191 protein-coding genes and 8 tRNA genes (1 of these 199 only partly in view) are annotated in these 175,778 nt (G+C 53.8%); 163 read left to right on the forward strand and 36 right to left on the reverse strand.

The window, feature by feature from the left end; all coding sequences use genetic code 11:
• The 4 genes in view from JJB07_RS14250 to JJB07_RS14265 are tightly spaced (at most 8 nt apart) and all read left to right on the forward strand, a layout consistent with a single transcriptional unit that may run on beyond the window.
• Positions 1-3,521, forward strand: the 3' portion of a protein-coding gene (locus JJB07_RS14250; RefSeq protein WP_201636155.1) for an AAA family ATPase. The gene continues 1,816 nt to the left of window position 1, outside the view; 3,521 of the gene's 5,337 nt are visible here — the last part of the coding sequence; the start codon falls outside the window, past its left edge; its stop codon occupies positions 3,519-3,521.
• A gap of 7 nt (positions 3,522-3,528) precedes the next feature.
• The gene (locus JJB07_RS14255; protein WP_201636157.1) at positions 3,529-5,205 is read left to right on the forward strand and encodes a hypothetical protein; all 1,677 of its coding nucleotides are present in this window, start codon (positions 3,529-3,531) and stop codon (positions 5,203-5,205) included.
• An 8-nt stretch (positions 5,206-5,213) separates the two neighbouring features.
• On the forward strand, positions 5,214-5,555 hold the full coding sequence (locus JJB07_RS14260; protein ID WP_201636159.1) for a DUF3307 domain-containing protein: 342 nt from the start codon (positions 5,214-5,216) through the stop codon (positions 5,553-5,555).
• Positions 5,556-5,559: 4 nt separating this feature from the next.
• Positions 5,560-6,678 (forward strand): HD-GYP domain-containing protein, encoded by a 1,119-nt coding sequence (locus JJB07_RS14265; RefSeq protein WP_201636161.1) that lies wholly within the window; start codon positions 5,560-5,562, stop codon positions 6,676-6,678.
• 41 nt (positions 6,679-6,719) lie between these two features.
• Here JJB07_RS14265 and JJB07_RS14270 read toward each other — a convergent pair whose 3' ends face one another.
• On the reverse strand, positions 6,720-7,379 hold the full coding sequence (locus tag JJB07_RS14270; protein WP_201636166.1) for an HAD family hydrolase: 660 nt from the start codon (positions 7,377-7,379) through the stop codon (positions 6,720-6,722).
• Positions 7,380-7,412: 33 nt separating this feature from the next.
• Here JJB07_RS14270 and JJB07_RS14275 point away from each other — a divergent pair, with 33 nt between their 5' ends.
• The gene (locus tag JJB07_RS14275) at positions 7,413-8,402 is read left to right on the forward strand and encodes a phosphotransferase enzyme family protein (protein ID WP_201636168.1); all 990 of its coding nucleotides are present in this window, start codon (positions 7,413-7,415) and stop codon (positions 8,400-8,402) included.
• 535 nt (positions 8,403-8,937) lie between these two features.
• On the opposite strand, the gene JJB07_RS14280 is transcribed toward JJB07_RS14275, so the two are convergent.
• From JJB07_RS14280 to JJB07_RS14290, 3 genes are all read right to left on the reverse strand, one after another.
• The gene (locus JJB07_RS14280) at positions 8,938-9,369 is read right to left on the reverse strand and encodes a DUF4760 domain-containing protein (RefSeq protein WP_201636170.1); all 432 of its coding nucleotides are present in this window, start codon (positions 9,367-9,369) and stop codon (positions 8,938-8,940) included.
• Between the two features lie 6 nt (positions 9,370-9,375).
• On the reverse strand, positions 9,376-10,629 hold the full coding sequence (locus JJB07_RS14285; RefSeq protein WP_201636172.1) for an MFS transporter: 1,254 nt from the start codon (positions 10,627-10,629) through the stop codon (positions 9,376-9,378).
• A gap of 62 nt (positions 10,630-10,691) precedes the next feature.
• Entirely contained in the window at positions 10,692-12,059 is a 1,368-nt protein-coding gene (locus JJB07_RS14290; RefSeq protein ID WP_201636174.1) for a coproporphyrinogen-III oxidase family protein, read from the reverse strand.
• Positions 12,060-12,336: 277 nt separating this feature from the next.
• Between JJB07_RS14290 and JJB07_RS14295 the strand changes: the two genes are divergently transcribed.
• From JJB07_RS14295 to JJB07_RS14370, 16 genes are all read left to right on the forward strand, one after another.
• Positions 12,337-12,987, forward strand: a complete 651-nt coding sequence (locus JJB07_RS14295) for a hypothetical protein (protein WP_201636176.1) — start codon at positions 12,337-12,339, stop codon at positions 12,985-12,987.
• Positions 12,980-13,876, forward strand: a complete 897-nt coding sequence (locus JJB07_RS14300; RefSeq protein WP_201636178.1) for a YIEGIA domain-containing protein — start codon at positions 12,980-12,982, stop codon at positions 13,874-13,876. The genes JJB07_RS14295 and JJB07_RS14300 overlap by 8 nt, the downstream gene beginning before the upstream one ends.
• 21 nt (positions 13,877-13,897) lie before the next feature.
• Entirely contained in the window at positions 13,898-14,092 is a 195-nt protein-coding gene (locus JJB07_RS14305; RefSeq protein ID WP_201636180.1) for a capping complex subunit for YIEGIA, read from the forward strand.
• Positions 14,092-14,541 carry a DUF3189 family protein gene (locus JJB07_RS14310; RefSeq protein ID WP_201636182.1) on the forward strand — a complete coding sequence of 150 codons (450 nt, stop codon included), beginning with the start codon at positions 14,092-14,094 and terminating at the stop codon, positions 14,539-14,541. Before JJB07_RS14305 ends, JJB07_RS14310 begins: the two co-directional genes overlap by 1 nt.
• Before the next feature lie 6 nt (positions 14,542-14,547).
• On the forward strand, positions 14,548-15,033 hold the full coding sequence (locus JJB07_RS14315) for a DUF3189 family protein (protein WP_201636184.1): 486 nt from the start codon (positions 14,548-14,550) through the stop codon (positions 15,031-15,033).
• Between the two features lie 99 nt (positions 15,034-15,132).
• Entirely contained in the window at positions 15,133-16,470 is a 1,338-nt protein-coding gene (der, locus tag JJB07_RS14320; protein ID WP_201636186.1) for a ribosome biogenesis GTPase Der, read from the forward strand.
• A 42-nt stretch (positions 16,471-16,512) separates the two neighbouring features.
• Entirely contained in the window at positions 16,513-17,556 is a 1,044-nt protein-coding gene (locus JJB07_RS14325; protein WP_201636188.1) for an NAD(P)H-dependent glycerol-3-phosphate dehydrogenase, read from the forward strand.
• A gap of 89 nt (positions 17,557-17,645) precedes the next feature.
• A complete protein-coding gene (gene gcvH / locus JJB07_RS14330) occupies positions 17,646-18,029 on the forward strand; it encodes a glycine cleavage system protein GcvH (protein ID WP_201636190.1) in 384 nt (127 codons plus the stop codon).
• 20 nt (positions 18,030-18,049) lie between these two features.
• Positions 18,050-18,877 (forward strand): lipoate--protein ligase family protein, encoded by an 828-nt coding sequence (locus tag JJB07_RS14335; RefSeq protein WP_201636192.1) that lies wholly within the window; start codon positions 18,050-18,052, stop codon positions 18,875-18,877.
• Between the two features lie 312 nt (positions 18,878-19,189).
• Positions 19,190-20,668 carry a stage IV sporulation protein A gene (spoIVA, locus tag JJB07_RS14340; protein WP_201636194.1) on the forward strand — a complete coding sequence of 493 codons (1,479 nt, stop codon included), beginning with the start codon at positions 19,190-19,192 and terminating at the stop codon, positions 20,666-20,668.
• Between the two features lie 140 nt (positions 20,669-20,808).
• The gene (locus JJB07_RS14345) at positions 20,809-21,081 is read left to right on the forward strand and encodes an HU family DNA-binding protein (protein ID WP_201636196.1); all 273 of its coding nucleotides are present in this window, start codon (positions 20,809-20,811) and stop codon (positions 21,079-21,081) included.
• A 135-nt stretch (positions 21,082-21,216) separates the two neighbouring features.
• Positions 21,217-22,812, forward strand: coding sequence for an acetate--CoA ligase (locus JJB07_RS14350; RefSeq protein WP_201636198.1), 1,596 nt, complete (start codon positions 21,217-21,219; stop codon positions 22,810-22,812).
• Between the two features lie 28 nt (positions 22,813-22,840).
• Positions 22,841-23,719 (forward strand): DUF1028 domain-containing protein, encoded by an 879-nt coding sequence (locus tag JJB07_RS14355; RefSeq protein WP_201636200.1) that lies wholly within the window; start codon positions 22,841-22,843, stop codon positions 23,717-23,719.
• 34 nt (positions 23,720-23,753) lie between these two features.
• Positions 23,754-25,082, forward strand: a complete 1,329-nt coding sequence (locus JJB07_RS14360; RefSeq protein WP_201636202.1) for a hypothetical protein — start codon at positions 23,754-23,756, stop codon at positions 25,080-25,082.
• A 79-nt stretch (positions 25,083-25,161) separates the two neighbouring features.
• Complete coding sequence (locus JJB07_RS14365) at positions 25,162-25,926, forward strand: fumarylacetoacetate hydrolase family protein (protein WP_201636205.1); 765 nt, start codon at positions 25,162-25,164, stop codon at positions 25,924-25,926.
• A 210-nt stretch (positions 25,927-26,136) separates the two neighbouring features.
• A tRNA-Pro gene (locus JJB07_RS14370) sits at positions 26,137-26,213 on the forward strand.
• Positions 26,214-26,331: 118 nt separating this feature from the next.
• Here the strand turns inward: JJB07_RS14370 and JJB07_RS14375 are convergent.
• On the reverse strand, positions 26,332-26,841 hold the full coding sequence (locus JJB07_RS14375; RefSeq protein WP_201636207.1) for a hypothetical protein: 510 nt from the start codon (positions 26,839-26,841) through the stop codon (positions 26,332-26,334).
• 268 nt (positions 26,842-27,109) lie between these two features.
• Between JJB07_RS14375 and JJB07_RS14380 the strand changes: the two genes are divergently transcribed.
• A complete protein-coding gene (locus tag JJB07_RS14380) occupies positions 27,110-27,541 on the forward strand; it encodes a hypothetical protein (RefSeq protein WP_201636209.1) in 432 nt (143 codons plus the stop codon).
• Between the two features lie 138 nt (positions 27,542-27,679).
• On the opposite strand, the gene JJB07_RS14385 is transcribed toward JJB07_RS14380, so the two are convergent.
• The 6 genes from JJB07_RS14385 to JJB07_RS14410 all read right to left on the reverse strand — a co-directional run bounded on the left by JJB07_RS14385 (position 27,680) and on the right by JJB07_RS14410 (position 35,963).
• Positions 27,680-28,123, reverse strand: coding sequence for a protein-tyrosine phosphatase family protein (locus JJB07_RS14385; RefSeq protein WP_201636211.1), 444 nt, complete (start codon positions 28,121-28,123; stop codon positions 27,680-27,682).
• Positions 28,124-28,301: 178 nt separating this feature from the next.
• Entirely contained in the window at positions 28,302-28,418 is a 117-nt protein-coding gene (locus JJB07_RS24520; protein WP_201636213.1) for an FDLD family class I lanthipeptide, read from the reverse strand.
• Between the two features lie 325 nt (positions 28,419-28,743).
• Positions 28,744-28,839 carry an FDLD family class I lanthipeptide gene (locus tag JJB07_RS14395; RefSeq protein WP_236588120.1) on the reverse strand — a complete coding sequence of 32 codons (96 nt, stop codon included), beginning with the start codon at positions 28,837-28,839 and terminating at the stop codon, positions 28,744-28,746.
• 244 nt (positions 28,840-29,083) lie between these two features.
• A complete protein-coding gene (locus JJB07_RS14400; protein WP_201636217.1) occupies positions 29,084-29,698 on the reverse strand; it encodes an RraA family protein in 615 nt (204 codons plus the stop codon).
• Positions 29,699-29,886: 188 nt separating this feature from the next.
• Positions 29,887-32,652, reverse strand: a complete 2,766-nt coding sequence (locus tag JJB07_RS14405; RefSeq protein WP_201636219.1) for a rhamnogalacturonan endolyase family protein — start codon at positions 32,650-32,652, stop codon at positions 29,887-29,889.
• Between the two features lie 272 nt (positions 32,653-32,924).
• The gene (locus JJB07_RS14410) at positions 32,925-35,963 is read right to left on the reverse strand and encodes a rhamnogalacturonan endolyase family protein (RefSeq protein ID WP_201636221.1); all 3,039 of its coding nucleotides are present in this window, start codon (positions 35,961-35,963) and stop codon (positions 32,925-32,927) included.
• A gap of 645 nt (positions 35,964-36,608) precedes the next feature.
• Here JJB07_RS14410 and JJB07_RS14415 point away from each other — a divergent pair.
• The 3 genes from JJB07_RS14415 to JJB07_RS14425 all read left to right on the forward strand — a co-directional run bounded on the left by JJB07_RS14415 (position 36,609) and on the right by JJB07_RS14425 (position 39,745).
• Positions 36,609-37,307 (forward strand): sigma-70 family RNA polymerase sigma factor, encoded by a 699-nt coding sequence (locus JJB07_RS14415; protein WP_201636223.1) that lies wholly within the window; start codon positions 36,609-36,611, stop codon positions 37,305-37,307.
• A gap of 40 nt (positions 37,308-37,347) precedes the next feature.
• Positions 37,348-37,932: an ATP-dependent Clp endopeptidase proteolytic subunit ClpP gene (gene clpP / locus JJB07_RS14420; protein WP_201636225.1), complete on the forward strand. Its 585-nt coding sequence runs from the start codon at positions 37,348-37,350 to the stop codon at positions 37,930-37,932.
• Between the two features lie 94 nt (positions 37,933-38,026).
• Positions 38,027-39,745: a hypothetical protein gene (locus JJB07_RS14425; protein ID WP_201636227.1), complete on the forward strand. Its 1,719-nt coding sequence runs from the start codon at positions 38,027-38,029 to the stop codon at positions 39,743-39,745.
• Between the two features lie 41 nt (positions 39,746-39,786).
• Here the strand turns inward: JJB07_RS14425 and JJB07_RS14430 are convergent, their stop codons facing one another.
• From JJB07_RS14430 to JJB07_RS14445, 4 genes are all read right to left on the reverse strand, one after another.
• Positions 39,787-40,803, reverse strand: a complete 1,017-nt coding sequence (locus tag JJB07_RS14430) for a YheC/YheD family endospore coat-associated protein (RefSeq protein WP_201636229.1) — start codon at positions 40,801-40,803, stop codon at positions 39,787-39,789.
• 4 nt (positions 40,804-40,807) lie between these two features.
• A complete protein-coding gene (locus tag JJB07_RS14435) occupies positions 40,808-42,028 on the reverse strand; it encodes an ATP-grasp domain-containing protein (protein ID WP_201636231.1) in 1,221 nt (406 codons plus the stop codon).
• Between the two features lie 433 nt (positions 42,029-42,461).
• The gene (locus JJB07_RS14440) at positions 42,462-42,953 is read right to left on the reverse strand and encodes a hypothetical protein (protein ID WP_201636233.1); all 492 of its coding nucleotides are present in this window, start codon (positions 42,951-42,953) and stop codon (positions 42,462-42,464) included.
• Positions 42,950-43,426: a hypothetical protein gene (locus JJB07_RS14445; protein WP_201636235.1), complete on the reverse strand. Its 477-nt coding sequence runs from the start codon at positions 43,424-43,426 to the stop codon at positions 42,950-42,952. The genes JJB07_RS14440 and JJB07_RS14445 overlap by 4 nt, the downstream gene beginning before the upstream one ends.
• A 103-nt stretch (positions 43,427-43,529) precedes the next feature.
• Here JJB07_RS14445 and JJB07_RS14450 point away from each other — a divergent pair, with 103 nt between their 5' ends.
• The 9 genes from JJB07_RS14450 (at position 43,530) to JJB07_RS14490 (ending at position 53,204) form a co-directional block, all read left to right on the forward strand.
• Positions 43,530-44,513, forward strand: coding sequence for a phosphotransferase enzyme family protein (locus JJB07_RS14450; protein WP_201636237.1), 984 nt, complete (start codon positions 43,530-43,532; stop codon positions 44,511-44,513).
• Positions 44,514-44,579: 66 nt separating this feature from the next.
• Positions 44,580-45,131: a DUF3231 family protein gene (locus JJB07_RS14455; protein ID WP_201636239.1), complete on the forward strand. Its 552-nt coding sequence runs from the start codon at positions 44,580-44,582 to the stop codon at positions 45,129-45,131.
• A 107-nt stretch (positions 45,132-45,238) separates the two neighbouring features.
• A complete protein-coding gene (gene ylbJ, locus JJB07_RS14460) occupies positions 45,239-46,465 on the forward strand; it encodes a sporulation integral membrane protein YlbJ (protein ID WP_201636241.1) in 1,227 nt (408 codons plus the stop codon).
• Between the two features lie 152 nt (positions 46,466-46,617).
• Entirely contained in the window at positions 46,618-47,385 is a 768-nt protein-coding gene (locus JJB07_RS14465; RefSeq protein WP_201636243.1) for a DeoR/GlpR family DNA-binding transcription regulator, read from the forward strand.
• An 11-nt stretch (positions 47,386-47,396) separates the two neighbouring features.
• Positions 47,397-48,347, forward strand: coding sequence for a 1-phosphofructokinase (gene pfkB / locus JJB07_RS14470; RefSeq protein ID WP_201636245.1), 951 nt, complete (start codon positions 47,397-47,399; stop codon positions 48,345-48,347).
• A gap of 16 nt (positions 48,348-48,363) precedes the next feature.
• Complete coding sequence (locus tag JJB07_RS14475) at positions 48,364-49,749, forward strand: PTS fructose transporter subunit IIC (RefSeq protein WP_201636247.1); 1,386 nt, start codon at positions 48,364-48,366, stop codon at positions 49,747-49,749.
• Between the two features lie 18 nt (positions 49,750-49,767).
• Positions 49,768-50,037: an HPr family phosphocarrier protein gene (locus tag JJB07_RS14480; RefSeq protein WP_201636249.1), complete on the forward strand. Its 270-nt coding sequence runs from the start codon at positions 49,768-49,770 to the stop codon at positions 50,035-50,037.
• Positions 50,037-51,770, forward strand: coding sequence for a phosphoenolpyruvate--protein phosphotransferase (ptsP, locus tag JJB07_RS14485; RefSeq protein ID WP_201636251.1), 1,734 nt, complete (start codon positions 50,037-50,039; stop codon positions 51,768-51,770). Before JJB07_RS14480 ends, ptsP begins: the two co-directional genes overlap by 1 nt.
• A 138-nt stretch (positions 51,771-51,908) precedes the next feature.
• Entirely contained in the window at positions 51,909-53,204 is a 1,296-nt protein-coding gene (locus tag JJB07_RS14490; protein ID WP_201636529.1) for an NCS2 family permease, read from the forward strand.
• A 48-nt stretch (positions 53,205-53,252) separates the two neighbouring features.
• On the opposite strand, the gene JJB07_RS14495 is transcribed toward JJB07_RS14490, so the two are convergent.
• The gene (locus JJB07_RS14495) at positions 53,253-54,089 is read right to left on the reverse strand and encodes a hypothetical protein (protein WP_201636253.1); all 837 of its coding nucleotides are present in this window, start codon (positions 54,087-54,089) and stop codon (positions 53,253-53,255) included.
• Between the two features lie 145 nt (positions 54,090-54,234).
• On the opposite strand from JJB07_RS14495, the gene JJB07_RS14500 reads away from it, so the two are divergent.
• The gene (locus tag JJB07_RS14500) at positions 54,235-58,422 is read left to right on the forward strand and encodes an NACHT domain-containing protein (RefSeq protein WP_201636255.1); all 4,188 of its coding nucleotides are present in this window, start codon (positions 54,235-54,237) and stop codon (positions 58,420-58,422) included.
• Positions 58,423-58,915: 493 nt separating this feature from the next.
• Here the strand turns inward: JJB07_RS14500 and JJB07_RS14510 are convergent, their stop codons facing one another.
• From JJB07_RS14510 to JJB07_RS14525, 4 genes are all read right to left on the reverse strand, one after another.
• Positions 58,916-60,418 carry a M36 family metallopeptidase gene (locus JJB07_RS14510; RefSeq protein ID WP_201636259.1) on the reverse strand — a complete coding sequence of 501 codons (1,503 nt, stop codon included), beginning with the start codon at positions 60,416-60,418 and terminating at the stop codon, positions 58,916-58,918.
• Between the two features lie 165 nt (positions 60,419-60,583).
• On the reverse strand, positions 60,584-60,805 hold the full coding sequence (locus JJB07_RS14515; RefSeq protein WP_201636261.1) for a DUF378 domain-containing protein: 222 nt from the start codon (positions 60,803-60,805) through the stop codon (positions 60,584-60,586).
• A 77-nt stretch (positions 60,806-60,882) separates the two neighbouring features.
• The gene (locus tag JJB07_RS14520; protein WP_201636263.1) at positions 60,883-61,029 is read right to left on the reverse strand and encodes a hypothetical protein; all 147 of its coding nucleotides are present in this window, start codon (positions 61,027-61,029) and stop codon (positions 60,883-60,885) included.
• 61 nt (positions 61,030-61,090) lie between these two features.
• On the reverse strand, positions 61,091-62,161 hold the full coding sequence (locus JJB07_RS14525) for a tetraprenyl-beta-curcumene synthase family protein (protein WP_201636265.1): 1,071 nt from the start codon (positions 62,159-62,161) through the stop codon (positions 61,091-61,093).
• Between the two features lie 110 nt (positions 62,162-62,271).
• On the opposite strand from JJB07_RS14525, the gene JJB07_RS14530 reads away from it, so the two are divergent.
• Entirely contained in the window at positions 62,272-62,967 is a 696-nt protein-coding gene (locus tag JJB07_RS14530; protein ID WP_201636267.1) for an SDR family oxidoreductase, read from the forward strand.
• Between the two features lie 73 nt (positions 62,968-63,040).
• Here the strand turns inward: JJB07_RS14530 and JJB07_RS14535 are convergent, their stop codons facing one another.
• Positions 63,041-63,619, reverse strand: a complete 579-nt coding sequence (locus JJB07_RS14535; protein ID WP_201636269.1) for a flagellar brake protein — start codon at positions 63,617-63,619, stop codon at positions 63,041-63,043.
• A gap of 195 nt (positions 63,620-63,814) precedes the next feature.
• Here JJB07_RS14535 and mtrB point away from each other — a divergent pair, with 195 nt between their 5' ends.
• The gene (mtrB, locus tag JJB07_RS14540; RefSeq protein WP_201636271.1) at positions 63,815-64,048 is read left to right on the forward strand and encodes a trp RNA-binding attenuation protein MtrB; all 234 of its coding nucleotides are present in this window, start codon (positions 63,815-63,817) and stop codon (positions 64,046-64,048) included.
• A 107-nt stretch (positions 64,049-64,155) separates the two neighbouring features.
• Positions 64,156-64,629, forward strand: coding sequence for a hypothetical protein (locus tag JJB07_RS14545; protein WP_201636273.1), 474 nt, complete (start codon positions 64,156-64,158; stop codon positions 64,627-64,629).
• Positions 64,630-64,774: 145 nt separating this feature from the next.
• Here JJB07_RS14545 and JJB07_RS14550 read toward each other — a convergent pair whose 3' ends face one another.
• Positions 64,775-65,974 (reverse strand): tyrosine-type recombinase/integrase, encoded by a 1,200-nt coding sequence (locus JJB07_RS14550; protein WP_201636275.1) that lies wholly within the window; start codon positions 65,972-65,974, stop codon positions 64,775-64,777.
• 326 nt (positions 65,975-66,300) lie between these two features.
• Between JJB07_RS14550 and JJB07_RS14555 the strand changes: the two genes are divergently transcribed.
• The 3 genes from JJB07_RS14555 (at position 66,301) to JJB07_RS14565 (ending at position 68,416) form a co-directional block, all read left to right on the forward strand.
• Positions 66,301-66,960, forward strand: coding sequence for a hypothetical protein (locus JJB07_RS14555; RefSeq protein ID WP_201636277.1), 660 nt, complete (start codon positions 66,301-66,303; stop codon positions 66,958-66,960).
• A 149-nt stretch (positions 66,961-67,109) separates the two neighbouring features.
• Positions 67,110-68,270, forward strand: a complete 1,161-nt coding sequence (locus JJB07_RS14560) for a hypothetical protein (RefSeq protein WP_201636279.1) — start codon at positions 67,110-67,112, stop codon at positions 68,268-68,270.
• 5 nt (positions 68,271-68,275) lie between these two features.
• Positions 68,276-68,416, forward strand: a complete 141-nt coding sequence (locus tag JJB07_RS14565; RefSeq protein ID WP_201636281.1) for a hypothetical protein — start codon at positions 68,276-68,278, stop codon at positions 68,414-68,416.
• A gap of 306 nt (positions 68,417-68,722) precedes the next feature.
• On the opposite strand, the gene JJB07_RS14570 is transcribed toward JJB07_RS14565, so the two are convergent.
• The gene (locus JJB07_RS14570; protein WP_201636283.1) at positions 68,723-69,097 is read right to left on the reverse strand and encodes a helix-turn-helix domain-containing protein; all 375 of its coding nucleotides are present in this window, start codon (positions 69,095-69,097) and stop codon (positions 68,723-68,725) included.
• A 161-nt stretch (positions 69,098-69,258) separates the two neighbouring features.
• Between JJB07_RS14570 and JJB07_RS24525 the strand changes: the two genes are divergently transcribed.
• The 38 genes from JJB07_RS24525 to JJB07_RS14760 all read left to right on the forward strand — a co-directional run bounded on the left by JJB07_RS24525 (position 69,259) and on the right by JJB07_RS14760 (position 94,953).
• Positions 69,259-69,492, forward strand: a complete 234-nt coding sequence (locus tag JJB07_RS24525; protein ID WP_430727229.1) for a helix-turn-helix domain-containing protein — start codon at positions 69,259-69,261, stop codon at positions 69,490-69,492.
• 76 nt (positions 69,493-69,568) lie between these two features.
• Positions 69,569-69,952: a hypothetical protein gene (locus tag JJB07_RS14580; RefSeq protein ID WP_201636287.1), complete on the forward strand. Its 384-nt coding sequence runs from the start codon at positions 69,569-69,571 to the stop codon at positions 69,950-69,952.
• Between the two features lie 27 nt (positions 69,953-69,979).
• Positions 69,980-70,858: a DUF5651 domain-containing protein gene (locus JJB07_RS14585; protein WP_201636289.1), complete on the forward strand. Its 879-nt coding sequence runs from the start codon at positions 69,980-69,982 to the stop codon at positions 70,856-70,858.
• A 58-nt stretch (positions 70,859-70,916) separates the two neighbouring features.
• Entirely contained in the window at positions 70,917-71,426 is a 510-nt protein-coding gene (locus JJB07_RS14590; RefSeq protein ID WP_201636290.1) for a helix-turn-helix domain-containing protein, read from the forward strand.
• A 330-nt stretch (positions 71,427-71,756) separates the two neighbouring features.
• Positions 71,757-71,966 carry a helix-turn-helix domain-containing protein gene (locus JJB07_RS14595; RefSeq protein ID WP_201636291.1) on the forward strand — a complete coding sequence of 70 codons (210 nt, stop codon included), beginning with the start codon at positions 71,757-71,759 and terminating at the stop codon, positions 71,964-71,966.
• Positions 71,967-71,996: 30 nt separating this feature from the next.
• Entirely contained in the window at positions 71,997-72,260 is a 264-nt protein-coding gene (locus tag JJB07_RS14600; protein WP_201636292.1) for a hypothetical protein, read from the forward strand.
• 3 nt (positions 72,261-72,263) lie between these two features.
• A complete protein-coding gene (locus JJB07_RS14605) occupies positions 72,264-72,707 on the forward strand; it encodes a DUF6618 family protein (protein WP_201636293.1) in 444 nt (147 codons plus the stop codon).
• A gap of 2 nt (positions 72,708-72,709) precedes the next feature.
• Positions 72,710-72,964, forward strand: coding sequence for a hypothetical protein (locus JJB07_RS14610; RefSeq protein ID WP_201636294.1), 255 nt, complete (start codon positions 72,710-72,712; stop codon positions 72,962-72,964).
• The gene (locus JJB07_RS14615; protein ID WP_201636295.1) at positions 72,933-73,499 is read left to right on the forward strand and encodes a hypothetical protein; all 567 of its coding nucleotides are present in this window, start codon (positions 72,933-72,935) and stop codon (positions 73,497-73,499) included. Before JJB07_RS14610 ends, JJB07_RS14615 begins: the two co-directional genes overlap by 32 nt.
• Before the next feature lie 69 nt (positions 73,500-73,568).
• Positions 73,569-73,910: a hypothetical protein gene (locus JJB07_RS14620; protein WP_201636296.1), complete on the forward strand. Its 342-nt coding sequence runs from the start codon at positions 73,569-73,571 to the stop codon at positions 73,908-73,910.
• Entirely contained in the window at positions 73,903-74,376 is a 474-nt protein-coding gene (locus tag JJB07_RS14625) for a hypothetical protein (RefSeq protein ID WP_201636297.1), read from the forward strand. Before JJB07_RS14620 ends, JJB07_RS14625 begins: the two co-directional genes overlap by 8 nt.
• Positions 74,345-74,692, forward strand: a complete 348-nt coding sequence (locus JJB07_RS14630) for a hypothetical protein (RefSeq protein WP_201636298.1) — start codon at positions 74,345-74,347, stop codon at positions 74,690-74,692. The genes JJB07_RS14625 and JJB07_RS14630 overlap by 32 nt, the downstream gene beginning before the upstream one ends.
• Before the next feature lie 124 nt (positions 74,693-74,816).
• Positions 74,817-75,755, forward strand: a complete 939-nt coding sequence (locus JJB07_RS14635; protein ID WP_201636299.1) for a hypothetical protein — start codon at positions 74,817-74,819, stop codon at positions 75,753-75,755.
• The gene (locus JJB07_RS14640; protein WP_201636300.1) at positions 75,755-77,941 is read left to right on the forward strand and encodes an AAA family ATPase; all 2,187 of its coding nucleotides are present in this window, start codon (positions 75,755-75,757) and stop codon (positions 77,939-77,941) included. Before JJB07_RS14635 ends, JJB07_RS14640 begins: the two co-directional genes overlap by 1 nt.
• Positions 77,931-78,224 (forward strand): hypothetical protein, encoded by a 294-nt coding sequence (locus tag JJB07_RS14645; RefSeq protein WP_201636301.1) that lies wholly within the window; start codon positions 77,931-77,933, stop codon positions 78,222-78,224. The genes JJB07_RS14640 and JJB07_RS14645 overlap by 11 nt, the downstream gene beginning before the upstream one ends.
• Entirely contained in the window at positions 78,175-80,016 is a 1,842-nt protein-coding gene (locus JJB07_RS14650) for an ATP-dependent helicase (protein WP_201636302.1), read from the forward strand. Before JJB07_RS14645 ends, JJB07_RS14650 begins: the two co-directional genes overlap by 50 nt.
• A 20-nt stretch (positions 80,017-80,036) precedes the next feature.
• Positions 80,037-80,951 carry a DnaD domain protein gene (locus JJB07_RS14655; RefSeq protein ID WP_201636303.1) on the forward strand — a complete coding sequence of 305 codons (915 nt, stop codon included), beginning with the start codon at positions 80,037-80,039 and terminating at the stop codon, positions 80,949-80,951.
• A 13-nt stretch (positions 80,952-80,964) separates the two neighbouring features.
• On the forward strand, positions 80,965-81,903 hold the full coding sequence (locus tag JJB07_RS14660) for an ATP-binding protein (RefSeq protein WP_201636304.1): 939 nt from the start codon (positions 80,965-80,967) through the stop codon (positions 81,901-81,903).
• 2 nt (positions 81,904-81,905) lie between these two features.
• Positions 81,906-83,294 carry a replicative DNA helicase gene (gene dnaB / locus JJB07_RS14665; protein ID WP_201636305.1) on the forward strand — a complete coding sequence of 463 codons (1,389 nt, stop codon included), beginning with the start codon at positions 81,906-81,908 and terminating at the stop codon, positions 83,292-83,294.
• 37 nt (positions 83,295-83,331) lie between these two features.
• On the forward strand, positions 83,332-83,811 hold the full coding sequence (locus JJB07_RS14670) for a hypothetical protein (protein WP_201636306.1): 480 nt from the start codon (positions 83,332-83,334) through the stop codon (positions 83,809-83,811).
• Positions 83,805-84,149, forward strand: a complete 345-nt coding sequence (locus JJB07_RS14675) for a hypothetical protein (protein WP_201636307.1) — start codon at positions 83,805-83,807, stop codon at positions 84,147-84,149. The genes JJB07_RS14670 and JJB07_RS14675 overlap by 7 nt, the downstream gene beginning before the upstream one ends.
• Positions 84,146-84,499: a hypothetical protein gene (locus JJB07_RS14680; RefSeq protein ID WP_201636309.1), complete on the forward strand. Its 354-nt coding sequence runs from the start codon at positions 84,146-84,148 to the stop codon at positions 84,497-84,499. Before JJB07_RS14675 ends, JJB07_RS14680 begins: the two co-directional genes overlap by 4 nt.
• Before the next feature lie 5 nt (positions 84,500-84,504).
• The gene (locus JJB07_RS14685) at positions 84,505-84,687 is read left to right on the forward strand and encodes a hypothetical protein (protein WP_201636311.1); all 183 of its coding nucleotides are present in this window, start codon (positions 84,505-84,507) and stop codon (positions 84,685-84,687) included.
• Complete coding sequence (locus JJB07_RS14690) at positions 84,644-85,468, forward strand: DNA adenine methylase (protein WP_201636313.1); 825 nt, start codon at positions 84,644-84,646, stop codon at positions 85,466-85,468. Before JJB07_RS14685 ends, JJB07_RS14690 begins: the two co-directional genes overlap by 44 nt.
• 2 nt (positions 85,469-85,470) lie before the next feature.
• Positions 85,471-85,788: a hypothetical protein gene (locus JJB07_RS14695; RefSeq protein ID WP_201636315.1), complete on the forward strand. Its 318-nt coding sequence runs from the start codon at positions 85,471-85,473 to the stop codon at positions 85,786-85,788.
• Complete coding sequence (locus tag JJB07_RS14700) at positions 85,785-86,129, forward strand: hypothetical protein (RefSeq protein ID WP_201636317.1); 345 nt, start codon at positions 85,785-85,787, stop codon at positions 86,127-86,129. Before JJB07_RS14695 ends, JJB07_RS14700 begins: the two co-directional genes overlap by 4 nt.
• A gap of 70 nt (positions 86,130-86,199) precedes the next feature.
• Positions 86,200-86,736, forward strand: a complete 537-nt coding sequence (locus tag JJB07_RS14705; protein WP_201636319.1) for a Holliday junction resolvase RecU — start codon at positions 86,200-86,202, stop codon at positions 86,734-86,736.
• A 3-nt stretch (positions 86,737-86,739) separates the two neighbouring features.
• The gene (locus tag JJB07_RS14710) at positions 86,740-87,492 is read left to right on the forward strand and encodes a DNA translocase FtsK (protein WP_201636322.1); all 753 of its coding nucleotides are present in this window, start codon (positions 86,740-86,742) and stop codon (positions 87,490-87,492) included.
• Positions 87,493-87,507: 15 nt separating this feature from the next.
• The gene (locus tag JJB07_RS14715) at positions 87,508-89,868 is read left to right on the forward strand and encodes a DNA cytosine methyltransferase (RefSeq protein ID WP_201636324.1); all 2,361 of its coding nucleotides are present in this window, start codon (positions 87,508-87,510) and stop codon (positions 89,866-89,868) included.
• 31 nt (positions 89,869-89,899) lie between these two features.
• Entirely contained in the window at positions 89,900-90,184 is a 285-nt protein-coding gene (locus JJB07_RS14720; protein WP_201636325.1) for a helix-turn-helix domain-containing protein, read from the forward strand.
• Positions 90,185-90,186: 2 nt separating this feature from the next.
• Positions 90,187-90,642 (forward strand): hypothetical protein, encoded by a 456-nt coding sequence (locus tag JJB07_RS14725; protein WP_201636327.1) that lies wholly within the window; start codon positions 90,187-90,189, stop codon positions 90,640-90,642.
• Positions 90,639-90,959, forward strand: coding sequence for a hypothetical protein (locus JJB07_RS14730; RefSeq protein ID WP_201636329.1), 321 nt, complete (start codon positions 90,639-90,641; stop codon positions 90,957-90,959). Before JJB07_RS14725 ends, JJB07_RS14730 begins: the two co-directional genes overlap by 4 nt.
• Before the next feature lie 121 nt (positions 90,960-91,080).
• The gene (locus JJB07_RS14735; RefSeq protein ID WP_201636331.1) at positions 91,081-91,368 is read left to right on the forward strand and encodes a hypothetical protein; all 288 of its coding nucleotides are present in this window, start codon (positions 91,081-91,083) and stop codon (positions 91,366-91,368) included.
• A gap of 218 nt (positions 91,369-91,586) precedes the next feature.
• Positions 91,587-92,255: a hypothetical protein gene (locus JJB07_RS14740; protein WP_201636333.1), complete on the forward strand. Its 669-nt coding sequence runs from the start codon at positions 91,587-91,589 to the stop codon at positions 92,253-92,255.
• 611 nt (positions 92,256-92,866) lie between these two features.
• A complete protein-coding gene (locus JJB07_RS14745) occupies positions 92,867-93,808 on the forward strand; it encodes a hypothetical protein (protein WP_201636335.1) in 942 nt (313 codons plus the stop codon).
• A gap of 202 nt (positions 93,809-94,010) precedes the next feature.
• On the forward strand, positions 94,011-94,304 hold the full coding sequence (locus tag JJB07_RS14750; RefSeq protein WP_201636337.1) for a hypothetical protein: 294 nt from the start codon (positions 94,011-94,013) through the stop codon (positions 94,302-94,304).
• A 65-nt stretch (positions 94,305-94,369) separates the two neighbouring features.
• A tRNA-Thr gene (locus JJB07_RS14755) sits at positions 94,370-94,445 on the forward strand.
• A gap of 52 nt (positions 94,446-94,497) precedes the next feature.
• A complete protein-coding gene (locus JJB07_RS14760) occupies positions 94,498-94,953 on the forward strand; it encodes a hypothetical protein (protein ID WP_201636339.1) in 456 nt (151 codons plus the stop codon).
• 488 nt (positions 94,954-95,441) lie between these two features.
• On the opposite strand, the gene JJB07_RS14765 is transcribed toward JJB07_RS14760, so the two are convergent.
• Positions 95,442-95,669 carry a hypothetical protein gene (locus JJB07_RS14765; RefSeq protein WP_201636341.1) on the reverse strand — a complete coding sequence of 76 codons (228 nt, stop codon included), beginning with the start codon at positions 95,667-95,669 and terminating at the stop codon, positions 95,442-95,444.
• A gap of 99 nt (positions 95,670-95,768) precedes the next feature.
• Here JJB07_RS14765 and JJB07_RS14770 point away from each other — a divergent pair, with 99 nt between their 5' ends.
• Positions 95,769-96,206 (forward strand): hypothetical protein, encoded by a 438-nt coding sequence (locus JJB07_RS14770; protein WP_201636343.1) that lies wholly within the window; start codon positions 95,769-95,771, stop codon positions 96,204-96,206.
• Positions 96,207-96,250: 44 nt separating this feature from the next.
• Positions 96,251-96,445: a hypothetical protein gene (locus tag JJB07_RS14775; RefSeq protein ID WP_201636345.1), complete on the forward strand. Its 195-nt coding sequence runs from the start codon at positions 96,251-96,253 to the stop codon at positions 96,443-96,445.
• Between the two features lie 53 nt (positions 96,446-96,498).
• On the opposite strand, the gene JJB07_RS14780 is transcribed toward JJB07_RS14775, so the two are convergent.
• The gene (locus JJB07_RS14780; RefSeq protein WP_201636347.1) at positions 96,499-96,711 is read right to left on the reverse strand and encodes a hypothetical protein; all 213 of its coding nucleotides are present in this window, start codon (positions 96,709-96,711) and stop codon (positions 96,499-96,501) included.
• 98 nt (positions 96,712-96,809) lie between these two features.
• Here JJB07_RS14780 and JJB07_RS14785 point away from each other — a divergent pair, with 98 nt between their 5' ends.
• The gene (locus tag JJB07_RS14785; protein ID WP_201636349.1) at positions 96,810-97,211 is read left to right on the forward strand and encodes a YjcQ family protein; all 402 of its coding nucleotides are present in this window, start codon (positions 96,810-96,812) and stop codon (positions 97,209-97,211) included.
• Positions 97,212-97,260: 49 nt separating this feature from the next.
• Here JJB07_RS14785 and JJB07_RS14790 read toward each other — a convergent pair whose 3' ends face one another.
• Positions 97,261-97,653 carry a DUF6173 family protein gene (locus JJB07_RS14790; RefSeq protein ID WP_236588084.1) on the reverse strand — a complete coding sequence of 131 codons (393 nt, stop codon included), beginning with the start codon at positions 97,651-97,653 and terminating at the stop codon, positions 97,261-97,263.
• A gap of 373 nt (positions 97,654-98,026) precedes the next feature.
• On the opposite strand from JJB07_RS14790, the gene JJB07_RS14795 reads away from it, so the two are divergent.
• The 6 genes from JJB07_RS14795 to JJB07_RS14815 all read left to right on the forward strand — a co-directional run bounded on the left by JJB07_RS14795 (position 98,027) and on the right by JJB07_RS14815 (position 101,558).
• Positions 98,027-98,767 carry a hypothetical protein gene (locus JJB07_RS14795; protein ID WP_201636351.1) on the forward strand — a complete coding sequence of 247 codons (741 nt, stop codon included), beginning with the start codon at positions 98,027-98,029 and terminating at the stop codon, positions 98,765-98,767.
• 91 nt (positions 98,768-98,858) lie between these two features.
• Positions 98,859-99,428: a ParB N-terminal domain-containing protein gene (locus JJB07_RS14800; RefSeq protein ID WP_201636531.1), complete on the forward strand. Its 570-nt coding sequence runs from the start codon at positions 98,859-98,861 to the stop codon at positions 99,426-99,428.
• A complete protein-coding gene (locus JJB07_RS14805) occupies positions 99,421-100,455 on the forward strand; it encodes a DNA cytosine methyltransferase (RefSeq protein ID WP_201636353.1) in 1,035 nt (344 codons plus the stop codon). Before JJB07_RS14800 ends, JJB07_RS14805 begins: the two co-directional genes overlap by 8 nt.
• Positions 100,456-100,645: 190 nt before the next feature.
• Positions 100,646-100,870, forward strand: coding sequence for a hypothetical protein (locus JJB07_RS14810; protein ID WP_236588085.1), 225 nt, complete (start codon positions 100,646-100,648; stop codon positions 100,868-100,870).
• Between the two features lie 155 nt (positions 100,871-101,025).
• Positions 101,026-101,157: a hypothetical protein gene (locus JJB07_RS24250; RefSeq protein ID WP_283809127.1), complete on the forward strand. Its 132-nt coding sequence runs from the start codon at positions 101,026-101,028 to the stop codon at positions 101,155-101,157.
• The gene (locus JJB07_RS14815) at positions 101,154-101,558 is read left to right on the forward strand and encodes a hypothetical protein (protein WP_201636357.1); all 405 of its coding nucleotides are present in this window, start codon (positions 101,154-101,156) and stop codon (positions 101,556-101,558) included. The genes JJB07_RS24250 and JJB07_RS14815 overlap by 4 nt, the downstream gene beginning before the upstream one ends.
• Before the next feature lie 43 nt (positions 101,559-101,601).
• On the opposite strand, the gene JJB07_RS14820 is transcribed toward JJB07_RS14815, so the two are convergent.
• A complete protein-coding gene (locus JJB07_RS14820; protein ID WP_201636359.1) occupies positions 101,602-102,240 on the reverse strand; it encodes a HEPN domain-containing protein in 639 nt (212 codons plus the stop codon).
• A gap of 126 nt (positions 102,241-102,366) precedes the next feature.
• Between JJB07_RS14820 and terS the strand changes: the two genes are divergently transcribed.
• The 29 genes from terS to JJB07_RS14965 all read left to right on the forward strand — a co-directional run bounded on the left by terS (position 102,367) and on the right by JJB07_RS14965 (position 125,460).
• Positions 102,367-103,356, forward strand: coding sequence for a phage terminase small subunit (terS, locus tag JJB07_RS14825; RefSeq protein WP_201636361.1), 990 nt, complete (start codon positions 102,367-102,369; stop codon positions 103,354-103,356).
• Positions 103,353-104,843, forward strand: a complete 1,491-nt coding sequence (locus JJB07_RS14830) for a PBSX family phage terminase large subunit (RefSeq protein ID WP_201636363.1) — start codon at positions 103,353-103,355, stop codon at positions 104,841-104,843. The genes terS and JJB07_RS14830 overlap by 4 nt, the downstream gene beginning before the upstream one ends.
• An 18-nt stretch (positions 104,844-104,861) precedes the next feature.
• Positions 104,862-106,199, forward strand: coding sequence for a phage portal protein family protein (locus JJB07_RS14835; protein WP_201636365.1), 1,338 nt, complete (start codon positions 104,862-104,864; stop codon positions 106,197-106,199).
• Entirely contained in the window at positions 106,196-106,993 is a 798-nt protein-coding gene (locus JJB07_RS14840; protein WP_201636367.1) for a minor capsid protein, read from the forward strand. Before JJB07_RS14835 ends, JJB07_RS14840 begins: the two co-directional genes overlap by 4 nt.
• 17 nt (positions 106,994-107,010) lie before the next feature.
• Positions 107,011-107,247 (forward strand): hypothetical protein, encoded by a 237-nt coding sequence (locus JJB07_RS14845; RefSeq protein WP_201636369.1) that lies wholly within the window; start codon positions 107,011-107,013, stop codon positions 107,245-107,247.
• A gap of 26 nt (positions 107,248-107,273) precedes the next feature.
• Positions 107,274-108,353 carry a phage protease gene (locus JJB07_RS14850; RefSeq protein ID WP_201636371.1) on the forward strand — a complete coding sequence of 360 codons (1,080 nt, stop codon included), beginning with the start codon at positions 107,274-107,276 and terminating at the stop codon, positions 108,351-108,353.
• Between the two features lie 16 nt (positions 108,354-108,369).
• The gene (locus tag JJB07_RS14855; RefSeq protein ID WP_201636373.1) at positions 108,370-109,002 is read left to right on the forward strand and encodes a hypothetical protein; all 633 of its coding nucleotides are present in this window, start codon (positions 108,370-108,372) and stop codon (positions 109,000-109,002) included.
• A gap of 20 nt (positions 109,003-109,022) precedes the next feature.
• Complete coding sequence (locus JJB07_RS14860; RefSeq protein ID WP_201636375.1) at positions 109,023-110,084, forward strand: major capsid protein; 1,062 nt, start codon at positions 109,023-109,025, stop codon at positions 110,082-110,084.
• On the forward strand, positions 110,084-110,554 hold the full coding sequence (locus tag JJB07_RS14865; RefSeq protein WP_201636377.1) for a phage protein Gp36 family protein: 471 nt from the start codon (positions 110,084-110,086) through the stop codon (positions 110,552-110,554). Before JJB07_RS14860 ends, JJB07_RS14865 begins: the two co-directional genes overlap by 1 nt.
• A 17-nt stretch (positions 110,555-110,571) precedes the next feature.
• Positions 110,572-111,201: a phage virion morphogenesis protein gene (locus tag JJB07_RS14870; RefSeq protein WP_201636379.1), complete on the forward strand. Its 630-nt coding sequence runs from the start codon at positions 110,572-110,574 to the stop codon at positions 111,199-111,201.
• Positions 111,198-111,710, forward strand: a complete 513-nt coding sequence (locus JJB07_RS14875; RefSeq protein ID WP_201636381.1) for a hypothetical protein — start codon at positions 111,198-111,200, stop codon at positions 111,708-111,710. Before JJB07_RS14870 ends, JJB07_RS14875 begins: the two co-directional genes overlap by 4 nt.
• On the forward strand, positions 111,710-113,155 hold the full coding sequence (locus JJB07_RS14880) for a phage tail sheath subtilisin-like domain-containing protein (RefSeq protein ID WP_201636383.1): 1,446 nt from the start codon (positions 111,710-111,712) through the stop codon (positions 113,153-113,155). The genes JJB07_RS14875 and JJB07_RS14880 overlap by 1 nt, the downstream gene beginning before the upstream one ends.
• Before the next feature lie 17 nt (positions 113,156-113,172).
• The gene (locus tag JJB07_RS14885; protein ID WP_201636385.1) at positions 113,173-113,616 is read left to right on the forward strand and encodes a hypothetical protein; all 444 of its coding nucleotides are present in this window, start codon (positions 113,173-113,175) and stop codon (positions 113,614-113,616) included.
• The gene (locus JJB07_RS14890) at positions 113,613-114,008 is read left to right on the forward strand and encodes a hypothetical protein (RefSeq protein ID WP_201636387.1); all 396 of its coding nucleotides are present in this window, start codon (positions 113,613-113,615) and stop codon (positions 114,006-114,008) included. Before JJB07_RS14885 ends, JJB07_RS14890 begins: the two co-directional genes overlap by 4 nt.
• Before the next feature lie 175 nt (positions 114,009-114,183).
• Positions 114,184-117,000 carry a phage tail tape measure protein gene (locus JJB07_RS14895; RefSeq protein WP_201636389.1) on the forward strand — a complete coding sequence of 939 codons (2,817 nt, stop codon included), beginning with the start codon at positions 114,184-114,186 and terminating at the stop codon, positions 116,998-117,000.
• Positions 117,001-117,013: 13 nt separating this feature from the next.
• Entirely contained in the window at positions 117,014-117,661 is a 648-nt protein-coding gene (locus JJB07_RS14900) for a LysM peptidoglycan-binding domain-containing protein (protein WP_201636391.1), read from the forward strand.
• Positions 117,662-118,726 carry a phage late control D family protein gene (locus JJB07_RS14905; RefSeq protein ID WP_201636392.1) on the forward strand — a complete coding sequence of 355 codons (1,065 nt, stop codon included), beginning with the start codon at positions 117,662-117,664 and terminating at the stop codon, positions 118,724-118,726. It begins immediately after the preceding gene.
• Complete coding sequence (locus tag JJB07_RS14910; RefSeq protein ID WP_201636393.1) at positions 118,727-118,936, forward strand: DUF6484 domain-containing protein; 210 nt, start codon at positions 118,727-118,729, stop codon at positions 118,934-118,936.
• Positions 118,929-119,312 carry a contractile injection system sheath initiator gene (locus JJB07_RS14915; RefSeq protein WP_201636394.1) on the forward strand — a complete coding sequence of 128 codons (384 nt, stop codon included), beginning with the start codon at positions 118,929-118,931 and terminating at the stop codon, positions 119,310-119,312. Before JJB07_RS14910 ends, JJB07_RS14915 begins: the two co-directional genes overlap by 8 nt.
• Positions 119,305-120,363, forward strand: coding sequence for a baseplate J/gp47 family protein (locus JJB07_RS14920; RefSeq protein ID WP_201636395.1), 1,059 nt, complete (start codon positions 119,305-119,307; stop codon positions 120,361-120,363). Before JJB07_RS14915 ends, JJB07_RS14920 begins: the two co-directional genes overlap by 8 nt.
• Positions 120,364-120,374: 11 nt before the next feature.
• Positions 120,375-120,929: a putative phage tail protein gene (locus JJB07_RS14925; RefSeq protein ID WP_201636396.1), complete on the forward strand. Its 555-nt coding sequence runs from the start codon at positions 120,375-120,377 to the stop codon at positions 120,927-120,929.
• Positions 120,930-120,943: 14 nt separating this feature from the next.
• On the forward strand, positions 120,944-121,729 hold the full coding sequence (locus tag JJB07_RS14930; protein WP_201636398.1) for a hypothetical protein: 786 nt from the start codon (positions 120,944-120,946) through the stop codon (positions 121,727-121,729).
• 47 nt (positions 121,730-121,776) lie between these two features.
• Entirely contained in the window at positions 121,777-122,346 is a 570-nt protein-coding gene (locus JJB07_RS14935) for a hypothetical protein (RefSeq protein WP_201636400.1), read from the forward strand.
• Positions 122,347-122,727: a hypothetical protein gene (locus tag JJB07_RS14940; RefSeq protein WP_201636402.1), complete on the forward strand. Its 381-nt coding sequence runs from the start codon at positions 122,347-122,349 to the stop codon at positions 122,725-122,727.
• Positions 122,728-122,751: 24 nt separating this feature from the next.
• Positions 122,752-123,249: a DUF4376 domain-containing protein gene (locus tag JJB07_RS14945; RefSeq protein WP_488266382.1), complete on the forward strand. Its 498-nt coding sequence runs from the start codon at positions 122,752-122,754 to the stop codon at positions 123,247-123,249.
• Positions 123,250-123,290: 41 nt separating this feature from the next.
• Positions 123,291-123,800: a C40 family peptidase gene (locus JJB07_RS14950; RefSeq protein ID WP_201636406.1), complete on the forward strand. Its 510-nt coding sequence runs from the start codon at positions 123,291-123,293 to the stop codon at positions 123,798-123,800.
• A gap of 12 nt (positions 123,801-123,812) precedes the next feature.
• Positions 123,813-124,034, forward strand: a complete 222-nt coding sequence (locus JJB07_RS14955; protein WP_201636408.1) for a BhlA/UviB family holin-like peptide — start codon at positions 123,813-123,815, stop codon at positions 124,032-124,034.
• Between the two features lie 46 nt (positions 124,035-124,080).
• Positions 124,081-124,947: an N-acetylmuramoyl-L-alanine amidase family protein gene (locus JJB07_RS14960; protein ID WP_201636410.1), complete on the forward strand. Its 867-nt coding sequence runs from the start codon at positions 124,081-124,083 to the stop codon at positions 124,945-124,947.
• Positions 124,948-125,022: 75 nt separating this feature from the next.
• On the forward strand, positions 125,023-125,460 hold the full coding sequence (locus JJB07_RS14965; RefSeq protein ID WP_201636412.1) for a hypothetical protein: 438 nt from the start codon (positions 125,023-125,025) through the stop codon (positions 125,458-125,460).
• Between the two features lie 21 nt (positions 125,461-125,481).
• Here the strand turns inward: JJB07_RS14965 and JJB07_RS14970 are convergent, their stop codons facing one another.
• The 3 genes from JJB07_RS14970 to JJB07_RS14980 all read right to left on the reverse strand — a co-directional run bounded on the left by JJB07_RS14970 (position 125,482) and on the right by JJB07_RS14980 (position 129,566).
• Positions 125,482-126,048, reverse strand: a complete 567-nt coding sequence (locus tag JJB07_RS14970; protein WP_201636414.1) for a hypothetical protein — start codon at positions 126,046-126,048, stop codon at positions 125,482-125,484.
• Positions 126,049-126,171: 123 nt separating this feature from the next.
• Positions 126,172-128,430: a S8 family peptidase gene (locus JJB07_RS14975; RefSeq protein WP_201636416.1), complete on the reverse strand. Its 2,259-nt coding sequence runs from the start codon at positions 128,428-128,430 to the stop codon at positions 126,172-126,174.
• Positions 128,431-128,435: 5 nt separating this feature from the next.
• The gene (locus tag JJB07_RS14980; RefSeq protein ID WP_201636418.1) at positions 128,436-129,566 is read right to left on the reverse strand and encodes an AAA family ATPase; all 1,131 of its coding nucleotides are present in this window, start codon (positions 129,564-129,566) and stop codon (positions 128,436-128,438) included.
• Positions 129,567-130,307: 741 nt separating this feature from the next.
• On the opposite strand from JJB07_RS14980, the gene JJB07_RS14985 reads away from it, so the two are divergent.
• The 8 genes from JJB07_RS14985 to ndk all read left to right on the forward strand — a co-directional run bounded on the left by JJB07_RS14985 (position 130,308) and on the right by ndk (position 137,237).
• Positions 130,308-131,204, forward strand: coding sequence for a heptaprenyl diphosphate synthase component 1 (locus JJB07_RS14985; RefSeq protein ID WP_201636420.1), 897 nt, complete (start codon positions 130,308-130,310; stop codon positions 131,202-131,204).
• Positions 131,205-131,218: 14 nt separating this feature from the next.
• Positions 131,219-131,950: a demethylmenaquinone methyltransferase gene (locus JJB07_RS14990; RefSeq protein ID WP_201636423.1), complete on the forward strand. Its 732-nt coding sequence runs from the start codon at positions 131,219-131,221 to the stop codon at positions 131,948-131,950.
• 2 nt (positions 131,951-131,952) lie between these two features.
• Positions 131,953-132,570, forward strand: a complete 618-nt coding sequence (locus tag JJB07_RS14995; protein ID WP_283809128.1) for a UbiX family flavin prenyltransferase — start codon at positions 131,953-131,955, stop codon at positions 132,568-132,570.
• Positions 132,571-132,593: 23 nt separating this feature from the next.
• Positions 132,594-133,757 (forward strand): aminofutalosine synthase MqnE, encoded by a 1,164-nt coding sequence (mqnE, locus tag JJB07_RS15000; protein ID WP_201636425.1) that lies wholly within the window; start codon positions 132,594-132,596, stop codon positions 133,755-133,757.
• A gap of 1 nt (position 133,758) precedes the next feature.
• Entirely contained in the window at positions 133,759-134,601 is an 843-nt protein-coding gene (locus tag JJB07_RS15005) for a menaquinone biosynthetic enzyme MqnA/MqnD family protein (RefSeq protein WP_201636427.1), read from the forward strand.
• A complete protein-coding gene (gene mqnC / locus JJB07_RS15010; RefSeq protein WP_201636429.1) occupies positions 134,598-135,692 on the forward strand; it encodes a cyclic dehypoxanthinyl futalosine synthase in 1,095 nt (364 codons plus the stop codon). Before JJB07_RS15005 ends, mqnC begins: the two co-directional genes overlap by 4 nt.
• Before the next feature lie 12 nt (positions 135,693-135,704).
• A complete protein-coding gene (locus tag JJB07_RS15015; RefSeq protein WP_201636431.1) occupies positions 135,705-136,670 on the forward strand; it encodes a polyprenyl synthetase family protein in 966 nt (321 codons plus the stop codon).
• Positions 136,671-136,790: 120 nt separating this feature from the next.
• Positions 136,791-137,237 (forward strand): nucleoside-diphosphate kinase, encoded by a 447-nt coding sequence (ndk, locus tag JJB07_RS15020; RefSeq protein WP_201636433.1) that lies wholly within the window; start codon positions 136,791-136,793, stop codon positions 137,235-137,237.
• Between the two features lie 70 nt (positions 137,238-137,307).
• On the opposite strand, the gene JJB07_RS15025 is transcribed toward ndk, so the two are convergent.
• The gene (locus tag JJB07_RS15025) at positions 137,308-138,216 is read right to left on the reverse strand and encodes a patatin-like phospholipase family protein (RefSeq protein ID WP_201636435.1); all 909 of its coding nucleotides are present in this window, start codon (positions 138,214-138,216) and stop codon (positions 137,308-137,310) included.
• A 98-nt stretch (positions 138,217-138,314) separates the two neighbouring features.
• Here JJB07_RS15025 and JJB07_RS15030 point away from each other — a divergent pair, with 98 nt between their 5' ends.
• Positions 138,315-139,088: a CheR family methyltransferase gene (locus JJB07_RS15030; RefSeq protein WP_283809134.1), complete on the forward strand. Its 774-nt coding sequence runs from the start codon at positions 138,315-138,317 to the stop codon at positions 139,086-139,088.
• Between the two features lie 401 nt (positions 139,089-139,489).
• On the opposite strand, the gene JJB07_RS15035 is transcribed toward JJB07_RS15030, so the two are convergent.
• Positions 139,490-139,840, reverse strand: coding sequence for a c-type cytochrome (locus JJB07_RS15035; RefSeq protein WP_201636439.1), 351 nt, complete (start codon positions 139,838-139,840; stop codon positions 139,490-139,492).
• 245 nt (positions 139,841-140,085) lie between these two features.
• Here JJB07_RS15035 and JJB07_RS15040 point away from each other — a divergent pair, with 245 nt between their 5' ends.
• The 7 genes from JJB07_RS15040 to JJB07_RS15070 all read left to right on the forward strand — a co-directional run bounded on the left by JJB07_RS15040 (position 140,086) and on the right by JJB07_RS15070 (position 147,709).
• Positions 140,086-144,723 carry a diguanylate cyclase gene (locus tag JJB07_RS15040; protein WP_201636441.1) on the forward strand — a complete coding sequence of 1,546 codons (4,638 nt, stop codon included), beginning with the start codon at positions 140,086-140,088 and terminating at the stop codon, positions 144,721-144,723.
• 124 nt (positions 144,724-144,847) lie between these two features.
• Entirely contained in the window at positions 144,848-145,210 is a 363-nt protein-coding gene (locus tag JJB07_RS15045; RefSeq protein WP_201636443.1) for a hypothetical protein, read from the forward strand.
• Positions 145,211-145,246: 36 nt separating this feature from the next.
• The gene (locus JJB07_RS15050; RefSeq protein WP_201636445.1) at positions 145,247-145,765 is read left to right on the forward strand and encodes a GNAT family N-acetyltransferase; all 519 of its coding nucleotides are present in this window, start codon (positions 145,247-145,249) and stop codon (positions 145,763-145,765) included.
• On the forward strand, positions 145,762-146,202 hold the full coding sequence (locus JJB07_RS15055; RefSeq protein WP_347338355.1) for an OsmC family protein: 441 nt from the start codon (positions 145,762-145,764) through the stop codon (positions 146,200-146,202). Before JJB07_RS15050 ends, JJB07_RS15055 begins: the two co-directional genes overlap by 4 nt.
• Positions 146,199-146,405: a hypothetical protein gene (locus JJB07_RS15060; RefSeq protein ID WP_201636447.1), complete on the forward strand. Its 207-nt coding sequence runs from the start codon at positions 146,199-146,201 to the stop codon at positions 146,403-146,405. Before JJB07_RS15055 ends, JJB07_RS15060 begins: the two co-directional genes overlap by 4 nt.
• A 59-nt stretch (positions 146,406-146,464) precedes the next feature.
• On the forward strand, positions 146,465-147,433 hold the full coding sequence (locus JJB07_RS15065; protein ID WP_201636449.1) for an RluA family pseudouridine synthase: 969 nt from the start codon (positions 146,465-146,467) through the stop codon (positions 147,431-147,433).
• A 3-nt stretch (positions 147,434-147,436) separates the two neighbouring features.
• Positions 147,437-147,709, forward strand: coding sequence for a YuzB family protein (locus tag JJB07_RS15070; protein WP_201636451.1), 273 nt, complete (start codon positions 147,437-147,439; stop codon positions 147,707-147,709).
• 52 nt (positions 147,710-147,761) lie between these two features.
• Here the strand turns inward: JJB07_RS15070 and pyrH are convergent, their stop codons facing one another.
• Together pyrH and JJB07_RS15080 are read right to left on the reverse strand one after the other, a co-directional pair.
• Positions 147,762-148,505, reverse strand: a complete 744-nt coding sequence (gene pyrH / locus JJB07_RS15075) for a UMP kinase (RefSeq protein WP_201636453.1) — start codon at positions 148,503-148,505, stop codon at positions 147,762-147,764.
• Between the two features lie 120 nt (positions 148,506-148,625).
• Positions 148,626-148,835, reverse strand: a complete 210-nt coding sequence (locus JJB07_RS15080; protein ID WP_201636455.1) for a hypothetical protein — start codon at positions 148,833-148,835, stop codon at positions 148,626-148,628.
• A gap of 128 nt (positions 148,836-148,963) precedes the next feature.
• Here JJB07_RS15080 and JJB07_RS15085 point away from each other — a divergent pair, with 128 nt between their 5' ends.
• The 16 genes from JJB07_RS15085 (at position 148,964) to JJB07_RS15160 (ending at position 164,573) form a co-directional block, all read left to right on the forward strand.
• Entirely contained in the window at positions 148,964-149,284 is a 321-nt protein-coding gene (locus tag JJB07_RS15085) for a hypothetical protein (RefSeq protein ID WP_201636457.1), read from the forward strand.
• Positions 149,285-149,372: 88 nt separating this feature from the next.
• Positions 149,373-150,449 (forward strand): zinc-binding metallopeptidase family protein, encoded by a 1,077-nt coding sequence (locus JJB07_RS15090; protein WP_236588086.1) that lies wholly within the window; start codon positions 149,373-149,375, stop codon positions 150,447-150,449.
• A complete protein-coding gene (locus tag JJB07_RS15095; protein WP_201636459.1) occupies positions 150,431-151,456 on the forward strand; it encodes a M42 family metallopeptidase in 1,026 nt (341 codons plus the stop codon). Before JJB07_RS15090 ends, JJB07_RS15095 begins: the two co-directional genes overlap by 19 nt.
• Positions 151,453-152,445, forward strand: a complete 993-nt coding sequence (locus tag JJB07_RS15100) for a M42 family metallopeptidase (RefSeq protein WP_201636461.1) — start codon at positions 151,453-151,455, stop codon at positions 152,443-152,445. The genes JJB07_RS15095 and JJB07_RS15100 overlap by 4 nt, the downstream gene beginning before the upstream one ends.
• A 108-nt stretch (positions 152,446-152,553) precedes the next feature.
• The gene (gene aroC / locus JJB07_RS15105) at positions 152,554-153,711 is read left to right on the forward strand and encodes a chorismate synthase (protein WP_283809129.1); all 1,158 of its coding nucleotides are present in this window, start codon (positions 152,554-152,556) and stop codon (positions 153,709-153,711) included.
• Entirely contained in the window at positions 153,711-154,802 is a 1,092-nt protein-coding gene (aroB, locus tag JJB07_RS15110; RefSeq protein ID WP_201636463.1) for a 3-dehydroquinate synthase, read from the forward strand. The genes aroC and aroB overlap by 1 nt, the downstream gene beginning before the upstream one ends.
• A gap of 5 nt (positions 154,803-154,807) precedes the next feature.
• Positions 154,808-155,194: a chorismate mutase gene (gene aroH / locus JJB07_RS15115; protein WP_236588087.1), complete on the forward strand. Its 387-nt coding sequence runs from the start codon at positions 154,808-154,810 to the stop codon at positions 155,192-155,194.
• Between the two features lie 284 nt (positions 155,195-155,478).
• The gene (trpD, locus tag JJB07_RS15120; RefSeq protein ID WP_201636465.1) at positions 155,479-156,513 is read left to right on the forward strand and encodes an anthranilate phosphoribosyltransferase; all 1,035 of its coding nucleotides are present in this window, start codon (positions 155,479-155,481) and stop codon (positions 156,511-156,513) included.
• A complete protein-coding gene (gene trpC / locus JJB07_RS15125) occupies positions 156,514-157,302 on the forward strand; it encodes an indole-3-glycerol phosphate synthase TrpC (protein ID WP_201636467.1) in 789 nt (262 codons plus the stop codon).
• Entirely contained in the window at positions 157,299-157,922 is a 624-nt protein-coding gene (locus tag JJB07_RS15130) for a phosphoribosylanthranilate isomerase (RefSeq protein WP_201636469.1), read from the forward strand. Before trpC ends, JJB07_RS15130 begins: the two co-directional genes overlap by 4 nt.
• Positions 157,919-159,118 (forward strand): tryptophan synthase subunit beta, encoded by a 1,200-nt coding sequence (gene trpB / locus JJB07_RS15135; protein WP_201636471.1) that lies wholly within the window; start codon positions 157,919-157,921, stop codon positions 159,116-159,118. The genes JJB07_RS15130 and trpB overlap by 4 nt, the downstream gene beginning before the upstream one ends.
• Positions 159,115-159,951 carry a tryptophan synthase subunit alpha gene (gene trpA, locus JJB07_RS15140; protein WP_201636473.1) on the forward strand — a complete coding sequence of 279 codons (837 nt, stop codon included), beginning with the start codon at positions 159,115-159,117 and terminating at the stop codon, positions 159,949-159,951. The genes trpB and trpA overlap by 4 nt, the downstream gene beginning before the upstream one ends.
• Positions 159,952-159,997: 46 nt before the next feature.
• Positions 159,998-161,110 (forward strand): prephenate dehydrogenase, encoded by a 1,113-nt coding sequence (locus tag JJB07_RS15145; RefSeq protein WP_236588088.1) that lies wholly within the window; start codon positions 159,998-160,000, stop codon positions 161,108-161,110.
• Between the two features lie 35 nt (positions 161,111-161,145).
• Positions 161,146-162,429 carry a 3-phosphoshikimate 1-carboxyvinyltransferase gene (gene aroA, locus JJB07_RS15150; protein WP_201636477.1) on the forward strand — a complete coding sequence of 428 codons (1,284 nt, stop codon included), beginning with the start codon at positions 161,146-161,148 and terminating at the stop codon, positions 162,427-162,429.
• A gap of 244 nt (positions 162,430-162,673) precedes the next feature.
• Positions 162,674-163,201 carry a hypothetical protein gene (locus tag JJB07_RS15155; protein WP_201636479.1) on the forward strand — a complete coding sequence of 176 codons (528 nt, stop codon included), beginning with the start codon at positions 162,674-162,676 and terminating at the stop codon, positions 163,199-163,201.
• Between the two features lie 124 nt (positions 163,202-163,325).
• Positions 163,326-164,573 carry a DNA polymerase IV gene (locus tag JJB07_RS15160; RefSeq protein ID WP_201636481.1) on the forward strand — a complete coding sequence of 416 codons (1,248 nt, stop codon included), beginning with the start codon at positions 163,326-163,328 and terminating at the stop codon, positions 164,571-164,573.
• Positions 164,574-164,880: 307 nt separating this feature from the next.
• Here JJB07_RS15160 and JJB07_RS15165 read toward each other — a convergent pair whose 3' ends face one another.
• Positions 164,881-165,060: a hypothetical protein gene (locus tag JJB07_RS15165; protein WP_201636483.1), complete on the reverse strand. Its 180-nt coding sequence runs from the start codon at positions 165,058-165,060 to the stop codon at positions 164,881-164,883.
• Between the two features lie 132 nt (positions 165,061-165,192).
• On the opposite strand from JJB07_RS15165, the gene miaB reads away from it, so the two are divergent.
• From miaB to JJB07_RS15205, 8 genes are all read left to right on the forward strand, one after another.
• Entirely contained in the window at positions 165,193-166,668 is a 1,476-nt protein-coding gene (gene miaB, locus JJB07_RS15170) for a tRNA (N6-isopentenyl adenosine(37)-C2)-methylthiotransferase MiaB (protein WP_201636485.1), read from the forward strand.
• Positions 166,665-167,066 (forward strand): YlbF/YmcA family competence regulator, encoded by a 402-nt coding sequence (locus JJB07_RS15175; RefSeq protein ID WP_201636487.1) that lies wholly within the window; start codon positions 166,665-166,667, stop codon positions 167,064-167,066. The genes miaB and JJB07_RS15175 overlap by 4 nt, the downstream gene beginning before the upstream one ends.
• A 160-nt stretch (positions 167,067-167,226) precedes the next feature.
• On the forward strand, positions 167,227-169,959 hold the full coding sequence (gene mutS / locus JJB07_RS15180) for a DNA mismatch repair protein MutS (protein ID WP_201636489.1): 2,733 nt from the start codon (positions 167,227-167,229) through the stop codon (positions 169,957-169,959).
• Between the two features lies 1 nt (position 169,960).
• Positions 169,961-172,096, forward strand: coding sequence for a DNA mismatch repair endonuclease MutL (mutL, locus tag JJB07_RS15185; protein WP_201636491.1), 2,136 nt, complete (start codon positions 169,961-169,963; stop codon positions 172,094-172,096).
• Complete coding sequence (locus JJB07_RS15190) at positions 172,096-172,899, forward strand: class I SAM-dependent methyltransferase (RefSeq protein WP_347338356.1); 804 nt, start codon at positions 172,096-172,098, stop codon at positions 172,897-172,899. The genes mutL and JJB07_RS15190 overlap by 1 nt, the downstream gene beginning before the upstream one ends.
• Positions 172,896-173,843 (forward strand): tRNA (adenosine(37)-N6)-dimethylallyltransferase MiaA, encoded by a 948-nt coding sequence (gene miaA, locus JJB07_RS15195; protein WP_201636493.1) that lies wholly within the window; start codon positions 172,896-172,898, stop codon positions 173,841-173,843. The genes JJB07_RS15190 and miaA overlap by 4 nt, the downstream gene beginning before the upstream one ends.
• Positions 173,844-173,892: 49 nt before the next feature.
• Positions 173,893-174,123: an RNA chaperone Hfq gene (hfq, locus tag JJB07_RS15200; RefSeq protein WP_038094535.1), complete on the forward strand. Its 231-nt coding sequence runs from the start codon at positions 173,893-173,895 to the stop codon at positions 174,121-174,123.
• A gap of 109 nt (positions 174,124-174,232) precedes the next feature.
• Positions 174,233-174,427, forward strand: a complete 195-nt coding sequence (locus tag JJB07_RS15205; protein WP_201636495.1) for a hypothetical protein — start codon at positions 174,233-174,235, stop codon at positions 174,425-174,427.
• Positions 174,428-174,475: 48 nt separating this feature from the next.
• Here the strand turns inward: JJB07_RS15205 and JJB07_RS15210 are convergent, their stop codons facing one another.
• Positions 174,476-175,024 carry an Hsp20/alpha crystallin family protein gene (locus JJB07_RS15210; protein ID WP_201636497.1) on the reverse strand — a complete coding sequence of 183 codons (549 nt, stop codon included), beginning with the start codon at positions 175,022-175,024 and terminating at the stop codon, positions 174,476-174,478.
• A 127-nt stretch (positions 175,025-175,151) separates the two neighbouring features.
• Here JJB07_RS15210 and JJB07_RS15215 point away from each other — a divergent pair.
• The 6 genes from JJB07_RS15215 (at position 175,152) to JJB07_RS15240 (ending at position 175,734) form a co-directional block, all read left to right on the forward strand.
• Positions 175,152-175,227, forward strand: a tRNA-Trp gene (locus tag JJB07_RS15215).
• 64 nt (positions 175,228-175,291) lie between these two features.
• Positions 175,292-175,366: transfer RNA gene (locus JJB07_RS15220), tRNA-Gln, on the forward strand.
• A gap of 18 nt (positions 175,367-175,384) precedes the next feature.
• A tRNA-Leu gene (locus JJB07_RS15225) sits at positions 175,385-175,467 on the forward strand.
• Between the two features lie 20 nt (positions 175,468-175,487).
• A tRNA-Arg gene (locus JJB07_RS15230) sits at positions 175,488-175,564 on the forward strand.
• A 13-nt stretch (positions 175,565-175,577) separates the two neighbouring features.
• Positions 175,578-175,653 (forward strand) — tRNA-Asn (locus JJB07_RS15235).
• 4 nt (positions 175,654-175,657) lie between these two features.
• Positions 175,658-175,734: transfer RNA gene (locus JJB07_RS15240), tRNA-Glu, on the forward strand.
• The last annotated feature ends 44 nt before the right edge of the window (positions 175,735-175,778 follow it).

Raw genomic sequence — 175,778 nt, forward strand, 5'->3', positions numbered from 1 at the left:
AGATTCGCCAACTGCCGGAGCCGACACAGAACTTGCTGAGCGTAGCGGCCTGCATCGGCAGTACATTCGACTTGCACACGCTGCTTGAAGTGGTGGGCTGGCAGACGAAGGAAACGGCGCACCGTCTCTGGGACGCTCTGCAAGAAGGGTTCGTGGTGCCCGTTGGGACGGCGTATAAACTGCTGTTCAGCATGTGGCAGGACGATGCGTTTGAAGCGTTGACGGGCGAGACTCGCGTTTCGTTTAAGTTCTTGCACGACCGCGTTCAGCAAGTTGCGTATTCGCTGATCTCGGAGGCCGCGTTGCCGGAAGTGCATCTGCGCATCGGGCAGATTCTGCTCCGCCAACATCATGCGGAGGAGTGGGAAGAGAGCCTGTTCGAGATGGTCAACCACCTCAATGTCGGCTCTGCGCTGATTCAAACGCAAGAGGAGCTCGTGATGCTGATGCGTCTGAACCTGCTGGCAGGACGCCGCGCCAAAGCTTCGACTGCGTATGAACCCGCTTTGAAATATCTCCGAAACGGTGTCGGCTTGCTTCCAACCGAACCGTGGAAGACCTCCTATGAACTGTCGGGGGAGCTCCACGTCGAGCTCTCCGAAGTGGAATACCTCTGCGGAAACTTCGAAACGGCGGAGAGCTTGTTCGACTACATCCTCGCCAACGTGCGGACGAAGTTGGAGAAAGCCAACGTCTACAACATCAAAGCCATGCTCTACATCAACCAAGAGAAGTACGAAGACGTCACCCGACTCTGCTCCGACGGCTTGCAATTGCTCGGCATGAAATTGCCGCAACGGGCGAGCCGCCTGCGCATCTTGCGAGGGCTGTTGAAGTCGAAGTGGCTCTTGCGCGGACGAACGACGGAAGACCTGATGAACATGCCTGTCGCGAGCAACCCGTTCCAAAACCAGATCATGCGCTTGCTGATCAACTACATCAACGCGGCGTACTTCGTCGACCAAGAGTACTTCGCGTTCCTGAACGTGACCAACTTGGCGTTCACGCTCCGGCACGGCAACTCCATCGGCTCCGGCCTCTCCTATGGAGGCTACGGGATGATGATCGGTTCGCTGTTCGGAGATTATGAAAAAGGCTACGAGTTCGGTCGCTTGGCGGTCCAAATTCACGAACGGATCGAGTACGACCTGTTAAAAGGGCAGGCGTACTTCGGGTTTGCCACGTTCATCTCGCACTGGACACGACCACTGCGCGAAGGAGTCGATTCTCTGCGCGACGGCTATCAATGCTCCATCGAGTCAGGCGACCGTGTCTATGCCGTCTACAACTGCACGAGCTTGATCCACTTCCTCATGATCATGGGCACCCCGTTTGACGAGATGACGCAGGAGATCAACAAGTACTCCGACACGATCTTGCGCACCAAAGTCGAGATGACCGCCAACAACTTCCGTGTCATCCGCGCGTTTCTCGCCCGTATGAAGGGGGAGGAGGGCGTTGCGTTCGACTACCACGACCATGTTCGGTACTGCCGGGACAAAGGCGACCTGTTCCAAATGGGTTTCACGACGCACTACCAGTTGCGCGCTTCCTACTTGCTCGGTGAATACCAAGACGCCGTCGACGCGGCCAAAGCGTTCGAGAGCGTTATCAGCGGCTCGCTTGGACAAGTTCAACTGCCGGATCATTCGCTGTTCTACTCGCTGACGCTGACGGAACTTTTTTCAAAAGCGACGCCCTCCAAGCGCAGTCACTACCGACATCTGTTGACCCGTCATCTGAAAAAGCTTCGCAAGTGGGCGAAGTTCGCACCGGACAACAACCATTGCAAAGCCAAGCTCGTAGAAGCGGAAATCGCCCGCCTGGAAGGCAACTTGCCTCACGCGATGGACGCCTACGAAGAAGCGATTCGTCACGCCGGCAAGCAAGGCTTTCTGCCGATTGCCGCCCTCGCCAACGAACTGGCGGCGAAGTTCTACTTGGGTCTGGGCAAGGAACGGATCGCCAAAACCTACCTGCTCGAAGCCCGCTACACCTACCAAAAGTGGGGAGCCCTCGAAAAAGTACGACTCCTCGACCGCACCTACCCCGAGTGGCTGACGATCTCCAAGCACGAGACGGAGAGCCGCTTGGAAATCGCGTCCGCCGCGGGCTCCGCTTCCACCACAGGCGAGCACAGCACCCACCAAATCGACCTCCAAACGGTGTTAAAAGCGTCTCGCGCCATCTCGGGCGAGATCGTCCTGAGCAACCTCTTGGAGAACATGATGCAGATTCTCGCCGAAAACGCCGGAGCCCAAAAAGCCTGCCTGTTGATCGAGCGCGACGGGGAGCTGTTGTTGGAAGCGATGAAGGAGCCGGGCCGCGAGGACGTCACCGTCTTGCAGGCGCGTCCCTTCCATGAATGTCCGGACCTCGCAGCCACGGTCATTCAATACGTGCGCCGGATGCAAGAACCTGTCGTCCTGCACGACGCCACTCGAGAAGAGATGTTCGCCAAGGACCCTTACATCGAGCAACACCGTCCCGCGTCGATTTTCTGCATGCCAATCCTCAACCAAGGCAAGCGGGTCGGCCTGCTCTACTTGGAGAACAACTTGACGACGCATGCCTTCACCGAAGGCCGTCTCGCGCTGATGGAACTGCTCTCCTCGCAGATTGCCGTCTCTCTGCAAAACGCCGAGCTCTACCACCACCAAGTGCAACTCAACCTCGCATACGGCAAATTCGTACCGCACCAGTTCTTGCGCTTCTTGGAGAAGACCTCGATCCTCGACGTGCAACTGGGCGACCACGTTCAGACCAACATGTCGATCATGTTTGCCGACATCCGCTCCTTCACGACGATGTCGGAGAAGATGACGCCGGAGGAGAACTTCGAATTTCTCAACGAATACCTGCGCCACATGGAAGCGCCGATCATCGAGAACCGCGGTTTCATCGACAAGTTCATCGGCGACTCGATCATGGCGCTGTTCGACAAGGGCGCCGACGACGCCGTCCGAGCGGGCGTCGAGATGCTGCATCAACTGCAAGCCTACAACCTTGATCGCGGCAAAAAAGGCCTTGCCCCGATCGAGATCGGGATCGGCCTCAATTCGGGTCGGATGATGCTCGGGACGCTCGGCGGAAACCATCGCATGGACTCCACCGTCATCTCCGACGCCGTCAACCTCGCGTCGCGGATGGAGGACTTGACCAAAGTCTACGGCGTGCCGCTGTTGATCAGCGAGCATACCTATGTGCGATTGGTCGATCCGAACCGCTATTGCATCCGCATCCTCGACCGCGTGAAAGTCAAAGGCAAGACAGAGCCGGTCTCCGTGTACGAGGTTTTTGACGCCGATCCGCCGGAGATTCGGGCGGGCAAAGTGGCGACCAAGGTCCTTTTTGACAACGCTTATGAAAAGTTTCAGCGCGAAGAGTACGAAGCGGCCCAGACGTTGTTTGCGAAGTGCCTGAGCCAAAATCTCTACGACAAAACGGCCGCCGCCTATATCCAACGCTGCGAGCGGCTGAAAAACCAGACAGATATCGAAATGGAAACAACTCAGGGGTGAGTGCAGGGTGATCGAGACAAGGGTAAGGGAGCAAGCGATTCACTTGACCAGCGGGACAAAGTTCCGCGCCGCATTGGCGACAGAGAGCGAATCCTACTGGTACAAATTCTACCTCCGCGCGGGTGAAGCGGTGGAGATTGAACTCAGCGAGATGCCTCGCGGTGTCCTGTACGATCTGGAAGTGTATGACGGGGACGGGAGCTTGGTCCTCGGATCGGCACCGTTGAACGACAGCGTGCGTTTTGCAAGTTATGAAGGAAGTATCGACGCCGACATTTTTATCCGCGTGTATTCCCAGCAGGGGAGCGACCCGAACCACGAGTTTGCGCTCCACGTCGACCGCTACAAGTCGTTGAACGGCATCTTGACCGACAACCACACGCTCTACGCCTTCGAAGGTCCGTATCGCATCGGAGGCGGTGACCTCGTTATCGCCCCCGGCGCGGTGCTCGACGTCGAAGCGGGCACGATCTTGAACGTTCGAAGCGCCAATGTCATCCGTGTTCACAGCGGCGGCACGCTGAATCTGCTGGGTTCTGCCGAACTGCCCGTCGTGATCCTCGGCGCAACCGAAGCCGGGCCGGGCGGTCTCTGGAAGGAACTTGAACTCGCGGGAGACGCCGTCGTGAAGCGCCAGTTCGTCACGATCTACTATGACCACCAAGAAACGTCAGACGCGCCGCCGCCGGGACAGGTTATCAACATCTTGCCATCCGAACGTCCGGCGTTGATCCGCCAATGGTACCAGTTGGCAAGCCCGTATCTCTCGTCGATCATCGACGGGGTGGAGAGCACAGGCAAATGGTACGACCCGTGGGCGATCAAGAAACGCGACCTCTACTTCGGGATGGATGTCGAAATGTTTGCCCAATGGGAGTACGAAAGCGGGCGGTTGTGCGACACGCGGTTCCAACAGGGCGTGACCAACTATTGGGAGTACGTCAACGCAGGGTTCCTCCACGACATCTTGCTCGCCCGCCAGTGCGTGGACAACGGAGAATCCGCCCCGCATTTCCGAATCCAGCGGTTGATGGACTACTTGTGTCACGGCAAATCGTGGCGGGAGAAACACGGTGTCTTGAAGTCAACGCACATTTTGCCGAAGCTCGACGATGCGCTGGAGGAAGAGTCCGAACTGCACACGCACGTAAAAGAGATGAGCACGCTGTTCTGGTGGTCGCACAACACCTCGATCGTCTACTGGGATCAGTTGGCGCGAGAACTTGGCTTGCACAACCAAGAAGAGCATGATGAAAATCTGTTCGTCAACGGCGTCATCATCCGCCTGCATTTCTCCAGCGACTTGCCGTATCAGTTCCTGAGTTTTGGCAACCAAATGCCTCCGGTGGGCATGATCGGCATCTTCCTCAACCACGGGCCGTTCAAATATCCGGACGTGTATCCTTGCCCGCCTGCACCTGCGGCCCCCGAAGGGTCGCTGGACTACCATGATGAAACGACGATCGGGCTGATCAAAACATACTTTGAATTCCTGCTCCAAGACGGCACCAACCCGGTCTTCACGTGGTGGCTGCCGACGCCGGCGGACCGTGAGGCCCGCCGGATTCTGGAGACGACCGGACTCAGTATGGGAGCTTCAATGCAAGATTGGAAGCGCGAACTCGTCGATCCGGCCATCCAGACCTTGCATGAGATTCAAGTGAAGTATCTAAAAAATGAGTAGGTGATTTCATGGATTGGCTGATCGGCCATCTCGTGGGTGACTACCTCCTGCAGAACGATTGGATGGCGCTGAACAAAAAGAAGAAGAACTGGCGGGGCGAGTTGGCCTGTAACGTTCACTGTCTGTTGTGGACAGGGAGTGTGCTTCTGTTCACCGGCTGGTGGGATTTGTGGCATTTCGTGCTGGTCTACCTGTCGCATTATCTCTTGGACCGCACGCCGATCGTCATGCGCATCGTCAATTTCATCAACATTTGGAAACCTCAGTCGTGGGTCTACATCATCTACGACAACGTCCTGCACTTGCTGTTCCTGTACCTGATTGCCAAATACGTACCGTTCACGGGGTGAGAGAATGTTACGCCCAGAAGACATGCTGAAGCTCATCTTCGGCTACACTGCACGAATTGCGAATGAGCGCAAACTTGACAACATCCTCCTTCTTATGGCGGACATGGGCCGAGAGATGATCCAAGCGGACCGCTGCACGCTCTGGCTCTACGACCGAGAGTCGAACGAACTGCGCACCAAAGTCGCGCACGAAGTCGGGGAGATGCGCATCCCGGCCACGTCCGGTCTCGTCGGGCACACGATCTTGACCGGACAATCGATCATCATCGAGGACGCTTACCGCGACACCCGCTTCAACCAAGAAGTGGACAAATCCACGGGGTATCGCACCAAGTCGATCCTCGTCATCCCGATCCGCGACAGTGAAGGCGAGATCATGGGCGCTTTCCAAGCGATCAACAAAACCACGCCCGAGGGCGTGTTTGAACCGAGCGACATCGAATTTCTGACCCTCGCCGCGTACTACTCCGGCAAATCGCTGGAAGCGGCGATGCTCGCCAACGAGATCGAAGAGACGCAACGCGAGATCATTTTCGTGATGGGGGAAGTCGGGGAGACGCGTTCCAAGGAAACGGGCTACCACGTCAAGCGCGTCGCCGAGTATTCGAAGATTCTCGCACTCGGGTACGGCATGAGCGAAGAAGAGGCCGAGTTGATCAAGACCGCCTCTCCCATGCACGACATCGGCAAAGTGGCGATCCCGGACTCGATCTTGAAAAAACCGGGCAAGCTGACTGACGAAGAGTTTGACTACATGAAGCAACACACCATCATCGGCCACAACCTCCTGCGCAACTCCAAGCGCCGCATCTTGAAAGCGGCGGCGACGATTGCGCTGCAACACCATGAGAAGTGGAACGGCACCGGCTATCCGAACGGCTTACGAGGCGAGGAGATTCACCTCTACGGACGCATCACCGCCATCGCCGACGTGTTCGACGCTCTCGGCAGCGAACGCGTGTACAAAAAAGCCTGGGAGATCGACCGCATCCTCGACCTGTTCCGCGAAGAGCGCGGGGAGCACTTCGACCCGCACTTGGTGGATATCTTCTTCGAGAACCTCGACACCTTCCTCGAAATCAAACAGAAGTACCAAGACACCGGCGAGTGCGTCGAGTTATAAAAAAAGAGCCAGCCCCACGCATGCGTGTGGACTGGCTTTTTTTATACGAACGTCAGAATGTCGCGGAGATGGCAAATCTCATGATCGGCACGCTCCACCTCTTCGATCCACGCGACACTGTTCGGGAACCACGCCGTCTTCATCCCCGCCGTCCGCGCTCCGTGAATGTCGTTGCGCGGGTGATCTCCCACATAGAGGCACGCTTCGGGAGCCACTCCCAGCCGCTCCGCCGCCCGTGCAAAAAGCGCCGGGTCCGGCTTGCGCAGACCCTCCGCTTCGGATATCAGCACGGCGTCCACGCGTTCGTTCAGCCCGAGCACCGAGAGTCCCAACGACTGCATCTCCGTCTGGCCGTTGGTGACGATACCGAGCTTCAGCCCTCGCGCACGCAACGCTTCCAGCGTTTCCACCATGCCTGCAAACGGCTGGGCATGCTCGTTGCACTCCCGGTAAAACTCGCGCATCAACGCCTCCGCCGACAACTCCTCAATCTCAAACTCTTCCAACAATTGTCTATATACGATAGACTTATGTACATAGCCAAACGAATCCAACTCCCAAAAACGGGCTTGGAACGTTTCCAACGGCACATGCGCCCAATGATCGAGATACCGCGCATGTTGATGAAGCAAAAACATCCGAACCGACAGACTGCGATCCAACAACGTCTCATCCAAGTCAAACAGCACCGCTTGCACCATGAACCATCACCTCACGTCGGGAGTTTGATACCCATGAAATCCACACTCGCCACCGCCTACAACATACACGATGCCACGCTGTCCCCGATACCGCACGGAGCCGTGAACCGAAATTACGTGGTTCAAGCCAACGAGGGTCCCTATGTCTTGAAGCATTATTCCACTCTGCACTATTCTCCTGAGCATATCGCACGAACATGCGACGTGCAATCGTACGTTTGGGAGTCGGGCCTGCGCGTGCCGGAGATCGTGAAAAACGAGGCGGGGGAGTGGATCACGCCTGTCGAGGACGGCTTCGTCGTGTTGAGCCGCTTCGTCTCCGGTCGGCATCACATCCGAGGTCACATCCACGAAAAACCGGCGTACCAGAGCGGCGCGACGTTGGCGCGCTTGCAAGAGCACTTGGCAAAACTGCCGGATGATCAATCCTTCGCGCTCAAATCCCTCCCAGACGCCCTGCGCGACACGGAGAGCCTCTTGCGCAAAGCGGAGGCACATCGGCACCGAAGCCCGGTGGACGAAGTCGCCTGCTCGATTCTGCGCTACAAACTGCAAGCGTTGCAATCCCGCAGCGACCTCTCGCAAGTGGCTCAACACCTGCCCAGCCAATGGGTACACGGGGATTACCATGAAGTGAATTTGCTGTTCACCGCCGAAGACGAGGTAGCGGCTGTCATCGATTTTGACAACATGCGGTGCATGCCAAGAGGGCTGGAAGTCATGCGGGCGATCTCGCTGATGTTTTTCACCCGCCAGAGCGGTCTCGAACCTCACGCGTACAAGTTTTTCGAAGGCTTCACCCGCCACACACCCACTCTCACAGAAGCGGAACTGACGCTGTACGTGCCGTTGCGACGCTACTATGCACTCAGCCGTCATTGGCCCCTCGAGGCGCGCTATGAAGCGCCTGAGCGCTACGACGAGCGCTGGGACCACTACATCCAACCGCCGTCCGACTGGTGGGAACGCAACGCAGAGGGAGTCACCGAACGCCTCTTGCAAATCCGGGCTCGCTGTCAGTGAAAAAGGCTTGACGGGGGAACGAGCTTTTGGTATATTCATCACTGTCGTCATTTTTCGACAGGTTACATCACTTCCCCATTTCAATGGGAGGTTGACCATAGATTCCCCCGTTTCCAGCCCTGCGCCGTTTAACGTCGCAGGGCTTTTTGATTGCCAAAAAAGTTTTGGATTTGTTTGATACAGAGTAATAAAGCACACCCTCTATAAATAAATATTGAAACATGAAGAACGAAAGGGGGTGCCGCAAGGATGAACAAATGGATCGCCGTTGAGTGGATCGCAGTGGAACCGCAATGGATCTCCGTTGAACCGCTTTGGCTCCCTGTTGTCCCGGTTGAAGCCTAAGCCGTGGTCAAACAGTGGGTGCAAATAGACTTTTGGGGGGTGACTTCAGTGAAAGAATGGATCTCCGTTGAACCGCTTTGGATCCCGGTTGTCGTCGTTGCAGAGTGGATCTCCATCGTCGTCGAGAACTAAGAAGTCCCCGTTTCATAACGAACATACGAAAGGCCGAGGGAAATCCCTCGGCCTTTGCTTATTTGCGGCGGTACGGAAGGTCCGGGACGATGTCCGGACCTTTCGCTTTGGCAATCCAATCGAGTTCGGCCATCGCCAGGAACTCGAAGTTCTCCGCGACATGCTTGTCGCCGTGCGACCGGATGCTCATGATGATCGGGTAGCAGGCGTGGTAGAACTGGTTCACGTACCAGATGTCAAACAGCAGATCGGGATGCACGAGCCCGTTTTTGTACAGCGTGCCGGTCATCTCGAAGAATCGATATACGCGGAAAAAGTGCCGGTTCTCGGCACTGTTCTCCGGGTAGAGCTCCCGAAACTCTTCGATGGTCGTTGCTTTCATCTCGTGCAGCAACCATTGGCGGGACGCATACATCGCGTCCCCTTCAAACTCTTGGAACAATTTCAGCAACAAGTCTGCGTCTTGAAGAGTGGGTCGATCAACAGCCACTTGAGGTCATCCTCCAATCGAAACGTCAGGTTGGTGTTCCGCTTGCAGTCGTGCCAAGCGGGACTTCAGATAGCCAATCAATACCAGTGTAGACAGCGCGATGATCACCGTCAACAACTTGCCTCCTTGCGAGATCGGAATCCATTCGCCGACCGCAGAGAACAGCGGCAGGGCAATTCCGTAGGCGAGACGCGACATCGACAGCCACGACGCATAGACACGGCCGCGAATCGAGGGGTCGGAGTAGGTGAGGAGCGAAGTTTCCGTGACGATGTTCACCCCGGATTGGAAGATGTTTGTCACGAGCAGGAACGCGAGGAACAGTGGCCAGTTGTGAATCGAGAACGTCACGCCAAGCCCGATGCCGTACAGGATGTTGAACGGGAAGTAAATTTTGAAAAACGCCGTGTCGTCGAACGGTTTCTTTTTGAAGTAGCGTTTGATGAAGAACGCGCCGATGATGTACGCAATCGCCGTGATCGAATACCCGATCCCGATGCCGGAGTTGCCGGCTTGCAACTCGTTCAAGATGTACAGGGAGAAGAGGATGTACACGTAGCCCAAGCAGAAGTCGCGCCAGAATTGCAGGTTGTACACCGCAACCAGTTGGGGGCGGTTTTTGACGTAGACGATCCCTTCTTTGACTTGTTGCAAGTAGGGAACACGGGCTTTGGCTTCGGACGGTTTCGTCCAGGCGTATTGAATGAAGTAGATGCACACGGCCGAGAACAGGTACGACGCAGCGTCATACCAGAGCACGGCATACGGCCCGACCCAGTCCGCCACGAAGCCGCCAAGCGCTGTGGCCACCGCCATGGCAACGGAGTTCAAAAGGGCGAACGAACTCGTCGCTTGCACGATTTTGTCCTTGCCGACTAATTCCGGCAGCATCGTGGCGCGGGCCGGTGCGAACAAGGACGAAACCAGCGCAGACGCGGCGATGAAGATGTAGACGATCCAGATGTTCTGAACCCAAGCGCCGTAGATCACCGCGGCGGAGAGCAGGGAACGGGCGATGTCGACGTAGATCATGATTTTTTTCTTGTTCAGACGGTCGACGAGCGGGCCCATGATGATCCCGCCAAACAGCACGGGCAGAACACTTGCGATGAACATACCGCCGACGGCGCTTGCATGCGGATACAGGGCGTAGGTCACGCCGATGAGCGCGATCGTTTTGAACCAGTCACCGAACAGCGAGACCAGTTGTCCGAGGTAAAGCAACGTGAAGTTCCGGTTGGCAAACAGTGAGGACTTCATGCGAGAGCCTCCATTCAAAAGGACCGCCAGGGTCGCTGGCGGTCGCGGATTTTTGAAATTGCCTAGCCAAGCGAGATCAGGTCGGTCTCTTCGAACCATTGACGATCTTCTTGGGTGCGGTCGACATAGCGGTCGTAGTAGACGCGTTGGTCGTCCGGGATCAAGTCGATCATCATGTTCATGTACCATTTCTTGCCTTCTTCGGTCATGACCAGATCGCTGCCTTCGCGCACGACGAGGCCCATTTTTTCGAAGCGGTTCAGCTTCTCGAAGTAGTCCGGAGAGAGGCCGAGCGTGTTCAAGTAGTCCATGGAGATGCGCATGACTTTCGGGAAGAAGATCAGCGCGCGCTCCTTGGCATGGTACTCAAACGTGGTGCGGATCGGCAGACGACCTTCGTTGATCGCGGCGATGTACTTGTCGAGCTCGACTTCGTTGTTGTGGGACATGCCGGAGAGCGAGGAGGAAGCAGAGAGGCCGCAGCCGATGTATTCGTCCTCGTAACGGCCGTAGATCGTCTCGCCGAACTTGAAGCGGTTGTAGCGAGCGTCTTGGCGGGTGAACGTGTAGACGTAGGTTTGGTCGTAGCCGTTTTGACGCAGGTAGTTGACGGCAAATTGTTGCAGCGCGACTTTGTCGTCCGCTTGCGGCGGCATCTCGATCTTGCCGTTTTTGATCATGTTGAGGAAGCCTTTCGACGTGACGAGGTACTCCAGCGGGTACGCATCAACCGAGGTGGTCGCCAGTTGCTTGGCGGTGTACAGGTCTTGCTCCAAGCGCTCAAGGGTTTGACCCGGCAGTTGGTACAGCAGGTCCATGTTGTGCGCCTTGAAGTATTTCTCGCCCAGATCGCGGGTGCGCAGAATTTCGTCGTGGGTCGCCGTCAAGTTGAAGATCTTGCGGTACTCTTGGTCGAAGGTCTGCACGCCAAACGAGATGCGGTTGACGCCGACAGCATGCATCGCCGCCAGTTTGTCTTCCGTTGCCGACTTCGCTTCCACTTCAAACGACCATTCGCAGTCGGACGCGAGGCGGAAGTTTGCGTGGATGACGCGACCGAGTTGTTCGATCTGCGCCGGAGTCAGCACGGACGGAGTGCCGCCGCCGAAGTAGATCGCGCTCAGTTCGAAGCCTTTGATGTACTCCTGATTGCCGACCATCGCCAATTCCTTCGCCAGCGCGTCGACGTACGGTTGGAGTTTTTCTTGGTAGTTCGTCGAGCGGATGAACGGGCAGAACGTGCAAATCGTGTCACAGAACGGGATGTGAACGTAGAGAGACTTTTTGCCGTTGAGGGTGGACGAGTTGGACAGGAATTGACGAGCACGCGGCTCGGCGTCGATGTGGGAACCGTCACCTTGGAACGGGTAGAGGTAGTTCCACATCGTCGGGAGTTTTTTGTAAGACAATTCGTTGTTGTTGGTCGCCATCTGCGAAGTCGCCCCTTGTCAGGATGAACGTATCATCCTCTTTTTATGTTTGTCAATTATAAATATTATGAATTTAAAAGAATTGGTTTTCTTACTGACATCACTCCTTTGATTTGTTATCAAATATTTGATCCTATCTACCCTTAAACATACGCTGAATTCGAATAAACATGTTTTCAATTTGACTGCGGGCAGGAGAAAATTTGGTATAGCACCCAAAACAAGCGGCAAAACTGAACTCAGGTATTGTCTGTTTTTTCTTGAGGAGGGATTGCCTATGAATCCGGGCGTACAAGCGAATATCATCGCGCTCGTGCTCTTCATCCTCGTCCTGAGCGGATGGGGAGGCAGGACCTTGCGCGACGCCAATCTGACGCCGCGCGTCACCGCCATCGGGCTGTTGTTGTATGTGCTGGCCGACGGTTTTACGTTGACGCTTCGGCATGATCTGCATTTTGATGTGGCGGGTCTGCTGTTGCCGATTGCGCTGACAGCCGTCGCGATGCGGGCAGGTCCCCACGCGGGAGCACGCGCTTCTTGGTGGATCGGCTGTCTCACCGTCGCCTCTGTCACCGTCGTGCTGATGACGTTGGTGCCGCTCGACCCGGCGTTTTTTCCCTTGGAAGGGCCGGCGCTGTATCCGGTCTGTGCAGCCTTGGTTTCCGTTGTTTCGGTTCGACGTCCGTTTTTCGCCGTCTCGATGGCCGTTATGGGGTTGGCTCTCGGGACCCAGATCGACCCGTGGCTGCATGCACGTGTCGAGGTTGATTCGTATCTGTTTGGGAGTCGGGAGATGCAGGACTGGATGGCGTTTGCCGCTCTCGGTGTTCTGTTGACACACGGCCCCTACAACACCACCGTCCGCATCGTCTACACCTGGATCAAACAGAGGTTCCGCAGACGAGAGGAGGGTCCGGAGCGTGTCTGAGTTTACGAGAATCATCTTGGTCGGGGCCATCATGGGCATCATCTGCCGGGTGTTGCTTTTGCGAACCGACTACCGCCAATACCCGACGTACCCGCATGGCAAGATCATTCACTTGGCACTTGGCGTCATCGCATCGGGACTTGGTTCGGTGCTCGTCGCCACGTTGCTTGACAAAAACTATACCGCCGTCACTTTCTTGACGCTCGCCGCCCAGCAGTTTCGCGACGTGCGCAACATGGAGCGGCAGATGCTGACAAACTGCGACGAGATGGAATTGGTGCCGCGCGGGATGACGTACATCGAAGGCATCGCGATGGCTTTTGAAGGACGCAACTACCTCGTGATTGCCACGGCGTTTTTTACCGGCATCGCGACGCACTTTGCGCATTGGTACGGGGGTGTTCTGGTCGGCACGGTCTGCATCGTCATCGCGACCAAGTACATGTCGGGGCGCACGATTGACTACATCGGCAAAGTCCGGGAAGGCAAGGTGCGTTTCGACGGCCCGAACTTGTTCGTCGATGACATCCTCATCTACAACACCGGGCTCAAAGACACGCAGCAAAAAATTCTCAAGCACGGCGTCGGCATCGTCATCGAGCCGAAAAACGCCAACTCCACCGTCACCTTCTCCAACTTGGGACAGCGCCAAGCGATTTTGCACGACGTCGCCACGATTCTCGGCGTCTACCGAGACAGCGGCGAACCGTCGCTCGTCCCGCTCTCCAAGCGAGACCTCGATTCCGGCAAACTCGCGATCTTTCTGCTCCCTCTGGACCGCGACGCGGAAAAAGCCTGTGCCATCGTCCGCCGCGCTCCCGTGCTGGAGAACGCCTACCGCCGTCCGCTGAAGCTCAAAGGAAGCGTCAAACCGGATCATCAGTTGTAAGAAAAAGGAGGTCTGACCTTAATGTCATCCACCGCCCTGACCAACTGCATCCTCGCCCTCGTCACCACGAAAAAGGACAGCGTGGGCGGGTCTTGTCCGATCTTCTACTGCCAAGATGACGCCGACTTACAAAAAACCTCGCTGTATCTGGAAAAAATCCTCGACGCGATGGCGCACGAAGTGAAGCCGGGCGTCATGATTCTGGTGAAGCACTGATGAAACACCGCGTGTACTACGACGGCGGCAACGGATACGCGGCACTGATCACGGCTGCGATGCGTTTGAAACTGCTGCCTGACGACCTGTTGCCGACTCCGGAACGCATTCAAAACTTCCTGCGCGACCATGCGTTTCTCTTGCCCAAGGGCAACGTCAACTTGCTTGGAGAGCAGCAGAATGAGCGTGTGTACTGGTGCGGGCTGGGTCGAGCGGAAATCGTCTCGCTCCGCACATGGCGGCACTTTTTGCATCTCTACGACCAGTCGCAGGCCGACTTTTTTTTCTATCGGGTGTCCATGCCAAAACCCTTTCGCTGGCGACGGGGGGAGCGCTTGCTGATGACACCGGGTCGGCGGGAGCGAGGGCGAGAGTTGTTGGCGCGTGCGGCAGTTCATGAGTATGCGCGGTTTCTCAACGTGCTGTTGACCGACTGGCCAGAGGGGTGAGGGACGATGCATGTGATCTACTACTGCTATGGAAGCGCTCATTCGTCCGTCACCTCAGCCGCCATCCATCTCGGCCGCCTGCCGGTGGACCGCGTTCCGACGAAACAGGAGATCTTGGGACTTGCCGATTACGACTTCGTGGAGTCTTGGCAGATCGGGACGCTTTTTTTCAAAGGTCACGATGAATTTGGAAACGGGGTCTACACGTTGGGTCTTGGGGGAGAACAGGCGGTCGCCAAGCAGGCGTTGGTGTCTTTTCTTGAACAGGTGGGTTTGGATACGTCCGATCTGTTTTTCAACCAAGCGTTGCCGCACATCAACTCCTATGCAAAAATCGGCGGTGCCCTCTCCCGCCGCTACGGTTTTGTGAAATTGGGCAGACCCCTCTCCGCCTATGGAATCCGGCGCAGTTACGGGGATTTGGTGCGTTTCGTCCAAGAAGTCAAGCGCGAAGAGGTGCGCCGCATGCAAGGTCCGCGGGGTCGGAATTGACTTCACGCGATATGTATTGCATAATGAATAGCTGATTGTAGATAGGTAAATTTTTCACTAGTTGCTACTTGATAGAGAAGAAAGGCAGGGACAATACTCATGCCGGCACCGATTGTTGCGATCGTAGGACGCCCGAATGTGGGCAAATCGACGCTGTTTAACCGACTCGCGGGGGAGCGTATCTCCATCGTTGAGGACAAACCGGGGATCACCCGGGACCGTATTTACTCCAGCTCGGAATGGTTGGAACACAAGTTTCGTATTATAGATACCGGCGGGATCGAGGTAGGGGACGAAGACGAAATCCTCTTCCGAATCCGTGAACAAGCGGAACTCGCGATGGATGAAGCGAACGTCATCATCTTTCTCGTGGACGGGCAAGACGGGGTAACCCCGGCGGACCAAGAGGTCGCACAGATTCTCTACCGCACGCGCAAACCGATCGTGCTCGCCGTCAACAAGTTGGACAACCCGAAGATGATGCTTCAAAACACGTTTGACTTCTATGAGCTGGGCTTTGGCGAGCCGTTTGGCATCTCGTCGACGCACGGCACGGGCTTGGGCGACCTGCTCGACGAAGTGGCGAAGCACTTCCCGGAGGACTACGATGCGACGTATTCCGAAGACACGATCAAAGTTTCGTTGATCGGCCGTCCGAACGTCGGCAAATCTTCGCTTGTCAACGCGTTGCTTGGCGAAGAGCGCGTCATGGTTTCCGATGTCGCCGGCACGACCCGCGATGCGGTCGACACCGTGTTCTCGCGCGAAGGACAAGACTTCGTGCTGATCGACACCGCCGGGATGCGCAAGCGCGGCAAAGTGTATGAAACGACCGAACGCTACTCGGTTATGCGTGCGATGTCGGCCATTGAGCGCAGCGACGTCTGTTTGCTCGTCATCTCGGCCGAGGACGGCATCATCGAGCAGGACAAGCGAATCGTCGGCTATGCGCTGGAAGCAGGTCGAGCGGTCGTCTTCCTCGTCAACAAGTGGGACTTGCTGGAGAAGGACGACAAGACCTCGATTCGTTTCGAACAGCAGATTCGCAAGGAATTCCCGTTTATGCCGTGGGCGCCGATCCTCTTTGTATCCGCTACGACGAAGCAGCGCGTACATAAGATCTTGGAGATGGTCAAGCTCGTCGCCGAGAACCATTCGATGCGCATCCCGACTTCGACCGTCAACACGATTATCGAAGACGCGGTCACGATGGTGGCACCGCCGACCGACAAAGGCCGCCGCATGCGCGTGTACTACGCGACGCAAGTTGCAGTTCGCCCGCCGTCCTTTGCGGTGTTTGTCAATGACACGGAACTGATGCACTTCTCGTATGAACGCTATCTGGAGAACAAACTGCGCGATTCGTTCGGTTTCGAAGGTACGCCGATTCGCATGTTCACCCGCCAGCGCTCGCAGAAGGACGAGAAGAAAAGGTAACGCAAAGTCTCTCTGGGAGAGGGAGACGAAGGAGGAAACCGTATGACGCAACGAGTTGCTGTGATCGGGGCCGGGTCGTTTGGAACGGCGCTGGCACAAGTCTTGGCGGACAAAGGTTGCCTCGTGGACATCTATGCTCGCCGGGAGGACCAAGTCCGCGAAATCAACGAGAACCACACCAATTCCCGTTATCTGCCGGATGTCACTTTGCATGAAGGCATTCGTGCGTCTTCCGATTTGCAAGCCGTTTTGAACGGAACTCCGTATGTGTTGATCGTCATGCCGTCCTCTGCGTTTCGGGAGACGGTCCAACTCATGCGTCCCTATCTTGACCCTCATGCCTTTGTCGCGCATGCGACCAAAGGGTTTGACGTGGAGACGGGCCAGCGCATGACGCAAATCATGGAAGAGGAGCTCTCCGAACACGACGTCAAGAAATTTGCGGTCGTGACGGGGCCATCTCATGCCGAAGAACTGTCGCGCCGCATCCCGACGACCATCGTGGTGGCGAGTCGTGCCCGTGCAACGGCAGAAGCGTTCCAAGATTTGCTGATGACTTCCTACTTACGGCTCTACACCAATCCGGATGTCGTCGGAACCGAACTCGGAGGCACGTTGAAGAACATCATCGCGCTGGGTGTCGGCTTCTCCGACGGCCTCGGCTTTGGCGACAACGCCAAAGCTGCGTTGATGACGCGCGGACTCACCGAAATCTCCCGCCTCGGGATGCACTTGGGCGCGGCGCAACTGACATTTGGCGGTTTGGCGGGCGTCGGCGACTTGATTGCCACCTGCACGTCCAAACACAGTCGAAATTGGCGCGCCGGGTATGCACTTGGACAAGGCAAGAGCCTCGACCAAGTCCTGAACGAAATGGGCATGGTCGTCGAGGGCGTGCGCGCCACCAAGGGAGCGTACAACATCGCCCGGCAGACGGGGGTTGACATGCCGATCACGACGGCGATCTACCAAGTGTTGTTTGAGGGCAAAGCGCCCAAGGCCGCCGTTGAAGAATTGATGGGCAGACGCCGCATCCATGAGATGGAGGAAGTGGCAGAAGCGATCCGTCTGGATTGGCAAGACTGACCCACAAGTATTATTGTGAGGTTCGGCCTTCAATGGTACAATTGTGTGGGTATGGAAACATTTATCGTGTGTCTTAGGAGGAATCATTCGTGAGCAACGTACCGAGCAACCTGAAGTACAGCCGTGAACATGAGTGGGTCAAGGTCGAAGGCAACCGCGCGGTCATCGGCATCACCGATTTTGCACAATCCGAACTCGGTGACATCGTGTTCGTCGAACTGCCGGAAGCGGGCGTAGAACTTTCTGCAAACGCAACGTTCGGCACCGTCGAATCGGTCAAAACGGTCTCTGACCTCTACGCACCGGTCTCCGGCACCATCATCGAAGTGAACGCAGCTTTGGTCGATTCCCCGGAAAAAGTCAACGAAGCACCGTACGAAGACGGCTGGATGGTCGTTCTCGAACTCAAGGACGCTTCTGAACTTGACGCCTTGTTGTCCGCAGATGCGTACAACGAGTACATCAGCAAGTAAGGGACCAAGGACATCACTTGATGGAAACTTGGCGCCTCTTACATACGGGATTTTCAGATCCGGCCGTCAACATGGCGGTCGATGAGGCGATTCTGCATGCGAACAGTCGGGGGCTTGTGCCCCCGACCGTTCGTTTTTATGGGTGGAATCCGCCGACTTTGTCCATTGGGTACTTCCAGCGCGCCACGAAGGAGATCGACTTCGATGCTCTGAACGCGCAGGGACTCGGGTTCGTGCGCCGTCCGACCGGCGGTCGCGCCGTCTTGCATGACAAAGAACTGACCTACAGCGTAATCGTGCCGGAGTCGCATCCGATGATGCCGTCCTCCGTCAACGAATCGTACCGCGTGCTCTCGTTGGGCCTCCTCGAAGGCTTCCGCGAATTGGGCTTCTCGGCGGAGATGGTGTCGCTCGCAGACGAAGAGGAGAAAAAGAAATTCGAAACTCTCGGCTCCGCTGCGTGCTTCGACTCTCCGTCTTGGTACGAGCTCGTCGTCGAAGGCCGCAAAGTGGCAGGGAGCGCCCAAGTGCGTCAACTCCACACCATCTTGCAGCACGGCTCCATTCTCTTGGATATGAACGTCGAGCAGTTGTTCTCCGTGCTCTACTTCTCATCGGAGCGTACCCGTGAGCGGATGGTGCGAATGTTCCGAGACAAGGCCGTATCGATGAAGGACCTCGGTCGTGAGGTTTCGTATGAAGAATCGATGGAGGCGTTCACCAAGGGCTTTGAGCGGGGATTGGGCATTCGACTGGAACCGTCGGGCCTCACGCCGGACGAGCAAGCGCATGTCGAGCAACTGGTGGCAGAGAAGTACGGTACAGAAAGCTGGAATTTTAAAAAATAGCTCGGCATAGGATGACATTCGGGAAGCGAACCTGCTCCCGGATGTTTTTTTTTGTTTTTGGGTGGGGCTTGTTCTACTCTTGCGCACAGGCTCATAGAGTAATAACAACAAGACCCCTACTGGATGTCGCAAACTCCTCACAGGTGGACATCCGGCGACATAAAGTCAAGCCGCCGTCATATACATGTACTGTCCTGCTGGAAGAGTTTAAGACTATCGGTTTTCCGATAGAGCGACCGCTGTCCAGGGGAGGGGATCGGTAGAAGGGGTTCGCGTACCAAGTTACGCCGATCACGTTAAGGAGGGAACAGAGTGGAAAAGTTCGACATCTTTAAAGACATTGCGGAGCGGACGGGAGGCGACATCTATCTCGGCGTCGTCGGTCCGGTTCGCACCGGTAAATCGACCTTTATCAAGAAATTTATGGAGCAGATCGTCCTTCCGAACATCAAGGAAGAGGCTGACCGCGTACGCGCGACCGATGAACTACCCCAGTCCGCAGCGGGTCGCACCATCATGACCACCGAACCGAAGTTCATCCCGAACCAAGCGGTTGAAATCGCAGTGGCAGAGGGTCTGGAAATCAACGTGCGCCTCGTGGATTGCGTCGGCTATTGCGTCGACGGTGCCCGCGGCTACGAAGATGAGAACGGTCCGCGCATGGTGACCACACCGTGGTTTGACGAGCCGGTTCCGTTCCAAGAAGCGGCAGAAGTCGGCACCCGCAAAGTCATCGCCGACCACTCCACCCTTGGTCTCGTCGTCACCACCGACGGCTCGATTGCCGAAATTCCGCGTGACAACTACGTGGAGGCAGAAGAGCGCGTCATCTCCGAGCTCAAAGAACTCGGCAAACCGTTCGTGATCGTCATCAACTCTGTGGAACCGACCTCCGCACGTTGCGAAGGCCTGCGCCAAGAGCTGATGGAGAAGTACGACATCCCGGTTCTCGCGCTCTCCGTTCAGCAACTCGACCAAGAGGACATCATGAACGTCCTGCGTGAGGCGCTGTACGAATTCCCGGTCCACGAAGTCAACGTCAACCTGCCGAGCTGGGTCATGGTCCTCGACCAAGACCACTGGCTGCGTGCGAACTTCGAAGACTGCGTAAAAGAGACCGTCAAGGACATCCGCCGTCTGCGCGACATCGATCGCGTCGTCGGACACTTCTCCGAATTCGAGTTCGTCTCCCGCGCCGCTCTTGCCAACATGGACATGGGCCACGGTGTTGCAGACATCGACTTGATCGCACCGGATGAACTGTACGACCAAGTGCTGACCGAAGTGGTCGGCGTGGAGATCGGCGGCAAAGATCACTTGCTGCAACTCATGAAGGACTTCACCTACGCGAAACGCGAGTATGATAAAGTGGCAGAAGCTCTGCGCATGGTCAAAATGACCGGCTACGGCATCGCGCCGCCGGTGCTGGAAGAGATGACCCTCGACGAGCCGGAATTGATCCGCCAAGGTTCCCGCTTTGGGGTTCGCCTGAAAGCGACCGCACCGTCGATTCACATGATTCGTGTGGACGTCGAGTCGGAATTTGCTCCGATCGTCGGCACGGAGAAGCAATCCGAAGAGCTGGTGCGCTACCTCATGCAAGACTTCGAGGAAGACCCGTTGAAGATCTGGGATTCCGATATCTTCGGCAAATCTCTGGCGGCAATTGTTCGCGAAGGCATCTCCGCGAAGCTCTCGATGATGCCGGAGAACGCGCAATACAAGCTGAAAGAAACCCTCGAACGCATCATCAACGAAGGCAGCGGCGGTCTGATTGCGATCATCCTGTAGTCCTACAGCAGTGCAACTATAAGTGTGAAAAGTCAGGTCTTTTGACCTGACTTTTTCATTTTCCTTGTTTTTCTTGTCCTCTATGGTATAATCAGCCTAGATTTGGGCAATAAGAGGTACTAGCTAGAGGAGGTGAGGTCATGAACAAAACGGATCTGATCAACCTGGTGTCCGATAAGGCCGAACTGACGAAGAAGGACGCAGGCAATGCAGTGGATGCCGTCTTCGATGCAATCGTCGAGGCCCTCGCCAATGGTGACAAGGTGCAACTGATCGGCTTTGGGAACTTTGAAGTTCGCGAACGTTCCGCTCGCAAAGGTCGCAACCCGCAAACCGGCGAAGAGATCGAAATCGCTGCTTCCAAGACACCGGCATTCAAACCGGGCAAGCAATTCAAGGATTCCATCAAGTAAGGGAGTCCCCGTGATACATAGGAGAAGAGAGTCCGCATCTGCGCGACTCTTTTTTTTCTGGGCAGGAAATCTTCGACAAACTGTGGAATAGTTCTGACATATATACGAGTTAACCATTCAAGGAGGAATCCCGTCATGTCAGAGCTCACCCTGAACATCCCGACCCACTACAACTTCGCCGCTCAAATCGACCAATACGCGGTCGATCACCCGGAACAACTCGCCGTCTATTGGGAGAACGAGGCCGGTGAGGTACATACGTTGTCCTACGACCGATTGCGCGCTGCTTCTGCGCAATGGGCGAATGCGCTTACATCCCTTGGTGTAACTCGCGGTGACAAAGTCATCGTGCTGGTGCCGCGCCTCGTCGATACGTACCCGATCTACCTCGGACTGATGAAAGTCGGCGCCGTGGTGATGCCGGGCTCGGAGATGTTGCGTTCCAAGGACATCGAGTACCGTGCGAACCACGCCGGAGCGAAGGCTGTGATCGCGCATGTGAACATCATCGGAGAAGTCGAGCCGGTACGCGGTGCTTGCCCTTCGTTGACGACGTTCGTGAGCGTGGGAGGCGAGCAAGACGGATGGTCCTCCTATGAATCGTTGATTCACGGACAATCGACCGACTTCACGGCCGTGGAGACGCGCACAGACGAGATGGCGTTTCTCTCCTACACGTCGGGCACAACCGGCGGGCCGAAGGGCGTCATTCACACGCACGGCTGGCCGTATGTTCACCAGCGCATCGCCGCCACCTATTGGTTTGATGTACAGCCTGGAGAAATGGCATGGGCGACCGCAGGCCCCGGTTGGGCGAAATGGGTCTGGAGCCCGTTCGTGGCGGTGCTCGGCAAGGGCGGTACCGCTTTTGTCTACGCAGGTCGTTTCTCGGCTGAGAAATATCTGGAGCTGCTCTCGAAGCATGAGATCGCAGTTCTGTGCGCGACTCCGACCGAGTATCGCATGATCGCAAAAGTGGACGGACTCGACCGCTACAAGTTGGCAGCTCTGCGTTCGGCATGCTCGGCAGGTGAACCGTTGAACCGCGAAGTCATCGATACGATGGAGAAATACTTCGGCGTTGTGGTACGCGACGGGTACGGCCAGACGGAGAACTCGCTGCTCGTCGGCAACTTTGTCGGCGGTACCGTGCGTGCAGGTTCGATGGGCCTGCCGTGTCCGGGTGTACACGTGGGAATTATTGACGAGGATGGAAAGGAAGTCCCGCGCGGTCAAGTCGGCGACATCGCCGTGGACCGTCAAGCTCCCGTTCTGTTCAAAGGCTATCTGAACGACGCGGAACGCACCGCTCGTGCGCATCGTGGGGATTGGTACATCACGGGCGACCAAGGCAAGATGGACGAGGACGGCTACATCTGGTTTGAAGGCCGCGCCGACGACATCATCATCTCGTCGGGCTACACCATCGGGCCGTTCGAAGTCGAGGACGCGCTGGTGCAGCATCCGGACGTTGCCGAGTGCGCAGCGGTCTCCTCGCCGGACGCGGATCGCGGGGCGATCGTCAAAGCGTTCGTCGTCCTCAAACGCCCGGAACAAGCGGGTGAAGCGAAAGTTCGCGAGTTGCAAGAGCATGTAAAAAATCTCACGGCGCCGTACAAGTACCCGCGTGAGATTGAATTTGTAGACTCCCTGCCGAAGACGACATCCGGCAAGATTCGCCGTGTCGAACTTCGTGCCTCTGAAAAAGCGAAGAAGACCCAATCCAACTGATTGCATAGCTAGGAGGAAGTTGCACCTTATGATCATCGTTCCGAACAATCGACTCGTACACACCTTCTCCATCGTCGCCACCGACCTGAAAACGGGCGAAATGGGCGTTGCGGTGGCTTCGAAATTTCTGGCAGTAGGTTCCATCGTGCCGTGGGCACAAGCGAACGTAGGTGCCATCGCGACCCAATCGTGGGCGAACACCGGCTTTGGCCCGGACGGTCTGCGCATGCTCGCGGAGGGCAAGACCGCTCAGGAAACGCTTGAAGCGCTGATCAAGGACGACCCGGGCTACAAGCAGCGCCAGATCGGCATCGTCGACAAGCACGGCAACGCGGCCGCTTTCACGGGCATCGACTGCCATGACTGGGCAGGCCAAGTGATCGGCGAAGGCTTCACTTGCCAAGGCAACCTGCTGACAGGTCCGGAAGTGGTGGACGCGATGAGCATCGCGTTCCAATATGCCAAGGGCGATCTGGCAGATCGCCTTTTAACAGCGCTCGTGGCAGGGGACGAAGCGGGCGGGGACAAACGCGGTCGTCAAGGGGCGGCTCTGTATGTCGTCAAGGAAAAAGGCTCCTACGACGGCTTCATTGACCGCTACGTCGACCTGCGCGTAGACGACAACGAACATCCGGTGCGTGAGTTGAAGCGACTGCTCAGTCTGCACCGCCTCTACCTAGGCGAAACCGATCCGAACCGTCTGCGTCCGATTGCAGGGGAAACGCTGCAAGAGTTGGTCACGCATCTGGTGCGTTTCGACTATCTCAAGCAGGGCGAGTACGCTTCGTATGACGAGCACGTCAAAAAAGCTCTCCAAGACTACTGTGCCGTAGAGAACTTTGATACGCGCTGGCGTGAAGACGATCAAATCGACGAAGAGATCCTCGTGTTTATGCGTGGGAAGTAAAGAAGTGTTATCATGAAGAGGAGGAGGGAGATGCATGACGATGACTCCACAACGAATGATTGCCGTGCTTCTCTTTGCCGTCCTGCTCTTCATCGGTGGCACACCGGCCGTTGCGAAGGGCTCGGCGGTCGCGCAGTACAGCGCAACGGATGGCATGAAGATCATCAGCTACTCGCCGAGTTGGACCGATTCGGCGAAATTGAAAGACCTGCACGACGAACTTTTGCAGAACGTTCACGGAGATGAGATCAAACTGTTGCAGGAGATCGACATCTACGACGACTATCCGCAAGGGGACGGAGTAGCGGGTCAGTATATTTTTTCGACGATCTCTTCGGTCTTGCCGGTGAAGCAGAAGATGCAACCGGGCAGAATCGAGCTCTACGGGGGTCAAGAGCACCAGACGGTCGCTTCCTTCGCCCACACACTCAGTCATGAATATGGTCACCATGTGACCCATTACTATACGTTGCTTCAGGACGGCTTCCCGCTGACCGACGACAAGAAATGGAAAGACACGACCTACGCTCGACTGCGCGGCCTCTCCGGAGATGCGCGAATCGCCGTAGACGGCGTCGACCATCGTTGGCAGATCGCCGAAATTGCGGCGGAGGACTATGTGCAGCTGTTCGGCTCCACGAACGCACACGCCGCGACTCCGTTCGAGTCCCGAGTTGAACAAGCCCTCAAAGGCAAAGACCCGGCCGCGATGTCGTGGAGCGCTTCGATGTACAACATTCAACCCCAAGAGAACCTTGCGTTGCCATTGGCCAGCCAAGTGCCGGGTCTCTACGAATGGCTTCACAAACTGATGACGGGGTCTGACGGCACGTACAATCCGCCGGGGCAGCCGGTGTTGAATCTCGCTTCGTATACCAAGCAGGGCGACGTCGGCAACCAGTTGCAGTTCACATGGAGTTTGGATCCTGAGCCCAAGAACGTGTCGTACACCCTCGTCACCTACACCGACAAAGACTTGCTCGCAGAGCCGATCGTCACGCGAACCAACGGGCAGAAGCATGAAGTGAACTACGGTCCGGTCGTGACGAGACGCGGCGGGTACATCTACACCTACCAAGAGCCGTCCGCCAAGGGCGTGCGCCACTTCAAACTCTATGCGTTTGGCGCTAACGGTTGGGTGTCCGAATCGCCCGTGTTGACGGTGGACATGGGCAATCCGACGTCGGTGCAAGTACAAGCCAAGGACAAGATCGTTCCGGTCGAACGTCCGGCTGTACCTGTGATGTCTACGCAGTCGTTCGACCTGAGCGGTGGAGGCAGCGGTTGGTTGGCAGAGCTCGTCGGCGGGTTGAAGAGTGCGATTGATTCGATCACCTCGTTCTTGCATACGGTTTTTAACTAGCGGTGTAGGCAGGGAATTTCCGAGGGAATGAGAAAAAGCGCGAGTTTCTACATCCCTTTGTCAAATGGAGGAGAAAAAAATGAGCCGCAAATACGTTCGTTTTGAAGCAGCCGGAGCCATTCGTTTCGGCGTACTCGACGGCGAGAGTGTTCACGAACTGGCAGGGAACTTTTTGACGACGGAAGAGCAAACCGGGAAGACCTTCGCGCTCTCCGACGTGCGTCTGCTGGCACCGACTCTTCCGACGAAAGTGATGTGCATCGGGCTGAACTACAAAGCCCACGCAGCGGAGCGTAACAAAAAAGTTCCGGAAGAGCCGATGTTGTTCCTCAAGCCTGCATCTGCCGTAATCGGGACAGGGGACGAGATCGTGTACCCGACGATTGCCAGAGATGTTGACTTCGAAGGCGAGCTGGCGGTTGTGATCGGCAAGCGAGCGAAGAACCTGAGCGTCGAGGAAGCTCGTGACGCGATTTTTGGCGTGACGGTGATGAACGATGTCTCCGAGCGCTACTACCAAGACCGTGACGGCCAGTGGGGCCGTGCGAAGGGCTTCGATACGTTCGCACCGATCGGGCCGTGTGTGGCGACGGGGTTGAATTATCAAGACCTTCAGATCGAAACCAAGGTCAACGGAGACGTGAAGCAGTCTTCGCGTACCTCCGATATGATCTTCACCGTCGATGAGCTGGTGTCGTTCTGCTCGCAGGTGATGACTTTGGAGCCGGGCGATATCCTCACCACGGGAACTCCGGAGGGCGTTGGACGCCTCGTAGCCGGGGACCACGTGGAGATGACGATTGAAGGCGTAGGGACGCTGGTGAACAAGGTCCGCGCGCAGTAAAAAAGAAACGCTCTGCCTCTGAGAGAGGGAGAGCGTTTTTTTTTTTCGCTATCCAGTAGTGGAAAAAGGGGCGGAAATTCGAGGTTGGGGGAGATGGGGCGGGTTCCTTTGCGATTTTGTTTGGTTTTGAGGGTCAGGATTTACCAAATGGGCTTGCAAAGTGGGGTGGAGTTCGATATACTCAATCTTGCCTGAACGACACGGCAACTTCGGAATATAGCGCAGCCTGGTAGCGCGCACCCTTGGGGTGGGTGAGGTCGTGGGTTCGAATCCCGCTATTCCGACCATAAGATGAGAAAAAGCGTCAGACCTTTTGGTCTGGCGCTTTTTTATTGCTTTCGTGCAAGTGATTCGAAACTTGTGGTAACGAGCTTCGGTTCACAGACAGTGGAAGGGTAGGATCTCTTATCGTCCGCCGGTGTCGGTTGCCCAGACCGCTAACCAGGAACTGTTGCTGTGCGTGTCATAAAGCACTACATTCCCGTCATCTTGAACGAACAGCGTGTCACCGTATGTCGGAAAAATCATCGGGATCCTGTAATTGTTGTTGATCCAGGACTGGGTGTCTGCGTGCCAGAATTCAGTACCTCTGGAGGAGTCAAGGATGCCCAGATAACCGTCGGAAGCGAGTACCAATTTATACGGATATATTGCATTATACGTACCCCAATAGGGGTCGTACCAGTATCTTTGGGCGCCATTCGTGCCGGAAGCCCAGAGAATGTTACTGCCATAATATTGCACAAGGTTCCCATCCATTTGCATGGCGAGAGAGAATCGACCATCGGTAGAGCTTAACGATTGGCCTTTTACAAGTTGTTGCCCAATTGTGAGAGTGTTCGTTGCGAAAGCCGACGAGACCAGGGCGAGCTGAAGCAGGGAAGCTGCAAGGACCGTGAAAACTGTCTTTTTCATCGATATCATCTCCTTTTTTATTTTATAATTTTAAATATATCAAAAATAATATTATATATCAATATTTTATGTGAATTTGTTTTTTTGATACTATTTCCGCGTTCTTCTTAGGAGGTACACAATCGTCGATTCTGTCGCAAGAACCAAATTCAGCATGGTGAGATCGATTGCGTGAAATCATTTCACCAACCCTACAAATTCCTCAATTGTTAAAATATAATATTTGTTGTAATATATTATCATTGAAACAAAGAGGAGGAAGATGATAATGAAGAAACAGTTCTTGGCTCTGGCTTTAACCGTGGGGATCGGGATGATCCCGGTCGCAGCGAATGCTACAACCCCGACCGGATTGCATGCACTAGCGCCGTCCGTGAGCGCTGCTCAGTCCCTTACCAATCTGGGGACCTATTATTACAGCCCGTCCATCGGGCAAGAGTCTGCAACTCCGCTCACCTTTAATGCAGGGGTAAGCACACTGTTGCAACTCGATGTGACCCAATCGACGCTCGCGCTGAACACTCCGTCCGTCCAATTTAAACTGTACAGCGGCGGTGTGTTGATGAGTTCGCAAACTGTCTATGGCTCGGGTTCCAAAACGATTTCGTTTAGCGTTACCCCAGGGAAAAGTTACTATGTCAACGTGAAAAACACGGGCAACTGCTCGGTTAACGGCAGCTTTACAGCTTCTCTGAACTAATCGGATAAGCTCAACGCAAAGGCCCACTGAATCTTCCAATAGATTCAGTGGGCCTTTTGCAAGTTGAAAAAAGGACCCGTGCCGGTTCTGGCAGGGTCCTCTTCCTTCTTACTTCCGTAGAGGTTCGGTGTCGATGTGTTAAGGCCCGATCCTCAGAAACCGCTCATACTCGTGTAAGACGGCAACGAATTGTCGCCGTGGGGAGAGCTTTGGACGGATACTCCTGACTTTTTTGAGGGCTTGTTGATAGGGCAAGCAGTACAAGCGCATGTACAAGGCCGTCATGAAGTAACCAAGTCGGTTCCGACCGGCGATGTCGTGGACGTACACGGTGTAGCCTTGTGCCAGCCAAGCGACCGTCTGTTCCACATGGGGGACAAGTTCGTGTACGGAGGTGTGCCCTTTGTCAGCCAACTTGTAGTGCTGCATGAGCATCTGGGGGCACTGTGAGGGCGGGTGATCGGTTTTTTCGCGGATGTTGACGATCGCATCCACGTGCAAGTTTTGAAGCTGCTGCCACCCTTTTTCATCCGGGCGGGACCCTGCATACAGTTTGCCGGGGATGAATTCCGAGTAATTCATGTTCTCAATGTCCTTTCCTTTTTGAGTCGGATCATTTTTGTATATGCAGGGTTCGGTCGATTTGGGCAATATAAGTAGAAAGCCCTCGTTGTCTTATCGACACGAGGGCTTTTATGTTGCAAGCAAAGACCAACCGACAGGCTGGTCTTTTTCCAACGACTTGAGGGGTTCCGTTGCATTAGTAGCAACCGGAGATCGTGCACAAACAGGATCCCGTGTACTCTACCTTATCTGCAACATGGTCCATAGAGTTGGACGACTCTACCTTTACGTCAAGATCAAACATGTTTTCCATTGGGAAATCACCTCCTCAAGGGTTCTGATTGTCCAATGATGTGTCTCTCAGCTGTATAGGTGGGTGAAATCTGTTAATGCATTTGTGAAATTAACTTTGAATGTATTATATCACCGAAGTGAAATGATTTCAATAATGTGAAATTTAATAGATGTATGAACTCGACGGACTCGCAGAGGATTGCCTGATCAGCTAGTCGTGATCTACACGTTGTGAAACAACGAACAAACCCATACACCATTTCGGCTAAAACTTATATGTACATTGATTGAAAGCATTCCATAAAAAACATCACCAGTTCTGTACAGAACTGGTGATGACCCGTTTATACCGTTTGACAGAGCGACGAGGTAAACCAATTCGGTTCTTTCACCGAAGCGTCGTCGTTGGTACTCATAACTTGTACGTCGAGTTCGAACATTTTTTCCACTGGATCCAACCTCCTAAAGGTTCATAATGTCCACGGATGCCTATCTCAGTTGTTAAATCTAGGATAGCACAATTACTCATTTTGTTGCAATGGTGATTTAAAATTCAATTATTTTTCATTTAAAATTGTGGAGTGTAGCCGGATGGGGGAGATGGGAAAGGACCGGTTTTGCAATAAGGGTTATTCCAGACAGAAAAAAGCTCCCTTTTCTACTGGAAGGGGAGCTTCTTCGATATTACTTGGACAGCATCTTGTCGAGGTAGCGCAGGATCTCCTCGCGGTTCCCGGCCACTTGAGCGACTCGTTGCTCATCGAACTTGAGGCGCTCCAGCGCTTTTTCCAAAACTTCGTTCTCGATCGCCTGCGGAATGACCACAACACCATCCGCATCGCCCACGATAAGATCCCCTGGGCAAACGGAAACACCTCCACAAGAAATCGGAACGTTGAGTTCGCCCATCCCTGCTTTTCCACAGGCAGCCACAGTTGTACCCTTGCAAAAAACGGGGAAATTCAGCGCCTTGCACCCTCGCACATCGCGAATGGCGCCGTCGACGACGAGACCCGCGATGCCAAGAGTTTGCGCCATACCGAGGAGAAAGTCACCCGCAATCGCTCTGTATGCGTCACCTTTGACATCGACCACGAGGACATCGCCCGGTTGGGCGTCCCGAATGGCTTTGAGGAACAGCAGATTGTCACCAACAGGTAGTTTGACAGGGAATGCTCGGCCGATTACGGTCATGGTTTCGTCCAAAGGTTTGATGGAGGGATTGAGGTTGTTCAGGCCCTGCATGGCATCCGACAAACAGGTTGTCGGGATCTTTACGAATTTCTCCGCAAGACTCATGACGATTCACTCCTTGGTTTTGATTTGACTCAAGTATAGGTCACGCTACGTTTTTTGAGAAATAGCAAAATGTCATGCCTTACCATAGAAATAATCGATCATTGAATAAACAAACCTCTTCAAGTTGCAGGAAAAAACGCGTCAGAACTGAGTTCTGGCGCGCTTTTTTTGCAGAGGTTTGAATCTGTTTAGTTATGGATCACGCTCATGTCATCTACGTAGAACGTACCCGATGCGTTATCTGCTGATGCGCGGAGGACTGCATAGAGGCGGAATGTCGCCGTGTTCTCCGGGGTGGTAAAGGAGTTTGTCAATTGCACATATCCCGAAGTGGTCAAGTTGTTCACCATCAGCATGTAGCCAGGCTCGGCATTGTTGTCCGTTACCATCATATAGCTCGGGACGGTCACGCCGTATTTCACCGAGTTTGATTTGATAAAATGTCCATCGGCGTCGTAGAAATCGACGTAGAGTTGCACAAATGCATTGTTCAAGGACTCGATGTTGTACATGCCGCTGACGGTATAAGCTGTGTTGCCTTGTGCCGCAACAGCTTGGTAGATGTCGATCGCAGAGCCATTTGGAATACCGGAGCCCGAAATTTTTTGCGCGTACGTACCGGAATAGACAGGAGATGTGACGACAGCGAGATTCGGACTGGCACCTGTAGGTACATAGGGCGTCCAATTTTTTCCTACCTGCAGGCCGGGTGTGTCAGAAGCGGTGCCATTTTCAAAGCTCGGGTTGATCAGCAAGTTCGGGTCTGCAGCCTGAGGCGTCAACGAAATCGTGTTCGACGCTCCCGATTCGCCGCCCTCGTTCACGGCGGTAATGAAGTACGTGTAGGTGGTGCCATTGGTCAGACCGGCTTCGGTAAAAGTCGTGCTCGTCACGGGAGCCGTGTTAATTTTCACGCCGTCTCGGTAGACGTTGTAGCTCACCGCTCCTTGCGACTCTGTCCAGGTCAGTGTCGCTTGCTCATCCCCGGCTTGGCCTGTGAGGCCGACGGGAGCTGTCAATTGGTAAGTGCCGGTGATTTCGAGGTCATTCATGTTTTTCGAGTAGAACTGGTTTGTGTTGACCACAACGACTTTGGCTACGTTCTGGAAATTCAGCGGGGTGAACGCATTGACAGGCGGGTTGGACGTATTGTAGGTGCCCAACAGAGTCCCGGTCGTGTCATACAATTTCACCTGCAGATAAGGATTGTCGCTTGTGGAATTCAACCCCGTGACTTTGGCCGGGGCCGGCAGAACGAAGGTTTGAGTGCCGCTTGCCGGAAGGGATGTGTAGGTGGCGTTGTCGCCATCCGTCAAATTCGTCTCGCCCGTCGTCGAGGCATGGCCGCGAAGTAAGCCAGCCGGTGACTTCGGCAGGGCCGTCACGTAGCTCGGAACGCCCTCACCCGTTGCGGTGATCGGGGCGAGATAGAACGTGTAGGTATTGCCATTGATCACGTTGGTGTCGGTAAACGTCGTTCCCGTAATCGGGGTGGAGTTGACTTTGTTACTCGACTGGACTCCATTTCTGTACAGGTTGTACTCGGTGACGCCACTCAACGAATCCCATTGGAAGGACACTTGGGCGTTGCCTGGATTCGCCGCCAATCCGGTCGGGCTGACCTCGGAGTCCGGGGTGCCAAGGAGGTTGAGATCTTGCATGTTTTTAGGGTAGTACTGATTTGTGTTGACCACAACGACTTTGGCTACATGTTGGAGACTGAGTGAGGTGAACGCATTGATCGGGGGGTTGGATGGAGTGTAGGTACCAACCAGCGTCCCAGCCGTGTCATACAATTTCACCTGCATATAGGGATTGTCACTCGTTGCGTTCAGCCCCGTGACTTTTGCCGGAGTCGGCAGGAGGAAAGTTTCAGTGCCGCTTGCCGGGAGTGGCGTGTACGTGGCATTGTCGCCATCGGTCAAGTTCGTAACGCCCGTCGTCGAGGCAAGGCCGCGGAGCAAGCCAGCCGGTGACTTCGGCAGGGCCGTCACGTAGCTCGGAACGCCCTCACCTGTTGCGGTGATCGGAGCGAGGTAATAGGAGTAGGTATTGCCGTTGATCACGTTGGTGTCGGTAAACGTCGTTCCCGCAATCGGGGCCGTGTTGACTTTGTTGCTCGTCTGCATGCCGTTTCTGTACAGGTTGTACTCGGTGACACCAGCCAACGAATCCCATTGGAAGGACACTTGGGCGTTGCCGGGATTCGCCGTCAATCCGGTCGGACTGACTTCGGAGTCCGGGAGGCCTGTTATCTCGAGATCTAACATGTTTTTCGGGTAGTACTGGTTCGTATTGAACACAACGACTTTTGCCACGTGCTGGAGATTCAGTGCGGTGAACGCATTCACAGGCGGGTTGGACGGAGTGTAGGTGCCCACCACCGTCCCGGCCGTGTCATACAATTTCACCTGCATATAGGGATTGTCACTCGTTGCGTTCAGCCCCGTGACTTTTGCCGGAGTCGGCAGGAGAAAGGTTTGAGTGGTGCTGGCCGGGAGTGACGTGTAAGTGGCATTATCGCCATCGGTCAAGTTCGTGACGCCCGTCGTGGTTGCCATTCTCCGCAAGAGCCCTGGCGTCGATTTGGGCAGGAGCGACACCGGATTCGACTGGGCAGACGAGGTGCCCCCGACGATTGCGGACACCGTATAGGAATATGTCGTGCCATTGATGACCGTTTTGTCCACATAGGAGGTGTCTGGGATCGGTGTGCTGGTCAATTTTGTACCGTTTCGGTAAACATCGTACCCCGATGCGTTCGGGACGGATTCCCAAGTCAACGTGGCTTGAGCGTTGCCAGCTGTCCCGCTAAGCGTTACGGGTCCCGTCGCTGCATACGCGGTCGAGGCGGTCAACGGCACGATTATGTTTGCCGATACCAACAACAGTGCACTCAGAATGGCGATTCCGCTGCGCTTGATTTTTGTCCGAATGTGTTTCTGTTTTGCCATGTAGTCACATTCCCCCATGTAATCTATTTTCACGTAAACTAGAAACCATAATTTTCAAGTTTACGAGAAGGAGTATATCACGGGAAAATGGGAAAATCTATCAAATTTATATAGAATTTCATAGCCAAAAAAGGAGTTTCGACGAGAAATCCTTGCAAATGAGCGCGGTGGGTGAGATCGTGGTTCGAATCCTGCTAGTCCGACCATAAATTGAGAAGTGGTTGACATATAAAAAGCACCTCTTCAGGAAGAGGTGCAAGTTAAACAAAATGCTAGTTTTGAATCACGCTCAGGTCATCCACGTAGAACGTACCCGACGCGTTGGCTGCCGAAGCGCGGAGGACTGCGTAGAGGCGGAATGACGCCGTGTTCTCCGGGGTGGTAAAGGAGTTCGTCAACTTCACATAGCCCGGAGTGGTCAAGTTGTTCGCCATCAGCATGTAGCCAGGCTCGGCATTGTTGTCCGTCAACAGCATGTAACTCGGAGCGGTCACACCGTATTTCACGGAGTTTGATGTGATGAAGTGCCCATTGGCGTCGTAGAAATCGACGTAGAGTTGCACAAAGGCATTGTTTAAGCTTTCGATGTTATACATACCGCTGACCGTATAGGCTGTGTTCGGCAGTGCTGCAACGGATTGGTAGATATCGATGGCGGAACCGATGGGAATCCCGGTCCCCGAAACTTTTTGCGCGTACGTACCGGAATAGACAGGAGATGTGACGACAGCGAGATTCGGACTGGCACCTGTAGGTATATAGGGCGTCCAATTTTTACCTACCTGCAGGCCGGGTGTGTCAGAAGCGGTGCCATTTTCAAAGCTCGGGTTAATCAACAAATTCGAAGAGGGAGTCATCGGCATCAATGAAATCGTGTTCGACGCTCCAGATTCGCCGCTTGCGTTCACGGCGGTGACGTAATACGAGTAGGACGTGCCATTCGTCAGATTGGTGTCGACGAAGGTCGTGCTCGTCACTGGTGCCGTGTTGATTTGCAGGCCGTCACGGTAGACGTTGTAACTCATAGCCCCATTTGGCGCAGTCCAAGTCAGAGCGACCTGTGCATCCCCTGCCGTACCCGTCAAGTCGCTCGGGGCCACAGGGGTAGGTGTGTTTGACTCGGGGATTACATGTACCACATTGGAAGGTGTGGATTCCCCCGCATTGTTGAATGCAGTTATAAAGTACGCGTAGTCGGTCCCGTTCACAAGTCCTGTGTCAGAGAAGGTTGTGTCTGTGAGGGGAGACGTGTTCACCTTCACCCCGTCACGGAAAATGTTGTAACCCGTAGCGAACGCGGAAGTTGACCAAGTCAGGGTAGCTTGAGCATCCCCGGCTTTGCCAGTGAGGTCGACAGGCGCATTCGGGGGGTAAGTGTCCGGGGTGCCTGTCAGATCGAGATCATACATGTTGGCCGTAAACGAGAGAGAAGTATCCGTTACGACTACTTTAGCTACGTGTTGTACATTGAGAGCCGTGAAAGCATTGACCGGCGAGTTGGACGGTGCGTAGCTCCCCAACAGCGTACCTGCTTTGTCGTACAATTTGATCCGGATGTACGCCGCATTCCCATACGAGTTCAGTCCCGTTACGGTCGCCGGAGTAGGCAGGAGGTAGGTTTGGCTGGCGTTTTCGTTGAGGAGAAAGAACGTTGCATTGTCGCCGTCCGTCAATTTCGTTAAGCCCGTTGTGGACGCAAGCCCTCGCAGCAAACCGGCCGGTGACTTCGGCAAGGCTGAGACGGCGCTCACCAAGCCTTCACCTGATGGTGTGATCGGGGCGAGATAGTACGAGTAGGTGTTGCCATTGATGACGTTGGTGTCTGTAAATGAAGTATCCGTGATGGGGGAGGTGTTGATTTTGTTGCTCGGCTGTACCCCATTTTTGTACAAATTAAATTGAGTGACACCGGGCAGTGAGTCCCAAGCAAGAGAAACTTGGGCATTGCCGGGTGTTGCGGCAAAACCCGTTGGGATGGTATTGACATCCGGGGTGCCTGTCAGATCGAGATCATACATGTTGGCCGTAAACGAGAGAGAAGTATCCGTCACGACCACTTTAAAGACGTGTTGGAAATTGAGAGCCGTGAAGGCATTGACGGGCGCGCCGGACGGTGCGTAGCTCCCCACCAGCGTACCTGCTTTGTCGTACAATTTGATCCGAATGTACGACGCATTCCCATACGAGTTCAGTCCCGTTACGGTCGCCGGGGTAGGGAGGATGTAGGTTTGACTGGCGTTTTCGTTGAGGAGAGTGAACGTTGAATTGTCACCGTCCGTCAAGTTCGTCACGCCCGTGGTGGACGCAAGTCCGCGCAGCAACCCGGTTGGTGACTTCGGCAAGGCTGAGACGGCGCTCACCAAGCCTTCACCCGATGCTGTGATCGGGGCGAGATAGTACGAGTAGGTGTTGCCATTGATGACGTTGGTGTCTGTAAATGAAGTATCCGTGATGGGGGAGGTGTTGACTTTGTTGCTCGGCTGTACCCCATTTTTGTACAAATTAAATTGAGTGACACCGGGCAGTGAGTCCCAAGCAAGAGAAACTTGGGCATTGCCGGGAGTTGCGGCAAAACCCGTTGGGGTGGTATTGACATCCGGGGTGCCTGTCAGATCGAGATCATACATGTTGGCCGTAGACGAGAGAGAAGTATCCGTCACGACCACTTTAGAGACGTGTTGGAAATTGAGAGCCGTGAAGGCATTGACGGGCGCGCCGGACGGTGCGTAGCTCCCCACCAGCGTACCTGCTTTGTCGTACAATTTGATCCGAATGTACGACGCATTCCCATACGAGTTCAGTCCCGTTACGGTCGCCGGGGTAGGGAGGATGTAGGTTTGGCTGGCGTTTTCGTTGAGGAGAGTGAACGTTGAATTGTCACCGTCCGTCAAGTTCGTCACGCCTGTGGTGGACGCAAGTCCGCGCAAGAGCCCCGGTGCCGATTTCGGCAAGAGATTCACAGCGTTTGACGGGTCCGATGTCGTAGTCCCAATGATCGCCGAGACCGTGTAGGAATACTTCGTGCCATTGATAACCGTCGTGTCTATATAGGTGGTGTCAGTGACCGCTGTGCTTGTAAGTTTTGTACCGTTTCGGTAGACGTAGTACCCAGTTGCGTCTGTCACAGGTGCCCAATTCAACGTGACTTGTGCGTTGCCGGCCGTCCCGCTGAGCGTTACGGGTCCTGTCGCTGCATACGCAGTTGACGTGGAAACATCTACTGCTGTGTTTGCCGAAACCAACAGCAGTGCACTCAGCACAGCCAAGCCGCTTTGCCACACTTTTGATCGAACTTTTTTCCAATTTGCCATGAAATCACACTCCAACTGTAAGTCTATTGCTTACACAAAATTAAAATACAATATTTCCTAGATTTCCAAATGAGTATAACATGGATAAATCTAACATTCTAGATAATTGTTATAATTTTTTTATGTGAATAATTGCAAAACATTTGCGAGGCATTGTTGTCCGATTACCGTCATATTGCAATGCAAAATCTCGCTCCCATCCTTTTTTTCTGGGGAAGGAAAATCAAAAAGAAAAACTGCCTCACTCCGGGGAAAAGGAGGGGATCGACAACAAGAAGCAAATAAAATCGGCGAGAACTACATACGTTTTTGTTCACCTTGTTGTTGTTCGTCCCTTTTCTCAGTGATTGTTGGGATCGGTTGGAGATTGAGGAGCGAACGTACTCCATAAAATCGAACAATCAGCTTCCCAAGACGACACCAAGGCAATGATTGCGTTTATCAAAAAAACGCAAACGCAAGGATAAATGGGATGAAGTGTATCGAACGATGACCGTTGATGTGTCGGTCTCCCCTCGGATTCGCCGCGTCGGGATCACGGCTAGATGAGGGAACCAAAAAATATCTAGTCTTGATCCGACGGCCGTATCTTTTCAGCCGTCGAGTTCGTTTCTTATATAGAACGGGAACAAAGGGGGCGAAACGGTGTCAGTCCATCAATCCTTGCCTGTCGAACTTCAAATCGAACTTTGCGGTCCTGTGCTGCTTCGGTATTGTCAAAAGCTGACGGGGTCGCGTTGGGATGCCGAGGATTTGGTTCAAGATACGTTCTTGAAAGCATTGCCCCACTTGACGAGTCCGCATGAGAATCCACACGCGTTCTTGTTCCGCATTGCCAAGAACGCATGGATCGACAAGTGCCGCAAGCGCCGGAGAGCCAATGAATGTCTGCTCGCTGACGAGATGCTCGGAGATGCCACGACAAAAACCACAGGAGATGCGGTGGATTCCCCCGCAATCCTCGATGCCATGTCCAGACTGCTGCAAGCTCTCTCGCCGTTACAGGGCGCGGTGCTGCTGCTGCGCGACGTGTTCGAGTTCTCTAATCTGGAAGTCGCCAACCTCATCGGCACAACGGAAGGCGCCGTCAAATCGTCCCTTCACCGCGCGAGACGGAACCTTGAAAACCTCGCAACTCCTCAGGAAAAAGAAAACCTGCAAGCCCACAAATCCCTGCTCAACGCCTACCTCGAAGCCTTTCGCAACGCAGACGCCGCAGGGCTCGTGGCCCTGGCGCAGAACAACGTGATTCACCCCGTGCACGCTCTCAATACGCTCCGGGCGTTCACCCGCAAGCAAGACGCGCCCCAATCGCAACCGGCGCAAATGCTTCTCTGTGCTTGAGATCTCCAAATTCCCCGAACCTTTCTGGAGGTGGACTCAAATGAATTTGATGCCTTACGTAATCGAGCAGACGTCCCGCGGCGAGCGCAGTTACGACATTTTTTCCAGACTGTTGAAGGACCGCATCGTCCTCATCGGCTCCGCGATTGACGACCAACTGGCGAACTCCGTGATTGCCCAGTTGTTGTTCCTCGCGTCGGACGACCCGACCAAGGACATTCAGGTCTACATCAACTCCCCCGGTGGCTCGGTGACCGCCGGGTTTGCGATCTACGACACGATGAAGCTGATCAAACCGGATGTCTCCACCATTTGCGTCGGCATGGCAGCAAGTTTCGGCGCGGTGTTGTTGACGGCAGGGACCAAGGGCAAACGATTCGCGCTGCCCAACAGCGAAGTGATGATCCACCAACCGCTCATCAGCGGGGGAGGGATTCGCGGGCAGGCGTCCGACATCCAGATTCACGCCGATTGGATGCTGAAGTCCAAGGTCAAAATCAACGAAGTCCTTGCCGCCCACACAGGCCAGCCCATTGAGAAGATTGAAAAAGACACCGACCGCGATTATTTCCTCTCCGCCACGGAAGCCAAGGAGTACGGACTGATCGATGGTGTGCTTGTGTGAGAAAAACAGCCGACCCCGAAAGTGGGTCGGCTGTTTTTTCATTTTTCATTGTGTTATCATTTTTATATAAATTCAGGATTCAATAGGAGATGCTATGAGAACACCTACCAGCAATTCCAAACCTACTTCAACGGCTTCGGAGCAGGTACGTCGTTCCAACTCTCGTACTTCACAACCGACGCTGCAGCAACAGCGCCTCTTGCAGATGCAAAAAAAGATGGGAAACCAAGCGGTGACCCAATATCTGGTGGCGCAGATGAATGTAACGGAAACGATCAAGAAAATTGCCGATACGATAAAAGTCCCTGCGACAATCGCTGCGATTGCCCTCTACTACAGTGTGCCGGCGTACCTGGTGAGCTCTCTGCTGCTGGGAGTAGGACCCTGGATGGTCGGGACGATCATCCGCAAACTCGAACAGTATGCAAGCGATGGCTCCCAATCTGATGAAGAAGTAGAGGAAGAACAGCAAGAAGAGCAACAAGAAGAACCGGAACAAGCCGCTCCACTCGATGTACTGGACAAGCGCAAGCAAGCCTTGGAGGATGAAATCAAGAAGAGTCTCGCGTACCAATCGGAATATTCCGAACAACCTCAGCGTGTAGAACGGATTACGCCGGAGTTGCAAGCGCTCTTGGCCCAAGGCGTTGTGATGCCCGTGGGGGACGAGGAATTCGGCCAAAAGGGAATTCTCGGTGTGAATCAGGCTGTCAATGTAGTCGGATTGCTGTTGGGGATGGAAGAGAGTGATTATCAACACGTGATCAGCCAGATTTCCATAGATCTGGAAGACCGTTCCGCGACGGTCAACAGTCTGCTGATCCTCAAAGCTTACAGCGCCCGCAAAAACAAACTCGAAGGAAACAGCGTCGAGGACCGCAGCAAAGCCCAAGCGGAAATCAACACATTTGCAGAAGCTATTGAAGAAACAGACCCCGACGAACTCCTCAAACAAACCACGTTGCGCGATACGAGCGAAGGCATGGTCGGCTTGCAACAGAGGTTCATCAACACGTGCGGCGCCACATCGCTGCAAGTGCTGCGCGGGGAGGAGGACCCCATTTATGCGCATTCGATAAAAACGGAGGAGAACAACTTTGAGGAGAATCCTCTGCACTTCGGAACCCGCGCGGCCCAAGAGCAGTTAGAGTTGGTGGACACGAAACAGGGAGACCCCATCGCTCCACTTTTCCTCATGTATGTGTTACAAACCCAAATTCTACCCTTGTTGGAGTCCTCGACGAAAGGGGTACAACAACAAGCAGAGAATTTTGTAAAATGGCTTAATAATGAGAAATGCAATTCGAAAAGCAGCTTTTTTGCATCGTTTGCGAAAACAACGGGAGTCCCGGTTGTATTCCAAAACATGATCAAACAAGCCTATCCATTCGCGGCAACGGGGATGAACGTCCGTCAGACGTTTGAGAAATCGAACCAAGTCGCCCGAGAAACATCCTCCGATACGTATCAAGACCACCAATATTACGGGTTTGGCTCGGAGGAAGCAACACCGCCTTCCGCAGACGATCTTGAGGAATTCAACCGCGCACTGATTCTTGGACGATCCGTTCCGGTCGCCTGCATCTACAAAAGCGAAGAGGAGCAAGAAGATGACGGATCGTCTGAACCGGGCCATGAAATGATCTTTGTCGATATCCGCAGCACGGAGAGCGAAGAAAGCAACGAGTATGAATACCTGCTCTACGAGCCGACCCGAGGCAAGTCCTACTGGATTTCATCCGATGATTTGAAAAAAGGGGAAATCAACCTCCCGGATGCAAAGCCGTCCATCATCTCCCAACTTCTACTTTAAAAAAAAGCGTCAGACCCTCAGGTCTGACGCCTTTTCTACCTTCATTTCAACCCGGCCAGGTAAGCCGCATACCGGAGCGAGTTCCGCGCCACATCCAGCTCCAAGTAAAAAATCGGAGGGACGCCCGGCTTCCAGTTGATTTCGTAGATCCAGATCGACTTGTCGACGTCGACTCCGATGTCAATCCCGAGTTCGTCAAAAGACTCTTGGTAGATTTCATCCATGTGACGAGCCAGTTGCACTCCGAATTTTTCGAGCGTCCGCTGCATGTCGTAGGCGTTTTCTCCATACTCCGTTTCACAGAAAAACTTAGTGATCGTCGTGTACCCGCCCCCGCTTAGATTCGCGATAAAACTGCCCGGAGGCGCGATGCGCGGGTAGAGGCAGGTGTTGACCCACCTGCCGTCGCCGTTTTTTTGCACATGAATGCGAAAGTCGTACGCTTGACCCGATTGCGTTCGCGTGACGATGAACTTTTGGATGATATGGGGAATTTCCGCCAGCCGTTCTTGTAAAAAGTTGACCATCTCTTCTTTGGTATACAAGTTCGTCATCTCGAGATCTTTGACCATCCAACTTCCCAGTTGTCGCTTGATTTCGACGACACCGTTCCCTTGATGTCCCCAGACGGGTTTGAACACACAGTGTCCGTTCTGTTTGACGAAATCGAGGACTTCCTTCGGTTGGGTGCATTCCAGCGAGGGAATGAGGTACTTATCAAAGACCTTTCCATCACGCAAGCGTTCGTAGACGGTCATTTTGTCACCGATGGAGTGTGCGGTGAAAGGAATACTTTCGCGCAAGGTCTCGACGATGTGTTCACCGGCTTCAGAACTGGGGTAGGAGTCGTTGTAGATCACATCGGGAAACGGCGTTGTTTGCGACACCCATTGGCCGTCTTGGTAGAACAGCCCTTCGATCGTGCGATTCTTCAAATCGACGCGTCCCGGTGTGAAATAGAAAAAGTTGTAGCCTTCCCCTTTGGCGACGACAGCAAAGGCAAACAATTTTTTAATCTTCGCTGGGTTTTTTCGCGTGCCTAAGAACCCGATTCTCATGTGCTCACCTCTCGTATACTTCAAATTGGATGTGAGCGCCGGCGTTGATTGCATTTTGTTTGGCTTCTTCAGCCGTTTCTCCGGTGGCGATGACATAGGCATAGCGATGCCCCATCGATTCCGGTTCGTAGAGCATCTGCCCTTTGCGAGGTTTGACGAAAACCTCGAGAACACCCGGCATCGCGGACGCTTTGCGTCGTCCTGTCACGCGTTCCAAGCGACCGGTTTCTTCGACAGTGATGTAGTGTGTGTAGATATGACGCTCGATGCGGTGACTGAGGTCGATCTTGAGACCCAGCAGGAGTTTGAGCGTTTCTTCGACCAGCGAAGTGCCAAACGCAGCTTCGATCATCGCGTTCATGGCGCCGCCGGAAATGCGCGGGTTGATCTCGATCAACTTCCATTGACCTTCACAGAGCCGCATCTCCAAGTGGCAGGGACCTCTCTCCAGACCGACCGTCGTGATGATATCGGTGACCGCTTCAACGAGCGAAAACGCAAATTCCGCATCGTGTGTGGGCATGACCGAGTAGCCGGTGATGATGAAGCGCGACCCGGTTGTGATGTCTTGCTCGATGACGGCTGCGATGTGGACCACACCGTCCTCCACGAGAGCCTCGACTAAATACTGCGGGCCGTCCACCACTTCTTCAAACAGAATGGGGTCCCCCGGGTACCTTTTTTGCAGACGGTGCGTTTCTCTGACCAGTTGGTTGTAGTTGTTGACTTTGATGACGTCTTTGGAGCCGGTTGAGTTGGGGTTTTTGATGATGAGCGGGAGTTGGTTTTCCAGTTCGGTGAGGAACGAGAGAATGTCTTCTGAATTTTCCAGGGTGGAGAACGCAAGGCCGTAGGGGGTATCTCGAAGGGCTTCACGCGTTTTGATTTTGTTTTCCATCACGGGAATGGCTTCCACGCTCTGGGTTGATTCGGTACATTCAAGATTGAGCAACGCAGCGGCATGAACGCGGCGTTCGACGAAACTGACGACCAGTTCAATCTTGAAGCCTTGCTCTTGGAGGTCACGGAGTTGTTTGCGCAAATCCTCCATGTCGTTCAAGTTTTTGTAGATCATGCGGTGGACATCCGGGAATTCCTGTCGTTTCGTCAAGAAACTTTGCCTGTCGGTGATGAGGATCGTCACATACCCGAGCCGGTCTGCTGCTCGGATGGCTTCACGACTCGAACCTGACTTATTCGAATCCAGAAAGACAATCGCCTTCAATAGAATTCCTCCTTTTTTTTGCAAAGTATGAGGGCTTGGAGGAATTTGAAACGTATAGAAGCCTAGTAGAAGTCCAAGTAGGGGAAACGGGCGTCATTTGACACCCTGGAAAGACTCCGTGGCTGGTGGACGACCGACTGCGATGTCAACCCGGAGGTCGGCGGCGTTCATTCCTTCCGCTTCGAAGGCGTTCTCTTCAACTCATGCAAGTCACCTTATCCTTGAACCGAAACTCGGCGGTCGCTTCTACGGGGACTGGGGCAACGGAGAAGACGCAATCTGGGGAACGGTCTATACACCTACCTCCTCGAAGACCAAGGTTCCTCAACTGTTCTCAAACTCTCCCACCAAGCATCCGGGCTCCTCGACCCGGAATGAGAACCAAAAGCAACTCTCAAAAAGCACACCCTCTGCGGTGTGCTTTTGTTTTTCACTATTTTTTAGAAGAGGAGATCCAGTGGTAGAACAGGAGGGTCAAGCTCTGGGAGGCTAGGTAGATACAGAAGGAAAAAGGGAGGAGGTACCCGTTCTTGTAGACGATCACGTGGAAGCAGTCCATGATCCATTCGATTCCTACGCCCACGAATGACCAGCCGACAATATAGAGCACCGTCCATCGCCCGCGTATCTTCCACAACTCATACAAATAGATGAAAAAATACCCAAACGGCGCATAGAAAAAGTACGAAGCCAAGTCCATGATGCAATATCGCGGGGAATCGTTCACATCGTAGTAATCGAACAGACCGCCCCCGAACGTGAAATCATAGAACTTTGACACCGTAAACGCCCATGTGCAAAGCAACAGGGTAGTTGACGACGGCAATCGCTTGGGAATCAGCCAAAGTGCGAGGTACACCAACACGACTCCGCAGACGAGAAACCATTCATTCCCGTCCCACTTCTCAATCGCAAACACTTTCACGCAGCTCTCACCTCTTGCTTGGAAAAGGCTCTGCGGTATCCTTTCAAAAGCAACCAGCCGAGCAACAGATAGAGGTAGTACGTCACCAAACTCTCGGCCATGTTCCAATGAGGGAACGTGAACGAGTTGAAGTAGAGGCACATGGCTTCAATCCCCCACATCACCAACCCGTACCCGATGAGAAAGGAGGCTCGGACCCAAAATCTACGGTAGAGCAGCAGGAAGTTGACGCACATCGTGGGCAGCAGGGGAACGAGGACGCTGCGATGAAGGAGGTACCCCAGATATTCGACCGGTTGCTTGGCAAACGCGATTTTACCCATCTCATAACCGACGATCCAAGAGACGCTGATGTTCACGCTCAAGATGCACATGAACAAAAACGCACCTTCCCGCCGATTCAACGCCTTTGGAGAGGTAATCAGGTAGGCGAGCAACAACCAACTGATGCAAAAAAGGATTGCAATCACCATCGAAACCCTTCTCCCTCCCACCGTCATTGAGTGGTTCTATAGTTTCCAATGATCCCCTTTTTCATGCGTATTTGTTACAATCAGGAAAGAGGAGGGAACCCCTATGAGCCACGAAACCACCGCACTGCTAAACGACTCTGTATTGGAAACGGCGGCAAGGCCGTTTGACGTAGATTGCAAAAACCTGCAAGACCTCGGCGGCAACGTCAATTTCGTCTATGCGTGTGAAAAAGACGCCAAGCCCTGCATCTTGCGCCTCACCCACGACTCGCGCCGTAAGTTGCCGGATTTCCAAGCGGAGGCGCACTTCGTGAACTATCTCGCGGAGAACGGTGCTTCCGTCTCGCGCGTGATCCCGGCACGAGACGGCTCACTCGCAGTCCAAGCCGAAAACGGATTCTCCGCTGTTCTGTTCGAAAAAGCGCCGGGTCGACTTCTCCCGTTTCAAGACTGGACGCCTGAGTTTTACGTCGCATGGGGCGAGATGATGGGCCGGTTTCACGCACTTGCCCGCACCTACACGCCCGATCCGCAGTTCAAGCGCAACGCATGGCACGAGGAGGAATGGTTGCAAGTTGACACCTTCATCCCGGCAACGGAAACCCTCGTGCTTCAAAAAGCGCATCAACTGCTCAACGACCTGCACCGCATGCCTACTTCTGCGGATTCCTACGGGCTCGTTCACAATGACTTGCACGCCCGAAATTTCCTCATGACCGATGACGGGAAACTCACCGCGTTCGACTTCGACGATTGCTGCTACAACTGGTTTGCCGGCGACATCGCCAACGTCCTGTACTACGCAGTGGGTCGGCTGTCGCGACCGCCTGGTCGGGGAGCGGGGGAGCGTGAGTTCATGCAACACTTCCTCACGTATTTCTTGGAGGGCTACCGCACGCAAAACGAGCCGGATGACTCGTGGTGGGCTGTGATGCCGCATTTTTTGAAGCTCCGAAGGGTCTTGCTGTACGTGTACTACCACAAGGAACTCGATATGGCGAATCTCTCTCCGGAGATGGCCGGAGTGGTGGAACGGACCCGTCGCGACATCGAGGAAGATTTCCCGATTACATCGTTTTGCTTTTAGGTTTTTTTGCTTGCAATTGAGAGAGACTAGGGACAGATCACCTATTATGTACCTAGGAGAGATACGATGACCACTCTCATAGAAGCGATAACGAGCATTGCCAAGGGTTTTTTGGACGAAGAACCGAAACCCCCGCTTCACGTCGGGGAAGTCATGGCGCTGTGGACCGCACTGGCGTTGCATCAAGAAGGGTACTCGATGTACGAGTTAGCGATGAATACGACCACCGATCCGGACTTGCTCCATGCTCTTCGAAAAGCCCGCGAAAGCTCCGCGGAGGACATTCACAGCATCAAGGAATTCCTCGTCAAGGAGGGGGTTCCTCTGCCGACGACCTCCGAACCCAAGCCCCACGCAAATCCGAATGCCATTCCCTATGGAGTGAAATTGACAGACGACGAGATTTGCAATCTGATCTCTGCCAAGGTGGCTTCCAGCATCGCGCTGTGTGGAAGCGGTATCGCAGAGTCGGTACGTGCTGACGTGGGATATCTATTCCTGCAATCGATGGTCAGATTGATGAAGTTCGGGGCTCCGCTTCGTGTTTTGATGAGGGAACGCGGTTGGATCAAGATCCCTCCGTACTACTATCCGCCCGGTGGAATCCCCAACCAATAGGAAAAAAAGCTCCCGCCCTGCGACCGGGCCGGGGGCTTGTTCTGTCTTGTACCTCGTCTCGCATAGAATCAATGGATAACGTGAGGTCGAGGAGTTGGGGGTTCGAGATGAGAGTCGCAACCTTTTTTCAAAGAAGTGTGTGGGGCGGCCTCTTGGTCGTGCTGGCGGCGTTCATGGTGGGCAATCTGCAATTGGTTTATGAAGCGGGACTGCAAGGGTTGAAGATTTGGTGGGACATCGTGTTTCCGGCCGTTTTTCCCGTGTTGGTGTTGTCTGAATTCATGGTTGGACTGGGCATCGTACACTTTTTGGGCGTGTTGCTCGAACCGATTATGCGGCCGCTTTTTCGAGTGCCGGGCTCGGGGGGCTTTGCGATGGCGATGGGCTTCATCTCCTCCTACCCTGTAGGGGCGCGGCTGGCGGCGTTGCTCAGAAGTGAAAAACTGGTCACGCGCTCCGAAGGGGAGCGGTTGTTATGCATCGCAAGCACGGCAGACCCGATGTTCATCTTGGTCGCGATCTCGGTGGGGGTCTTCAAGGACGCCACGCTTGGGGTCGTGATTGCAGCGGCCAACTTTGCCGGTGCCATTTTGCTCGGCTTTTTGTTGCGCTACCATGACCGCGGCGGGGAGAGTTCCGCGCAGATCAAAGATCAGAAATCCTCGCTGGTGCTCCGCGCCTTTCGCCGGATGCACGACGCACAGATTGAAGAAAAGCGCCGGATGATCGAAATTTTGTCCGATGCGGTGACCAATGCGTTCAAGACGTTGTTTGGCATCGGGGCGTTCATGATCGTGTTCTCGGTGGTGATTCAATTTGTCTCGACGGGGGCAATCTCGGAGATCTTGACGGCACCGCTTGCGTGGATGCTGTCTGTGATGCACCTGCCGGAAGCGTTGGCGCACTCGTTGGTCGTCGGCTTCTTGGAAGTTACGCAAAGCATGCGCCGCATTGCAGATGCGATCGGCCCGGACATCAAGTCCAAGATCGTCGTCGCGTCCGGGTTGGTCGCATGGGGCGGCATCTCCGTTCACATGCAAGTTGCGAGCATCATCTCGTCCACAGACATTCGCTACAAGCCGTACTTTCTCTATAAAATCGTCCACGCCTTCCTCGCGGCGGTTCTGGCGTTTTTCCTCTGGGAGCCGTTGCGCGGCACGGAAGCTGCGACGAGCGAAGCGGTTTCTGTATTTGCCTATCAACACAGCGATTCGTTGCAGGCAGGCTGGACGTTCGTCTATGGCTGGGACTTGGGGTTGTTGGGGCTGGTTATGGGCGGATTCGTGCTGTTTGCGGCATTGGTGAAAGCTCTGTCAAAACTCCGTTTTTTCTGAAAAAAAAGCACCGGGCGCCGTGCCGTTTCGGTGCTTTTTTTATTGGTTGCGCAAAGCGAATTGTTCGAATATAATCAGTATCAATCACACATAAGCACAAATGATCATAACTCATCACAAATAAGCAAACACGACCTGTGGAGGGTTTTCCTATGTTTGGAGAGGAACGCAAAGCCAAGATCTTGGAGTACGTCACCGCTCATTCGCGCGTGACCGTGCAGGAAGTCAGCGCTCAATTCGGGGTTTCCGAATCGACGGTGCGCCGCGACCTGCAAGAGTTAGAAGAAGCAAAACTGGTACGACGCACGCATGGGGGTGCGATGTCGCTGAAAGTCGTCAACCACGAGCCGACGTTCGGGGAGAAAGAGGACGCCTCTCACCCTGAGAAGGAAGCGATTGCAAGGCGAGCGCTTGAGATGATTCAGGAGGGCGACACGATCCTCATCGACGGCGGGACGACCACCTACAGCCTCGTCAAGAAACTGCGCAAGTTCTCCAAGCTCACCGTGGTCACGAACTCCCTGCTGTTCCCGCAAGAATTGCAGAGCGTGCCGGGCATTGAAGTGCTGTTGATCGGCGGATTGCTGCGCCAAGAGACCCTGTCGTTCGTCGGGCCGGTCGCAGAAAAAGTTCTGGAAATGGTGCGCGTGGACAAAGCGTTCATCGGCACGAACGGTCTCGATCTCGTACACGGTTTGACGACGCCGAACCTGACCGAAGCGTCGACCAAGCGCAAAATGATCGAAGTTGCGCAAGAAGTCATTTTGCTGACCGATTCGAGCAAGATCGGCCACGTGACGTTCGCCAAATTCGCAGACCTCGCGCACATCGACAAACTGATCACCGATGCCGGTGTGAGTGAAACTCTTCTCAGCCGATTGCGCGAAGCAGACATCGATACGTACGTTGTACAGCCATAGGAGGTACCGAGATGAAATCAACTGTTGTTACGGTGACTCTAAATCCCGCACTCGACAAAACCGTAACGGTCCCCGCTCTGGAAGTCGGGGGACTCAATCGCGTCCGGCAAGTTCGGATCGATCCGGGCGGCAAGGGCATCAACGTCGCCAAAGTCTTGCACGGTTTTGACGTTGACGTCCTCGCAACGGGACTGATCGCCGGAGGATACGGCGAGCGCTTGCTGGCTCAACTCGACCGGCAGGGGGTACCGCATTCCTTCGTGCGCGTGCCGGGCGAGACCCGCACGAACTTGAAGGTGTACTCCGAATCGGACCAAGTGACAACTGAAATTAATGAAAACGGTTTCGATGTTCAACCCCAAAGTGTTCTAGAATTTCTGAACGTATTGGAAGAGTTGCTGTCCGAAGCTTCCTACCTCGTCCTCGCCGGAAGTCTTCCCAAGGGAGTGTCGTCCGACATCTACGGGCAGTTGGTGGAGTTGGCAAACTCCAAGGGCGTGCGCACGATCCTCGACGCCGACGGAGACGCGTTGAAAAAAGGCTTGGAAGCCCGTCCCTACGCCGTCAAACCAAACCTCTTCGAACTGCAACAACTGACCGGGCAAGGAGTGGAGACGCTCGACGAGATCATTTCCGCCGGTCAGACGTTGCTCGCACGCGGACTTTCGCTTGTCGTCGTCTCGATGGGCGGAGACGGAGCCGTTTTTTTGAACAAGGAAGAGACCTACCAAGTCAAACCGTTCCCGATCACACCGCAAAGTACGGTTGGGGCCGGAGATTCGATGGTGGCGGCACTTGTTCACGGCTTGGTGACAGGCAAGTCTCTGCCGGAGCTCGCCGAATGGGCCACCACGGCGGGCACGGTCACCGCATCCAAGCGCGGGACGCAAGTTTGCACGGCAGAAGAGGTGCAAAACGAAGTACATCGCGTCACCGCAAAAAAATTGGTACCCAAAGCATGAAAGGGGAAGGATGACGATGGAGAAAAAAATACTGGCAGTCACCGCTTGCCCGACCGGGATCGCCCACACCTACATGGCGGCAGAATCTCTGGCGAAAGCAGCACGGGAACGCGACATCACGCTGAAAGTCGAAACCCGTGGGGCGATGGGGATTGAAAATGAACTGACCCAACAAGAAATCGACGAAGCGCACGCGATCATCGTCGCTGCGGCGATCGACGTCGACGCTGACCGTTTTGCAGGGAAAAACGTCGTGACAGTTCCGATTGCAGACGCGATCCGCAACCCGAACGGCCTACTGGACGAAGCGCTTGCCAAGGAAGCCGTCGCAGCAGTTCCTGTTGCCGACAAGCAAGAACAAATCGAACCCAAAAAGTCCGAACTCAAACGCGAAAAAACGGGCGCCTACAAACACCTCATGAACGGTGTCTCGCACATGCTTCCGCTGGTTGTCGCGGGCGGTCTGATCATCGCGATCTCGTTTATCTTCGGCATCAATGCATTTAAGGAACAAGGCACGCTTCCTGCGGCGCTCATGAACATCGGGAGCGGCGCGGCATTTGCCCTCATGGTTCCGATTCTCGCAGGTTTTATCGCATTTTCCATTGCGGGCAAACCGGGCTTGGCACCGGGTCTCGTCGGCGGGATGCTCGCTTCACAGAACGGTGCCGGATTCCTCGGCGGGATTGTAGCCGGTTTCCTCGCGGGGTATGTGGCGAAGTGGATGCGAGACTACATCAAGCTCCCTCGTAACTTTGAAGGTCTGAAACCGATCTTGATCATTCCGTTCCTCTCCACGCTGGTCACAGGTTTGCTCATGGTGTATGTCATCGGGACTCCGGTCAAGGCAGTGATGGATGCACTTACCGCGTGGTTGACCGGTCTGAGCTCCACCAACGCAGTGTTTCTCGGCCTCTTGCTCGGCGCGATGATGGCGATCGACATGGGCGGCCCGCTGAACAAAGCTGCGTATACGTTTGCAGTCGGTTTGCTCGGAAGCAACGTATTCGCTCCGATGGCGGCCGTCATGGCGGCCGGTATGGTTCCTCCGCTGGCCCTGTGGCTCGCCACGCTGCTCGCACCGAAAAAATTCACCGGCGAAGAACGCGAAGCCGGCAAAGCGGCGGCCGTACTCGGCATCTCCTTCATTACCGAAGGCGCGATTCCGTTTGCAGCAACCGATCCGCTTCGCGTCATTCCGTCTGTCGCAGTGGGGGCGGCCGTCACCGGCGCACTGTCGATGCTGTTTGATTGCACGCTCCGTGCCCCGCACGGCGGGATCTTCGTCGTCCCGATTCCGAACGCAGTCGGACATCCGTTGCTCTACGTTCTGTCGATTGTCATCGGTACCGTCGTTGCGGCGCTGATGCTAACCCTTTTGAAAAAACGCGTAACTGCCTAATCGAGGAGGTCTTTCCCAATGAAAAGCCAACAAGTCACCATCCAAAACGACCAAGGGTTCCACGTTCGTCCGGCGCAACTGTTCGTGCAAGAGTCGAACAAATTCGCGTCGCACATCAAACTGACCACCGAAGCCAACAACACGGTAGACGGCAAGAGCATCCTCGGCCTCATGACGCTCGGTCTTGCACAAGGAAGCAAAGTGACCATCGAAGCGGAAGGGGCAGACGAAGACCAAGCGCTTGCAGCGCTCGTTGCTCTGGTGGAAAGCAAGTTCGGTGAAGCGTAATGGCGGAACTTCGATTTAGCGGTCTCGGCGTCTCGCCCGGGATTCGCATCGGCAACGTGTGGGGATACCGACCGGGTGCAGCGTCTGTTGCATCCGTCGCGGACCATATCGAAGCAAGCGATGTAGAAGCGGAATGGGCACGACTCTCCTCTGCCAAGGATCAATCTCTGAGTGAACTGCACGCGCTGGTTGAAAAAACCAAGGAAACTCTCGGCGAAGAAAAAGCGACCATCCTCGCGGGCCAGACGAGCATCCTCGCCGACCCGATGTTCTATCCGGAGATCGAGCGTCAGATTCAAGGACAACTCGTACCGGCAGAACGCGCGGTGCAAAACGTCGTCGCAAGCATCGCGGCGCTTTTTGAAAGCATGCCCCAAGAGTACATGCGCGAACGGGCGGCTGACGTCCGCGATGTGGGCAACCGTTTGCTCACGAACTTGAGCGGTGGACAACGCGTTTCTCTCTCCGACATCCGTGAAGAAGTTGTGCTCGTCGCGGACGACCTGACCCCGTCCGACACCGTGCAACTCGACAAAACCTACATCCTCGGCATCATCACCCGTGTCGGCGGCAAGACGTCGCACACGGCGATCCTCGCCAAGTCGCTTGGCATCCCGGCGGTTTTGGGCGTAGGGAAGCAGATCGAATCCCTTCAAAACGGCGACACCCTGCTGTTTGACGGCACCACGGGAGACTGTATCTTGCATCCTGACGCTGCAACTGTGGAGGAATACCGCAAGAGCATGGAAGCGGAGAGAGGGGAGTTGGAAGTCCTCTCGCAATTCACACACCAACCGGCGATTTCCAAGGACGGCCATCGAATCGAAGTCGCGGCGAACATCGGGACCGTCGCCGAATCTCAGATGTCATTGGAACAGGGAGCCGAGGGGATCGGGCTGTTCCGCACCGAGTTTCTGTTTATGAACGCCACGTCGATGCCGACCGAAGAGGAGCAATTCGAAGCCTACCGAGCGGTCGCAGAGAATCTGCGTGACCATCCGGTCGTCATCCGCACACTGGACATCGGCGGGGACAAGGAGCTCTCCTATCTGGAACTGCCCAAGGAACTCAACCCGTTCCTCGGCTATCGAGCGATCCGCCTGTGCCTTGACCGTCCCGAACTGCTCGTGACGCAACTTCGCGCCATCCTGCGCGCCAGCCACTATGGCAAGCTCAAAGTGATGTTCCCGATGATCTCCAACCTCGACGAGTGGAGAGCGGCGAAAGCACTCTACCGGCAAGCGCAAGAGCAATTGACTTCGGAAAACATCCCGTTTGACGACGCGATGGAAGTCGGGATCATGGTCGAGATTCCGTCGGCTGCACTGTTGGCCGACCTGTTCGCGCAGGAAGTTGACTTTTTCTCCATCGGCACGAACGATTTGGTGCAGTACACCGTCGCCGTGGACCGCATGAACGAGAAAGTCGCGAACCTCTACGACTACTTCCACCCGTCGGTCTTGCGTCTGATCAAGACGGTCATCGACGCCGCACACGCCCGAGGCAAATGGGTCGGCATGTGCGGAGGGATGGCAGGCGATGAGCTGGCAACTCCGCTGTTGCTCGGTCTCGGTCTCGACGAGTGGAGCATGGACGGCGGTTCGATTGCCAAGATCAAGCGTGCGGTTCGTTCCCTGGACCGCGCCGAGTGCGAACAAATTGCGAACTCCTTGCTCTCGATCGGGACGGCATCGGAGATTCGCGAACAACTCAAACCGTACTTGCACCGCTAAAAAAGCTCTCCTCTTCGCATGCGTTGAGGAGAGCCTTTTTGTTTACCCGCTTGACAGACTGTGCTAGAATGGCACTGTGGATCTCTGTACGGATTGCACGGGTGGGTTGAGGGTTATTAACTGAGGAGAAGGAGTATGTTGCTGAACTTGTTTCAACGCGTATTTGGTTTGCGAGAGCATGGAACCACGTTGAAAACCGAAGTGATGGCAGGCATGACGTCGTTCTTCACCATTGTGTATATTGTAGCGGTCAACTCTGCGATTCTCGCCGATGCCGGGATTCCGATGGCGGGGGGCGTGTTGGCAACGGTTTTGACGGCGTGTTTTGGGTGCCTGCTGATGGGCTTCTATGCAAACGCGCCGCTGATGCTGGTGCCGGGCATGGGAGTCAACGCGTTTTTCGTGTACACCATCGTGCATTCGATGGGGCTCTCGTGGCAAGAGGGTTTGGCCGCCGTTTTTCTCTCGGGCGTGCTGTTTGCTGTCACCGCGTTTACGCGGTTGGCGGGCTGGCTGTCGGAAGCGATTCCGCAGTCGCTCAAGGAAGCGATCACCGTCGGCATCGGTCTGTTGCTGACCTTCATCGGGTTGCAAAAAGGGTCTCTCGTCGCCGCCAGCTCTACAACGTTCGTTCAGATGGGGGACTTGAGTTCTCCTGAGGCGTTGGTGACGGTTTTGACGTTGCTGGTGACGCTGGTGCTGTTCTTCCGCGGTGTGAAGGGAGCTTTCTTGCTCTCGATCTTGGTCGGCACCGGCCTTGGCTGGGTGTTCGGTCTCGTGCAACCGGGCGAGACGGCGTCGGCCGCATCGTCTGCGTCGATCTGGGACGGATTCTCGGTGATCGGAGCGTTGTCGTTCGCGAAAGTCGGTTCGATTTCGTTCTGGATGGCGACGTTCTCGCTGACGATGATCCTCGTGTTTGAGAACATGGGGATTCTGCACGGGTTTGTTCCGGAGCAGAAATTCAAGCGCTCGTTCCAAGCAAACGCCATCTCGGTCATCTCGTCCGGATTCTTCGGCACGAGTCCGACGGTCACGACCGTCGAGAACGCCGCCGGCCTCGCAGCAGGGGGCAAGACCGGGTTGACAGCTCTGACAGCGGGCGGGTTGTTCCTGCTGTCGTTGTTCTTCCTGCCGTTCATTCAGATCATCCCGGGCTGTGCGATTGCGCCGGTGCTGATCGTGATCGGCGGGTTGATGATTCAGAATGTCCAGAACATCAAGTTCCAAGACATCACCGAAGGCTTCCCCGCGTTCCTAATCATCGTGCTGATTCCGCTGACCTACAGCATCGCAGACGGCATTGCATTCGGTTTCATTGCGTACCCCGTGCTGAAACTGGCACTGGGCAGACACAAGGAGATCTCGATGCCCGCCGTTGTGATTGCCGGGTTGTTCCTGGTGGATTTGGTATTGAATGCGATGGGCGTGTAACAATGAAAAAACGTTCTTCCTCACAAGAGGGAGAACGTTTTTTCATTGTTAGGCGATATCAGGTGGACGATTTTCTTTAAGAACTGAGGAGAGATAAGATACAAAAAAGGCGACAAAAGAGAGGTGATATATATATCCGATTAGGTAGGAGGCGACCAAACCAGGATGATCAAAAGGATTATCGGGATATTGAAACAGTGAATTACAGCCCGAAATCAAAATATTAATTGATCTCGAAAGAAGTGATTGGGTGTTAAAAACAGCGAAATATTCAGGATGGGTGTAGGATAAGTTTACCAAACCAAGAACATAGAGGAAGTAGGTTTCTGTAATAATGAATAATAGTATACCGAAAATTGCCACCAATCTTTTGTCATTCGGACGATCGAGTATTGATTTGACAAAATAAACTAATGGGATCATTAGAATTGGCGAAAACAAGACGAGAGCCCCGATTTTCAAATTTCCTTTCCCTGCAATTTGATAGAAAGTGACTAAAAAAACTTGATAATAGATAATGTATAGCAAAACGGGGAGACCTACTAATCCAGTGATAAAAATAGAATTTCTAGCATTATTAATGTAACTTCTTATAAGGGTGGTTAGTAATAATGTAATTGAAGCGAATACTATGACTTGAAAAATAGAACTTTGATGTGTGTTATCGTTAGGGTATATTCTAAGAGAAACTATGATTGCAAAAGTTATTGGTACATACCAATGTTTGACGGTAGGAAGTAGCAATTTTTTTATGTGGTTAATGTTAATGAAGACTAAATCATCTCGTTTTCTAATATAACCATGCAATCTCAAAGTGATTGCGAAACCAGAAATAAATATGGATACAAAAAATAGTAGGTACCAAATGAAGTCATTACCACTCAAAGGAATTTCAACCTCTTCTTTCGTTTTGTCTATAGGTGTTTTATAATACAATACAACCTTATTTTTTGCAAGAATAGAAACCGTTATATTTGAATTCTTCTATGAAAATTAATTTTAGTGGTAATTCATATTGGGGGTCATAGCAATGACAACTGTTCAATACACCTGGAAAAGGTTTTGGTGTCCCCGAGAAGGCACATTTTCCTTAATTGATGGTGGATTCCTTCTTGACCCTGAAGGGGAGTGGGGGAAATACCATACTACTGATGTAGTTTCATATGATGAAATCTTGGGAATTCAGTGTCTCGCCTTCATTGGAGAGCCGGGGACAGGTAAGTCAACAGCGTTGAAGCATGAGCATCTAAGACGAGCAAACGAAATTGAAAAACAAGGTGATAAAACAATGTTTTTGGATCTTCGTTCTTTCGGGAGTGAAGAACGACTTGTTAAGAAATTGTTCGAGAGCAATGATTTTACTGAATGGGTAGACGGAGATTACAAATTGCATCTATTTTTGGACAGCTTAGATGAAGGGTTACTTCGAATTGATACAATTGCAACTTTGTTAGTAGATGAACTTGCTAAATTCCCTGTAAAACGATTATTTTTACGGATTGCGTGCCGAACGGGAGATTGGCCGAATGTGTTGGAGAATGGATTGATTGAATTATTGGGGGAAGAGCATGTTAGGGTTTATGAACTTGTACCTCTGAGGCGGAGTGATGTTAGGCAAGCAGTGATTTCACAAGGTCTGAATGAAAGCTGTTTTTTTGAAGAGCTATACAAAAGGGAAGCAGTATCTCTTGCAATTAAGCCGGTGACTCTGAATCTCTTGATTAACGTCTTTCGGGAGTCCGGCCAATTGCCGTCGACACAACAGGAGCTGTATTTAAAGGGCTGTTCGTTGCTTTGTTCGGAAATTAGTGACAACAGGTTGAGATCAAGCAAAATGTTAGGGGCTTTGACTCGAACGCAGCGCTTTTTAGTAGCTGCTCGAATCGCAGCTGTAACGATCTTTTCAAATCGATATGCGGTGTGGCGTGCTCCTGATCTGGGAAATGTCCCAGAAGTAGATGTAACGATGGATGCATTGAGCGGGGGAGTTGAAATCGCTGAAGGTAACATATTCGAGGTAACAGAGTTTGCCATTCAAGAAGTTCTTTCTACGGGTTTGTTTAATTCACGCGGTGCCAATCGCTTTGGGTGGGCGCATCAAACTTACGCGGAGTTTTTGGCCGCTTATTACGTTACGACTCGAAATATGGAGACGAAACAAATAATGAGCTTGCTTACACACCCTACAGATCCAGAGAGAAGGTTGATCCCGCAACTTCACCAAACAGCGGCATGGATTGCGAATCTTAATCCTATTATGATTCAGGGAATACTTGTAAGTGACCCTGTTGTCCTCCTGAATGCTGATGTATTGAATTTTGATGATCGTACCAAAGAATTGCTGACTGAAGCTTTGCTGAAAGAAGCTGAAAAAAAGACAATAATAGATACAGAACTTAGGAGTTTTTATAGAAAGCTTCAGCATCCGAAGTTAGCGGAGCAATTACGGCCATATTTTAACGACTCGTCAAAAGGTTGGTTAGCACGAAGGATCGCTGTAGATATCGCGGAAGCATGTGTAATCGTGGAATTGAAACAGGATCTTATTGATACCGTAATAGACCTTACCGAGTCACAAAATCATCGTGAGAATGCAGCACATGCATTATGCCGTTTTGTCGATGAACAAACAATTCCCATATTCAAACTCATGATATCTGGTAAAACGGGGGATGATCCGAACGATCAACTAAAAGGATATGGTTTCAGGAGTCTATGGCCTAATCATATCAGCAAAGATGAACTCTTTAGCCTGTTGACCCAACCCAAAAAAAGGAATTATATTGGCGCATACAAGATGTTTCTCAAATACGAAATAATAGAAAAATTAGAGCCTAAAGACTTACCGATCGCTTTAAATTGGCTACGTGAGAACGGAAAAGGATTTCTTCATCTGTCAGAATTTGATCATTTAGAAGAGGGAATTCTAGAAAAAGCTTTGCAAAATATCATGGATGCTAAAGTGTTGGAGGAGTATTGGAACACTCTAGTTACCCTTAGTTCAAAAAGAAGATTCAGCAATAGCTTTATTAGGAGATTGCATTTAGAAAATGACGGCAATAAAAACTTGATTCAGTATGCATTAAGTATGGAAAATCAAACGACTAGCTTACAAATATTATCTTCCACGGGTCTAATAAAGTCATCAGATTTACCGTGGTTGCTAGAAATGATGAAGAACAACCACGATACTCCACTTGGTCGAAAATATGCTCAACTTGCATGGGATATCTTTGCTGGTTCTGATCAAATTGAGCTAATTTTTGATGCCTACGTCAAATATCCAATCATGAAAGATATTGTCGGGGATTTCTTTAAGCCGGTTGATTTGTACTCCGAAAAGGCTAAATCTTTACGAGAAAGTTATAGAGACGAGCAGGATCTGGAATGTGAAGATAAAGTAGAGAATCTTGATCCTCCTCCCTCGGTGAAGGTTTTAAGGATGTTAGACGAAATTGAGTCTGGCAAAATAGAATCTTGGTGGTATTTAAATCTGGTGATGTCTGTTGAAGAGGAAAGTCCTCATTATAGTAACGAGGATGAAGTTGATCTCACAAAATTGCCAGGATGGGTCAACGCAGATACTCCCACTCATAGTCGAATCGTAGATGCAGCGAAGAAATATGTGCTAACTCAATGTGAGGACACGGATCAGTGGCTTGGGCAAAAAATAATCTATAGACCAGCAACTGCGGGTTATCGAGCCTTATTTCTTCTATATTTGATTGATTCCAAATTCGTTAACACATTACCGAGTGGTGTATGGCGTAATTGGGCATCAATCATCTTGAGTTATCAAGGGTCAGGTGAAGATGAAGACAAACCCGCTGTTCAGAAATTGGTTTCTTTTGCATATGAACACGCACCAGAAGAGTTTTTTAAAACTTTGCAAATAATGATAGAGAAGGAAACCGAGAAAAACGAGCACGTTTATTTTTTGGAAAGACTAACGGGATGTTTAGATCAAAGGTTGGGTAATTTTCTTCTATCTTTTATACAGGACCGACCTCAGATGTCGCCGAAATGCATGGAGAGTATTTTAGATTTCCTTATTAACAACAAAATAAATAGTGTGAGGGATATCTTGCAAGATATTGATTCCAGGCATTCTGATGACCCAGCGGATGCTGAGAAGGCTGTGATTGTAAAACGTTTACTGTTGGTCGGAGTGCTAACCACCGAAACTCCAAGAGAACTTTTCTCTTTATTAGAAGGTGACCTTGAATTTGCTAAAAAGGTCATGCTTCAGATCTCTGAAGATCTTCGGCGTTTTGAATTGATTCGCCACTTAGAGGAAGATCAAGTTGCGGTTCTTTACGTTTGGCTAGCTAATGTATTTCCTCATTCAGAGGATCCGATTCACGATAACAGCACAATGGCTCATTTTGTAGGTCCTCGCGAGAATGTAGCAGACTATCGTGATGGAATACTTAATTACCTAAAACAGAGAGGAACATACCAAGCTTGTGAAGTAATTTGTGCAATTATGGACGAGCTACCACACCTAGAATGGCTAACGTGGAGTTTGATTGAAGCAAGAAAGGTTGCGCGACAACAAACTTGGAACCCTCCAACCTCTAAGGATATCTTAGAACTTGCTCGTCACTCCGAGAATCGATTGGTGCAAAACGGGGACGACCTGCTTGAAGTATTATGCGATACTTTGAAAAAAATCGAATCTAAATTTCAAGGAGAAACACCTATCGCTTTCACGCTTTGGAATGAAACTAAGAAAGGGCAATACAAACCGAAGGATGAGGAAGAATTCTCAGACCTCATCAAGCACCATCTGGGCGAGGACTTACGAAATCGAGGAGTAGTCGTCAATCGTGAAGTGGAAATTCGATCAGGTTATGGTACGGGTAAAGGGGAGCGTACGGATATTCAGGTTGACGCTATTATGCGCAATCCACAGAGTAGGGAATACGATAACATAACCGTGATTATTGAAGTTAAAGGATGCTGGAACAAAGAACTGAAAACCGCGATTGAAAACCAATTAGTTGGAAGATACTTGCAAGACAATCAAACAAATCATGGTTTGTATCTTGTTGGCTGGTTCGTTTGTGACCAGTGGACGGATGAAGATTATCGTAAAAAGCAAACTCCAAAGAGTACTCTAGCGGAAGCGCAGGACCTGTTTGAAACACAGGCAATCGCATCATTGAAAAGCGGGAAGCACGTAAAAACTTTTGTAATGAATACAGCGTTGCGATAAGAAACGAAAAGCACCCTGATCCGACAGGACAGGGTGCTTTTTCTAATTCACTCTCGGAGGCATATGCTTGATCATATCTTGATATTGTTCCCACGTACCGTTCGCTGTCCAGATTGCGAGGACCAACAAGATGACAAATGCAGCGAGACCAACGATCCGTGCGGAACTGGTCTTGCGGATGACATCAATTTTATACTGGCTGTGGCAGTCGCCACAGTAGCGCTGTGGTAAAGCGGCTTCTGTTTCCTGGGTGTGTTGGCAAGTCGGGCAGGTGAGTCTCTTACGTGGTCCCTTGGCGATCAACGCCAGAACCAAAACAACACAGGCAAGCGCAAAGATGTTGATCGGGCCTTGGAAATACATTGACATACTAGGCATGAGCAATCATTTCTCCGTTTCATTTTAATAACCAATATCGTACCAAGAATAGTAGATTCTGTAAACGAAAAAAAGACTGCATCCCCGAGGGATGCAGTCTTTCTCTGAGTCAACCTTACAGGCCGCGAGCAGCCCAGATGGAGTTGAGTTGGGTCAGGTGGGAACCGCCGTACAGAGCTTGGTCAGCCGCTTTGATTGCTGCGACGCCGTTAGCAAAGCCGGAGTTCGGGGTGAGGGAGAAGTGCGATTGCAGGATGATTTTGGTTGCTACGTCACGGCCAAATGCTTGCGCCATGTCGTATTCACCGTGCGACCAGATCTCACCGTCATCATGAACTTCGCCGTCCATGTTGGTCGGGTATTTCTTGGTGGTGTCCAGACGACGCAGGGTCGGCGGGTTGGAGGAGGAGTAGGAAGTAGCGTCCCACTCACCGATCAGAGCTTTGAACGCAGTGTTCGGAGCTACTGCATCTTCGTAGGTTGCGCCCATGAAGTCGCCGAAGCCTTCGCCCATAGCGCCGCCCTCTTCGGTTGCACCGAAGCCCGGAACTTGGTTGTCTTGGATGGAGTGGCCGTACTCATGCGCGATGATCCCTGCATCTTCTGCATCGTCAACGCCGCCGGTGCCGAAGGTCAGATCCTTCGTGGACGGGGAGTACCAGGAGTTGTCTTGCGTCGAAGCGTTGGTGTTAACGGTGATCGCACGGTTGTTCACGTTGGTGAAGCCGAGCGTTTGGATGTAACGTTGAACGGTGTCGATGTGGTAGTATGCCATGACGTCTTCGAAGGAAGACGAAGAACGGGTGAAGTTAAATGCGTTCGTCGAAGAGAAGGTGTTCGCTTTCGACTTGATGTATACGTAGGAACCGCGCAGGTAGCCGGAGCCGTCCAGACCTTGCAGGGTTACAGCTTTCAGTTGGTTGGTCAGAGCGGTGGAGTCTCTGTTGGAGTTGTCGGTCAGGCCGGTAGCGCTGCCTTGGGTACGAACCGGGTTCGGGTTGAAGACTTTACCCGTGCCGTTTACGTTTTGGTGCAGGTCGCGCTTCTTGAGGACCTTGCCGTTTTCAGCGTGGACGAAGGATTCAACTTCTGCTTCGCCGTTGTGGGAAACAACTTTGAATGCCGGAACCGCTTTGCCGTTTTCAACAACATAACCGAACTTGCGGGAGTTCATCGCAGATGCGCCGCCGGTGACGTTCAGGTCAGCCAGAGCTTTTGCTTCTGCTTCGTTTTCGGTCAGTTTCTTGGTTTTGATCGTTTCAACGGTGAGGTTCGGCACGTAGTCGGAGGTCACGAGCAGCGCTTGTCCAGCGTTGTCGAGGGTTACAGCGACTTGGTGGGTGAACAGTTCTTCGCCGTTTACGGTTTGTTGGTAGCGAACGATCGTGCCGCCCAGCGTGTTCGTCGTGGAGACGAGTTGCAGGTCGGAGAGATCGGATTTGAAGCCGTATTTCGCAGCTTCTGCTTTCAGAGCGTTACCTGCTGCTGCTTGTGCATCGACGGACTTTGCTGCCGGTGCTGCAACAGTCGGGGTACCGGTTTGTGCGAATGCAGCCGGGACGACCGTCGTCATCATAACTGCGGTTGCGATTGCGGTGATCATGGTTTTGCGTTTCATTGTAACGCCTCCCTTTTTATATTTCGTAAATAATCGTACAATTTCGCAGATAGAATTGCAAGACTTTTTTCAAGAAAAAGATAGTGTTTCGTAAATCGATATTTTATAAAACGCAAAAAACCCTCACAGCCCAAGGGCGTGAGGGTTTTTCAAATCGGTTTGCAGTTATCTCACTTCTCGATCATCGCGACCCATCAGCAAGAGTTTGAAGCAGTAGAGACCGGAGATCCCTACCAAGGTGTAGATGATGCGGCTGAGCCAAGAGTCGGCACCGCCGAACAGGGCGGCCACCAAGTCCCATTGGAACAAACCGACCAGCAACCAGTTCAATGCCCCAACGATGACGAGGGTGAGCGCAATTCGATCCCAAGACGTGATACGGTTCATAGAGAGCCCTCCTTTGCATCCGACGTTGTTGTTACTATCGGATAAAAGCGGGAGGTCTATGTCAGGAAATTGGTTCCTTAACGCAAGCGATCACCGTCGGGTTCCGGTTCTTCGTTTTTGGGATTTTCGGTCGGGACGTAGCCTTTGGCGTATTCATACGTCAGGACTTCCCTTGTGTCGGTATGGGATTGTGGCGTGGTCAAGTTTTCGCGTCTATTGGTCATGGTCTTGCGTCCTCCTCTGGAGATCAACAGTTGGAGGTAGTATGCGCGACCGTTTTGCCTTTTAATACGAGTCGTAGCGCTTGCGGTAATAGCGGCAGACCCAGTGGAACAGACTCGCGATGCGTCCCATGCCTTCGGTCAATTCCAACACGAAGGCGCGGTGTGGCGAGTCTCCAAGAACTTTGGTGTCCGAGAAGTACATGCCGACCAAGCCTTGAATCACCAAGCGGTGAAAGCGGGGGCTTGGCAAGTCTTCGAGAGCTTGCAGGGAGCGGGACGCAAAGGTGCGGATGCGTTCGTACGCTTCGTCTGTCGATTCATAGTAGGTGACGAAATTTAAGTCGCCGCCCTCCAAATCTTCCTCTTGGTCGATGAAGTAGTCGAGCAGGATGTGCAAACCGCCGATCCACGGGAAGTAGGCGTGTAGAATCTTCTCCACATCCTCCGGCGTCAAATCCTCGTCACTTGCGGCGAGGAAGAGCATGAACATGCCGAGCGTGGAGCCGGTTGCCGCCGAGAATTCATACCACGCAAGCTCCGGGAATTGCTCGGCGTGTTGCTCGAACCACTTGATGAGGCGAGGTTCGCGCTCTTCGACTCGGACATGCTTGTGGACTTGGAGATCGCAATACAGGCCGACGAGCCGGAGAATTCCTGCTTGGACGAGCGGGTAACTTGGCAGAGACGCGATGCTTTCTTGGCAAGTGGTGACGAGGGCGTTGAGGTAGCCGCCGTCGTTTTTTTCCGCACGGTGGGCGTAGTAGTCGTGGAGTTCTCCGTTGCGGGTCACGGCGTCGAGCATCGCTTGGTGCAGTTGGCGGAAATCTGCCGGATCAAGCGAGGTACTGCGGTCGCACAGGTTGTCGAGATAATCGGAAATCGTCTGGAACGCGACGATCAATTTCACTAACGTATGTAGATGCGCGGGATGAGCGGCGGTGGCGTAGACGGTGCCGCCGTCGGCGTGAAAACGCTTGGTCGTCAAACTCATCAAGGCTTGGTGCTGCAATTCCGGATCGGGAATACGCGATGCGAAGTCGTGCCAGGATTTCAATTCACGGCCGGATGCCGGGAGCACGTCGCGGAAGCTGCGGCGTAAGAGGGTGAATGGGGTCTCGGGAGTTCGTATCATGCGGACGTGCCGCCTCCTAACTCTAGCAATCTAACTCGATCCTACACGAAATTTGTAGAATGGTATATACTTATTGGTAGGAATATACAACGGGAAAGCGAGGAAGTAGAATGGCACGTCAACTGGCGGGGCAGACCGCAATCGTGACGGGCGCGAGCAGGGGAATTGGCCGCGCCATCGTCCGCAACCTGTTGGAGCTTGGGATCAACGTGGTGGCGGTGGCGCGCAACGAATACGGACTGGAACGGTTGCAAGAAGAGATGCGCGTCGGCAAACGATTGCTCGCTGTGGCGTGCGACATCCGCGACCAATTGGAAGTGGAGCGTCTGTTTGAAGTGGCGTCCGATCGATTTGGCCGCATCGAGATCGTCGTCAACAACGCCGGAGTCGGATCGTTCGCTCCGATCGAAGAGTATGACGAAGTGATGCTCGACGAAATTCTCGATACGAACCTCAAAGCCGTTTTCCATATGTGCAGGGCTGCGTTCGTTCATATGAAACGCAACGGCGGCGGGCAGGTCGTCAACATCGCGGCGCTGCTCGGCATGGAGACGGAGCCGTTTGCTTCGGCGTACTGTGCCTCCAAGTGGGGGGTGATGGGGTTGACGGAAGCTCTGCACCAAGAAGGTCGTCCACACGGCATTCGCGTGGCGGTCGTGGCCCCTGGCACGACCCAGACCGACTTTGCAGGCATCCCCTCGCAGCAGAAGTCGCAGGCGCTGCGCCCCGAAACGGTGGCAGAGGGCGTCTCTTACTTGCTGCAACAGGGCGACGATGCCAAGATGTCGCAATTGGTGCTTCGCTAAGCGCAGGAGAATGTACAAAAAAGAGCCCCGGGCCGCATGGCTTCGGGGCTTTTTTTCGTGGAGCGAGGTGCTCTTACGCTTCGTTCATCGCTTCTTTGAGTTGCTCGTAGCGAATCAAGTATTGCTCCAAGTTGCGCTGCAGGTCCGGCGTGAGCACGAACTCGAGACCGAATTCGAAGATGCCTTCCTTCAACTGCACGCGGCGCACGATGCCCTTGCCGGCAAAGTTGCTGGCCGAACCGAGGGTGAAGTCGAGCTCCATGCCTTCCTCGATGTACTTGTCCGACTGGAAGCGCAGGCCGCCCGCGGAGATGTCCATGACCGTTGCGTTGAGTTCGTTCTGGTCGATTTTGACTTTCGCCGGCAAGTTGACGTCATAGCGTTGGTGCTGACGACGGTTCAACAGCGACGTGTCACGGCTCGGCTTGATCATGAGAATCCGTTCGTCGATGGTGCCGATGACCGTGGACTGGAAGGTGAGGATCCCGTTTCTATGGTAGATGGTTGCCGTCACTGGGTCGCCGATGGTGAAGTTGGAATCGGCCGGGAACACGACATCGAACAATTCGCCCTGTTCCAAGAATACTTGACCCATATTGGAATAGTTGGTCGAACTGACGAGAATGTTTGCTCCTTCAAAAATACTGCTCATCGTATTTCTCCTCTCCGCTTATTCGTCGAATAAATCCTCGGCAACGAATAAGGTAGCCATTATTTATTATAATAGCGCAATCTATTAAAGTTGGAAATGACCTAGAGATAAGTTTTTGCGGTCGTGCAAGGGATTTGCCCGCATGACGACCGTTTGGTATACTGTGTGTGTACTGGAAAAAGGCGGGGATACATAATGACGACCAAAGACAACATGCAAAGCAACGAATACATTGTAATCAAAGCGCACGACAACGGCGTCCAAGTGATCGGTTTGACACGCGGACAAGACACTCGGTTTCACCATGCCGAGAAATTGGATCGCGGAGAAGTTTTGATCGCTCAATTTACGGAGCACACCTCCGCTGTGAAGATTCGCGGCAAATCGACGATTCTGACTCGTCATGGTGTGGTCGAGTCCGGCGAGTAGGACGAACGGAGTCTGTGCATGTCAAAACGAAGGAGCAGGCCCGGCAAGGGGCCTGCTCTTTTTTTGTGGACGGGCGCATAGGATGGGGGTAAAGGAGGGAGCCGTATATGTCAAAAGGCATGCTGATCGCGCTCTGTCTCTCCATCGTGCTCGCCCTCTCGCTGTCCCTGCTGCCGGATCAAGCCCTGACGCACTTTGGCGGGACACTTGGCACGGAGAATGCAGAGAACGTGAAACCCGTCATGAAAATGGACGGGGTGGTGAACGAGCTGGATGCACTGAAGTTGACCGGCCGTATGCAAAAAGTGGTCTGGGAGCAGGACAAGCTGACCGTTTGGATGTCGATGCCGCCGACGAGCGTGAGCGGCGTCATTCCGTGGCAAGATAGTTGCAAGATCGCGAGCCGTTTTTTGTCGGGAGCCTCGCTGTACAAGGCTGTTGAGGTCAAGGTGGTATCGAGCGACAAGCCGGATCTCGTGCGCTTCACCGTACACGCCGACGCCGAAGAGATGGCCGATGCGCCCAAGCCCGGCACGGCAGAGTTCGATGCTTTTGTGAAGCGAAAAATGGCGCGGGGATGACTCGCGCTTTTTTTTCTAAAGAAAGTATGGTCGGTCTGAGAAGTTATGTTATACTAATTCGAATCCATATCTACCCCTAAATATCCTTGATTTATCAGGGTTTTCCGGGTTTTCGGTTAGCGAATTGCTAACGTATTGCGAACCTTTACTTAGCTAAAGCGAATTCCATGATGTTGTTGATCTCTTTCGAAACGCCATCACGCATCCGTTCCGTCACGTGGGCGTATACGTTCCCGGTGATCGCAATTGAACTGTGACCAAGCATCTCTTGGAGGGATTTTAGATCAATCCCACTCTCCAGCAGCAGAGTCGATATCGTGTGCCGGATCAGGTGGTTGTGGACACGGACTCCATGCAAGGGGTGATCTACTGGCAGGCGTTTGAATCGCTCGGTGAAACTTCGCCACCATTTTTCAGTATTCACGAGTGGGATTGGAGACCCGTCCGGGCGTGCGAAAAGCAAGTCTAAAGAGGCATCATATGGGGCGCCAGTACGAAGTGCCTTCTTTCGGTCTCTCAGGCGCTCCTCTTTGAGTTCTTTAAGCGCTTTGAGTATCAAGGGTCCAACATGCACGGTTCGCACTCTCTTGCCCTTTGTAGGGCCGAATACGAAGCCTTTGCCGCGTGGGTTGCTCAAACTCTCCCTGAACTGAACTACGCCGTTCTCGAAGTCGATGTCTCTTGAGATCCGCAAGGCCAATGCCTCGCCTCGACGAGCTCCGGTGCCGTACAGGATCAAAGCGTACTTGTAATACTTGTATCCCTTGATCATCTCAAGCAGGAGCTTTGTTTGCTCCGCGTTCAGGTATTTCGGTTCGACCTTCTCCCACTTCGGAGGTTTGACCAGATCGAGAGGATTTCGGTATATGATCTCCTCTGTGAACGCGCGGTTCAGGGCGCTTTTGATGATTGTGTGATTGTTTGCGATCGTCCGCTTGGAGAGACGACCTTCACGGACCAGATCGGCGTACATCTTCTTGAAGTGATGAGGTTTCAGCTCACGTAGAAGGATGTGTCCCATTTTCTGTTGAAACTCTTTTTTGATTGACCGGTAGTTGTCTTGAGTGTTAGGTGTCAGGTTGATCTCGACGTAATCAGTGAACCATTCCTCAAGGTATTGGCCGAACGTGAGATCGGACGGCACGATATACGTACCTTTTTGGAGTTGGTTCAGCCGTTCGTTGAGCGCGAACTGTGCCTCTTTTTTTGTCTTAAAACCACTTTCTTCTTTCTGCCGGCGTTTGTTCGTTTCGGGATCGCGCCCAATGTCGTACTTGATCGTATAATATTTAGATTCGCGGCCGGTTTTGGGGTTTTTCTTTTTGAAGACGATGCCGCTCGCCATAATACTTAACCTCCTTATGTGAGTTTGATTGGTGTATTCCTATTTTACCAATTTCGCAGAATTATGGTAGAATAGAACATGAGTTTGTTTTGGTGTGAAAGGGGCTGCCGGTTGGCGGCCTTTTTCTTTTTTTTGATTTGACGATAAGCGACACAGCATCATAATTTAGAAGGATTTTTATTTTATGAAATTGAATAAGTCAACATCATACATATTTGAGAGGGTGACCCTATTGGGGTAGAAATCAAGAATCACGTGGGGCAGATTATCGTGAGGGCATTTGGTAGGGGAACTTTAAACTGGAATTCAGTAGGGGGCTTTTGGAAATGAATAATTTACTTATTTTAGGTTCTTTCGCTTTCGTTGCGATTGGTCTGTTCGTTACATTTGCCGGATGGAACAAGCGAAGTCAAAAAGAAAATAGTAAGCTTCTGGCGGCTACTGTTTTCTTCGTTTTTACAGGTTTTGTTTTTGTAAAGACTGGTGGAGATAACGGTGGATATGTTGTAAGTGATGGATCGGGAACAAAACAAACGACCAGTGTCAATGCAGGCGCTGGTAAATTAGAAACCAACACCAGTACGCCGGCGTCTGATTCGAAATCAACCTACAGCCCGGAGAACCCTGTTTCCGACCAGTTTCTCAAGGACTATCTCGCTTACATGAACGGGACGTATCAGAAGGTCAAGCGCAAAATAAATTCTGGCCAACGGATCGGCACTGTAGAGTGGTCACAATTCCAAAATGAACTCGGTCTGGAAGTTGGGCAAAAACGAAACGACGACATAGGATACGAAACAAACTTCCAAAAGGAGAAGCCTGACCAACTAGAAAAACGAAGCGAAGTGTCGATAGTATGGTCATGTCTGTCTGATGTGATCGGCAGGGCGGGACTGTACTTAGAAGACCCAACTACCGTACAAGATCTCCAGCAGTCAGAGAAAGAATATGAAGCTCAATACCAGAAAGCTATGAGTTACTTCTAGGGTTGAGTGGTGAATTATTGAATAGCAGTTGAGGTCGCCCTCGCAGGCGGCCTTTTTTTTTCGCGAACTCTAGAGACATCGCTTGTTGATACGAAATTTGGAAATCGTCTATAATGATAGACACGATCTGTTAATGTGAGGTGAATTTTTTGGACGGGGTTGCGTTCGGAAGACGGGTCAAAGAAATCATCGAGGACTTAGTAGAAATGGCAAAAGAGGATGGGCAAAAAGCATTAATTGAAGAGTACGTCCAATCAATTGCCGACGAAATACGAATGAGTACCAGGACAGTAAAAAGCATCCTCGCAGGGGATCGACCGGTCACAAAGATTTCTGAACAGGAACTTATTGCTAAAGCCATTGGCCTACCTCTCGCGAGGATTCTGCAATTGGATACCTGTAATCTCTTGGAAAGACTTGAAACGCTTTTAAAAGCTGACTGCACAGAAGAAGAGATTGCGGAAGCACTCGCAAAAGCGAATACCCTTTATAAACGAGCTGTTGGCCGAACTGAACGTTGCATTTGCCTCAATCACTTGGGCAGAGCACAGTTCAAAGCTGGCTTCACTAACGATGCCCATGTCACTTGGAAAGAAGCTTTTGACTTAGCGGTTAAGCTTGCGAATCCAGACCTTACTTTCAAAATTTGCAATAACCTTATGATCACATCTCTTAGAAAAAGGCGGTATTCAGACTTCGAGAAAGTACTGGATCAGGCTGAACCATTGCTGGAAGGTGATCAAGAACGGATCGGCAGACTTTACTATTTCCGCGCCAGAGTAGCTATCCAGTGTGATGAGATCAGAGAGGCCAAGGAGCACCTTCTCGCTTCAATGGATCACTTGACCATGACGAGTGATAGATTCATGATCGGCGATGCCCAACACAATTTAGCTGAATATGAACTAAGATACGGGAGTCAAGAAAAGGCAATCGAATACTTTGAAGAGGCTGTTCATAACTTGGAGTCGGCACCAATTTTCCAGAAGCTCATGACAACTCAAGCCTATGCTGACGCCTTATATAAAATCGGGAACATTATTAAAGCACGCCAGATCGCACTTGAAAGTATTGAACTTATGGGACCATACCCATATCACGACATAAAGGCGCAGTTTATGATGCTGATCTCCCGAATTGACAATAATCCAGAAGCCGCTGAAAAGGCGTTTTTCCTGAAGGTAGGTACCGACGTGAAGTTGCAACTTAGTGAATTCTTACTCGACTTTTATCTAAGAGTAGGTGACGCGTCGAAGGCTCTATATTATCATGAAGTTATGCTTGAATTAAAAGACTACAATAGGAGGTAGATCAGATGAAGAAAGTAATCATGGCCGCACTAATTCTGGTTATAGCGTTTTCCGCAAGCACATCCATTGGAAAAGCAAAAATCAAAGCTGATTGGAAGGACCCGCAGCCGATGGGGATCACAATTACAACTTCGACGACAAAATAAATCTAAACCCCCTTCTAACGAAGGGGGTTTAACTTTTGCACAAGAAAATGAGCTGTGCAACGACTTCATAAAAATGGGTTCAAAGAATTTGGTGGATACTTTAAGATGGTGCTAATAGATACAAAGGTGTTGGAGGAATATTATGATTATGGAATCTCCAAATCTGGATGCCGTCACAACTGTGTCCGAGTTACTGAACAATGATCAAATTGATCCGTTAACCAAAGCAGTCATCGCTGAACTTGATCGAACAAGACCCAGCGAAAAGAAAAGCGCATAAAATAACCCCCTCGAAGATTGAGGGGGTTATTTGTTTCCCATATTGTCCCTAACATGTTTCTTTAATCCTAAGATGAAATGCTGACTATCCTCTTCAGACATCTCAGAGCCATCTGCATTGCGGATAAGGCCTTTTTCAAACTTAGAAATTACTTCCAGAACAGTTTCCCACATATTGTTCTGATTTTGTGGAGACGGGTCATCGGTAAAACCAACAACCCATGCGGGGTTGACTTCATACAGACCCGCTAGTAGCTTGATCGTTTCATTATCAGGAATGCTCACGCTTTTCTCGTATCCGCTGAGCGTTTTGTTATTAATATTTGTACGTTCCTTCACTTGAATCTGTGTCAAGTGCTTCCACTCTCGTGCCCTCTTTAATCTATCCCCGATAGAAGACATCAAAATCCCACCTTCCAAGAAAAAGAATACCATGATTCCTAAAAACAAAGAAAAAAATCCTAGAAAATAAGAAAAACCGTTGACTTCCTAGAAACTAAGAATTATGATGTTCTCACAGGGTTCTTAGAAACTAGGAATGAGTGAGGTGATTACCAATGCGTATGCATGAACGACTCGCCGCGTACCTTGCAACAAACGGACTCAAGAAGAACAGCGTTGCGAAGAGTGCCGGGGTCAATGAAGGGCGGTTTTATCGCCTTTTAGATGGTTCGACGCGAATCACTGTCGATGAATACGAAGATATCTGTAGAAAGGCGTTAGGAGTTCATCCTCAGTTTTTTTATGGGGAAAATTTCTTAGAAACTAAGAAATCGGAATCTGTTAGCGCATCATAATAAAAAGTTCGCTCTACTAATATAGCAAATCTTGCTAGATTCGCAGAGAGAACAACTGTTCGAGAGGAGGATTCCGGTGTCCACAAACATCATCAACCGCTGGCAAAAAACCTCAGAGGCTGTGCTGGATCGTGTGATGGAAGGCCTAAAGAACAACGAAGACCTGACCAAACTCGCTGTCTTCATGAGCGCAACCGCTGAAATGTTCCGCGAAGCACATTTGCCGCCGATGGTCTACATGGCCTCGATCGAGGAGATCGCGGAGATCCACGGATGCAATCCGGCGCACATGCACGAGATCGCGAACCACGGTGACTTTCCGCTTGTACACACCGGCTCGAAAAAAGTCAATCTCGCAGCATACGCGGAGTGGACCATGAAGCGTCGTTATATCAAAGAAGACCTCAAAAAAATCAAGGAAGATAAAGAGCGGCAGAGGCGCTCGAATCGATCAGCCTAAACCCACAAACCAAAAGGATGTGATCTCATGAACATCGATGGAAAAAAGCTTCAACAGCTTCGTAAAAAAGCAGGCCTGTCGCAAGACGCGCTGGCCGACGGCATCTGTTCTTCTTCGCTGATCTCCAAGATCGAGCGAGGTCAGGCGAACGGGTCCAGCAAGTTCCCGAACCTGCTGGCGGATCTTGCCGCAAAATTGGATGTCCCGGAATCGGAGCTGATCGTAGAAGAGGAAGTCGTCGCCGTGACACCTGTAGTAGAACTCCCGGCACCGGCATCCGCGGAAGTCGCTCAACAAGAACCCGATTTTGAGCTGGATATCTCGCAACCGCTCGAAGAAATGATCGCAGCCGCAATTCGTCACAACCGTTCGACTCATCAAAAGCAACTTGGACGGAACGAGCGCAATGCCTGGTTGTTCGTTAACGGCTTTGTGCACAAAATCGACCATATCCTCGAGGAGTTCAAGGAACGGGCGCACAACTATGACCCGCTCATGATCGAGTTGATGGAGAAGGGGATGCGATACGTTGCAAAAGCGATGGCGCTTCGTCTTTCCCAGTGCGAGGCGAAGACTGTGCAACAACTTGTGCGTGAGAGCTACCTGCTTGACGTCGCGCTTGCTCACCGGAACCGGAACGATGCTCAGCGCTACTACAACAAGTTCTATGAAGAGGATCGCGCGCTTCGCCGCCAAGCGGTCGAGGAGTTGGGCGGTGACCCGATCAGCGATCTGGCCGAAATCACTTTGCTCAATTCCTGCCAGAGCTGCAACGGGATGAAGCGTGAACGGGGATGCAGCGTCTTCACGGCAATGCAAGGCCTGAACATTCCGGAATGGGAGCCCGATCATCCGTTGTGCCCCTATGCCGGCACTGGCGTAGTTAATCTTGCGGACACCGCTTAAGGTAAGTGCTGTCCGATGTATAAACAAACCCCAACACGATTGAAAGGGTGAAAACTTGATGATCGATGGAAAATTCCTTGCGCAACGTCGCATGCAAATGTTGCTTTCTCAGACAGAGGTTGCCAAAGGCATTTGCACACCGAGTATGTTGAGCCAAGTGGAAAACAACAAGGATCAACTGTCGTTCGAGAAGATGAAGCAACTCTGTGAACGTTTGAATTTGGAGTTGGAAATCAAGCAAGGCCCTCTTCCGGTGAAACAGGTGAAGTACATGAAGCGAAGCGACCTTGTAACGATTTTTGAGCATATCCAAAGTCAAGCCCCAGTCTGTCAAAGCGCAACAGAGTTTGGTGAGCACGTGATCAAGTTGCTTCGTGAACAAAATCTAATCAACGCGTTTGATGCTGAACGATTGTGCTGGGACATCCGATTCCAACGCTTGTCACCGTATAAAGTAGGTGAAGTTCGTTGCGCAAGCAAATCCAGCGTCCATATACGGAGTCTGACTTGGAGTACCTGTGCCGGTTCCACGAACATGACGGATACCGTACCGTCGCGGCGGCATTGAGCGCGATCCGGGCAATGTCAACCGGAAGCTGCAGGAGCTGAAAGCGAAAGGGCTCTACCATCATTACAAAAATCTCAACAAACACTGGGTGTGAGAAAATGACCAACTTGGAAGAGATCAAGCGAGTAACGGTCTGCAAGCTCTACATGTCCGGCGTCGAGTTTTTCGTCATCGCGTTGGGGGAGAGGATTGATGGTTTAGAGGTCCTTGTCGATGAGTCAGGTGCTACCTACCACGTCATCCGTCATCGTGTCCGCCCGACTACTTCAACCCGATCCGAAGATCTCATCCAGCAGTGGATCAACGCCCGCAAGAAGGGTGGTGTAGGCAATGCAGTTGCAGATGTTGGTAGACGGCAGGAAGATCCGGCGGGCGCGCCAAGCGAAGGGCCAATTCCTCTGGGAACTGGCGGCGGGTTCGTGCAGCGAGACGATGCTCCTGCAAGTGGAGTTCAACAAGGCCCGAGCTTCGGAGCATTTGCTCAAAACGCTGGCATGCAAATTGGACTTGCGATTGGATGAGTTGCGCCCAGAGGTGTAATTCCGGCGCGAGCGAGAGGGGGTGAAGGGGATGGAAGGATTTGTGCAGGTAGCAATCGCGTTGCAACAAAACCCGCCGGGTAACTGCATCATCTGCGGAGCCGCGGCGAAGGTGCTGGTTTTCGGACCGTCGCAGGTCCGTGTGAAATTCTGCAAACCGTGTCAGCAGGTCGTTTCGGAAATGTTGGTCACCGATTTGGACGGCCAAGTTGATTGGCCTGACAGCGAGGACGAGGAGCCCGACGATGATCACGATGGGCTCGATGATATTGACTACGAAGACGAGGGGGAATGAACCATGCAACAACCGCAATTCAAGAAAGTCAACATCCCGTTCCAGTGCTCCTACACTTGGCCGGATGGTCAAGTTGCAGAGGGTGATGAATTTGAAACTTGGGACGGCGTGATCGATCGGATCTGCGAGCGCGGACCGTACACTGAGTTTCACATCAGCGGCCGTTCTGGTTTGACACTGATTGTCGGCCCTTACACGAATGGGTACATCCTCGCGATCCCGACTTACTCCGTCGTGCTCGACCTTTCTTTCCCGCAAGACCTGTTTTACAACAAGGAAAAAGCCACACGGTGTGAACACGGCAACATCATCGATCAAGTAACCGCGGTCTACGCATTCAAGGCGCTGGCGGATGCAGGTTTGTATGAGGTCTCTCCCGACCATGAAGTTCCCGTGGACGAATCCGGCGAGTATTTCGTCTTTGATTCCGGTAAGGAGGTCTCCTGATCATGCCCAAACAACTTTCCGAAACCGTCCGTTTTGCCCTCCGCGCCAAGAAAGCCAAGCGCGAGTACAAAGACCGACTCGATACCGTCCAGACCATTATGAAAAACCTGCGTTGCGGAGTGAATCGTGCCTGCGACACGTTCCTCGCCCGGAAATACCCGCACGGCAACGTGCCCGACGACGTGATCGCAGACATCAACGACATCCGAAAGGAGTTGGCTACCAATGCTGCAACCGAACAAACCGCAGGCGCATGATCTTGTTTTGCGGGAAGACCACGACGCCTTTGAACGGGCACTAGAATGCATCACCCAGGCCGGTGCACTCGCACAAACCCGAGTGAAAAACTTCCTCGCTGACGGCGACGTGGGTGAGATCGAAGACATCACGAACACCCTGACCCGCACGTTCGGCGTTCAGGTGCGCGCGGTCTTGGGGATGATCGAGAAGGCTCGTGCTGTTCGTTCCGGAGTCCCGTTCGAAGCTGTGCCCCGCGAAGTTTCGAAGTATCCCCATGTAGCGCTGGCCGAATGCGTTTTGCCCGAGGATTACCCCAGCGCCATGAAGCTCTATAACACGATGCTCGACGGATCGGCGGAATTCCACGCCCGACTTCGAATCTGGGATTTGGAAAATGCTCAACCCCTCGCGCATCAGCTCAGCGACGCGGTCGACGACCTGTTCCGCATGCAGCGGGAACGGAGCGCCTTTGACCGCGGTGTCCGGCAGGAGCGCGATCGCACCGCCGGAGCTTCTAGTGAGGTTGCACTAGTCGAGGGGGCAACGGCGTGATCCACGGTCTGCAAATTCTCCCCTCTGGTCATCTGTTGGGATATGCCGAAGACGCTGGTGGTGAGCCGGATGCTTAACTTCGATGCCGACCACCTCCGCCAGATCTCGTTGAAGCATGCGATGACCCTCCGCCTAGATGATGCGCATTATCTGCTTCGCGCCGCCAATGAAATTGACCGCCTCCAAGCGGAAAACCGACGCCTGATTGCATCAAGAACCGCGAAGAACATCACATCCTCGCAACTTATCGAGTTACTCCAAGAAACCCTTTTCGATGACTCTGAGATCGGTGTTTCAGAAGAGTACACGGGAACTGGTGTAGGAGTTGCTCTTTGGGTCGCTGACCCGCTCGTTGCGAAAGCAATTCTGGATGCTGCAGACGTTGGCGAGGACGGTGAACCCAATGTCTAACATCGACACCGACGAGTTGCGCGAGATCGCCGATGCACTGGAAGAGATGAGCAACAACCATTTCGGAGCTTCTTCCGTGAATGCTACTAAACTCATGCAAGCCGCCGACGAGATCGACCAGTTGCAAAAGGTTGTTGATGACATCGCAGTCGCTGCCCTCAACCTCGTTGCTAGCGATCGTCCTCTTCTCGAACTTCTGTCCAACCAAATCGAGGAACTCCGCAATGACAAGAAGTACCTTGAAATGCGCAAGCGGCACTACGAGGTCTGTCTTGGCGTCGCTGAGATGGATGTGGCTGAGTACAAAGAACAGATCAAAGCCGCCCTTGCCTTGCTACCTGCAACCACATCAGATACTGTGCTGGACATCCAAATCTGGCATGCCGTTTCGATCCTTAAGCAAGCTTTGGGCGATGAAGAGGAAGGTGATCACGATGATCATGACTCGACTTCCGATGATGTATGATCGCGACCTGTCGAAGCTGTTGGGTCAGACACCGCCCCCGCTCAACTTCGCGAAGCGCGACCCGTGGTGGTGCCCGAAGATGAACTGTGCATCGAACGAGGACGGCGTCTGCCAGCTCTACTACGCAGACGAGATGCCCGCCGGTGCGCAGCCGGATGATTGCCTCGACTATCGCCCGGACGAGGAGAAATGTGAGAACTGTGGAGGGGACTTGATTGTCACCCGCGACTTGTACGCTTCCGATCTCGACGGACGACGCGGTGTCATGCGGGACGTCAAAACCTGCACTTCATGCTGGGATGTGGCCGGACCGTGATCCCGACCAACGTAAAAAGGCCCGACGCGGCAACGTCGAGCCTTGGGCGAGAAAACCGCCTGAAAAACATTCGTACTTGCAGTGTACCACGGCTGAAAAATCCAATCAACGGAGGTCTATCCTCATGACTCAACAACAAAACCAACTCGTCCCGATTCAAATGGGCGGTCACCTGCTTGGCCGTATGACGTCGGACGGCAAGCACATTGAAGCGGTGCGCGGGAAAGTCGCGCTCTCCGAAAAGCAAGGCGAGTTTGTCATGATCCAAGAAAAAGCCATGACGACGGCTAAAGGGTTTCAAAAGCTGAATACCATCGCTGGCGTTTCTATCATCACTCCGTCGACATTAACTGCTCCGATCGACGGCGAGGTGAGAGAAGTCCCGAACCCGTTCCCGATTATTGACCCGGCCAGCAAGACGATCAGCAAAGTATGGGTCCGCAAGACAGCTATTGGCTTTAGCCCGATTGGCAACCTCGTGATCACTCAAGCATCGCTGCTTTACGATATTCGGATGTACTTCATCCAGGACCTTATGAAGACGGTCCAATACAAAGCAGATGCAGGACGGATTTGCACTTTAGACATGCTTGATCCAGAAGAAAGAAAACATATGAGATTTGAAGCTTTTGAAGGTGATTTGGGTATTGCTGTTTTCCTAAATAATAAGGACATCCTCAAAAACATCAATACATTTATCAACAAGAAGCAGTTTGCTGAGCGTAATGCCCAAACGATTGCCGAGCGTCTGGTTATGAGCAAACATCCGGCGCTTGCGTTCCCTTACATCGATGAGTATGTTCAGCCCGGTCCGGAGAAGCAACGTTTCGCCAACGTGGAGTTGTGGGGCTGGCGTCATGGACTGACCCGTCAGCAGATGGAGCAAGTTGCTCAGCAAGCCGAACGGGGTGAAGAGATCCAACTCGATGGAATCAAAGTCGTGAAACAAGAGGTCTTTGTTTCCGAACAGGAACTTGTGGAATTTGCTAATCAAGAGCAGGAAAGCGACGAGTACTCTTCTCCCGACCTGTCTGAAGAACTCGAGAAGGGGCTGACGTTCTAATGAAACCCATCCAAAAAATCCACATGCAAAATATGAAAGGGAACACATTGACCCGCGTGCTGTCCGGCATCGATTGCTTCACCGGCACCAACGGAGCAGGTAAGAGCTCCCACCTCGAAGCTGTACAGATTGCCCTTCTTGGCTACGCTCCGGTGAAGGGCAAGAAGCCCGCGGACACCTTCGAGTTCTCCAGCAGCCTGAACTCGATGTCGGTTGGCCTTGAAATCGATGGGTTCAGTTTCTCCCGAAGCTTCACCCGTGCCGTCAAGATGTCGAAGGGGGTGCCGGAGGTCAAGATTTCGCAGACCTTGAGCATTTCCCCCTCCCGTGGGGAAAGCAACGACACCGAGAAAAAGGCCCGAGTCGCTGCGGAGGTCGGGAACTTCCCCGTCATGCTGGACTTCAAGGAATTTCTCAACCTGTCCGACGCAAAACGGCGTGATTTCATGTATTCCCTCGTCGGCCAAGGGAACACGTGGGATAAAAAGCGCGTGGCTGAACACTTTGACGATCTCCTCACACACGAGCTGGAGATTCGCCAGCCAGACACATATCTGATCCTGCAAGAAACCATTTCCCGTTCTCTAGAGGAGTACCAGGACGAAATGACGATTGACGAAGGTCTGATCGCAATCATCGGGTACGTCACGGACCAACTCTCGCTCTGGAAGTCCAAGGCGCGTGACACCGAGGGCGCGATCCGGGTTGCAACAGAACAGAAGAACGAACTCGAGCAAACGGATCGGAACATCAAAGAGAACGAGGCTCGCCTGACGGAGCTACGCGATAAGTTGCTGTCCTTGTCTACCAAGATCGCAGAAGACGGCCAAAAGAAACGGATCATGGATCAGCGAGCCGAACGCATGCAATGGCTCCAAGACTTGATTCAAAAGCTTAAGGATCAGCCACCTGTCTCGATAGACTCCCTCGAATCGGAGATCGCGATGTTGGAAGGGCAAATGGACCACACCAACGATCAAGAGGAATACGATGCTCTGTCGTCCGAGAAAAAGGCAAAGCAAGGTGAACTGGAAGCTCTACGGAAAACGATCAGCCTTATGGATGCCGAAGGCAGCAAGCTGAATGCAGAGATCGCTTCGATTCAGCAGACGCTGGACACCATCGATAAGAACAAGGGTGTCTGCGTGATTCAGCATCAGATCAAGTGTGACAAGGATTTCACCGCATATCAGACCGATGCAGCACTACAAATCAAGGAACGAACTGACCGTGGTTCCGAACTCTGGCAAGAACGTGAAGAAGCTCGTTTGCAGGGGGAACAACTGGTTACCCGCATCAGCGAGATCGAGCAACTCATGAGTGAGATTATGCGCCGTACCCAACAGCGTCAGAAGGAGAATCAAGCGCGTTCCAACCGCGTCACTGCCCTCAACAAGCAAATCAACGAGATCAACGCTGCTGAGAAGAAGCGTCTCAACGATTTGGATGCCGCTCAAAAAGAGTACGACACGCTGTTTACGGCCCCTCCCGAGACGATTGGTGATCTCACGTTGATGGCAGAGCTTCGCGCCGGTTACGAGCAGGAGATTGCAAAACTTGAACGAGTTCTTCCGGAACAACGTAAATCCCGCGATCTGCTCCAGCAATCCCGACGGACGATCATGGACAACATGAAGGCCGAGTACAAGCAGCAGGCGTTCGAGATGGTCAAGCAAGCCTTGGGGCCGAAGGGCATTCAGGGTGAAATCGTCAAGACGATGCTCGACCCGTTGCGTGACGACATCAAGGGCAACCTCGCCGCTCTGGGCATCCACCGCGATGTCTTCTTCCAGACCGAGTCCGACACAGGGCAGGAAGTCTTCCGCTTCGGCTGGATGAACGGTGATCAGCGTTGCCACTTCGACACGCTCTCGACTGGCCAGCAACTCATGTTCCTGATCGCCTTCCTCGTTACCGTCATCGACCGTGCAAACCCACCGGTGAAAGTGCTGGCGGTGGATAACATCGAGAATTTGGACGAGCAGAACCTTCAATCGGCGCTGATGGGCCTGTTGTCGCTCAAGTTTCGCCTCGACAACATCCTGATCGCGGGCGTCATCGATCCGAAAATTGCCCGCAATGCTGGTTGGACGGTTCATGAGATTCCGCCGCGGAGTGCTTTGGAAACAACTAACGCGGCGGACGCAATGACTAGCCAAAAGGAGAGCGAAGACCTTGAGTTCTGAGAAGAAGGGTTTGCGTTGGAATTCTGACTTGTCCGATTTGACCAGAATCCTTGAGATGCAAAAGTCCGCAGCTAGATGTTTGGATCGCATGCACGGAGTCATGGTCCGCATGGAAGAGAATGAGGAAGCGGATGTGTTACTCGCGGCTTACAGACTCATGAGTAAATACGCTGAACAAACGAGCAACATCATTGTCGAGGAAGTCTTAGAAATCAATGGAGGTGGGAATGCAGATGCTCAACGGTTTGAATCCAGCCCAACACCAAGCGGTCACATCCAGTAGCAAACGCATCTGCGTCCTCGCCGGCGCGGGAACTGGGAAGACGAAGACTCTGACCTCCCGGATCGCGTATCTAAACGACGAACACAGGATCGGGACCAGCGGCATGCTGGCCCTGACCTTCACTCGCCTCGCCGGATTGGAGATGAAGGAACGCATCGCATCCCTCGTCGGGGAGCAGAAAGCAAAAGAGATGTTCTGCAATACATTCCACGCCTTCTGTGTGACCGCTCTCCAGCGGTACGGCAACCGCCTTGGACTGGAACCGAACTTCACCATTTACGACCCCGAAGACCAAGAGTCCGTAGTCGAGCAGGTGATTAAGGATCTCAAGGTCAAAGCGAAGGTCGCTGACGTATTCCTTGACATCAACTGCTTCATTCGTGGTGAGGAGAAATTCAAGTCCGAGGCAACCCGCTTGGCCGCGACTGAGTACAAGTACCGCCTCAAACGGAACAACGCAATCAGCCTTGACGAACTCTTGCTTCGGACCCTGATCCTCTTCAAGCAAGAGGCCGTCGCCGAATACTACCGCGAGTCGTACCCCTACGTCTTCGTCGACGAGTTTCAGGATACGGACGAAATTCAGTGGGAAATCATCCAACTCTTCCGTCCCAAAAACCTGTTGGTCGTTGGGGATGACTTTCAAGCAATCTACGGTTGGCGCGGTGCGCGCGTCGAGAACATCCTCGAGGTCGCGGAAGATCCGGCGTACGAGGTGGTCAAGCTTGAGCAGAACTACCGCTCCACGTTGCCGATCGTTGATGCCTCAAACTCGCTGATCAAGCACAACACCAAGCAAACGGAAAAAGTCCTTGTCACCGACCGTCCGGGCGATCCCGTAGTGACACTGCTCGACTTCGTCAACGAGGAACAAGAGGCCGCGTACATCGCCGATCACGTCATGCAACATCGCCGTGCTGGTGGTAAGTTCTCTGATGTCGCGGTCCTTGCCCGGACGAACCGCCAACTATCTCTCGTAAAAGACAAACTGCGAGAAGGCGCAATCCCGGCTTTGATCATCAGCAAGGACTCTGACCCGCTCGCCAAGCCTGACGTCCAGAAGTTGCTCAAGTACATCGCCTACATGATCAACCCGTCAGACGAGCGTTCGTTACGGAGCTGCATCAACTTCCCAGAACGACGGATCACGGACTTGCAGATGTCCGGCGCGGAAGTGGATGCGGGGTTTGGTAAAAGCCTTCGTGAGGCAATGGAAGATCAGGCACCCAAGTGCCGTAACTTCTTCAACCAGATCGATGCGACGACCCGGAACGGTGACAACAACTCGTTTTGGAGTGATGACGCATGGCTGGTAATACAGGGATGTGCCTTTGATCTTGGCCTCAAGGACTTCTACACCGACCATAGCTTACAAAATCGCTATGAGGATGTACGGGCGGGCTTGACCTTCGCCCAGCGCTGGTGCAACCAGCAACACGCTGCCGGTGAGCGCGCAGATATCCAAACCTTCATGAAATGGATTCACATCCGCGATCTGCAGGATTACTACCAACGAGATGTCGACGCCATCCAACTCTTCACGATCCACGGCTCCAAGGGTTTGGAGTTTGACACCGTGATCATGGTCGGCATGAACCAAGGAACATTCCCGTCGAAGCGATCGATGAAGACCGACCCCGAGGAAGAGCGCAGGTTGGCATACGTCGGCGTGACGCGGGCGAAGCGTCACTTGATCCTGACGCGACCACAAACGACTTTTGGATACGGCAAGATGACGGAACACGAGCCGTCGCAGTATATCCGTGAGCTGGGGCTTGCGGTGCAAGTATGAACAGATAGGAAGTGATGAGGATGAAGTGCTGCGAAGGGCTTGTCGCCTTTTCAAATTGGCTCGAAACAAACCCGTTGGATGCAACTGCTCAGGCGCTTTGGATGCACCTGTTTGCACTCTGGCAAAAGGGTGGTTCCCCGGACGAGTTTGTGGTAGCCAATTCGACGCTTGAGGCGAAAATAGGCGTCACTTTTAAGCCCTTGAACAATCACCGCAACACCTTGATCCAGCGCGGTCTGATCTCTTACCAAGGTCTGCCGAAAAGGAAGGGCGGGAAGTACCGCCTTCTCCTCTTCGCTCAATCTATAGGAACATCTGTAGGAAAAAGTCCTATAGATACTCCCATAGATATGGATGTTACCCGATCTATGGGAATAAGTCGCACAGAAAGTCCCACAGATCGTCCTATAGATCCTCCCACAGATGCTCCCATAGATCGTCCTACAGATCATCCCGCAGGTGTGTTTCTTCAAGAAGGAATGAATGAAAGAAAGAATGACGGAATGAATGAAACGCGCGCGGAGGAGAAAGTGGAAGATCCATGGCAGACCATGCAATCTTTGTTCCGTCAAACGTTTGGACGAGCCATGCGAAAGACCGACTACGATGTCGTGAACGAGTATCTTGACGATGGAATGGATATTTCAGTCATCGTCTACGCTCTCGAAGCAGCTAAGGCGAACGGAGCTGACACAGTGAAATACCTGTGGACCACTATTGGCGATTGGTTTGCCAACAGGAACGTCAAGACAGTTGCCGACTACCTACGCATGATGGAGCAGCAACAAACAGATCAACCACCCCAACCACCTCGTCAACAGCAACAGGGGAAACGTAGCGGGGGCATGCAAAAAAACAACGTCGTCCCAATATCAGATTACGACCGTGATGTAATCGAAGCCTGGGCGAATCGCGGCGGAAGGCAAAGCGGATAGGAGGTGTTGACCGATGAAACGCGTACAAACGGCGCTTGGAGATTTCAGCAAGGTAAAGCCGTTCGTCACGCTCGATGACTTACGCAAAGAGTTCCCCGTCCTCCAAGACGTGCCGGACTCATTGCTCAAGATCAGTAGTGGCGATCTCTTCGAAGTTTTACTGATCCAGCGCAAATGCCCGTTATGTACTGGATATCTGAACTGCTGGCGGGATGGAGACGGGAAAGGCGAGATCCGTGGGATTAAAAGTGTTACCCCTCACGGCATCGAGTTCGAGGAATACACCTGCCAACCGGCGCGAGATCACTTTGCCCGGATCGCCCACGCAAAGATGCTGGAACAAGCGGGGATGACTAAGGCCGAACGTCGTTTCTCGTTCAACACATTCCCACCCGAACAAAAGGAACGACACATCAAAATGGTTGAGCATGCAGAGCGTTTCGCGAATGAGTTTACGCCGGACAAGCAAGAACCGGGGATTTACCTCTTTGGCTCGAGCGGGATCGGGAAGACGCATCTGCTTTTGGCCGTATGCAACCAACTCATCGACCGTGGAGTCCCCGCAGTCTTCACCACTGCTGAGAAGTTGATGGACAGGCTGCGAGATGCAATCCGTGAGGGAGAAGGGGAGTTGACGCGACTTAAGCGTTGGTACTCCACCGTCCCTATGCTGGCGATCGACGAATTCGCTCAAGAAACCGTCTCCGATTGGACGTTAGGCAAAATGTTCGAAATCTTGGATGACCGATGGCAAAGCGGGCTTTCCACTTGGTTCGCCAGCAATACGGAGCCACCGTTTGTTTATGACCACTACCATCCCGACGATCCTCGAATTGCCAAAGTCGTCAAAGCGCTTCGCTCGCGTGTGTTCGAGCTTGCTCTGGCTGGGCGAATGACCGGTCGAGACCATCGACTCAAAAACCTCGCAAATGCGTTTGAACCGGAGTATTGATTATGCAGAACACAGAAGACCACCAACTCCCGGAACCACACCACATCGAGGCCGAGCAAGCGGTGTTAGGGGCATGTCTTCTTGAGGCAACGGCGCTGGATGTCGTAGCCGACATTCTTGTGCACGATGACTTTTTCCTCATGGAGCACGTGCTGATCTACCGCACTTTACTCGCAATGCGAGACGAAGGTGTCCCAATCGATCCCGTCGAGCTTAGCAAGCGGCTCTCGAACCGACGCCGGATACAAAAGGTCGGCGGCGTCCAGTATTTGCGCAACCTCGAAGAGTCCTGTCCCACGGCTTCAAACGTCGACCATTACGCTCTGATCGTCAAGGAGAAGGCGCAACTTCGGTTGTTTCTTCTATCCGCCAAAGAAGTAGCCGCAGGGGTCTATGACGGTGCCACGGTCGAAGAGTTGATCGAGAAACAGCATCGTACCCTGAACAAAATCCAAAGTAGCAACGTGCAGGGGAAGAAGGACTTCCGTAAGTCCAGTGACGTTCTGGCCGTCGCCATTGAACAGATCGAGGAACGGTACTACAACAGAAATCTCACAGGGAGAGCGATCACGGGGATTCCGACGGGATACGCCGATCTGGACGAGATGCTTGCAGGTTTACAACGGTCCGACCTCATCATCCTTGCGGCGCGACCGGCCGTTGGTAAAACGGCATTCGCGCTCAACTTGGCGCAAAACGTTGCTGTTCGTGCCCGGCAAAATGTCGCCGTTTTCTCGTTGGAGATGTCGGCCGAGCAACTTGTCCAGAGGATGCTTTGCGCAGAAGGAAACATCGACGCTGGTAAGTTGCGGACCGGTGACCTGAGCGATGACGACTGGATTAAGTTGTCGCTGGCCGTTGGAACGATCGGAGACGCTCCGCTTTTCATCGACGATACACCGGGCATCACCATCTCTGAGATCCGCGCGAAGTGTAAACGGTTGGTCGAAGAAGAGGGTGATCTTGCCCTCATCGTCATTGACTACCTGCAGCTCATATCTGGGCGAGGTGGCAACAACCGCGTACAGGAAGTGTCGGAGATCTCCCGCCAGTTGAAGTTGCTGGCTCGCGAACTGAATGTCACCGTCGTGGCTTTGTCTCAGCTCTCCCGTTCGGTCGAGAGCCGTCAGGACAAACGCCCGATGTTGTCTGACCTGCGTGAGTCCGGCTCCATCGAGCAAGACGCGGACATCGTTTCGTTCCTGTACCGTGACGACTACTACAACCCGGAATCCGAAAAGCGGAACGTGGTCGAGTTCATCATTGCGAAGCAGCGCTCCGGCCCGACCGGAACCGTGGAAATCGTATTCCTGAAAAATTACAACAAGTTCGTCAACCTAAAGCGAGACCCGCAAGTGGTTATGAATTTTGAAGGCGGGGCCTCTTCGTGAATAGATGGACATTCCAAACAGGAAGGAGCAGCACCGTATGCAACAAATCAAACCTGAATTTCTGAGCGCCGACCAGCTTGCGGAGATTGCTGTAGGTCTCACACCAGAAGCGATCAAAGCAGAGCAACAACTTGGGGTCACAGTCGCATACCGTCCTTCCATGTCAGACGCTATTATTCAATTGCTCTTACGCAAACAGCAAAGTCTTCTCGCGCATATCGCTGCAACGCAGAAACCGGACGGCATGTACAAACTCCGAGGGTTGTATATCCTGCGGGAACATACGACAGCACATACAATCATGGAAATTGCGGCCGGCATCCTCGAGGTCGAGATGATTGCAATCAAGGCGGGGTTGGGTAACGTCATGGACGCTGAACTGGCGGACAAAGCCGACGACCTCTGCTACGGCTGGTGCAACGATTTTTCCGAAACCTGTGACGATGAGGCCTATGTTACTGAACTGTTCCGTTTGCTTGGGATTGAAGAACCGACCAAGGAGGGACCATCATGCTGACCCAAAATCAACTGCGCCTGTTCTCCAGCGAGTGGCGCACGCTGTTTGCAAACCTTGAGAGCCGCAACTACCACCTGTCCTACAACTCTGGCGTGATCGAGATCCGCCACGCAACCGCCGGCATCAACATGGACGTTGAGCTCGACACCGAGCGTCGTGGTCGCTGGAAGATGACACTGTACAAGCCCTTCGGCATGCTGCCGATCATCGATCGCAAGCGGCATGACTCCCACATGATTGAGATGATCAGCTACTGGCTCAACCGTGCCGAGCAGTCGCCGCTCATGTACAGCTTCATCCGCCCGGTGATCGTCGGGGTGCAGGGGGTTACGGCATGATCCGAAAAGATCGGCAAGTTGAACTGTTTGGGCAGGTCTTCGCAGGTGTGATTGACACGTGGGAGGGGCAGGGCTTCCGAGTGAACGAAGAGCAGGACGGTCGTCTCCTAGTCGTTGAGGAAGACCGCGTTCGGGTTGAAATCGAGTTCCGCTACGGTGATCGGGCTGAGATCCGTCTCGTCGCACCGGCGGAGATTCGCGAGATCGATCACGAGTTGCTCCTGTTCGACGATCCGGGCGATTTGACGGATCGGACAGCAATATTGATCGGCAACACGGTAGATCAGTTCCTGCAACGTGCGATCGATGTCGCGTACCCGACGCAACCGAGGGCGGTGGCCGGAGCATGAAGGAGATGCACCAAAGAGCCGCAGCTCGTGCCGCGATCATCCTCCTTGCTGTCGTCGCCAGCACGATCGGCGTGAAGGAGACGGTGCTTGCTTCCATCCTTGCTGTTGGTTGCCTCTGGGCTGAGCGGAGGGAGGCGAGGCGGCGTGGGAGTCGCGGTAAGCAGTCCGTTGAAGTGGTTCGGCGGTAAGGGGCATCTGGCAAAAGAACTTCATCGGTACCTGCCTCAGCACAAGTGCTTCGTCGATTTGTTCGGTGGCGGCGGGAACATGACCAGCATGAAGGAGCCTTCCGATGTCGAGATCTTCAACGACATCGATGGTGATCTCGTCAATTTCCTGCTTGTTCTCCGTGGAGACCCTGAAAAGTTGGCACAGGCAGTCGCGACGCTTCCGTATTCCGAAGAACTTTTCGAAAAGTGGAAGTGGCAAAAGGGGCGCAAAAGCAACTTCGAGCGTGCGGTCTGCTTCTTCTACCTCAACCGACTGGCCGTGTCGGCCGGGAACAACCATCGAAGCGGGTGGAGCCACGGAGGTACCAAGGCGAACAAGGCCCGCGAATACCAATCCGCAGTCGTTAGGCTTGAGGCGTTCGCCAAGCGGTTTCAACAAGTCGAGATCCACAACAGGGACTACAAGGACGTCATTCGATTGCGCGACTCCGAGGACACCGTCTTCTACATCGATCCGCCCTATAACGGGCGCGAGCGAAGGTACAAAGGTGGGTTTCGACGTAGGGACCACATCGAGCTTGCCGAGATTCTCCGGCAGATCAAAGGAAAGGCGATGGTCAGCTACTATCCGCACCCTTTGGTGGACGAGTTGTACAAAAACTGGCCGCGGCGGATCGAGATTGGCTCGCACACTTTCTCCCAAGTGTCGCGGGAAGAGGAGCGACCGAAGCGTACAGAGTTGCTTTTTCTGAGTTGGGAAGATCCGCAGGCCAACATTTTTGACTGGGTGGGTAACTGACGGTGGATGCGCTTTTTGATCTTAATTCTGTTGAGACTGTCGAACCAGAAAAACTTGAACGTCCCCTATCAAAACGTGGCAGTAAGACCCCTTCGCCGCAAAAGAAACAGAACGATCTTCAATTCAATCTGTTCGAGACCCCTAATCAACAGGTGACGTATGAAGAATCGGATGACCATACCCAGGTGATGTACAACACTTTTTTGTTGGATCACCTCTTGAAAATAGAGAACGACCCAGCGGTTTACGAGCAAATGAAATTACTTGCGGAGAAGCCATTTCTCGTCCAGATCAGACAGGATGTCGTGATTTCAAGGTGATCGCGTATCGCAAAACCTACTCGTGGTCTTGGGGAACAGATTACGACATCGTGCTCTTGGCATCCAACGGAGAGTATCACCTCGTGGTAGTTAATACCGGAACAGAGACCAAACTTCACCTTGGTCGCATGCTTGGCTTGGATCACCGCTGGATACGCGAAAAGCACTCCTTTTTTTCGATAGAGGATGCATGGCAGCTGCGATTAAGTCTGGCGGACGTTCCTTGCTGCAAAGTCATTAGGCAGTCGGCTCGCCAAGTCTTAATGAAATTCGACATCGATCAAAGGTTTGAGCAGTTGAAGACGATTGAAAAAGAAAAGGCAAGAGTGGAGCGTCGGTAACGACTTACGGACAGGGGTTCGAACGAGGTGAGGCGACACCAACACGAATAGAGAAGGGGGCAGAGCACATTTGACGCGATTCAAATCGTTTCAAAACAACGCCAACCTTGGCAAATCATTTGAGGATCGGGTGATCCAAGCTAACCAGCAATATGCAGCTCGCGGTGTAGCGGTCATACAAAAAGTTGCGACTCCTTTCCAGATCATCCGGAAGGGTAAGGGGATGATCGCAGTTCCAACAGAGAAGTCTACTGTAGATTTTGTTGGGCTGGCAGTCGGACGAGGGGTTGCTCTCGATGCTAAGACAACCAAGGTCCAAACGAACTTTCCGCTTAGCAATGTCGAGCAGCACCAGATCGACTTTCTTGTTCGCTGGAAGAAACAGGGCGGGGCAGCGTTTCTCTTAATTGAATTCTCGACCTTGCGAGACGAGATCTACAGACTTGATGTCGATCAGCTCGTTCGCTGGTGGATAGAGTCGGCGATGCCTAAGGGACGAAAAAGCATCCCGATCGATTTCTTCCGGAACGAATGTCCACTAGTCCGAGCGAAAAACGGCGTTGTGCTCGACTATCTTGATTTCATCATTAGCCCGGAGGTGGCATAAGCCGTGACCCAGTTCAATTACGCAACCGGTGATGTATTGCAATACTTTGATGCGATGAAGCGTGAGTTCCATCCGAATCTTCGCGACAGCAACATCCTTGTCGTGTGGCGTGAAGATATCAACTTCAGCCACATCGCTATCGGTCAAGTCGTACCCCCGCTGTTCCGTTTCATGACGAACTGCGACGCACTGATTCTCGTCAGCAAGCCTTTGTGGAATGGAAAGCTTAACGAAGGCGAAAAGGCATACCACATGGATGAAGCACTGTCCATGATCGAGGCGACTGACAAGTGGATGGACGATAGCCGCCCTAAGCTGAGGACCGTTCAACCCGTCAAGATCGGTTTTGCTGATGTCGTAAAACGCCATGGTGCCGTTGAGCCGACCGTCAAGAAATTTGTGACAGCAGTCTCACAACCGCTGCAAATGAACCTGTTCAAACTCTTACATGAAGCTGAACGCAGACAAACGCAGACGTATGGGGGCCTCCATTTGGTGGAGCGAGAGTCGATGTATTCTGTTCCTTCAGAACATTTATTTAGCGAAGCAGCAAAAGTGGTTATGTCAGTAGGACGGGCAACGGTTGCTGTCTTACAAGATGAACTTGATGTTGACTACCGCACCGCCTATATCCTCATGGGGCAATTGCAGGAGGCGAAGTTCGTTGGTGACATGCAAGGTCTTAGCGGTCGCGAAGTATTGGTAACACCTGACATGTTGGAGTTGTACGGCCAAGCATCGGCTGAGGCGCAATAGAAAGGGGCATGACGCATGATTGAAGTTGTGACAGACGAGATCACCGTCGTGCAAGTCTGCGGTGGAGCTGGCGGCGCCGGGATCGGCGTGAATAACATCAAGGTCGAGTACGGCGGCCGGATCGTGCGGGCACGGAACCTGTTCAGCATCGACTTCGATCTTGGTGCCTGCAAAAATTTCACTCTTCTGACCGGCGCGCCCGCGTATTGCCTCGACTTGTTTTCTCGTGAGCAGTATACCGACTTCCACGGCCATGAGCCGCCGGGGGATTGGGTGGAGATCACACCGCAGATGATTCACGATCTCTGCGGGGGCATCCCTCCGGACATCGTCATCATCAGCTCGCCGTGCAAGGGGTACAGTGGACTGTTGCCCAAGGCGCTGTCTCAGACGAAGAAGTACCAGGCTTACAACGAGCTGTACTTCCGCTGCAACTGGTTGTTCTTCGAGGCATTTCGGGAGCATCCGGATGGTCCGCCTGCGGCGGTGATGACCGAGAACGTCCCGCGCGTCAAAGACCGAGGCAAGGAGATTCTCACCCGCACTCTCACGATGTACGAGCGTGGAGGGTACGCGACGATCAACTCCGATCACTGCCTTGGGAAGAAGGGCGGCCTCGCGCAAAAGCGGGCGAGAAACAAGACGCTCGTTCGGAACTTGAAGAAGTGCCCTGAGCCAATTCATGAAGCGCCCAACTTGCCATACAAGAAGATCGGCGATGTGATCGGGCCGCTTCCGTTCCCCGGAGATTCCGCATGCGGGCCGTTACACCAACTGCCTTCGCTGGAATACGGCACATGGGAGCGTCTTGCATGCATCCCTGCTGGGGGTGATTGGCGCGCGCTTGAAGAGTTTGATCATGAGCAGTACACGGTCGTGCCGGTTGGTTACAAGCCCCGCAATGGTGCTATGGCTGTTGAGGATTGGAATAGCACATCGCGGACCGTATCATGCGGCGCAGGCTTCGGTCGCTCCAACGGGGCATCGGCCTTAGCGGATCTCCGCTTCGGAAACGGCGAAGGGCGCCATGCGTCGCACTTCCGCGTTGAGATGTGGGACGGGGTCAGTGGCACGGTCACTGGTGCAACCCACGTCGCCAACGGGCGGATCTGCGTGAGTGACCCGAGCTTGAAGCCACGTGAGTCACGACATCCGGGCGTGTATCAAATCATCCCGATGGATCAGGTCGCACCGACCGTCACGGGAACCCGCTTCGGCAGCGGTGCGATCGCCGTCGCGGACAACCGCCATCTCACCGGAGGATACAGCAACAAGCACAAGGTTTACGGTTGGGGCGGCATCGGTGGAACTGTCACTGGCATGCGGGACATCCAAGAGGGTGCGCCGAGTATCTCTGATCCACGTCCCGGAGCATGCCATACTCGCCCGCATGACTTCGGCGTTCTGAACTGGGGCCAACCAGCTCCGACGATTCGCGGTGCAGGGCGAGTCATGAACAGCGCATCATCTCTCGCCGATCCTCGTATCAACTGCCGGCCGCGGGCAGGCACCTACGGCATCATCGGGATGGAAGAGACGGCGCCGACGATTTCCGGCAGCGCGGACGTCCACATGTCAAAGTGTGCGTTCGCAGATGAACGTGTGTCCGATGGAGTCGGCGAACTTGCGGAGGTCGTCGTGATCGATTGGCTCGCGACCCCTAAAAAAGTACGCATCACTGATCGGAGCATCAACGTGCGTCAGGTCGCCGAAACCAAACGCTTGCTAGAAGCGGCTGGTCCCGAGCAGTACGTCAATGTCTCCATCGACGAGCATGGGTTCACGGTCGTCAATCGATTCGGAGTTGTTGAGGGTGACGAAGAGGAAGAACTGACACCCAACGGCGACTGGATGGACAAGCTTGGCCCGGTCATGACCAAGGGGAACATCAAGCGTATGGTCGAGTCGCTTTACCGTGACGGCTACTCAGGTCACGCGCCGATCGCATCGCTCTGGCACGCGATCCAGCATGTTTATGATCGGGCGGCGGCGGGGTACTTCCGTATCCCGCACCGCAAGGAGCGTGGTGTCTGGATCATCCTGAGCCCGCACGACGGCGCTTGGCACCGTCCGCTTACGACGTTCGAATTGTCGGCACTCCAAGGCTTCAAGTCTCAACTTCCAACCGGTCACCCGTTTATGATGATCGGAAGCTCAAACGACGCCAAGCACCGCGAGTGGATCGGGAACGCGATCCCGCCTGCGGCTGCGATGGCCGTCATCGGAACGGCGGCTCTTTCGATCGTTGCTTCGCGTGAAGGGTTGTTCCTCTTGAGCAACGAGAAGATCTGGGTTGCACCGGAACAGAACGGAAACTGGTGGGATGACTTCCTCCAGATGGGGGATGTAGATGAGGAGTTCGCGGTGGTCCACTAAGGGCCATCGCGGTGCGAGAGGGGGAGAAACAGTGAAAAGGCAGGTAAAACGGCAATATCTCCGTGATACCCGGATGAGGCTGGGGGTTACCCTTGAGGAATTGGCGAATGAAGGGTGCGGTGGTATTGCGCGTCAGTCCCTACAATATCACGAATTCGGAATGACAAATCCCACTGCAAAGACGGCTTCTGAGGTAGCAGCGTATTTATCAAAACGTCGTGATGAAATCGTAAAAAATTTGCTAGATCAGATTGCAGAACTTTCGGCCATCGATTTTACGACAGAAGCCCTCTATCAAGTCAATGGAGGTTTCTAGTTATGGAAAACCAACTTCTGAACAAGTCGAAGTTGTTGTGCCCGGAACGACTCGCCGAAATAATTGCCCGCCGCGAGAAGATCGGTCCGGTCGGGATCGTCTGCAACAACTGTACCGCGGAAGGCTACACGGTGGGCTGGGTCAACGTGTACCAAGGTCAAAAAAGCGACATCGATGTGGAACAGCTGCTCCGAGATGAAGAAGAACTCCTCGCCCACATCGCGGCCATGGAGGAGCACAAGGAACTCCGGGCGCTCCTTATCTTGCAAGAACTTAACCAAGAAGAGGACGACGACGTTCTCATGTGGGTCAGGTACTACACGCGAAACGGGCGCTTTGACTCTTCTCTGCAAGAGATCATCGCCGACGATGGAGTTCGGACGGCCAAGGACATTATATGTGAAGTACGTGCCTTCATCAGGTATCAGAGCCCGCAGAGAGGGGGCGAGAGAGCATGACGTTGCCGAAGGGATTCGTCTCAGGTGGTACGCTCCAAAGTTCCAGTTTGACCTCTAAGTTGGAACCCGCCGTTTATGCACACGGCAAGGCTATCTACTGGCTGAGAATGTTGAAAGAAGGCATGGTCCCGACGAAATGGGCCAAGCAGACCCAGAACGGTACGAAAGTGAACTTCGCATACCCGCGGACGCAAGAACAGTTTGACGACTCCGAACGCCAACTTCGTTCCTTCGTCAGCGAGATTAACGAGAAATACGACCTTGGCATTGAGTTCGTCAAGGACGGTACTTCGCAGAAAGGTGGCGAGGGGGAGTGAAGAGACGGAACGGAAGAATCGTAAAGCTCTCACGACGTAACCCCTACCACCCACGCCGGTGCATCGACTTGCGACACAGCAAGACCCGCCGCAAACGACGCCAGATGGTCGGAGGCCGCCGATGACCCCGCAGTTCAACTTCACCCCGGAGCAGGTCGAGCACCATCTCCGGGAGTGGGGTGAGGAACTGGAGCTGACGGAAACTCAGATTGGCGTGCTGATACTTTGTTCCGGTAAGGAGGACCTCACAGATCAGCAGATCGCCGACAAGATTGGAGTGATGAAGTACGAAGTGCGGAAAGCACTTACTCACCTTCGGGAAGCACTTGGCGCATCCAAGAAGTCGGAGATCTACTTCAAGTCGTACCAGCGGCTGCAGGCGGTCGCCGAACGGGAAGGGGCGGAGTAGCGTGGATCACTTTTCTATCAAAGCAACGCGGCGCGAGCGGGTCCGTTCTGTCAAGGCGTGAATCTGGCAGATGCGGCAATTTTCAAAGCAAGCCGGACCTACCAAGCAGCATAGCACCAAGCCGAAAAAGTTCGCGGGCCACTGGCCTGCTTTTCGGCGTTTCACCACTGCTCCAAGGGGCACCAATCACGAGGAGGAAGATGACGATGCAAACGGCAATGGCAATTAGATACGATGGTGAGTTCAAGGGGTATGTTGGCCTTTCCGATAAGGAAGTCGAGCGCCTCGTCAAAAGCCTGCTCAAGGACTACAAAAAGTTGGAGGGGCGTATCAAGGCGGCGACACGGCAAGCGGAAGGGAAGGGGATGACGATTGCGCGTGGTGCGATTTTGACGGGGTACGAGGAGCGTTTGGCGGAGGTGGGTCGCGCATACACTCAGGACAACCACGAGTTAATGCACGTCGCGAAAGCTGAGAACCTCTTCGCTGGCATCCAGGGTTGCACGGAGGAAGACACAGTGGCACTCGATGAGATTACCGGCTTGATGGTCGGTACGAGAGCGTTCGGGGGTGAGGCGGTCGTTTGGAACGGGCTTGTGGTGCCGTTTGACGTAGCGTGCGATCTCGCGGCACAGGATGCGCGAAACTTCCAGCAAGAGAAGGACACCATCGACTACGCTTTGGAAGAGTTGGAGAAGTACGACCCGAATGGTGCGCTGATCCTCCGGGGCCAGTACTGCCAGCGCCGATCTGTTGCCAACGTCATGATGGAGCTGCAGGAGTTAATCACCGCTGAGGACACAGACGCAACGTTGGCCGAATCGACTTACCACCGCTGGCGTAAGGAGGCGGTGAAGGAGTTCGGGAAGCTGGTAGGGGTTTGTTAATCATAAACGCAGATATACGGCATAGAAAATGAAAACCGACTGGATAATCTCTGACCAGTCGGTTTTTTATTTTAGTCGTTTTGTTTCTGTGTCCAATCAACGAAGTCATTTCGGAATGACTCGAATTTGTCATCTGTCGCGGAGAGTTCTATCATGTGTAATATCTCAGTATTTGTGAAGTTTTTCCATAATGCGTTTGTGATTGAATTAAAAATGTGTTTGTCATTATCTATCTTGGTCTTCGATTTCTCATACTCTGTTGTAAATTGCAAAAGAACTGCCATTGCTTCATGGGCACATTGTTCGCTACAACAATTCCTCATGATATAGCCCCCATCGATTCTATCTATCTGTACAGCGAAATAAGTATCATGGGTTTCGGTGCTAACTTTATTCCCACAGTTACAGTAAAAAATCCAAGGTTTCTTTCGATTCTTTTTTGGGAACTGTTTTTTGTGGATATTTTTTAACATCGCAGTTCATACCTCCCAAGTATATATGGTTGATGGAAAACACTACACTTACTATATACGATTTTTGTTTGATAATTGAAATAGAAATATTTATCTGAGATTATTGATGGAGCACACTCAAAGTTGGAGGGGAATAAAATGGAGATTATTGTTAAAACACGCATCTGTGAAGAAGTTGGTATTTCTACTGATGTTATGAAGAGTTTTTTACAAAGTGCTCTTGATCAATTATCGGAAATCTCTGATGGTAATTTATGGTTAGAAAAACTTGACGCAATTATTATACCGGATGACTTTGGTGAAGAACTAATCGCTTTCCAAAAAGAAAAAGGAATAAGTGAAGGATTCACCGAGAACTCGTATGGAACAGCGGTTGGAAAAACCTTGCAGTATATGGTTGGCGATACGTCACGATTTACAATTTTTCTTAGAGAGTATATAATGTTTGGTTTGTTTTCGGAGGAAGTAAAGCAGCAGTCTGCAAATGTAATTCATCACGAACTGTGCCACGTCCATGACGATACAATAAAAGAGAGGATGTTAGGGTTAGAGTTTGTGATGAGAATGGGAGGGGATTTTCAAACGGTTCTTCGCCTACATGCTGACATAATATGGTCTGAATTCAAAGCAACTGAATTATCATCAGTGACAAAAAGAGTCGAAGAAATTCAAATAGAACATGTATTAAAAATGGTTGAGAGATCAAAACCATTTATCGATGATGAGATAGCGAAATATAGAATTCATGGAGAAATTACAGCTTTATTTGACAAGGTACAATTAGAGGCATCTGATTTACTGAAACAACTCGTTTATATCATAGGAGACTTAGTTGGTAAGGGGTGGAGCGACAAGTTGGAAATGTTTTCAGAATTGATAAATCGAACTTATCTAAAAGAAATATGGACGGATTTGGTAAAAGAATTGATGAGACTTAATAGTATTTACGAGCATTGGTCAGGCGTAGAAGAATTGGATACGTTAGGGGGAGTTGTAATGAAGCTATGGAATGTTTACGGCTTATACCCGAATGAAAACTGGTATATCTCCGTACCCGCGGTTAACCCGCTCGAAGGATAATCTCATCTAATACGTGAGAGTTTTATGAGAGAAAAATAGGAGTAGGTTGCAAGTTTTCCCTGAGTTCCCCGTGTGATAATGATAGCGTGGAAGTCAAAGGAACCCGTCGATGACCACCAGACGACGGATAGACCACCTGCAGAGGAGCGGCGTGCTTGCCGATCAGCGGGTGGTCTTTTCGTTGGCGAAAGGAGCGACGGCTGTGGAACGACTGATCAAATACGAATGCTGTGGCTGTAAGGAGCAGTTCATTGTCAACTCCGCGCGCGTCGAGGAGGGCGACAACAAACGTCCTAAAGAGTTGCAGTGCCCATTTGGCTGTGAGTACGCCGCTTTTGCGGTAGTCGGGCAGAACCCCGATGATGACCACCTGCAAGGTGAGTTCGGGTGCTTGTGGCCGTCGGGGCAAGTCGATCCACAGACCTGCTGTTCACCTAATATCGAACGTGCGTCTTCCCGAGAACAAGACGACGGCAAAGGAGTGAGGACGATGTAGACGCCACCCGAACAACTCCACAAGGGCACCAGACCACCGCACCCACTGACGGTGGTCTTTCCCATGCCGATGTAGCTCAGATGGTAGAGCAACCTCCTTGTAAGAGGATGCGCGCTGGTTCGAGTCCTGTCGTCGGCACCATCGCCCCGTCGCCGGGCTAAGGCGGCACATACCTATCCGAGGAGTGATTCCTATGCAAGACAACCAAACCCTGAGCCCGAACGAAAACGTGAACGTCAGCGGCTGTTCCGCATGCGGTAACGATCATCAAACGGCACAGATCACCAGCACGAACGCAACCGGCGGCGAATTCGAATGCCCGGATACCCAAAAGCCCGTATCCTACACCGTCAACCAAACCTCTGATTCGCCGATGATCGCGGGTCTTACCGAAGGGCGGATCGCACACTATGTTCTTCCGCAAGCCCGCTGCTTCCCTAACCCGGAAGATCGTCACCGTCCGGCAATCGTAGTGAACGCGCACGGCGGCCGACTTGCAGACGGCCTGTGCAACCTGATTGTGTTCCTCGATGGTACGAACGACATCGCGGCTGATCTGAACAACATGGCGCTTACGATGTGGGCTCCGTCCATCAAGTACAGCGACGGCAAAGAGCCGGGCACTTGGCACTGGCCGGAGCGGGTGTAGGGTCGACGGCTGCTGCTGCTCTCCATCCGCAAGGCTGGGGAGCTGGCGCCGGCAAGTTGACCTATTACAGACTATCGAAGCAAACGTGATGGGTGACATGGAGTATGAACTCAATCAAATCCCAGTGTTCAACCGCGAAACAGACAAAACGGAAGAAAAGATTTTCCACCAACTTTGACCCCTCCCTTTCCGAGAACCCTATCGTTCCAGGAGGGGTCAAAGTTGCGAAATTGAACTAGCCCTCCCAACACCACATACGCCGTCCGTCGGCGATGTGAAAGGGAGAGCTGTATTGGAGAGGAGAACAGAGAAAGATGATCGGACAAGCTACAATCGTGCTGGCCGCCTTGAACGGCGGTGCGGTTCTCGCTAGCCGTCCTGCATGCGCACTTAGCGGTGCGAGTGGGCGCGGGATAACGGCGGAGGGAAGATCACTTGCCTGCGCGTGGCGGGGTGCGTGTAATAGAAAAACCACCCGGTTGGGTGGTTTACCATGCCTGATCATCATCGTCAGTTGAATAGGTCGGGTAGTAGTTTTCGGGAATTACGATCTCTTGTATAGAGATTACACTGGAAATCGGAATGAAAACTTCCACGCCGGATGCGTTTTTTATGGTAATGAATATCCCATCGTGCCCTTGATACTCACCTTGGAAACTGTTGGTCGGAATCAAAGTAGCAATATGAACATTTTTACCGTATAGGTCTTGAATCATAAAGTTGCACCTCCTCTCTATCATCTCCCAACTTCGCCCAGCACGCAGGAAAGTCCTTCCTCATTGGCGAAACTTGTCAGTGGAATGGAGGATTGATTTATGAGAAGTGATATTTTTGCTTATGCAAAACAGATGGACAAGTTAGGTGACCTCGTAGTTAGTGCATCCATGAAAGTGCCTGAGATTGATCGCGACACTCTCAAAACCTACGCTGATGTGGAAAAGGTACGGCAAATGGTAAAGGCGGCACATCGTGAGTACAGAACTTGTGTTCAATTGTTATCCGATGTGAACAGTCCGCCTGAAATCTCAGAAGAGCACAGACAAATCGTCGATGCTTTCAATGAAATTGTGGAGGGGTTACAGATGATGGAGGAGTCCTTCACTGAAACCAACCGCGATGCTAAGATCGGCGAAGACGTTGGAATCATCAACCTCGAACAGTACTTCGCAGGTCATATCAAACAACTCAATGGCACTAAGGCAAATTCCGATGCTATTGGGAAGATCCACGTAAAACTTGATGGCTTGTTGTAAAGGCACCCTCCGGGGTGCTTTTCACTTTCCAAGGAGGTGAGGTGATGACATGGACTCCGGAGGTGCCAACCATTACCCGTTCAAAAGGGAGAGACGGCAAGGAGAGTTTCTGCATCGTCGTCCGGAATGACGTCGACATCGATTTGATGCTACGCATGGCTGGTTTGAGCACGACGGGTATCCACGAACAGAACAACGAGTACCTCAGAGGCGTTTACCGAATCATTAAACGGCATTAGGAACCGTGGCGGAGAATATAAAAACCACCCGGTGTTCGGGTGGTTGCAAAACCTTAGCGGAACATTTTCTTCAATTCGTCAAGTGACTTCTTGAGTTCTTTGAAGCTCGCGTCGTCATGACTGATCGTAATCCCTTTATTGCAACCAGGGCAATCAATCACAGATCCTTCTTTCATAACTTTCTCTGCCGGGGCATCGAAACTCGTTTCGCACGCAGGGCATTTCATCTTGAGTTTCTGGCCCTTAAAAAGTTGGGACAAATCCATGTCTATCACCTCCAATCACCAATTGAATTCTCTGTCAATAAAGGTATGTCCTTCGCTTATGTAGAAATTTGTCATATAGAAAAGGAGGTGATATATAGATGGAGCTGGATTCTAAGCAGAAAGTTTTAGTTGCGATCTACACGGAGTACCAAAAAGACATCCCTAATATGAATGCGGTAACTCCGCAAGTTCTGGGTATTGAAGAGGTAGCCTTCAATGTTGCGGTTAGTAAACTTCAAAATGAAGGCTACTTACAAGGTGCACATCTGATCACTGTTGATCAATTTGCTCATCCTGTAAAAGTAGTCATGTCCCGAGCAAAAATGACACGCGACGGACTTGATTATGTTGAAACAAAACTGGAGATCGACAAGACCATGTCCAATTCCGACAAGGTCAGGGCGGTCGCAACTAAGGCTGGGGCCTGGGGTGTTGACCAATTGAAAGATCTAGCCTCAAAAACCCTTTCAGACATGTTATCAAAAATGGCTGGATTTTAAAAAGCACCCCTAAGGGTGCTTTTCGTTTTTTGGGAGCCAAAGCGGGTTGTTATCCTTGAATAAATCCGATTTTACGTGTGGGTTCTTCTGGTTCAAGTGCTTTAACCGCGGTCAGAAGGAAATTGCACTGAGACACATGTTGAATCAGTTCAACAGGTGACCCACTTTCGGAATAACCAATAAACCTAATCATATTGGGATCGTTCCATCCGATAGTTGTGACATGGATGATCATGGATTGAAAAGTGACAAGTTGGATGCCGATCTCCTCATCGGGTTGAAGGTTGCTCATGAATTCATCAACACTATGCCGAATTTTCTCAACAAACTTACTAGCTAAGTTTTCTGTATAATTCAAAACTTGAGCTCGTTCAGCATCGCGTTTCTGTTGACCGGCTTGCATTACAGATTTCATGATATCCGAGTTAATTCCGTAGGACATTGAAGTTCCTCCTTTGATCACATGATCTCATCGATGCTAGTAGTCTACCACGACTAATGATTCGTACGCATTAGCGAATCTTGTCGAGTTTTCCCTGGGGGGAAGTGAAGTTATGTCATTTGAACCAAGGGGAAATCCGCCTGAAATAGAGCACATGCTCAAGAGCCCGATACTATCGTCACCGCCCTTGAGCAACTCGCGACGGAAGTTTGCCAGCGCGCTGCCGATGTCAATGGTCCTGAGCTGGAGCGTACACTTCGACGGAATTGCCGATCCAAAGAGGTTCTTGCTTACTACATAAAGACGAAGCAAACTGCAATTAACTTGTAGGATTTTCATTCTTGATGCTGAATTATGGAAGAGGAGGTGCTAAATGAGAAAGAGACAATTAGTATGGGTATTTTTTGGGGTTTTTGGTTCGCCAATTTTGTTTAATTTCTTGTTAATTTCTTGGTCGAGCAAGTATTCATTCGCCGACAAAGGAGATTGGATGGGGTTTTTCGGAAATTACATTGGCGGAATCATTGGTGGCATTGTTGCTTATATTATTGCACAGATTCAGTTTCGTGGTGATTTGGAGAAAAAGTTTACAGAACAATATCCTGTACTTATTGCATTAAAATTCGAGTTTGAGAAAATTGACCGGGATTTGATGTTGATCAAGAACATGAAAACCAGTGACAAGACTTTTCCGTTCGATTTTCGCAAAGATACTCTGCCAATCGACAAAATTGAAGTCGAACGATGGGGGAAAATTGATCTCATATCAAATACTGAGCTTCAAGTGGAACTCATCAAGCTTAAAGAGTATTACTCTAACCTACATGAAACGTTCAATACAGACACAGTGGGTATCCAAGCAAAGGTTGACGAGATTTTACTAAGGATGATGAGATTTGACCAAGATCACCAGAACCCTTCGCTGGTGAGTGAAGTAACAAATAAATCGGCAGAAATACTAAAAATAGAATCTAATCGAGAGATTGTTTATCAAGAAATAGACGAGATGTATAATCGATTTTTGAATGTAAGATCGTTATTGGATGAGCAGATTTCGAGAGTTGAAGTAGTGTACAAAAACCTCATTAGACGTGTTGACCGTACATCTCGATAAAACATTTAATAGCGAAATGACAAACGTCCATCGGCTAGGTGGACGTTTTTGATTTCACTGATACCGAGGGGGGAACACCTACATGCACAAATTGAACATCCGTACAGTCCCGGTCACGGACATCAACCCGTCCCCGTACAATCCGCGCATCGATTTGCAACCGGGAGACGCGGAATTCGAGAAGCTCCGTCGCTCCATTGAAGAGTTCGGGTACGTCGACCCGCTCATTTGGAACCAGCGCACCGGCAACCTCGTCGGCGGACATCAGCGGTTCAAGGTGCTGCTGGCCGCCGGGGCCACGGAGCTCGACGTCTCCGTGGTCGACCTCGACGATGTGCAAGAGCGTCAACTCAACCTCGCGCTCAACAAGATTTCTGGTGATTGGGACGAGAACAAATTGTCCGAGCTACTCCATGAACTCGAAGTCGCCGGCGCGGATCTCGACCTGACGGGTTTCGATGACAAGGAACTGGACGGCCTGTTAAAAGACTTCCGCCCGGAAGATGACGAAACTGTTGGTGACTTCGAAAGCGCGGAGATCAATCTGGGATCGTTCTCCGACGAGAATTTCGAAGCGGAGTGCCCACGCTGTGGTTTCTGCTTCAATCCAAAGGAACCAGAGGCGGCCACCGCCGCCGAGGAGGGGAACGAGGATGCCTGAATGGGATTGGTCGTTGCGTGACCTGCACAACGTGACCAAGATCGGACGCCGCGTCTTCTCCTGTTTCTCGTGCGGGGGCGGCTCTACGATGGGGTACAAATTGGCTGGGTACGAAGTAATCGGGAACGTGGAGATCGATCCGCAGATGATGGCCATCTACAAAGCCAACCACAACCCGCGGTTCCCTTTCCAAATGCCGATCCAAGAGTTCCGCAAGATCCCAAAGCAGGAATTGCCGCCGGAGCTGTTCCAACTTGACATCTTGGACGGTTCGCCGCCCTGCAGCGTGTTCTCAACGGCGGGCTCCCGAGAAAAGAAGTGGGGAGTCGAAGCGCGGTTCCGAGAAGGTCAAGCCAAACAGCGGCTCGACGATCTCTTCTTCCACTTCATCGACGTCGCCGACATGCTCCGGCCAAAAGTGGTCATCGCAGAGAATGTGAAGGGGATGATCCTGGGGAATGCCAAAGGCTACGTCAAAGAAGTCGTTGAGTCGTTCGCCCAGATCGGGTACATCGTGCAACTGTTTTTGCTGAACGGTGCGACGATGGGGGTACCGCAGAAACGAGAGCGCGTGTTCTTCATAGCACGTCGCCACGATTTGCGACTCCCGGATCTTCAGCTCAAGTTTGGTGAGCCGCCGGTCTTGTACCGCGACATTCGTTCCGGAAGAGGACGGCCAATCGATCCGAAAAGCAGAACCTACCAGCGTTGGTTAAAACGTCGTCCCGCCGACAAGAGCATGGCTCATGTCGCCCTTCGGACAGAGGGAAAGAACAACAACTTCAACACGATCATCGTGCACGACCACCGGGTCCTGAACACGATCGCGAGCAACTCTGTTTTCGTTCGGTACGATGAGCCGTACCACATCAGCAACGAGGACATCATTCGATCGCAGGCCTTCCCACGGGACTACAACTTCCTTGAAGGAGATCCGCAGTACGTGTGCGGGATGTCCGTCCCGCCGCTGATGATGAAAAAGATCGCAGAGCAGGTTAACCGTCAATGGTTCAAGCGCGGCGCATAAACTCGATGGCGGCGTAGCCGCCGCCGGTGAGGAAACGCCGCGCGCGGGTATAAAAAAGGGAGGGCGCGTCAACGCCCTCCGTTCGTTCGCCGAGTCATCACCCGGCTTGGATGGGGAAGCGGATCACCACGGCCGTGGATTTTCGCTACACCGCTGCCCCGTCCACTATTGTAGAACGGGTGATGACATGATGCAAGAAGAATTAACAGCTTTAGAAAATGAACAGCTACTGCTCAAGCATCTTGCCGAACAGCAATTGGGGATCGACGAGTCAACAGAACAGTACCGCAAGATGATCCGGGCCGCCATCGCACAATTCGTGAAGAATCTGCAAAGCGGTCAGATTGAGATCACGGTGGACGACTTTCTCAAACTCGTCGAGTATGACCTGAAACTGCAACAACAAGACCTGTAAATAGGTAAACCAATGACGCCCTGTATGCTCTCAGGAGGCGTCTATTTTTGCTGTGTCCCGTTCGGTCACGTTCCTTACGTCTGCCTCTCACGCACCCGCATGGGAGGCGACAGGGGCACAGAAATTCAAACACTAACTCAAACGAGGTGGTAGAGATGGAAGCAGTAGGTTTCGCGGTTGTCGCAGCCCACGTCTTGATGATGGTCGGCGGCATTCTGTCGGCAGTGGTCGACGGACGGAAAGGTGAGCCGTGGTTGGCAGCGGCAGAAGGGGGGATTCCGGTATGAGCGACCAACAAACCCAAAATCAGCGTCGTGGTGCGCCGGTTGGGGATCGCCCCAGTTCTGCAACGCTCTCGACTCGCTTCGGTCGGATCGGGATCGACATCCAGAACGTCGAGATGTTCCAACAACTGCTTAACCTCGTCGGCGTGATCTACGCAGATCGCAAGGACCTCCGTCCGCTGATCTTTGATTCCCTTCTGGTATTCGACCTCGCGGGGAACGCCCAGCACCAGATGGCCGCATGGGAAGACCTCCAACTCGACCCGGATCAACTCGATGTATTGGCCGACGTGCTTGCTTCCGTCGACGATGCGCGGGAGACGTTCGGCACGGAGCACATCTTGCACCCGCTGCTGAATGCTGTTCACCGACTGATCGATTCGGCTGCTCAGGCTGGGGTGTAGTCAGTGAGTTGTAAAACAAAAAAAGAGCCCAAAAGTTTGGGCTCTATCCGGTAACTCGTCTCCAAGCTCGATGATTTAAAGTATCTTTCGTGAAGTCAGAAAGATAATTGTCGGTTAGACGTGCTGCTTCAAAAATCAAATCGAGATAGCCACGCACCTCAGTCACTTTAACATAATCCTCTGATCTCACACGATGAGCTATTTCACCACGGTAGGAAACAAAATCATCAATTGCCTTCGGGTCACCCCATGCATTTAGTAATTCATTCGCTCCAAGTAGTCCTTCAAAAAGCGGATTGATTACGTGACTCTTTGGAGTATTCACAGCTGAAACTTCTTTTTCTACCATTTCTAGATAAACGTCTCGCCAACCATTTCCGGCTAACTCAAGGGGTTTTAGATGACTATCTTTTCCAGATTTCACGTAGGAACTCAGCTTTTTCTGGACCTCAGTGGGGAGCAATCTTGGAGAATGGAGGTGATTGACTAAAAAGGCAGCAGATTCGGAGATCACGTCTTCGAGGTAAATTTCCCAGGACCCAGCTAAGATCAGGATCGCGCTTCGAGTTAGATGATCAAGTGCGTTGCGCCCTCGCCCGGACATCGCAGAATGGGTATCAAGAATACGCTGCACATCTTGAATGTTTTTATCACGGAAGAATTGAAACGATTGCGATGGCATTCACTCGTGCTCCTTTTTCTTCGTTAATACACGAATTATATACTCTAACCTAATTTCATTCTATAGTGAATTTTGGGTAGGGTTTGACTTGTTTATTTATTTACAGGGAGGTGGTGATGGTGTAGCATGGCGCGCGAACGTTCACCAAAGTGGGAACAAGCCCGGCAGATGTTCGTCGATTCCAAGGTGCAGATGATGCTAAAGGACATCGGTGAAAAGTTGGGTGTTTCCGATGCGCAGATCCGCAAGTGGAAGCGGGAAGACAAGAAGAAAGGCATCGATTGGGACGCTCTCGCCAATGGTCACGTAACCAATGGTGCGAATAGTCACGTAACCAATCAGCAGCCGAATGCCCCGCCGAAGAAAAAGCCGCATGGTGCGCCAAAAGGCAACGACAACGCCAGAGGGAACAAGGGTGGAAATGGGGCTCCTCGAGGGAACAAGTTTGCGGCGGGGAACTCTGGGGGCGGTGCTCCACATCGAAACCAGAACGCCTATCGCACGGGTGAGTTCGCCGCGATCTGGATGGATGCACTCAACGACAACGAAAAAGCGATGCTTGAAAAGGTCGATACCGACCCGGTCGAATCAGTCCGGCGAGAGATCGGCCTGTTGGAGTTTCGCGAGTTCCGTATGATGCGTGACATCGAGGCGCGGAAGTCGGGCCTGAACGACAAGCAACGTCGTGTTTTGCAAGAGCGCATGCAGGTCAAGGAGCCGCAGCAGGTCCACAACGACCGCACAGGTGAAACGAGCACGGTCGTCGTCAAGCGTGAGGTCATGGCCGTCACCCAGATCGAGGAGACGGAGATGCGCGCCATCGATGACATCCTCGCGATCGAGGAAGCTCTGACCCGGGTGCAGGACAAGAAGATCAAGGCCGCCAAGACTCTTGCCGATCTCCTTGCCCAGGAGGAAAAGCTTGCGATGGACCGTGAGAAATTGGAACTGGCACGCAAGCAAGTCGAACTGGCAGAAGCGCGCCTCGACTTCGACATTTACAAGGAAACACGCAAGGAAGACCCCGACGACGATGAAACAGAAGGAGACGGGTTCGACGAGGCTGGTGGCTCTAACGCATCGTCCGCTTGGGAAGGGTGGACTGAGGAATCATGATCTCCGCTGCAGAAATCCACGTCGCCGAACAGCATGACGAGCGAGTGCTCCGCCGCGCCAATCTATACCAAAACCCCGAAGCCTTCCAAAAGCGGCTTGATCGTGCGCGGACCCTGAGGGATGCGTCCAAGAAGAGCCGCAAGAAAAAGCCAGCTCCGTTTAAATGGCTGACTCTTTCACAGAAGCAACAACTCGTGTTGTCATGGTGGACGCCTGAAAGCCCGGTATGTGATCGAGACGCGATCATCTGCGACGGGTCCGTTCGGGCAGGGAAGACCGTTTGCATGTCGTTCTCCTACGTCGATTGGGCGATGTCCTGCTTCCACGATATGAACTTCGGTCTTGCCGGAAAGACGATTGGTGCCCTGCGCCGGAACGTGATCACGCCTTTGAAGCGAATTCTTCGCGGCCGTGGGTATAAAGTCGTCGATCGACGTGCTGACAACCAACTCGTTGTCACCAAGAATCGCAGGACCAACACGTTCTACATCTTCGGCGGGAAGGACGAGAGCTCACAAGACCTGATTCAAGGGATCACTCTTGCGGGGATGTTCTTCGACGAAGTCGCCCTCATGCCGGAGTCTTTCGTCAACCAAGCGACGGCGCGGTGCTCCGTGACCGGCGCAAAGTTCTGGTTCAATTGCAACCCGGCAGGTCCGTATCACTGGTTCAAAGTCAGCTGGCTTGACAAGCTCCGGGAGAAGAATGCTCTGCATCTGCACTTCACGATGCACGACAACCTGTCACTCGACAAAGCGACGATCCAGCGGTACGAGAACCTGTACAAGGGTAGCCCCGTCTTCTACAAGCGGTACATTCTGGGGCTGTGGGTGGTTGCGGAAGGCGTCGTCTACGATATGTTCGACGATGAGATCCACAAGATCGCCGACGGTGCGCTGCCGAATCGCTTCGAGCGTTACCACATCGGCGTCGACGCGGGCCAGACGAACGCGACGGTCTATCTCCTGATTGGGGAGCTTCGCGGAAAACTGTACGTGATCCGGGAGTATTACCACGAATCGAAGGCGGTCAGCAAGAAGGACTCGGATGACGAAGAGGCCCCATCCAAAGGGAAAGCCCCGTCGGAGTACGCGGCGGACTTCCTCGCGTTCACCGTGGGGCTCAACATCTCAAACATCCTGATTGACCCCGCAGGTAAGTGGCTTCGAACGGAGTTGGAGAAGAAAGGTGTTCGTCGGATCATCAACGCCGATAACGACGTGCTCCCCGGCATCTCATCTGTGCAGGTGTGGCTGACGGAGAAACTTCTTTTCGTCGCGGAGAGTTGCAAGAACCTGCTCCGGGAGTTCGGCTCCTACATCTGGGACGTGAAAGCGGCGGAACGTGGTGAGGACAAGCCTGTGAAGAAGTTCGACCACGCGCTCGACGCCCTCCGTTACGTCGTGTACACGCTGTTCGGAAAGAAAAGGGCATCGGTTCATGGTCGCGTCGTTGGTAAATCAGTGGCGTCCAGCATCAAACTCTAATAGAGAGGAGGTGAAACCTTGGTAGCTCCCAGCAAAGTTGTCGGCCAGATCGGGAACCAGCTCTGGACGACGTTCTTCCTGTTCGACAATGCGATAGCCAACCCAGACGGCGCCCTTGTTGCAGACTTCGAACGTATGTACGAGACCGACGAGACGGTCGCAGCGGCGATCGACTTCATGATCCTCGCTGTTCTCAACAAGCTCGACCGATATACCAACGAATCCGACCCGAAGATCCAGCAGTTCGTCAACGACTGCATGGAAGGGATGAAGGGATCACTGAACCAAGCCTGCTCCGATATCCTGACAGCAATCTGGGCGGGGTACAGCGGCACAGAAATCGTTTGGAAAGCGTCCGGCGATCGTATCGTGATCGATAAACTGGTCACATACCACCCGCGAACCGTCATGTTCAACCTCGACCGTCAGACCGGCGAGCTTGCAGACGAACCGATCACCCAATGGCGATGGTTTGACGGGCAACACGTCAAGATACCGAAGAACAAGAGCCTCATCTTCACCCACGGCATCGGTGGGTTCGGGAATCCTTACGGTCGTTCTCAACTCAAACGCGGGCGGAAGAACTGGCTGCTGAAAGACCCGATCCTCAAGATGTGGGTCAACGCTTTGGACAAGTACGGCACGCCGTTGGTCGCCGCGATGGTGCCAAGCGGAGAGATCCGCGATCCTGATAATCCCGGAACAATCGATGAGCCCAACTACATTTCGAACGTCGAGTACATGAGCCGGGTGCTTGCCAACCTCCAGAATGGTACGGGTTTGGCAATGGAAGCCGGTACAGATGAGCAAAAGACAGACGTGAAGTTCCACGGGGCTGGCGCTGGGCTTGGCGATGCGTTCGAGCGAGCGGTCACCTATACGAACAAGATGCTGTTCCGCTCCGTTCTCTGTCCTTCTCTCCTGTTTGACGAGGGCCAGAGATCGGGTTCCTACGCACTTGGCCAATCGCACTTCGACATCTTCACGATGATGCTGGACGCGATCTTCCGGCAACTGGTCGACGTTCTGATCGAGCAGCTCATTCGTCCGTTGATCGAGATGAACTTCGGGCCGCAGAAAAACTACGGAACGTTCCCTGAGCGAGAGATCTCGAACGACGACAAGGACAAATTGGCGAACGTATTTGAGGCGATGACGAACAGTGGCTACCTGAACCCAGAACAGGAGGAGCACCTACACCACGTCCAGACAAAACTAGGCTTCCCGCTCACAAAGCCGGAGGACATGGAGTCGAAGCAGACGGAAATCACGGCGAGGTACGGACATTACCTTCGTGACGAGGAAGACGTTGATCCTGACCAGCAGAAACCGCCAGCCACCAAGGAGACGGCGTGAGAAAGGCAGAGAAGTTCATCGCCAAATACCTTAATGGTGTGGAAAAGAAACTGCTTGTTCGCTTTGACAAATGGATTCGGCAGGTGTTCGCGAACCTACCGCTGGGCTCATCAGAACAGGAGATCCTTCGTTGGCACCTTCCGCATGCTGGTGAATTGTCGGGGATTTTACGATCGCACTTCATCGATGTCTTCCACGTCGGGCAAGCGCATGGAACCGCCGAATGCTTGGAGAAGCGGCGTCGTATGAAGGTGAAGCTCGCTGATCTGCCGACGATCGACTTCGGAACTGGTGAAGATTTCACCCCGCAGCAGGCAATTGCCATCTTGAAAGACCGCGCTCTTACGCTGGCCGGAGTTGTCGAAGCCGATATCGTTGCCGCGGTGAAGAAACTTTGCATCTCGTACCTCGCTGGCACACCACGTCCGAAGGTCGAAGAGGAGATCGCGAAGATCCGCAAGTTCAACGAGAGCCGGGCGTCTCTGATCACCACAACGGAAACGACCTACGCCTACAACCGCGCTCGCCTCGTCTCCTACAAGGAGAACAGCGTGGACTACGTGCAGTTCAGCGCCATCATGGACTCCCGCACTTCGCAGGTGTGCAGTAGCCGTCACGGGCTCGTCATGGCGATGGATGACCCGCGCCTCGGGCAGAACACCCCACCGCTTCATGGACGTTGCAGAAGCGTCTTGATGCCGCTGTACAGCCGATACGAACCGAAAGAGGTCACTCCTGAGCGATTGGACTGGGGCGGTGTGACGGCGTTGCCGAAGGGGTGGAAGACGGGATAAAAGAAAGGATGAAATGTATGGCTGCAAATCAAATTCGACGTTTGCTTGAGCAAACTCGCGACGACATGGTGGCGGCGGGATACAAGTACACACATCTCGTGACCATCGTGGAGTTGCCGACAGGTGCTCGAGAGGTAATTGTAAATACCGATGGGTTGCAAAGTAAGATCGAATATCTCCTCAAAACCTACGATGAGAACATGCGTATGCAAGCCAACAGTGCGATTTCCATCGTAGGAGCTACAATTGCGTAATTTCACAAAGAGGGGTGATCAAGCGCATGCCGCTCAAAATTCCCGCAGCCAAGATCGGGCGTTGGCAACACCCGCAGTATGGGGTGATCGACATCAACCAGCAGAAACTCGATGAGATGAAACGAAACTTCACGGAAGGCACCATTGGTCGCCGCGCTTTTATTCGCATCGCCCATGACAAAGGGAACGCCCCCACGTTCGGTGGAGCACCCGCGGAAGCGTGGATCGACGGGTTGGTCCAGGAGGGCGACGTCCTCTTTGCTCTGGCCGAACCGACCGACGGCAGTGTCGTCGAACTGATCAAAACCCAGAAGTACCGCTATGCCAGCCCGGAATACCAAGACAACTACAAAAGCAAGATCGACGGCTCATCGAAAGGCGCGGTGCTCGAAGCAATCGCCCTCACGAATGAGCCTTTTTTGACGGGTCTTCCGGAGAACATCATGCTGTCCGATCCGCCGGACACCGTCTATCTCAACTTCAAGGAGGTATCCACCAACATGGAAAAAGTCGACCAACTGCTCGAAGAGACAAAACAAACCAACGGCTTGCTGAAAAAACTTTCTGACGGCATCGCCGCGTTGTTTAGCGGCGGGCAAAAGCCGGAGCCGACGCCAGCTGCTCCCGCACCGACGCCGCAACCCGCTCCGGCTCCCGCAGCGGCCGTGCCGAACCCCGCGGGGCAAGATGACTTCCAAAAGAAACTTGCCGACATGCAAGCGCAGATCGATGAGGCAAATGCAAACGCGCTCCAAGCGCAATCCGGCCAACGCGTTGCGGAGATCAACAAGAAGCTGAGCGATTACGTTGCCGCTGGCATCCCGCCGGCGTACATCGACAACGCCCGCAAGATCTTGCTGGGAGAAGACGGGAAAGAGGCGGGCGTGATCAAGCTGGCTGACAACGACTTCACCGCGCGCACCGCAGAGGTATACGGCATGCTCGACGCGTTCCCGGAGTCCGCACGCATCAAAATGGCGCAGTTGGGTGCCGGTGGTCACCCGCCGACTGATGACCAAAAGACGGCTGAGGAAAGCCGGAAGTTAGCTGAGCAAGCCATGATCGATCTCGGCTACCGCTTGGTAGATGGAAAATTCGTTCAGTAGAAGGAGGAAATCTCTCATGGAATTCAATCCGTTTGTCCCTGGTTTTCAAGGGGAAGTTGTTTTCGAAGATCGTAAAATCTGCGCCGTCAACGAGCACCCGCATCATCGCCTTGGCTTTACCCTCGCACCGTACACCGGTGGTTTGTATTCTGGCACTATCCTTGGTTGTTCTTCGGTCGACGAACTCCTGCGTCCCGTGACCCGCGCATCCGTTGTGAGTGGTGTCGCGGGAGAAAAGAGCGTGACTCTTGCACCCGGGGAGTCCGGCAAGTTTGGTTGGTTGATGTATCCGGCAAACAAGGATCTTCGTCTTTATTCATCCAAACCTGACGGATCTTCTGTGCAAGACCTCGGACCGATCACGGGAATCGCAGGGGATCTCGTCAGTTTCACGACCGCTCTTACGGAGGATGTAGAAACAGGTGATCTCCTCTACCTCGGTGATGGTTGCGAAACGGCTGTCGTTGTGCTTGCTGATACTGTGCCGGACAGCGACAAGTGGAAGGGTTGTACCGCCTACGTCAAAGGTGTGTTCATCGGATCTTGCCTGATCGGCCTCGACTCTGTCGCCCGTCGTGATTTGAACGCACGTGTTATCCCGGCAGGTAAGACCATCTCCGGCCAGCCCGAACAACTGGTCGTCATTTAAAAAAGGGGGATTTTTCAATTATGAGCATGAGTGCAGCTGTTACCCTTTCTTTCCCGACTACTGCCGACGTGACGCACGTTGTACGGAACACGGCTACGAATCCGTCCAAGTACCGGGGGATGGAAATCCTCCCGGACCAAGGGGAGTTCGTTAACGAAATTCAGGTCGATGTCATCAACGCCGTCCAAGGTATCGCAGGTCCGCGTCGTCTTGGTGGGCAATTCAACCAAGCAAAACTCACTAGCAATACGGTACGTAAATATGCCACAGCCTACTGGGGGGATACGTATACGATCGACGAAGACGAGTTGCTGAATGCCCGGATGGAAGGGACGTTTAACCAACGTGCCGGTTACAACCGTGTCATCCGTCGTGCAAACGAGCTCAACATTCGGCTTAACTCGCTCAAGGAAGCCCTCCGTTGGGACTCCTTGGTCAAAGGGGTCATCAAAGCGGAAAACAAGAACGTCAAGTTTGAAGTCGTATACGACATCCCTGAGAAAAATTACTTGGATATCGACTTTACCGATCCGAAACTCGACATCATTGATGTCATTGATACCATTCAAGGCATCTTTGACGGTTCTGGAGCAGAAGGGAAGAAGTTTTGGATGAACCGTGGGGTAGCATCGGATCTTGCGAAAAATACGGTGCTTCGTGATCTTCTGAAAAGAAGTAACGATGCGGCTTCCTTGACCGCGGCAAATATTCCTACCATCCTGAACAAAATGTTCCCTCAACTCGATTTTGAGGTATACACCCAGGGATACGAGAATGAAGCGGGGATTTTCGTCCCGTTCATCCCGCATGACTCTTTCATCGTCTTGGCAGAAGGCGACGAGAAATTCGGGGACTTCTGCTCGACGCTCGCGGTGCAAAACGGTGGCCTTGAAAGCCCGCAACCGGGTAAGTTCTCGTTGATCGAAGACAAAACGGCTGAGAAAGTGCCTTACATTGATGTGACGGTAGGGGAGAATGGATTGCCGCGATTCCACCATCCGCGATGGCTGGTACGTGGTAAAGCGAAGACTACCGCGTCGTTGATTCAAAACAGCAACAACCCGTCGGCAGATGCAACCTGATGACCACTGTTACCTACTGCACGCCGGACGACGTCGCAGGTCTCTTCAAACCGATCAAGGAAGATCCGGAAACGTTTGATCCTGACTACCTGTCGGGCTTCATCCGCAAAGCACAAATTCATATCAACGAGCGACTGCGGCCGCACTACGTGGTGCCGCTCGTTGCTCCGATCCCGGAGGTCATCATGTCCATTTGCTCGGACTTGGCGGCCTCCTTTGTTTTGGAGAACCATTTCTCTGAAATTATGTACCGGGAAGATGTACCGCTTGCTACGAACTATCGCCGTCGAGCGGAGGCAGATCTGGACCACGTCATCGAGCATCAGACTCTGGACGGACTTCCGGGCGTGAAAAAACACGCCCCGGAGGTACCGGAGCAACGGAGGCGTATCTACACGACGACTCCTAACCCCAGTCCCTTGCAAAATCGGTTGGGGGCGTTCGATGCTGCGACGCGGGGTCGATGGTAGAGGGGATGTGATTGATTATGAGCGACGGATTTCAGATCATCGTTGACGATAAGCGGGTAGTGGAAGCACTTGCGTCCCTGCGCGAACACACTCAAAATCTTCGCCCTCTCATGGGCGGGATCGGCACCGTTATGATTCGCTCTGTTCATCAGAACTTCGAGGCGCAGGGGCGGCCGTCACGATGGAAGCCTCGAAGCGTAAAAACGATGATGTCGTATGAGGAGCATGCCGTTCAGCAAGCGAGACGGACTAAAAAGCACCAAAACGCCAAGACTCCGGCGACAAAAGCGAAATTGGAAAGCCAAGCGGTCACAAAAATGTGTGGCAACCTGATTCTGCAACGGTCTGGCGCTTTGAAACAAAAAATTATTCTTGGCGAAGTGACGAATCACTCTGTCGAAATTGGTTCCTCGCTTCCGTACGCTCGCATTCACCAACTCGGCGGCACGATCGGGGCACATACGGTACGAGCAAGACGTAAACGGGCCTTGTTGATCCCGACTCAGAACGGGTACATCTTCCGAAAGGAAGCGCACATCCCTCAGATCAAGATCCCAGCGCGCCCGTATCTCGTGCTTCAGCAGCATGATTTGGACGTGATCGCGGCGATGGCCGTCGATTACTTGGAGAGAGGAGCGATCGGATGACAGAGGAAGTCCTGAACGCTCTCATCGATTCTTTCAAAGCCGCAAACGGACTGTCTGCGATCAAGAACTTCCACAAGTTCAAAGGAATGGTTCCGGGTGAACGTCCGACGATCTCCGTGGCATGCGGAACGGTGCGATTCAAGGAGTACGACAACGAACAAGACGAAGCTACCATCCCAGTGGAAGTGCTGGTGTACCTCAGAGATCTTAACCCCATTCGTGGGGAGGAGATGGTGAGAGCCCTCGCAGACGAAGTGCGCTTTGCCTTGCTGGAAAACTCAACCCTCGGCGGTACCGTCTGTAGCACAGATGTTGTGGAAGTCGTGTATGAGACGAACGAATTGGAGAAGACGGAGCGATTGCACTATGCCGTCGTTGCTGCAGAATCCGTCTTCTTTGCTCCACGCCGTCGTCAGGGTCCGCCGGCGCCGATCCTGCGGGAACTCCTCCTCGATCTTGGTGACGAGGTCGGAGAAATCAACTATGAAGACGAAGGAGGGACCACCTGATGTCCAACCAGCAATACATCGTGCCCCGCGTGGGCGTAAGCGAGATGCCGCCGGAGCTGAACACTTCGGCGGGCGTTTCGCTCGGCGTGATCGGTATCGTCGGGACCTTCTCAAAGGGTCCGATCAACACGCCGATTACCTGCTACAACGTGTATGACGTCAAGCGCCAATTTGGTGACGATGCGATGAACCTGACCGGATTCAAATCCGCACGAGGAGCGTTCAACCAAGACCCCCGCCCGGAGAAAATCGTCATCGTGCGTGTCGCCTCTGCTGCGGCTAAGACGGCGTCGCTCGACCTGCTCGACGGGCAGAGCACCCCGAAGGCGTCCATCAACGTCTCCGCGCTCACGAAGGGCACGGATGGCAACAACGTCAGCGTGAAGATTACTGCCGGCTCGACTCCGGGGACTTTTGACCTCGTCGTCAGCTACAAGCGCTTGCCGCAGGAGACCTTCACGGGACTCGACCTTGACACCCTCGGCATTCCCTCTTCCTACGTCACGCTGACGAAAGCGGCCGGAGCAAACGACATTCCGGCCCCGCTCGATGACACCCCGCTCAGCGGCGGTGATGACGGTGCGACGACTGCCGATGCTGACTACATCGGTTCGGTGGACACCAATGGAGTTCGCACTGGTTTGAAGGTGCTGGAGACGGTCAACGTCAACGTTGTGCTCTGCGCTCAACAGACGTCCAATGCGATCAACCAAGCGCTGATTCAACACTGCGAGCAGATGAACGTCCAGCGGGGTCTCCGTGTCGCCGTACTGAATGCGAAAAAGGCGGCAACCCCCAGCCAAACGATTGCGGCCCAGACGTACAACAGCGGACGGGCGATCATGGCCTACCCGTGGGTTTACCCCGTTGAGGACACCACCAAGACGGTAGCCCCTGATGGTTATTACGCTGGAGTCTTGGCGGCACTCGCGGCGCATATCTCGCCGTCTTCGCAAAAAGTGCAAGGGATCGCGGCGTTGGAGCGAGTCATTCCGATGGATGCAGATGACGCAGACCTTATTGCCCTGACGATGGCGAGGATCTCGCCGTTCGCCCAGGACATCATGTCGTCCGAAATCGTGATCTCCAACGGACTGACCACTTTCTCGTATGCCGATCCGGCCACACAAAACGACTGGTCCCAGACCTGCTACCGTCGCATCTTCGACAAAGTTGAAATGGACGTAGCCGCTCGAACCAAGTGGGCGAAATCTCAGCCGATCACGGAGAAGGGGATGTTCCAACCGCTCCGTGATCAGATCGACATGATCCTCCGGGATTACAAAGACAAGGGTGAGATCTTCGACTTCCGTCCGACGATCTGTGACAAGTCCAACAACACCGCGGAAACGATCCAAGCGCGGCGCGTGATCACCGGGATCAGCATTCGCCCTGCTGCGGCCGCGGACTACATCGACCATAACATCAGCCGTTTTTCGGCGTAGGAAGGAGTTGACGCACGATGAAGCGTCCTGCACAGGGATTTGACGTCGTTGTTGCGGTCACTACCGCAGCGGGACCGGCTCTTGTTGGCGAGTTTGTGGAAGTGAGTCTTAACATTAGCCATGATCCCGAACGATACCAACCAGTCGGCTCTCGTACACCGATGTGGCTCGATGGCGACGTAGAACTTGACGGAGGCTTGAAGCGCGGGTTTATTGATGCCGGCAATCTTCTCATGTCAATGTTCGGTACAAGAGAAATTGGTCCGGGAACCAGTTTCACGAGTGCGCGATTCGTGATCACTGCGACTTTTAATGCTCCGGAAAAGGCGCTTGTCGGGAGATACAGCATGCAAGGTTGCATGTTTACGAAGCTAGGTGTCTCCGTGAAAGGCGGCAAAGCCGTGGTCGACAGCGATTACCAATTCAAAATCGAAACTCTTAAGGAGGCAGATGCACTATGACCAACAACCAAAACGTAACCACGTACGGCCCGCTGAAACTCCCGAAATCCGGAAAGGAAATTTTCTTCCGTGAACCGACCCTCGGCGACAAGATGGAGGTCTTGAAAGCGAACCCGATCACCGAAGAAAACCTTGCATCCGGCAATGAAGTGGTGGGAACTTACATCGCTTTGAAGTGCATCACCACGATCAATGGCGTTCAACCGACTGACTCCTACAAGTTCTTCGCGGCCAACTGGCCGAAGGCTGACGTGGACTTCTTCAAAGCAGTTTTCGGCAAGGTTTGCACCTCGTCCACCGAAGAAGACGTTGACGTGGCCGTTGATTTTTTGCTGGGTCGCTCGGCCTCCGGGACTTCTTCTACTGCAACGACGCCTCAAACGGAGCAATAAGCCCGGAGTCATGGGAGGCGATGCCCGATTGGAAGCGTCGCCTGTACGCTCGTAGTGCAGTGGAGTACATCGAGTGGAAAAACGAACAGATGCGGCAGTCGTGAGGACTGCCGGTTCGCTGAGCGCATGCCTTGACGTGCGTTGAGCGAATCTGAACCGGGAAGGGGGTGAGAATTTGTCAGGTAAGGATTTGCAGATTTCTTTGAAGATCACCGCTCAAGATCAAGCGAACAAAATCCTGCAACAAACGGAACAAGAACTTGGCAAGATGGGCAAGGAAGCCAAGGCGGCCGCCGACGGTGCGAAGAATGCGACCGTTGAACTCGGAAACATCGCGAAGCGAGCAAAGGAGCTGACGACAGGCTCCAAAGAAGTGAACACGCAGCTCGACGCGATGGGCAAGGAAGCCAAGACGGCATCTGCGAGTTCGAAAGCATTGTCCTCTGAGATCGGTAACATCAGCAAAGAGGCACGCGAAGCCGCGCAGGACGCTCGCAAGATGACGTCTGAACTCGGTGGAATCGGTCGTGAGGGTGCACGGGGTCTGAGGGAAGCCTCGGAGCAAGCGAAGCAACTCAGGAACAATATCAGCAACGTCGGAAGCAAGAAGCCCGACATGAATTGGCTAAGCACAATGTCCACTGGTCTTACCAACGTCAGCAAGGTGCTCGGGGATGTCAGCACAAAACTGGAAGCCATGAAGATGTCCGGCTTGTCTGACGTCGCGGTTGGTACCGGCATGCTCGCGGGGATCTACAAAACGACCGAACAGGCCGGCGAGATCCAAATGAAAAACATTGAGCTCGGCGGTGTCTACGGACTCTCTCAGGATAGTCCTGAGATGACGCACCTGAACCAAGAAGCCAAAGACCTCTCATCCAAAACGCTTTTCTCCACACATGACATCCTCGGGATCGACACAGAGCTCGCTCATGCTCAAATTTCTAAAGAAAAATTGAGCAAGGTCACGCCGGAGGCAACTTATCTCGCGGAAATCGAGGTAGGCATGGGCAAGTCATCGTCAGCGGGGCGAACCGCATACAACTTTGCTCGTATGGCGGAGGATGCCGGGATCACCAACGACGAAAAAAAATTGTCCAAGTTCTCCGACTCCATGTACCGCGTCATCAACACGACTCATGCCAGCTCCGAAGGTCTCGGTGAGACATTCAAATATGGCATGCCTGTCGTCAAGAAAATCGGCTGGGACGAGAACGACATGCTACAAGCTTCCGCGATGGCGGCGATCAACGGCATGGAGGGGTCGATGGCGGGCGTTCACATCAAGGACTACGCCCAGCGCATCAATCCATTCAAGTATCTCGGCAGCCCTGGGGGGCAGAAGCAACTAGGGGCCATGGAAGACGCGGGGCTTATCTCTGGGGTTCAATATGATGCCAAAGGCAAGAAAATCGTCGGGTTCGATAGCGCGGCTCTCCTATCGGACAAAGACCATATCAAACACTACTCCGACATGATCGATGTCCTTTCCCGGAAGCATGACGAGTTCATTGCCAAGGGGGCAAAGACTCAGTACACGCTTGAGATGACAGACGATGAAATCCAAAAAATGAAAGAACACGCCCAAGAGATGACGGGTCAAGATCTGACCGGCGGTGAACTAGAATGGGCCGCGCTGATGAACCACATCTTCGGTGAACAGGGGCAAGACTTCGCGCTGATCTCATCGCACCCGGAACAGTATGCAAAGTTGAACAACTCTCTCGGAAACCAAAAGGATCTCCACACCCAGATTGACACGATCCGCGATTCCTACGAAGGGCAAAAGCACATCCTGCTCTCGAATCTCGGGAATCTGTCCACGGAGATCGGGAATGCTTTGTTGCCGGGAATAACGGACTTGATGAAAGAATTGCAACCTTCAATCACTTCTGCAACAGAATGGGTGAAAGCAAACGGCGAAACCGTGCGAGAAGTAGCGAAGTGGACGGGTGAGATCGGAGGGTTCGTTCTCGCAATCGGTGCGGCAAAACTTGCTCTAGGGGGAGTTGGGTCCGCACTCTCTCCTTTGATGAATTTCGGAAAAAACTTTGTAGACCTCGTTGATAAGCAAGTCGTGAGCCCGCTTAAAAACAAGTACGGCAAAACAACCGTCGAAGACACGATCCCAACGAAGGCTATCAACGCGAATGTGGTAAATGTCTACGGGAAGATGGTGGATAACGTAGGTGGGAATCCTGCTAATGGCGGAGGCGTAACAACAGGCACAAGAACTGCAAGAACCACCATCGGAGAAACCGCATCAGTTGCAGGTGTAGAAGCTCAAACAGCCGAACGGGCAGCTAGCCAAAATAGTTCTAGAATCACTAGGGCATTGCAATCTGGCAAGCAATCTATAAGCGGGGCATTAGACCGTGGGAAGTTTATGTTGCCTGTAACAGCGGCGATTGGGGTTTATGACGTAGTGACTGCACCGGAAGGACATAAGGTCGAAGCTGGAGCAAAGGCATCAGGGAATATCATCGGTGGCTGGGCTGGCGCTGAGGCTGGTGCTGCTTTCGGTGCGACTGTGGGTTCTATTGTCCCAGGTGTCGGTACCGCAATCGGCGGTGTCCTCGGAGGAATCATCGGGGGTATCGCTGGCTCTGTGATGGCAGATAAAGTAACTGATAGTTTGTTAGGTATCAAAGCGAATGCTGAATCGATTCTAGGGAGTGTAAACACTGGGAAAGGCTCAATTTGGAACGGATATGGCGGAAGCGGCGCGTACGCCCAAGGTAAGGTCGAGGTTGGGAAACCGGCGCCAGCTACATCCTACAAATGGGGATCGTCAGGGGGAGGGAGCTACGGCTTCACAACAGCTCCCGTGACCTCCAATGCGCCTTTGGCATCGAGGCAGTCCAGTGTGGTCTACAACGACCATTCCACCATCAACAACAACGGCGGAAACACCGCGGAGGCCGTGAAGGCATGGGAGAGCCGAAACTGGGGCGGCAATCTTTCGAGACAACAGCCGCTGTATGGGCAGTAAGGAGGGATGGGCGTTGCATGATCTGATCATCGGCGGGTTCACCTTCCCGCTGTTACCAAAAGACTCGCTCGACTTCGACATGAGGCGCGAAATCGCGAAAATCAAGCCCGCCGGTGCTCCGACCGTGTACCAAGACATGGGCCTCGGAGAGAAGACCTTGGAGATCAACGGCGTATTTGACGGGGAAAATGCTTGGGCGACTTCTGAGGAGATCGAGCGGTTGATGTGGACGGGATCGGAGCACGATCTTGTCTACGGGTCCATTCGGAAGCGTGTCCGGGTGGAGTCATACAAGCCCAAATTGAAGCGGGACAACCGTGTCACGTACTCCTTGCACTTAATCATCTGCTTCCCCGAAGAAGAGTTCGACAACCTTTCCGGCACTGGTACCGCGACAACGGGTCCCGCCGCTTTAGCAGGTACCACCGCTGGAACTGCGAACGGTCAATCCTACACGATTAAGTCAGGCGACACCCTGTGGAATCTCGCTCAGGACAAATACGGCGACGGCTCCAAGTGGCATGTCATCGCAGACGCCAACGGGATTACCAACGAATACGCATTGGCCGTGGGTCAGGCGATCACAATTCCAAGTAGTTCCACCACAACTGCACCTGAGTACGCCGGAGAACTGCAGGACATCGCAAAGGAGGCCTCGTAGATGCGAGCACCACGCGCATGGGTCGAAGTCGACGGCAAGCCGATCCGCTGGCCGGACATCATCGACCTGCACGTGTCCCTAACCCTGTACATGGCGGCCGACACGTTCGAACTCACGCTACGAAATGACCAGCTGCTCTCCGACTGGCTCCGTAAAAACCAAGAGGTTCGGATTTGGTTGGGCTACTCGACCGATCCGAATCGTGTAATTAAGGCTGAACTCACTCACCTCTTCACGGGGAAGATCGACGCTGTGGAGCCCGATTTCTCTGACCAAATGACTGTGCGGATCGCAGGGCGTGACTACAGCTCTTTGCTACTCGACACGCAGTTCTCTGCGGCCTATGCAGAGCGCACGGGTAGTCAGTTGGCGGAGATGTTGTTCAAAAAGCATGGTCTTGAAGCCCGCGTCACCGCGACGTCAGACATCATTGAACGTGACGCTTACGACCGCAAGAAAGAATGGGAGCTTTTGCAGGCCGCAGCCGATCTGGAAGACTACGTCTGTTACGTGGATAAGGACAAGGTAGGGTATTTTGGTCCCCGTGACCTTGCCGACGACGAAGTGGTGGCGAACTACTACTACCGTCAGGGCATGCGTTCGAATGTTGGCTCGATCAAGTTCATGGACTCAGCACTCGATCTTTACAACAAGGTCACGGTCCGACACTACGTAAAAAAGAAACTGATCGAGGCGTCGGCCAAGGATGACAAGTTGGTGGCGGAGCTGGGCCAAGAAAAGGAACGGATCGTCTACTCTTCTAAGGCCAAGACACAGGCGAAGGCGCAGGAGATTGCCAACAATCTCCTACCGGAGTTGTCGAGGTACGTGATCACCGGCAAGATTGGGAGGGCTGTCGGGAATCCGGAGATTGGGTGCGAGAAGAAGGTTGCCCTGCACGGGTGCGGGCGGTTCGACGGAAACTATTACGTCGAACGGGTGGATCACCATTTGAGTAAGGCGGGATACACGAATGACCTCGACGTGACCAGCCTTCGCCCGGACGAGGCCCAGCAGTACCGTGATGATCTGTACACCGAAACCTCATGGGGGGCGGCGATGTAATTGAACAAAAATTTCCCGCAAAAAGGGATTCTCTCCACAGTACGGGGGAACACCGCAACGGTCATCATTCCCCTGATCGGATTTGAGACGGGTGCTGCTGAGTCTTGCATCCCACTCGACCCTGAGATGGAGGGACGAGAGTGTGTAGTGGCCTTCATGAACGGTGATATGAATCAGCCGGTGATCATGGGGGTGATTTTGGATGGCTGATCCTTTGTTTGACCTGCAATCCGAAGCCAACGGAGATCTTGCCGTGACCACCCAAGGTGACTTTGGACTCGCGACGGGTGAGGATAGCTTAAATGCAGACTTGAAACGGCGCTTCGGCACTCCTGTCGGGGCGCTTTTCTATGACCTCAACTACGGCAACCCGATGCTTGCTAGGCTTTCTCAGCCGACCTCACAGGGGTTTGAGGCGGCATGCGCACAAGATGCCCGCGCATGCGTAATGGCCGACCCGCGGGTAGTGGATGCCAGTGCGTCTGTGACGGTGGACCGGGAGAGTCGGAGTGTGTTCTGTCGCGTGGAATATAGGGACAGCAGCGGAGGCTCGGGGAGTTTGGAGGAGGTGAAGGTACTTGTTTAAAACGTATCAGCAAATTCTCGCGGAGCTTCTGGCCGCTCTGCAAACCAACACGAACATCACGGATGTTCAGCCTGGGTCACTTGCTTACACGTTGATGGCTGTGGTGGCACGAGCACTGCGCGGTGTCTGGTTCATGCTAGAGCAAATGACAAAGCTGTTTTTCGTGTCCAGCTCATCTGGTTCTTTCCTCGAGCGCCGCTGCAACGAGCGCGGGGTATTCCGGAAGATCGGCACACCTGCATCTGGCGAGGTGTTGTTCACGAGATCATCACCATCGCCGATCGGTATAACTCTCAAGCAGGGGACGTTGCTTGCGACGATGGACGGAAAAATTGAGTTCGTTGTTCTGCAAGACGTGCCTCTGCCGCAAGGATGGGCAAGTGTCGTTGCGCCGGTCACGTGCATCTCCATTGGGAGGGCAGGGAATCTCGCGGCAGGCACGCCGCTCCAAGTTGTTGGGATCACAGTTATGGGCGTTCAAAATGTAACAGTTGGCGATGGGGGGTTGACTGGTGGCGTTGATACGGAGTCCGACGAGGATCTCCGGGCGAGATACTTGTTTGTCATACGGAACCCGCAAAACGGAGGCACTGCGGCAGATTACTTGGTTTGGGCAATGGAAGTACAAGGCGTTGTCCACGCAATCCCGCTTCCGCTGAATCGTGGGCCCGGAACGGTCGACGTCGTGGTGTCTGATGGATCGATTCCGTCTGACGAGCTTGTACAGACAGTGACCGATCACATCGAGACAAAACGCCCAGTGGGAGCAGACGTACTCGTGCTCAAACCTGTAGCACATTCCATCGACATCGCAGCGACCGTTACTGCTTCGACGGGCTACACCATAGACGCGCTCGATATTTCCGTTAAGCAAGCCATCACAAATTATCTTGGCTCTATACCGATTGGCGGCGTCATCCGTGTGGCCGGCATATATCAAGCAGCTATGGCTGTGCCGGGAGTTCTGGACTTCACTTTGTTGTCTCCGGTTTCAAACATCCAATTAGAAAGTACGGAGATGGCTACGGTCGGCGCTTTGGCCGTGGCATAGGAGGACATCCTATGAGTTTCTTCGATCAGATCAAACGAATGCTCCCCCGATCGTTCCTGAACGACTCGATGCGAAATATGAAGGGGATCTACCAATCGATCGCATTGCAGGTCGATGACTTGGATGGCGCGATCCTCGACGGACAGAAGCAGCTTTTCATCGACTCAGCAACGTGGGCCCTGCCGATTTATGAAGCAGAATTTGCAATCAAGCTGGTAGACCAGTCCAACGAAGTAGCACGCCGGAACAATGTCATGGCGATGTCTCGGGGCGGTCTTGGTGCGACTCCGGCATCGATCACGAACGTGCTGAAGTCTTACGGATATTCCACACGAATCCTCGAAGACTTCTCAGGCTACACGGTGACCATTCAGTTCAACGATTTTCGTGGTGTGCCTCCAAACCTTGGCGATCTGCAAACGCTGATGACTCGCTTCATCCCGGCGCACTTGCAACTCAAGTGGTCGTTCATCTACACCCAACATCGCGAGCTTCGATCATTCACGCATGCCCAGATGAAGTCGATGACCCATGATCAGCTTCGAACTCAACTCCCAACACCTTAGGAAGGCGGTGAAGTATGGCGACGAACACGTCTAACTACGGGCTGACCAAGCCCGGCCAGAACGACAACTACGATATCGAAATCCAGAATGGCAACATGGACAAAATCGATGCTCAGCTTTTCGCGAACGCACAAGCTGCGAATTCAGCTCAACAAACTGCAAACCAAGCGACGGCGGCAAGCTCAGCCACTGATACGATCATCGGGAATCGTACTGCTGACCCGTCCAAATCTCCGTCTGGACTGACTGGATCGCTGACGAATTGGCTTTCATGGATAGTCAACCGGATCAAGGCGATCACCGGCACCACGAACTGGTTCGACGCACCGCCGACAACGCTGGTGGCGGCGAACACCCATATGAATGACAACAACAACCCTCACGGCGTCACTGCGGAACAAGTCGGGGCGATTCCGGAGTCTCAGCGCGGGGCCGCGGATGGAGTTGCTACCCTTGACGGCGACGGGCTTATTCCGACGGGTCAGTTGCCGGCACCATCGGATTTCGGCGCTCTTCCGGCCGGGATTAGCAATCGGAACGTGCGAATTGACGCCGCGTATGAGTTGAGTTCTGATACGCGCTCTACGGCGGTGACAAACGGCACGAACGGACTGCCAACCACCGTTACCGTGACTGATCCGACAAGCGGAAACGCAACGGTCGCAACTAGCGCCATCACTTACGGAACGAATGGCTTGCCTACGAAGATCACTACAACTGCGGGCGCTCATTCTCGCGCGGTAACAATCAACTATGGCACAAACGGTTTGTTCTCTGGGACAACTCCAACCTTCTCTTAAAGGAGCGTGTGAACATGTCAGAAGTAGTAATAGTTGCAGGAGGAAGCATGGTCCCTCTCGGCTCCGACTACGCGGGGACACCGACGTTCCGCCCCAACAAGGTAGACGCGAGCGGTCTGCAACATATGGCCCTCGACCAAGACAACACAACCGGCACCGCGGCGTCGGGCGTTGTTATGCAATCGGGCGGCTCCGGTAAATTCGGTTGGTTGTCGAGCATCTATTCGTCGCTGGTATCGCTCGGAACGACCATGTCAAATGTGTACTCTGCGTTGACCAACGGCACCCAGAAGACGCAGATCACGTCCACACCTTCCCCGCAAGTGATGACGGCAACGCCATCGACTAAGCAGATCGGCATAGTGGCAAGCGCCGCTGCTGTTGCCTTGCGTGTTGGTGCCAGTGACCTCGCGAATCGTAAAACGATCATGATTCGGAATGTGTCGCCGCTCGGAGGTGCGGTGCTTTACGTGGGAGGCTCTGGGGTCTTAGATACCACGGGTTGGCCCATTTACCCGGGAGAGTTGTTCACTCTCGATCAGAACCCAGCAAACACCGCGACGATATACGGGTACTCAACCGGAGTTTGCACAGTTGCAGTCATGGAGGTGGCATAAATGAGCGCCTTCGGAACTTCGGTGAAGCAACCGCGCGGATTTCGCTCGGGGACATTCAATACGACATCGACCAGTTACGTGACCGCCCTGAGCATTAGCGGCGCAGGTCGATTGGCTTTCCTGTACGGAAGTACATCCCAATACAATTACATGCGAGTCCGGATCACGATCGACGGAGTTGTTGTGATCAACGATGCATACGTTTCCGGGGATAGTTCTAATTCAGGGGCATACCTCGCGCCAGATGGTGTCTTTCAGTACAACTCGACCTCTCGCCCGTATGTCCCTCTTGATATCCAGTTTAAACAGTCGCTTTTGATCGAAGTATACAGCGCCAGTTCGTCGTATAACTGTTTCGCTAAATTCGGTTGGGAAGCGTAAAGGAGGGCGAAAAACTTGGAAATCGTGTACCTCAATCCGGCAACGAGAGAGCCGGACGAGAACGGAGTTGCTTTCGAACGGACTGTGACGGAGGCCGGCGCAGTTGTTCTGATCCCGGTCACTACGCCGCCACCCCCGCCGTCGTTGGAAGACATCAAGGGTGCGAAGATTGCGGAACTGAATGCCGCGTGCAATACCGGAATCCTCGCGGGCTTCCGGTCCTCCGCACTCGGCGAACCCCACTCCTACGATTTTGACGCGGAAGCTCAGTCGAATCTCACGGGCATGCTTTCGGTTATGAACGCCGATCCGACAATTGTCGAAACGATCTGGAAGACCACAGATGTCGGACCGTTGCCGCACACCCGCGAGCAGTTCGTGACATTGTGCCGTGATGGGCTCGACCACAAAAACAAACTCATCGCCCGATACTGGGCGATCAAGGCTTCGGTTGAGGCGGCGACGAGCGAGGAGGAGGTGCTTGCAATCCAGTGGGAGGCAGGAAACGGGCAGGGCGCTTGATTTGACCTGTGATACGCTGGCAAGAGGGAAGGAGGGAGTTTATGGAGGAGCTTTTAGAGCCCGGAGACATCCTGCTCGTGCGTGGCAAAGAATTGCACCGCCGACGGCGAGAGTGGTTCCGCTTGCTGATCTCGACCACGATCGCCAAACTGACAAAGAGCGAGTACACACACGCTGCCATGTATATCGGGCGAGACATGATCGTGGACGTCGACGTAAGGCAGCTGGTGATGCAACGACCGCTCGCGGATCTGGACTGTTATGACGTATACCGCGTGGCCGGAGCCACAGACGAGGATCGCCAACTGGCGGTCTATTTTTGTCTCAGCCAACGCAAGAGGAAATACGACTATGGAGCTGTTGTGGCGATCGCACTTCAGCGGCTGACCGGACGAGCCATTGCAGGCCCGGAAGAAGATCCGCGCAAGTGGTTCTGCAGTGAGTTGGTGGCGCGGGCGTTGCGACTGTCGTGCTCGCCGTGGCTGGTGACACCCGGTGATCTGGCAAAAGAGCAAGGGGTAGTAAAAGTAGAACCACAAAAGGCGGCGTAGGGAGGGGTAAGGGTGGAGCAAGAGATCATCAAATTTGCTATTGGGCAAGGGATTTTCTGCGTCCTTTTCGTGTGGTTGTTCATGCGCACGACAAAACGTAACGAGGAGCGCGAGGATAAACTGATGGCGCACAACGACGGATACCAAAAAGTACTTGGAGAAATCAGCTCCGCAGTGTCAGAGATGCGCCACGATATCAACCGAATTGAAGACCGACTGAACGAACGGGCCTAGCGAGTGAGACGCTGGGCCTTACTTATTTCCAAGGAGGATGATTTTCATGACCAAATTGATTTGCCTCGACCCCGGCCACGGAGGTTACGATCCGGGCGCGGTACACGGCGACGCTCGCGAGAAAGACATCACCCTGCACATCGGGCTTCAACTCCGCGACTTGCTCCGGCGAGTTGGCTTTGGCGTCATTATGACCCGCGAGACTGACTCAGCTCCGGGCGGTAAGACGGAAGTCAACGCCGACTTGAACGAGCGCTGCCGAATCGCGAACGCGGCCAAGGTTGATGTGTTCCTCTCGATTCATGTCAACGCCGGCGGCGGGCACGGTGCTGAGATTTATGCCAATGGCAACGGCGGCCCGATTGCTCCGTTGGCGAAGGGGATCATCACGAACGTCTCGACCGTCTGCGGTACGCACGGACAGGCAGTGCGCGACGGCGGTCACAACGGGGAAGGGTGGCGCGTGATCGTCGGTACCGATATGGACGCGATGCTCGTTGAGATCGGCTTCATCGACACCGACGACCTGAGTAAGATTCAGACGCACATCGACGAGTTCGCGCCGCTGATCGCCAGCGCGATCTGTACCTTCTACGGTGTCTCGTTCCCGGAGGCAGCCGCACCGGCGCAGAAGATGCCCCTGAACGCTGCTGCTGTCCAGACGGTGATCAACGAACTTGGCATGCTCACCAAGACCGCCAGCGACGCCGTAGACATCGCGTACAACTACGCCGCCAACTCTCTTCGTCGGGCGTTGCAAATGCCGATTACGGATGATCTGGGCAAACCCGACAAAGCCTCTGCGGACCTCGTCGCCAATTCGATCTTGGGCGACCACTGGAAAGCCGCATACGACCAAGACATCCGGGACTGCTACCACGTTGCCGCCGATGCGCTCCGGACTCTGCTGTAGCACCTCGCTCCAAATCAACCTCATCTCGCGCCGCTGGCATCCGTGCTGGCGGCCACAAACGAAAGGATGATCCAAATGACGACCAACGATTTGCACACCTACATCGCCTCTGTGCTGGGCTTTGCGACCGCCGTCGCGCCGTTCGCTTACTGGGTGGTGAAGACGATCAATCACAGCAAGACCAACCCGGACGCGCAGACCGCGATCCACGAAGCTCAGGCAGCCGTCGCACCGGACATCACCTTCACCGAACGCTGGGCTCACATTCAGGAGACTGTGGTGCATGCCATTGCCTACCTTAAACTCGAAGTCGGTGAACTCCCGGAAGAGCTGCGTGAACAGTTCGTCGACTACATCGAGAAGAAGACGGGGCACCGCATCACGATCGCGGAGCTGGAGCGCGTGATCTCGACTGTGACGTTTGCGGCAAATGAAGCGAAGGAGCACGTCGATCTGCAAGCGATCAAGGCGTTGCTGGATGATCTCGTGCAGAAGGAAAAGACCCCAGCCTAGTGGCTGGGGTCTTTATTACATCTAATCTCTATGGGCCACTGATGTAGCGGCAACTTCTGCCTCAGCCAAAGACTTGTCATTTGAAGCTTCGTCATAATCGCTCTCGAGAATTTCTTCGATCAACTTAATCAAAAGCTTTCCCTTAGATTTTTTGAATGAAACTTTTTGGTGAGTGATACCACCTAGAACTATAATGACGATACCAGCTAAGCCCATAATGAACTGTCCCGCAATCAAAATAGCTGGGAATGTTACGTTAGGATCCATGTTGTGCGGAGTTGAATCTTGCATCCACTTGAACATCAAGCCGATGAAGATCACAGTAAAAGCCAATGCCATGGAGTTACCCATTTGTACAACACCAGCATTGAAAGTTGACCAGTCTTCATAATCTGCTTCTAGTACCCTAAGGTAATTTGTAAGTGTGCTTCGGTTGAATTTTTTCAATTCAGAACGGAACTTCTCCACTAACTCGATGGAATTGAAAGCTTGCAGGTCTTTTTTTGTGAGTTTTTTTAATACTATCTTTCCAGCAATGTTCCTAGGGAATACTAGGTCACGGCCATAATACAAATGCTTGATATTCAATTGTACATCTCTCCTTATGGATCGCATTCAATGTAATTGTTCTTTTACTACGATTAATTTCCCTTCTGCATAGAGAATATTAATACAAAAAAGACCCCTGCCTAATGGCTAGGGTCTTATTAGTTATCCCTCGTTTCTTAGTCGAACTGTGGTTGTTATGTCTCTATAAATGAATCTTTGGGTCAATTGCTTAGAAATATCGTTGTAAACCGGCTTCTCTCCTTTGGGATCTCGAATTGTTATAATTAATGCAAAATCTTGAGGTTGGGGTACCTCTTCACTTCTTGATTGCAAAGATAGTCTGAGTTTCCACTGGTTCGAATCAATACCCTTTGAAAACTTCCGTGAATAGACCTTAATAGGTGACCACTTGTACCCGTTTTCAACGAGTTCTTTCTCAAGGATTCCGCTTTTTTCTATTGGCACTTCGCTCTTAAATCCTTTTGGCTTCTCAGTACCGAAACTCACTTCGATGTTAGTTCTACAGTACTCGAAATCATACCTTGCGTCCAGGCGAGGATTATATACCAATGTCATAGTGATTTCCCCTGTGCATTTACCATTTTCGATTAAGCAATCAGGGAAAGGAAAGTCGGAAATATCTATATGAGTGGTTGGATAGATAGTTCCTTCAAAAATTAATGTGGAAGATGAAGCCGAACCAGTCAAAATCTTCTCAATGGATGCGGGTTTACCAAAACCAACATACTTGCGGTATTCACCTTCAGGACGGGATCCAGTCTTTGGGTCTGTTGCTGAATGAATTAGCAGAGCCTTTGCTAGATTACTACTTGGTTCCGAATCAAGGTAATGGAACAGTTTAGCCAACAAAGCAGCAACTTTTGGAGTCGAGAAACTTGTACCAACATCTTGAGTTAAAATACCGTTTTCGTCAAATGAGTTTATGCCCACCGGAATAACGCGGGGTACAGGGTGCTTTTTATAAGTTCCTCCAAAATCAACAAGATCTGGTTTTATAGTGTAATTCGGACCAAAGCCAATGCGTGTAAAGGGAGAGGGTTCAAAATTTGCAGTCATATTAGTGTCAAGATGGGAGATCGACCCGACGGTGATTGCACGTAGAGAGTCTGCAGGGGCAGTGATCCTGTCCTTGTACACATCCTGCTGATTTGGTGGCCAATTTCGGTGAGGTAGTACTTCGTAGTTTCCTGTAGAAACTACAAAAATTACATTATTCTCGTCCTGAAGTTGATCAAAACTCACTGCTAAGTCACTATAGGACTGCTCTTCACAGAAGGCGTCTTTGAAACCTAATGACATATTCCAAACTTTTACCCTGTCACTATACTTAGGGACTACCTCTTGAAGAATGAGGACAAGGTTTTCTTCTTCAAGGAAGCCGACATCACCATAGCTAGGATCGGAATTCGGTATTACAGAGATATCAACTATTTTTACGCCATCGTATGGTGAATCGGTACCGTCCAATTTATCACCGTACGCTATAATTCCGCCAACGAAACTGCCGTGTGAACAATTTTTTTCACTCGGAATAACGTATTCTTCAGTTTTATCAACCCATGGAGCCAATTTATCAGATTGAGAGATTCCAGTGTCAATAACACCAACGTAGGGATACTCTTTTTGTGTGTCCGGCCAAAAGACAGGGAAAATCATTTGGGAGGTTGAGGCAGTATCGAGTTGTGTGGATTGGACATTAGTCACACTAAGCGTTTGGAAATAAGATAGCGAGCGAAGCGCTCCAAAATCAGCGAACTCTTCAAGTACATCAAGATTTGGAAAACTCACCTTTAAAATATCCAAATTTTTTGCGTACTGTATTTTGCTATGAAACTCACCGCTGAAATTCGAAATTCTGTTGATTAAGGCGGTGTAACTGTCCAGGTTTGTGTTGTGGTTTAAAAAATCGAATACTCTTAGCTTTATATACTTCTTCCTAAGTTCCCTTATCCGTTTATAAACCTCGTTACTAAGTACATCAAATAAATCATAGGCCTGAAAATCTTGGAGAGTAGAGATATTAGCTTTCGTAATTTTCGCATCGGATGAAAGTATTTTTCTGCTCAGTGCATTCAACCCGTCACGAGTAACTTCAACTAAAAGTTCATCTGATTTCCCAACCCCTATAATCGGGCATGTACTTGTGCTAAACAAACTAGTAGGGCGATGAGACTTTGCAATCGCCTCTTGTTTCAGTCTGACTTTTGCAACCGAAGGTACGTTAGGATTTGCCGCAAATCGCTGCTCGAAACGCGAACGAATATCACTAACTTTACCTGCAAAAGCCTCACGGAGATCTCGAGTAACTTCACCAAATACCTTAGCTGGGCCTCCGTTACCTTGATTACTTTTAATATCCTCAGGACGTAAACTGATGTGCTTTATCAAAAATTCGTTCATTCATATCACTGCTCCTTATTGTTGCAGATTCTGTAAACCGTCGCCTTGGATGAACCAGTCAATTCCGCAATAACTGAGTAAGTAAAAATTTTTGGATCTAAATTTCTCAGGAAATCTACCCTATCCTCTAAATTGTAGTTCGACAGATCTTTTCTACGTGCTAGTGTATCTAATGAGTACACCGTGCTAAAGAAGAATTCAGTAACTTCAGAGGCTGATTTTATTTCCCTATCATTAATTATAGCTTCTCTTCTAGCATTAATACAGATTTCTTTTATCGCAGCACCTGAAAGTTCTCTAAATATCGATGCTAGTAAATTGACTTCTTTTTCATTTAGTTCTTTGAGTGTTTCAGAAATAATTGTGTACCTAGAACGGTAGTCCGGTTTCTCCATGTGTATTTTAAGTGAAAACCTGCGCCAAATCGCAGGATCAAGAAGTCCTTCATGGTTTGTAGCCGCAACAAGAATGCTTCCGTTATCTAAAGAGTCGATATTTTGCAGAAGACTATTTACAACTCTTTTTAGCTCACCTAATTCATTAGCATCATCCCGATGTTTAGCAACTGCATCAAATTCATCGAAGAAAAGGATACATTGATTATTTTTTGCATACTCAAAATAGTTTCGAATATTTTTAGCTGTATTACCTAAGAATGAGGAAATCAAACTATCAAGTCTTGCGATCACTATCGGGAGTCCTAATGCCTTTGATAAATTTTTAGCCAGAAGGGTCTTTCCGCAACCAGGAGCTCCATACAATAGCATGGTGTTGGGGGGAGTAATGCCTTCCACAATTAGTTTATCCCTTTTCTGGTAGAGCGTTATGAACCTATCAACGTATTCTTGAACAGAAACATTTAAAACGATGGTTTCATTAATCTCATCGGGCAAAATGATTTCCCCAAGCTGTAGGCGAGACTCTTGATCAAACGGTAACTTTGTGGACGCGGTACTCGCATGCATCAAAACACCTGGAGTATTGGATTCAAGAAGTTGTATTATTTTATTTGCGAGTTTCTCATTACCATTTTTCGATAGCTTATCAACAAGTAATCTTGAATATCCAATTACTTTTTGGTTGTCAAGCTTCAAGGAGAATTCAATTATTTTTAATAGTTCAAACGAGTTTTCCACGGAAATACCACACCTTTCTAGTTTCTATAATACCGAAAAATATACCGTAATAACAAGGAAAAATTAAGGTATTACGAAAAAAATGACGATATTTTGGAACAAAGGTAATGCTTTTTGAAACGACAAGACCGTGTCAAGTTATGTGTCCTATTTTCTAATGATCTCTGAACTAGAAAACCCACTGACCACAGAGATGTGGAGCAAGGTGGTTTGCGCTTGTGCTGCCGCGTGCAGTTCCTGAAGCAGACGGAGAAGGGGAACTTGCGGATCGCGACGTTCCGCGGCGTTCTGTTTGGCTGGCAGCCGGAGGTTTGAATTGCGTAGAATAGCCACCCAGTAAATTTGATGGGTGGCTTTCTCTAATTCTCTTGATCGAGAATCCGAATTTTTCTTTGTGAGCACTGGAAAATTGAAAAGGCCACCCGCTGCCGGATGACCTTTGTGCCCGCACCAATCAGACGGGCTTTTCTTGAGAGATTTTTGCGAACAAAAATGCTAACGTAATTGCTAACCAAACAGGGAATGCTAACATGAACGCTAACATAACCTACTTAGAAAAAACTGTTTTAGATGATCTAGGCGGTTCTAACCACCCGAAAAACCCAAAGAAAATAAGGAAGAATTATTTTAGGTGGTGCAGGATGGGAGTGTAATGTTATACTAATTCCGACGAAACAGTTTTGCTACAGATGTGTCGTTTTTTCTATGTGTGGGAGTCCGTCCTAGTAGGAGTTGGAAATGGTGCAAGTACAACATAGAACCGATCTGCAACTTGAAACAGAACGGGAAGTCCGGACGAAGATCTATCAGGAGATGGAACACCCCTATCTGTCGCGTTGGATGCAAGCGCCGGTTCTTGAGTCGTTGCAGTTGATCCTCGCAACGGCTATGGCGCGTGCGACCTCTCTGTCTGTCGCGGAGCGCGATGCGATCGTCGCGACGCTGATGCTGATCTATCACGGGTTGGCCGTTCATGATGAGATTGAGGAGTACTCGGCCCGCGAGGACGAGCGCTACCGTCAACTCGGCGTGTTGGCAGGGGTTTTCTATTCGAGTAAATACTACCGTCTGTTGGCGGATGCGGGGCGGGTCGATTTGGTCGGCACGTTCGCACAGGCCATTCAGGCGATCAATGAGGCCAAGGCAGAACTCGAGCGTGACAAGCTCGACTTCACGATGACGCCGGGCCGTTGGATGGAGTTGCAAGAGACGATTCACGGAGCTCTGCTGCACACGCTGCGCAGAACGTTCGTGGGAGGCCTTGCACATTGGGAGGATATCGTCACTCATTTGGTTCGTGCCACGATTCTGTCGAAAGCGTGGCAGCAAGCACCGAAGCTGCCGGTCACCCGCACGTTGGCGAACTTGACGCTCTGGCAACAAGCAAGCGGCGAGGAACGCAAATGGTGGAAGCAACTGGTCGCGGGCAAAGTGCAGGACCACAACAAACTCGTGTCCCTCCATGTGAAATATGGCACATCTTCAACTCTCTTCCAGCAAGCAGAGGATGAGATCGGGACGGTGGAACACGCAGTTTTGTTGGCCGATACGCCCGAACTCTTGGAGGAGTTGCGCGTGGTGTTCGACCAACTCACGGAAGTTCAACCGATCGCACGACGCCTCGGCGAGGAAGCGTAAGGAGCGCAGCAACTATGGATAAAGCAAACTTTCAAAGCAAGGAAGAGAAAGTCCATTACGTGTTTGAACATATCGCCAAGCGTTATGACTTGATGAACTCCGTGCTTTCCGGCGGGTTCCATAAGCGCTGGCGCAAAGTCACCATGCAAAAAATGAACGTCCAACCCGGCCAGTCTGCCATCGATGTCTGTTCGGGCACCGGCGACTGGGCGGTTTCTTTGGCGCAAGCGGTCGGACCGACGGGCAAGGTAGTAGGTCTCGACTTTTCGCAGGAGATGCTGCGCTATTCGTATCCGAAGATCGAAGCGGCGGGCGTGCAGAAGCAAACTTCGATGATTCACGGCAACGCGATGGACTTGCCCTATGAGGACGACACGTTCCATTTCGCGACCAACGGGTTTGCGTTGCGCAACGTGCCGGATGTCCGCACGGTTCTCGCCGAGATGAAGCGCGTGGTCAAGCCGGGCGGTCTCGTCGTTTCGCTGGAGTTGAACAAGCCGGTCTGGAAACCTTTCCGGGCTTTGTACTTTTTCTATTTTTACAAGATTTTGCCAATGATTGGCAACTTGGCATCCCGAGATGGCATTTCCTATTCGTGGTTGCCTGAATCGCTGACCAACTTTCCGGATCAGCAAGCTTTGAAAAAAATCTTCGAAGACGTCGGTCTTGTGGACGTGCAAGTGACGAACTTCTTCGGCGGGATCTGCGCTCTGCACATCGGACGCAAGCCCCAAGAGCAAGAATAGATTTGGCATCTAAAAAGGAATATGTCGTCGGGATGACGGGTGCGTCGGGGGCGGTCTATGCGATTCGCCTCGTGCAAGAACTTTGCAAAAACGACGCGCACCGCGTCCACCTCGTGCTGACAGACGCCGTCTACCAAGTGTTTAACTTGGAGATGGGCTGGCCTGTCCCGCACGGGGATCGGGAGTCGATTCCGAACTGGTTTGACATACCGGAGTCGGCGGATCTGCACGTCCATGCGCCGCGCGACTACGGAGCGCCGATTGCCAGCGGCTCGCATTTGACCGAAGGGATGATCGTCATCCCGTGCTCGATGGGCACGTTGTCGGCGATTGCGAGCGGGGCGTCCGACAATCTGTTGGAACGGGCGGCCGATACGCATCTCAAAGAGGGTCGACCGTTGATCCTCGTGCCGCGCGAGACGCCTTTTAACAAAATCCATCTGAAAAATATGCTCGCCTGCGCCGAAGCCGGCGCCCGAATCGTTCCGGCGATGCCGGGGTTCTACCACCGTCCGCAGACGATGGAAGACTTGATCGATTTCGTGGTCGGCAAAGCGCTGGACGCTTTGCACGTTGAGCATTCGCTGTTCCGCCGTTGGGGCGATCGCGAGCAGGAGTAAGTTGGGGGAGGAGAGAGGTTTTTATGGAAATCATCGGTGCGAACCACCCATTGGCCGACATCTGGGCCAAAGTACAACGCGAAGAACGACTGACGTTTGACGACGGGGTGCGCCTCATGAATTCGAACGACCTGGCGTCGCTCGGATACATGGCGAACTTTGTGCGTGAGAAGAAACACGGAGATAAAACCTTCTTCAACACCAACCGTCACATCAACCCGACGAACATCTGCCAGACTCTGTGCGACTTCTGCGCATTCGGCGTCCGTATGAAGGACCCGAACGCGTACACGATGACGATCGAGGAAATCGAGCATCGCATCGACATGATTACCCCGGATGCGACCGAGGTACACATCGTCGGTGGGAACAACCCGTCGCTCAAGCTGGATTATTATGAAAACATCCTGCGTTTGGTCAAGCAAAAACGCCCGGAACTGCACGTGAAAGCGTTCACCGGCGTTGAGATCGACCATTTCACCCGCGTGAACAAATTGAGCGTCGGGGAAGTGCTTGACCGTTTGATCGATGCAGGTCTTGACTCCATGCCGGGCGGTGGCGCGGAGATTTTTGCCGAGGAGCCGCGCTCGATCATCTGCGACCACAAGACCACGGCGGAACGCTGGTTGGAAGTGCATGAGTACGTTCACAACCGCGGGTTGCGCACGAACTGCACGATGCTCTACAACCATGTGGAGAGCACCGAAGACCGTGTGGACCATATGATGCGTCTGCGCGATCTGCAAGATCGTACCGGCGGGTTCCAAACGTTCATCCCGCTCTCTTGGCACCCGGACAACACCGTCCTGATCGAGAAGTACCCGCATCTGGGCTGGTCGACCGGCTTTGACGATCTGCGTGTTGTCGCAGTGGCACGCCTGTTCCTCGACAACATCGACCATATCAAGACCTATTGGATGCAAGTCGGGGATGCCGTTGCACAGACCGCGCTCTGGTACGGTGCGGACGATCTCGACGGCAACGTGGTGGAGGAAAAAATCTACCATGCAGCCGGTTCCAAAAACTCGCAAGGCATGACCAAGCTCGATCTGGTCAAATTGATCCGTGAAGCGGGCCGTCAACCGGTCGAGCGCGACACCCTGTACAACGTTGTGAACACGGAGTTCCCGGATACGTCGGTTGAGATCAACTCGCAAAACGACGTCGAAGAACTGACGGTGCTCTAATATGGGCGAGATCGGCACCGACCTCCTGCGCATCGGGCAGATCAAGTTCACCAATGCGCTTCCGATCTGCCATTTCATCGACCGCAGTTCCCCTCATCATACGTTTTTGCCGGGCGCGCCTTCTGAGCTGAATGCTTGGTTGGCAGACGGTACGATTGATGCGGGGTTGGTTTCCTCGTTTGCCTACGCGCAGTTGGCGGATGACTTCGTCGCGTTGCGCGGTCTTTCCGTGTCATCGCGGGGTCCCGTCGGTTCGATTTTTCTGTTCAGCAAGCGGCCGCTTGAGGAATTGAGCGGGAGTACGGTGTCGCTGACTTCACACTCGGCGTCGAGTGTGAATCTGTTGCGCATCTTACTCGGGGAAATCGGCGTGCAGGACGTGAACTATGTCACGGAGGAACCTCATCTGCACGAGATGTTAAAAAGCGCAGATGCGGCGTTGCTGATCGCCGACCATGCGTTGCGTGAGTCGGTGCTTGATCACGGGTTGTACATGTACGATCTCGGAGAGGAATGGCACAACCGCACCGGACATTCGATGACGTTTGCGGTGTGTGCCGTTCCGAAGCGTTTGGTGAAGGAACACCCGGACAAAGCGCGCGCCATCCAGAAGTTGTTCTTGGAAGGCAAGCGCAAGGGAACCGCCGACATGGAGTCGGTGATTGAGGCTGCGATTGAAATGATGGGCCAGACGAAGGATTTCTGGCGCGATTACTTTGGCAAGTTAATACACGATTTGGATGATGAGTTGGCGGTGGGTGCCAATGCGTACTTTGACGCAGCCTACCGTCATGGACTCTTGGCCAAACCGGTCAAGCTTGAATTGTGGGGTGACGAATCATGAGTTTTGTAAACACGAAAACCACGAAGTTGGATGAAGTGTTGGATAAAGCGTTGCAAGGCGAACGTCTGACCTTGGAAGACGGTCTGGTGTTGTACGACAGCCATGATCTGGTCAAACTCGGGTGGGTTGCGAACGAGATTCGCAAGAAGCACAACCCGGAGAATATGGCGACGTTCGTCATCAACCGCAACATCAACTACACCAACGTCTGTGATACGTATTGCCGCTTCTGCGCGTTCTATCGCGGAGAGAAGTCTCCGGATGCGTACTTGCTGTCGGACGAAGTGATTTTTGACAAGATCCAAGAGCTGGTTGACTTGGGCGGCACCGAAGTGCTGATGCAGGGCGGCACCCATCCGGGTCTGCCGTTCACGTACTACACCGACTTGCTGCGCAAGATCAAGCAAAAGTTCCCGAAGATCACCATGCACTCGTTCTCGGCTGCCGAGATCTGGAAGATGGTTGAAGTTTCGAACGGGCTGTCGCTTGAGCAAGTCATGCGCGAATTGCAAGCGGCGGGTCTGGACTCGCTGCCGGGCGGCGGCGCCGAGATTCTCGACGACCGTACCCGTCTGCGCATCTCGAAGCTCAAAGAGTCTTGGACGAAGTGGATGGACGTTCACGATGTCGCACAGCGAATCGGCATGAACACCACCGCGACGATGGTCATCGGCTTCGGGGAAACCTACGAAGAGCGCATCATGCACTTCCTGCGCGTTCGTGACCAGCAAGACAAAACCGGGAAGTTCACGGCGTTCATCTCGTGGACCTACCAGCCGGACAACACGGCGCTCAAGGGCACCCGTGCCACGGCGGTGGAGTACCTCAAGAACACCGCGATCTCGCGGATACTGATCGACAACATCAAGAACTTCCAAGCCTCCTGGGTCACGATGGGTCCGAAGATCGGGCAGTTGGCGTTGGAATACGGTTGCAACGACATGGGTTCGACGATGCTCGAAGAGAACGTCGTGTCGGCAGCCGGTGCTCACAACCGCATGAACACGAAGCAACTGATCGACGTCATCCAAGACGCAGGTCGAGTGGCCGCGCAACGTGATACGCAGTACAACATTCTGAACGTTTTCTAAGGTGGATTTTTGATGAAGTTGATGGACATCTATTTTTCGCTCAAATCGGATATTGACGTGGTGGAGCGTCGGTTGCACGATGAGGTTCACACGTCGCAGCGCAACCTCAAAAAAGCTTCCACCCATCTGCTGAAAGCAGGGGGGAAGCGCATTCGACCCATTTTTGTGCTTCTCGCCGGCAAATTTGGGAATTATGATGTCGATCGACTGGCGAAGGTCGCAGCCGCGCTCGAGTTGATTCATATGGCGTCCCTCGTTCACGATGATGTCATCGACGATGCTGCGTTGCGGCGCGGGAACCCGACCGTGAAATCCGAGTGGGGCAACCGGATGGCGATGTACGCGGGCGATTTCATTTTCGCCCGATCTCTGGTCTTGTTGTCGGAACTGCCAAACGTACAAGTCCATCAACTGCTTTCGAAGTCGATTGTCAGCATGTGTGAAGGCGAGATTGAACAGATTCGCGATTTCTACAACGTGGATCAGAACTTGCGCACGTACTTGCGCCGCATCAAGCGCAAGACGGCGCTCCTGCTGTCCGTTTCCACAACCCTCGGGGCGATGGTGGCGGACTGCAAGCGGGAGACCGTTCATGCACTGGAGCGGTTCGGCTATTACGCCGGAATGGCGTTCCAGATCATCGACGACATCCTCGACTTGACCGCTACGTCCAAGAAGCTCGGCAAACCGGTCGGCAACGACCTGCGCCAAGGCAACTTGACGTTGCCGGTGCTGTACGCGTTGCAACACGCGCCGGAGCGCGACGTGTTGCGTGCGAACATCCACCGCGACATGACGGAGGCCCAAGCCCTGGAATCGATCTCCATCGTGCGTGCGTCCGGCGGGTTGGAATACGCCCATCGGATGGCAGATCGCTACATGGAAAAGTGTCTGGAAGCGTTGGAGTTGCTCCCGAAGATCGAAGCAACCCGCCAGTTGACGGCGATTGCACACTTTATCAACGAACGCGACCACTAAGGGTGGTCGCGTTTTTTTACAGTGCGTGACTTGCTTCTGGAGGGCTCCCTTGGTAAAATGGACAAGGATTGTCACAGCGACAAGCACAAAGTGATACATAACGAAGGAGTGTTTAACCCAATGGCAGTTGAAAGAACTTTCCTCATGGTAAAACCGGACGGCGTACAACGCGGTCTCATCGGTGAAATCGTTTCCCGTTTCGAGAAAAAAGGCTTCAAACTTCTCAACGCGAAACTGATCCAAGTTTCCGAAGAACTCGCGAAGTCCCACTACGCTGAGCTCTCCGACAAGCCGTTCTTCGGCGAACTGACCGGTTTCATCACTTCCTCCCCGGTATTTGGCATGGTATGGGAAGGCGAAGGCGTCATCGCAACCGCTCGTGCGATGATGGGCGCTACCAACCCGGCAAGCGCTGCTCCGGGCACCATCCGCAACGACTACGCGATCTCCGTTGGCATGAACATCATCCACGGTTCCGACTCCCCGGAAAACGCAGAGCGCGAAATCGGCCTGTGGTTCGGCGGCGAAACCCTCTCCTACGACAAAGCGATCAACAAGTGGATCTAATCCACCATGCTTGAGAAAAGAGCCTGTATCCGCACACTGCGGGTACAGGCTTTTTTTGCCTACAGGGGTCTTAGCTCTGCAAATACTCCCGCAGTTTCGGCAACGCCTCGCGTGTGGCATCCCGTCCGGCTTGGATGCAGTATTCGATCTTGTCAAACGACGTCCAGCCCACGTCCGTGATGGCGGGAGAGATTGCAAACAATTTGTCATCTTGCAGTTGCATCGCCGTCAACTCCGACACGAGAATGTCCCAACTGCGCATGAACACGTCGAAAAAAGTCCGCACCGTGCCGTGACTCATCTCGGAGCGCAGCAGGTCGACGACGATCACGCGGTCACAGCCGGCCTGAAACAGCAGATCGGCGGGGATGTTCGTGCGAATCGCGCCGTCGATCAAGATGCGGTCGTTGATCTTGCGCGGTGTGAAGACGCCCGGCATCGAGCAGGAGGCACGCACACAGGCCGCCTTGAACTGGGGGTCGGACTTCATCTCATGGAACACGGTCGAGGACACGGCGTATTCGGAGCGGGGGAGATAGCCGTCGGTGAACACGACCGCTTCGGTGGTGTAGAGATCGACGGTCGTGACGAGCAGGGGGATTGGTTTGTGCGTCGGGGCGAGCGTGTAGAGCTGGCTGAGATAGCGTTCAAAATTGGTGCCGCGGATGAAGCCGTTGGGCACGAGGCGCGCGAGGTCTTTGTACCAACCGAAGAGATAGAGAGGCAGGACGCCGACAAAGCGCAACGCCCCCCAAGCGTTCGTGGACCAGTCGACGAGCTTGCGGCCGGGGAAGGAGGTCGCGATCATCTGCAGGGTGTGTGGAGACAGCCCGTGGGCGTACAGAGACGCGATGATCGAGCCGGCGCTGGACCCTGCGATCATGTCCGGCTTGATGCCCGCTTCGTGCAAAACGTCCAGCACGCCGATGTGGGCGGCTCCGCGCAGGGTGCCGCCGCTCAGTGCAAGACCTATTTTCATGTCATGATCAGCTCCTAAGCAGGAAATTCGACAAACAGGGCGAATAAATTGGTCGATGACGCCTGTTGGAAGAGCAAGGGGGAAAATGAATGGCTGTGCTGGACGATTTCGATCTCTTTATGGAGAACATCTACAAATACACGAACATCGACCTCACGAAATACAAACGGCCGCAGATGCAGCGACGCCTGACTGCGTTGCGGGACAAGCAAGGGTTCAAGGATTTCAAGTCCTATTTTGAAGCCCTGCAGAAAGATCAGAACTTGTTCCACGAATTCCTCGACCGTATGACGATCAACGTCTCGGAGTTTTTCCGCAATCCGAACCGCTGGGAAGTCGTGGAGAAACGCCTCATCCCGGACGTACTGAAGAAACAGAAGAAGATCAAAGTGTGGAGTGCCGCCTGCTCAACCGGTGAAGAACCGTACACGCTGGTCATGATCTTGAACCAGTTCCTGCCCTTCCACGACATCAAAGTCATGGCAAGCGACATCGACGAAGGGGCGATCACCCGCGCCAAGAAGGGTGTCTACCACCAACGATCGTTGCAATTTGTACCCCCGGCCTATGTCAACAAGTATTTCAAGCCTCTTGACAACCAACAGTACGCCATCTCAGATGAGGTCAAGAAATGCGTGACGTTCAAGCGCCACAACTTGTTGGAAGAGCCGTTTGACAACGACTTCGACCTGATTGTATGCCGCAACGTGATCATCTACTTCACCGAACAGGCCAAAGACTTGCTGTATACGAAGTTTTCGAACGCCTTGAAGCCGGGCGGCGTGTTGTTTGTCGGCTCTACGGAGCAGATCTTCAACCCGCAGTCGTTCCGCTTTACGACGTACGATACATTTTTCTACCAACGTGTGTAACACAAGAGGGACAACTGTCCTAGGAGAAAAAGCCACCTGTTGTCGAAACGGGTGGCTTTTTTGTTTATGCCCATGCGAATTACCTATTTACTTTTGGGTACATTCCGTCTAGAATAAGAAATGGAGCGGGGGATTAAGTAACTGATCAAACTCGATTGGGACATATTAATACCCACCGCCCATAGAGACAGAACCCCATACATAAAATCGGGGTCGGGAGGCTTTTCCACAAAATATTGTAAGCCGTCGCTACGTACTCGACTCTACAAACCAACATACCCGAAGAAAAGAGGCGATCCCCCGCGGATCGTCTCTTTTCCCATGAAGCAGGACAATAAAAAAAGGATTCTTGCAAACGAGGTTTGCAGGAATCCTTTTTCCCTGTGCGTATGGTGGTACACTTACTTCGCTTCGCTGAGGGAAGCGATGTATTTTGCAACAGCTTCGACCTCTTTGTCGGACTTGAGGCCGCCGCCACCCATCGGAGGCATTTTGCCGTTGACGCCATCATGGATGACTTGCGCGATGGTTTCTTCGGTCAGCAGTGCGCCGCGTTCATGCAGGTTCGGACCGACGCTGCCGGTGAGGTCCTTGCCGTGGCAAGATGCGCAGTTTTGAGCGGCAAGTTTCTTGCCGTCGATCGTTACTTCTTCCTTCGGATGAACGACGGTCTCCGAGTAGGCAGCGAAGCCGCTGAATGCAACGCCCAGAACGAACAGGCTGAGGACGATGATGATACCACGAAAACTCATTGCTCACACTCCTTCCTATCTGTACTCAACCATTTTACCATGTCGAATGAAAAAACCGTACACTTGATTTTTTGGTAACTTGTGTCCAAAATCGTACAGTTGATGAAAATGAGAGGTTGCCAATCGAAAAAGTCGCGCGATTCGGAACGCGATGTGTAAGATATCATTCCTGCTATATGACTTTTATTAATCTTTGTGTTAAGATTAAGATAGATAGACTGTATCGGAGAATGGATGTGATTTTCATGACAGAGCGGAAGGCCACAGTTGCAGAGTCTCGTTACACCGTCGTCGACAAGCTCTCCGGCAGCAGTTATTTCGGAGATTTGTACCGCGGATTTGACGAGGAGACGGGACGTCCCGTGCAGATCTTGAGACTTCCTGCACACTTGGTCTCGTTTATCGGTCATGAGCAGATACAATTGCGTGCAGATCTGTTCCAACAGGACCCGGATTTGCCGATGCTGAAGATCGTAGACGTTTACAGCGGGCCCGACGGGAGCTCGGTCGTGTATGAAGCGCCGTTTGGTTCCCGCCCGTTGTTGCACTACTTGGACGGAGAATCCTTGACCGGGATGATCGAGGTTTTCAAAAAAGTCTGTGACGCGGTTGCACAGTTGCACAGCCGCACGATGTGGCACGGGGCGCTCGTCCCGGAGCACGTCTGGGTCTTGCCGGACGGAAGTGTCAAGTTGATGACGATGCTGACCGACCAACCCTTGTCGCTGTACAACGCGTCAGGACCGTCGGAGTCGTTGCAGTTTTTTGCACCGGAATTGATGACGATGAGCCCGTTTGATGCGCGTACCGACATCTACAACCTCGGCGTGCTGTTCTATTACGTGCTCACCGAGACGTTCCCGTTCTCGCATGAGGAGAAAACCCTCTACCCGCCGTCTCGTTTCAACCAGCACATCCCGCCTCAACTCGACCGCATGGTGCTCAAGATGATCAACCAACGTCCGACGAAGCGCTTCCAGTGGATTGGGCAAATCATCGAGGAGTTGGGACGGACGCTTGGGCGCCATGAAGTGGCGACCGAGTATGACGCCCAGACGTACGGGGCCGAGCATTTGTTCTCGCCGGAATTTACGGGGCGCATCGAGGAAGTGGCGCAGTTGTCGCTGTTCTACGAACGCCAGATTCAGGGCGGGCGCAACTCGCTGTTGATCACCGGCAAGCCGGGTGTCGGACGAAAGCGCTTGATCTACGAAGTCTCCGGACGCTACATGTTCAAGATGTCCGGCGTATCCGCAGATTGCAGCGGTGTCGCCGGAGCGACGATTGAAGATCTGGCCGTTCGACTGCTGATGATCTGCTTTGGGGTGCCGAAGTTGGAGCGCGTCGGGCATATGTACGTGCGACCGCTGGCGAAGATCATCTCGCGCATTGCGTTTGAGTACCGCGATATGTTGATGGGCGACTCCGAGGGAGCGTTGACCGTGGTGCGCGGTACTGGTGTCGGCAATGTCGAGGGCGACCGCTTGGAGCCGGATGCGTTGCTGTTGGAGTTCTTCACCCAAGTCATCGAAGTGACCGCCGAGCCGTTCGTGCTGGAATTGTACGATGTTCACCAACTCGACGCCGAGACGGTGCAGTTTTTCAAAAAACTGCTCAACAACGAGCAGCTGATGTTTGGCATCATCGGCGTCGCCGAATCAGAAACTCCGGCAGTCAGCGAGCTGTTCCAAGAGCGGATGCACTTGAACAACTTGCCGGTTCACCAGATTCGTGAGTGCGTTCTGTCGCGCTTTGGCGATGCGAGTTTCTTGAGCGACGAGTTTATCGAGTGGTTGACGCACCATTCCAACGACACGTTGGGTCAAGCGTTGCAACTGGTCGAATACTTGGTGAACACGCGTCAGATTTACTTGCAGCGCTATGTCTGGCATATGGAAGCTCCGTCGGTCGAAGAACTGAACATCCCGCAATCGATGGAGTCGCTGATTCTCTACCGCTTGGAGGCAATGTCTGAGCAAGCGAAGCAAGTCTGTCGGGTGCTGGCGATGTTCAAGGGAGCTTTCGTCATCGAAGCGGCCGCCAAGGCGGTGGGCATCGGCACGGCGCAGGAGTTTACGCAGATCCTGCATCGCTTGGCGGAGCAGGAGCTTTTGATTCAAACGCACAACTACTACCGCTTCCCGTCGGCGAACGTCCGACAGCACGTCTATGAATCGATTCCGGCGGAGGAACGCCAAGCGATGCACCATGCGCTCGGGAATCGACTGCTCGACGTCGGGTCGCTCGAATATATGGAGATTGCCTACCAGTTGGAGTGCGGCCGCGAGTGGAAGCCGGCGATTGCCTGCTACATCCTCGGCGCACGCCGCAGTTTCTTCCGCAACTTGTTGCTGGATTCGCAAGCGCAGATTCGCAAGGCGATTGAGCTGTACCAATACTTGCCTGACCGCAAGTGCCCGAATTCGTTTTACCACTACTTGGCACGGCTCTTGAAACTTTCCGGCTCGCTCTCGGAAGCCAGTGACGTCCAAGAAGAACTCTACAAGCGCACCGGCAACGTCCGCAGTCTCGTCAACATGACGATGAACCGCGTCAACATTGGGGCGTACCACCGCGTAGAGCCGTTCGTGCAGTATATGGAGCAGTTGGTTCACGAAGGGAAGCAGCCGCACAAAGTGCAACAATCGCTGATGGTCATCCTCGGGATGTACTACATCGAAACCGAGGGCAATTACACCTACATCCGCGACTTGGAAGACTACCAACAGAAAAACGGACCGGTCTTGCGCGAAGAGATGAACGTCAAGGATTACGTGACGTGGCTGTACAACTTGCAAGTGTTGCTGACGTACGTGCCGGGAATTACGTGGGAGCACCGCGCCCGCTATCTGCATGAAGCGGCCACGCTTGCCGAGCATCACAGTTTCCGCCAGTTGCTCGTCGGCATCTACAACTGCATGGCGATCGGGTTCCAAGAGTATGACCCGCTCAAAGCGAAGGACTACTACTTGCAGTCGGCAAGCCTCGCCGCCGACTTGGGGGACAAGTCCAAGGAAGCGATCGCCTACATCAACTTGATCGAAATCTACCGGATGCTCGGCGACATGTACCACTCGCACCGCTACATTGAAAAAGCGCGCGAGACCGGCATCGCGGTCAACAAGGGCGAAGACACCTACTTGTTGCAAAACGAGATCGAACACTTCCTGTTCATCGAGGACTATGAAAAAGCGGTGCAAGTCATCAAAAAAATGACGCTCACCGCCAAGAAAAACGGCCAACAGAAAATGCGCGACACCGCGTGGTTGTTCTGGTTCCAAATCTACTGCGAGCGCGGCGACCGCCGACGGATCGAGCGGATGTGGCCGATCATCCAGCAGATTTGCGAGACGCGCAAGTTTGAATCGGAGATGCAGTTCCTGCGTGCCCGCTACAAGATCGTGCACCGCCGGTACGAAGAAGTGATCGAGGAATTCCGTCCGCTCGTCGACGAGCCGGGCGTTCCCAACGAAGTGCGGATCAAGCGCTACATGCTGTTGCTCGAAGCGATGCTGCAGGCGGGTCGCTGGCACGAAGGGTTGGAACTTGGTCAGCAAGTGCAGCAGTTGATTCACAACACCGGCTACGTGGGATTCCTCGCCCGTGCGCACTTCTTCTTGGGCCGCTTGTTCCAGTTGACGCACCAGTTTGTGCAAGCCAACTTGAACTACAAACGTGCGCTGATGTGGTACCGCAAGCTGAATCAGCAGGGCCGTTTGACCGAAATCGACCGCTACATGCGCCAAACCAACTTGGAGATGGTGCGGGCGGCCGATGCGATCACTGACCGGATGTTACGCGACGTGCAAGGGCATGACCCGGGTGCCGGTGTCAAGATCGCCGAGGGCGGCGTCCGTTTGAAAGACTGGGCGCGTGCCATCGTCAAAGAGCGCCAAGAGATGATTGACACGCTGACCGACAACGAGATTCTGCTCGACGCCATCCGCCGGGTCTCCTCGTCGATCATGGTCAAAACGGTCTGCGAGAACTTGGCAGCCGTCGTGTTCGAGAACCTCTTGCTCGACCAGATTCACCTCAGCATCAAGATCAGCGAAGGTCGCATCGAGCAAGTGCATCTCAACGAGCAGTTGCAAGAGATTCCGTTCACCGAAGGCAGTGAAGTGGAGAAAGTCTTCCAGAGCGTCTTGGAAGCGGAGCGTCCTGTTGAGATGGAAGGGACGATGTCGTACCTCTACGGCATCCCGGTCTACTCCCACGACCAACAAGTCATCGCGATCATGTGTCTGGAAAAAATGTCTCTGCAGACGCCGTTCACCGTTCGGGACAAGCGATTCATTACGTCGCTGGCCCAACTGGTCTCGTCAAACGTCGAGAACGCCATCCTCTACGAAGTGATGATCACCGACAACTTGACGGGGCTGTACCAGCGCAACTACTTTATGAAGCGTTTGCACGAGGAGTTTACGAAGATCATGCGCTACGGCATCGACTTGTCGTTCCTCATGATCGACCTCGACGACTTCTCGCAAGTCAACAACCGCTTCGGTCACAACGAGGGCGACCGTGTTCTGCGGGCGGTGGCGCAAGTTTTGCAACGCTCCGTGCGCAACGTCGACATCGTCGGGCGCTTTGGCGGCGAGGAGTTGGTTGTCATCCTCCCGAACACCAACGGTTCGGCGGCACGCATCGTCGCGGAACGGATCTTGAACAACTTGCGTGCGCTCCCCATCGAGGGCAATCGCTACCAGATCACAGCGTCGATCGGCGTGGCGTCCCACGACCTCGACCATCCCGAGGACGTACTCGACTTGATCGAGAAAGCAGACCAAGCCGAGACCTACGCCAAACGAAACGGCAAGAACCGCGTCGTTTGCCACTGGGAGATGGTGCAGTCGCTGTCGGAACCCAATCCAAATCACTAAGAAATGAGACCGTGCCCGCCGTCGCGGGTATGGTCTTTTTTTTCCTGAAAACACTAAGGGTAGAAATCGGGCGGGTAGAGGAGTTGACGGCGCGGTGAGAAGCTTGGAGTCGAGGCCTCGAGTCATGGATGAACATTTTGGCAAACGAATCGGGTTCGTGAAACGGCTGTACCGGTATTACAACGAGAAGTCGGATGAGGAATTGCGGTTTATGCGTGCGCAATTGGTGCGCGAACAGCACATGCTCGGCAACGTGCCGTTGCTTACGTCGACGACGCCGATCGTGTTCTTGATCTTCGGTACGCAGTTGGGCAAGTATTTTCCGCATGATTCGTTGTCGTGGGTGGTGGCGGCAATCGTGTGTATTTTGATCATCGTCTGGTCGATCAACCACAATTTCCGAAAAAAAAGCCGTGTCCACCTCGACTTGTACCTCATAGAAGAGATCCAAAAGGAACGTTCCCAAAATTCACCGCGTCCTGTATAATTGAAGGGATATACGCGGGGAAGGGAGCGTGAGCGCATGCAGACAACAGGAACCTGGGTACTGCGTCCCCTGACGATGGCCGACGTGCCGTCACTTTTGGAGTGGTACAACGACGAAGAGTTGCACTACATCGCCAATTCACGGGCATTTGTGCCGTATACGCTCGACGAATTGCTGACCTACTGGAAGAAAAAACTGAACCGCGAACATGCGAAGTTTTTCGTGATTGAGCATAACGGAGTGCTGATCGGTCGTTGCGGGCTGAACGGCTCGGCGCAGAGTCGTGTCGAGGTGGAATTTTCCATCTTGATTGCACGTCGGGCGCTGTTTGGCAAAGGCATGGGGACGGAGATCACGAAACACATGCTGGATGTGGCGTTTACCGATCCTGACGTGAAACGGGTGCGGTTGTATGTGCGGCGAGACAACGAACGAGCGTTGCGTTGTTACGTCAAGTGCGGCTACCGCAGTGTGCATGCGTTCACGCAAAATGGCGTGCCCACCGTGATGATGCAGGTGGAGCGCGACGAGTGGGAGAGGAGTGAACGTCTGTGAATGTGCAAATCGATTGGCAAGGAAAGCGCAAGTTCCAAGCGGTTGGCGGGTCCGGGCATGGCGTCACGATGGATGCCAAGGCAGACATCGGCGGCGAAGATTCCGGCGTGCGTCCGATGGAATTGGTGCTGATGGGTCTCGGTGGTTGCATGGGCGTCGACATTTCGATGATCCTGGAGAAAATGCGGCTGACGTTGGACGAGTTCCGCATGGAAATCAACGGCGATCGGGCAGAGCAGCATCCGCAACGCTTCACCGACATCACCCTGCATGTAGTTGTGAAGGGACCTGATCTGACGCAGGAGAAAGTTCAGCGGGCGATTGTGCTGTCCAAGGATACGTATTGCTCCGCTTCTGCGTCGTTGAATGCAAACATACGCGTCACCTATGAAGTGAACGGCGAATTTTTTGAGCTTGGAGGCAAGGAAATCGAATGAAGATGATCAAATGCACGGATTGTTATGAAGAGAACCACGTAAGCGAAGCGCGTTGCACCCGTTGCGGCCGTCTCATGGACGATGCTCGTCGTGAGCAGACCCGCGACCATTTTGAGTGGCAGCACCATGATGCACCGAACACCATCGTCCACCGCGACAAGCGTGGCGGCGCACAACAGGACAAGAAAAACACCGTCTGGTAAGCAACACGAACACCCGCGCCGGAGGGCCCGGGTGTTTTTTTCAGAGGAGCGAATGTTGGATGAGTGATGAGTTGGCGAGGCTTGAGATCGGGGAAGACCTAACCGGCAAGATGGTCAAGGAAGTGTTGCGTGACGAGTTGGAGATGTCGCGCAAACTCATCCGCAAACTGGTTGAAGGGCGCGGTGTGCTTCTCAACGGGGAGCATGTGTGGCTGACGTGGCGGTTGAAGGCGGGAGATGTTTTGAATTTGGTCTTGCCTGCCGAAGAGTCGGAGGACATCTTGCCGGAGCCGATCCCGTTCACGAACGTCTACGAAGATGACGACGTGTTGGTCATCGACAAAGCAGCCGGTCTCATCGTCCACCCGACGACGGGACATTGGACGGGGACGTTGGCGAACGGTGTCGTTTATGACTGGAAGCAGCGCGGGGTGAGCGCACGCTTTCGTCCTGTGCATCGCATCGACCAGCACACGTCGGGGTTGATTGTGGTCGCGAAGAACCACTACGCGCACAAATTGCTCGGCGAGCAGATGAAGGAACGCACGATTGAGCGCGTATACGAAGCGATCATCCACGGCGTGATGGAAGAAGCGCGCGGATTGGTCGACGCGCCGATTGCACGTTCCGACGAAGACCGCCGCGTGCGCAAAGTGCGCAAGGACGGTCAAGAAGCGCGGACGGCGTACCGCGTGCTGGAACGCTACCCGTTTTCGTCGGCAGGTCCCGAGGAGTTCATCGTCGTGCCGGGGGGCCAGATCAAGCCGGGCGGGACGAAGGTGGAGTTGAAGCTGTTCACGGGCCGAACGCACCAGATTCGCGTACATATGAAACATCTGGGGCATCCGTTGTTTGGAGATGCCATGTATTATGAAGGGGATGATGCGGCGTGGATCGAGCGTCAGGCTTTGCATGCCAAGGTGCTCGGGTTCGAGCATCCGCGGACCAAGGAATGGCTGCGCTTCGAGTCCCCGTTGCCCGCTGATATGGAGCAATTGGTGGAAAAACTGCGTCGCGAAGGAGGTTGAGGGATGGAAGGGCAAGAGAAGCTGTTCACGATTGAAGTTTGTTCGAGCAACCAGTTCCTCGATGACATCGAGACGGTCGACTGGCTGATCAAGACGTATCCCGAAGTCGCCATCGAACCGGCCGACTGCTTGGACCGGTGCGGGATCTGCATTCGATATGCGTACGTGGTGATCAACGATGACTTCCTGTACGCCAACGACGTGCCGGAGTTGAAGGAGAAGATCGTCGGGTATCTCGACTCCCATCGCGCCGGGCGGGAAGACGCGAAGAAGTAATTTTTTAGTTGGAAAAAGGGACACAGCCGTCGTTGCGGTTGTGTCCCTTTTTTTACAGGATGCGCGTGGTGGTCTGGGGGGAGATATACGTGCCGACGTTGTGCCCGAGGCAGATCTTCTCCATCGTGCCGGTGCTGTCGATGTCGAAGATGTGGAGCGGCAGGTGGTAGTCGCGGGCGAGGAGCAGGGCGGCTTGGTCCATGACTTTGAGGTTGTTGGCGACGACGTCGGCGTAGGAGATCGTCTCGTAACAACGTGCGTCGGGTTCGAGCTTCGGATCGGCGGTGAAGATGCCGTTAACCCCGTGCTTGGCGACGAGGATGGCGTCACAGCGCAGTTCGAGGGCGCGTTGCACGGCGGGGTAGTCGGTGGAGACGAAGGGCTGCCCGGTGCCGCCGGCGAGGATCAGCAGGTAGCCTTTTTCCAAGTGGTGGATGGCGCGCAGACGGATATAGGGCTCTGCGATGGAGTTCATCTCGATGGCGGAGAGCACGCGGACTTCGTAGGGAGAGCGGGCTTTGAGCACGGAGCGAAGCATCAGCGAGTTCAGGACGGTGCCCATGACGCCGATGTTGTCCGCTTCGGCCCGCTCGATGCCCCAGTTCTCCGCGACGTTCCCGCGAAAGATATTGCCGCCTCCGATGACGACGGCGACTTCTACGCCGAGGTTGGCGACGGAGAGGACTTCGCGGGTGAGATGTTCGAGCGCATCCGAATCGAACCCGAACTCGTCGCCGCCTGCGACGGCGGCGCCGCTCAGTTTGATCAAGACGCGGTTGTATCGTCTGGTCTCCAACAAGCTTCCCCCATTCTGTGAGGTTCTTCGAGGAAGGATATGTAGGGAGAGGAGAAAAAAGCATCCGGCCGTGGTGGCGGGATGCTTTTTTTGTGGGTGAATGGAGTGGGGTTCTTTCTACTAATCTGCTTGCATCTGCGTGGCGACATCCACCAACTGCATGGGGGCGATCATGCCCGTGTCGTAGTCGCCTTGGAGCACGCGGTATTGGTCGGCGAAGCTCTGGGCGCTGTGCAGATGGTCGCTTTCCGGATAGCCGTAGCCTTTGACCAGGAACCCCTTGGCTTCCAGATAGTTGATTGCTTGTCCGATGGTCATCTTGGTTTCCATGAGGTATCCCTGCCTTTCCAGAGGGTAGTATGTGCAGGGGTGGAAGCTTTTAGCCGAGTTGACGAAGATTCAGACGATTGGTAGAATGTACATATTGTTTGGACAGAGTGCAGAGGGGATGGGTGGACATGCTTACGTTCTTGATCGTCGCAGCTGTTGCATATGTGTTCTACTACGGAGGGGTACGTCTGCAAGTGCGGGCACACCTGTCCGGGCGGGCGATTCTGGACGTCCTTGGCTATGCTTCGATGCTCGGAGCCGGCACCACCTTGGGGATTTACGGAACTCTGGCTCTCGCGGCCCAACTGGCCCCGCAGAGCGGATTGTTTGTCTTGAGCTGTGTCTCGACCGCCGTTGCGATTGCGGTCGGCGAGTTTTTGTATGCCCGTAGTTTCCGGTTGTCTCTGCAACTGTTGGCTCCGCTTCGCTCGGAGAAAAGCAAGCGATAGCACTGGACCCATACATAAGAGTCCCGAACGGCAGACACACTTGTGCTGACCGTTCTTTTTTCATCTATCTTCAGAAGGGGTTGAGATCTTGAGCGACCTGAACATTCGCGCTGTGATGAAGGCGATGCTCGCCGATCACGGCGTCTCCGGACACGAGGACGGCATCGCCCGTCAGTTCTCGGAAGCGCTTACTCACTTTACCTCCGACATTCGCATCGACAAGATCGGCAACTTGATCGCCCGTGTCGACGGAGACGGTCCAGGCCCTCGTCCAAGCGTGCTTTTGGCAGCGCATATGGATGAGATCGGCTTGATGGTGACCAAAATTGAACGAGGCGGTTTCTTGCGCGTGACCAACGTCGGCGGCGTCGATCCGCGCTCGCAAGTGGCACAGGAAGTGCTCGTACACGGTCGTCACGGTGATTATGTAGGCATCGTCGGCTCCAAACCGCCGCACCTGACTTCACAAGAGGAGCGGGGCAAAGCGGCACCGCTTCCCGACCTGTTCATCGACCTCGGCATGCCCGAAGAGATGGTGCGTGAAAACGTTCGCATCGGCGACACGGTGACGATCCGACGCGAACCGATTGAACTTCAATACGACCGCATCGCGGCGAAGTCGCTCGACAACCGCGCCAGTGTTGCGGCTGTTCTGGAATGCCTTGCAGAACTCAAACGCCTCAAAGTCGGCGTGGACGTCTACGCGGTCGGCACCGTCCAAGAAGAGCGCGGGCGTATCGGCGCAGGTCCTGCGGCGTTTGGCGTCAATCCGGACATCGCGATCGCGATCGATGTGACGTTCGGTGAATATGCGGGGGCTCCGGTAGACGGAGCGTTTCCGCTCGACGGCGGCCCGACGATTTTGTTCGGACCGAATTCCCACCAGAAGATCACGAGAAGCCTCACCGAAACGGCAGACTCCTTGAACATGCCGTACGCGTATGAATATATCCAATCGGACAGCGGCACCGATGCGCACTTGTTGCAGATTCAGCGCGAGGGGATTGCCACCGGACTGGTCTCGATCCCGCTCAAGAACATGCATACTTCGGTGGAGACGGTCTGCTACCGCGACATCGAACGCGCCGGGAAACTGCTCGCCCATTTTATCGCCGGAATTGACCGGGCGTATGTGGAGGGATTGTCTTGCTACTTAAACGACTGACCGAAGCGGTCGGCCCGTCCGGCTTCGAAGATGAAATTCGCCAAGTGATCTATGAAGAGATCAAGGACCATGTCGACCATGTCTACACCGATGTGCTCGGCAACTTGATTGCAGAGAAACACGGCACCCGTCCCGGCCCGAAAGTCATGCTTTGCGCTCATATGGATGAAGTTTCGCTCATGATCGCGGCGATCGACCATGACGGGATGATTCAATTCCGCCACATCGGCGGCATCGACGACCGCATCCTCGTCGCCAAGCCGGTGCTGATCGGCCCGAACCAAATCTCCGGCGTGATCGGCTCCAAGCCTGCGCACCATCAATCGGGCGAGGAGCGCCGCAGACCGATTCCGCTCGACGAACTGCGCATCGACATCGGGGCGTCGACTCGCGAAGAAGCGCTGCGCTATGTGAAGCCGGGCGACATCGCGGTTTTCGCCACCAAGTACGAAGAGATCGGGGTACGCCGCGCCAAGTCGAAGTCGTTCGACGACCGTGTCGGTTGCGCCGTGATGGTCGAAACGCTCAAGAAGAACTTCGACATCCCGGTCGTGTTCGCGTTTGCCGTGCAGGAGGAAATCGGTCTGCGCGGAGCTGGACCGCTTGCGTACCGCATTCAACCGGACATCTCGCTGGTATTGGAAGGCACCCTCGCTTCCGATATTCCGGGCACAGTTGCACACGGACGTGCTACAGAGCTTGGCAAGGGTCCGGCGCTTTCGCTGATGGACTCCTCGTCGGTACACAATCGCAAATTCATCGACCATATGGTTCAAGTTGCGGAGAATTCCGGCATCCCGTATCAGTTCCGCAACACGATTGCAGGCGGCAATGACTCCGGACGTATCCATATCTCGCGCACCGGCGTGCTCGCGGGCGTCGTCTCGGTGCCGACGCGCTACATTCATGCACCGTCTCAGATGATCTCGCTCGATGATTATGAGAATACAATTTTGCTCGTAGAGAAGTTTCTGCGCAGCGTGGAGCAAGGAGGACTCACCTCATGAAGGAACTTTTGACCCGCCTCTCGCAAGCCTGCGGTCCGTGGGGCCGTGAAGACAACGTGCGCGACATCCTACAGGAAGCGGTCGCGCCGTACGCAGATTCTGTCCAAACGGATGTGCTCGGCAATTTGATCGTCACCAAAAAGGGTACGGCCAACACAGGCAAACACCTGCTGCTCGTCGCTCACATGGACGAAGAAGGTCTGCTCGTCAACCATATCGAAGACAACGGCTACCTGCGCATCCAAGGGAACCTGCAACCGGCGTACCTCGTCGGCCAACGCATCGAATTCCCGAACGGCACCGTGGGCGTGGTGCATGCAGAGAGCGCGAACGCACCGGGCGACCTGACGTTCTTCGGCCTGTTCGTGGACATTGGGGCTACCTCGGCTGAACAAGCGAAGCAATGGGTGCGCCTCGGCGACATTGCAACGCTCTCGCAACGCGTGCTGGAACTTTCCCCGGACAAACTGGTCGGTAAAGCGATGGACAACCGTGCAGGTTGCGCTGCAGCGGTCGAAGTGCTGAAAGGCCTCGGCTCGCAACCGCATGATGTGACTCTTGTGTTCTCCACGCAAGACGGCGTCGGCAACCGCGGGATCAAACCGGCGGCGTTCGGTCTGGAGCCGGACTTCGGACTCGTGCTTGACACGGTGCGCACGGGAGATACGCCGGGTGCTGGCCGCGTGGAAGTCAAACTCGGTCACGGCGTCGCCGTGAAGCTGATGGACAAAAACTTCATCGTCCCGCCGCGCATCAAAAACTTCCTGCTCGACCTCGCAGAAACGAACGGCATCGCGCATCAGCTCGAAGTGTTCCCGGACGGCTCCAACGACGCGGGCGCACTGTTGACCATGCGTGACGGCGTGCCGACCGGCGGTCTGTCGATTCCGGTTCGCTACTCCAACACCATTTCGGAAATGGTCGACCTGCGCGACGTGGAGGCGGCGGCGAAGTTGGCTCTGCACACCCTCACGAACTACAACATGTAAGTAGATTCCAGCGGCGCTCTTGTCGAAAACGAGAGCGCCGTTTTATAATGGGAAGTAGTTTTATCTTGCTTTAAAGCGCGACAGTGATGGAGAGGAGCCGAGAGAGAGATGTTGAGATACCTGACAGCAGGAGAATCGCACGGTCCGGCGTTGACCGCGATTGTAGAAGGGCTGCCGAGCAATTTGCAGCTGGAGATCGAGTTTATCAACCAACAACTGTGGCGAAGACAGCAGGGGCACGGACGAGGCGGCCGGATGAAGATCGAGACGGACCGCGTGGACATCTTGAGCGGGGTGCGCTTTGGCAAGACGATGGGCACACCGGTCGCGATGACGATTCACAACAAAGACTGGAGAAACTGGTCGGAGAAGATGGCGATTGAGGGCGAACCGCATGAGAGCGTCGTCGAAATCACAAAGCCGCGCCCAGGTCATGCAGACCTCGCGGGTGCGCTCAAATACAACCAAGAAGACATTCGCAATGTGCTGGAGAGGGCGAGTGCCCGCAACACGGCGACCATGGTTGCCGTCGGCTCCATCGGGCGACAATTATTGAAGCAGTTCGGAATCGAAGTCTACGGGCATGTCGTGGAACTCGGCCCGATCAAAGTCGAGAAGTTTGAAGGCACTTTCGCAGAGATCGCCGAGCGCGCCGAGAAATCGGAAGTTCGCGTGGCAGACCCGGAAGTCGAACAGACGATCATCGCCGCGATCGACCAAGCGAAGGCGGATGGCAACACACTTGGCGGGATCTTTGAAGTCATCGTGACCGGCTTGCCGATCGGCTTAGGCAGTTACTCGCACCCCGACCGCAAACTCGACGGCCGTCTGGCGCAAGCGGTGATGAGCATCCAAGCGATCAAGGGCGTGGAGATCGGTCTCGGCTTTGAAGCAGCCCGTCGTCCGGGCTCGGAAGTCCATGACGAAATCAACTACCGCGAGGGCGACTACTACCGTCCGACCAATCGTGCCGGCGGCCTGGAGGGTGGCGTAACCAACGGTCAACCGCTGATCGTGCGCGCGGCGATGAAGCCGATCCCAACTCTGTACAAGCCGCTCGAATCGGTCGACATGCGCACCAAGGAACCGTACCGCGCCACCATCGAGCGTTCGGACGTCTGTGCCGTTCCGGCCGCATGTGTCGTCGGCGAAGCGATGGTGTCTTGGGTGGTGGCTCAAGCGTTTTTGGAGAAGTTTGGCGGCGATTCGGTCGAGGAAATCCAACGCAACTTGGCGAGCTACCTGCAACAGATCGGTGACCGCTAATGATTCGAGAACGGGTAGAAGTCGCCGGACGACCGTATGAGATCGTCATCGGACCTGACGTGCTCGCACGAACAGGGACGTTTTTGCAGGAGTTGGGGGTTAAGACTTCTTCGAAGCACTTGGTGATTACCGATGAGAACGTGGCGAGCAAAGGGCATTTGGAAAAAGTGACCTCTTCGCTCATGGAGCTCGGGTTCACCTACGATGTGTACATCATCCCGCCGGGCGAGGAATCGAAGTCGTTGGAGCGGGCTACCGAAGCGTATGAAGCGGCGTACCGTGCCGGGCTCGACCGTCGATCTGTCGTTTTGGCACTCGGCGGAGGCGTGGTGGGCGACTTTGCCGGATTCATCGCGGCAACCTACATGCGCGGTGTGGATTTCGTGCAATTGCCGACGACGTTGCTCGCTCATGACAGTGCCGTCGGCGGCAAAGTCGCCGTCAACTTGGCACATGCCAAGAATTTGATCGGTGCGTTCCACCAACCGCTTGCGGTGCTCTATGACACGGAAGCGCTGAAAACGTTGCCCGTGCGCGAGTTGCGTTCCGGGTTGGCAGAAGCGATCAAGCATGGTTTGATCCAAGACGGAGCGCTGTTTGACTGGATCTTGGAGCATGTGGAGGAGATTCTGCGCGTGGACGATGCGGTGATGGCGGAATTGCTCGCTCGTTCTTGCCGTGTGAAAACGTCGGTCGTCGCCGAGGATGAGCGTGAGAACGGCTTGCGTGCGATCTTGAACTTCGGGCACACGATTGGACATGCGGTCGAAGGGCTGATGGAGTACGAGTATACGCACGGGGAGTGCGTCGGACTCGGCATGGTCGCGGCGGCGGAACTGTCCGTCGAGTTGGGGCTGTGTACGCCGCTGGTCGCCGAAGATGTGGAGGACGCCGTAGAAAAAGCGGGCCTGCCGACCCGCATCCCGGCCAAACTGTCGGCCGATGAACTGATCGCGTCGATGCGTCAGGACAAAAAAGCGACCGGCGGCACGCTTACGTTTGTTTTGCTGACAGGCAAAGGCAGTGTTGTGATCGACAAGGATGTACCGGAAGAGACGGTGCGAGCCGTGATCGAACGGAAAAGGGGGTAGCCGACATGACATTCTCTGATCCAATCCGCATGCGCGGTGTCCGTGGCGCGACCACGGTGACCGCCAATGACGCCGAAGAAATTCGGGAAGCCACGCGCGAGCTGTTGCGTGAGATGGTACAACGAAATGAGGTAGACCCGGAGGAGATCGCTTCCTGTCTGTTCACCAGCACCCCGGACCTCGACGCGGCGTTTCCGGCGAGTGCCGCTCGAACGTTTGACGGCTGGTCGCACGTGCCGTTGGTCGGGGCGCAGGAAGTGGACGTGGCGAACGCGCTGCCGCTTTGCATTCGCGTGATGATGCACATCAACACAACGAAGCGCCAAGCAGAAATTCAACACGTCTATCTGCGCGGTGCAGTCGCCCTGCGACCGGACCTCGCGAAAAAATAGGCTTGACGGAATCGCTCACACTCGGTATCATTTAATATAGTTAAGCAGAGGAATTAGTTGAGAGTAGTAGCTGAGAGCAAGTTTCTTTTTTCCTGAATGAGCCGAGATGAGCGTGAGTTTAGCCGAGACGAGTAGAGCCGAGCTGATATGTACGGGATGGGTGTATCCATCTGCGTACCTTTCTTCCTGGTCCTAACGGTCAGAGCATACGCTCTGACCTTTTTTCGTAGAGTTTTGAGCAAGAGATGAGACGAGAGAGCAGAGTTGAGAGGAGTCGAGTGAGGATGAAACAGGCATTGCTCGCAGTGATAAACGGAGAGACGCTGACGGCGCATGAGGCGGAGTCGGCGATGGAGCAGATCATGAGCGGCGAAGCTACGCACGCGCAGATTGCGGGCTTTTTGACCGCTTTGCGCATGCGCGGCGAGACGGTGGAGGAGATTACGGGGTTCGCACGGGCGATGCGCCGGTTCTCGACCAAGGTAGAGTCGAAGCTGGGCGGTCTGGTTGATACGTGCGGCACCGGCGGAGATGGAGCGGAGACGTTCAACATCTCGACGACGGCGTCGTTTGTAGCCGCTGCGGCGGGCGTTCCGATTGCGAAGCACGGCAATCGCGCCGTGTCGTCGAAGTCGGGCAGCGCGGACGTTCTGCAAGCGCTCGGCGTGGAGATCTCGCTGACGCAAGAGCAAGCGGCGCACTGCTTGGAGCAGGTCGGCATCGCGTTTCTGTTTGCGCAGAACTACCATCCGGCGATGAAGCACGCGATTGCCCCGCGCAAGGAACTGGGCTTCCGCACGGTGTTCAACGTGCTCGGACCGTTGACCAATCCGGCAGGTGCGAAGCGCCAAGTGATCGGTTGCTTCCACCCGGACCTCGTGGAGAAAATGGCGCACGTCCTCGCCGATCTCGGCGCTGAACACGCGCTCGTCGTCCACGGCCTCGACGGTCTCGATGAGATCACCGTCACCGGCTCGACCAAGATCGCCGAAGTTCGCGACGGACGCGTCATCGACGTGTTCACGCTGACTCCTGAGGAAGTCGGCCTGAGTCGCCATGCCATCGAAGAACTGCGCGGCGGCGATGCGGTGACCAATGCGGCGATTGCACGCCACGTTTTGCAAGGCCATTACGGGGCGGCGCGGGACGTCGTCGCTTTTAACGCAGGCGCGACGATCTATGTCGCAGGCCTTGCCTCTTCGATCCGCGAAGGGGTGGAGTTGGCCAAGCAGGCTCTCGACAGCGGACGCGCGCTCGCTGTGTTGCAACAATTGGCGATTACGACGCAGCAAGTGACACAGGAAAGGGAGTTGGCGTAGATGATTCTGGATCGAATTGTAGAGGTGAAACGGCAGGAAGTGGCGGAACTCGCGAGTACGTTTGACATTTCCGCCGTCTTGGAGCAGATCGCGGGACTTCCGCCGACTCGCGGGTTTGCCAAGGCACTGCGGGAGACTTCGGAGTATGTGGGTCTGATCGCAGAAGTGAAAAAAGCGTCTCCCTCCAAAGGCGTGATCCGCCCCGACTTCGACCCGGTGGTCATCGCGACGACCTATGAGCGTGCAGGTGCGACCTGCCTGTCCGTCCTGACCGACGAGCAGTTTTTCCAAGGTCATGCAGATTATTTGCGCAACATTCGCGCAAGTGTCAACCTGCCGATTCTGCGCAAGGATTTTATCATCGACGAGAAGCAAATTTATGAAGCGCGATTGATCGGTGCAGACTGTGTGTTGTTGATTGCGGCGATTCTGAGCACAGAGCAACTGCGTCAATTCTCCGAGTTGGCGTCGTCGATCGGGCTCGATGTGTTGGTTGAAGTGCATGACGAAGCGGAGTTGGAACGGGCGCTCGAAGCCGGCGCGACGTTGCTCGGTGTGAACAACCGCGACTTGCGCGACTTCACCGTCGACCTCGGCACCACCGCCCGCATCGCAAAGCGCGTGCCGGAAGGGACGCTTTTGGTCAGTGAGAGCGGCATCGTCACATATGACGACGTGCGCTCGGTCAAAGCATCGGGTGCGGCGGCGATCCTCGTAGGCGAGACGCTGATGCGCGATCCGGAGATTGCACCCTCGGTGGATGTGTTGTTGGGGCGTGTGACCTCATGACGAAGATCAAGGTCTGCGGGATCAAGACCCGCGAAGCATATGAACGACTGCAGGAACTCGGAGCCGATTATATCGGATTCGTTTTTGCCAAGAGCAAGCGGCAGGTGACTCCTGAACAGGCGGCAGACCTCGGGGAGAAAAAAGCCGACGGCCCGGCGCGCGTCGGCGTTTTTGTCAACGAGACGGTGGAAGGGCTTCTGCACACCGCAGAGGTGGCAGGACTTCACGTTCTGCAACTGCACGGCGACGAGTCGCCGGAATTCTGCCGGAAGTTGAGACAGCGCACGAACTTGCAGATTTGGAAAGCATGGGGCGTTCACAACGACGAGCGCGATGCCGTGCTCGCGGCGTACACAGATGTGGTGGATGCCGTTCTCCTCGACAATGAACGCGGCGGCACGGGAGAGAAGTTCCCGTGGGACGCGATTCCCGCGCTGCGTGCGTATACACAAGACCTTCCGCTTTTCATCGCGGGAGGTCTGCACCCGGACAACGTGGGCGACCTGCTGGCCGCTCATTCCACCGACGGGGTGGATGTTTCCTCCGGCGTTGAAACACAAGGGGTCAAGGACCTCGCAAAAATCACAGCATTCGTTACGAAAGTGAGGGAACAACGATGAGCACCAAGACCCCGGATCAACGCGGACGCTTCGGCAAGTTCGGCGGCAAGTTCGTCCCGGAAACGCTGATGAACGCGCTGGAACAACTCGAGCGCGATTACGAAACCTATACGAAAGACCCGGAGTTTATCGAACAACTCCGCTATTATTTGAACGTCTACTCGGGCCGTCCGACTTCGCTCTACTACGCGAAGAACCTGACGGAGCGTCTGGGCGGCGCGAAGATCTACCTCAAGCGCGAAGACCTCAACCACACGGGGGCGCACAAGATCAACAACTGCCTCGGTCAAGGGCTTCTCGCGAAGATGACGGGCAAGAAGCGCGTCATCGCAGAAACGGGTGCCGGTCAACACGGCGTCGCGACGGCGACCGTCTCGGCGTTGCTGGGTCTTGAATGCACCGTGTTCATGGGTGAGGAAGACATCGAGCGTCAGAAACTCAACGTCTTCCGCATGAAGCTGATGGGCGCTGAGGTGATCCCGGCGAAGTCCGGCACCCGCACGCTCAAGGACGCGACGAACGAAGCGATCCGCCATTGGGTCGAGCATGTCGAAGATACGTTCTACATCATCGGCTCTGTCGTCGGACCGCACCCGTACCCGATGATCGTGCGCGACTTCCAGCGCATCATCGGCGACGAGACGCGCAAGCAGATTCTCGAACTAGAAGGCCGTCTGCCCGATACCATCGTGGCGTGCGTCGGGGGCGGTTCGAACGCGATGGGGATCTTCTACCCGTTTGTGAACGACGAATCGGTGAACTTGATCGGCGTGGAAGCGGCAGGCAAGGGCATCGACACCGAAGAACACGCCGCGACGATCACATTGGGTCGTCCGGGCGTCATCCACGGGTCGCTTACGTACTTGTTGCAAGACGAGTACGGTCAAGTGCAACCAGCGCACTCGATCTCGGCAGGTCTCGACTATCCGGGCATCGGGCCGGAGCACGCGCACCTCGCGGATACCAAGCGTGCGACGTACGTGCCGATCACAGACGACGAAGCGTTGGACGCGTTCCAACTGCTCTCCCGCGTGGAGGGCATCATCCCGGCGCTCGAATCTTCGCACGCCATCGCGCAGGTCGTCAAATTGGCGCCGACGTTGCCAAACGACCACATTCTCGTCGTCTCCCTCTCCGGGCGCGGCGACAAAGACGTACACAGCGTAGCACAGGCATTGGGAGGGATTGACGTATGAGTTCGATCGCAGAAACGTTCAAACGCCTGCAAGAACGCGGAGAGAAAGCGTTCATCCCGTTCCTGACCGCAGGCGATCCGTCGATTGAGATCACGGAGCAATTGATTCTCGAACTTGACCGCATCGGAGCGGACATTATCGAGATCGGCATCCCGTACAGCGATCCGCTGGCGGACGGTCCGACGATCCAAGAAGCGGCTCTGCGCGCTCTGCATGCCGGAGTGCGCATGCCGGACGTGTTGGAGATGGTGCGCCGTCTCCGTCCGCAAGTCCAAGCCTCGCTGGTGCTGTTCACCTATGCCAACCCCGTGTTCCAATGGGGCGTGGAGCGCTTCTTCGAAACGGCGCGTGAGATCGGAGCCAACGGCGTGATTATCCCGGACTTGCCGCTCGAAGAAAGCGAAGAAGCGCTGGCCGCTGCAGCGAAAAACGGCGTCGACCTCGTTCCGCTCGTCGCGCCGACGTCGCAACAACGCATCTCCAAACTCTGTGCCCAAGGCCAAGGCTTCATTTATTGCGTGGCGGCGCTTGGCGTAACGGGTGTCCGCGAGACGGTGAACGAGGATTTGCCGCAGATCGTGGCGAATGTAAAGCAACATACGAATCTGCCGGTAGCGGTCGGATTTGGCGTCGGGAGCCCGGAGCAGGCGGAGATCATCGGCCGTTATGCGGACGGTGTGATCGTCGGCAGTGCGCTGGTGAAGCGTGTCGGCCCGATTGCAGAAGCGCTGGCGGCGGGTGACAGCGAACTCGTGGAAGTGAAAAAACGCGAACTGGTCGATTTCGCCGCTTCGCTGAAAGCGCCGCTCCGCCAAAGCGGGGCCAAGGTCTAGTCTCATGCGGCCCGCGGTGGAGAGAGCTCGAACGGAAGGGACCGAGTTGTTTGGCAAGGCTGTGATCATCGGATGCGGGTTGATTGGCGGCTCTCTGGCGCTCGCTTTGCGGGAGAACGGAGCGGTGCGCCAACTTGCGGCCGTCGATTCCAACCCGTCCTCGTGCGAACTTGCGGTGCAACTCGGAGTTGTAGACGCGGCCTACGAAGACTTGCGTGACGCGGTCGTCGACGCCGATCTGATCGTATTCGCCGCTCCGGTGCGCCAGACGTGCGAACTGCTGTCCGAATTGTCCACCTTGCCTTTGAAAAAAGGCTGCATCGTCACCGACGTTTGCAGCACCAAGGCGGAAGTATGCGCCAAAGCGGCACGTCTGTTGCCGCCGGGGGTACACTTTATCGGGGGGCACCCGATGGCAGGTTCGGAGAAGTCCGGAGTCAGGGCGGCCAACGCAAGGCTGTTCGAGAACGCCGTCTACGTGTTGACGCCGCCGGACGGAACGGACGAAGGCGCTTTTTCCAAACTGGCGGCGGCGATCGAATCGGTGAAGGCGCAAGTGTTGGTGCTTCAACCCGCTTTGCATGACCGTGTGGTGGCGGCGATCTCGCATGTGCCGCACATCATCGCGGCGCAGTTGGTCGATCAGGTGATGCGTCTCTCCGGACATCCGGAGCACGGCGGGCTGTACACCAAGCTCGCGGCGGGCGGTTTTCGTGACGTGACGCGCATCGCGTCGGGCAATGCCGCGATGTGGCGCGACATCGTCTTGAGCAATCGCGATGTGATCCGCGACCTGTTGTTGGATTGGCAAAGCGGCGTGGCGGACCTGCTGGATAAGTTGGGAGAGAGTGAGGGGCTTGGGCTTCAGAGCTTCTTCCATGAAGCGGCGGAGTTTCGCGATGCGCTTCCGACCAAACTGCGCGGGGCGGTGCGCTCCGTGTATGAGATTTCCATCGACGCGGCCGACGAGCCGGGTCTGATTGGGAAAGTGGCGACGCTGATGGGCATCCACGGTATTAACTTGAACGGCGTCGGCCTGATTGAAAGCCGCGAAGAAGACAACGGGCAAGTCTTGCTCTCCTACCGCAGCAAGCGGGACATGGAGCAGGGGGCGCACGTCCTGTTGATCAACGGTTTTCAGGTGTATTTCCGCGATTAGTTCAAGTCGTTTTTCAGAGAGAGAGGTAGTTGGACATGGACAAACAAATCCAACCCGTGACCACGTTGTCCGGCATCGTGACGGTGCCGGGCGACAAATCGATCTCCCACCGGGCGGTGATGTTCGGCGCGCTGGCAGACGGCGTGACGCGCGTCACCGGCTTTTTGCCGGGAGCAGACTGTCTGAGCACAGTGGATTGCTTCCGCAAGCTGGGCGTTCAGATCGAGCAACATTCGGCGACCGAGCTGTCCGTACACGGTGTGGGCCTCAACGGTTTGCAAGAACCGACCGACGTGCTGGATGTCGGCAACTCGGGCACGACGGCGCGTCTCATGCTGGGCATTTTGGCGGGACAACCCTTCCATTGCACCGTGACGGGCGATGCGTCGATTCGCAAGCGTCCGATGGGGCGCGTCGCAACGCCTCTGCGTGAGATGGGCGCTATCATCGACGGTCGGGACGGCGGTCGACTGGCTCCGTTGTCTGTGCGCGGAGGCGGGTTGAAATCGTTCAAGTATGAGTCTCCGGTTGCGAGTGCCCAAGTCAAGTCGGGCATTCTGCTGGCGGGTCTGTTTGCGGAAGGGGAGACCGGTGTCCGCGAACCGGAGCCGTCCCGCGACCATACGGAGCGCATGTTGCAAGCGTTTGGCGTGGAAGTGAGTCAGCGCGAGGGATTCATTACGGTACAGGGCGGTTCGCGTCTGACGGCGACCGATATCCACGTGCCGGGCGACATCTCGTCGGCGGCGTTCTTGCTGGTGGCGGCGTCGATCGTGCCGGGTTCCGACGTGACGATTCGCGGCGTGGGTCTCAATCCGACCCGTACCGGGATTCTCGATGTGCTGCTCGACATGGGAGCGCAAATCGAAGTGCTCAACGAGCGTCTCGAAGGCGGCGAACCGATCGGCGACCTGCGCGTGCGCGGCAGTCAATTGCGGGCGACCACGGTACGCGGGGAGATCATCCCGCGCTTGATCGACGAAGTGCCGGTTCTGGCGGTGGCGGCGACGCAAGCGGAGGGCGTGACGGAGATTCGGGACGCAGCGGAGCTGAAAGTCAAGGAATCGAACCGCATCGCGACCACGGCGAACGAACTGCGCAAGTTCGGCGCTGACGTCGAGGAATTGGAAGACGGTCTGCGCATTCGCGGCGGCGCGAAACTTCGTGGCGGGGCTGTTATCGAGACGCACCACGACCACCGGATCGCGATGTCGATGGCAGTGGCGGCTCTGGTAGCAGACGGTGCTGCCACGATCCGCGATTGGGAAGCGGTGGACGTTTCCTTCCCGGGATTCGCGGAATTATTGCAAAATCTCTGAAAAGTGTATTGACAACCAGTCTGGGCTTGCATACAATGTAGTTGTAAGCTTTAGTTCTGGTTTCTCTCCACTCCTATCATACTTAGCCTGACCGGGGGACGTCCTGGTCAGGCACTTTTTTGTTTGTAAGCGTTTTCTGAAAAGGGTTACATCGAGGAAGCACGAACCTCACAAAAAACTTAGGCGTCTACCTCGTCCCCGTGCCGAATAGGATATATGGACGTGGACAAAGGGGGATCGCCCAGTGAGCATGTGGAAGTTGTTGCTTCGCGCAGGTACGGCACAGGTCGTCATCGTCCTGTTTATCTTAATAAAAGTCTTGCTGGTTCCGTTTCTGGTATGGCGCTTCCTCGGCACGTCTTACGGCGCGATGATCACGCTCGACGTGGCGACGATCGTCTGCGGAACGGGTGCGGCGTTGTCGATGGGGATGCTTGGCTACGAGCAAGCGCGCGGGTTCCGTCGCGAGCGGCGGTTCCGCGAGGCGTTCTGGCACATGCTGTGCATCCACGGGCCGGCGTTCGCTTTTTTGCTGTATAAATTCTCACACGGAACGACATGGGACACTCATCTGCTTTTGATCCTCTCCGGTTGGGTGTCGATGTTCTCGCATCCGATGAATCTCGTGGGCTTTTACGGGCCTTGGGTGGACGGAGCGGCGCTGGTGGCGATGGCAGGTCTGTACCTGCTCGGCGTCTTCATCTATCACGATGAACAGCGTCAGATCCCGCCGAAGGGGTTGCCGATTCGGTTTAAACGTGTAGGTTCTTGAAATAAAGCAGGCTGTTGCAGATCGTTGCAACAGCTTTTTTTTGCTTGCATAAAGAACATCCGTTCGCATATAATGAAGACAATACTACAGGAACGCACGTTCTCCTTTTAATGGGGGTAAGTATATGTCACGGTATGGTTTAACGGATAAGCGGCAAATTTTGCTGGTGGATATGAACTCTTTTTACGCGAGCGTCGAGCAGGCGCAGAATCCAGGCTGGCGGGGCAAGCCGGTCGTAATCTGCGGAGACCCGGAGCGACGCAGCGGCATCGTGCTCGCGGCGAGTCGCGAAGCGAAGGCGTTTGGGATCAAGACGGTCGATCCTGTCTGGGAAGTGCGGCAGAAGTGCCCGCAAGCGATCCTCGTGCGACCTCGCATGGAGACGTACATCGAAGTGTCTATGCACATCATGGAGATCGCCAAGCGATTTACGCCGCAGGTGGAGGTATTCTCCATCGACGAGTTGTTTCTCGATGTGACGGGGACGGAGAAGCTCTGGGGAGGTCCGTGGGAAGTGGCGCGCAAGTTCCGCGAGTTGGTGCGGGAGGAGACGGGCGTGGTCTGCTCGGTCGGCATCTCGTACAACAAGCTCTGCGCCAAGGTCTGCTGCGACACGATGGCCAAGAAAGCACCGGAAGGCATCCACGAATGGACGTCGGAGCACATCGAACCGGAGATGCACCGTCTGCCTGTGCGTGAGCTGTTCGGCGTCGGTTCTCGGATGGAGAAGCACTTCCACAGCCGAGGCTTGGTGACGATCGGCGACCTGGCGAACTACCCGTTGCATCTCTTGAAGAAACGCTTCGGGATCGTCGGCGAAGTGTACCATCTCTCGGCGAACGGCATCGACTACAGCCCGGTGACGCCGAATACGTTTCGTCAGGATATGAAAGGCTGCGGGCACATGATGACTCTGCCGCGCGACTACGAGTCGGCGGAGGAGGTCGAAGTCGTGCTCTTGGAACTGGCGGAGGAGGTAGGACGCCGTCTGCGTCGGATGCGCAAGCGGGGGCGCACGATCAACATCATGTGCGGGTACAAAGGCTTCATGGGCGGATTCTCCCGCCAGTGGACGATGCCGGACGCAACGTACATGACACGCGACCTCTACGAAGCGGCGCGGAAACTGTTTCACCAGCACTGGGACGGATCGCCGGTGCGCTCGATCGGCGTCTCTGTCGACAACTTGGTGGACGACTCGGTTCAACAACTCGACCTCTTTCGCGACTGGGAGCGAGAGCGACGGCTCGCGTACACGCTTGACAACTTGCAGGACCGTTTCGGCAAGACCGCCGTCATGCGCGCCGCTTCCCTGACTTCGGCAGGTCAGGCGTTGGAGCGGGCGGGGAAGATCGGCGGCCACTATAAGTAAGTGCATGTTTGAAAAAAGAGCTGAATCCACCGTGCGGGGGATTCAGCTTTTCTCATCGTGGATTTCGGTACCGATCTCATTGCGAGCCAGCAAGTAGAGACAACCTAGTAAGCCGACGATCAAAAGCAAGAACGCCAGCGGCTCCCCGCCCATCGTGATCGAGCCTCCTCGGGCACTCAGAATGGTTGTGGAAGAAGCATATGAGGGGAGGGTTGGGCGAAAGTCCGAATAAAAATCAACAAAGTCAGCCAATCTGTACGACAAAAAAGCGGACGACCGGGAGGGATGTCCGCTTTTTGCTATCTTATTAGTAGAAGCACGCCGACGGCAACCCGATCAACCGCCAGTTCATCTGCGCCGTCTCGCTCTGACACGCCTCTGAGCAAGCGTGCGACGGATCGTCCGGCACACACTCCGGGCAGATGCCACGAGCGCAGAGCATGCACTCCACGATGGCCTCCCGTTCGGGGTGGTTGGAACAGGACATGGGCGACACCTCCTTTTTTGTTAGTATGTCCTTGTTCAAAATTTGTCCCCGTCTACCCTGTAGCATTCGCGACTCTCCTTTTGATATAATGGCTTTTAGGCAATTGTTCGAGAAAGGAGAGACACATAACTCATGACCACCTTCCAAAATGAAGGCTTTATCCATATAGATGACCTTGACCAGCACGCCCTCGACGCGCATCGTCCGTCGATGGATGAACGCAACCGCGTGGACTACCGCGCGGTTGCGAAGGACGTAGGTCGGATCGGGGAAGGGAAAAACTACCTGATCCGCACCCACGGTTGCCAGATGAACGAACATGACACCGAGATCATGTCGGGCATGCTCGAAGAGATGGGCTACCGACCGACCACCGTGTTGGAAGACGCCGATTTCGTGCTGTACAACACCTGTGCCGTCCGCGAGAATGCAGAGGACAAAGTTTTCGGCCACATCGGCACGCTGAAACCGATGAAAGCGAAGAACCCGAACCTCATGATCGGCCTCTGCGGTTGCATGGCTCAAGAAGAAGTCGTCCGCGCCAAGATCCAAGAAAAACACCCGCACGTCGATCTCGTATTCGGCACGCACAACTTGCACATGCTCCCGGAACTGATCGAACAAGCCCAACATACCAAGGAAACGATCTTCGAAGTCTGGGACAAGTCTGACGCGACGATTGAAAACCTGCCGAAGATTCGCAAGGACAAAATTCGCGCGTGGGTCAACATCCAGTACGGCTGCAACAAGTTCTGCACCTACTGCATCGTCCCGTTCACCCGCGGTGCCGAGCGTTCCCGCCAACCGGAGGACATCCTCGCCGAACTGCGCGACCTCGCCGCAGAGGGGTACAAGGAAGTCACCCTGCTTGGGCAAAATGTCAACGACTACGGCATCGACCTTGGCAATGTGGACTTTGGCGACCTGCTGGAAATGGCGGCGCAAGTGGAAGGTCTGGAGCGCATCCGCTTCACCACCTCCAACCCGTGGAACTTCACGGACAAAATGATCGACGTCATCGCCAAGTACGACAACATCCCGAATCACATCCAACTGCCGGCGCAATCGGGCTCTTCGCAGACCTTGCGCCGCATGAAGCGCGGCTACACCCGCGAAGACTACTTGGACCTCGTCAACCGCATCAAGACCAAGATTCCGAACGTCTCCATGACCACCGACATCATCGTCGGCTTCCCGGGCGAGACGGAGGAGCAGTTCCAAGAAACGCTCTCGCTGATGGAAACGGTCCGCTACGACGGAGCGTTCATGTTCATCTACTCTCCGCGTGAAGGCACGCCGGCGACTCGTCTGCCGGACGATGTAACCGACGCAGAGAAAAAGGACCGCTTGAAGCGCCTCAACGAACTCCAAGACCGCATTTCGCTGGAGATCAACAAGTCTTTGGAAGGCAAAGTCCTGCGCGTTCTCGTCGAAGGCGAGTCCAAGAACAACCCGGATGTCCTGCAAACCCGCACAGAATCGAACAAAATCGTCCACATCACCGCACCAAAAGAACTGATCGGCCACTTCGTCAACGTCAAAGTCACCGAAGCCAAGACTTGGACGCTCAATGGCGAACTGGTTTCTGAGGAGGTCCCGGCTGTATGAGCACCATCGCACCTGTCATCGAAGAAAAAGCACGCCTGATCGGAGACATGGTCACCCGATCGCTGGAGATGTCGATCTTCAAGCAAGCGGAGCAAGACCTGTCCACCCATTCCGAAGCGCAAGCGTTGATCGGCGAAATTCAGACCAAGCAATCCAACGGCGGTGACGTCGAGGACGTGCTCGACCGTCTCGAAACGCTCGACGTCGTGCGCCGCTTCACCATCGCACAGGAGAACCTCTCCGAAGTGGTCTCCCATGTCACCAAGATCTTGACCGCCACGCTGTCCGACCGTCTCGACATTCTCGCGCCCGAAGCGGAGGGTGGTTGCGGCGGTTGCACGGCAGAGGGATGCGACAAAGCAACCTCTTGCGACGGCAACGATTCATTGTGCGGCTAAAAACGCATACCACCGAAAAAAGATCCGCGCCCTGAGAGGGTGCGGGTCTTTTTTTCCAGCGGGGTCGTGGTATCGGAAGTAAGGCAAAAAGGGGGACGAGCCACCTTAGATTTGTTATAATGAAGTCCGAATTAGCAAAGAAGAGCGGAGGAAGTTACGAATGGCACGACTTACACCGATGATGGAACAATACTTGGCGACCAAAGCGCAGGTGCCGGATGCGCTCTTGTTCTTCCGACTCGGCGACTTTTACGAACTGTTCATGGAAGACGCCGTGACCGCCGCGCGCGAGTTGGAGATCACGTTGACCGGACGCGCAAACGGAGCGAACGGCGGCGATGAGCGCACCCCGATGTGCGGCGTCCCGCACCATTCGGCCGAGGGCTATGTCTTGCGCCTCGTCGAGAAGGGCTACAAAGTCGCGATCTGTGAACAGACCGAGGAAGCGGGAGCCAGCAAGGGAATCGTGCGTCGTGAGATCGTGCGCGTCGTCACTCCGGGCACCGTGATGGAGCAAAAAGGCCTGCAAGCCAAAGCCAACAACTACCTCGCCGCCGTGGTGGTGCGCGAAGGTGTGTACGGGTTGTCTTTTTGCGACCTGTCGACAGGAGAAATGCTCGTCGTCGAACATGACAGCGAGCAGAAGATGCTCGACGAGATGCTCCGCCATCAGCCGGCTGAAATCATCGTGCCGTTCGGAGAAAAACAGGCATCGTACGCTGTGACCCTGCACGACCTGCTGGCGTGCGTGTTGACGGAAGGCTTGGAAAAAACGCACGGACTTGCCCGCGCGTCGGAAGTCCTGCTTGGGCACTACGGCGTGATGACGGTCGATTCGTTCGGACTCGCGAACCGCCCGCTGGCTCTCTCGGCTGCCGGGATGTTGATCGCCTACCTCGACGTTACACAGAAGCGCAATCTGCACCATCTCAAGATGCCCGCGTATATCACCAGCGACGAATACATGACCATCGATTCGTTCTCCCGCCGCAACCTCGAACTTGTGGAAACGTTGCGCGACAAAGGCAAGCACGGCTCCTTGCTCGGGTTGCTGGATGAAACGGTGACCGCGATGGGCGGACGCCTGTTGCGCCGGTATGTCGAACGACCGCTGGCGAACAAGATTCGCATCGAACAGCGATTGGACGCCGTGGAAGAGCTCTACAAAAACCTCCTCCTGCGCGACGACATTCGCCAATTGCTCGACGCTGTGTACGACCTTGAACGCCTCGTCGCTCGCGTCTCCTACGGCTCGGCAAACGCCCGCGACCTGTTGGCGATCGGTTCGTCGCTGGCTGTCCTGCCGAGTTTGAAAGGTCGTCTGGAAAGCGCGGGGGCTCCGTTGCTGCTCGATCTAGGTCAGCGCATCGACCACTTTGACGAGATCGTGGAGTTGATCGAACGCGCCATCGTCGAGGAACCGCCGACCTCCGTCCGTGACGGCGGTGTGATTCGCGACGGGTTTGACGACTACCTCGACACGCTGAAAACGGCATCCCGCGACGGCAAGCGCTGGCTCGCCGAGTTGGAGCAACAGGAGCGGGAAGCGACCGGCATCAAGTCGTTGAAAGTCGGCTTCAACAAAGTCTTCGGCTACTACATCGAAGTCTCCAAAGCCAACATCGGGAACGTCCCCGACACTTATGAACGCAAGCAGACACTGACCAACGGGGAGCGCTATGTCACACCGGGGCTCAAGGAGAAGGAAGCGTTGATCCTCGAAGCCGAGGAAAAAATGGTCGACCTCGAGTACCAACTCTTCTGCCAAGTTCGTGATGCCGTGAGCGTCATCCTCGGCAAAATCCAAGAGGCGGCAGAAGCGATTGCCACGATCGACGTGCTCCAATCCTTGGCCACCGTCTCGATCCGCCGCCGATACAAGCGTCCGGTCATCAATACCGACGACCGCTTGCATCTCGTAGAAGGTCGTCATCCGGTCGTCGAGGCGATGTTAAAAGGCGAGCCGTTCGTGGCGAACGACACGCTGCTCAACACCTCCGAACACCAGATTGCGCTGATCACCGGTCCGAACATGGCGGGGAAATCGACCTACATGCGCCAAGTGGCGTTGATCGTCATCTTGGCGCAGATGGGATGTTTCGTACCGGCCGACCACGCGGAGATCGGAATCGTGGACCGCGTGTTCACGCGCATCGGGGCGAGTGACGACCTCGCGGGCGGGCAGTCGACGTTCATGGTGGAGATGGTGGAACTCGCCAACATCTTGCACCACGCCACGCCGCGCAGTTTGATCATCCTCGATGAGATCGGGCGAGGGACGTCGACGTTTGACGGCATCTCGATTGCCCAGGCGGTCGTGGAGTTCCTGCACCAGAGCCCGAAAGTCGGGGCGAAGACGCTGTTTGCGACGCACTATCATGAATTGACGACGTTTACGGAGTCGTTTGCGGGCGTGAAGCACTATTCAACGCATGTGCAGGAGCAGGGGGACAGCATTGTATTTTTGCGGAAGATCCTCCCGCAAGCAGCCGACCGCAGTTACGGGATTCAAGTGGCCAAACTCGCCGGACTCCCGCAGGAAGTTTTGGCGCGGGCACGTGAAATTCTGGTAGACTTGGAACAGGGCGGACACGGCACCACCACCCTCAGCGCAGGTTCTGAAAAAAGCGCGCCTTCGTCTGCGCCACTCACTTCCACAGCCCCCGCAACCGACCTCGTCCGCGAGGCAGCCGTGGCTTACGAAGCAGCCCCCGTGGCCATTGCGGAAAAAACGCCGGCGACCGTTCCGGCGCCGTCGGCACAACTCTCGCTGTTTGACGTGTCGGAGCATCCCGTGGTCGACGAGCTGCGCAAGCTCGACGTCATGCGCTTGACTCCGCTGGACGCGATGAACCTGCTCTACCAACTGCACCAGAAAGCACGAGGTGAGTAAGATGGGCAAGATTCAGGTCTTAAGCGACCTCCTCGCCAACAAGATCGCCGCCGGGGAAGTCGTGGAACGCCCCGCTTCGGTCATCAAAGAGCTGTTGGAGAACGCCATCGACGCCAACAGCACCGAGATCGTCATCGAAATCGAAAACGGCGGTCTCGACCTGATCAAAGTCTCAGACAACGGCGTCGGCATGGAACGCGAAGACGCCCTGCTCGCGTTTGAACGTCATGCCACGTCGAAGATTCGTTCGGAAAAAGACCTCTTTCGCATCCGTACTCTCGGATTTCGCGGTGAAGCGCTTCCGTCGATCGCCTCGGTTTCCAAAGTCGAAGTCAAGACCCGTACTGCGGAGGCGAATGAAGGGACGCTCGTCAAAATCGAGGGCGGGCAACTCGTGACGCATGGAGTGACGGCGGCGAAGAAAGGGACCGACTTTGCGGTTCGGGACCTTTTTTTCAACACGCCCGCTCGTTTGAAGTATCTCAAGACGATTCAGACGGAGTTGCACCACATGCTCGACTACGTGAACCGGTTGTCTTTGGCGCATCCTGAGATTTCGTTCCGGATGTACCACAACGGGCGGCAGTTGTTGCAGTCGCCGGGGGATGGTGAGTTGTTGCATGCGGTGGCGGCGATTTATGGAAATGACGTGGCGCGGCAGATGTTGCCGATTGAATGGTCAGACTATGATTATAAGATCGTGGGGGCGGTCGGGTTTCCGGAGTTGAACCGGGCGAACCGCAACCACTGTTCGTTTATCGTCAACGGGCGGTATGTGAAGAGTTACCAACTGCTCAATGCGGTGCAGGCGGCGTATCATACGCGGTTGCCGATCAACCGGTATCCGGTGTGCGTGATTGCGGTGGAGTTGGACCCGAGCTTGGTGGATGTGAACGTGCATCCGCAGAAGTTGGAAGTGCGATTCTCCGAAGAGCGGGACGTGACGCATGCGGTGCAACAGGCGGTGGAGAAGGCTCTGCAACAGCAGACGTTCATCCCGAAAGCTACGGCGAAGTCGGTTCAGACCGAGCTCAAGGAAAAAACGCAGCAGACCGCGTTCGATCTCCCGCTGCCCAAATCAGAAGTGCCGACCGCTCCGGCCCGGGCTACCGGATTCCAGCCGGCGAATCGAACGACCTACGCGACGAGTGGCTCTGAACCGAGTGTCGGAGTCAACGGCCCGAAGTACAAAGAGCCACTCCCCAACGGGGGAGCTGTCGTCCGCGAGACGCCGACCGAGTACCAACCGTCCCGCCGTCGAGACGACCGACGCGAACTCCCGCTCCGCCACCAAGTCGACGCCGCTCTCAGCGTCTACGAAAAAGCAGAGCAGCCGGTTCCTACGCAGACAACTAGCCAAGCACAGTCTGCTGATCAGGTACAGCTGACAAATCAAGCACAGCCATTGAGTTCAGAACCGTTTTCGCACACGAACGAGACACCACTGTCCGTCCCTGTGCCGGAGTCTGTCCTGGACTTGAATTCTCAACCTACGTCTGTCGTCGGGGAATCTGCGCAAGAGAATTTTGCTGACGCGGCCCCTGCACGACCGAACATGCCGCAGTTCCGCCCGGTTGCACAAGTCCTCGGCATGTACGTGATCGCGCAAGACGACACCGGGATGTACATCATCGACCAACACGCGGCGCACGAGAAAGTTCTGTACGAGAAATTCACCAAAAAACTCGCCGACCGTCAGATTCAACCCTTGCCGTTGCTCGTCCCGCTGACCGTCGAACTCACCGCTTCCGAAGCGGCGCTCTTCGAACAGCGCATCTCGGATTTCGCCGACTGCCAGATCGAAGTCGACCAGTTCGGCGGCACCACGTTCTTGATCCGCTCCGTACCGGACATCTGGGAGGGACTCCAAACCCAGTTCCTCCTCCAAGAGCTGATCGACGAACTCCTCCAAGAAGGCGCAACGCCCGACCCGCGCCAACTCATCGAGGCCAAAGTCATCACCAAAGCCTGCAAATCCGCAATCAAAGCGAACCACTGGCTCTCCATGCCGGAGATGGTGGCGCTGTGCGACCAACTGCGCGAACTGGACAACCCGTTCACCTGCCCGCACGGCCGACCGATCATCATCCACATGTCCACGTATGACTTGGAGAAGCAATTCAAGAGGGTGATGTAGTGACCCAATCCCGAAGCCTCATCGTCACCACCGGCAACAAGCCCAATGACGAAACCGTGGCGCTGGCGCACTCCTACGCGAGTGAGCTCGGCGCCCCCTACATAATCAGAAAAAAGCGCGCCATCGACACTCTGCGCGCCGACTACGGCGTCGACGAAGTGCTGGTTTGCGCCGACCGCGTCGCCCTGCACGTCGAGGGCCAAGAGTTTTTTTTCCATCCCTCGATGGCGAACACGAGAATCAAGCGGCTGAAAAGTGGCGAAAATGATGTAGTGATCGAGCGAGCCGGGGTCCGTCCCGGCGATATCGTGCTGGATTGCACGCTGGGACTGGGCTCCGATGCGATCGTATTTGCTCATGCAGTCGGGGAAGAGGGCCGTGTGATCGGTCTCGAATCGTCTCCCGTCATCGCCTTGCTCGTCCGACGCGGACTCAAGGAAGTGAGCGTCGATACCCAAGCGGTCAACACGGCCATGCGCCGCGTCGAAGTTGTGTGCGCCGACCATCTGGAGTACCTGCGTGCTCAACCGGACAAGTCGGTCGATGTGGTCTACTTCGACCCGATGTTCCGACGCACGGTGCAGAAGACGCAGTATATGGAACCACTGCGACATCTCGGCGACGACCGCCCGCTGATGGAGGAAGCCATCCTCGAAGCGCGACGTGTCGCCCGCCGTCGCATTGTACTCAAAGAACGCTGGTATTCCAAGGAATTCGCCCGTCTCGGCTTTTTGATTCCCAAAAAGTCCACGGGCACGATCAACTACGGCGTCATCGATTTGGAAGGAGGCGAATGGTCATGAGCCAGACGACCGACAAACCGTCCGTCCTGATCCTCGTTGGCCCCACAGCAGTAGGCAAGACCGCTTTTTCCATCGCCGCTGCCAAGCACTACGACGGCGAAATTCTCTCCGCCGACTCCATGCAGATCTACAAAGGCATGGATATCGGCACAGCCAAAGTGACCTCCCAGGAGATGGAGGGCATCCCGCACTACGGGCTGGATTTGATCGACCCTGACGAGCCTTACACCGTTGCGGACTTCCAAGCCTACGCAGACGGCGTGATCCGCGATATCCACGCGCGCGGCAAACTGCCGATCGTCGTCGGAGGCACCATGCTGTACGTCAAGTCGCTCACCAACCACCTCGACTTCACCGAAGCGTCCGCCGATCTCGAATTTCGAGCACGCCTGCATGCGGTGGCCGAGCAGCAGGGAGGAGCCGTCTTACATAACCGATTGCGCGAGATCGACCCGGCAACCGCAGAGCGTTTGCACCCCAATGATGTCAAACGGATCATCAGAGCCTTGGAAGTCTACGAGACGACCGGCAAACCGATGTCCGAAGCCTATACGGAGCAACCGCCGGAGTCGAAGTACAACACCCTCGTCGTCGGCTTGAACCTCGACGACCGCGAGAAGCTCTACGAACGCATCAACTTGCGCGTGGACCTCATGATGCAACAAGGTCTGATCCAAGAAGTTCAGAACCTGCTCGCCAAGGGCTACTCCCGCGACCTGCAAAGCATGAAAGCCATCGGGTACAAAGAGATCGTCGACTATCTCGAAGGCCGTTTGACTGTAGAGGAAGCGGTGGAAGCAGTCAAACAAGGTTCGCGCCGCTACGCCAAACGCCAACTTTCCTGGTGGCGGCGAGAGACGACGATTCACTGGTTTGACGCGCAAGAGACGACGTTCCCGATGCGATTCGAAATCATTGACAAGTTGCGAGAAGGAATTTCATAGGAGCGTTTCGAATAGTATCCAATAGAAAAAAGATATGGGGGTAAATACCTTGAACAAACAACAGATCAATATCCAAGATCACTTTCTGAACCAGATCCGCAAGGACAACATCCCGGTAATTATTTACCTCGTAAACGGGTTCCAAATTCGCGGTGTCGTCAAAGCTTTCGACAACTTCACGATCATCGTGGAGTCGGAAGGCAAGCAACAGATGGTCTACAAACATGCGATCTCGACGTTTACCCCGATGAAGAATGTAAGTTTCCACGCTGCTGAGTAAAAGGCAAGCGTTCTCTATAGAGAAGGCTTGGGAAGCGTTCCGTTGTGAACGCTTCTTTTTTTATTTTGCAGTGAAGATGGCAAGACTAAAGCGGTGAGGAGGCGTTGACATGGACAATCACCGTGAGTCGGTCGAACACATTTTTGAGATTTTGAACAACGTCAAAGCCGAAGAACTGCCGGTCTCTGATGCTGTTGATTCGTTGGCCTACTGGTTCCACGAAGCGTTCCAGAGCGGCGAGATTTCCGTCGAGCCCTCGGACGCAACCGACGAGATGATCAACGGCGAGGACATTTGGACGTGAAAAAAAGGAGGTGAGCTTACGGGCTCACCTCTTTTTTTACCCGCTTCATCAGCCAAATGAGATCGGTACGCTGCGGCCTTTGTTTTGGGGTTGTGGTTTTTTGGCAGGGCCTTTGCCGCCTGCTTTCAAGATGCGAATCTCCAGCAAGCCGTTTTTGTACGTCGCGCGCGCCTGTTGCGGACGGACGCGAGCAGGGAGGGAGACCGTGCGTTCAAACGAGCCTCGGAAGCGTTCGTTGAGGTAGAAACGCTCATCCTTGATCGCCGAGAAGCGTCCGGCGAGCGACCCGGAGAGGGTGAGGGCGTCCGGTTTGATGTTCAGGTTGACGTCTCCCGCTTTTTCAAGACCGGGGACTTCGACGATGGCGACGACTTCTTGCTGAGTTTCGTAGATATCGATGCGGGGGTAGACCCCCGTCGTTTTGTTATCGAACAACTGTTTGCCAAACATCTGCTCCCAGTCCATGTCGTGAAAAGTTTTCATTTCGTTGTTCGGCATCTGACTCATGATGTTTTGAAAAAATTGCGGTCCGAACATCTTCCGCAATTGATCGTTGAGTCCGGCGAGGGAGCGGAATCCGTCCATCGGATTGTTCATGCGCTGGCACACCTCCATTCACTTCACAGCCTATGTTGGATTCGAAAAAATAGTGTTGACAAACGCGTGCAAAGTCGATATTATAGAACTCGTCACCTCGGAAGATTGCCTGCGAGGGAGAACACACAGGGGCATAGTTCAGTTGGTAGAACGTCGGTCTCCAAAACCGAATGTCGTGGGTTCAAGTCCTGCTGCCCCTGCCATTTTAGAAAATAGAGCTTGCATGACAAGCTACGATGTGATATACTGAATCTCGTTCTCTTCTATTGGGGAGTCGCCAAGCGGTAAGGCAACGGACTTTGACTCCGTCATGCGAAGGTTCGATCCCTTCCTCCCCAGCCATGAATCACTTCACAGTGAGCGGATGTGGCGGAATTGGCAGACGCACTGGTTTTAGGTACCAGCGGGCAACCGTGGGGGTTCGAGTCCCTTCATCCGCACCATGTTACTTGCAACTTTATATGCGCCCTTAGCTCAGCCGGATAGAGCGTTTGACTACGAATCAAAAGGCCGGGAGTTCGAATCTCTCAGGGCGCGCCATTTCTTGTTTTATTCCTCGATAGCTCAGTTGGTAGAGCGCCCGACTGTTAATCGGATGGTCGCAAGTTCGAGTCTTGCTCGGGGAGCCATCTTGGCCCGTTGGAGAAGCGGCTTAACTCACCGCCCTTTCAAGGCGGCATTCACGGGTTCGAATCCCGTACGGGTCACCAAGTGGAGGTTTAGCTCAGCTGGGAGAGCATCTGCCTTACAAGCA

The sequence above is a fragment of the Tumebacillus amylolyticus genome (assembly GCF_016722965.1).
Lineage (GTDB): Bacteria > Bacillota > Bacilli > Tumebacillales > Tumebacillaceae > Tumebacillus > Tumebacillus amylolyticus.

What these genes read in the sequence shown, in the direction of transcription:
- JJB07_RS14260 (WP_201636159.1), top strand. Translation starts at nt 5,214, where the DNA reads ATGGATTGGCTGATCGGCCATCTCGTGGGTGACTACCTCCTGCAGAAC.
- JJB07_RS14265 (WP_201636161.1), top strand. Translation starts at nt 5,560, where the DNA reads ATGTTACGCCCAGAAGACATGCTGAAGCTCATCTTCGGCTACACTGCA.
- JJB07_RS14270 (WP_201636166.1), bottom strand. Translation starts at nt 7,379, where the DNA reads ATGGTGCAAGCGGTGCTGTTTGACTTGGATGAGACGTTGTTGGATCGC.
- JJB07_RS14275 (WP_201636168.1), top strand. Translation starts at nt 7,413, where the DNA reads ATGAAATCCACACTCGCCACCGCCTACAACATACACGATGCCACGCTG.
- JJB07_RS14285 (WP_201636172.1), bottom strand. Translation starts at nt 10,629, where the DNA reads ATGAAGTCCTCACTGTTTGCCAACCGGAACTTCACGTTGCTTTACCTC.
- JJB07_RS14290 (WP_201636174.1), bottom strand. Translation starts at nt 12,059, where the DNA reads ATGGCGACCAACAACAACGAATTGTCTTACAAAAAACTCCCGACGATG.
- JJB07_RS14295 (WP_201636176.1), top strand. Translation starts at nt 12,337, where the DNA reads ATGAATCCGGGCGTACAAGCGAATATCATCGCGCTCGTGCTCTTCATC.
- JJB07_RS14305 (WP_201636180.1), top strand. Translation starts at nt 13,898, where the DNA reads ATGTCATCCACCGCCCTGACCAACTGCATCCTCGCCCTCGTCACCACG.
- JJB07_RS14310 (WP_201636182.1), top strand. Translation starts at nt 14,092, where the DNA reads ATGAAACACCGCGTGTACTACGACGGCGGCAACGGATACGCGGCACTG.
- JJB07_RS14315 (WP_201636184.1), top strand. Translation starts at nt 14,548, where the DNA reads ATGCATGTGATCTACTACTGCTATGGAAGCGCTCATTCGTCCGTCACC.
- der (WP_201636186.1), top strand. Translation starts at nt 15,133, where the DNA reads ATGCCGGCACCGATTGTTGCGATCGTAGGACGCCCGAATGTGGGCAAA.
- JJB07_RS14325 (WP_201636188.1), top strand. Translation starts at nt 16,513, where the DNA reads ATGACGCAACGAGTTGCTGTGATCGGGGCCGGGTCGTTTGGAACGGCG.
- JJB07_RS14335 (WP_201636192.1), top strand. Translation starts at nt 18,050, where the DNA reads ATGGAAACTTGGCGCCTCTTACATACGGGATTTTCAGATCCGGCCGTC.
- JJB07_RS14345 (WP_201636196.1), top strand. Translation starts at nt 20,809, where the DNA reads ATGAACAAAACGGATCTGATCAACCTGGTGTCCGATAAGGCCGAACTG.
- JJB07_RS14350 (WP_201636198.1), top strand. Translation starts at nt 21,217, where the DNA reads ATGTCAGAGCTCACCCTGAACATCCCGACCCACTACAACTTCGCCGCT.
- JJB07_RS14355 (WP_201636200.1), top strand. Translation starts at nt 22,841, where the DNA reads ATGATCATCGTTCCGAACAATCGACTCGTACACACCTTCTCCATCGTC.
- JJB07_RS14360 (WP_201636202.1), top strand. Translation starts at nt 23,754, where the DNA reads ATGACGATGACTCCACAACGAATGATTGCCGTGCTTCTCTTTGCCGTC.
- JJB07_RS14365 (WP_201636205.1), top strand. Translation starts at nt 25,162, where the DNA reads ATGAGCCGCAAATACGTTCGTTTTGAAGCAGCCGGAGCCATTCGTTTC.
- JJB07_RS14375 (WP_201636207.1), bottom strand. Translation starts at nt 26,841, where the DNA reads ATGAAAAAGACAGTTTTCACGGTCCTTGCAGCTTCCCTGCTTCAGCTC.
- JJB07_RS14380 (WP_201636209.1), top strand. Translation starts at nt 27,110, where the DNA reads ATGAAGAAACAGTTCTTGGCTCTGGCTTTAACCGTGGGGATCGGGATG.
- JJB07_RS14385 (WP_201636211.1), bottom strand. Translation starts at nt 28,123, where the DNA reads ATGAATTACTCGGAATTCATCCCCGGCAAACTGTATGCAGGGTCCCGC.
- JJB07_RS24520 (WP_201636213.1), bottom strand. Translation starts at nt 28,418, where the DNA reads ATGGAAAACATGTTTGATCTTGACGTAAAGGTAGAGTCGTCCAACTCT.
- JJB07_RS14395 (WP_236588120.1), bottom strand. Translation starts at nt 28,839, where the DNA reads ATGTTCGAACTCGACGTACAAGTTATGAGTACCAACGACGACGCTTCG.
- JJB07_RS14400 (WP_201636217.1), bottom strand. Translation starts at nt 29,698, where the DNA reads ATGAGTCTTGCGGAGAAATTCGTAAAGATCCCGACAACCTGTTTGTCG.
- JJB07_RS14405 (WP_201636219.1), bottom strand. Translation starts at nt 32,652, where the DNA reads ATGGCAAAACAGAAACACATTCGGACAAAAATCAAGCGCAGCGGAATC.
- JJB07_RS14410 (WP_201636221.1), bottom strand. Translation starts at nt 35,963, where the DNA reads ATGGCAAATTGGAAAAAAGTTCGATCAAAAGTGTGGCAAAGCGGCTTG.
- clpP (WP_201636225.1), top strand. Translation starts at nt 37,348, where the DNA reads ATGAATTTGATGCCTTACGTAATCGAGCAGACGTCCCGCGGCGAGCGC.
- JJB07_RS14425 (WP_201636227.1), top strand. Translation starts at nt 38,027, where the DNA reads ATGAGAACACCTACCAGCAATTCCAAACCTACTTCAACGGCTTCGGAG.
- JJB07_RS14430 (WP_201636229.1), bottom strand. Translation starts at nt 40,803, where the DNA reads ATGAGAATCGGGTTCTTAGGCACGCGAAAAAACCCAGCGAAGATTAAA.
- JJB07_RS14445 (WP_201636235.1), bottom strand. Translation starts at nt 43,426, where the DNA reads ATGGTGATTGCAATCCTTTTTTGCATCAGTTGGTTGTTGCTCGCCTAC.
- JJB07_RS14450 (WP_201636237.1), top strand. Translation starts at nt 43,530, where the DNA reads ATGAGCCACGAAACCACCGCACTGCTAAACGACTCTGTATTGGAAACG.
- JJB07_RS14455 (WP_201636239.1), top strand. Translation starts at nt 44,580, where the DNA reads ATGACCACTCTCATAGAAGCGATAACGAGCATTGCCAAGGGTTTTTTG.
- ylbJ (WP_201636241.1), top strand. Translation starts at nt 45,239, where the DNA reads ATGAGAGTCGCAACCTTTTTTCAAAGAAGTGTGTGGGGCGGCCTCTTG.
- JJB07_RS14465 (WP_201636243.1), top strand. Translation starts at nt 46,618, where the DNA reads ATGTTTGGAGAGGAACGCAAAGCCAAGATCTTGGAGTACGTCACCGCT.
- pfkB (WP_201636245.1), top strand. Translation starts at nt 47,397, where the DNA reads ATGAAATCAACTGTTGTTACGGTGACTCTAAATCCCGCACTCGACAAA.
- JJB07_RS14475 (WP_201636247.1), top strand. Translation starts at nt 48,364, where the DNA reads ATGGAGAAAAAAATACTGGCAGTCACCGCTTGCCCGACCGGGATCGCC.
- JJB07_RS14480 (WP_201636249.1), top strand. Translation starts at nt 49,768, where the DNA reads ATGAAAAGCCAACAAGTCACCATCCAAAACGACCAAGGGTTCCACGTT.
- ptsP (WP_201636251.1), top strand. Translation starts at nt 50,037, where the DNA reads ATGGCGGAACTTCGATTTAGCGGTCTCGGCGTCTCGCCCGGGATTCGC.
- JJB07_RS14500 (WP_201636255.1), top strand. Translation starts at nt 54,235, where the DNA reads ATGACAACTGTTCAATACACCTGGAAAAGGTTTTGGTGTCCCCGAGAA.
- JJB07_RS14510 (WP_201636259.1), bottom strand. Translation starts at nt 60,418, where the DNA reads ATGAAACGCAAAACCATGATCACCGCAATCGCAACCGCAGTTATGATG.
- JJB07_RS14515 (WP_201636261.1), bottom strand. Translation starts at nt 60,805, where the DNA reads ATGAACCGTATCACGTCTTGGGATCGAATTGCGCTCACCCTCGTCATC.
- JJB07_RS14520 (WP_201636263.1), bottom strand. Translation starts at nt 61,029, where the DNA reads ATGACCAATAGACGCGAAAACTTGACCACGCCACAATCCCATACCGAC.
- JJB07_RS14525 (WP_201636265.1), bottom strand. Translation starts at nt 62,161, where the DNA reads ATGATACGAACTCCCGAGACCCCATTCACCCTCTTACGCCGCAGCTTC.
- JJB07_RS14530 (WP_201636267.1), top strand. Translation starts at nt 62,272, where the DNA reads ATGGCACGTCAACTGGCGGGGCAGACCGCAATCGTGACGGGCGCGAGC.
- JJB07_RS14535 (WP_201636269.1), bottom strand. Translation starts at nt 63,619, where the DNA reads ATGAGCAGTATTTTTGAAGGAGCAAACATTCTCGTCAGTTCGACCAAC.
- mtrB (WP_201636271.1), top strand. Translation starts at nt 63,815, where the DNA reads ATGACGACCAAAGACAACATGCAAAGCAACGAATACATTGTAATCAAA.
- JJB07_RS14545 (WP_201636273.1), top strand. Translation starts at nt 64,156, where the DNA reads ATGTCAAAAGGCATGCTGATCGCGCTCTGTCTCTCCATCGTGCTCGCC.
- JJB07_RS14550 (WP_201636275.1), bottom strand. Translation starts at nt 65,974, where the DNA reads ATGGCGAGCGGCATCGTCTTCAAAAAGAAAAACCCCAAAACCGGCCGC.
- JJB07_RS14555 (WP_201636277.1), top strand. Translation starts at nt 66,301, where the DNA reads ATGAATAATTTACTTATTTTAGGTTCTTTCGCTTTCGTTGCGATTGGT.
- JJB07_RS14565 (WP_201636281.1), top strand. Translation starts at nt 68,276, where the DNA reads ATGAAGAAAGTAATCATGGCCGCACTAATTCTGGTTATAGCGTTTTCC.
- JJB07_RS14570 (WP_201636283.1), bottom strand. Translation starts at nt 69,097, where the DNA reads ATGTCTTCTATCGGGGATAGATTAAAGAGGGCACGAGAGTGGAAGCAC.
- JJB07_RS24525 (WP_430727229.1), top strand. Translation starts at nt 69,259, where the DNA reads ATGCATGAACGACTCGCCGCGTACCTTGCAACAAACGGACTCAAGAAG.
- JJB07_RS14585 (WP_201636289.1), top strand. Translation starts at nt 69,980, where the DNA reads ATGAACATCGATGGAAAAAAGCTTCAACAGCTTCGTAAAAAAGCAGGC.
- JJB07_RS14590 (WP_201636290.1), top strand. Translation starts at nt 70,917, where the DNA reads ATGATCGATGGAAAATTCCTTGCGCAACGTCGCATGCAAATGTTGCTT.
- JJB07_RS14595 (WP_201636291.1), top strand. Translation starts at nt 71,757, where the DNA reads ATGCAGTTGCAGATGTTGGTAGACGGCAGGAAGATCCGGCGGGCGCGC.
- JJB07_RS14600 (WP_201636292.1), top strand. Translation starts at nt 71,997, where the DNA reads ATGGAAGGATTTGTGCAGGTAGCAATCGCGTTGCAACAAAACCCGCCG.
- JJB07_RS14605 (WP_201636293.1), top strand. Translation starts at nt 72,264, where the DNA reads ATGCAACAACCGCAATTCAAGAAAGTCAACATCCCGTTCCAGTGCTCC.
- JJB07_RS14610 (WP_201636294.1), top strand. Translation starts at nt 72,710, where the DNA reads ATGCCCAAACAACTTTCCGAAACCGTCCGTTTTGCCCTCCGCGCCAAG.
- JJB07_RS14615 (WP_201636295.1), top strand. Translation starts at nt 72,933, where the DNA reads ATGCTGCAACCGAACAAACCGCAGGCGCATGATCTTGTTTTGCGGGAA.
- JJB07_RS14620 (WP_201636296.1), top strand. Translation starts at nt 73,569, where the DNA reads ATGCTTAACTTCGATGCCGACCACCTCCGCCAGATCTCGTTGAAGCAT.
- JJB07_RS14625 (WP_201636297.1), top strand. Translation starts at nt 73,903, where the DNA reads ATGTCTAACATCGACACCGACGAGTTGCGCGAGATCGCCGATGCACTG.
- JJB07_RS14630 (WP_201636298.1), top strand. Translation starts at nt 74,345, where the DNA reads ATGATCATGACTCGACTTCCGATGATGTATGATCGCGACCTGTCGAAG.
- JJB07_RS14635 (WP_201636299.1), top strand. Translation starts at nt 74,817, where the DNA reads ATGACTCAACAACAAAACCAACTCGTCCCGATTCAAATGGGCGGTCAC.
- JJB07_RS14640 (WP_201636300.1), top strand. Translation starts at nt 75,755, where the DNA reads ATGAAACCCATCCAAAAAATCCACATGCAAAATATGAAAGGGAACACA.
- JJB07_RS14650 (WP_201636302.1), top strand. Translation starts at nt 78,175, where the DNA reads ATGCTCAACGGTTTGAATCCAGCCCAACACCAAGCGGTCACATCCAGT.
- JJB07_RS14655 (WP_201636303.1), top strand. Translation starts at nt 80,037, where the DNA reads ATGAAGTGCTGCGAAGGGCTTGTCGCCTTTTCAAATTGGCTCGAAACA.
- JJB07_RS14660 (WP_201636304.1), top strand. Translation starts at nt 80,965, where the DNA reads ATGAAACGCGTACAAACGGCGCTTGGAGATTTCAGCAAGGTAAAGCCG.
- dnaB (WP_201636305.1), top strand. Translation starts at nt 81,906, where the DNA reads ATGCAGAACACAGAAGACCACCAACTCCCGGAACCACACCACATCGAG.
- JJB07_RS14670 (WP_201636306.1), top strand. Translation starts at nt 83,332, where the DNA reads ATGCAACAAATCAAACCTGAATTTCTGAGCGCCGACCAGCTTGCGGAG.
- JJB07_RS14675 (WP_201636307.1), top strand. Translation starts at nt 83,805, where the DNA reads ATGCTGACCCAAAATCAACTGCGCCTGTTCTCCAGCGAGTGGCGCACG.
- JJB07_RS14680 (WP_201636309.1), top strand. Translation starts at nt 84,146, where the DNA reads ATGATCCGAAAAGATCGGCAAGTTGAACTGTTTGGGCAGGTCTTCGCA.
- JJB07_RS14685 (WP_201636311.1), top strand. Translation starts at nt 84,505, where the DNA reads ATGCACCAAAGAGCCGCAGCTCGTGCCGCGATCATCCTCCTTGCTGTC.
- JJB07_RS14715 (WP_201636324.1), top strand. Translation starts at nt 87,508, where the DNA reads ATGATTGAAGTTGTGACAGACGAGATCACCGTCGTGCAAGTCTGCGGT.
- JJB07_RS14725 (WP_201636327.1), top strand. Translation starts at nt 90,187, where the DNA reads ATGGAAAACCAACTTCTGAACAAGTCGAAGTTGTTGTGCCCGGAACGA.
- JJB07_RS14730 (WP_201636329.1), top strand. Translation starts at nt 90,639, where the DNA reads ATGACGTTGCCGAAGGGATTCGTCTCAGGTGGTACGCTCCAAAGTTCC.
- JJB07_RS14735 (WP_201636331.1), top strand. Translation starts at nt 91,081, where the DNA reads ATGACCCCGCAGTTCAACTTCACCCCGGAGCAGGTCGAGCACCATCTC.
- JJB07_RS14740 (WP_201636333.1), top strand. Translation starts at nt 91,587, where the DNA reads ATGGCAATTAGATACGATGGTGAGTTCAAGGGGTATGTTGGCCTTTCC.
- JJB07_RS14745 (WP_201636335.1), top strand. Translation starts at nt 92,867, where the DNA reads ATGGAGATTATTGTTAAAACACGCATCTGTGAAGAAGTTGGTATTTCT.
- JJB07_RS14760 (WP_201636339.1), top strand. Translation starts at nt 94,498, where the DNA reads ATGCAAGACAACCAAACCCTGAGCCCGAACGAAAACGTGAACGTCAGC.
- JJB07_RS14765 (WP_201636341.1), bottom strand. Translation starts at nt 95,669, where the DNA reads ATGATTCAAGACCTATACGGTAAAAATGTTCATATTGCTACTTTGATT.
- JJB07_RS14770 (WP_201636343.1), top strand. Translation starts at nt 95,769, where the DNA reads ATGAGAAGTGATATTTTTGCTTATGCAAAACAGATGGACAAGTTAGGT.
- JJB07_RS14775 (WP_201636345.1), top strand. Translation starts at nt 96,251, where the DNA reads ATGACATGGACTCCGGAGGTGCCAACCATTACCCGTTCAAAAGGGAGA.
- JJB07_RS14780 (WP_201636347.1), bottom strand. Translation starts at nt 96,711, where the DNA reads ATGGATTTGTCCCAACTTTTTAAGGGCCAGAAACTCAAGATGAAATGC.
- JJB07_RS14785 (WP_201636349.1), top strand. Translation starts at nt 96,810, where the DNA reads ATGGAGCTGGATTCTAAGCAGAAAGTTTTAGTTGCGATCTACACGGAG.
- JJB07_RS14790 (WP_236588084.1), bottom strand. Translation starts at nt 97,653, where the DNA reads ATGTCCTACGGAATTAACTCGGATATCATGAAATCTGTAATGCAAGCC.
- JJB07_RS14795 (WP_201636351.1), top strand. Translation starts at nt 98,027, where the DNA reads ATGAGAAAGAGACAATTAGTATGGGTATTTTTTGGGGTTTTTGGTTCG.
- JJB07_RS14805 (WP_201636353.1), top strand. Translation starts at nt 99,421, where the DNA reads ATGCCTGAATGGGATTGGTCGTTGCGTGACCTGCACAACGTGACCAAG.
- JJB07_RS14810 (WP_236588085.1), top strand. Translation starts at nt 100,646, where the DNA reads ATGCAAGAAGAATTAACAGCTTTAGAAAATGAACAGCTACTGCTCAAG.
- JJB07_RS24250 (WP_283809127.1), top strand. Translation starts at nt 101,026, where the DNA reads ATGGAAGCAGTAGGTTTCGCGGTTGTCGCAGCCCACGTCTTGATGATG.
- JJB07_RS14815 (WP_201636357.1), top strand. Translation starts at nt 101,154, where the DNA reads ATGAGCGACCAACAAACCCAAAATCAGCGTCGTGGTGCGCCGGTTGGG.
- JJB07_RS14820 (WP_201636359.1), bottom strand. Translation starts at nt 102,240, where the DNA reads ATGCCATCGCAATCGTTTCAATTCTTCCGTGATAAAAACATTCAAGAT.
- terS (WP_201636361.1), top strand. Translation starts at nt 102,367, where the DNA reads ATGGCGCGCGAACGTTCACCAAAGTGGGAACAAGCCCGGCAGATGTTC.
- JJB07_RS14830 (WP_201636363.1), top strand. Translation starts at nt 103,353, where the DNA reads ATGATCTCCGCTGCAGAAATCCACGTCGCCGAACAGCATGACGAGCGA.
- JJB07_RS14845 (WP_201636369.1), top strand. Translation starts at nt 107,011, where the DNA reads ATGGCTGCAAATCAAATTCGACGTTTGCTTGAGCAAACTCGCGACGAC.
- JJB07_RS14850 (WP_201636371.1), top strand. Translation starts at nt 107,274, where the DNA reads ATGCCGCTCAAAATTCCCGCAGCCAAGATCGGGCGTTGGCAACACCCG.
- JJB07_RS14855 (WP_201636373.1), top strand. Translation starts at nt 108,370, where the DNA reads ATGGAATTCAATCCGTTTGTCCCTGGTTTTCAAGGGGAAGTTGTTTTC.
- JJB07_RS14860 (WP_201636375.1), top strand. Translation starts at nt 109,023, where the DNA reads ATGAGCATGAGTGCAGCTGTTACCCTTTCTTTCCCGACTACTGCCGAC.
- JJB07_RS14865 (WP_201636377.1), top strand. Translation starts at nt 110,084, where the DNA reads ATGACCACTGTTACCTACTGCACGCCGGACGACGTCGCAGGTCTCTTC.
- JJB07_RS14870 (WP_201636379.1), top strand. Translation starts at nt 110,572, where the DNA reads ATGAGCGACGGATTTCAGATCATCGTTGACGATAAGCGGGTAGTGGAA.
- JJB07_RS14875 (WP_201636381.1), top strand. Translation starts at nt 111,198, where the DNA reads ATGACAGAGGAAGTCCTGAACGCTCTCATCGATTCTTTCAAAGCCGCA.
- JJB07_RS14880 (WP_201636383.1), top strand. Translation starts at nt 111,710, where the DNA reads ATGTCCAACCAGCAATACATCGTGCCCCGCGTGGGCGTAAGCGAGATG.
- JJB07_RS14885 (WP_201636385.1), top strand. Translation starts at nt 113,173, where the DNA reads ATGAAGCGTCCTGCACAGGGATTTGACGTCGTTGTTGCGGTCACTACC.
- JJB07_RS14890 (WP_201636387.1), top strand. Translation starts at nt 113,613, where the DNA reads ATGACCAACAACCAAAACGTAACCACGTACGGCCCGCTGAAACTCCCG.
- JJB07_RS14905 (WP_201636392.1), top strand. Translation starts at nt 117,662, where the DNA reads ATGCGAGCACCACGCGCATGGGTCGAAGTCGACGGCAAGCCGATCCGC.
- JJB07_RS14915 (WP_201636394.1), top strand. Translation starts at nt 118,929, where the DNA reads ATGGCTGATCCTTTGTTTGACCTGCAATCCGAAGCCAACGGAGATCTT.
- JJB07_RS14925 (WP_201636396.1), top strand. Translation starts at nt 120,375, where the DNA reads ATGAGTTTCTTCGATCAGATCAAACGAATGCTCCCCCGATCGTTCCTG.
- JJB07_RS14930 (WP_201636398.1), top strand. Translation starts at nt 120,944, where the DNA reads ATGGCGACGAACACGTCTAACTACGGGCTGACCAAGCCCGGCCAGAAC.
- JJB07_RS14935 (WP_201636400.1), top strand. Translation starts at nt 121,777, where the DNA reads ATGGTCCCTCTCGGCTCCGACTACGCGGGGACACCGACGTTCCGCCCC.
- JJB07_RS14940 (WP_201636402.1), top strand. Translation starts at nt 122,347, where the DNA reads ATGAGCGCCTTCGGAACTTCGGTGAAGCAACCGCGCGGATTTCGCTCG.
- JJB07_RS14950 (WP_201636406.1), top strand. Translation starts at nt 123,291, where the DNA reads ATGGAGGAGCTTTTAGAGCCCGGAGACATCCTGCTCGTGCGTGGCAAA.
- JJB07_RS14960 (WP_201636410.1), top strand. Translation starts at nt 124,081, where the DNA reads ATGACCAAATTGATTTGCCTCGACCCCGGCCACGGAGGTTACGATCCG.
- JJB07_RS14965 (WP_201636412.1), top strand. Translation starts at nt 125,023, where the DNA reads ATGACGACCAACGATTTGCACACCTACATCGCCTCTGTGCTGGGCTTT.
- JJB07_RS14975 (WP_201636416.1), bottom strand. Translation starts at nt 128,430, where the DNA reads ATGAACGAATTTTTGATAAAGCACATCAGTTTACGTCCTGAGGATATT.
- JJB07_RS14990 (WP_201636423.1), top strand. Translation starts at nt 131,219, where the DNA reads ATGGATAAAGCAAACTTTCAAAGCAAGGAAGAGAAAGTCCATTACGTG.
- mqnE (WP_201636425.1), top strand. Translation starts at nt 132,594, where the DNA reads ATGGAAATCATCGGTGCGAACCACCCATTGGCCGACATCTGGGCCAAA.
- JJB07_RS15005 (WP_201636427.1), top strand. Translation starts at nt 133,759, where the DNA reads ATGGGCGAGATCGGCACCGACCTCCTGCGCATCGGGCAGATCAAGTTC.
- mqnC (WP_201636429.1), top strand. Translation starts at nt 134,598, where the DNA reads ATGAGTTTTGTAAACACGAAAACCACGAAGTTGGATGAAGTGTTGGAT.
- JJB07_RS15015 (WP_201636431.1), top strand. Translation starts at nt 135,705, where the DNA reads ATGAAGTTGATGGACATCTATTTTTCGCTCAAATCGGATATTGACGTG.
- ndk (WP_201636433.1), top strand. Translation starts at nt 136,791, where the DNA reads ATGGCAGTTGAAAGAACTTTCCTCATGGTAAAACCGGACGGCGTACAA.
- JJB07_RS15025 (WP_201636435.1), bottom strand. Translation starts at nt 138,216, where the DNA reads ATGAAAATAGGTCTTGCACTGAGCGGCGGCACCCTGCGCGGAGCCGCC.
- JJB07_RS15035 (WP_201636439.1), bottom strand. Translation starts at nt 139,840, where the DNA reads ATGAGTTTTCGTGGTATCATCATCGTCCTCAGCCTGTTCGTTCTGGGC.
- JJB07_RS15040 (WP_201636441.1), top strand. Translation starts at nt 140,086, where the DNA reads ATGACAGAGCGGAAGGCCACAGTTGCAGAGTCTCGTTACACCGTCGTC.
- JJB07_RS15045 (WP_201636443.1), top strand. Translation starts at nt 144,848, where the DNA reads ATGGATGAACATTTTGGCAAACGAATCGGGTTCGTGAAACGGCTGTAC.
- JJB07_RS15050 (WP_201636445.1), top strand. Translation starts at nt 145,247, where the DNA reads ATGCAGACAACAGGAACCTGGGTACTGCGTCCCCTGACGATGGCCGAC.
- JJB07_RS15060 (WP_201636447.1), top strand. Translation starts at nt 146,199, where the DNA reads ATGAAGATGATCAAATGCACGGATTGTTATGAAGAGAACCACGTAAGC.
- JJB07_RS15065 (WP_201636449.1), top strand. Translation starts at nt 146,465, where the DNA reads ATGAGTGATGAGTTGGCGAGGCTTGAGATCGGGGAAGACCTAACCGGC.
- JJB07_RS15070 (WP_201636451.1), top strand. Translation starts at nt 147,437, where the DNA reads ATGGAAGGGCAAGAGAAGCTGTTCACGATTGAAGTTTGTTCGAGCAAC.
- JJB07_RS15080 (WP_201636455.1), bottom strand. Translation starts at nt 148,835, where the DNA reads ATGGAAACCAAGATGACCATCGGACAAGCAATCAACTATCTGGAAGCC.
- JJB07_RS15085 (WP_201636457.1), top strand. Translation starts at nt 148,964, where the DNA reads ATGCTTACGTTCTTGATCGTCGCAGCTGTTGCATATGTGTTCTACTAC.
- JJB07_RS15100 (WP_201636461.1), top strand. Translation starts at nt 151,453, where the DNA reads ATGAAGGAACTTTTGACCCGCCTCTCGCAAGCCTGCGGTCCGTGGGGC.
- aroC (WP_283809129.1), top strand. Translation starts at nt 152,554, where the DNA reads ATGTTGAGATACCTGACAGCAGGAGAATCGCACGGTCCGGCGTTGACC.
- aroB (WP_201636463.1), top strand. Translation starts at nt 153,711, where the DNA reads ATGATTCGAGAACGGGTAGAAGTCGCCGGACGACCGTATGAGATCGTC.
- aroH (WP_236588087.1), top strand. Translation starts at nt 154,808, where the DNA reads ATGACATTCTCTGATCCAATCCGCATGCGCGGTGTCCGTGGCGCGACC.
- trpD (WP_201636465.1), top strand. Translation starts at nt 155,479, where the DNA reads ATGAAACAGGCATTGCTCGCAGTGATAAACGGAGAGACGCTGACGGCG.
- trpC (WP_201636467.1), top strand. Translation starts at nt 156,514, where the DNA reads ATGATTCTGGATCGAATTGTAGAGGTGAAACGGCAGGAAGTGGCGGAA.
- JJB07_RS15130 (WP_201636469.1), top strand. Translation starts at nt 157,299, where the DNA reads ATGACGAAGATCAAGGTCTGCGGGATCAAGACCCGCGAAGCATATGAA.
- trpB (WP_201636471.1), top strand. Translation starts at nt 157,919, where the DNA reads ATGAGCACCAAGACCCCGGATCAACGCGGACGCTTCGGCAAGTTCGGC.
- trpA (WP_201636473.1), top strand. Translation starts at nt 159,115, where the DNA reads ATGAGTTCGATCGCAGAAACGTTCAAACGCCTGCAAGAACGCGGAGAG.
- aroA (WP_201636477.1), top strand. Translation starts at nt 161,146, where the DNA reads ATGGACAAACAAATCCAACCCGTGACCACGTTGTCCGGCATCGTGACG.
- JJB07_RS15160 (WP_201636481.1), top strand. Translation starts at nt 163,326, where the DNA reads ATGTCACGGTATGGTTTAACGGATAAGCGGCAAATTTTGCTGGTGGAT.
- JJB07_RS15165 (WP_201636483.1), bottom strand. Translation starts at nt 165,060, where the DNA reads ATGTCCTGTTCCAACCACCCCGAACGGGAGGCCATCGTGGAGTGCATG.
- miaB (WP_201636485.1), top strand. Translation starts at nt 165,193, where the DNA reads ATGACCACCTTCCAAAATGAAGGCTTTATCCATATAGATGACCTTGAC.
- JJB07_RS15175 (WP_201636487.1), top strand. Translation starts at nt 166,665, where the DNA reads ATGAGCACCATCGCACCTGTCATCGAAGAAAAAGCACGCCTGATCGGA.
- mutS (WP_201636489.1), top strand. Translation starts at nt 167,227, where the DNA reads ATGGCACGACTTACACCGATGATGGAACAATACTTGGCGACCAAAGCG.
- mutL (WP_201636491.1), top strand. Translation starts at nt 169,961, where the DNA reads ATGGGCAAGATTCAGGTCTTAAGCGACCTCCTCGCCAACAAGATCGCC.
- miaA (WP_201636493.1), top strand. Translation starts at nt 172,896, where the DNA reads ATGAGCCAGACGACCGACAAACCGTCCGTCCTGATCCTCGTTGGCCCC.
- JJB07_RS15205 (WP_201636495.1), top strand. Translation starts at nt 174,233, where the DNA reads ATGGACAATCACCGTGAGTCGGTCGAACACATTTTTGAGATTTTGAAC.
- JJB07_RS15210 (WP_201636497.1), bottom strand. Translation starts at nt 175,024, where the DNA reads ATGAACAATCCGATGGACGGATTCCGCTCCCTCGCCGGACTCAACGAT.